We start from the raw sequence: 230,686 nt of genomic DNA, 5'->3' as shown, positions 1-230,686 counted from the left end.
GGCGGGCGTGGCCGAGCATCGCCTCGGAGCAGGGCGCGGCATGTCGGATCTCGTCGTACTGGTTCTGGGAACGGGCATCGCGGGCACGCTGATCATCGGGGGCCGCTTGCACCTTGGTGGGGGGTACGCGGGCGAGATAGGGCACTCCCCCGTGGCCGAGGATCCGCGCTGCATCTGTGGGGGCCGAGGATGTCTGGAAGCCATCGCGTCGACTCGCGCCATCGTCGATGGGTACCGCGAGCTGTCGGGACGCACGGTCTCCGGGGCCCGTGAGGTCGTCGCGCTCGCGGCGACGGGCGATCACGACGCGGTGACCGTCTGGAAGCGCGCGCTCGACGGGCTCGCCTTCGCAGTGACCGTCATATCGTCGACCATCGCCCCGGAGGCGATCGTGATCGGCGGAGGACTCTCGGGGGCGGGCCGTTCGCTGTTCGAACCACTTGCCGCGCGCGTCGATGCGCGACTCACCTATCAACGGCGTCCGGCGCTCCGCGCCGCCCAACTGGGGGGCGATGCCGGCTTGCTCGGCGCCGCGCTTTTCGCCCGCGAATGGGGTGCGCGGTGATTCTGACAGTGACCCCCAATCCTGCAGTCGACCTGACTTGGCATGTGCCTCGGCTGAGCCGCGGCGGCACGCACCGCGTCTCCCCCGCGGTCGCGCGAGCCGGCGGCAAGGGCATCAACGTCGCGCGGGTGCTCCATGAGCTCGGCCACGACGTCCTTGCGCTCGCCACCGCCGGAGGATCGACCGGTGAACAGTTCACCGCGGACCTCGATGAGTCGGGGATCCCCTACCAGCTGATCGCGACGGGCTCCGCTACACGGTTGAGCGCGGCCATCGTAGAGGAGGAGCCCGCGGAGACGGCGATCTTCAACGAAGACGGCACGCCGTTGACCCGCGTCGAAGGGGAGCGGCTGGCGGCGGCCGCGGAGGCCCACGCGAGATCCGCCGCGGCTGTCGCGATCAGCGGAAGCCTGCGCGCAGGCTTCGGCCCTGACGAACTGCGGCACGTCGTGGAGCGGGTCGCCCGCTGGGCGCCCGTCGTCGTGGACACGAGCGGGCCGGGAATCCTCTCCGCCGCAGACGGCGGTGCGCACGTGCTCAAGCCCAATCGGGAGGAACTCCGTGCGGCGACCGGGCTGGACGATCCCGGCGAGGGGGCCAGGAGACTCCTGGCCCGGGGCGCGCGACTCGTGATCGTCTCGTCGGGTCCGGACGGCCTCCTCCTTGTCGCAGCCAGCGGCGACGTGATCAGCGCCCGGCTTCCATTTGCTCTGCGCGGCAACGCAACGGGCGCGGGCGATGCACTCGTTGCCGCGATCGCAGCCGGTCTCGCCTCCGGCGTCGACCTGCTGTCGTCCGACGATGCCGCCCACACCGCACGACTCTCTCTCGCGCGGCGCGCGGCGGCGTGGTCGGGGGCGGCGGTGCTCATGCCACTGGCGGGGGAACTCAGCCCCGAACATCTCACGCTCGAGCATGACGTCGTCGTCACTTCGCGGAGGGGCGCGGCATGACGCTCACCCCGACGCGAGTGCTGCTTCAGGAAGCGCGCGACGCCGCGCGAGGTCTCGGCGCCTTCAATGTCATCCACCTGGAGACGGCCGAGGCGCTCGTCGCCGGAGCTGAGGAGGCCGGGTTACCCGTCGTCCTGCAGGTATCCGAGAACTGCATCCGCTACCACGGAGGGTTCGACCCGGTCACCAAGGCCGTTCTGGCGGTCGCGGATGCCTCCTCAGCGAGGATCGCCGTGCACCTGGATCACGCCGAAGATCCCGATCTCGCGCTCCGCGGGATCGACGCCGGCTTCGGCTCGGTCATGTTCGACGGCGCGAAGCTCGAGTTCGAAGAGAATGTGCTCTGGACGCGTCGTGTGGTCGAACGCGCGCACTCTGCCGGCGTTCTGGTCGAGGCGGAACTCGGGGAGGTGGGCGGCAAGAACGGGGCACACACGCCAGGGGTGAGAACGGACCCCGACGAGGCCCGGGACTTCGTCGCCCAGACCGACGTGGATGCTCTCGCCGTCGCCGTCGGCTCGTCGCACGCGATGACCGAGCGAGTCGCAGACATCGATGTGGAGCTCATTGCGCGCTTGTCCCACGCCGTGCCTGTGCCACTCGTGCTGCACGGGTCATCGGGCGTTCCCGATGCGAGGATCGTCGACGGCATCCGCGCGGGGCTCTCGAAGATCAATGTCTCCACCCATCTGAGCAATGTCTTCACCTCGGCCGTTCGGCGGTACCTCGCCGACCACCCGACGGCAGTCGACTCTCGCGCATACTTCTCGACAGGGCGAGACGCGGTGCGGACCGAATCCGCACGGTTGCTCACACTGTTCGCCGACAACGAGAGGCCTTGATGAATCGCGCCGAAAGACTCAACGCAGTCCTCGACCTGCTCGCCGAGAACCAGCGCGTGGAGGTCGACGAGATCGTGCAGCGACTCGGTGTCTCGCCGGCTACGGCCAGACGCGACCTCGATGCCCTGGCGGAGCAGCACCTGCTCAGCAGAACCCGCGGAGGCGCCATCGCCCAGTCGGTGGCCTACGACCTGCCGATGCGATACAAGAATCTGCAGCGTCGTGATGCGAAGGCGTCGATCGGCCGTGCGGCGAGTGGACTCGTGCCCCGCGGCGCCGTGATCGGCCTTTGTGGCGGCACCACGTCGACGGCGATCGTCGACGCCCTCCTCGCCCGGGCCGACATCATGGCCGCCTCCGATGAACCTGGGCTCACCGTCGTGACCAACGCGATCAACATCGCGATGCAGCTCGCTACGCGCCCGCAGATCAAGACGGTGCTGACAGGCGGTGTTCTGCACGCTCGTTCATACGAGCTGGTCGGGGCGTATGCGGACGCCGTGCTCGCCAATGTCAGCCTCGATATCGCCTTCATCAGCGTCAACGGGATCGATCCGCTCGCGGGACCCACCTCCTTCGACGAACGCGAGGCGGCGGTCAACGGACTCATGGCGATCCGCGCAGCACAGGCCGTCATCGTCGCGGATGCGTCGAAGCTCGGTCGGCGGGCCTTCGCATCCATCGGTCACCCCGGACTCTTCTCGACGATCATCACCGACGCCGCGGTCACCGACGACCAGCGCCGCAGCCTCGAAGACCAGGGCTACGAGATCATCGTCGCCTGATCGCCATCGGCCAGTATCATGCCTGTTTCCCGGCGATAGGCCGAACGGTGGCGGCCAGCCCCAGGCCGCCCAATGCGTCGTCGATTCGGATGAGCTCGTTCCACTTCGCGGTGCGTTCACCCCTGGTGATCGAGCCGACCTTGACGATGTCTGCTCCCCAGCCCACTGCCAGATGCGCAACCGAGACATCCTCGCTCTCTCCCGAGCGCGCCGAGACGATGACACCGAGGTGGTGGGCCCGTGCCGCCGCTACGGCGCGCGCTGCGCCGGTCACCGTTCCGACTTGATTGACCTTGATGAGCACGGCGTCGACCGCCTGCTCGCCGGCGGAGAAGGCGATGCGGTGGGCGTCGGTCACCAGGAAGTCGTCGCCGACGACCGTCGTCCGCTCACCGGTATTCGCCACCGCGAGCTGCATGCCCTCGAGGTCGTCCTCGCCCGCTGGGTCCTCCAGCGTCGCAATCGGGTACTTCTCGCAGAGCCGATGCAGCTCGGCGATCCACTCCGCGGTCCGGAGGGTGCGGCCTTGCACGTGGTAGCCGTCGGGACCGGCGAACTGCGTCGCCGCGATGTCGAGCGAGATCGCCATGTCGACGCCGGGCTCGAGGCCCGCTCGTTCGATGCCCTCGATGAGGACGTCCAGCGCGTCCTCGGTGCCGCTCACCTCTGGCCAGTGCCCGCCTTCGTCGGCGACTCCTCGCCGGGGTCCGCGTCCGGCGAGCACCTCGCCCACGGTGCGGTACACCTCGGCGACGTGGAGGAAGGCATCCTGGATCGTCACCGCTGACAGCGGCATGACCATGAAGTCCTGGACGGCCGTTCGGTGAGCCGCGTGCGCTCCCCCACCGAGGATCTGGATCTGCGGCCGGGGAATGGCGTGCGGGCTCGGATCCAGGACCGCCCAGGCGGGGACGCCGCGGCTCGCGGCTGCTGCATGAAGCGCGGCGAGCGAGGCCGCCGTGGTGGTGTTCCCACCCACCGGACGGCCGCGAGGGGACTCATCGACGCTGTCGAGACGCGCCAGGATGTCGTCGATCGCCTCCTGATCGCGGACGTCGAGCCCGACCAGTGCAGGCGCGACGATCTCCTCGGCGAGCCGCACCGCCATGGACACATCTCTGCCTCCCAGCACGTCGCCCCCGTCGCGGAGCTCGAGGGCTTCCCTGCGCCCGGTTGAGGCACCCGCGGGCGCGATGCCGCGACCGCGGGCGCCACTCGCCGCGGTCAGCTCGATCTCGACGGTGGGCACGCCGCGGGAGTCCCACACTCGGCGTGCTCGCAGAGCCGTGATCGGATCCGTCATCGGGGCGTCCCTTCGCCAGCGGTCGGATGTAGGAGCAGCCGCACGGGGGCTCCCGTGCGCAACGCCTCGATGGTGGCGTTGCGAACGCGGCCGCGAGCAGCGGCGTCGAGGTACTCGACAGGTGAAGCGCCCTCGACTCGCGCCAGCAGAAGGGCTGGAAGGATGCGGTCGACGCGTCTGGTCGCGGCATCCGTGTGCTCCCAGTCGACCCGCCGAAGATAGGCGGCGCGGAGGACGTCGGCGGCCTGATGCAAGTCCGCTGCGCGGTGGGGCAGATGCACCGCCTTGAGTTCGAGGTGGGTGAGACAGAACGCGACGTCGAACGCCGGGTCACCCCACGTCGCGCATTCGGCATCGAGGATCACAGGATGCGGCCCCACGAGGATGTTCTTGGGGCTCACGTCGCCGTGGACGAGCGCGAGTCGCGTGCGGCGAAGCTCGTCGATCACCTCGTGCAAGGGCGTCTGCACCTCCGGCACCGCGGCGGCAGTGCGCACGAAATAGGGCTCGATGCGGAGCGCCTCGAACAGCTCAGCGTTGTCGAAGCGCTCAGCGAGCCCTGGCGTGCTGACCGACGCGGCGTGAATCCGCCCGAGGGTTTCGCCAAGGGATGCCGCGACCTCGACGTCGATCCGTCCCGCGAGCAGCTCCGCCTTCCAATTGCGGTGCGCGGCAGGATCGAGGTACTCGAGCGCCATGGTGAAGGACTCCGCGTCGAACACGAGCACGCGGGGACAAGATCCGGGCGCGACCGAGCCTGCGAAGTCCAGCCAGGCCGCCTCGGATGCGACACGCCCCAGCGGGGCACGCCACTCCGCCTCGACCTTCAGCCGCTCGAGTGCGCGCTTGAGCACGAAGGACCCGCGCTCGGTGCGGACGAGCCGGATGTCGGACGAGACGCCCCCCGTGAGCGGCTCCTCCTCGTACGGCTCGCCCCGTGCGATGAGGCCGACCCGCTCGAGTAGGGCTCGTTCCGCGGTCGCCTCGCAGGCCCCGCCGGCCGCCGCAGCGGGATCCGTCGACTCCAGCAGTGCAGGATCGATCACGCGACCCGAACCGATCGCTTCGCAGGGTGGCCGTACCAGGCATGTTCGAGTCCGCGGATGTATCCGATCGCGAAGAGGCGGCCGAGGGTCTCGTAGCCGGGGCGGCTGTTGGTCTCGCCGTCGAGCGTCGGCACATGGTCGGGGCGCATGACTCCACCGAAGCCGATCTCGTAGTACGCCTCCATGCACGCGGGCATGTCGGTCTGACCCTCGTCGTGGAAGGTCTCCTGGAACTCGGCAGGCGTGCCCTTGACGTCGCGGAAATGGACGAACGGGATCTTCTCGGTGCCGAACTCGCGGATGAGGTCGGGGATCGCCGTCGTCCCGTCGAGCACCTCGGGCATGAGTGCGAAGTTGCCCTGGCAGAACGTGATGCCGTTCGCCGCGGACGGATGCAGCGCCGCGAGGCGGCGGAACGCCGCGACGGAGCTCATGATGCGCGGCAGGTTGCGGTCGAACGGCTGCGGCGGATCATCGGGGTGCATCGCCAGGCGCACTCCGGCGGCCTCCGCCTCGGGGACGACGGCGTCGAGGAAATACGCGAGGGCGTCCCACATCTGCTCGTGCGTGACCTCACCCTCATCCACGAGGCGAGGAAGCGCGTCGGTGTCGGCCTTACGGTAACCGGTCACGAGCGCGCCGCCTCGTGCGGGGATCGCGATGTCCGTGCGGCCCCAGCTGGACAGCGCCATCCAGTTGTACGCGAGGGTCGGGATGCCGAGCCGCCCCATCGCGCGGATCTGCTCGATGACCTGGTCGATCTGCGCGTCGCGGCCTTCGAGGCCCAGGCGCGCCTTGTCGAGCGGGGCCGTGTCCTCCGTGGCGACGAGCCGGAAGCCGTATTCGTCGTAGATCTCGATGTTCCGCTTGAGTGCCCTCTCACTCCAAGGCACGTCTTCGCGGTCGTCGGGCCTCCAACCGCCGGCGCCGACCGAGGGAAACATGCGCTGGTCCTGCTCGGCGCCGTTGAGCCCGCCGACGACGTTGTCGACGCCGACCTGGCGGATGAGCTTCCAGGATGCCTCAGGCCGGGGCGGCAGGAATTCGCCGAGTTCGATCATTTCTGGAGGTCCTCTCGGGTTCGTCAATCACTCGTCGACCGGATGCGGGCCGACAGACAGTCAGTCCTTGGCCGGCAGGGCCGCGGCGATGCGTGCGAGCAACCCGCCGTCGGCGCGCAGCTCGGCCCCGGTGATGAAGCTCGCGGCGTCGCTGGCGAGGAACGACACCGCTTCGCCGATCTCCCTCGGCTGCGCAACGCGGCCGAGCGCGTGCATTCGGCCCCAATCGGCGATCGTCGCTTCGACAGCCTCGGGCGTGCCCACGGAGAACATCGCGGCGGAGTGGCGGAGCATCGGCGTGTCGACCGAGCCCGGCGCGACGGAGTTCACCCGCACACCGTGATCGGCCTCGTCGACCGCGAGCGCACGCGTGAGCGCGTTGAGCGCACCTTTGCTCGCCGTGTACGCCACGACCTGCTGCTGCGTCGCCGTCGCCTGCACCGACGAGATGATCGTCACGGTGCCCTTGCGCTCGCGGATGTGCGGCAGCGCGGCGTGTGCCGCGAGGAAGACTCCGCGTACGTTGACGCCGAACACCTCGTCCCACGTCTCGACCGACGTCGAGACAGCGTCGCCGTAGCGCTGGATGCCTGCGGCGGTCACGAGGTGGTCGAGCCGGCCGTAGGCGCGGAGCGCGGCATCCACCGCTTCGATCGTCGTCTGCGGCCTGTCGATGGGTCCCCACGTGCCGGTCGCCTTGCCGCCGGCCGCGCCGATCGCGGCGACCGTCTCGTCGACGAACTCTTGGGTGAGGCCGTGGACGACGACCGATGCGCCCTTCGCGGCGAGCACCTCGGCGATGCCGCGGCCGATGCCTTGCGAGCCACCGGTGACGAGAACGACCCGTCCTGCGTGGATATCGACGTCGCCGTCCACGGCGACGCCCCTGTCTGCGCTCATGTCAGAACCCAGGCAGTGAGCGCAGGCTTCTGTCGCTCCCATGCTGTCTTGGATGGCGCTCCGAACGACCCTTTCTGCGGGACGATGAGGACGCCGTCCACCGCGGTATCGAGGTGTTGGCGGATGAGTTCGGAGCGCTCGAGATCCGACGAGACTGCGAGCCTGCTCAACTCGAGGGCTACGCTCACGCGATCGACAGCCGACGTGGGCGCCCCCTGTTGGTGAGCTCTTTCGGTGCGCATCAATTGCCTCCTTCATCGGCATGACGCGGACAATGTATCGCTTGTATACTAGTATGCAAAGCCCAGACACGAATGAGTTCCCGAGAGGTGGAGCACGATGACGGCACTCGACAACGCGGCCGAGGCCGGCGGCCGTGTGCGCGGCCGGTTCCGCGGGAGCAAGCTCGACAGTCTCGAGCCCTCTCGAGGTGCGCCCGGCTACTCGGCCGACTCGCGTGGCCGCATCTCGGACTATGTGTACGAGGAGCTCGGCGAGGCGATCCGGAGCCTGCGCCTGCACCCGGGGGCGACGCTCTCCGAGCCGGCCGTCGCGGCGTGGCTCAAAGTCAGCCGCGCGCCGGTGCGGGAGGCGTTCACCCGCCTGGCCGACCAGCGCCTCATCACGATCGTCCCGCAGGTGGGGAGCAAGGTCGCTCCGATCTCGATGCGCGACGTGAGCGACGCCGTCTTCGTGCGCAGCTCCCTCGAGACGGGTGCGTTCCGCCAGACGATCGCGGCTCAAGACCTCGACGTCACACAGCTGCAGGCGATGGTCGACCGCAATCGCGAGGCCCTGGAGCGGGGCGACGCGGAGGAGTTCTTCGACACCGACGAGCAGCTGCACCAGCTCGTCTTCGCCCTGGCCGGCGTCCCGCACCTGTGGGAGCTGGTGCGGGGCATGAAGGTGCATCTCGATCGGCTCCGCCGCATGAGCCTGAGCGCCGCGATCCACAACGCCGAACTCCCTCTCGAGCATCAGCGCATCGTCGACGCCATCGTCGACCGCGATGAGGCGGCGGGCACGGCGGTCATCCATCTGCACTCGCATCGCGTCCTCGCAGACACGACGAGCCTGCAGGCGGAGTACCCCGACTACTTCGCCTCCTGAGCTCACCGACCGATCCTCGGACAATGCGCGGGAGCGCGCTGAGATCATCCACAGCGGACGACGAAGGAGTCCCATGGTCGAAACCCCGACCGTCGCAGTGCAGCGCCGAGCCGAGTGCGGGGAAGGGCCCGTGTGGGATGCCGCCGCCGGCGTCCTGCACTGGGTGGACATCATCCCCGGCGAGATCCTCCGCACTGATCTCGACACCGGTAGGACGACCGTCACGAGCTACCCCGAGATGGTAGGCGCCGTCGCCCAGCGTGCGCACGGCGGAATCGTCGCCGCCGTCGCGAGCGGCTTCGCGGGGCTCGACCAGAACGGGGTCGTGGACCGGCGCGTCGACTGCCTCGCCGGGGGCACCCGGATGAACGACGCCAAGGTCGCCCCCGACGGGCGCTTCTGGGCAGGCAGCTGCGCGATGGACTTCGCCGAGGGCGCCGGAGGTCTGTGGATGCTCGACCAGGACTGGGTGGCCACCCTCGTCGTCGACGGGCTCACTCAGCCCAATGGGCTCGACTGGAGCTGCGGGCGGGACGCCTTCTATCTGGTCGAGACTCAGGCTCGCCAGGTGCTGCGTTTCGCCTGGGATGTCGAGCGCGGCACAATCGATGGGGCACCGACCGTCCTCATCGACGCCGACGCCTTCACCGGGTATCCGGACGGGCTGTGTGTCGACACGCGCGGCCATCTCTGGATCGCCGAGTTCGCCGGTGCCGCCGTGCACGAGTTCACGCCGAACGGCGAGCGCCTCCGTACAATCGCGATCCCGACCCCGCAGCCGACCTCGTGCGCCTTCGTCGGGCCAGACCTGGACGAGCTGTGGGTGACTTCGGCCGCGTTCCAGCTCGACCTCGCGGACGACGCCGATGCTGGATCGATCTTCCGCCTGCGCGACCTCGGCGCGACCGGTCTCCCCCTCGACCCCATTCGGTGGCTGACGTGACGATCACCCTCGCTGGGAGACGGTTCGAGGTCGTCGTGGCCCCTGAGCGGGGCGCCGACATCGTCCAGGTCACCGACCTCCAGACGGGCACCCCGCTCCTCGCGGTCTCGCCGACGGGGCTTGTGGCGACGCCTCCGTCGGGAGCCGGCTCGATGGCCGAGTGGCTCGCGGGCTACCCCGGCGGGTGGCAGCTGCTGGTCCCCAATGCCGGTCCCGAGCGCACCCACGGCGGAGTGACTCAGGGCTTCCACGGCGAGGCGGCGCTGGCGCGCTGGAACGTGATCGCGCAGTCTGCGGCGTCCTGCGATCTCGAGACGTGGCTCGCGACCGCTCCCCTGCATCTGCATCGGACCGTGACCGCGGATGCCGAGGGGCTCACGGTCACCGACCGGATCCGCAATCTCTCGCCCCAGACCGTGCACGCTCGCGTCATGCAGCATCCCGCCTTCGGCGCCCCGTTCCTCGACGCCGACGCCTTCCTCGAGGTGCCAGCGGCGACGGTGATCGCCGACGGCGAGGCCCCCGGCAGCCTTGCCGCGCACGGCCACGTCGGCACGCCGGCCGAGGTGCTCGGCGCGCACGTCGGGGATCGCGGCATCAGCCTTCCGGGGCCCGGCGCGCGAGAGTCGGTCTTCGCCGCCTTCACCGACTTCGCCCGTCCGGAAGCGACCTTCCACAGCCCGAACCGCGGCTTCGGCGTGCGCCTCTCGTGGGATGCCGCAACCTACCCGCATGCGTGGTTCTGGATCGAGGCGAACGCTGGGTCGGGATGGCCGTGGTTCCGCAGGCTCTACGCCGTCGCTGTCGAGCCGTCCAACGTGCTGCCGGGGGAAGGGCAGACCTCGCGGGGCGATTCGCGCGGCGGCCCGGGAGTCGCCCTCGACCCCGACCACCCCCTCATCACAACCACACGACTGTCGCGCGTGACGGCTTCGAGCTGATCGCGCGCCTGCAACCACAAGAAGGAGAACCCATGCGCTTCGCACGAATCGGCCAGCCCGGCGAGGAGATCCCGGTGGCCCTGGTGGGCGATCGACTGCTCGACCTGCGCACCATCACTCACGACATCGACGGCCGTTTCCTCTCCACGGATCCCGTCCGCCAAGTCCTGCGGGCGGCGGACGAATTGCCGGTGCTCGACCAGACCGCGATCACGCGGTTCGGGGCGCCTGTGGCGCGTCCCGGGGCGGTCTACTGCATCGGCCTCAACTACGCCGCCCACGCGCGGGAGGGCGGCAATGAGCCCCCGAGCGACATCGTCGTCTTCCTCAAGCCGCCCCACACCGTGGTCGGCCCCGACGACGACGTGCCCCTCCCCCCAGGCACCGCCAAGGTCGACTGGGAGGCTGAGCTCGCCGTCGTGATCGGGGCGCCCGCGTGGCAGGTCACCGACCGCGCCGAGGCGCTCGCCTGCGTCGCCGGGTACGCCGTCGCGAACGATCTGTCCGAGCGCACGTGGCAGCTCGAGATCTCGGGCGGCCAGTGGTCGAAGGGCAAGGGCGCGCCCCGCTTCTGTCCGCTCGGACCCTGGCTCGTTGCCGACGCCGACCCGTCCGACCTCGCGATCCAGAGCTGGGTGAACGGCGAGGCACGGCAGAACTCGCGCACCTCCGACATGATCTTCGACGTCGCCGACATCATCACTCGGCTGAGCACCCACACGCTCCTTGAGCCGGGCGACGTCATCCTCACCGGCACTCCCGAAGGCGTCGCCGTGTCGGGGCGCTTCCCCTATCTGGCCGACGGCGACGCCGTCGAAATCTTCATCGAAGGACTCGGCCGCCAGCGGCAGCGCTTCGCGGCCGCCGTCGCGGTCAGTTGAACAGGACGGGCACCACAATGGACACCTTCCAAGGAAAGGTCGCGATCGTCTCGGGCGGCGCGTCCGGCATCGGCCGGGCGGCAGCATCCCGCCTCGCGCGCGAAGGAGCGCTCGTCGCCGTCTTCGACCGCAGCGAGGCGATAGGGGACGAGGCCGTCTCGTACATGGTGGACGTCACCGATCAGGACTCCGTGTCCCGTGCTGTTGCGGAGGTCGTTGCTCGATGGGGCCATCTCGACATCGTGGTCAACTGCGCGGGCATCGGCGCGGCCGGTCGCATCCTCGAGAACGACGACGCCGAATGGATGCGGGTTTTCAACATCAACGTCATGGGAGCGGTGCGTGTGATCCGGGCCGCCATCCCCCACCTCATCGCTGCGCAGCCGTCGAGTGTCGTCAACGTCGGATCGGCCGTCGCGCTAACCGGCTTCCCGAACCGCTCACTCTATACGGCGAGCAAGGGCGCGCTCGTGTCGCTCACCCGCGCGCTCGCCGCGGACCACCTCGCCGACGGCGTGCGGTTCAACTCCGTCAACCCCGGAACGACGGAGACGCCGTGGATCCAGCGCCTCCTCGACGCCGCCGACGACTCCAGCATCGAGCGCTCGAACCTCGAGGCGCGGCAGCCGCACGGACGCCTCGTCACGGCCGACGAGGTTGCCGATGCGATCGCATACCTCGCCAGCCCGCGGGCCCAGTCGACAAACGGCGTAGCTTTGTCGGTGGACGCGGGGATCGAGGCGCTCTACGTTTCACATTGATGCGCCGGCTCTCCCGGACCAGATGCCCGCCCCGGATCTGCTTCACCACCTGCCCGACCGGTGGCAGCCCGCCGCGGCTCGATCAGCGCGCGCCGAGGATCCCGAGTGTCTTCTCGGCCGCAGGGCGCAGCCGCAGGCCCTCCATGCCGCCGTCAACGGCGAGCGCGATGCCTGCCGTCGACCCGGCGCGCGGGCTCACGAGGTAGGCGACGGCATCGGCGACCTCGTCGGCCGAGACGAGGCGTCCATGCGGCTGCCGCGCCTCGAGGGCCGCGCGTTCGCCGGCAGGGTCCGACGCCGAACCGAGCAGGCGGCCCACCCACGGCGTGTCGGCGGTGCCAGGGTTGACAGCGTTGACGCGGATGCCCTCGCGGAGGTGGTCGGCGGCCATGGCGCGCGTGAGGGCGAGCACGGCCCCCTTCGTCGCGCTGTACAGCGCGCGCTGGGGCAGGCCGGCCGTCGCCGCGATCGACGAGGTATTGCAGATGGCGGCGGACGGTGAGCGACGCAGATAGGGCATCGCCGCGCGGCTCACGCGGGCGATGCCGACGACGTTGATGTCCCACACGCGATGCCACTCCTCATCGGGGTTGGCTGTGACGTCACCCTGGGCGCCGACGCCGGCGTTGTTGACCACGATGTCCAGGCGGCCGAGCGCGTCGACGACCTGCTCGACTCCCGAGGCCACCGATTCGTCATCGGTCACATCGACGAGGACGGCCAGATCGACGCCGGTAGCGGCATCGGTATTCACGTCGAAGACGGCGACCGTCGCGCCGTCCTCCTTGAGTCGCGCGGCGATCGCCGCGCCGAGTCCTGACGCTCCCCCGTCACGATCGCGACGAGGCCCGCAAGGGGCTCGGGCATGAGTGTGCTCCTTTCCGCGGGCTCATCCCGCAACGAGGTTCGACCCCAAGCGCCTGGATGTCATCAGCTTCTCCCTGAAGGTCGGAACTCTATCTCACACCACCGCGCCATAAGGTTGATTCCGTCGCGATTCTAGCCGGTTGACGTACAAGACATCCTATGTTTACGCTCAGAGTCGGAGAGGACGACATGGCAGTCATCAATAGGGTCGACACGTTCGACATCCGGTTTCCCACATCCCTGAGCCTCGACGGCTCCGACGCGATGAACCCGGACCCGGACTACTCGGCGGCGTACGTTGTCGTCGGCACCGACGCGCCGGACGGTCTCGAAGGCCATGGCTTCGTCTTCACGATCGGCCGGGGAAACGACGTCCAGGTCGCCGCGATCGACACCCTGCGTCACCACCTCCTGGGTCGCGATGCCGACGTCCTCCTGGCCGACATGGGTGCGACAGCGCGGCTCTTCCGCGACGACTCGCAATTACGCTGGCTGGGTCCGGAGAAGGGCGTCATGCACATGGCGATCGGCGCCGTGATCAACGCGTTGTGGGATCTACGCGCGAAGCGCGCAGGAGAGCCGCTGTGGCTGCATCTGAGCCGGCTGAGCCCCGAAGAGATCGTGGCGCTCGTCGACTTCCGCTATCTCACTGACGTCCTCACTCCTGATGACGCGCTCGAGATCCTGCGTGCTGCCGTACCCGGACGTGAGGAGCGCACCGAGCAGCTCCTGCGTGAGGGCTACGCCGCTTACACGACCGGCCCAGGCTGGCTCGGCTACTCCGACGAGAAGCTCGCGCGGCTGTGCCGCGAAGCCGTCGCAGCCGGGTTCCGGCAGATCAAGCTCAAGGTCGGGGGCGACCTCGGCGACGACGTCCGGCGCATGCGCATCGCCCGCTCCAACGTGCCAGACGGGTTCCCGATCGCCATCGACGCCAACCAGAGGTGGGACGTCGGGGCGGCGATCGAGTGGGTCAACGCCCTCAAGGAGTTCGAACCGGCGTGGATCGAGGAGCCCACGAGCCCAGATGACGTACTTGGTCACGCCGCCATCGCGCGCGGCGTCGCCCCCGTGCGCGTCGCAACGGGCGAGCACGCGCAGAACCGCGTGATGTTCAAGCAGCTCCTCCAGGTGCGGGGTGTCGACGTGCTCCAGATCGACGCGACCCGGGTCGGGGGCGTCAATGAGAACATGGCGAACCTCCTGCTCGCGGCCAAGTTCGGCATCCCAGTCTGTCCACACGCGGGCGGCGTGGGCCTGTGCGAAGCCGTCCAGCACCTCTCGATGTTCGACTACGTCGCCGTCTCGCGGACGCGCGAAGGTCGGATGATCGAGTATGCCGACCATCTCCACGAGCACTTCGTCGTGCCCGTCGAGATCCGCGAGGGCCACTACGTCGCGCCTACGGCGCCCGGCGCCGGAACCGAGATGCTCGCCGAGTCCATCGCCGCGCATTCATGGCGGAACTCGTATTCCGAGGTGCGCGCGTGACGATCGCGTTCGGACCACTCGGCCTCGGCGCCGCGTCGATCGGCAACCTGTATCGCGAGGTCGACGACGCGCGCGCACGCGGGGCGCTCGACGCAGCGTGGGATGGCGGCATCCGGTACTTCGACACTGCCCCCCACTACGGGCTCGGGCTCTCGGAGCGGCGCCTCGGCGACTTCCTGCGCGACAAGCCGCGCGACGACTACATCGTGTCGACCAAGGTCGGCCGGCTGCTCGAACCCAACCCCGCCTTCGCCGGCGGGCGGGATCTCGCCCAGGGCTTCGACGTGCCCGACGACGTGCTCCGTCGCTTCGACGCGAGCGCAGAGGGTATCCGCCGGTCACTCGAGGAGTCGCTCGAGCGCCTCGCACTCGACCGGGTCGACATCCTTTATCTGCACGATCCGGACGCATACGACCTCGAGTGGGGCCTGCGGGACGGGTTGCCGGCGCTGGCTGCGCTCCGCGACGAAGGGCTTGTCGAGGCGATCGGTATCGGCGTCAATGACTCGGCCGTCGCAACGCGCGCGGTGGTGGAGGGCGACCTCGACCTCGTGATGATCGCCGGGAGGTACACGCTTCTCGAGCAGACGGCCGCGGAGGATCTGCTGCCCGCGTGCGCCGCGCGCGGAGTGCGCGTTGTGGCCGCCGCGCCCTTCAACTCGGGACTGCTCGCAACATCCGGCCCGCGCGCCGACGCAACGTACAACTACGGGGAGGCCCCCGCCGAGGTCATCGAGCGGGCTAGTGCGATCGCGCGCGTATGTGCCGCGTTCGGCGTCGAGTTGCCGGCGGCGGCGCTGCAGTTCCCGCTGCGCCACCCGGCCGTCACCACCGTCGTCGTCGGAACGGCGAACCCCGCCTCGATCTCCGAGAACATCGCGCGCATCTCCGCACCAATCCCCGACGAACTCTGGGCCGTCCTCGCCGACCGCGGTCTGGTCGCGGACCCCTCGACATCGACATCACAGCACTCCTGAGCGCGCCGAAGCCATCCCCCGCGGCGAGTCCCTTGGCGTTGCGAGCTCCGGCGCCGCGGCTCCGGCGCACATCGGCAGCGCCGCTGCCGCCTCGCCGGCCTCATTGCTGTTCAGGCACGCGGTAGAACCGGGCCGCCGTCGTCGCGGCGATGGCATCCCATTCGTCGCCGACTAGCCCCGTCGCAAACCGTACCCGCTCGATCCACTCCTCGGGTCCGACCTTCGCTCCGAACTTCTCACTCACCGGCCAGTCACTGCCCACCATCGCGCGCTCCGGCCCGAACGCGTCCACCGCAAAGCGGATGAAGTCGTCGGCTTGGGTGAAGAACGCCGGCGCGTCATCGGTCTCAGCTGGCAGGCCGGAGAGCTTCACGTGCACGTCGGGCAGCGCCGACAGGCGGCGGAGCCATATTCTCCACTGCCTGCCTGCATCGCTCGAGATGCCTTCCGCGACCGGCGACTTGCCGATGTGGTCGAGCACCACCCGTAACCCAGGGACCGCCTCGACGAGCTCGACCAGCGCGGGGAGCTGGGGATGCCGGACGCAGGCGTCGAAAGTCAGGCCCCGGCTGGCGAGCGCACGCAGACCCCGGCGCAGGGCGGGGTCCGCGAAGCGGGCGGCATCCTCCCCCTGGAGAAGATGACGGATGCCCACGACCCGCCCCACTTCGCCGAGTGCGTCGAGGTGCGCCTCGAGGTCGGGCGAGCGGAGGTCGGCGCCCGCGACGATGCCGGCGAGCTCAGGCCAGTAGAGGCCGGCGACCCAGCGCGCCTCCGCGAGGGCCTGGTCCGGAAGGCAGTCCGCCTGCACGAAGATTGCGCGCTCGGCGCCTTGGTATTCGCAGGGCAGGAACGGCCGGTCCAGAGCGGCGAGGCCGTCCAGCCAGGGGTAGGTCAGACGCGTCGGATCCCACACGTGGACGTGGGTGTCGAGCACGCTCATGCCGTGGCGCCCTCGGACCGCTGTCCTGCAAGGCTCCACACCTCTTCTATCGGGGCGAACCCGTCGGCGCCGTCCGCGGTGTGAAAGACGGCAACGAATCGTCCGATGTCCGCCTGCCACCGCTCGTTGGCGGGATCCGCGCCGACTACCGTCATTGCATCGTCCCAGTGGTCGCAGTCCACGAGATGAAAAAGCCGGTCTCCCGAGCGCCAGATCACCCAGTCGTGGATGCCGGCGCGCTCGAAGAGCGCGACGAGCTCCTCAGGCACTCGTGCGTGGTGGGCCCGGTAGTCGTCAACCGCGCTCTCGCGGATGACGGAGTGCAGCGCGACGCGCATGGGGTCAGCCTCTCCGGCTACGAGGCATCCCGCAGCCAGTCTTCGATTCCTGCGATGTGGGTGAGCATGAGCGCCTCGGCCAGCCGCGCGTCGCCCCGCCGCAGGGCGTCGAGGATGCCCCGATGCTCCGAGATCGTGCGCTCGGTGGCACCCTGCTGCGTGATGCCGCGCCACACCCGCGCGCGCACCGTGCCGCTCGACATCGACTCGACGAGGCGGCTCAGGTACTCGTTTCCAGAGGCCTCGACGATCGCCTGATGGAACTCGAGATCATGCTTGACGAGGTCTTCGACCCCTGCGAGGGCGTCGGTATCGTCCATGAAGGACTCGAGTCGTGCGACCGTGTCAGGCGTCATGTGGCCCGCGGCGAGCGCCGCGGCCGCTGGCTCGAGGATGCGCCGCACGCCGAAGATCTCGAGCACCGAGCGATCGGTGTGCAGGTCGACGACGAACGCCACCGCCTCGAGAAGCAGGCGCGGCTCAAGGCTCGTGACGTAGGTGCCGTCGCCGCGCCGGACATCGAGAACGCGGATCATCTCGAGCGCCTTGACCGCCTCGCGCAGCGAATTCCGCGATAGACCCAGCCGTTCACTCAGCTCCTTCTCCGGAGGAAGCCGGTCGCCCGGTTCGAGCTCCCCGGACGTGATCATCTCGCGGATCTTCAGGATCGCCTCGTCGGTCACTGCCACGACGGGAGCCTATCGAATCCCCGTACAGACATCCGACCTACGGGGCTGGGCGGGCTTCGAGCAGTCCTACCAACTCGTCGAACAGCGCCACGTATCTATCGACGGTGTGCACGCCGCGCACCGGCGAGGGGTCCTCGGAAGCAGCGGCGGTCACGTCTCCCGCATCCGTGCCGCACACGTGCATCCACCAGATCGTCCAGCGCGCTCTCCTGCGTCCGATCGAAGAGGGAGTAGCGGAGCTGGTGGAGCAGGAGCGGGACGCCAGCTTGCGCGAGCAGGTCAGAGGCGGCTTCGGCATGTCTTATCCGGCCTTCGACGCGATGAACAGTTCGTCGCGATATGCGCGTAGATCGGTCGAGAGCAGCCTGCCGATCCGGTCGGCGCCGAAGTTCTGCCAAAGGCCGAGCGAGATCTTGGGCAACCTGATCCCGCTCGATCCCGCGCGACGATGCTCGATGTCGTCATATCGTCCCGCGGCCGCCTCGTACGGCGCATCGAGGAGGGAGTCATCGGCAGCCATCGGCATGCGGATCTCCAGACGTGTGGGCGAGCGGACGGTGGACCGACCGCGTGGATCAGCCGGCGCGTGGCAGTCGGTAGACCCGCTCGGCCGTCAGCGCAGCCAGTTGAGTCCACTCGCCGGCGGTGACTCCGGTCGCATCTCGAACCAGCTCGAACCAGTCGGCACGGTTGAGGTTGGTGGCGGATGAGACGGGCCAGTCCGTGCCGACCATGGCGCGTTCCGGTCCGAACAGTTCGAGCACGGCCACCAGCCAGTCACGGTACAGGTCGAGGCCGGCGCCGGGCGCCGCCTCGGCTGGGAGCCCGGAGAGCTTGACCGTCGTGTTCGGAAGCGCAGCCACCGCAGCCAGCGCCGTCCGCCAGGCTTCGAACTCTTCCGGGCCGCCCGCGAGCGGCGGCTTCCCGAGATGATCGACGACGATCGGGAGATCCTCGTGCCGCGACGCGAGATTCGCGAGCGCCCCCAGCTGGTGCCAACGGACGCACGCGTCGAAGGTCCATCCACGGCGTGCGACAGCGTCGAGCCCGGCGCCGAGAGAGTCGAGTTCGAAGAACTCGACTCTCTCGCCCTGGAGTAGGCGACGGACGCCCACTACGAGGGGGATGCTCTCCAGCACGCCCAATGCGAAGTCTGCGTAAGGCTTCTCGAGGGGGGCGAAGGCGACGATCCCGCTGAGTTCCGGCGTGGAAGGCTTCAGTGATTGGATCCAGCTCGCTTCCGCCCACCCCTCCTTCTCAAGACAGTCGGCCTGCACGAAGATGAAGCCGTCGATGTCGGCCCCGGCCGCCCGCAGGTGCTCCGGGAGGAACACTGCGGGCAGCTCCGGCTCGTCGTCCAGCCAGTCATACGTGAATCGGCTGCGATCCCAGAGGTGGGCGTGCGCGTCGACGACCGATGTCACCGGGTTCATCCTCTCGTCGTCGACGTCAGGCGATGCGGGCCTGGACCAGCGAGGCGCCGGTCCAGTACGCGCCACCGGGGAAGGCGTACTCGCGCAGCGACTCCTCGAACATCTCCGCCGAGTAGCCGGGTGCGGTTGGCACGCGGTAGGCGCCGTTCTCGACGATGCAGGGGTCGACGAAGTGCTCGTGCAGGTGGTCGACGAACTCGGTCACGCGATTCTCGAGCGAGCCCGAGACGGCGACGTAGTCGAAGATCGACAGGTGCTGCACAAGCTCGCACAGACCGACTCCCCCGGCGTGCGGGCAGACAGGGACACCGAACTTCTTCGCAAGGAGATAGACGGCGAGGATCTCGTTGATGCTGGCGAGCCGCGCCGAATCCAGCTGGCAGAAGTCGATCGCCTCCGCCTGGAACATCTGCTTGAACAGCACCCGGTTCATGCCGTGCTCGCCGGTTGCGACGCCGATCGGCGCGACCGCGCGGCGGATCGCCGCGTGCCCCAGGATGTCGTCGGGGCTTGTCGGCTCTTCGATCCAGAGCGGATTGAATTCGGAGAGCGCGCCGACCCAGTCGATGGCTTGTGGGACGTCCCACACCTGGTTGGCGTCGATCATCAGGTGGGCGTCAGGGCCGATCTCCTCCCGCGCGATGCGGCAGCGGCGGATGTCCTCCTCGAGGTTCGCGCCGACTTTGAGCTTGACGTGCTTGTAGCCCTGGTCGACCGCCTCGCGGAGAAGGCGTCGCATCTTCTCGTCCGAGTACCCCAGCCAGCCGGCGCTCGTGGTGTAGCAGGGGTAGCCGTCGCGCTCGAGCTCCGCGATCCGCTCGCTACGCGTCGGCTCCAGCTCCTCGAGCAGCGCGATCGCCTCTTCGCGCGTCAGGGCGTCGCTCAGGTACTTCAGGTCGGCGATGTCGACGAGCTGCTCGGGGGTCATGTCGGCGAGCAGGCGCCAGAGGGGCTTCCCTGCACGCCTGGCCGCCATGTCCCAGAGCGCGTTCATGACCGCCGCCATGGCGAGATGCTCGACGCCCTTCTCTGGTCCGAGCCAGCGCAGCTGCGAGTCCGTCTTCAGGTCTCGGTATGTGGCGCCGAGGTCGTCGAGCACTGCATCGGCGTCGCGGCCGATGAGCGGCAGCGCCCGCTGTTCGGCGGCCAGAACGCAGATGTCGTTGCCTCGTCCGATCGTGAACGTGAACCCGTATCCGGAGAGAGCGGAGTCGTCGGTGCGGAGGATGACGTAGGCGGCGGAGTAGTCGCCGTCCTTGTTCATCGCGTCCGAGCCGTCGGCGGACAAGGAGGTCGGGAAGCGGACGTCGATGACTTCGACGGCGGTGATGGTTGTCATGGGTGCAGGGTCTCCAGTGTGGGGGATCAGTCTTTGGTGCTGCCGGCGGTGAGGCCGTTGACGATGAAGCGCAGGCCGAACAGGACGAACAGGACGGCCGGTATCGCGAGAAGAACGAGGCTTGCGTTGTAGCGTCCGAAGTCCTCGGGGCTTCGTCCGAGCACGTTCGAGAAGGACGCGACGGCCTGTGCGGCGGTGGTCAGGTTCGGATTGGTGAACAGCATCGACGGCCAGAGGAAGTCCTGCAGCGACCAGATGAAGCAGAGCACGATCAGGTTGACGACGACCGGCCGCGACAATGGGAGGAAGACGTGCCAGAACGCCCTGAAGTGCCCGGCTCCGTCGAGGGTGGCGGCCTCCATGAGCGCGTCGTCGATGTTGCGCCCGTAGTTGCGCATGAGAAGGACGCCGAACGGGATGGTCAGGGCGGCTTCGGGGAGCGCGACACCGATGTGGGTGTTGAACATGTCGAACTGCTGCGTGATGTGGAAGACCGGCACGATGAGGGCCGTACCCGGCACCGCGAGGAAGAGGATGATCGCCGCGAACGACAGTTCACGCCCGCGGAAGCGGAGCTTGGAGAGTGCGTACCCGGCCGTGGTGGACACAGTCACGACGAGCAGCGCGTGGAAGACGCCGATGATGAACGAGTTGACGTAGGTCGACAGGATCGACACTCCCCCGATCGGCTCGGTGAACAGGGATGTGTAGTTCTGGATGCCGAAGCCTTGGAGCGACTTGGCGACCATGGCGTAGAGCGGGAACGCGAAGGCGACCCCCATGATGATCAGCAGCGCATAGATGGCGACGCGGTCGGGCCCGCGGGTGATGACCATCCGCATCGGGTTGTCCTCGAGGATGCGGCGGCGGCGCCTCTTGCGGCCGCGTGCGTCAACCTGGGTGATGAGCTCGGTCGACTCCCGCGGCGGGAGGATTTCTGTCGTGGTCACAGGTCTGCCTTTCGCGTGCGCGTGAGATACATCTGCACGAGCGAGATTCCGAGGGCGATGATCAGGACGACGATCGAGGCTGCCGAGGCATAGCCGATCGTCTTGCCGGTGGAGTTGACGTACCCGTAGAGGTAGGTGCCGACGATCTCGGTCGTCGTGCCCGGGCCGCCGCCTGTGCTGAACAACACCACTTCGAGGGCACGGAACGATCCGAGGAGCAGGGCGAGGATGACGGTGATGTGCGTGCCGCGCATCATCGGGTAGATGATCGAGCCCATGATCCGCCAGGTGCCCGCGCCGTCCAGGAGCGCAGCTTCGAGTGCCGAGGTCGGCAATGCCGAGAGGTCGGCGGTGTAATACATGATCGGCAGGCCGATCAGGTAGCAGAAGATGAGTGCCACGGCCGTGTATGCCAGGGCGGGAGTGGTCAGCCACGACTGGGCGAGTGCTCCGAGTCCGATGCTGCGCAGCGTCTCGTTCAAGATCCCGAACCGCTCTTGCAGCATGCTGCCGAAGATGGTGGCGACCAGTGAGACGGGCATCAGTGCGGGGAGCAGGAAGAGCAAGTAGAACCACTTGCGTCCGCGCACTCCCGTCGACAGCGCTACGGCGATGAAGAAGGCGATCGAGAGCGCAGCCACGATGGAGATCGCTGCGAAGACGAGGTTGTTGATGATCGACTGCGCGAAGACCGGGTCGGTGAACAGGAGCCGGTAGTTCTCGAACCCGACCTGCACGGGCCGGAGCATCGCGATGCCCACCTTCTGGAAGCTGGTCTCGCCTAGGAAGAAGATGCTGTAGGCGAAGTAGATCGCGTACATGACGAGCAGGGGGCTCAGGAAGACGAGGGCGACCCAGCCGTCGCGGCGCTTCTTGCGGCGTGGCGGAGCGGCTGTCGTCCGGGGCGATTGGCTGGTCACTTCGACTCTCCAGTGCTGATAGTGGCTGGGCCGCCGCCGGCGTGTGCCGACGGCGGCCCGGGTACTGCGGGGTGTGCTGTTAGAAGTTGCCGCGTTCGAGCTCGGCCTGGTCGGCGTCGGCGGCTTCCTGAGGCGTGATGGTCCCCAGGACTGCCTGCTTCACATTGGCGCCGACGAAGTCCGAGAACGAGCCCATGTTGTTGCGGTCGCTGTGCGGGTTGTTGATGAGGTCGAGGAGAGTCTGGTAGCTCTCCTTCTGCAGGTCGGTCGTCAGCACGCCGTCCGGCAGCTCGTATCCGTCGACCGCGGGAACGCCCTTGAGCGAGCTGGCCCAGAAGTCCACGCCGTCTCCCGCCGAGATGAATTCGGCGAACTTGGCGGCAGCCTCCTGCTTGGTGGACGAGGCAGGGACGCCGACGAGCACGTCGAGGAAGGCGCGGAGTGAGGCATCATCTGCCGACTCGGCGGGGAACGGCACGACACCGTAGTTGCCGTTGAGGATCCGGCCGACCTCCCAGGAGCCGTTGAACGCGACCGCGGCCTTGCCCTCTTCGAAGGTCGTCATCGCCGTGCCGTAGTCCATGTCGAGCGTGGCGGTGTCGAACGTGCCGTCGTCGTACAGGGCCTTGTAGGCGGTGAGGCCTTCGACGTAGGAGTCGGTGTTCCAGGCGCCGTCCTCGTAGCGGACGTTGTTGAAGAACTCGGGGTCGACCTGGCCGACGACGGTGAGGTTCGCCTCGTCCTGGAACCAGTCGTCGCCGGGCATGACCGCGGGCAGAATTCCATCGCCCTGCGCGGCGAGTGCGTCGCTCAGCGTCTTGAACTCGGCCCACGTGGTGGGCGGGGTGACGCCGAGCTCGTCGAGGATATCGGCGTTGTAGACCCCGACGGCAGAGCCGGTCGAGTACAGCGGCAGGGCCATGAGCTCGCCGTCAGAGAAGAGACGCTTGGTCTGGTCGATCGTCGAGGCCTGGAACTTGTCGACGATGCCGTCACCTTCGGGCCACTCGGACACGGGGGAGAAGATAGTCCTCGATCTCGCCGGCCCATGCGCTGGGCTGCACTCCGAGGACGTCGATGTCCTCACCCGCCCCGAGCGACTGCGCGACCTTCGTCTTGTAGTCGCCCTGCGGGATCTCGGTGTACTCCACCTTGATGTCGGGGTTGGCGTCTTCGAACGCCTCGATCATCGGGGTGACGATCGCCTCGCCGGGTGCACCGTCCCAGCTCCAGTAGTTGATCGTCGTGGTGCCGTCGGTGCTCTCGCCGCCGCTGCCGCCGTTCGAGCAGCCCGCGAGCGACAAGGCGAGCACACCCGCGGTGGCCGCCAGCATCGTCGCCGGTCGTGTGATCTTCATTGGTCCTCCGTCATGGCCTTCAGGTTCGGGCCGGCGATGAGGTCAGGGGACGTCATCGGCCGATTTGCTGTGTACATCAGACACATTACGCCGATTCTTCCGTCTTACAACCTCAGAGCAATACTTTCCTGCCGATTAGTCTGATTTCTTGAGATCAACCGCAGTAGCCGTGTCGGGCAGTTCGACGCGCATCTCCCGTTCGTCGAATCGGAGGATGTGCGATCCGACCGCGTCGGCTGTGCGAGCCCGCAGGCTGGCGTGCACGAGAGTTGCGCCGGCGCCTGCGGTCTCCCACCGCATGCTCACCTCGATTCCCGGACGGGCGACGAGGCCGCGGACGCTGCCGGAGCCAAGTGTCGGCGGCACGGCGGGCAACAGCTCGATCCGGCCCCGATGCGATTGGAGCAGGCACTCGGCAATGGCCGCCGTGAACCCGAAGTTCCCGTCGATCTGGAACGGCGGATGAGCGACGAGAAGGTTGGGATAGAGCCCACCGGTCCAGTCGCCTCGATCGACCGTCATGTCACGGAACACCAGGGCGAAGAGATCGTCGATGCGCTCGGGCTGGCGTAGCCGGGCGCGGAGCGCGAGCTTCCAGGCGAGCGACCACCCGGTGGATTCGTCTTGCCGCAGATCGAGGAAGCGGGAGGCGGCGGCCTCAACCCGTTCGTCCGCCGGCTGGGCACCGGGGTAGAGGTCGACCAGGGGTGACAGATGCCGATGATGCGGGTCGACGGCTTCCTCGCCGCCGCGCCATTCCTCGATGGATCCGTCCGCGCTGATCGGCAGCTCGGCTGGAATCTCCGCCAGCGCAGCGCGTGCCGCCTCGACGACATCGTCTCCACGAACCTTGAGCTGCTCGGCGAGCTCGACGAGATACGCCAGATGAAGTCTGATCAGTGACAGATCGAGCGTCGAGGATGAGGTGACGGATGCTGTTGCCCCCGCATTCGTGCGGAAGTCGTTCTCCGGCGAGGTCGACGGTGACGTGCCGAGCTCGCCCGTCTGATCGCGGATGATCCAGGCGAGTGCGAATTCGGCGGCACTGCGAACTATGGCGAATGCTCTGCGCCGCGCCTCGGCATCGTTGACGCCGAATCGATCCCGATCGGCCAGATGCATGCACAGCCAGAGCCCGGCCATGGGCCAGAACGCCCACTTGGGCTCATGGGTCCCGTTGCCCACCGGCAGCGTGTATGCCCACGCATCGGTGTTGTGGTGAGCGACCCACCCCGGGGCGCCGTAGAGGCGATGGGCAGTCTCACGACCGTTGTCGGCGAGGGCCGCGATCAGATCGACGAGCGGCTCCTCCGTCTCGCTGAGATTCGTCGTGTGCGCGGGCCAGTAGTTCATCTGCACATTGATGTTGGTGGTGAAATTGGAGCTCCAGACCGGCCTGAGCTGGTCGTTCCACAGCCCCTGCAGATTGGCGGGGATGCCGCCCGGCCGCGACGAGCAGATCAGCAGATAGCGGCCGTAGTGGAACAGGAGCGCCACGAGCCCGGGATCGGAGGCAAGGTCGATCGGCGTGTGGTCGTTCAGAGCCAAGAGTCGTTCGGCGGTGTCAAGGTCCGAGGGCGCGGCGTCCAATAGGAGCTCAGCTCGCGAGTACAGCGCGGCGTGGTCCGCCATCTGCGCCTCGCGGACCGTCGCGAGACCCGCCACGATGGCCTCGGCCACGCGTGCCCGGGCGCGCTGGTCCGATTCCTTGGCGGTTCCGGTCGGGGCCGCGCCGATCGCCTGGAATGTCGTGGCGGTTGAGAGGACGACGCGGATGCGCCGGACGGCCCGCGCCGAGACGATGTCAGCCTTGGCTGTGACAGGGCCGTCGGATACGACGGCGAAGTGGATCGCGCCCTCGACGCACAGTTGATCGTCGGAGTATCGGATCGGGTGCGCGTCCTCATCGTGAGGTGGAACCACGTCGGCCGGCAAGCGGAACAGGAGCGACCCGCCCCCATCGACTGTGCGGGATCGCAGCACGCGCAGCGGCGATTCGAGCCCGACCGTCACATCCACCGGACCGCTCGTCTCGATCTCGTGTACCAGCACATGGTGCGGGCGGCTGACCCAAGTCCGGTGCACGATCCCGACGCCGTCGACGATCGCCGTCACGGTGTGAGTGGCCGTGCGCAGATCCAGCTCACGGCGGTACTCCTCAACGATTCCCTCACCCATCGCGGATGCGACCCGGATCCGAAGGCTTCCCACCGGGAGGAACGATTGCGAGTGACGATGCTGGAGCCGCTTCACTGCAGCGTCGGCATCCGAGTTCCTCCCCTCGGCGATCGCCTCGCGCGCTTCGGCGATGGCAGCAGAAGCCTCGGCGGCGGAGAGGACCGGCGGGAGCGAAGCACTCTCGGGGCTCCCGGACCACGCGGTCTCGTCGTTGAGCTGGAGGACGGCGTCCGCCGCCCCTCCGAGGCACATCGCCCCCAGCGCCCCGTTGCCGATCGGGAGTGCCTCGTTCCACGTCGTCGCCGGACGCCGATACCAGAGGACATGCTCGCTCATGCGACGGGCTCCGCGGGGATCAGCCCGGCCTCGGCGAGCTTCCACCAGAGCTCGTCCGGAATCGGATTCTGGATGTTCATCAGCGTGCCGGCCACGTGCGCGGGGCGCCCCATGCCGACCGTGACGTTCACGACCGCGGGGTGGCGAAGCGGGAACTGCAGCGCCGCGTGCGGCAGCTCGACCTCGAACTGGTCACACAGGTCGGCGATGCGCATTGCGCGGTCGTAGATCTCCGGGGGCACCGCCCCGTAGTCGTAGGTGCTCGCCGGATCTGGTCGATTCTTGGCCAGGATCCCGGAGTTGTACACACCGACCGCCACGATTCCCACATCGTGCTGCAGCGCCGCGGGCAGCACATCGTCGGCAGCCGGCTGCTCGAGGAGCGTGTACCTGCCCGCGACCATGGCCAGGTCGATGAGCCCGGTGCTGATCAGGCTGGCGAGGGCGCCGGCATCCTTCGAGCCGACGCCGATCGCCGAGACGACACCCGATTCGCGCAGCTCGACCAGTGCCGGCAGCGCTTCGTCGATGGCCTGCTCGAGATGGTCCTCGGGATCGTGCAGATAGAGGATGTCGACGCGATCGAGGCCGAGGCGCTCGAGCGAGTTCTCGAGCGATGTGCGCACCCCTTCGGCACTGAAGTCCCAGCGACGCTTCGAGAGAGCTTCCACGGCGAAGCCCTCATCATCCATCGCGCCGACGCCGGCGGGGTTCGGTTCGAGAATCCGGCCCACCTTCGTCGAGACGATGAACTCCTCTCGCGGCCGCTCCGCGAGCGCGGAGCCGAGGCGCCGTTCGGACAAGCCCAAGCCGTAATGTGGGGCGGTGTCGAAGTACCGCACTCCCCCGGCCCACATCTCGTCGACGACGGCGCGAGCGGCGTCATCCTCGACGACGCGGTAGAGGTTCCCGAGCGCGGACGCTCCCAGGCCAAGCCGCCCGAGGCGCGATGGAACGTGGTGCGGCATGGCACTCCCCAATCGAAATTAGTCCGATCTATTATTGACACATATGGCGCCACGACTGGGCGTGAGTTCTCACATGGAGGGCCGCGGAGCGCTCGACAGGCGACGAAAGGCCAACTGATATGACAACAGCAGAGGAAGCCGCCGTCGACGCTGACCGCGGTGGAATGTCGCAGACGGACGTCGTGGTCTACGGGATCAAGAAGATGATCCTGGACGGCGAACTGGCGCCGGGTGACCAGCTGCCGATCGAGAAGGACCTCGCGCCGCGACTCGGCGTCTCGCGGGGCTCGCTGCGTGAGGGCGTGCGCGCACTGTCGATCATGGGCGTGCTGGAGACTCGCCGCGGTTCCGGGATGTATGTCACGAAACTCGATGCCTCGCTCCTGCTCGCACCGATGGGCTTCGTCGTGGACCTGCAGCAGACCGCCGGCGCTCAGCACGTGCACTCCGTGCGACGGGTGCTGGAGACGGATGCCGCGGCCCGCGCGGCGATGCGGATCACGGAGTCCGAACTCGAGGAAGCGGATCGGATCCTCGGCGAGGCTGAGCGCGCGATCGAAGCCGTCGATCATGAGGCCGTGCTCGAAGCCGATATGGCGTTCCACAAGCTGATCGCGACAGCATCCGGGAATCCCGTCCTTCAAGCGCTGATCGAAGCGCTCTCCAGCCGCACCGTGCGTGGCCGCATGTGGCGCGCGATCGCCGATGAGAACGCCGATCGCGCAACCGCGCTCGAGCATCGCGCCATCCTTCGGGCACTCGCGGAGGGCGACCCGCTGGCGGCGCAGACGCGGATGTCGAACCACCTTCTGGAGGTGGAGAGCTTCCTACGGGCTCGACCACCGCTGGAGATCGAAGATATCGAGTAATCAGATCAATTTGTGGTTTAGGCGCCAAGTGACGGCTATGATCGACTCTTGACGCGAGATTGATCAGACTTTATCTCGCTCAAAGGAGATGAAGTCTTGCTTTCCGCTCAGTACGTCGGCGATCGCGCCGTCGAGATCCTCCCCTACTCACCCGTCGAGCCCAGCTCGGGCGAAGTCCGCATTCGCGTCGCCTTCGTGGGCCTCTGCGGCACCGACCTGCACATCCTGCACGGGAACATGGACGGCCGCGTGACTCGTCCGCTCACCTTCGGGCATGAGATGAGCGGGGTCATCGATGCCGTCGGTCCCGACGTGACGGGGTGGGCAGTCGGCGATGCCGTGACGGTGATGCCCCTGGACTGGGATGGCACGTGCCCCGGCTGCCTCGCGGGGAACGAGCACATCTGCCAGAACCTGAACTTCATCGGCATCGACTCCCCCGGCGCCCTGCAGTCGCTCTGGAACGTGCCCGCCGACACCCTGGTCGCGCTGCCGCCCGGCTTGCCGCTGGATGCCGCGGCGCTCGTCGAGCCGCTGGCCGTCGCCGTGCATGATGTCCGCCGCGGAGAGGTCGCCGCCGGCGATAAGACCGTCGTGATCGGCGGCGGCCCGATCGGCCTGCTCATCGCGTCGGTTCTCAAGGAGTACGGGGCCGACGTCCTGCTCATCGAGACGGACGCCGCGCGCCGTGAGCGGATCGCCGCCCTGGGAATCACGACGCTGGACCCCCTCGCCGTCGACCAGGTCGCGTTCGTCGACGAGTGGACGGCGGGTGCGGGGGCGGACGTCGTCTTCGAGGTGTCAGGAGCGGCGCGTGCCGTGCTGGGAGCGACCTCGCTCGCCAAGGTCCGCGGAACGCTCGTCATCGTCGCGATTCATCCGACTCCTCGGGAGATCGATCTGCAGCGGGTCTTCTGGCGCGAACTTCGGCTGCTGGGCGCACGCGTGTATCAGCGCACCGACTTCGAAGAGGCCGTTCGGCTTCTCGAGTCCGGGTCGATTGCGACCGACGCTGTCATCACCGACATCGTCACCCTCGACCGCATCCCCGAAGCCGTGGCCCAGCTCGAGGCCGGCCAGGCGATGAAGGTGCTCGTCGACGTCCAGGGCGGGGCGGCGTGATGAGCCTTCCTTCCGGCCTGTCCGCCTTCGATCTCACTGGGCGCACCGCCGTCGTCACCGGCGCCAGCCGCGGCATCGGCTACGGGATCACGCAGGCTCTCGCCGCCGCCGGTGCCGACATCATCGGCGTCAGCGCCAACATCGCCGCCAGCGACATCGGCGATGTCGTCCGTCTGAGCGGGCAGGAGTTCACCGCCATCGCAGCCGACTTCAGCGACCGCGAGCAGATCCTCGAGCTCGGCGCGCAACTCGCCGAGCTCGGCCCCGACATCCTGGTGAACAATGCCGGCACCATCGAGCGCGCGCCCGCACGCGTCCACCCGCTGGAGCTGTGGGATCGCGTCCTGGAGGTCAACCTATCCAGCCAGTTCGCGCTCACACAGGCCGTCGCCGCGCCAATGCTGGACAAGGGCTACGGCAAGGTCATCTTCACGGCGAGCCTCCTCAGCTTCCAAGGCGGCATCAACGTCCCTGGCTACACGGCGGCGAAGTCCGGCATCGCCGGGCTCACCAAGGCCCTCGCCAATGAATGGGCGTCCCAGGGCGTGAACGTCAACGCCATCGCCCCGGGGTACATCGCGACCGACAACACGCGGGCCCTCCGGGCAGATCCCGACCGCTCGACGGCGATCCTGGACCGGATCCCCGCAGGGCGCTGGGGACGAGCGGACGATCTCGCCGGCGCCGCTGTCTTCCTCGCTTCAGCTGCCTCGGACTATGTCTCGGGCGCGGTGATCCCGGTCGACGGAGGCTGGCTCGGACGATGAGCGACGAGGACGCAGTGCTCGCGATCGAGCGCGTTCGCATCGTGCCGGTCGTCGTCATCGACGACCCGCGACACGCCGCTCCAGTGGCACGGGCCCTCACCGAGGGCGGCATCCCTACGGCCGAAGTGACGCTGCGCACCCCTGCGGCGCTCGAGGCGATCGCGGCGATGTCGCGTGTGGACGGGTTCGTCGTGGGCGCGGGGACGATCCTCGGCGCGGCGGACGCCGACGCCGCCATCGAGGCCGGCGCGAACTACCTCGTCAGCCCGGGCCTCGACGTGGAGAGCGTGGCTCGCGCGCAGGCACGCGGCATCCCGTTCATCCCGGGGGTCGCGACAGCGACCGAAGTGCAGCGGGCCCACGCGGCCCGCGTCACCCGGGTCAAGCTGTTCCCTGCCGGCGTGCTCGGTGGGCCGAAGCTGATCGAGGCACTGTCCGGGCCGTTCCCCGAGATGCGGTTCGTGCCCAGCGGTGGCGTCAGCCTCGACAACTTCGTCGACTATCTCACTCTCCCTTCGGTGTTCGCCGTGAGCGGCAGTTGGATGGTGCCGCGTGCGGCCATCGCGGCCGGTGCCGCCGACGCGATTCGTGACCTCGCCGCTGAGGCGGCTGCCATCGCAAAGGGCTGACATGGCACACGTGGTGACTCTCGGCGAGAGCATGGGACTGGTGCGCGGAGCCGGCATCGGATCCTTCACCCAGATCGGTAGCGCGGAGATCGACACCGGCGGCGCCGAGGGGAACGTCGCGATCGGCCTGGCCCGACTGGGCGTGGACGTCAGCTGGCTGGGACGCGTCGGCGACGACAGCATCGGCCGTCGGGTCATCCGCGACCTCCGAGGCGAAGGCGTCGATGTGCACGCCATCGTCGACGAGGCAGCGGCGACGGGTCTCATGCTCAAGGAGACCCCTCGAGCAGGCTCGACAGTCGTCTCCTACTACCGCGCAGGCAGCGCGGGAAGTCGGCTGACCCCCTCTGATCTCGCGGGCATCGAGCTCGAGCACGCACGGCTCCTGCACGTCACCGGGGTCACTCTCGCGATCTCGGACTCGGCGCGTGCGACGGTCTTCGCCGCGATCGAACGCGCCCGCGCGGCCGGTGTCCGCGTGTCGTTCGACGTCAACCACCGCAGTCGGCTCTGGTCGACCGAGACCGCCCGACCGGTGCTCCGAGAGGCAACGGCTCTCGCTGACATCCTCTTCGCCGGTGACGACGAGGCCGCCATCGTCCTCGACGCCGAAACTCCTCCCTGCCTTGAAGAGACCGCGGAGGCCTTGGCATCGCTCGGCCCGCGTGAGGTCGTCCTCAAGCACGGGGCGGCCGGAGCATCTGCGTGGCTCGAGGGCGTCCTCACGAGCGCGCCTGCAGTTGCGGTCCCGGTCGTCGACACCGTCGGGGCGGGTGACGCCTTCGTCGCAGGCTATCTCAGCGAACTGCTCGCGGAGGCCCCCACCGAGAAGCGTCTTGGCACCGCTACGCGGACCGGCGCTTTCGCGTGCCGGCATCCCGGAGACTGGCAGGGCGCCGCACGCCTGGCCGAGCTCGCGCATCTCGAGGCGGATCCGGTCACTCGCTGACCGCGCCGAACGCGACCGGCGCCGCGACCGGCGCCGCGACCGGCGCCGCGACCGGCGCCGCGACCCGGGTTGGTGAAGGCGGACTGGGCCTGCGGGGTGCGCGCCGTCAGCGCTACCTGACCGCAGGCGGCTTCGCGGCGCTCGGGGAGCACGAAGACGTCGACCTCGTCGCCCGTTGCCGCAACCAGGGCGCAGTCGTCGTCGCAAGCGACCGGGCCGAGGTGCTGACCTCGGGCCGGCACGCGGGCCGCACCTCTGGCGGCTACGCGGGCTATCTCAGGCAGGAAGCCGCCGACCTCGCTCACCAGGACACGGTCGACGTCGACCGCTAGATCGAGTGTCGACCGCCCGCGAGGTCGGGGCTCATTCGCCCAGCCGGGCGTCCGCTCGCCCGCGCCTCACCACCTGATGAGCCCGTCGCCGCCTACCCCAGCTGCTTCCTGATCGCCTTGAGCTGCTTGGTGTTCTGCTCGACGGCCTTCGACAGGGCGAACACCTCCTTCATGACGTCCACGAGCTGGGTCTCGTCGAACTGAAGGCTCGTGGGCCCGGGCGGAGGCGGTGCGGGCGGAGCGCCCGCACACGGGTTCAGGCCGCCGTCCTGGTCGTCGAACTTCACATTGCGGAGGATCTCGATGAGCTCCTGCGGCCGATTGACGAGGTCGAGCGTCGGGCCGTACTTGGAGATGACCTGCTTGACGAGGGCATCGTCCTTCTCGGGCATGGTGTGTCCCTTCTTGCGTGGCCTCATCGCACAGGTCGCTCGCGCGACCAGGTCGTGAGGATGGTCTTGCGCCCTTCGCGCACGGGCGTCGCGGCGTGGAGGAAGCGCCGATCGAGTTCTCCGTCGGGGAGCAGGTTCTTCCAGACGACGAGCTTGCCGGCTGTCGGCTCGATGAGGAGGTCGAGCTCGGGGAAGTACGTCTCGCCGCCCGATTCCGGCTGCTCCAGGAAGAGCAGAAGGGTCAGCACGCGCTCACCCCCGGGCTCGTCGCGGAACGATCCCCCGTCGAGGTGCGTCTCGAACTTGCCGCCCGGGTCGTACTGCACCGCCTGCCATGACTCGAGGTGGTCGGGCTCGACGCCGAAGTCGGCGCACACGCGCTCCTCGATCTGCGCGACGCGCTTGGACAGCGCCTTGTTGAACCACACCTGGCCCGCCGAGCGGCTCACCCTCATCGGGTCGTCCGCGACCGTCCGCCCAGCGTGGCCCTGCTTGACGACGCGGCTCGACTGCCACCGCACGAAGCGAAGGTCCGACACCATCTCGGCGGCGTTCTTCCGCGTGAGGAACGAGGCATCCCATCCGATCCCCTGGTCCGCCACGTCCTCGACGAGGCTCACGCCGGCACCACCAGCCGGTGCAGTGCCCACTCCTCGAACTGCGCGACCGAGCGCTCGTCACCGCGCAGCGATGCCGTGTCAGCACCGCCCGTGTACAGGGAGCGCTGCCGCGCCAGCGAGGCGCGATGGGCGACGTGCCAGTCGGGATGCCGCTCCCAATGCGGCTCGCGGGTCGCGCGGCTGTACGCGTGCCAGCCGAGCACGCGGTGCGGATGGTAGATGTCCCAGCCGTGCGTGTACGCCCGGACGCTCAGGGTCACCTCGTCGCCGAAGAAGTAGATCTCGGGGTCGATCGCGACCTCCTCTGTGAAGGCGCGCGGCGCGAGCAGGAAGTGCAGCGATACGTACGACGCCCGCAGGGGCGCGGAGAGCTCGGTCCAGCGGTGAATGGGGTAGCTCGTGAGGCGCGTCAGGACGCCCTCCTCGCGCTCCATCGGCGAAACGGCGAACGGATCGGTCTGCCGCAGCGCCTTGCCGCTGCCCGGGATATACCTGGGGAGATAGGAACTCAGGACAGGCTTGCGGACGCCGGATGCTTCGAGCCCGCGCAGCATGCCTAGCGCCTGCTCGTCCCACTCGCTCACGAACCGGTGATGGGAGTCGAGGAGGAGCGTGTACGGCTCATCGCCGAGTTCGCGCTGCAGGACTTTCCGGGCCCAGTTGGGCCCCCGGCTGCTGGAGGCATCCGTCTCGATGATCGTGAGACCGGGGAGCGTACGCACCGCTTCCGGGAGCTCGTCGCCCTCGTCCTTCTGCCACAGCACGACCGTGCGGAGGTCCGACGGATGCCGCGCCTTCGCGTAGAGGTCTCGCAGGGTCGCGCCGAGCTCCGTGTCGCGATAGGCCGGGATCTGCACGTAGATGCGCGCCGGCATGCTCACGGGCCCTGGCGCACCCGCTCGGCGAGGTTCCGCAGGTCGCGCTCGTCGTCGCCGATCGCGATCTTCTCGAGGCGCACCTTGATATCGTCGTGGTCGCGGAATCGTGCGGCGGAGTCGAGCGCCTGCTTCCGCACCCCGACGTCGTCGTCCTCGAGGAGCCGGCCGAGCAGCTCCGGTGCGTCGGCGACCCCGACAGCGGGCGCCACAGAGGCCGCCGCGAGCCGGACGAGCGGTTCGGCCGCGGTCGCGGCATCCCGGATCGCGCTCGGCGTCTCGTCTGAGGGGATGCGGGCGACGAGGTAGGTCGCCTTAGGGGCGATCGCCGGGTCGCCCTCGCCGATGAGCTCGCGCAGGATCGGGACCGCGGGCGGGCCGAGATGCTCCGCGACGGCGTTGTAGTCGATCTCGTCGGGCGCGAGCGCCTCGAGCACGTCTTCGCGCGTGACAGCCATGACCGCTCCTAGATGTTGTGGGTCAGCCGATTCGCACGCAGCGCGAGGTTCTCCTGCGCGGTGACGTCGGGTGGCGGGTTGGTGATGTTCCACGTGCCACGGCCCGTCATGAGCCGGTTCAGCAGTGGAGCGGGCGCAGCGGGGTCGGGTGGCGGTGGATCGTCGACGTGACTGAGCCCGAGCACATGGCCGCACTCGTGCCCGAGCGTCCAGGGCGATGCGATGCTCGCGATGACGGCACCCGGCTGCCCCGCCGGGAACGCCGCGCATCCGTTGTTGGACGGCACCGTCGAACGAACGAAGTACACCGTGAGGTCACCGCCGGGCACGTTGTTGCGGTTCCCGAAGAGCTGCGTCTGCTCCGCGGTGACGCTGCCCATCGTGCAGCCGCCGATGTCGACGTCCGTGAGGAGGGGAAGAGTGAGGTTCTCGGTGCTCACGCGCTGCACGCGGATGCCGAGCAGCTCGTAGACGCGCTGCATCTGACTGAACATCGTGTCGATCGTCACGGAGGTCGGCGCCGTCAGCACCTTGGCGTGGATCCGCAAGAGCTGCATGCCGATCCCGACGTGGTTGTCGCTCGTATTGAGCAGCCAGCCGCCGGCGAACCGCGTGCCATTGGGCGAGAGCATGAGTCCCGTCATCGTGCCGCCGCGGAAGCCGAGCACGCCGATGCCCCAGGGGCTCGTGACCACGAGCTCGTCACGCCCGTCGCCATCGACATCCGCGACCGCGTCGACGTAGTTGTCCGCCGTATTCAGCAGCCAGCCGCCGAACCGCGTCCCATTCGGGGCGAGCCACGGATTGCCCAGAGTGGACCCGGACTTCTCGAGGATGCCCATCCCCCACGGACTGGTCACGAGGATCTCGGCGCGACCGTCGCCGTCGAGATCGCCGAGCCGAGCGAAGCGGTTATCGAGGGTGTTGAGCCGCCAGTTCCCGTACATCGGGCCGTTGGGCGCCATGACCGACGACGTCAGAGCGCCGGACGAGTACGACAGGATGCCGAGGCCCCATGGGCTCGTCACGAGCACGTCGCTGCGCCCATCGCCGTCGAAGTCGGCGAATGCCCAGAAGTGGTTGTCGGCGGTGTTGAGCAGCCACTCCCCCATGCGGGAGCCGTTGCTCACGACAGCCAATGAGGTGAGCGACGCACCCGAGAGCTTGAGGATGCCGATGCCGTTCGTGCTCGTCACGAGGATCTCGGCCCGTCCGTCGCCGTCGACGTCACCGACGGGCCCGAACCGGTCGATCGAGGTGTCGAGACGCCACGACCCGAGCATCGTGCCGTTCGGCACGAGCATGACCTGGTTGAAGGCGCCGCCCCTCAGCTCCATGATGCCCAGACCCCACGGGCTCACCATGAGCCACTCTGCGGCTCCGTCGCCGTCGAAGTCACCTGCAGGGCCGATGCGATTGTCGGCCGTGTTCAGCAGCCATCCCCCGATGCGCGTGCCGTTGCCGGCCAGCGTGATGCCGTTGAAGCCCGACCCGGCCTGCTCGAGCACCCCGATGCCCCAGGGGCTCGTGACGAGGAACTCGGCGCGCCCGTCTCCGTCGACGTCCGCGGCATCCACGAAGACGTTATCGGCCGTGTTCAGGAGCCATCCGCCGAAGCGCGTGCCGTTGGGTTTGAGCGCCGGACTGCCGAGCGCCCCTCCGCTGTACTCGAGGAGTCCGAGGCCCCACGGGCTCCGGATGGGCACCTCCGCCCGGCCGTCGCCGTCGAAGTCGAGATAGGAACCGACCATGGTGGAGCCTCGCTCTCGTGGATCCCGCGCCCCCCGATGCGCGCGCCCACCCCACTGCGCCGCTCCCCGAGACAGCCCGAACATACCCCCGGCGACGACGGCCCACAAGGTGCTCAGGGCGCACGGGATCGGACTGGGCCTGACCGCCGGACGAAGTGGCGCGTCACCGAGAACGCTTCGGCGCAGTAGATGTCGACGCCGGCGTCGCTCACGGCGACGCTGACGTAATCCGGGACGGAGGGCGCCCCGGCCTCTCTCAGAGGTTCTTGCGCGCGTCCGATCGGTCGGCCAGCCGGTCCGCCTCCCGCGCCACGGCCTCCTGCTCAGCCTCGCTCAGCGGCGGAAGGCCGACTTCGTCCGCCGGGATGCCCGCATACGGGTCGGCGCCGGGGAACTCCTGACTGAACGAGCCCGCGACGACGCCCCCGGGGGAGCCTCGTATCCGGTCGCCCAGGCCGGTGCGCGCCATGCGGCAGGCAGCAGGCGCGAGCTGGTCTGAACGGATGCCACGGTCCGCCGGCACCGTGGGACCCGACGAGAGTCACGCGATCAGCCGACCCCGCGCAGCACGCAGTCCGGTGGGCTTGATCTCGACGCTTCCTGCACTGCAGTACGAGCCTGGGCTGTGCACCCCGTGGGCGACTTTGAGCTCCGCTTCGATGTCGTCGCCCATGATCGGGCGCAGCTCTGGCGTGATATTCCAGCGGAAGCCGTCCTGCTCCGGATTGCGGCGCTTCCACTCGTCCAGCCCGAGCGACACGAGCCGCATACGCTGCTCGATGAATGCGACATCCCACGGGCCCTCTTCGATGATCTGCTGCGCAGGGCGGAATTCGTAGTAGATCGTGCGGCGAAGCCTGTTCGCGAGAGTTGCTTCGGACCCGTGCACGAGCATGACGTCGTGCACGAGGACATCCCCCGGATCGAGCTCGGTCTGGATGACGCCCGGCGCATCCCACCCGTACTTCTCCTGGAGGTCGCAGACGTCGACCATCTGCTTCTGCGAACCCGGCGCCACGCGCAATGACCCGGCTCCCCTGCGGCTCTCGTCGAGATAGACGTCGACGTTGAAGATGCGGTGATTGCGGGGGTGCACGGCATCCTGATGCCAGTCGATCGGCGCGCCGTCCCCGGTGTTCTTGAACACGAGGGACTCGTAGGTCGGCACGAAGTCGGGCCCGGCGAGGCTCTCCGCGATTCCGAGCATCTCGGGGCTTCCGAGCAGTTCGAGCGAGGCCGCCTCGCCCTTGTTGTGCACATAGTTGATCCGGAACAGCACGCGGCCGGACGGACGAGTCGCGAAGTTGTAGTCACCCTCTCCATCGGCCTCGCTCCTGAGCGCGTGGCCGTCGGCGATCCACCGCTCTGACGCCTTCTGCAGGCGTTCTAGCAGCTCCGGTCGGATGCGATTGCGGAGGATGACGAACCCGTGCTCGTCGAAGTGAGCGATCTGCTCGGGGGTGAGGTGATGGTCGGCGGCGAGTGTGTCGCCTCGGCGGCGTTCATCGGTTTGCGAGGTGGAAGTCAAAGAGGACATTGATGTTCCTTTCTTGACGCCACGCTAGTGTGGTGCTTCCTGGCATTGTTCCGCGATCGAACCGGGAGATTGTAGATTCTCACCGTGAGTGCGCGACACGAGCCTCAACAGGTCGGAAACTCGTTCGGATTCGTCGCTTGGCGAGGGCAGAGCGAGGCGATGACGGCGCCGCACGCTCATAACGACATTGAGATCAATTTCTGCGCCGCTCCGCTGACGTATGACGCAGCCGGAGGTGTCTACGAGGCGCCGGCGGATATCCCGGTGGCGTTCTGGGGATCCCGGCCCCACCAGCTCGTCGAGATCAGCGCTGAGGAGCCGCACAACTTCGTCACGGTTCCTCTTGCACAGTTCATGTCGTGGGGCGTTCCGGCTGGGGTGAAGAAGATGCTGCTCCAGGGATTGATCCTGGTCGGACCGCGCGACGTGAGCTGGGCCGACTTGCCCTTCGCATTCGACCGGTGGACGCGTGACTTGTCCGATCGGCGAGACCCTGCCGTGCGCGCGGTGGAACTCGAGGTCGAGGCGTTGATATTGAGGATGACGCTCGGCGAATGGGCCTCCGCGACGTCTGAGCATCCGCGACCGTCTCTAGACCTACGGAGAGCGGCCGACATGGCTACCTATCTCACTGAGAACATGGCTCGCCCGGTGCGAGTGACCGACGTTGCAGACGTCGTCCATCTTCATCCGAATCGCGCTGCAGCCATATTCCGCCATGTCTTCGGCGTCGGCATCGTGCGCTATCTCTCCCAACTGCGAGTGGCGGAGGCTCAACGACTTCTGCTTACGACAGACCTGTCATCGGAGGCCGTCGGGAGTCGAGCGGGTTTCGGCTCCGCGAGCTCGTTTCACCAAGTGTTCCTGGCCGAGTGCGGTAGTTCGCCCCTGCGCTGGCGTCAAGAGCATCGAGGCTCCACCGAGCGCGCGAGAGTTCCAAGTCAGTAGGCGTGGCCGGGTCGCTCGCCGATAGGAGCCAGGCAGATGCCGGCTCTCCCCCGTTCAGCCCCATGCGTGCCGGTCGGAGGGCGGACACCCTAGAAGTCCCAGGACTCGCCCGCTGACCTGGGAAGCCCGGAATTTGGCGGACTCTGCGGCACGGCCGTCAATTCGTGCCACCTGCGTGCCACTCCTCGCCGGTGTCACCTCAGGATGTCCTCCTGTGCGGGAAGTGGCTCTCCTTCAAGGCTCATCGACGAGTGCAGGCGCAGCCAGATCAATGACGTGCCCCCCCCCCCCGTATAGCGGACACCCATCGGGCCGATCATCGCGCCGGCTATTCGAGCATCCTGCGTTTCGTGCAGGCCAACGGCTCGAGCCGACAGCTACCAGGGCGCGCACCGAACGCTGGCCCGCCGGCTTGTGGTCCTCGTGGATTCAGCGAGGTCTCGCCGTTCTCGTCGACCGCCGTGCCACGACTCGCGGCCCGTCGTACGAGCAGTGCCCGATCACGGGTCGCTGGCGCCGCCTAGTGAAGTCCGCCCGGTGGCCGCGGCCGGGGCGTAGCGTGATTGCGTGGCGAGCTCACAGGCCGGTGGATACCGCGCGGGCGGGATCGGCTGATGGATGCCGCGGCCCGGGCCGAGCTGGCAGCGTTACGTCGCCGCGCGTACGATCGGGGCGCTGACATCGCCGGCGACTCGGTCGCGCTGAAGCGTCTCACAGAGCTTGAAGAGCTCGCCCGCTCAGCTGGGCGGTGGGCAGCGCCCGCGGCGTCTTGCACGCCGGGCGCCCCGCTGGCTGGGTCGAGACCCGATTCCGTCGCGCCTGCAGGCCGGACGGCTACCGGGCGTACGCTCGCGGGCCCGCTCTCGCCCCGCCATCGGCTGATCGTCGCCGCCCTCGCTTCGGTCGCGGTGATTGCGGCCGCCTTCGGCGCGGCCCGCGAGCCGCCGGCGGTTCCAAACCCGACCCTCGCGGAGGCAGCGACCGCATCCTCGCCCGTAGTGTCTGCCACGACTGAGCTCACCGCAAGTCACCCCGTGACCATTCCCCTGCTCGTCGACAGTCGCAGCGGTAAGTTCATCGACGTCCGGCCTCCGCCTGAGATGCCCGTATCCATCGTCAACGGCGTGACGAGCTGGGCGCAACCTCTCGGCGTCCACTTTGGATGGGCGGCGTGGGCCGCCGGAACATCAAGCGGGCAAGGACAGAAGAACTGCCTGCTGCTGACCAACGGTTCCGCGACCGAAGCGAAATGCATTCCTCGCGATGCCACGGCGAACGGAGCGCTTGAAGTGTCGCTCGCGTACGACAAGCTCGCTGCACAGCAACGGCCACCGAGTATGACTCTCGATCAACGTGTGACCTTCACATGGGGAGACGGGGCCTACATCACCATGAAAATCACCGACAACAGGACGGAGTAACTCAACCCGTCGAGCCCCGAAACTAAGTCGCTGCGAACGAGCAGTCAGGGACCGGTAGATGGCACCGTCCACGGAAGGATCGCGCGGGTGCGTCTCAGCAGCTGCCGCGACCGCTCCCCTAGTGCGCAGTGCCTGTAAACGGATCCCTCCGGCCGATCGCGCGAGATCACCATCGTGACGGCTGGGGACCCATATCCTTCGGGATCTGACCGCAGATGTCGACTGGACGGGGAAATAGCAAAGCCGCGCGTTGAGGGACCGACTTGCGCACCCATCGGCGAACGGCGGTGTCGGCTCACCCATCTGCCAGACCTTCACGATGGCGCAGTTAGCCACCCTCGCCCATACGCGAGAGGCGTCCGGGGCGAGCCCAGCTCCTCGGCGGAACCCCACGTGAGCCGACGCAGTTCACGTCGTCGCGAACATCAGGGTGACAGATCCAGCGGCGAGTAGCGGAACCGCTCGCCATATGACGCGGACTTGCTCCGATCTCATCGATCGAATCTGCGCATCGGAGTGCGCTGGGTTGGTTGTCGACTCGAGTGAGGGAGCGGAGTGTCGCCAGTTGACCGATTGATGTCCTCGGATGAGAAGGGCCGTGCCTGTCAGAGCGATCGAAACTCCGATCAGTGCGATCCCAAGCGACAGTGGCTCCATTGCAGGCACACCGCCGCAGGACTCCCTTCCGACAAAGAGCTGCCACAGTGCGATCGCGAAAGATGGCAATGCCGGCGCATACATCGCCCACCGCGGCGTTGCTTGGGCGAACCGAGTTTGAAACTCGCCTTGGTCGGCCATCCCACGCGTGATCCAGACTGTCAGCCAATCGCCCGTCACCGCACACAGAACGGCTGCAGTAAGGAAGACCGCACCGATGAAGGATTCGAGACCGCATAGGACCGGCTGCGGAGCGTCGAACAGGGTAGTCGCTACTGTGACAGCCCACCCTTCAGCCCCCACACGAGCCCCTTACCGGAAGTAACTGCTCCCCCAAAGCACGCCCTTGGTCACGGTTCCCGCTCATCGTAGCGTTCGGGACGGGCCGAAAGGACAACGGGTCTCGCGCTCACGGGCGCGGCCCGATGACGCCCTAACGCAGACTGGCTACGGCACGGTGACGGACCGTCATTCGGCCAGGTAACCGGTGCGCGGATCGACCGCGGATAGAAAGGCGCGGATGTGGGCGCGGACCTCCTCGGCCGTGAACGGTGTCGCCGCTGGTCCTCCGACCGAGAACCCGTAGCCGGCGTTCGGTCCGCTGACCCACGTGTGGTGGACAGAGGCGCCCTCTCTCACCACATCAAAATCTTCGCCATCGACGACATATCGCACTGGCTCGGTCATCACGCCATCGTCCCACGAGCAGTTGGCCGGCACGTTCGAGGACCGCACGCGGGCTGCCGCTGGTACTGGAAATGAAGGCGCTCTCAGCACCCGGCTTCCAGCGATGAAGCATCGAGCCTCATGCAGCTGCTCGGCGCAGGCTGCGGTGAGCGGTACTGTGGCGCCATGCCGTGGAAGAGGTACTGGACTGGCCTGGTCATAGCCGTACCGCTGGGTGTTCTGCTGGGTCTCGGCGCCGCCCACCTGATCTCTTCGGCGCAGTTGGGATGGGGATCGGCCAATGCGCTGGCGGAATACGGGGCGGTTCTTGGAGCCATCGATGCTGTTTTCGCAGCCGCCGGAGTGACGGTCGGGGTGCAGGTGCGGAGCAGCCGGTCCGCTGACGATCCCAACATGCTCGTCGTGGCCGGCTCCGTCGGCGCCAGCGCGGGTGCGGCCTCTATATGGCTTCTATTTGGGTTGTTCTTCGCGCTGATGGGAGGACTCTCCATCCTGCCCCTCGCGATCATCTTTGCTGTCGCGTCCGGGCTGATCGCTGGAATCAGCTGCGCCATCTTCATGATTGTCGCCAATCAGATCGCCCTATTGCACTCGCGCCGTTGAGTAGCCACCACGCACGGATGACTGCCCCTGCGTTGAACGCCAATCGCCCGCACGCGACACCGCGGCCGCGGCGGCGCGATAGAGGACCGGTGATTGATGCCGGGCGAGGCGGGCTGCGGCGACCGGACCGGCCCACTTCGGTGGCCGCGAGCGTGCGCGAGCTCCGTGACGTTCCCTGTGGAGAAACGGTGAGGCGGGGACCCCTGGTTCAGGCACAATGGCTCGGCGGACCGGGATCCGCGCACGAGCGGAGCACCCATGACCAACGTCGCTGACGTCATCGCACAGTCCGGCACCCCGTCCGGGGCGACCGTCGACTTCTCCTCCTACATCATCGTTTTCGCGTCGGTGGCAATCGCCGCAATCGTGGGCAAGGCGATCTTCGCCCGGCGCGCCAAGGCGAGCGTGGCCAGCACAGTGCCCGGCGCGACCGCCGGCGCAGCCATCAGAATCGCACCCGCGCCGCCATTCCCCGCCGATGTGGCACGCCTCCGGGCGCTGCTCGGCCAGCCCACGCCCGCACCCCGCATCACCAGGTACACAATCCCGGTCGTGACGGTGGACAATCGATCACTGATCATTCGCGACAAGAAGATCGGCGAGATCCTCGTCATCCCGCTGGAAGACATCGCATCGATCGAAGCGCGGGATGCATCGCTCAGACCGAAGGGCACCTTCCTATCGCGAACTTACCCGTCCTTGTGGGTCACCGTCCGGCGAGGCACAACTGAACTCACCGTGCCGCTGACTCCCCTCGTGGGCGCGTACGACAAGGCCCGTCCGTCCGATGTCGCGGCAATGGCCGCCGAACTCAACGCGCACCTGCAGCCGTCAATACACTGACATGAGTTGGGCCGCGCTATCAGCCCCGAACCGCCAGACGCTCAACCCGGGGCACAGATCCGTGCGCGCTCAGCGACTAGCGCATGCCCGCATCGGTCGCGGATGTCTTCCAGGTCATCCCAACGTGAAGGTCCTGAAAGTTGACAGGTCCCCAGCCGTTGCTACACATGAGTGTCAGGCGGTTTGCGGTAGGCGCGACCTTGCGAATACCGACATTGCCCATGCCGGTGTGCATGACGTCGCGGGTACCCCGCCAAGCGTTCCAGAACCGGAGCACCACTGCCTGCGCTGTCGTCGGCACCGCATCAAGATCGATGACGGGTGGTGCGGTATCCGTCCATAAGACGATGCTCGTGGACCGCTGTCCCGCAACTTCCAGTGTCCCGCCGCGCGCTTCAATGCATAGCGCTTGGGGACGGTCGGTCCCCGCGGACAGTTCAATTGTGAACCGCGACTGCGGCAGTGGACCTACCTCAACCCACAGATGCACTAGCTCCCCGTCGAGCTCTATGGGCTCACCCTTGGAAGTGTTGAATAGCTCAGCCAGGGGGACGGTCATCCCGATGTTGTATCACGGCACCCACGTAGCCGGCGGGGTGCTCGGCGAGGGACCCCCTATCGGGGCGCGGGTTACCGTGCGCGGAGACGACCAGCGCACACTCGGGCCACCGGGCGGCGGGGGTCGTAGTTGCCATTTCTGAGCGGGTCGCAAACGCTAGCCTGGCGTTGCTCGACGGTCCGAGCGCATCGCGTTGCATCCGAGGAGGCGAAGACGTGACGAAGTGGTGGTCGAGGCAACCAGATCCGTTCGATGTAGACCCGACATGGAAGGGGCCGTTCGAGTCGGAAGCTGAGGCTCTGGCGTCGTTGGAGATTCAGCCCGGCGAGCCTTGGGGCGGTACCGTCTGGGAGGAGCCCGACGACTTCGACCCCCACGCGGAGGCGTCGGAACAGGCCGCGGCTCGCAGCGGCAAGGATCAGTTCGCCGCCGGCGTCGCTGCTCTGGAGCGAGCCGACAAGGCCCCGTTCCTGTCCCCGGACTACATGCACTACGCGCGCGTCGCCGCTGATCATTTCGAAGCCGCCGCCGCGTCGCTCGCCGGTGTCGACGACGAGCTCGCCGCCAAGGCTACGGAGGTCGTGCAGGGGCTTGAACTGTTCCTCGCGCAGCCGTGGCCCGTTGACCCATCAGACGCAGACGTCGAAACCCGAGACTTCGTCCCCGACGATGGGGATGAGCCCAGCGCTCCGCGTGAGCATCAGTCGCGCTACCCGTCCGGGATCACCAGCACTGTCCATTGGGAGTGGAAGGACGACACCTTCCGGGTAATGGGCGAGGACACAAAGCCGGGTGACGCCCAATACGAGTACGCCGCCACGGTTCGTGGTGAGGCGTTGGTGAAGCTGGCGGAGGCGCTCGCAACGGACGTCGACGGAATACCGGACGCCTGGGCGGCGCAGATCCAGACGATCAACACCCCCGGGTTCGTGACCTGGCTGAGGAACCACGACATCGAGTTTCAGTTCTGGAACTGGCATGACGGCGACTGGTTCGAGACCGCCGAACGCACGTTGACGGAACGGGACCGCGTCGAGTTCGTCCGCAGGCGTCTTGGCCCCGGTGCCACTGACGAGGAAGTGGCGCTTGCCCGTCAGGGCGAATGGGATGACCCGTCCATCGACCTGGGTCTGCTCCATGGAGGGTGATATGTCGAGTGGCGCGTCAGCCGCCAGCGACCATGCAAATTGGCGCTGAACGCGCAGCGCGTATGAGCACCGGTCAGCGGACGCTGAGTTGCGGGTCCCGGTCCGGTTCCCCCTTACCTCGAGGCGGTGCATGAGCAGGGCATGAGTGTTGAGCGCTGGTGGTTGTTCTATCCAGAAAGTGGCGCCGTGCGTAGGGTGATCGCCATGGGCGAAGACGGGTGGCGCGCTTTCCTGTCCGGCGACGGTGTCGAGGACTGGGTGATTCTGCACGGTGGGCCGACGGCGGTGTTCAAGGTGGCATCGCTAGGCGACGCTGTCCGCTTAGCGGCGGCCGTGTCGGAAGTGCCCGGCCTTGGGCCGCGCACACTGCTCACGGCGACCTCGGATCGCCTGACAGTAAAGCTCACTCGTGAGATGTGGGGAACAGAGCGCGATCATCTCGAGGTCGCCCGCATGATCTCCGCACTCGCGCGTCGGCAGGGTGCGATCGCGGATCGGCAGGCGGTGCAGGAGATCCAAATTGCGATCGCCGCGAAGCCCACGGCGATCGACCTGCCGTTCTGGCGTGCCGTGCTTGGCTACGCGCCGTTGCACGAAGACAACTGCATTGATCCGCTCGGCCAAGGTTCGACCGTCTGGATGCAAGATCTCCCCCCGTCCAAACCGCTCCGCCACGCCATGCATCTGGACGTTTCGCTCGCCCGCGACCAGATCGAAGAACGTCTTGCTCAGGCGGTCGCCGCCGGGGGACGAATCGTCGACGACTCGGAAGCCCCGAGCGCGTGGATCCTCGCGGATCGGTCAGGCAACAAGGTGTGCTTGGCGGCATGGCCCGACGGCGCCCACCCCGCAGAGGCAGACAACGTGGAAGCCACGAGTGTCACCTGACACGAAGCCAGGCGTGCCCGCGGACAGGTCCAGCCGCAGCACCAGCGCTCGATCAAGGACCCATGAACGTGCCGCGCCCAACAGCCGTCCCTGGCGTGCGGCGCTGACGCGTTCGATTGGCGTTGGCCTCATGGGTCGGACACTTGTCAGGGTCACGAATCGTCGCTCACGTCGTCGACAAAGCGCGGAACGTCTGAGCCGGAATCCGGGCCGCGGTGGCAGCGTACGCGGCTTGGACGTCACGTGGGCGCTGTATCCACCGACGCTCGTCGACACGTACCGATCGCGCTCGAGAGTGCTGACCGGCGTCAGGGGACCCCGGCCTCAAGTGAACAAGTCCGCCGTGGTGAGGCCCGCATGCGGGCGGAGATCGTCGAAGATATCGAGCCACGTTCCCACCCCGATCAAAGCTCTCAAGGCCTCCTCGACGAGGATCGGGGCGAGCACCCTCCGATTCGACAGGAGCTCTACCTCCGCAGGGGTTGCTCTTCTTCGACGGTTCCCTGAGTAGTCGACCACGTCGAATTGGTCCGGCACCGCAACGAGCTCCTTATAGGCCGGCAACGGCATGCCGGCAGCCACCGGGGCATTGCCGACTGTCACCCAGTCACCAACGTGAAGCTTTGCGTCCAGCGAGAGGGCAAGTAGCACCACAGGCGACCCTGTCGCCTTGACAGCCTGAGCTTCCGTCGCGTCCACGGGCACAAGGTCTTCCAGGATGGCGAAATAGAGCGCGCTAGAGCGGTAGTTAGCGACGACTTGCCCGACACCGGCACGCCCGTCACCCACCGGCACGATGAATACATCGCCAACCTCGGTCTTCCGTCTCACCACACGTCTCCTCCCACATCCCAGTACCTCGCATCATTCATCTGGTGCCGAGCGTCCTGGAGTCCACCGTCCGAATTGCTGGGGTTTGCCGGGCCGCCCGCCTGACGGATGAAGAACGCTTCCGCACGGTCGAGTTGGACACCAGGCTCCGCTTCAATTCCGAAGCTGAACACGGCCCGGATGCGGGAAAGCAGACGCCGGTCCGGTAGCGGCCGGAAGCACTGCAGATATTCCGGGGAGCGACCAATCTGGCAGCTCAGTTCTCAATCGGCCACCCTAACGGTCGTATAGCTCACCTGCGATGCGGGTGAAGTGTTCGCGGTCCATGCTGAATCCCGTCCGCAATAGACCGTTCGCGTGCACGCTGAGGATGTGGTCGGTGTTGCAGGTGCTCCTGCCGGCGCGGGCGGCTGCGTCATCGCAATCATCGTTCATCGCCATTCACCGTTCGGTAGCCGATGAGCATCGGTCGGGGGTAGCCGTCAGGATGACCCTCCTCCGGGGTGCCATACAGGATCCGTTCCCTCGGCTCCTGTCAGTTCCACTGGCTTCTTTACGACGAAGTCCCGGGGGCTAGCCTCCGCGATGATTGCCGCCAGTTCGGGGTTCATGAGCCACTGGCGGAACGCCATCAGCCCGTCACCGAACCACTCGGGGCTCGCCGCCACGTCGTGCCCCGCCAGGATCCCCGGATCGATCATGGGCGGCAAGATGCCGAAATCCAATGGCACCCATCTCCACACTCCGCAGTCGGCACACTGCGCCCCTGCTCGCCCATGGTGTTCAAGGCCCTTCTTCTCGAGCCCCTCAGGCGCGAACCACCGCTCGCCCACCACAGGGATCAGGATCTGGAATGCCCGCCCAGGTGAAGATGCGTGCCACTGAACTTCGCGCAACTCGACAGCGAAGCGGCCACGAATAGCGTCAGCGGCCTTCTCGCCCACACAGGGGCTGTCGTAATGCCAGTACGGAACCCACCCGCCCTCGGGCCGCATCGATTTTCGTTGCAGGACGAGCGACCCGGTCTGAGGCCCGTTTGGTACGCCGCAAGCGTGGCACCACCCGTCCTCGCCATACATCGGCGTTAGACCGAACGACACTTCGGGCCACGGCCAGCCGCGATTGCGTTTGAACTTCAGCTGCACGAGGTCAGTCACGACGTCAAGCCCAATCGCTCGAGGATCTCGGGATGGTTGCCACATGGCGAACGTTATCGCGACCGGTGCCGCTCTACCGGACGGCTAGGTGTACCGGATCAGGCTCCGGCCTACGGGCAGGCATGCCCGAGTGAGGACCCCTTGTGAGCGTGGTCGGCTCGTCTACGGTGGTGGGACGACCAAAGGAGCGATCGTGACCCAGAAGTCATCAACGTGGACTCGTGTGAAGAGGTTCTTTCGCCCCGAGCCGGAGACCTACGACACGCGTCGCCCGCGTGCCGGTGAACCCGCACCCGGGCTCGAAACGCAGAAGTACGAGGCGACCGACTCCCGCCGGCACGGCGGCACCGGCGCGATCGGCGGACACTGACACCCGAATTCGGACGCTCGGCCCGCGCGCCCCGTCAACCGGCCCCGGATCGTACGTAACAACGCGCGCCGAGCGACCCTCCCTCTAGGACTGTAGAGACAGCAGAACCAGGTGATCCCCATTGCTAGCTCGGGCAGCATGAGTATCGAGACGTGCGTGCACTGCGGCGCTCCGATCGACCTTCACGACCGCGATCTCCGCTTCACTCATCCTGAGCCGGTCCTTCGTGCTCTGGACATCAGTCCCTCGGACATCTGGATGACCGGGAAGGACGCCGCCGAGTCCGTGCTCATGCAGGTTCAGGGGCTCGGCGCATTCGTCCGCGCTCTGCTCCCCGTGCAACTGACCGGCGGCTACGCGGTGACCTACGGTGTCTGGGTCGCGATCGACGCCGCCGACTTGCCCCATGTCATCGACGTGTGGTGGAAGCCGGAATACGCCGAGCTGCAACTCGAGGGCACCCTCGCAAACGTCGTGGAACCCTGGGGCCTCTACGGCTTGCGGGTCTCATTGCGCGTGCTTGACGATGACCACACTCCGTACTACGTCGCCAGTCCAGACACCACGCTGGCCGCCGTCATCAGCAACGAGTGGGACCACGCGACCATCCTAGACACGCTGGCCTAACAGGTCCCCGCCCGGTTGAGGACCCCCATGCGGACGCGCCGGGACCGGCACGGATGCTCGGGGACCCCTGGGGGACCCTTGAGGCAGAAGGCGTCGCGCTACTCCGCACGCGGCGTGAGCACGCTCACTTGGGTGCGGATGTCGTCGAGGAGCGCCTCCGTGTCTGCAGTCGCATTGATGCCCGCGGCCATGGTGAGGAACATCACCGACGACACCGCCCGCGCCAGTGCGGCCGCTTCCGCCGCGCTGATCTCGGCCCCGCGTGCGATCACGGCCGCGAGAGCGGCTTCGGTCTTCGCGGCAATCGCGAGCGCCTCCGCGTGCCGCGGCTCACCGGGGTCTCCGAAGACCATTTCGCGCAGGTAGCTGCGTCCGTTGTCGATGTGCACGCGGTTGCACTCCACGATCGGCCCGATTATCGCCATCAGCGCGTCGACCAGGTCCTCCATACCGTCGGCGGCGGCTCGTCCGCGACCGAGCGCTTCTTCGTAGTGGGCATTCTGCACGAGCAGGAGCAGCTCGCCCTTCGTCTTGGCGTAGAGGAAGAGTGTTCCGGTGCCGATGTCGGCGGCATCCGCGATCTGCTGCGTGGTCACGTCGTCCACGCCGCGCTCGGCGAACAGAGTGCTGGCTGCGGCGATGATCCGTTCGAGCTTCGCCTGCTTGTTGCGTTCCCGGCGGCCGGCCGGAATCGATGTCTCCGTCATTCTCCGCCTCTCGGGAATAGCTGGTGACCAAACTCAGTTATGAGTGGAGTCAGTAATGACAAAACTCGGCCTCTCCACGATCTTCCCATGCCACGCGTGACAAGCGGGGAGAGTCTGCGACCCATCGAAATCGACAGAAAGCGGAATCAGATGACCTCTCTCGACGGAGCCGTCGTGCTCATCACGGGCGCGAACGGCGGGATCGGCACCCGGCTCGTGGATCAGGCCCTCGCTCGCGGCGCTTCCAAGGTGTATGCCACCGCGCGCACACCGCGCGCGTGGGGCGACGACCGGGTCGTTCCCGTGGTGCTCGACGTCACCGCTCCGGCTTCCATCCGGGGCGTCCTCGAGGCGGCTCCCGACGTCACGGTGCTCATCAACAACGCGGGCGCCTCGGCATCCACGGGCCGCATCCTCTCTCAGAGCGACGAGGAGATCCGCGGCAATGTCGAGACCAATCTCGTCGGACCGCTGATGCTGTCGCGTGCGTACGCTCCGGCGCTCGCGGCCCGGGGTGGCAACACGGCGATCGTCAACATCCACTCCGCCCTGTCCTGGTACGCCGTGGCGGGCATCTATTCGGCGACGAAGGCGGGGCTGTGGTCGGTAACGAACTCCCTTCGCCTAGAGCTGCAGCCTGCGGGCGTGCAGGTTCTGGGCGTGCACGTCGGCTACGTCGACACGGCCATGGCGGCGCACAGCGCAGACCCGAAGCTCGACCCGGCCGAGTTGGCCGTCATGGTGTTCGACACGCTGGAGGCGGGCGGGATCGAACTGCTGGCGGATGACACCTCTCGCCGCGCGAAGGCGGGCTTGTCGGCACCGCTCGAGGCTGTGTACCCGCAGCTTGCAGCGGGCGCGTGAAGGTCGGGGCGAGTCATGAGAGCGTTCGTCTTCGATTCGTACAAGCATCCCCTGCATGAGGCGGATGTCGCTGAGCCGACCGTGGGCGACCACGACGTTCTCGTCCAGGTGGCAGCGGCGGGAGTGAACCAGCTCGACGAGAAGATCCGTTTCGGCGAGTTCAAGCGGATCCTCCACTACAGTCTCCCGCTGACGCTCGGCCACGACCTGGCCGGGACGGTTATCCGAACGGGCAGTAAAGTCCGGGGATTCCAAGCGGGCGACGCCGTGTACGCCCGCCTCCGCGATCACCGGATCGGAACCTTCGCTGAGCGCATCGCCGTGCACGAGTCCGATCTCGCCCCCAGCCCCACTTCGGTCAGCCTGGCAGAGGCCGCGTCGCTACCACTGGTCTCGCTGACCGCATGGCAGGCTCTCGTGGTGCTCGGCGACGTGCAACCCGGTCAGAAGGTGCTCATCCACGCCGGCAGCGGAGGCGTGGGCACGATCGCCATCCAGCTCGCCAAGCATCTCGGGGCTTTCGTCGCGACGACAGCATCCGGCAGGAACGCCGACTTCCTGCGAGATCTGGGATCGGATGTCGTGATCGACCACCGCACGCAAGACTTCACGCAGGAACTGTCGGACTACGACTTCGTCCTCGACAGTCTCGGCGGCGAGAACCTGGCGAAGTCTCTGCGAGTGCTCAAGCGCGGCGGGAAGGCCATCGGGATCTCCGGGCCGCCGACCCCGGCATTCGCCAAGAAGGCGGGACTGAATCCGATTCTTCGCCTCGCGATCAGGGGCCTCAGCAGGAAGGTCCGGGCACAGGCGGCACAGGCGGGAGTCAGCTACGAGTTCCTGTTCATGCAGGCCTCGGGTGAGCAGCTTCGCCAGATCGCCGAACTGGTGGACGCCCGCGCGATTCGCCCGGTCGTCGGGAGGACCTTCCCCTTCGCGCAGACACCTGAGGCGCTCGCTTCCCTCAGCGTGGCAGGCACGCGCGGCAAGACCGTCATCACCCTCACATGACTCAGCCGCGGACGGCCCTTTGCAGCGCAACCGAGGTCGGGCGGGATCTCGGACGGGTCAGTCCGCGGCCGTCACGCTGAGCACCAGTCAGCGTTGTGGCACATCCGTCATCGGGCGCAGGCCGACGACCGCGAGTTCTCGTCCGCTGGCGACGAGCGGCGCCCTCATCCATTCCAGGTCGGAAAGCCCCGACCCGTGGGTGTCCTGCATCCCGAAAGGCTCGACCCGGTACTTTCGTGCCGGGTCGAGCCCGGGAAGGGTGATCCGGCCTGACGGGTACGCGGTCTCCCTCGTCATGAACAATCGCCAGGGAACTCGCCCCTCCGAAGACGCGGCTGCCCGGGTGCGAGCCGCCGCTGCGGAACTGGACACGTTAGACCAAGTGTCCGACCCGGCGAGCTCCGAAGAACGCGTCGCCGCCGGCACTGATGCGAGCGGACAATCGCTAGTCAGCTGCCATAACCAAGCGAGGGTGCTCCACCTCTGGAGGGGTGTTGCGCTTGCAGCCGCCTCCGACGGGAACTACCGCGGAATCACGCGGCTCCTGACGCTCCGAGGTGTCAGCGTAGTGAGGGCGGCGCACCGCAGGGGTCCCCGAAGAGTCCCCCTGGGGGACCCCTGGGCGCCCAAAGTGCCTTCGATGAGGGGCATGCGACCGACGGCACACAAAGCGAAAAAACCTGGATAACCTGGGGTTTTCATGCGGAGACGGAGGGATTTGAACCCTCGGTCCCCGTAAGGGGATTCCACCTTAGCAGGGTAGATTCAGCCATCCGCGGCCTCGGTGGCGCGCTAGCGTTCTGCCGCCGAATCACGCGGATTTGGTGCTTCACCGGGTGATTCCCGTCCTGAGGCCGGCCGCACTCCACACACTCCGCACACTTCACAGTCACCGGGACTCGGCGTGCTCGGGATGCTCGGGGACCCCTGGGGGACCCCTGGTCTCGGGCCGTCCGCGCCAGCCGCCACGGACGTGGATGTCGCTCGACTAGGTGGACGCGGGAACCGGCCCACAAACAATATCGGCGACGTCATCCGCGCGAAGGGCTGGTGGGCACGGTCGCAGCCTGAGGACCAGAGCCGATTATCGGGGGCAGGTAGAGACTCCCCGCATATTTGGTCCGGTAGGCGTCATCGACCGCATCGCCGACGGATGCGTCGGCTTGTTCGAACCGCACCTTGCGCACGTGTCCGGCAACTCGAATTCGTCCGCGGTGCTGGGTCACTGCTGCCTGATACCAGCGGGAGCCGGTGCCATGCCAGGCGCGCACGTACAGCTCCCCGTCGACGACGACAGACCAGATCCCCGTCGGCGTGCCATAGGTGGTGCCGTCCTGAACGGCATCCCAGCCGGCCATCATGCCCTCGCTCGCGGGTCGTCCTTCCGCTCTCACTTCCCGCTGTAGACGGGGAACCGGCTGTCGTCGCCGTAGTCCCGCGCCTCCATGTTCCGCAGATCGGCCATGTCGACGTCGGAGATCTCGAAGTCGACGTCGGCGTTTGCCCGCATGTGGTCGGGGTTCGCGGTCTTCGGTAGTGAGACGGTGCCCAGTTGGAGGGTGTATCGGATGCAGAGCTGCGGCACGGTCACACCGTAGGTCTTCGCCATTTCGGCAACGAAACTGTTCTTCAGCATCTGCCCGTGTGCGATTGGCGAGTACGCCTGCACACGGATGCCGCGGTCGTCGCAGGACTTCAGCAGGTCGGTGGGGGTGTTGCCGACGTGCACGAGCAATTGGTTCACGTGCGGCACGACGGTGCCGCTGTCGATGATGTTCTCGAGGTCCGCCTCGAGGAAGTTCGAGACGCCGATCGCGCGGAGCTTCTCGGCAGTGTGCGCTTCTTCAAGAGCACGCCATGCCGCGCGGTTGCCGTCGGCGTAGTCTCCGCCGCGGAAGTCCGCCCAGGGCTGCGGGCTGTGGATCAGCATGAGGTCCACATACTCCAGACCCAGCCGGTCGAGCGACTCGTCGATCGAAGCGGCGGCCGTGTCGTAGTCCTTGATCTCCGCGGCGAGCTTGGTCGACACGAACAGGTCGGATCGGGGCACGCCGGCGGTGCGGATGCCCTGGCCGACCCCGCGCTCGTTACCGTACGCCTGCGCGGTGTCGATGTGCCGGTAGCCGATCTCGACGGCACTGCGCACCGCATCCGCCGCCTTGTCGTCGTCGATGAACCAGGTGCCCAGCCCGAGTCTCGGGATTTCGACACCGTTCGCCAGGTTGTATCTCTCGGTGAGGATGCTCACGCGTTGCTCCGCTTCTCGTTCAGGGTCTCGTAGTACTCGTCGGTGACGGGTTCAAGCCACTCGTTGGCGGTGTCCTCGCCAGGGACTGCGATGGCGACATGGCTGAACCACGAGTCGGCTTTCGCACCATGCCAATGCTTCTGCCCGGCGGGGATCTCGACCACAGTCCCGGGTTCGAGGCTGAGCGGCTCCTCCCCCTCCGCCTGGAACCAGCCGCTCCCGACGGTCGCGAGCAGGATCTGGCCACCGCCGGAGGTCGCATTGTGACGGTGCCAGTTGTTGCGGCATCCGGGCTCGAACGTCACGTTGGAGACGCTCATCCCGAGGCTCGCCAGCGGCTGGAGATAGCTCTGCCCGATGAAGTACTGCCCGAACGCATCGTTCTTCTCCCCCCGCGGGAACAGGCTGTCGAAGCTCATCTCAGTTGTTCTCATTGGTCGTGATGTCCTTCAAGACGGTCATCGCAGCCATGCCGTTGGGCCAGCCGGTGTAGAACGCGAGGTGCAGGATGGCTTCCTTCAGCTCCTGGTCGGTGACCCCGTTCTGACGGGCGAAGTCGAGGTGGAATCGCAGTTGATCCGTCTTGCCCAGCGCTGTCAGCGCGGCGACCGTGACGAGGCCTCGGTCGCGCTTGGACAGGTCATCCCGCTCCCACACCTCGTCGAACAGCACATCGTCGGTGTAATGCACCAATCCCGGTGCGAACTCTCCGAACGCACGCTGCCCGCCGGTCCATCCGCTCTGCTCATCCGCCATGGTGTCCTCCTTCGCCAGACTCCACCCAACCCCTGCCCGCATGATCGAGGGAGTCCCTTGCGGAACGTGTACTCGTAGAGCACCCCCCTGGCCCGGTACCGCGCGTAGCGTGACGGCATGGACAACAAGGCAGAGGTGCGTGAGTTCCTCACCTCGCGTCGTGCGAAGCTCACCCCCGACAAGGCGGGAATCCCGGGTGGCAGCAACCGTCGCGTGCCGGGTCTGCGGCGAAGCGAGGTCGCGATGCTCGCCGGTGTCAGTATCGAGTACTACGCCAAGCTCGAACGCGGTCAGATCGCGGGCGCCTCCGAGTCCGTGCTACACGCGATCGCGCAGGCCCTGCAGCTCGATGACGCCGAGCGCGAGCACCTCGCCGACTTGGCCCGCGCCGCGGGATCTGTGCCCGCGCGATCGCGGCGCACGCGCGGCCTGACAACATCCATCCGGTCCGACATGCAGCTGATGCTCGACGCGATAACGGGAGGCGCGGCAGTGGTGCGCAACGGCCGAATGGACATCCTCGCCGCCAACGTGCTCGGGCGCGCCGTGTACGCCGAAGTTCTCGAATCCCCGGCCGGCGGCAACCTCGCCCGCTATACCTTCCTCGACCCCCGCTCGCACGACTTCCACCCGCATTGGGGCAAGGCCGCCGACATCACCGTCGCGATCCTCCGCACCGAGGCCGGCCGCGACCCCTACGACCGGGGCCTCCAAGACCTCGTCGGCGAACTCTCCACCCGCAGCGACGAATTCCGCGTGCGCTGGGGCGCGCACAACGTGCGCCAGCATGGCGCCGGGGTCAAACACTTCACCCACCCCATCGTCGGCGCGCTCGAGCTGCGTTACGAAGACCTGCAGTTCGTACAGCATCCCGGGCTCACGTTCCTCATCTACGTGCCGCAGTACGGATCCGAGAGCGAAGAGCGCTTCCGCCTGCTCGCCAGCTGGCAGGCGACACAGGATGCTGCAGGCTCCGACCCGACGACGCACAACGCCGACGCCACGGCCGGAAAGGACTGAACCATGCACACCCGCACTCTCGGACAGGGACTCGAGGTCTCGGCGGTCGGACTCGGCTGCATGGGAATGTCCCAGAGCTACGGCCCCAACCCCGGCACCCGCGCCGAGATGATCGCCGTGCTCCGCTCAGCCGTTGAGCTCGGCGTCACATTCTTCGACACCGCGGAGGTCTACGGCCCCTACGTCAACGAAGAACTCGTAGGCGAAGCACTCGCCCCCCTCCGCGACCAGGTCGTGATCGCCACGAAGTTCGGCTGGGACATCCAGAACGGCAGGATGGCCGGGCTGAACAGCAGCCCGGCACAGATCCGGGCGGTCGCCGAGGCGTCGCTGCGGCGACTGCGCACCGACGTGATCGACCTCTTCTACCAGCACCGCGTCGATCCGGACGTGCCTATCGAGGACGTCGCGGGAACCGTCGGCGACCTCGTCGCGGAGGGCAAGGTCCGCCACTTCGGTCTCTCGGAAGCATCCGCCGCCACCATCCGCGCGGCCCACGCGACATTCCCGGTCAGGGCCGTGCAATCCGAGTACTCGCTGTGGACCCGTGACCCCGAAGACGAGGTCCTCCCGACACTTGCGGAGCTCGGCATCGGGTTCGTGCCGTTCAGCCCACTCGGAAAGGGCTTCCTCACCGGCACCGTCGACACCAGCACGGCCTTCGCCGATGACGACATCCGCCGCCGCATCCCCCGATTCGAGCAGGACAACCTCGCCGCCAACCAGGCGCTCATCGACCACGTCAAGACTCTCGCCGCGGACAAAGGGGCCACGCCTGGCCAGATCGCGCTCGCGTGGCTGCTGGCGCAGCATCCCTTCATCGTTCCGATTCCGGGCACCCGGCGCACCGCCCGCATCCAGGAGAACGCCGAAGCCACCACCGTCGGCCTCTCCGCCGACGAACACGCCGACCTCGACTCCCTCGCCCGCCGCATCGGCGTCGCGGGCGACCGCTACAACGCTCAGCACATGGGATTCGTCAACCGCTAGAAGACAGCTGCCCTCCGAGGGAACACCTCAGCCCAGCGTTAGCATTTGACGGCGTTGCCGACTGGGCCCCTTACGTACACCACCTGTGGAAGGGTGTCGCACTGCGGCGGCCCGCGACCTGCACAACCGCGGAATCACGCGGCTCCTGCTGCTCCAACGCGCCATGCAGTTCGGGTAGTGCACCGCAGGGCTCCCCCAAGGGTCCCCTTGGGGGACCCTTGGACACCGAAAATGCCCTAGGTGGAGGCATAAGTCGGAATTCATCTAATAGGAACACCCCGGCTTACCGGGGATTTTTCTGCGCAGACGGAGGGATTTGAACCCTCGGTCCCCCTGGGTCGCCAGCGCGTTCGCTGCCGGATGAGGCGGAGGAACTGCCGTGGGTCGTCTCGAGCCCGGCTCGGTCAATGAATCGGGATGCCTCGGCGGCGACGGGCGCTGCGGAGTTCCGGATCACGAGATTCGGCGGGATCGTGGTCGAGCTGACCGGTTCGTGACGGAGGGCCAGAATGATCGCCGACATGACCGCTTCGCCGAGCTCGTCGAAGTCCTGACGAACCGTGGTGAGCGGCGGCATGAGGTGCGCCGCACCCGGCATGTCGTCGAACCCGACCACGCTGATGTCGTCGGGAACGTGCAAGCGGCGGGTCGACAGGCCATGGATCACTCCGAGCGCCATCTGATCGTTCCCCGCGAACACGGCCGTCGCATCTCCCATGATCTGCCGGTCCGCTCCCACCTGGAACCCGCTCTCGGATGACCAGTCGCCGACCACAACGCCGACACGTACGCCCGCTCGGGCGGCCGCGGCGACAGCCGCCCTCCGCCGCGCCACCCCAACGGTGCTGCTCGAAGGGCCGGCGATGTGCAGCACCGAGCGGTGGCCCAGTCCGACGAGATAGTCGACCACGGCGCGCGCTCCTCGCGCCTGGTCGATATCCACGTGCAGGAGACCGTCAACCGGCTCGCCGCCGACGAGGACCACCGGCATCCGGTTCGCCATCTCCGTGAGAATTGCCGGAGTCTTCAGCGGCGGTCCGATCACGCACAGTGCATCGACGCCCTGATCTTCCAGCTGCATGATGCCTTCGGCGAACTCGTCATCACTCCCCCGGTGCGAAAATGCCACCACTGACAATCGTGAGGATCGGGCCGCCTGCTCCAGCGCGAGAAGTGTGCTCTTCGGGCCGAACTCGGTCGGTGCATTGACCATCGCCCCGATGCGGAGAGTGCGCTGCGTGGCCAAGGTGCGAGCAGCCGAGCTGGGGCGGTAGTGGATCTCGTCTATCGCCGCCTGCACACGCTCGCGGGTCGCGGGTTTGATATTCGCGGACTTGTTGAGCACCCGCGACACTGTCATGTGCGAGACGCCAGCGAGTTTCGCGACATCGTAGATGCTGGGCCGCTTCGTTGAACCGGGGGTCTCAGGTCTCATGAGCGTCCTCACTCCTCTCGAGCCGTCCGCCTGAATAGGCGATGAGCTCGGGACGGACCGAACTTCGTTGACCCGCCGGTCATACTGACCGAAAGTCGATGCCCAGGAGAGATGCCGCCGCCCGATAGGTGGACGCGCGATATCCAAGGGAGAGGCTCCAGTGATGACCGACGCCCGTACCGGACCACTCGTCGACCCATTCGCCGGGGTCGCGCCGGAAGCTCACGCGGCTGGTGGTGTTGCCGATCTCGAGCAACGGTCCCGGCACCACCTCGCCCTCAGAAGCCACGAAGGATAACCGGCCGTCGCGATCTTGGCCGAGGCCGAGAAGCGTGACCGGTCCGTGGCGAACGTCGAACTCCACCGATACTCCCCACCCACGTTTGCCGTGATAGACGCCCAACCCGCGCAACAGGGGAGACTTCGATGACACCGCAAGGTGAGCGGGCCCGTCGTGCCCCATCTCCACGACTCCGTCGGCGAAGTTGAGCGCCTGGATCTCGCAAAAGGAGCCGCCAGCCCCGACGACCTGGGTGGTGAGCTGAGCCAAGGTTGTACGCAATTCGTACTCCCCGGTGGTCGGGATGCCCCGCGCGGTCAAGAGCGAAGCGCCGAGGATCATACCTGCCCCGAGCCGCTCATGCAGCTCACCCCCCAAGCCCCTGTGATAGTAGGCCAGCGAGTCCAGCTGGAAATCCTCGACCAGCCGATCCAAACCAACGGATACTTTCGCGCCCCAAGCGAAATCTTCCTCGTTCACCGATTGGTCGATCGTGAAGATCTCCCGTGCGAACCGCATCCTCTCCCGAGCGTCTGCATCGCTGACGGCATCGACACGAACCCGAAGATCGTCGAACTCAAGTACCTCAATGTGTGATCCGAAGTGAGCAGGCAGCAGAGTGAGATCGGTGGACACGTCCAACATGCCTGGATAGAGGTGTCCCATCAAGCCGTGGCGCGCATGCCGCAGAGCGGCGCGGATGTGCGCCGCGTCGATCCATTCCTCTATCCGCCGCCAAGCCGACTCCTGTCGTAACCAACCCGAGACCGAGCGGAACTCAATGCCCGCGCGCCGAAATACGTTCCCGAGCTCTGGGACCGGGCATTGCCCGCAGTAGGCCAGCCACGCCCCGGTATCGAAGGCCGCGTGATCCATCTTTTCGCTCGGTTGGAGATCGATCACCAGAACGGGCGCCCCGGAACGCTTTGCGATTGGAAGGACCATCGAGCTTGTGAGATAGGTCGTGAGGAAGAGGACGATCAGGTCGCAATCAGCGCGGCGCAGCTTCTCTGCTGCGACGGCACCGTCGATGGCATCCGAGATGAAGCCGGCGTCCTCGACATCTGCATTCATGGCCGCGAAGCGCTCGGAAACGTACCGAGCCGATTCCCTCAATTGCGGCAAGAGACTCGGGAATTGGGGCCAGTAGGTTCCGAGGCCGCCTGCGACCAGCCCAATCTTGGGCTTGCGTCGGGGTCGCGTGCGCAGCAGGTCATCTCGAAGAGTGGGTGTCATCAGTCCTCTGCGACGTAGGGAAGGATAGTCATGGAACGTTTCACGATAGCATGTGGTTGTCAACGTGGTTACATGGAGCCAGGCCCAGCACTGCTGATTCCGCTTGCTGACTCGGCGCCCGGATGAGAGCCGGGTCGTCATGCGGGGCTATGCGCGGCGACACCTCGAACGGCCGGACGATTGGAAGGCGATGTCAGGCAGCGGCATACGCAGTCTTACGATGCGTGACGTTGCCCGTGCGGCGGGCGTATCGACCGGCACAGTTTCCAATGTCTTGAACGGCTTGCCAACCGTCGACCCAGATCTGCGTGAGCGCGTGATGTCAGCGATAGCACGCATCGGCTACGTTCGGAATGAGTCCGCCCGACAGCTCAAGTCTGGTCGCAGCTCCACTCTCGGGGTAGTGCTCCCGGACGCCGGAGATCCGTTCTTCGTAGACGTTGCAGCGGGAGTCGAAGAGGCGGCCAACAGTGCCGGATACACCGTGCTGACGTGCAACGCGAACGGTCGCGACGATCGGGAGAGCGCCTATCTTGCGACGCTCGAGCAAAGCAGGGTTGACGGGATCGTCTTCGTCAGTACGCGCCTGAGCGCTGAGCGGCAGGCGCAGCTCAACGAGATCGAGCAGCGAGGCACGCCGGTAGTGGTCATCGGCCACCTGTTCGACAGTCCGGAGTTGGACTCGGTGACGGGCGACAATTACGCCGGGGGTCGGATGGCTGTCCAGCACCTTCTGGAGCAAGGACACCGAAGAATTGCCCTGATCAGTAGGCCCGACACCCTCGAGGCGTACAAGGCGCGCTCATCGGGCGCGCACGCGGCGATCTCGGAATTCGGACATAGTGCCGTCCTGCAGGTGCAGCGAGTAGCGGAGGACAGCATCCAGGCCGGCTACGCCGCCACACTCGAACTCCTGAACTCGCCCAATGCCCCGTCGGCGGTATTCGGCGCGAACCACCTGCTTGCTCTGGGGGCTCTGCAGGCGTCCACGGTCCGAGGCACGCGTGTGCCCGCCGATCTCGCGATCGTGGGCTACGACGACACGCCTTATACCGCGGGCGCGGCAGTCCCCATCACTTCGGTGAGCCAGGCGAGCGTCGACTTCGGGGTGACCGCCACGGGCCTGCTGATGGATGCCATCGAGGGTCGGCGTGGCGCACCCAGGCAGCTGGTGTACTCACCGAAGGTCGTCGTCAGAGCCAGCACTACGAGGACATGACGAGCGATCGGCGGAGAGGGTAGTCACTTCCTCCTCAGCCGATGAGCGAGTCACGAGTTGGGCGGCGCTGCGAAGGCTTCCTCGTCGAGGCGATCGCGTCCCAGGGCCTCGGTGAGCGCCTGCACCCGTGCGAACCCGTGGATATGATCCGGTTCGACAAAGCTTCTCTCGGTCGACTCGTTCCAAGCGTTGGCGGTGATATGGGGCACTTCGCGCGTCGCCGCCTAGGTGATCGCAGTCATGATCGCTTCCCGAACAGTTGCGGTGAGTTGTCCACCACGACGGGAAAGTGGTGCCATTTGTCGCAGCGGATCGGCTCGCCTCTCTCCGTGCGGGGTGTGGAGTCCCATCCGGCTGCCACTGTGGGCGCAAATGGAAGCGGCAGGGACGCTGCATCTTTACTGCACCGGGAGCGGGCCTCGGAGAACCATCGGCTGTAGGCCATCGTCGGAACCACGTGTGGGCGGTCCCAGGTGTAGTCGGTGAAGCTGTCGAAACCCGCGTCCGAGGCGCCGGGAGGCACGGCCTCGCCGTCCGGCGGGCAGATGCCAGCGATGTGCAGGTCCCCCACGCCGACCTCGCGCGCCCGCTCTCGGAAGGACGAGGGCGCGTTGCGGAGGGCGCCAGGCGCGCCGAGATGATCCATGAGGTGGGCTGGCTCGAGGATCGAGGAGTATGCCCCACCCTCATCGCGCCAGTAATGGTTCAGAGACATGTATCGGCTCAGGACGCGTTCGGTGAGGAGGTTGAAGTCGTATGGGTCTACCGTCGCGGAGGCCAGAGGGCGGGGGGATTTCGTTGGCTGGTGCGGGACAGACGTCGACCAAGTGGTGATTGCCCCACATGAGGGAGAAGGGCAACGGAAAGCCGGGGCGGGCAATCACCTCATCGAGCTGACGGTCCTGGAAGGGTGCTCGTTCGCCCCGATACCAGTCCACGATGAAAGCGCTGACACCGGCTGCAGCAGCCAACCGCGCGGATCGGTGGGCGGCATGCACGTCGCAGTCGTTGGTGAATCCCCACAGCGGAGCGACGGGCTGCTGGTGGTCCTCGAATCGCTTGGTGGCCTGCCTCACCACCCGCCACTCGGAGTATCCCTCCGCCATCCACGTCTCTTACCGCGGGTCTACGTGCCAATTGTCGTACCAGTACGTACCGACGGCGGGTGTCATCGTCGTCCTTGTGACATGTGAGTGCGCCGGCAGGGGGACGGATGTTCGCGTGCCGGTGGCCGTCAGCGCAGTTGCTCCTGGGCTCATTGGCGGGGCCTCGCCCGCCCCTCACATGTGCCGAGCGATCACACGGTCGCGCGAAGTGCCGCAATAGCATCGAGGTACGCGTAGCCGTGCTCTGAGTCCGGAAGCAAGTAGGACCCCTCGGTCCATTCGTTCCACGCGTTGATCGAGATCTCCGAGTACCGGTCGTGGTGTCGGCGAGCGAACTCGATTGCCTTCTTCAGCGCGGCCTCGAATTCGGCTGGGGTTGATCGCCATGCCGAGATCCACGGGTAGTCGCCTTGCTGGAAAGCCCGGGCCTGATTAGTCCGAGGTGAGCTGTCCCATCCGACGGTCACATTGGGGAAGAACGGAACGGGCAGACGCTGAGCGTATCGCTCGTATACGTCGTACACACGGTCCGCCTGTTCGGTCCACGATCCGCCGACAGGAAACGCGGTGTCGTCGTGGTCCATGTGATGGATCCAGACGTAAGAGCTGGCGCTCGCCACGCCGAGGTACTCGAGATCCGTGGGGGCGATCGAACCGCTGAGATCTGTGGGAAGAATCGCTGAGTCCCAGATCAGGAAATCTATATGGACCCCTTCATGACCGGCGCGTCGCGTCTCATCGTCGAACTCGCGCAGCAAGTGTCGCGCGACGTCGCGTCCCCCGACGCCGCGAATGAAGCGGGACGGCTCATAGATCGAGAATCGCGGGCGACCTTCAATGCGCGTGTGATTCGGTCGCGAGAAGTAGTTGGCTATTACATAGCGGAAGAACTGTCTGAAGGCATCTGCCGAGATCTCGCCTCGGGCCAGGAGCGGCGCGGGCTCGTGTGGGGCCGACGAGGGGAAGATGTTCACGTAGTCATGATTCGCCCACATGATGGAGAACTCGATGTCCGTGAAATTCCGGGCGCCGAAGAAGCCCTTCTCCAGGGCGCCGTTGAGGAATGGACCATCTTCATACCAGTAGTGGTCGAAGATGAAGCCGTCCAAGCCGCCGCGTCGTGCGAGCTCGATCTGCGCCTCGGCTGTCGAGGGATCGCTCTCGTCGAACGCGCCGAGCATAGGCCGTTTCGGCTGCTGATGTCCCTGGAACCGGGGCGTCGCCGCGGCGACGATGTCCCACTCCGTCCACCCTTGCCCGAACCACCGTTCGTTACGGGGATCGACATGGTAATTCGGAAAGTAGTAGGCGAGGACTTTGGGGGTAGGACGCATCTACTTGACCGCTCCGCCCGAAAGGCCGCGCCTGAACTGCGACTGCGTCAGCAGGTACAGCACGACGACCGGGATACTGATGAGTATGTTTGCCGCGAATATCTTGGGAAGGTCCATTCGTCTCTCACTCGCAAAATAGGTAGGTACTTGTGTGGCCACTCTCAGGTCGGGGGCCTGGAGGAAAAGCAAAGGGAGCACGTACTCGTTCCATGCCCCGAGGAAGGTGAAAACGGCTATCACGAAAAGAATCGGCCGTGCCAACGGGACAAGGATGCTCACGAAGAATCGAACGGTGCCGGCGCCGTCGATTCGAGCGGCCTCCCAGACCTCGATAGGCAGCCCGCGGATGTAGTTGGAGCACAGCAGCACTCCGAACGGAAGCGCGATCGCCGCCTGTGGCAGGATGACGGCCCAATGCGTGTTGTCGAGTTGCAGCGACTGGATGATCGTGAACAGCGGGGCGATGAGAGCAACGGCCGGCAGCGTGAGTCCGCCCAGCAACAGGGCGAGCATCAGGCGAGAGCCGCGCGGACGTAGGAGTTCTATCGCAAAGGCACCGGCGAGCGAGCAGACCAGCACGATGGCGACGGTGGCGACGGCGATCACAAGGCTGTTGCCGATGAAGGTGACAAACGGCGTGCCGGTGAGCACAACTAGATAGTTCAAGCCCCCCTGCCCCTGCAATGATTGCCATCCGATCATGACAAGCGGAAGCGCGACGAGGACGATCGAAAGAAGGACGGCGATCTGCGAGAGGGCCCGCCCGATGAATGTCTGGCGTATGAACATCAGCTGTTATTCGCTCGCGTGAGGCGGACCTGCAGGACCGCGAAGAGCAGAGCCACGCCAACCAGCGCCATAGACAGCGCTGCACCGTACCCGGCATTGAACTGGGTTACGACTTGACGGTAGATGTACGTGGTCAGGAACTCGGTGGACGTGCCCGGTCCTCCCCCGGTGATGAGGAATACGAGCTCGAAGGTCTTCAGAGCTCCGATGAAGCCCAGCACGATCAGGATCAGGTGCGATCCGCGCAGGAGCGGGAAGACGATGTGGCGGATGAGTTGTCCCGTTGATGCTCCGTCGACGCGGGCGGCTTCGAGTACTGACGCGTCAAGCTGTCCAAGCGCCGCGTCATAGATGACGAAGCTGTAGCCGGTGTACTGCCAGATGTTGATCACTGCCAAGGAGAACAGTGCGATGTTCGGATCCGCGACCCACGGCACCTCTGCAGGGACACCGATCAGTCGGAGCAACTCGTTGAACTGTCCATCCGGTGTAAGCAGGAGCCGGAAGGAAGTCGCAACGACCGCTGGCGACAGGACCACCGGGACGAACAGGAGGGTGCGCAGCAGTCCGGTTCCATACGATCTCGTCCTCACCAGTACGGCTAACGCGAAACCGAGCAGCAGCTGAGTGAAGACGGCGATCAGTCCGAAGAGAAGGGTGTTGGCGAGGGCGCGCCAGAACGTCGGATCTGCGGCGAGCCGGATGTAATTGTCGAAACCAATGGTCTGGTGCGTCGGCGACACGCCGTTCCACTGCCAGGTGGAGTACACGATGTTCGCCGCAATGCTCACGTAGATGAGTCCGACCACGAGCACCAAGGAAGGAAGCAGAAACGCGTAACCCTCCACCGTGGCCATGAGCGCGGATCTGCGGCGGGTCATCGATGACTTCTCGGTGGTCTGGTTGCGGCGCTGGAAGGGCACGCTCCGCGCCGTTGCTTCGGTGGTCATTGCATCTCTCACTTCAGGCGGGGCGGGGAGCCAAGCGTCCCCGCCCCTTGTCAGTCTGCGGCTATCCGCGTGCGATGCTCTCGGATGCGGCCTGAAGGGTCTCCAGAGCGGCGGCAGGAGTGGCAGTCCCAGCGGCCACTTCGGACAGCGCCTGTCCGATTGCCGTTGCGAGGTCGGGGTAGGGGATCTCGCGCGGATAGGTGATCTCACTAAGCAAGGTCTGCTGATTGGCGATGTCATCCAGCTGGCGGGGGTCCACCACGTCGGAGGTGTCGATAGACAGGCCGAGATAGGCGGGGAAGATCGCATTGTCGGCCAGATACTGCTGTCCATCCTTGCCGGAGAGCCAGGAGATGAACTCGAAGGCCGCGTCCTTCGATGCACTCGCGGAATTGAGCGCCCACCCGTTTGCCACTCCGCCGAAGAGGCCGGCGGGCTCGTTGCCGTCCACAGCGGGGAACGGTGCCGAGAGGAAGACCCCATCGATCGGGGTGGTCACAGCTTCTTGCTGGCTCTCCACCCCACTGGCGATCTGCGTGTACGGCGTGTTCCATGTCCCCAGCGCGATGAACACGGCCTTGTTCGAAAGCCAGTTGGTGTTCGCGTCGGGATACTCGCTGAGCGCGGAAGCGCCTGATGGGATGACTCCGTCGGTGAACAGGCGTTGCCAAGCGGTCATGGCCTTTACCAGAGCGGGATCAGTCCATTCGCCTTCGCCGGCGATCGCGGCCTGCAGCGCGTCGCCGTCCGCGCTGATCGCGAGCGCCTGGAACACATCGGTGTTCACCCACGCATCTTTTGCGCCGTGCGCCAGGCAGTCGTATCCGGCCGCGGTCACCGTGCTGCATGCGTCAACGAACTCCGAAACGGTTGTCGGGATCTCAATGCCCAGCTCCTCAACGAGGGACGCGTTGTAGTACATGAGGCCCGCGCCGCTCATGTAGTTCGGCAGAGCCACCACCTTGTCGCCGTCGGAGAGCTGGCTGACGGCAACCTCGCTGTAGTTGTCGCGCCAATCCGCCCCCCAGGCTGACTCCGCGAGCGGCGCGAGGTCGTCTGCGAGAGGTCCGTAATTCGCGAGAAGCGTCCCGGGGGCGACCTGGAAGACGTCCGGACCCTCCCCTGAAGTCAGGGCGGGGCGAAGCGTGGTCAGATAGTCGTTGTATTGCGGCTGTGACACCTCGATCGTGACGTTGGGGTGCGCTTCCTCGTACTGAGAAGCAACCGCCTTGGGATCGGCGATGTCCCATGACCACCACGTCAAGGTGACCTTCTCATTGTCGTCGTTCGATGCCTCCGTGCCAGCGCTGCATCCGGCGAGCACGGCCGTCGACAGTAGGGTCAATCCGGCCAGGGCTTTGAGCGACGTCCGGGTCTTGCTCATCATCTTGCTCCTTTGCATGATTCTCGGGATGGTGCCGGGCACCGTAACGCCTCGGGTGATGGAACGTTTCACGAAGTCAAACACAGTTGCCTGCGGCTGTGCAAGCAGCGCTGATAACGAGCCGGTCACGGTCGAAGCGCGTGCGGAATCCACTGTCCGGTTCCCGGCTCCGCGACGGCGACGACCCATTCGGCGATCGGCTCATGCCGGGGCGGTCGCTTGAAGGCGACAAGCAGTTCGGCGCCCTCGCGAGGCGCATCCAGGTCGACCGCCTGCCCGAAAGGCGCAGCATGAGGAGCCGGCATCATGATGCGGCTGCCTTGCGCGCCGTGCACGTAGTTTCCGTCGATCCACACTCTGTATTCGACAGTGCTGTTGATCATCAGACGGATGCGGGCGCGCCCGCGGCTGAAGAGGCTGTAACGGAGGAGTAGGATCCGGTCCTCGAACCGTTCTTGGTGCAATTGCATCCATGTGCCCGGAATCTCGCACGGAATGGGCTCATCTTCTTCGGCGGGCGGCGGAGCACCCTCGGGCGGGAGCTCTGACAGGTCGCGGATGTCCCATCGGCCGCCAATCGTGTTAGTCCAGTTGAGCCGGACGGGAATGGGAAGGCCGGCGGGTGATGAATCGTCCACCGGGGGCGGATACGCTCCGTCCAGCCGCTTGGACAGGTCGAGAACCAGGTCGGTGAAGTCATCCAAGGTTGGGGGCGCCAGAATGCCAACGACTTCTTCACTCAGCACGAGATCACGCCCGATTGGCGCGAGCCACCTCTCATCGATACAGCTGGGGTCCATGATTCCCAAGAGGGCGCCCAACGAGGCCGTGGTGCTGTCCGTGTCAGCGCCGCAGTTGTTCGTGATCAGTATGCGTTCGGAGAAGTCGGCGCCGGCGAGCAAGCCGAGGATGACGTAGGCCGTGTTGACCCGCACGTCCGTGAAGTCATCGCGTGCGAACTCGGCGTCGACCTTCTCCTTCGCCGCGATCCAGTTCGCCCCCGAGGCGATGAGGGATCGAACCATCTCCACGGCTCGGCGCAACTCCGAGTCCCTCGGCACACCCTCGAGACCGCAGTCGATAAGGGCATCCAAGTCGGACACGACGAAGGCCAGCGCCTGCATCCTGGCCAGGAACACCGCAGCGTGGATGCCGTCGCCGGCGTGGTCGAAGCAAGCGTCTTCGTACGCGTAGGCAGCCGCGCGGTCAGGGTCGCCAGCCGCCAAGCATGCCCAGAGTTCGCTCCTGATCGCAGCGCCTTCGCCGCAGCTGAACCAGTTGTCGAACGAACCGGTGTGAGGCGGCGTCAGGCCTTCGGCGAGGTTTCGCAGACCGACGCCGTACTCGTTCCACGGGAACTCAACATGCCGGCGCCACGCGTCGGCAATCCAATGCCGATCGACACTCGGATTCGCCTGCTCCGCGAGCTTCACCGCGTACAGAACCTGAAGATCCAGGTCGTCGTTGGGAATCATCTCCGTCGGGACGGGCGTGTAGAAGTCGACCTCGAGTGGACCTTCCAGGCCCTCGAAGTTCTGGCCGAGAGTTCCCCCCACGGCCTTACCGAGCCAGCATCCCAGCACCTTTTCACGCGTGAGCATCATCGCCTCCCATGGAACGTTTCATGACACCTCATCACATGCCGCGGCGCGGCGCAAATCGGCCATTTGGGTGCATGCATCGCGGGCGCACGGGGGCGCACGCCGATCGGATGGCACGGCGGAAGACCCGGATTCCCCGGGTGCGGAAGACGCGGATCCCTCGCTCCCGCAGGTCCCGATTTTGTCCGGGACCCCTGGTGGACCCCTGGGTCCGATTTCGACCCCGACAATGGCACGACCCTGTTTTGATCGGCACAAGAAAACCCCCGCTTTACCGGGGGTTTTTCCGCGGAGACGGAGGGATTTGAACCCTCGGTCCCCGTGAGGGGACTCCACCTTAGCAGGGCCATATTCTGCCCATCACAAGCGAAAATGCGCACTCTCGCTGCCGGTTGCGCACTCAAAACACCGCATCCTCCGCGACCAACGGTTCGCCCTGAGTACGCACGGCCCCGACGCGGCTCGACGCGATGGTTAGCCTTGTGCCGCCGATGCGTACTCTTCTGCAGTGAGCTTGTCCCCCCACACGGTCTCCGGCTCAGCAGAGTCAGGACCGGATGCTTCCCAGAGCGCGAGGTGGCACATGAATTGATCGGCCTGGGCACCGTGCCAGTGCCATTCCCCGGGCGGGGTGTACACGGTGTCGCCGGGACGCAGTTCGATGACGGGTTCGCCGCGGGATTGGACGTAGCCGAACCCTTCGGTCACGTGCAGCGTCTGGCCGACAGCATGTCGATGCCATCCAGTGTGCGCGCCGGGGGTAAACCGAACGAGGTTCAGTCGCGTGCGCGAAGGGGTTTCACCGGCGTAGTAGGCGTTGAAGTAGACGTCGCCGGTGAACCACTCCGCCGGACCTTTCACCGTCTGGGATTGCGGCTGCTTCTTCGTGGTCATCTCTGTCCTTCTGTTTCTCGGGCGCGTCGGATGGTGGCGGGGAAGCTCTCCGTCGCTGCGCGCAGTTCGGAGATGTCATCGATCGTGTCGAGGGGCATGATCCCGACGATCTGGCCGCTCGCCGTGTCGATGCGTGCTGTCTCTGCGGCCGTTGGGGAAATAGCCGGAGCCCTCGTCGAGGCCGCGGGGCTCGGTGACGACGCCTGCGGTGCGGGGCGCACGCGGTGATGGTCGCGGCAAGCAGCAGGGCACCGAGGCCGGTCAGGGAGCGACGATTCATGGAGGGTTCCAAACGTTCTCGTGCGTGCATGGGTCAGACGGTGAGGAGCACCTTCGTCGCGCGACGCTCATCCATCGCTCGATAGCCTTCTGCCGCGTCCTCGAGTGGGAGGGTGAGGTCGAAGACGACACCCGGGTCGATCTTGCGCTCGCAGATGAGTCGGATGAACTCGGGGAGGTACTTCCGCACGGGCGCGGCGCCGCCGTGCAAGTGGATGCCGGCGCCGAACAGCTCGAGGCCGTCGATCGAGACGTCATGCGAGACGCCGACGAATCCGACGTGACCGCCGGGGCGGGTCGCGCCCATGGCCTGTTCGATCGACTCCTGGGTGCCGACGGCCTCGATCACACTGTGAGCGCCCAGCCCATTCGTGAGCTCTTTGATCTTTGCGACGCCGGCGTCTCCGCGCTGCTCGACGATGTCGGTCGCGCCGAATCGGCGGGCGAGCGCTTGACGGTCGGCGTGACGCGACATCGCGATGATGCGCTCTGCTCCGAGTTCCTTCGCGGCGAGGATGCCGAGCAGTCCGACCGCGCCGTCGCCGACGACAGCGACGGTCTTGCCTGGGCCGGCTTCCGCGGCTACGGCTGCGAACCATCCCGTGCCCAGCACGTCGGACGCGGCGAGCAGCGACGGGATGAGGTCCGCATCCGGATGTTCGGGGGTCGCGACGAGGGTCCCGTCGGCGAGGGGGATCCGGGCGTATTCGGCCTGAGTCCCGATCGTGCCCATCAGGGTGCGGTGCACACAGTAAGACTGGTAGCCGGCCCGGCAGATCTCGCATGTGTTGTCGGAGGACCAGAACGACCCGACTACGAAGTCATCGACGTTGATCGTTTTGACGTCCTCGCCGATCTGGGTGACGACGCCGACATACTCGTGTCCCATCGGGGCGTGGTCGACGGGTTCCGCGCCGCGGTAGGGCCACAGGTCGGACCCGCAGATGCAGGTCGCGGTGATCCGGATGATCGCGTCGGTGGATTCGATGATCGTCGGGTCGTCGCGGTCTTCGACGCGGACGTCGCCGGGTGCGTACATGATGACTCCACGCATGGTGGGCTCCTTAGTGGGTGAGGGCTACCGGGAACGGCTGGACCGGCGAGGCGGTGCGGGCGAGGCGGAAGTAGGCGGCGCCGGCGAGGATCACGGCGATGACGGTGACGAGCCCGAGGGGCAGGATGCTGGTGGCGCCGGCGATGCCGACGAGGGGTGCGGCGACGCCGCCGAACCCGAACCGCACCATTCCGAGCAGCGACGAGGCGGTCCCGGCGATCTGCGGGTAATCGGCGAGGGCGAGCGTCGTAGCCGGAGGAGACGAGATCGCCACCCCGCTGGCGAGGAGGAACAGCGACACGATGACTACCCACAGCGGCAGCACGGTCAGTCCCGCGATGAGCAGCCCGACTGCGCCGAGCCCGGCCACAGCGATTCCGACCGTGAGGGTGCCGCGGATGCTCCACCGCTCCGCGGCGCGGCCCGCGAGGTATCCGAACATCATGAACCCGGCGGAGTTCAGCCCGAACGCGAGCGAGTAGGCGAATGGCGTCAGTCCGTATATGTCCTGCAGCACGAACGTCGCCCCCGCCAGGTAGGCGAACAGTGCGGCGTACAGGAAGCCTTGATTCAGAACTGCACCGAGGAACAGCCTGTCGGTCAGGAGCGTGCGGAAGTCTCGCAGCGTCTGATCGAATCCGCCGGAGGTCCGCTGACCCGCGGGCAGAGTCTCATGGAACACGGCGAGCGTGATGGTCAGGATGCCGGCGCCGATCGCGGCGAGGAAGACGAACAGTCCCCGCCAGTCGGTCACCGTGTTGAGCACACCCCCCAAGAGCGGCCCGACGATCGCCGCGAACCCGCCGATCACCGTCAGCCGGCCGTAGAAGCGGATCAAGTGCGTGCCGGTGTAGATGTCACGGCCCGCAGCTTGAGCGATCACGATGCCCACCCCACCGGCAAGACCCTGAACGAAGCGAGCCACGATGAGTAACTCCACCGTCGGGCTGATCGCGCACAGCAATGAAGTGAGGATGTAGGCGACGATGCCGATGAGCAGGATGCCGCGCCGTCCGAACCGGTCCGAGAGGGGCCCGGCGACCAGCTGGCCGGCGGCGAGGCCGATCAGGCACGCCGTGATGGTCAGCTGCGCGATCGAGGTTGCGGCACCGAGCTCGACCGTCAGCGCGGGTAGCGCGGCCAGGTACAGGTCCATCGAGATCGGACCGAAGACGGTGAGCAAGAGCAGCAGGCTAGGAAGCAGCCTGCTGAAGGCGGGGCGTTCCCGGGTCGTGTCACACATGAGTCCAGCCTGAGCGCACGGCACGCGGAGGGGGAGTCTCTGATGGAGGGTGTACTGACAGGGCACCCGTGATGCCAAGGGGTACTCTGCCAGGGTCTCCCCCACGCAATTGCCGCGACGTAGCCTCCTCGTATGGACAACAAGGCAGAGGTGCGCGAGTTCCTCATGACCCGACGCGCGAGGGTGTCCCCGGACGACGCGGGGCTCACCAGCGGGCCTAATCGTCGGGTGGTCGGACTGCGGCGCAGCGAAGTCGCCTCCCTCGCCGGGGTGAGCGTGGAGTACTACGCGAAGCTCGAGCGCGGCGCGATCGCCGGCGCATCCGCCTCCGTGCTCGACGCGATCTCCCGCGCTCTGCAGCTGGACGACACCGAGCGCGCCCACCTCCTCGACCTCGCGCGCGCCGCCGACGGCATCCCCACCTCCGGACGCCCCCGCCGGCGTGCGAGCAAAGCCGGCGGCTCGCGCCTCAGCCTGGAATGGGCACTAGCCGCGATCACCGACGGCATCGCGTTCGTCCGCGATGCCCGTCAGGACATCCTCGCCGTCAACGACCTCGGGCGCGCCTTCTACTCACCTGTCATCGGCGACGGCGGCCGCACCCCGAACCTCGCCCGCTTCCAGTTCCTCGACCCCGCCGCCCGCGACTTCTACCCCGACTGGGACCGCTTCGCCGAAATGTGCGTCGGCGTCATGCGCGCCGAGGCCGGCCGAGACCCGCACGACAAGGCACTCCAAGACCTGGTCGGCGAACTCTCCCTGCGCAGCGACACCTTCCGCGAGCTCTGGGCCGCGCACAACGTGCGCACCCACGGTGCGGGCACGAAACGATTCCACCACCCCGTCGTCGGCGAACTCATCCTCGCCTACGAAGAACTCGCCATCACCGCCGAACCCGGCAACGTGCTCCTCATCTACACCGCCGAACCGGGCTCACCCTCCGCGGAGCGACTCCGACTCCTGGCGTCGTGGAGCGCCCAGCACACCGCCGCCGCCGCAACAGGGTCGGAGACCGCGGATTAGTTACGACACGATCGCACCCCGCGAGGCAGATCAGCGGATGACGATCGCCACGACGAAGGATCACCATGGAACACGCCCGCCTCGGCCGCACCGACCTGACGGTGAGTCGCATCGCATTGGGCTGCATGAGCTACGGCAACCCCGTGACCGGATTGCACCGATGGACCCTCGACGAGGATGCGTCCCAGCCGTTCTTCCGCCAGGCCGTCGAACTCGGTGTCACGTTCTGGGACACCGCGAACACCTACCAGGCCGGCAGCAGCGAGGAATTCGTCGGACGCGCCATCAAGAAGTACGCACACCGTGAAGACATCACCCTTGCCACCAAAGTCTTCGGCAAGATGCACGACGGACCCACCGGGCAGGGACTCTCCCGCGGCGCCATCATGGAACAAGTCGACGCATCCCTTCGGCGGCTCGGCACCGACTACATCGACGTCTATTACATCCACCGGTTCGACGACACTGTGCCGGTCGAAGAGACGATGGAAGCACTCCACGACATCGTCCAGGCCGGGAAGGTCCGCTTCCTCGGCGCGTCTTCGATGTTCGCGTGGCAGTTCGCGAAGTTGCAGTCGCCGCCGCCGTCGGCGGGTGGACGCCGTTCTCGGCGATGGAGGACCAGTACAACCTGCTCAAGCGCGAGGAGGAACGGGAGATGATCCCGATGTGCCTCGACATGGGAGTCGGACTCACGCCCTACTCCCGGTCGGAAAGGGACGCCTCACCCGCCCATGGGGACAACAGACGCAGCGAGCCGAAGCCGACGCCGTCGCCAAGACCTTCGACTCCCCCGCCGACGGACGCATCGTCGACGTCGTCGAGCGGATCGCCGGCGAACGCGGCCTGCCCATGGCGCAGATCGCGCTGGCTTGGGTGCTCCGCAACCCAGTCGTCGCCGCCCCGATCGTCGGTGCGACGAAGGACAAGCACTTGGCCGACGCCGTCGCCGCGCTCGACGTGATCCTCACCGACGACGAAGTCACCCGTCTCGAGGCCCCCTATACCCCACAGGATCCGTACTGGTACTAGGGGATATCGGGGCGGAGACGTCTCGCTCACCCGGATTGGTCCGGGGCCCTGGGGGCAAGTATGCAGACCTCGCGGTCGGCGGGTGTACCGACAGGGTCTCCCTCGTTTGCCTGACGCGACGTACCGTCGGCAGCGAAGGCAAGAAATGACATACAGCAAGGTTTGGCTTATCACTGGTGCGGGCCGCGGCATGGGCGTCGACATCGCGCAGGCAGGGCTCGCGGCCGGTTACCGTGTTCTGGCCACCGCACGGGCCGCGGCGAACGTCATCGCGGCGGTCGGTGAGCACGACGACCTGCTCGCCGTGTCCCTCGATATCACCGACACCGATTCGATCGACGCGGCCGTCGAAGCGGCGATCGATCGGTTCGGTCGCATCGACGTGCTGGTCAACAACGCGGGCAACTTCCAGGCCGGCTATTTCGAGGAAATGAGCCCAGAGCAGTTCCGGGCGCAGATGGAGACGAACTTCTTCGGACCTCTGCATGTCACCCGCGCCGTGCTGCGTGTGATGCGTGGGCAGCGCTCAGGTCACATCGTGACCATCACCTCTACCGCCGGGATCGTCTCACGAGGCTTCGGCAGCGCGTACGGCGCATCGAAGTTCGCACTGGAGGGATGGACGGAATCGCTCCGCGAAGAGGTCGCGCAATTCGGCATCCGGGTCACCGCCGTTGAACCGGGCTTCTTCCGCACCCAACTGCTCGTCGAGAGGTCATCAACACTCTGGCCCGCCTTGTCGATCGACGACTATGCCGATACGGCCGCCACGATCGACGGGTGGAAGTCGATGAACGGGAAGCAGAGCGGGGACCCCGCGAAGCTCGCCGCCAGCCTCGTGAAGATCCTCGAACTGGACGACCCGCCCCCGCGCTGGGTGGCCGGCGCGGACGCGGTGCGGGCCGTGAAAGGGAAGGGGCAGACGCTCATCGAGCAGGCCGACGCGCACCTCGACCTCTCCACGGGCCTCGATCACGACGCTTGAGACCACGTTGTGCGGTCTCATTTCGGAACAGTCGGATTGCCGGCGCCGACTGCGTCGCAATGCTCCACTGCGGAAGAGTGGACTACTTCCGCCAGGATTTGGCTTCTCACCTGGTATTTGCATTCGTCGATTGCACCCAAAGGGCGCGTGCGCGAACTGGACGCGAACCCCGGCGAACCGGCGGTTCGCACTCAGTCCTCTCCACGCACTCCACACACAGTTCGAGATGCGGCTCGCTGCAAAAGAAAAACCCCATTTACCGGGGGTTTTCACGCGGAGACGGAGGGATTTGAACCCTCGGTCCCCGTGAGGGGACTCCACCTTAGCAGGGTAGATTCAGGGATCCGCGGCCTCAACGGCGCTGGGCCGTTCTGCCGCGGAATCGCGCGGATTCCAAGCGTCACCAGGCGACTCCCGCGCTTCGGCCGACCGCACGCCTCGCACTTTATGCACTCCGGAGTTGCCCAGAATCGGCGCACTCGGGATGCTCGGGGACACTTGGGGGACACCTGATGTAGAAGCCCTTGTGCAATCAACGATGTAGCCGTGGCCGCAATGTCAACGCCGGTCACCGGGCCTAGAGGCTCCCGATGCCCTTGCCGATCATGGAGCCGCCGATGACGAGCAGCGGCCCCGTCATGCGACACCACCGCCGAGTTCTCGCCGCACGCGAGCCACCCCGCTCAGAGCGGTCACCCAGCGGGAACCAGGTGCAGAACGAACGCCTGGACCGGCCAGAGCGTCGGCAGCTGCAAGCCCACCTCCGCGAGAACCCGCCCCGACACTTCGATCTGGCCGGGGGTGAACCATTCCGGTGCGATCCATCCGTACTCGGCGTCGCCGATCTCGCGGCGCACTCGCACGATGTATCGCCGGTCGGGATCGAGCCACGGCATCCGGAGCCGTTCTGCCCGCGCGTCCTCGAGACTTGCCACGGTCGCGACGATGACGACCGAGGCGTCGTCCGTCGCGAAGCCGGTGACTCGCCAGGCGGGGTCGCGAAGGTCGGCGTGCACGACCCTCCCCGTGTGGATTACGGCGCGGAGCTCCTTGTAGAGCGTCGCGAAGCGCCGGATCGCGGCGGTCTCGGCCTCGTCGCACTCCAGAATGTTCCATTCGAATCCCGCCGAGCCCATGAGGCTTGTGGCCATGCGGTACGAAAGTGCGGTCGTACGCCCCGAACTGTGAGACGTCGTGGGGCCGACGTGTGCGCCGACCAGCTCGGGGGGCAGGAGCAGTCCCGTCCAGCGCTGGATGTCCTGCCGTTCGACGGGGTCGTTCGAATCGCTGGCCCAGACGCGGTCGCAGAGGTCGAGGATGCCGAGGTCGGTGCGCGCTCCCCCGCTCGAGCACGACTCGATCTCGAGCGACGGATGCCGTTCCTTGAGTTCGCGGATCAGGCGGTACACCGCGAGCGTGTGCTCGCGCCCACCGGGCCGACCGCTGTGCGTCGACTCGACGAGGTCGCGGTTGTGGTCCCATTTGATGAAGTCGACGCCGACCTCGCGCACGACCGCGTCGATCTGATTGAGCACGTGCGCGTAGGCCTCGGGATTCGCGAGATCGAGCACGTATTGAGTGCGCCAGGAGAGATCGGGCCCGTGGTCGAGGTGACCGGGGTCGTGGAGCAGCCAGTCCGGGTGGGCGCGTGCCAGGTTGGAGTCGAGCGAGATCATCTCGGGCTCGAACCACAGCCCGAACTGCATGCCCAGTTCGTGCACGCGACCGGAGAGTGGTGCGAGCCCGTCTGGCCAGACGTCGGCGTCGATGACCCAGTCGCCCAGGCTCGTCGAGTCGTCGCGGCGCCCCTGGAACCATCCGTCGTCGAGGACGAATCGCTCGACGCCGACGTCTGCGGCCCTCTCTGCGAGTGCAAGCAGGCGAGCCTCGTCGTGATCGAAGTAGACCGCCTCCCACGTGTTGAGGACTAGGGGGCGAGGAGACGACGGATGCTGCTCCCGCGCTCTCAGCCAGGTGTGGGTACGAGCGGCGAGGCCGTCGAGACCCTCATCGGTTTGCATGAACAGCACACGCGGAGCGGAGTACTCCTCGCCCGGTGCGAGCACGACCTCGCCGGGTCGCAGAAGTTCCCCGCCGCCAATGAGCGTCACGGCGTCCGTGACGCGATCGATGCGATACGTGGCATCGGACGACCAGGCCACGTGGGCCGCCCACGCACGGCCGCTGTGCCATAGGGGCGGACGCTCGGATGCAATGAGCATCGTCGGCGCGTCGTGCCCGGGCCGTCCGCGCCGGGACTGTCTGAGAGTCGAGCCGGGCGGCATGGCCATCGTGACGGGACGCTTCTCACGGGTCCAGCGGCCGTCGAAAGTGGTGAGAGTGTCGGTGGTCGTCGGCACGGGGAGTGTCGCCTCGAGCCAATCGATCTCGACGGGAGCGGCATCGGCCGCGCCTTCGTGGCGCAGCGCCGCGTCGACCGCGACGACACCCCCCGCCTCGATCCCGATCCGAATCGTGAGCCGCAGGCTCGAGCTCCGATCGAGGGCTGTGACGGTGAAGGCGTCATCTCCGCGGTCGAGCTCGACTTCGCGCCAGCGCGTGTGATGCAGGACTCCGTCTCTGCGCAGCTGCATCGCTGGGCGACCCGACCAGCCGTCGCCTTCCTGCGGTGCGATCGACAGCTCCCACGCCGCGTCGAGGGTCGCACCGGGCGTCTGCCGTCCGACGCCTGCGGGGATCGCCCCCAGGTCGTCGATGGTGAGGGCTCCAAGCGCATGGCCCCAGTGCAGCACCGACGGGAGCCCCGTGGGAGTGTGCGCCATGACGACCGCGACACCGTCCCTTTCCAGGACGAAGGGACCGTCGGGCCTGCCGATGATCGATGCACTGGTGGAGGGGGTGTGCTGTGCCACGGGGTGCCTCTCTGTAGGGCTTGTTCGGCGCTCGGGGCGGAGCCGTCGCGCGCAGAGACGGGTGGGTGCGGAACGGGCCTTCCGCACCCACCGGCCAGTCGGTGAACTCAGCCAATCACTTGACGGTGAGCCGATCGATCGAGAACGTGCCGGCGTTGAAATAGACCAGGACGTCGTGAACGCTCGTGAGCGTCGACGCGTCGCAGCCGAACGTGTCGAGCGGGACCGCGACGATCTGGCTCGTGTTCTCGGGGATCCACGTCCACCCGGACTGGCACCACGACCAGCTCTCGCCGGAGCGGACGGCGACCGCGACTGAGGTCCCGGCGGATGCCGTCGTGATGTCGAACTCGATCGACGCGCGGGTAGACAGATCCAGCGTGGGGTTGTCGGCGGGTGAGCCGAACCACGCGCCGTTCGAGGTCACCTGCAGAGCGGACTCGCCGTCGGTCGCGCCCGCGGGCCCTGTCGAGAGCGCACCAGGGTCAGACTGCCAGTTCGCCGGCGCCCAGCCCTCAACCCCCGACTCCCACGACGCGAGCACGACGGGGTCGCCGGGCGCGGGGCGCACCGTGATCGTGAGCGTCGCCGTCGAGGTCGTCACGCCGTTGCCGACGGCATAGGGGAACGCCGCCTTGCCTGTGTAGCCGGGGGTCGGGGTGAAGAGAACGGTGCTGTCCGCGTTCACCGCCAACGAGCCACCGGCGACGGTCGCCGAGGTCTGGCGTCCCGACGCCGCGGGGTCGAGGTCGAGCGTGGACTTCCTGATCGGGATCGACAGCGACACGTCGTTCGCGAGGATGTCCACAGTCGCCGTGGTGTCGCGCTCCACCGTGAGGGTGTCGTCGTCGGCGATCGTGTCGAGCAGGGTCTTCGCTCCCGCTGCGGTCAGCGGGACGAGCTTGGCCTGCGCAGACATGAGCGTGCAGACAGGGCTGGGACAGTACACGGTGAATCCGTCGTAGTCGGAGTACAGCGTGCCGTCGTCCTGTCGAGATGCCAGCATCCAGTACAGGGTGCCGTCGACTCCCGTGAGACGGATCGTCTCGAGCCATTTCTTGTACGTGGGCATACGGGTGGCCTTGTCCATGACGCCGAACTCGCCGAGGTACACCGGCTTGCCGATCTTCGCGGCGGCGCGTGCGTGCTCGGTGATCCAGCCCGTGCCCCAGTCGACCGTCGTCTTCCAGTGGTCGGGGTACAGGTGCATCGACATCCAGTCGATGTTCTTGAGCGAGGCGAGTGCGATGGTGTCGACGCCGTCCGCGCAGTTCTCGCCGAAGCCCGGCCCGTAGCCTGATGCGCCGTACTTTTGCGTGAGCGTCCACTGCGAGTCAGGCCGGCAGAAGAAGCCCTCGTCACCGGCGGAGAGAAGGTGGTTCTTGTCGATGGACTTCACATACGTGCTCATCTCGTCCGCCCACGCGGTGATGGTGGCCGTGTCGCAGGTCCCGTTCGGGTAGACGCCCGCGCTCGTGCAGCGGGGCTCGTTCGCCAACTCCCACGAGAGGATCGTCGGGTCGTCCTTGTACTTGACCCCTGTGATCGAGTTGGTGCGGTTGAGCAGCGTCTCGATCCAGCTCTTGAACCACGACTTGATCGTCGGGTCGGTGTAGAAGTCGGCGTGCTCGTCGAGTCCGGCCCACCGGACGTACTGGTCCATGCCGCCGAACGCGTTCCAGTTGTTCGTGAACGGGATGACGAGCTTGAGCCCGCGCTCGCCTGCCTCGGCGATCGCGTAGTCGAGCTTCTGCAGCCCGTCGGCACCGGTGTTGACAACGGGCTTCCCTGCCGCGGCATCCCACGCCTGGTACCAGACGCCCTCGAAGTTCTGGTGCACGGAGCCCGTGCCGTCGGGGTTCTGGTAGTCCTGCGACCCCCAGGTGCGGATGGCGTCGAAGCCCGCGGCCTTGGCGTCGTCGAGCACGGCGTCGACCATCGCAGGGGACTTGTAGCCGAGGTAGTAGTTGTTGGTGCCCGCGAACTCGTAGGTCTTGCCGGCGAGCTGCAGCTGAGAGCCTTTCGCCTTGACGAACTGCGACGCGGGCGCCGCACTCGCAGGCGTGGCGACGCCGACGAGTGCTGCTGTTGCGACGCCCAGGGCCATGAGCGCCGCGGTGATGCGTGTGGTGCCTCTACTCCGTGAGGGAGTCATCTTCGATCTCCTTGATGCAGGAGCCCGCGACGGATGCCGCGAGCTGGGGCCGGCGCGCCCGTGCGGACGTCCGGGGTCGAGTCGCGGTGGCCCGACCGCGACCCTGGTCAATGCGAGCGCGCCTCCGAGACGTGCGCCATCAGCGGATGCGCGGCGTCGAGTGCTGCGAGCGCCGCCGCGCCGTCGAGTCCCGTGCCGTGTGCCGCCTCGAAGATCGTGTCGGGGTGCGACGCGCTGATGATCTGTTCGAAGCGGTCGCGGACGAGAGGCGAGCGGAACACTCCACCGATCGCGCTCACGGCGGGCCGCTCAGTCGATTCGATGCCGACGCGTCGCAGGGCCGTGGTCACCGAGAGGGCGAGTTCCGCCGCTGCCGCGCGGCAGATGTCCGCTGCCGTTGCGTCGTCGCCGGCGAGCTCGGAGACCGTCTCGGAGAACGACGCGACGATCCGCACGCGGTCGGCGTCGCCCTGCAATGCCATGTATGCGTCCTCGATGTCGGTCCAGCGCTCACGGAGCCGGTCGGTCAGGGGGGTCGCAGGCCCGCGGCCGTCGTAGCCGCGCATCGCGGCATCCAGCCCGGCTCGGCCGATCCAGTACGCGCTGCCTGCATCGCCCATGATGTTGCCCCACCCGTCGACACGCGCGACGGTGCTCGCGCCGACGGCGAGTGTGACGACGCCCGTGCCCGCCGCGACGACGGCGCCGCGGCGATCCCCGAGCGTGCCGAGGAATGACGTCACGGAGTCGTGGGCCAGGAGCACACGTTCGGGGGCGACGTCGTCGAGCAGCGCGCGCAGGAGCGAAGCGTCTGCGTCCGGGGCGGTGAGGCCGCTGGTGCCGGTCGAGACGACCGACACCGGGCCGCCGAGCTCTCGCGCAACGTGCCGGACAGACTCTGCGAGCTGTGGCAGGAGCGGTTCGTGTGTGCGCACGCCCGGCAGGACGAACTCTACGGGCTCGCCGATGCCGCCTGAGCGCACCTTGGTACCGGTCTGGCCCGCGTCGACCGCGAGCGTCAGGCGTCCCGTCATGCTGCGTGCTCCCATGCCCGGAATGCCTCTGCGATGTATGAGCCCGCGGGCTTTCCGTAGGGGCAGTAGTCGTCGTTCAGATGCGCCTCCTCGCGTGAATAGAGCGTCGCGGGCCAGTCCCACAGCATGAGCCCTCGGAGCCACGGCCGGGCGCGGCACGCGCGGAGCATCTCCTCGTAGTAGCGCAGCTGCTCGGCACCGGACGGGGCACCGGCGAGGTTCCAGTCGTTGGGAAGGTCAGGTGACCCGACGCGCGAGGGGCATCCGGCCTCCATGAAGAAGAAGGGCTTGCCTTCCCGCTCGACGGCTCGGCCGACGCGGTCGAGCTGGTCGTCCCAGTCGTCGACGGGGTAGTAACCGCTCGACGACATGACGTCAACGGCATCCCACCATGTGAGCCGGTCTTCCTGGTACTTGTCGCAGTTGTACGTGATGAGGCCGTCGTAAACCCCGCGGACCTCCGCGATGAGGGCCCGCCACAGCGCCTCCTGCCCGTCGGCGCGCACCATCTCGCAGCCGATGCAGAGCATTTCGCACCCTTCCGCCTGCGCGATCCGGGCGGCGTGCAGGATGAACCTCCGGTACGAAGCGAACCATTCGGTCCAGGTCGGCTCGTTCGGAACGTCCTGGTCGAAGAACCCGATGTAGGCGCGCCACGTGCCGTCCGAGACGTTGACGACGGGCTTGAGGCACACCTTGAGCCCCAACGCATGGGCACGGCGGACAGCATGAACGATCTCGTCGTCGCCGACCGCGGGGCCTTCCTCGAAGGGGATGTCGGTTGAGAAGATGTGCTCCTGCTCGGCGGCGTACGCGAGCGCCGTCCAGGTGACGCCGTGCTCGGCCATGAGGCGCATGGACTCGTCGGCCTCGGGGGTCGTCCACGTACCGCGCGTGCCGACCCAGCCCCACGTCATGCCGAGGACGGGTTCCGCGAGCGCGTCGACGGCCGTCACGAGGCCACCAGCTGGTTGGCCGAGCGGAGGACGAGAGGATGGGCCGCCTGGTCGGCGTCGAGGCTGTCGAGTCCGCGGACGCGGAACGTCGTCGACTCCCCCGGCAGGAGCGTCACGAGGCCCTCGTCGACCGTCGCGTCTGGGTCGAGTCGATCGACGTTCAGCACGAGGTCGCGCGTGAGGCCCTCGCTGGTGACCGTCACAACGTGCTCGTGACCGTCTCGCGCGACGGCGACCGACAGTCGCGGTGCCGCGAGGGCGCTGTCACGCGCCTCGGAGAAGAACGAGAAACCCCGCACGCCGCTGAGCTCGGCGACGAGCAGCTCGTCCGCCGGATCGCTCGGGGTCGCGATTTCGGCCGGGATGGCGATGGTCAGCGACGAGCGCGCCGGGATGGCGACATCCGTCCGGAACACGTCGAGGATGCCGCCGTCGTATCGCCGTCTCGTGACGACGAGCTCGCCCGTCCACGGATCGTCGGTGTCGTTCCCGACGATGACGGCATCGCCGTCGTCGCGAGGCTGGATGGTGACGACCCGCGACGCGAACGCGTTGCGCAGCGCGAAGTACAGCGGCTTCTCGCGCCCATCGCCGTCGATCGCCGCCCAGGAAGTGACAGGCCAGCAGTCGTTGAGCTGCCACACGATCGCACCCGACGTGTGCGGGGCGTGCGAGCGGAAGTGGTCGAGTGCGAAGCCGACGGCGTTGGCCTGGTTGAGCTGCATCGCCCAGTGCCACGTTGCCATGTCGCTCGGCACGCGGTGGTGCCGCACGAGCCCACCCGTGAGCTTGACGTTGCCGTCGATGGCCTTCTGATGCGCGATCATGCCGGGCGATTCCGGCGTCAGCGGGTCGTCGTGGAGCGCGCGCTCGAGGGTCGACCAGTTCGGCGGCCCCTGCCAGCCGAACTCGGCGACGAACCGCGGCGTGTGCTCGCGATACGTCGCCCAGTCCTTGCGGTTCCACTGCTCCCACAGGTGGTTGGTCCCGTGCGTCTCGGCGTTGGGGTGCACGCCCTCGTCGCCGGGGCTGAAGGGGCTCCCGGGAGCGTAGGTCACGTGCGGCGACAGTTGGGCGACGATCCCCGGGAGCAGGTCGTAATAGTAGTGAGCGCCCCAGGTCTTGCCGTCGAGCCGTTCCTTCCAGCCCCAGTCCTCATATCCCCACAGGTTCTCGTTGTTCCCCGTGAAGAGCACGAGCGACGCGTGGTGTGCAAGGCGCGTAACGTTGTCGCGGGCCTCGGCCTCGATCTCCGAGCGCAGCGGCTCCTCCTCGGGGTAGGCCGCGCACGCGAAGAGGAAGTCCTGCCACGTGAGCAGCCCGAGCTCGTCGCACAGGTCGTAGAAGTCGTCGGATTCGTAGATGCCGCCGCCCCAGACCCGCACGAGGTTGATGTTCGCGCGTGCCGCCTGCCGAAGGCGACGCTCGTAGCGGACGCGGTCGACACGCGTGAAGAGCGCGTCGTCAGGGATCCAGTTGACGCCCTTGACCCACACCGGTACCTCGTTGACCAGCAGCTGGAAGGGCCGACCGGCGGCATCCTTCTCGGTGTCCCATCGCGCGGTCCGGAAGCCCACACGGCGCACCGTCGAATCCACGGCCTGCTCGGCGGCGGAGAGCCGCACCGCAACGTCGTACAGCGGCTGCGCCCCGTAGCCGATGGGCCACCAGAGTTCGACGTCATCGACGTCGACCCGTACGACTGCTTCTTCGTCGTCGGCCGCGAGAGTCGTGCGCGCAGTGACGCCGGCAACGTCGACTTCGATCTCGACTTCTCCCGCGCTCGCGCGCTCGACGAGCGCGCGAGCGGTGAGGACTCCGCCGCCGTGCGCCGGCTCAGCGTGCACGAGGACCCGCGCGAGCCGCGCGCCGGACCATGACTCGAGCCGCACGGGCTTCCAGATGCCGCTCGTGTAGGCCGCGATCCCCCAGTCCCAGCCGAAGCTGCACGCGGACTTGCGGATCGCCTCATACGGCAGGGCATAGGGACGCTCGCGTGCGCCGAGCACGAGGCTCTGCGCGTTCGCGTAGCGGACGGGGCTGCGGAACGCGACGATGAGCCGGTTCGCCCCGGCGTGCAGCAGCGGTGCGACGTCGAAGCGGTGGACGCGATGCTGATCCGCGACGTCGCCGAGCACGACGCCGTTGAGCGTCACCGTCGCGACGGTGTCGAGGCCGTCGAAGACGAGATCGTGGCGCTCGGCGGCGGCGATCTCGGCATGCGTCAGATCGAAGGTGGTCTCGTACGTCCAGTCAACGAGCCCGATCCAGGAGAGGGCCGCCTCATTCTCGTCGAGGTAGGGGTCCGCGATCAGGCCCGCGGAGAGCAGGTCGGTGTGCACGGTGCCGGGAACGGATGCCGTCACGACGGCGCCGGCGATCGCACCGGGCACCGGGCCCGCGGCGGCCGTCACGGTCCACCCCGCGGTCAGGTCGCGCGCAGCGAGAAGGGTTGGGTTGTCGGTTGTGATGAGGGTCATTTGACGGCTCCGGCCACGAGGCCCTTGTAGATCCAGCGCTGAAGGAAGACGAATGCGATGACGGTGGGGACGATGACGAGGATGGTCGCGGCGGCGATGACCTCCCATTGGGCACCGAACGGGCCCTTGAAGCGGAACAGCGCCGTCGAGATCAGACTTTCCGACTGCAGGTACAAGAACGGCAGGTAGAACTCGTTGTAGATCGCGATGCCCTTGATGATGACGACGGTCGCGATCGCGGGCTTGAGCAACGGCAGGATGACGCGCCAGTAGATCGTCCAGCGATTGGCGCCGTCGAGCATGGCGGCTTCGTCGAGCGAGACGGGGATCGACTGCATGAACTGGATGAAGATGTAGATCGCGATGATGTCGGTGCCCATGAAGAGCAGGATGAGCGCGGCCTTCGTGTTGAACAGGCCAAGACCGTTGATGATCTGGAAGGTCGCGACCTGGCTGGTGACGCTCGGGATGAGCGTCGCAATGAGGAAGAGCGCCATCACGAGCGCCTTGCCCCGGAAGTGGAACCGGTCGATCGCATAGGCCGCCATCGACCCGATGAGGATCGTGCCGACGAGCGAGATCACGAGGACGATTGTCGTGTTGACGAAGCCGGAGAGCATGTCGCCCTGCTGGAACGCCGTGACGAAGTTGTCGAAGTTGAACCAACTCTGCGGGAGCGTCAGGGGGCCGGTCGTCGCATACTCCTGCTTGGTCTTGAAGCTCGCGAACAGGAGCACCGAGAGTGGGAGCAGCACGACGATCGTCGCGAGGATGAGCGAGGCGTACTTCCCGATTCCGGGCAGTGTGCGTTTCATGACAGGTCGACCTTCTCGTCGGGGAATGCCTTCCGCTGGATCCAGGTGACGAGCAGCACGATGACGAGCAGCACGACGGCCATCGCCGAGGCGAGACCCACTTGGCGGAAGTTGAATGCGGTCTGCATCGTCTGGATGACGAAGGTCGCCGTGCCGTTGGCGCCGGTCGTCATGATGTAGGGGATCTCGAACACGGAGAGGCTACCCGCGACCGCGAGGATGAACGACAGACCGATGATGCGGCGGATCCCGGGGAAGATGATGTTGACGAACTGCTGCCAGCGGCTCGCGCCGTCGATCTGCGCCGCTTCGTACAGCTCGGCGGGGATCGACTGGATCGCACCCAGGAAGAGCACGAAGTTGAGGCCGGTGTAGCGCCACACCGACGTGCCGGCGAGGGAGAAGTTCGCGATCGACGCGTCGCCGAGCCACTGCGGCGGATCGGTCACGCCGACCCACGACAGGAGCGTGTCGAGCGTGCCTCCCGGCTGGAAGAAGTAGAGGAACACGAATCCGATCGCGACGCCGTTGATGAGGTAGGGGAAGAAGATGACGCCACGGAAGAAGTTCGAGAAGCGCGTGCTGAAGCTGAGGAGGGTTGCGAAGTACAGCGCGATCGCCATCTGGACGAAGGACCCGACAAAGTAGTACAGGCTGACGCCGAACACCGCGAAGATGCGCGGGTTGGTGAAGACCTCGACGTAGTTGTCCAGGCCCACGAAGTCGCCCATGGGGCCGAGGCCCCGCCACTCGTGGACCGAGTACCACATCATGTTGACAGCGGGCACATACGTCAGCAGCAGGAGCAGCCCGACGGCGGCTGCGATGAACAGGTAGGGCGTGACTCGGGCGAACCGGCCGCGGCCAGCGGGACCCGACCCGCCGGCGCTGGCGCGCCCGCCCTTCTTGCGGCGCTTGCGCGCCCCGGCGTCGATCGACTCGCTGAGGGGGGCCGGAGATTCCCGCACGAAGTGGTGCGTTCGTCGAGACGGACATGGACTTCTCCTCTGATGGGACTCCGACCCCCTCAGGGGTCATGGTGATTCGATGTGCCCGCGCCGTACGCGGGCAGGGGATCAGCCGGCGAGCTCGCTCACGGCCGCGCCCCACTGCTCGTTGAGCTGGGCGAAGAACGAGTCCTTATCGCCGTCGGCCTGACCGCGGGCGATGTCGACGATCTTCTGGCGGTAGATGTTGCCCCACACGTCGACCTGCGACTGGTCGGCAATGTTGTTGAGCAGACCCTCCTCACCCTCAGGAGCAGGAGCGGCCTCGATAAGCTCGACGCTGTTCTCCGAGAGGGACCCGAGGTTGGCGGGAAGCGACGCCGAACGGAGTGCCGAGATCATCCCCTGCGACTCGGTGAAGCCCGAGTCCTCGAGCAGCCAGTTCATCCACGCCTCAGCCGCCGCCTTGTTGGACGAGTTCTTGTTGATCGCGATGTTGTAGTCGCCGCCGATCGTGGCGTACTGCGTACCGTCGTCCGCGGTGGCCGGCCAGGCCATGAAGCCCACCGCGCTGGGGTCGACACCCGCGTCCTCGGCGGCGGCCTGGAACTGCGAGATCGCCCACGAGCCGAGCACCATGGTCGCGATCTTCCCGGTCGCGAAGTCGCCCTTCGACTGCTCCCAGTTGGTCGTCAGCGGGTCCTCTTCGCTCAGGCCTTCGTGCACGATGTCGTACAGCAGCCCGTCGATGGCGTAGACGTCGTTGCCCTCCGTCCACGGCGACTCGTCGTGAGCCATCTCGTTCTGCGCTTCGGCGTTCCCGGAGACGGCGCCGACGTTCGAGAACCACTGGCCACCCAGAGGCCAGCCGTCCTTGTAGTTCGTGTAGAGGGGTGTCGCGTCGGTGTTGTCGGCGATGAGCTCGAGGTCGGCGAGGAACTCATCGGCCGACTTCGGCAGCTCGGTGATGCCGGCGCCCTCCCAGACGGCCGTGTTGTACAGGACGCCATTCGCGTTGCCGCCGAGAGCAATGCCGTACTGCTCGCCGTCGTAGCTCGCGGGAGCCTGGAATCGGTAGGTCTCGGCCAGCTCGTCCACGGTGCCGAGCGACTCGAAGAAGTCGGGGAACTGGTCGGCCGAGACGCTCGGCGGGATCATCAGGACGTCGCCGTACCCGTTCGGGCTGCTCATGCGGGTCTTGACGTCGTCGGCGTAGCTGGTGATCGCCTCGACCTTGACGTTGACGTCGGGGAACTCCTTGTTGAACTCCGCGACGTACGTCTCCCAGGTGCCGTCCGTCTCGAGGTCCGTGCGGTTCGTCAGGAACGTGATGTCGCCGCTGGGCTCGCCCGAGTCTGACTCGCTGGATCCTGCGCCCGAGCACGATGTCAGCGCGAGCGTCGAGACCGCGGCCAGAGCGACAAGGCCGAACACTGCCTTGCGAGGTGCCATGTGATTACTCCCTTGTATCTGTCCCCGGTGCTCGGCGCGGGACGTTCCGCGCCTCGGGGTTCGGGATGTCAGCGTAGGACAAGTTGAGCGCGATGTAAAGCGCTTTAGTTCGCGATGTCCCGAAATGTCCGGTGGCCCGCAACCTCGGTGCTGCGCGACAATCCGCGGCTGTGGGCGCACTTCGGTGAGCACACCGTGGATCGGATGTCGGTGAAATGTCCTACGTCGTCATCGGCGATATCATCGGATCGTCGACCCCAACGAGGAGGACTCATGACCGTGCAGCAGCGCGCCACCCTGGACGACGTCGCGCGGCTGGCAGGCGTGAGCGCGAAGACCGTTTCGCGCGTCTATTCGCACCGGGACAAGGTCGCCCCACAGACCGTGGAGCGGGTGCTGAGCGCCGGCAAGCGGCTTCGCTTCCGGCCCAACACCATCGCGCGTACGCTGCGCCGAGGAGGTGCCTCGTCGACCGTCGGGTTCATCATGGGAGAGCTGCGCAACCCCTTCTACTACACGATCGCAGCGGGCATCGAGAAGGAACTGGCCGGCGCGGGCTACACGCTCGTCGTCGCGACGACAGACGATTCCGCAGAGGGTGAGGAGCGCGTCGCCGACACGCTCCTCGCCCAACGGGTGGGCGCGCTGATGCTCGTGCCGGTCGGCGAGGACCAGTCGTACCTGGAAGGTGAGCGCCAGCTTGGCACTCCCGTCATCGCGATCGACCGTCCGGCGCGGAACCTCGTTGCGGATGCTGTCGTGCTCGACAATCGCGCCGGCGCGTACGAGGCGACGCGCCACCTGCTGGGGCACGGCCATCGCCGCATCGCCTACGTGTGCAATCCCGCATCGGTCTACACGCAGACCGAGCGCTGCCGCGGCTATCGGGAGGCCATGGCCGAGTCGGGGCTCACCGATGCGCGGCTGGAGGTCCTCCTCGACGACACGTCGGTGCCGCCAGACGTCGTCGTGCGCCAGCTGCTCGAGCGCGAGGACCCCCCGACCGCGATCTTCGCGGGCAACAACCGTATGTGCGTCGGCGCGCTGCGCGCGATGCGGGATGTCGGGGCGACTCCCTCGCTCATCGGTTTCGATGACTTCGACACGGCGGACATCCTTGGGGTGACGGTTGTGACCCACGATCCGGTCGAGCTCGGGCGGCGCGCGGCGCAGCTCGCGATCGAGCGGATGGCAGATCCCGCGGGTTTCACGACCCGCATCGAGCTGCCTACGCGTCTCCTCGCACGCGGGAGCGGAGAGCGACCGCCGGCTTCGTGATGCGCGGGAGCGCACAGCCAGCCTCGAGGATCGGCTTCACCGAGTGGATGGTGCGGGACCGATCGACGCGCGGGCACGCAGTCGAGGAGTCGAGTCGAGGAAGGCTCCCGGCTGGGCGCCGTCGACGACGTCGAACAATCGCCTCGCCACGTGTGCCCCGAACGCGACGATGTCGTGGCTCAGCGCACTGAGCGCCGGGTAGGTGTGCTCACAAAGCACGGAGTCATCCCACGCGATGATCGAGAGGTCGTCTGGAACCCGCAGGTCGCGCTCGAGCGCGACGGTGAGCCCGGCGACTGCCATGACGTCGTTGTCGTAGATGAATCCGGTCGGCGGCGCATCGCCGTCCAGCGCCGCGCGCGTGGCCCGTGCGCCTTCGTCGGGCGTGTAGTCCGTGCGAAGCAGCACGCCCTGAAGGCCGAGAGAACCCATCTCGTCGAGGAAGGCGTCGTCCCTGATGCGCGTGTGCGCGAGATGCTCCAGACCGGCGACGCGGGCGATCCGACGATGACCTCGGTCGGCGAGCTCGCGCACGGCCTCGCGCATCGATGCCGCGTCATCCGTCCATACGCTCGTCAGTCCGCCGGCGAGGCTCGGATCGCCGACGATCACGACGGGGAGGGCGGCCGGCTTCTGAAAGGCGCGGACTCGCGGGTCGTCCACCTGTAGGTCGACGAGGATGACGCCGTCGACGCGGCGACCGCGCCGCCAGGCCTCATGTGTCGCCCGCTCCTGCTCGGCGCCGGGGACTACCTGCAGCAACAGCCCGTAGGCGCGTTGCGCCAGCTCGGACTCGAGCCCGGCGAGGAACTTCATGTAGAACGACTCGACCCCGAGATTCTGCGGGTCCCGGGCGAGCACCATGCCGAACGTGTCCGTCCGCGCTCCGGCGAGCGACCGCGCCGCACTCGCCGGCGCCCAGCCCAGCTCGTCGGCGACTTCCAGCACCCGCTTCCGCGTCGCCTCGGAGACGCCCTTACGACCGTTGAGCGCGAACGAAACGGCGCCGATCGACACCCCCGCGCGCGCCGCGATATCGCTGATCGTGACGCGCGAACCCGGCGTCCGAGGTTCGGAGACCACGTAGTGAACCCTACCCGCCGCTCGCGTGCGCGAGTCACTAAAGCGCTTTATGTATGATGGTCGCCGCGCCCCCCGAGAGGAATCCATGATCATCGAATTGGCCAACACGCCGCGCGACTATTCGTGGGGATCGACCACCGGCATCCCGGAGTTCCTAGGCATCGAGCCCGATGGGCGCCCCCAGGCCGAGCTGTGGCTCGGCACTCATGCGGGGTCGCCGGCTCGCGCGGTGCGCGTCGCACCCGACCGCGAAGAACGCCACCCAACGCTCTCGGATTGGTTGCACGCGCACCCTCATCTGGCGGGAGCGGATGCCGCGGCCGCAGGTCTCCCGATCCTGCTCAAGCTCCTCTCCGCGGAGTCCCCGCTCTCGCTCCAGGTGCACCCCACGCTCGAACAGGCACGCGCCGGATTCGAGGATGAGAACGCGCGCGGGATCCCGGTCGATGATCCCGCGCGCAACTACAAGGATCCGTTCCCGAAGCCCGAGATCATCGTCGCCGTGAGCCGGCGCTTCGATGCGCTCTGCGGGTTCCGACCAGCGGACGAGGTTGCCGCGATAATGGCCGAACTCGAGGAGCATGACGTGCCGGCCACTCGCGCCCTGCGAGAGATCCTCGCCGACCCGACGCGTATCGGCGACGCCCTCGCATGGTTGCTCTCCGGCGCGCCTGAGGCAGCTGAATGTGCGGTCTCCGTCGAGTCGTTCGCGCAGAAGGAGGCAACTGCGACCTCGCCGTCGGCTCCGTCGTGGGCAACTGTTCGCGAGATCGCGACTCACTACCCGGGCGATCCCGGAATCGTCGTAGCGCTGGTGATGAATCGCGTGTCGCTCCAGCGCGGACAGGCGCTCTTCGCTCCCGCCGGGATGCTCCACGCGTACCTCAGCGGCGTCGGTGTGGAGCTCATGATCGCCAGCGATAACGTGGTGCGGGGCGGCTTGACCCCTAAACACATCGACACCCTCGAGTTGCTTCGATTGCTCTCCTTCGAGCAGCAGCCTCCCGAGCTGCTCGAAGCCAGGCGCGTAGCCCCCGGCCTCGTCGCGTACGAACCTCCAGCGCCCTTCGCCCTGTGGGCCGCAGACTCGGCCCAGCCCGGCCTGGAGATCCCTCTCACGGGAGCCGCCCTCGCGCTCGTCGAGGGAGCGGACGTGACCCTGGAGTCGTCAGACGCCTCGCTCACCCTCCCCCGCGGTGGCGCTGGCTTCATCTCGCCAGATGAGTCCCCGCTGACGGTGCATGGCTCCGGCCTGCTCTGGCTCGCGGTCACGAGCCCAGACCCCGCCGCGCAGCACTGACCGAGACCGCTCGCAGGCGTTCATGAATGGCGCCAGCCGTCGCGTTCGCGCCAGACGACGAGATGGCGCCCGCGGCAGTTCAGCCAGTGGACAAGTCGAACGCCGTGGAGGCCCCAATGCAGCGGCGGTGCTCCACCTCGATCAGGTGGAGCACCGCGACGGAGAACCTACCTCTGACCAGGCATTCGCCGCCTGCATCCAGACTCGAGACGCCTTTTCGCGTACCGGACTCGAACCGAGGCGAACCGGCGGTTCGCACTCAGTCCTCTCCACGCACTCCACACACAGTTCGAGATGCGGCTCGCTGCAAAAGAAAACCCCATTTACCGGGGGTTTTCACGCGGAGACGGAGGGATTTGAACCCTCGGTCCCCGTAAGGGGACTCCACCTTAGCAGGGTGGTGCACTAGGCCTGACTATGCGACGTCTCCAGGCATCCGTGCCGAAGCGAGGATGCGCCCAGCAATCATAACCTGCCCGCGGCGATGCCAGAAAACGCCGGGTCGCGAGACGAAAACGCTAAACGAGAAGGGATGCCGCGCCAGAGAGTACGACGATGAGCCCCCGCTGACAACCCCAGTGTCTGCCGGGCGCCCGGCGGCCAGGCTTTGTGGCATGAGCACAATCCCCCCGACCCGCGGGAGCCCGTCTCGCGGGAGACTGATCCCGATCGTACGGTGGCAGCCGAGCGCGCCGCCTCCGGCGACCGCACGGGCACCACCGACCCTGACCGCACCGTCGCGATGGATCAGCCGGTATACGACCGGCGCGACACCGACGATGACGGCTACGCCGATCGCACGGTCGCCACCCCTCGAGACACGAACGGCGACGGCTACGCCGACCGCCCGGCCGCCGCCACGACCCGCGACGCGAACGCGGACGGCTACCCCGATCGGCGGATCGACACCAACGGTGACGGCTACGCCGATCGCACCGTCGCCGCTGACCGCGCCGTCGCCACCGACCGGACGGTCGACGGCCGCCCCGTCTATGCCGGCGATGCCAGCTCCGTGGTCGCCAGCGACGCCGTCGTGGCGCGGGAGCGCGAGCGCTTCGGCGGCATGAAGTTCGGCTCGGCCTTCTTCGGATGGCTGACAGCGATGGGACTCGTCGTCCTCCTGACCGCGGTCGTCGCGGCGATCGGCGGCGCCATCGGCATGACCTCACCCCAGACCGCCGAGGATGCGGCCAACGCCGCCCAGCAGAACATGGGCGCCGCCACCATCATCGGGGCGATCGTCATCGGGATCGTGCTGTTCGTGGGCTACTTCGCCGGTGGCTACGTCGCCGGCCGCATGGCCCGCTTCAGCGGTCTGATGCAGGGTCTCGGCGTGTGGCTGTGGGCGATCATCATCGCCATCGTCGTCGCGATCATCACGGCGATCGCGGGCAGCCAGTGGGACATCTTCGGAAGCCTCAACAGCTTCCCCCGCATCCCCGTCACGTCCGATCAGCTCACGCTCACCGGCATCCTGACCGCTGTCGGCGCCGCCGTCGTCACCCTCGTCGGGGCGCTGCTCGGAGGAATCACGGGCATGCGCTACCACCGACGGGTCGACCGCGTGGGCCTCGGCTACGAGGAGTGACCCGCCGAACGCAAGGCGGATAACCCCGGCTTCGAGGCTCGACTCCTTCGGGGGGTCGAGCCTCAGCGGCTCTTGACGTTGCCGTTCGAGCAGGTCTCCTGCGCGGCAGTCTGACCGGCGATCGTCGACGGGAGCTCGACCGCGGTCTCGGTCGGCGCGGGCGTCTCACCCGGCGTCGCCGAGGCTTCGGGCGCGGGCTCCACCGGCGTCGTCGGCTCGGTGGCGGGATCCGTCGGCTGGACGACAACGACGCCATCGCCCTGGCTGACGTCTCCGGTCAGCTGGATGGGCTGGTTCGCCGCAAGGGCCGCCCACAGCGCATCGGCCGCTGACTTGTTCGGCACGACGCGGTTCTCGTCGGCCGGATCGTCGTTCACGGGGTACTGGATGAAGACGATCTCGTCGAACGGCACGTTCTTCACCGCGAGCGCGATCTGCACGAGCGTCAGCGGGTTCGTGAGGCTCTGCGAAGGCGTGATGTTGTCGACCGCCGTCGTCGCGAGCTTGTAGAGCGTCGCCGGGTTCGAGAGCACCTCTTCGCTGACGAGCTTGCGGGCGAGGCGGGACATGTACTGCTGCTGGTTGGAGATGCGGCCGAGGTCACCGCCGTTGCCGACGCCGTGGCGCGTGCGGAGGAACTGCAGTGCCTCGATCCCCTGGATGTTCCGCGTGCCCGCCGGCCAGTTGATTCCGGTGTACGGGTCCTTGATGCCGTTCGCGAGGCACACGTCCACGCCGCCGACGGCGTTCGTCACCTCGATGACGCCGCCCCACGTGATCTTCGCGGCGTACTGGATCTCGAGCCCGGTGAGCTGCGAGACCGTCTTGACGACGCATCCCAGTCCGCCGTACATGTAGGCCGAGTTGAGCATCTGCTTGCTCATCGCAGACGTCGTCGACCCGTCCTCCTTCGTGCAGGAGGGGATCGGCACCATCAGGTCGCGCGGGAACGAGATGACCGTGACGCGACGCGGGTTGTCCGAGATGTGGACGAGCATGTTGACGTCGTTCAGTTCGCCCTCGGCGTCCTTGCCCGTGCAGCGATCGCCGAAGTACTGCGCGTACGCCTCTTCACAGGCATCCGTCCCCGCCAGGAAGAGGTTGACGCCGCCCTCGATCGCGCCGATGTCGGGCGGAACGGACGCCTGGCCCTCGAGCTCGACGGCGTCCTTCGTGAAGTTCGACGTGATGTCGATCGCGGCGTAGGCCGCGACGCCGGCTCCCGAGACAAGCGCGACGGCGATCACGATCCCGAGGATCTTCATGATCTGCGCGAACGGATGCGGCGACTTCAGCGCGCCGTGGCGGGCCACCGTGCGACGGCCGCGCTCAGGCTTGGTCGTCTCGCTCACTCGGGTCCTCTCGGGGTGGATCACGCCCTCAAGCCCACGCACGCCCGCCGTCGTTCAACGGCGGGTGTCGGCTTCGACCTGAGGGACGAGTACTCAGATTCTCGTCAGAAACCCGTCCATATTCTCACGCGCCCCTGTGGCGCCGCTGAACGCCGCCCTCAGGCGAAAGACAGCTGACCGCGCACGATCGAGTCGCCCGAGTGCGCCGGGTCACCGTCGACGGGCTCGAACGAGATGTCGACGAGGTCGTACTCCGAGAGGTCCACGCCCTCCGGGATCGGGAACGAGCCCTTCTTCCCGTCGAGCACCCCGAGGCTGATGAGCGCTCCGCCGTCGTTGCGGATGAGCCACACCTCGCGGTATTCGCCCGAGGAGGCGGCCCCGTCCAGCGTGACCGTGAGCGTGCGCGATCCGTCCCTGGACTCGTCGACCTCGGCCGTTCCGACGGCCTTCGGGTGGTCGGGGAACGCCTCGAGCGACGCCGATGCGATCGAGGTCGGCGCGAGCGACCCGAGGCCGACCCACACTCCCCCGCCGATCACGAGGACGAGGGCGACGGATGCTGCGAGCGCCCACCATGCCCGCTGCGACCAACGGCCTCGGCGGGGCCGCGCAGAGGAGGAGGAGACGGATGCCTCGGCCGGGGGCGTGGCATCCGTCATCGTCTGCGCGGGCACCGGCGAGGCGGGCGCGGGCGAGGCAGCGCCCACCGAAGGGACGGCGTCGGAGGTGACGTCGCCGCCCAGCCGAAGCTCCTCGGCGATGCGGGCCCAGACGCGGTCAGGCGGCGCCTCGAGCTCCGCGTCGTCCATCGTCGATCGCGCGACGACGGCGGCATGGCTCATCTCGGCGACGTCGGCGGCGCAGACGTCACACGAGGCGAGGTGCTCGCGCTCCGCGGCAGAGGCGACGGGCTCGCCCAACGCGATCAGGGCGAGCTGTTCGGGGTCAAGGTGTGACACGAGTCACCTCCAATCGGTTGCGCATGCGGGTGAGACTTCGCCGTATGTGGCTCTTGACGGTACCGAGCGGCATGCCGAGCCGGCGCGAGATCTCTTCGTGGGTCAGGTCGTCGAAGAACGCGAGACGCATGACGACCTGCGCGTCCGGCTCGAGCTGCTGCATCTCGTTGGCCACGAGGAGCGTTTCGGAGAGATCTGGGGTCTCGCGGATGAGATCGTCGGGGCTCGTGACCCGCTCCATCTCGGCCTGCAGGGCGCGGATCTTCGCCCGTGACTCGTGCGTGTCGGCGATGCGCCGGCGTGCGATCGCGACGAGCCAGGTCGAGAGGCGGGCTTTCGACGCGTCGTAGGTCGCCCGCGAGGTCCAGGCCGAGACGAAGGTGCGCTGGGTGACGTCCTCCGCATCGCCCCGGTCGCCCAGCGAGCGGAGCGCGAGCGTGAAGACCACCGGCGACCAGCGCCGGTACACCTCGGCGAGCGCTTGCTCGTCGCCGGCGACGAAGCGCGCGTTGAGATCCGCCTCGGCGTCCGCCGCGGCATCGGGAGCGGCATCCGGCTCCACGGTCTCCTCGCTTCTCATGATTGCGGTCTTGCGATGGCGACCACGTTATCCCGGTAATGGCCGGTCGTGCTGTCGAAGGGGCCACCGCACGTGATGATCACGAGCGCCGGATCGCCCTCCCGGGCGAAGAGTTCGGCGGTGGGGAGGGCGGCCTTCTCGTAGTAGGTGAGGGATTCCACCGTCCAGGTCCTCGCCGAGCCGTCGGCGGCGGTGACCACGACGGGCGAGCCGACAGCGACGTCGCGCAGGTTGGCGAGCGGGCCGATCGGATAGTCGACGGCGTCGACGTGGGCCGCCAGCACGATGTGTCCGGCGGTCGCCGCGGCATCCGGACCGTAGCGGTACCAGCCGGCGACGGCGGGGTCCACCGGGAGCTGCATCTGCCCGGAGGACTCGACACCGACGTCCGTCACGGGCATGTCGACGCCGAGCGAATCGATGACGAGGCGGGTCGGGGCGACGGGAGCGGCAGCCGGCGCGACCTGCGCCGGGGCGACCGGGACGTCGACGACCGCGGTGGGCGGGGGTGCGGGTGCGGGGGTGGATGGCGCCGGGGATGTCGCAGACACCCCCGCACCCGCGGTCGAACAGCCGGTGAGGCACGCCGCGAGCACCGCGCCGATGAGGGTGGCCATCGCCAGCCCGTCCCGGCCGTGTGTTCGCGGCGTGCCCCGGCGCATCAGCGGCGCGCCTCCTGACGGCGGCGCATCGCCACTGCGGTGGCTGCCGCGGCGGCGATGGCGAGGGCGCCTGCAGCGGCGAGGCCGATGAACGACATCGTGGCATCGCGCTGGGCGAGGTATCCGGCCGTCCCCGAGGGAACGCCACCGGGGTTCGAGTGCGACACCGTGACGGTCTGGACGGCGAGCGCCAGGTTCTCGTCCTCGGCGCTGCCCCACGCGTAGACGATCGTGAGGACGCCGTCCTGGATCGGCACGTCGGTCGGTCCGAGAACCGGATCGGTGGTCCCTGCGAGGGCGACGGATGCCGAGACCGTGCCGGCCGGCAGGTTCAGCGTCGCCTCGTTCGGGTTCGTGAGGTCTTCGATGACCGGGGTGCCGCCCGCGAGCACGTCGACGGCGGGGGCCGCGGCGATGTGCCGGACGGTCAGGCGCCCCTGTCCGGCCGACGTCGTCGCGGTGTCGTTCTGGAAGAGCTTCAGCGACGGGTCACCACCCTCGCTGAGGTACGCGGCGGCGGTGTAGTTGCCGCCGCCGGCGAGCGTCAGGGTCGCCGGCCCCAGGATCGGAGTGCTGGCGTCGGCGGCATCCGGTGCCGTCAGCGCGACCTCGTAGTCGCCGGCGGGGAGCGTGAGGGGGCCGGCGAGGTCGCCCGGCTGGAAGTCGTCGAGCGTCAGCTCCCCGTTGACGTAGACGTCGACGGGAGTGTCGGGGATGCCGTGGAGCACCGAGAGCTGCGCCGAGGCGCTCGTGCTCGCAGATGCGGGAGCGGCGAAGCCGAGGGCGGCGATGAGGCCGACCGCGAGGCCGGCGGCTGCTGTCTTGCGCACTGTCTTCCTCCAAATCGTGAGCGGTCGGTCACCGCCCTTCGAAGGTGCTTTCCCGGGCCTCTCCGGTTTTGGATGCACTTGCATGAAAAGTCGTCGTATGAGCCTGTCGAGGCCCCCAGGTGAAGTGATGGAAACGGATTCTTCGCGAAGTGCATCCGCCCGAGGCATCCGTCCGGAAGAACTCATCAGCGCACGGTTCCGAGCGCCTCCCCCATCGAAGGAGATGAACGATGAACAAGATCACCCGCGCCTCCATCGCGGCGATCGCGGCGGCCGCGCTGGCCTTCGCCGCCACTCCCGCCCACGCAACGGGCGGCAGTGCCCCGTCGGGAACCATCGTCGACGTCGCGGTCGCCGCGTCGGGCGGCGGAACGCCCGACGCCAACCCGTGGGACTACGACATCCTCGTGCAGGCCATCCTCGCGACGGGTCTCGCACCGACCCTCTCCGACACGAGCACCCAGTTCACGGTGTTCGCCCCGAATGACCGCGCGTTCCTGCGGCTCGTGCAGGACCTCACCGGTTCGGCTCCGGCATCCGAGGCGGATGCCCTCACCGCCATCACGACCACGTTCTCGGTCGACCAGATCAAGAACATCCTGCTGTACCACGTCGTCGCGGGCCAGAAGCTCGGACCCCTTCGCGTCCTCTCGGCGGGCTCGCTCACGATGGCCAACGGCGGGACGGTGCGGCCGCGCCTCATCACGCTGCGTGACGAGACGCCGTCGCTCACCGACCCCCGGCTCGTGCTGTGGAAGATCAACATCCAGGCGTCGAACGGCGTCATCCACACGATCGACCGGGTGCTGGTGCCCGCGTCCTGACCTCCCCCAGGGAAGCCCGCTCACCGCTGCGACCTCCGGCGGTGAGCGGGGCTTCTCCCCTCGCCCGCGCTGCCGGCGCACGAGGAAAGGATCCTCATGAAGAGCAGAGTCATCCAGGCCACCTGGTTCGAGTACGACCGCTACGGCGACGCCGACGTGCTCGTCGAGCGCAGCGAAGCGCTCCCTCCGCCCGGCGAGGGCGAAGTCACCGTGGAGGTGATCACCACCTCGCTGAACCACATGGAGGCGTTCCTGCGGAACGGCAAGGAGTCCACCTGGTCGGACGATCCGTGGCCGCGCCGATCCGGCAGCGATTTCGCGGGCATCGTCGTCGCGACCGGCCCGGGAAGCCGGCTGCCGTTGCGCTCCCAGGTCATCGGGCACGTCCGGACCGGAGCCCATGCGTCGCACCTCAACGTGTCGGAGAGCGCGCTCGTGCTCAAGCCGCCGAGTGTCATGTGGGAGGTCGCGGGCGCCCTGTATCTGGCGGGGGTCACCGCCCTCGACACACTCGAGCAGCTGCGCATCGGACAGGGTGACACGATCGTCGTCTCGGCCGCCGCCGGCGGCGTCGGCAGCATCGAGACGCAGCTGGCCAAGCACCGCGGCGCTCGCGTCATCGGGACGTGCGGCGACCGCAACTTCGACTACCTCCGCCAGCTCGGCATCATCCCGGTGCGTTACGGCGACGGCATGGCCGACCGCATCCGCCGTGTCGCCGAGGGGCCGGTGACCGCCTTCATCGACAACTTCGGCAAAGACGGTCGCGACCTCGCGGAGGACCTCGGGGTACCCGAGTCCCGGTACCGTTCGAGCGCCGACCGGCGAGACGTCGAGCTGAGCCTCCTCCAGGACGATCCCGACTCCGTCGAGCACGGCACGACGCAGCTCGCCCGCCTCGCCGAACTCGCCCGCGCGGGCGCCTTCCGCCTGCTGATCTCGGGCCTGTATCCGCTCAACGACATCGTTGAGGCATACGACGACCTCGCCCACCTGCACTCCCGCGGCAAAGTCGTCCTCGCGACGAAGCCCGCGACCACCTACCGCACCGTCAAGGCTCGCGAGATCCACGAGGCGATGACCGGAGGATACGTGGCGTAGGCGTAGGAGGCGACGGCGCCGCACCTACGCCGTCGCAACGCCCGCGATGCGACGTAGGTCTGCCGACGGGGGCGCGGTTCGTCGAGCGCGAGCGGATAGACTCGACGCCGTTCGACGGATGCCTCGGCAGCCGTCGGGAGGGTTGTCCGAGCGGCCGATGGACCTGGTCTTGAAAACCAGTGGGCAGCAATGTCCCGTGGGTTCGAATCCCACACCCTCCGCCTCAGTCTGACTCTGCCCGCCGGGCGGAGCCAGCACCTGCAGGGGGCCGTACACTCGCACCGTGAGCAGCGCCGCTGACGAGCCGGCCTCGACGCGGAAGGGACGGCGCCTCCCCCTTCCCACTCCGAGCACGGACGACTCCCCCGCCCGAGTGACGACGTTCGAGCTGTTCTTCGACCTCGTCTACGTCTTCGCGTTTACGCAGGTGTCGCGCCTGATGGCCGAGACCCATTCGGGCTTCGGCGTCCTGCAGGCGCTCATCGTGCTCGCGCTGATGTGGTGGACCTGGGTGGGCTTCAGCTGGATCTCGAACCAGGCATCCGTCGATCAGCCGTTGCTCCGAGCCGGCATGACGATCACGATGATCGCCGTCTTCGTGGCCGCCCTCACGATCCCCGAGGCATGGCAGGACCTCGAGGGCGGCCTGAGCGGACCCTTCGTGTTCGCTCTCGCCTACACGGTCGTGCGGACGATGCACTACTCGATCTACTCCGCGCTCTCGGCGGGGGATCCCGCACTCCGCCGCCAGCTCATGATCTTCCTCATCGCCCTCGTCCCGGCGATCGCGCTGATCCTGATCGGGGCCCTCGTCGGCGGTCCCGCGCAGCTATGGCTGTGGATCATCGCCGTGGTCTACGACCTCGCGGCGACCCGCGTGGGATCGGCCGTCGGCCAGGGATGGCGGGTCTCCTCGGCCGAGCACTGGGCGGAGCGGTACGGGCTCGTCGTCATCCTCGCCCTGGGCGAGTCCATCGTCGCGATCGGCGTCGGCGTCGCGCAGGAGCCGATCGACCTCGCCATCATCCTGGGGTCTGCGGCATCCATCGTCCTGTCGCTGCTGCTCTGGTGGTCGTACTTCGCGCGACTGGACGCCCAGGGAGAGCGACGACTCGCCGAGACCGACGAGCGCGCCCGCGCGACGCTCGCCGCCGACGCCTACTCGTACGCGCACTTCGTCATCATCGCGGGCATCATCGTCACGGCTCTCGGCGTCGAGGACGCCATGAAGCACGTGAGCGAGCCCGAGCCGTTCGGATGGTTCGGCGCGATCGCGCTCGGCGCCGGCATCGCCGCGTTCGCTGTCGGCACTGCGGTGTTCGCGTTCTTCGTCGGAGTCCGACGGCCGATCATGCGCATCGTCGAGGCACTCGTGCTGCTCGCGGCGATCCCGGTCCTCGCGATGGTTCCGTCGATGGGAGCCCTTCTCATCGCCGTCGGTCTGATGGGCGTGATCGCCGGGATCGAGGCCGTCCTGCACCGCCGTGCAGATGACTCCGGCGGTGGCGGCGGCGTCGTGCCGGGCGATGCGGTCCGCTGAAGTCTCCGGTCAGCTCAGGGAGTCGAGGATCTCCCACAGCAGCTCGATCGTCGTCAGCGGCGAGATGATCGCGATCCGCAGCACCGGCTCTCCGGCGCACGAGCTCGGGACCACGAACGCCTTCTGCTGGTCGAGCAGAGCATCGGACCACGACTCGTAGTCGGACTGCGACCATCCGTCACGCCGGAAGACGACGACCGAGAGGTCGGGCTCCCGCACGAGCGAGAGTCCCGGACGTCGGTCGATCTCCGCCGCGAGGAGGCGAGCCTTCGTCACGGCATCCTCGATCGCCAGCCGGTAGTGGTCCGTCCCGTGGACGGCCAGCGAGAACCAGAGCGGAAGTCCTCGAGCACGCCGTGTGAGCTGGATGCCGAGATCCGACGGATTCCAGTCCGCCGACTCCGTCAGTGTGTCGAGGTATTCGGCCTTCTGGGTATGAGCGGCGAGGGCGGTCGCGGGCCGACGGTAGAGGAGGGCGCAGGCGTCGAACGGGGCGAAGAGCCACTTGTGCGGGTCGACGATGAGCGAGTCCGCACGCTCGACGCCGGCGAAGAGGTGACGTGTGCTCGGGGCGAGCATGGCGGCGAGCCCGTACGCGCCGTCGACATGAAGCCAGATCCCGGCGGCGTCGGCCACCTCGGCGATGGTCGCGATGTCGTCGACGATCCCGAAATTGGTCGTGCCGGCCGTCGCGACGATGGCGAAGACGGATGCCTCGCGCCCGGCGAGCGCCTCGGCCACGGCGTCCCCGGTCAGTCGGCCCTGGTCATCCACACGGGCGGCGACGACGTCGACGTCCATCACGGCTGCGGCGGACGCGATCGACGAGTGCGCCTCGGCGCTGCAGACCACGGCCCAGCGCTCGGGCGACGGGCGGCCCTGGGCGTGCGCTCGCCGGCGGGCTTCGTCGCGCGCGGTCACGAGGGCCGAGAGATTGCCGATGGTCCCGCCCTGGACGAAGACCCCGCCGGCGGTGCGGGGCAGGCCGAACTCGTCGGCGAGCCAGCGCAGCACCTCGTTCTCGGCGTAGACGGCACCTGCGCCCTCCATCCACGATCCTCCGTAGATCGCCGAGGCCGAGACGACGAGGTCGAACGCGAGCGCCGCCTTGGTCGGTGCAGACGGGATGAAGGAGAGATACCCCGGGTGGTCGGTCGAGAGGCACGCGGGAGCGAGCACATGCTCGAAGACGCCGAGCGCCCGCCGTGCACCCAGGCCCTCCCGGCGAACGGAGGCACCGGCGAGCCGTTCGAGTTCGGCCACCGGCATCGGCCGGTCGAGAGGCACGGCGGTGAACAGCATCCGCTCCCGCGCGTACCTCAGCACCTCGTCGACGAGCGCCTCGGTCTCGGGCGAGACCGCGTGCATCTCCATCGCGCGCACATCGGCGGGTGCCCGTTCGTCCTGCTTTTCGACGTCGAGCATCGAATCGAGTCGCATCATTGCGCAGCCTCTTCCCTCGTTCTGTAACGTGCGTTAGATTCCTGCATAACACTACTCATTCTGTATCTGACGTTTCAAAGGAGAAACCGTGCACCGACCCTCCTCCGCGCTCGGGGCCCTCGCCCTGGGCACCGCGCTGGTCCTCGTCCCCGCGGCATCCGCGAGCGCTGCTCCCCCGGCTCATGCGGCGAAGAAGCCCGCGCCGCACGCCGTCCTCATCGGCGGCAACCTCAAAGAGAACGCCGAGATCCTGCAGGCGATCGTCGACCTCGCCGACCCGGACGGCTCCGGCCCTCTCCGGGCGCGCATCGCGATCGTGACGGCGGCCGCGTCATCCGCCGCGACCCCGGAGGAGGCCGCCAACCCCGACGAGAACAACGCGGCCGCCAACGGCCTCTACTACTCCGCGCTCTTCCAGAGCTTCGGGGCCGAGACCTACTCCGTGCCGGTCGACGAGGCCGTCGACTACGCCGGCGACGGCTACACCCCGGCGAACGCTCTCGACGCCGGCGTGGCCGCGGAGATCGCGGCTTCCACGGGCGTCTTCTTCGGCGGAGGCGACCAGATGCGGTACGTCCGGACGCTGTTCGCCTGCACGGATGCCGAGCTCGAGGCGTTCACGGATTGCGCCGACACCCCCGCGATGGCCGCCATCCGAAGCGTCGCCGCGCGCGGAGTCGTAGCAGGCGTCAGCGCCGGCCTCACGATCCAGCAGGGGGCCTACATGGTCACGGGCGGAGAGTCGTACCAGGCGTGGCGCGACGGAGCGACCGCCGGATACCTCGACGATGCGACGGCGCTCGGCTACCTTCCGTACGGCGGCTTCGGCTTCGTCGACGGCGTTCTGCTCGACAGCCACTTCACGACGTGGGGCCGCGAGGGCCGGGCGATCCAGCTCGCGCTCGCCACTCAGCATCCGTATGTGCTCGGCGTCGACGAGACGACCGCTGTCGTCCTGGACCGCACGACGGGACAGGGACGTGTCATCGGCGAGCACGGCGCCTCGATCATCGACGTCTCCGGCGCGGTCCAGAGCGACCGCACCGTCACGGGCGTGCGCTGGAGCTACGCCAATGCCGGCGACACGGTCGACCTGCGCCACGGCGCGACGATCGCGAAGGGCAAGGGTGCGGCCAAGGTGAAGGCCGGTGCGCAGGATGCCGCGTCCGTCGCCGATGTCTGGGACTCGATCGACGGCGCAGGCGGCACGTACACGATGCGCGATCTCGGGCAGGCCGTGGTGGCCTCGGTCTCGGGCACGGGCGTGGGCCTGACCTACGAGACCGACCCGCAATTCCAGACGACCCTCACTCGCGACCAGAGCACGCGAGCCTGGACCACGGCAGGTGGGCTCGTGTCGTTCTCCGACCTTCGCGTCGACATCGCCCCGGCGGACTGACCCGCGGATACCGATGCGCCCGGCCGTTGCGACGGCCGGGCGCATCGCTGTGCTGCGGCACGCCCTGCCGGGGCCAGGCGGCCGCGCTGTGCTGCGGCGGGTCCGCCGCGTCGGAGTTCAGGTCCCGGTCAGTAGAGGCCGAGCTCGCCCGCAAGCTGGTCGGCCTGGGCCATGCGGCCCACGGCGGCGTCGCCGAGCCGGTCGAAGCATCCTGCCACGACGGTCTCGATCAGCGCCATGGCCGGCGTCAGTGCGTCGAACGGCGACGGAGCAGCCGTCTCGCTCGTGAGGACGACGTCGGCCTCCGACGAGATGGGCGAGAGCCAGGCATCCGTGAAGAGCACGACGGGTGCGTGCTGGGCGCGGGCGACGCGAGCGAGCCGCAGGGTGTGGTCTTCGTAGCGCCGGTAGTCGAAGAGCACCACGACGTCGCGCCGGCCGAGATCGGCCGCCATCGCGGCGCGCGCGGACGGCTCGTCGGGGAGCACCCGCACGCGGGGACGCAGCTGCTCCAGGTGGAGTGCGAGGATGCGTCCGAGCAGCCCGCTGTAGCGGCCGCCGGCGATGATGACGGAGCCGGATGCCCCCGAGATGAGCTCGACGCATCTGTCGAGGTCGTGCGTGCTGAGCTCGTCGAACGTGCGCTGCAGAGTGGCCGTCGAGATCGCCGACGCCCGGCTGTGAAGCGACCCGCTCCGCTCCTCGCCGGGAACGCGGGTCTGGTGGATCCTCAGCGGAGAGGCGGAGCGCTCATCGAGGTCGCGGCGCAGGGCCTCCTGGAAGTCCGGGAACCCGCGGTAGCCGAGCCGCTGCACGAAACGCAGGACGGTCGGCCCGCTCACCCCGGCGCGGTCGGCGAGGCGCGCGACGGTCTCGAAACCCGCCGAGGGGTACGCGGCGAGCAGAACCCGGGCGACCTTGCGCTCGGCGGGAGAGCAGTCGCTCAATCCGCGGCGAATCGACTCCGCGATGCCGGCATCGGCCATCTCGAGCACCTCCGGAGTCGACAGTATCGCGCTCACTCGCTCGCGATGCGCACCACGAGCGCGGCGAGCAGAGCGAGCCGCTCCGGGACGCTCTCGAGGTCGAGCCACTCCGAATCCGCATGGTCGTCGCCGCCGATCGGGCCCAAGCCGTCGAGCACAGGCGTGCCGGTCGCGGCGACGAAGTTCGCGTCGGATACCCCGCCGGTCGCGGCGCCGGAAAGCTCGATACCGAGCTCGTCGGCGGCCGCGATCGCCTTCCGGAAGAGCGCGTGCGTCGACGCCGTCTCGAGCGGAGGGCAGACCGCGAGGCGCTCGACGCCGACGGTGACGCCGTCGACCACGGTGGCCGCCGCGCGTTCCTCGATCGAGTCGAGCGCCCATTCGAGGTCGGCCAGCGTCGTCGACCGCACTTCGCCTGAGAGCAGCGCCGCGGCGGGGATGACGTTGGTGCGCTCCCCCGCGCTCACGACGCCGATGTTGACCGCGACGTCCGGCCGGATCCCATTGAGCGCCTGCACGTCGAGCAGCAGGTGGGCGGCCTCGACGGCGGCATTGCGGCCGCGGTGGGGTTCGACGCCTGAGTGCGCAGCGCGACCCCGGATGTCGATGCGCACGTCGGCGACGCCCTTCCGCGCGACGACGAGGTCCCCGTTCTCCCGCGCGCACTCGAGGCAGAGCGCGGCATCGGCTTCTGCGGCGAGCGCTGTCAGGACGCTGCCGGATGCCGGGGAACCCACCTCCTCATCGGGGGTCAGTGCGATCACGAGCTCGGCGAAGTCGGTGAAGCCCGTGCCGATGAGCAGCTCCGCCGCGTGGATCCCGGCCAGCGCGCCGCCCTTGTCGTCGCAGACGCCGGGCCCGTAGGCGCGCCCGCCCTCCTCGCGGTAGGGGCGCGCCGCGGCGGTGCCCTCGGCGAACACGGTGTCGAGGTGCGCGAAGAGGAGGATGCGTCGCGCGCCGCTTCCCCGCAGTCGCCCGATCACGACGCCGCCGAAGCGCCTGCCGTCGACCGGCGGCGTGGCGATCCGCTCGACGTCGAACCCGAGGGAGGCGAGTCGAGCCGCGCACCAGTCGCCGGCGGCGTCGACTCCCTCGGGCGAGTCGGAGCCCGAGTCGATCGACACGAGCTCGGCGAGCTCCCGCCGGAAGACGGGGAGAGCCGATTGCGCGAGGTCGCGGAGCGCGACGGCGGACGGCGCCGCCGCGGCGCGGGAAGCGGCCGTCATCACAGCACCTTGGCGAGGAACGCCTGAGTCCGCGCCTCGCGCGGGTTGACCAGCACATCCGCAGGGCGACCCTGCTCGACCACGACGCCTCCGTCCATGAAGACCGCCACGTCGCCGACCTCGCGGGCGAAGCCGATCTCGTGGGTCACGACGATCATGGTCATGCCGGATGCCGCCAGGTCGCGCATGACGTCGAGCACGTCGCCGACGAGCTCGGGGTCGAGCGCCGAAGTCGGCTCGTCGAAGAGCATGACCTCGGGGTCCATCGCGAGAGCGCGCGCGATCGCGATCCGCTGCTGCTGACCACCCGAGAGCGCGCTCGGGTAGGCGCCCGCCTTGTCGCCGAGACCGACGCGGTCGAGGAGCTCGGCGGCCCGCTCTCTGGCGGCGGCGCGCGAGGTGCCCCGCACCTGCATCGGCGCCTCGATGATGTTCTCGAGCGCGGTCATGTGCGGGAAGAGATTGAACCGCTGGAAGACCATCCCGACGCCGCGGCGCTGGCGCGCGACATCCTTCTCCCGTAGCTCGTACAGCTTGCCGTTGCGCTCCTCGTAGCCGACCGTGCGACCGGCGACCCGGATCATGCCCGCGTCGATCTTCTCGAGGTGGTTGATGCAGCGGAGGAACGTCGACTTGCCCGAGCCGGACGGGCCGAGGAGGCAGGCGACCTGCCCGCGCTCGACCTGGAGCGTGATGCCCTTGAGCACCTCGAGCGAGCCGAAGCGTTTGTGCACATCGCGTGCGTCGATGATCGCCGTCGTGTCGGTGGCCAGGGCCGGGTTGGGGTCTGTGGGGAGCATGATGGTCACTTCTTTCCGCCCTTCCAGGTGCGCAGCACGCGGCTGAAGGCCGACTCGCGGGCGCCTGCGACGCCGCGGCCGAATCGGCGCTCGAGCCATGCCTGCGGGATGGCCAGGATGCTCGTGAGAGCGAGGTACCAGATCGCCGCCACGATGAGGAGCGGGATGATCTTGAAGTTCTGCGCGTAGGCGGCCTGCAGGTTCGACATGAGGTCGCGGCCGGCGATGACCGATACGAGTGCGGTCGTCTTGAGCATCGTGATGACCTCGTTGCCCATCGGCGGCACGATCACCCGCATGGCCTGCGGCAGGACGATCCGCCGCATGGTCCGACCCGGCGTCATGCCGAGCGAGTGCGCGGCCTCGGTCTGTCCGTGGTCGACGGACTGGATGCCGGCACGCACGATCTCGGAGGCGTACGCCATCTCGTTCAGGCCCAGGGCGAGGAGGGCCGCGATCGTCGCCGGGATCAGGTCGCTCGTCTCGACCGACCAGAACTCGATGCTCGTGAAGGGGACGCCGAGCACGATCTTCGGCAGGAACGCGCCGATGAAGCCCCAGAAGATGAGCTGCAGGAGCACCGGGGTGCCGCGGAAGACCCAGACGAACAGACCGCTCACGACACGCATGACGGGATTGGGCGAGAGGCGCATGATGGCGACGACGATGCCGCCGCCGAGGCCGATCACCATGGCGGCGACCGTGAGGAAGATCGTGGTCGCGAGGCCCTGGAGCGTCAGCGGCGCGAAGAGGTACTCGCCGACGGTCGGCCAGTCGATGTTCGGGTTCTGCGCGAAGGCGAGGATGAGCGAGGCGGCGACGAGTCCGACGATGATGCCGGACACCCACCTCCACGGGTGGCGCAGCGGCACTGCGGTGATGGGCGCGGGGCGGCGGGGCTCCGACGCGTTCTCCGCGGTCGGGGTGACGACCTGCGGCGACGGTGCGGCCATGATGCTCCTCGGTGAGTTCAGGTTCATGATGATGCGGTCGATCGGTTGCGGGCGGCGGCGGCGTGGCGCGTTCCCGCGGAGAACCCGGTGCGGCCGACCGCGACGGCGGCCGCACCGGGGTCGGGTCAGGACTTGGCGGCGTTGATGGTCGCTTCGTCGATGCCGATGCCCTCCACGCCGAACTCGGCGAGGATCGCCTCGTACGTTCCGTCGTCCATGAGGCTCTGGAGTGCCGCCTGGATCGCTTCGGCGAGCGCTTCGTTGTCCTTGAGGACGCCGATGCCGTTCAGCGTCGCATCGTAGCCGTTCGGCGCGGTGGAGTCCTCCACGACCATGAACGTCTTGCCGTCGTTCGTCGTCTTCGCGACGTAGCCGGCGCTGGGCTTCGTGAGCAGCGAAGCGACGGCCTTGCCCGCGGTGATCGCGAGCTGAGCGTCGGAATCCGACGGGAACTCGCTGAGTTTCACCGGCTCGAGGCCCTCCGCCTCGCAGTCGTCCTGCCACACCTCGTTGACGAGGTCGACCTGGCTCGTGGCGGTCTGCACCGCGACGTCCTTGCCGCACAGGTCGAGGTACGTCTCGATCTTGTCCGGGTTTCCCGCGCGGGTCAGGATGCCCGTGCCCGACGCCGAGTAGTCGACGAAGGTCAGCACATCCATGCGCTCCACGCTCGAGGTCATCGCCGACATCGCGACATCGAAGTTGCCGGCCTGAAGGGCGGGGATGATGCCGTCGAAGCCCTGCTGGGCGAAGTCGAAGTCGATGCCGAGCTTGGCGCCGATCGCCTGGCCGAGGAGCACATCGACGCCGGTGAGCTCCTCGGAGCCCTCCTCGACGAACATCTCGAACGGAGCGTACGGGGCATCCGTCGCGACCTTGACGGCACCGGCATCGGCGATGTCGTCGGGAAGCAGGGCGCGCGCGTCCTCGTCGACGGAGATGTCGGTGCCGAGGATGTCGACAGGGGCGGCGGACGCGCCCTCGTCAGAGCCGTTCTCGGCGCCCGAGGCTGCGGTACAGCCGGCGATGAGGATGCCTGTGGCGGCGAGCGCGGCGGTCGCGAGACCCGCACGGCGCAGGCGGGGGGTGAGGATTGCCATCGGTGGACCTTTCTCGTGGGAGCTCGACGGTGAGCGCCGGTCCCATCATGTAACAGACGTTACGAAATGTCTAGTCACTGCGGCACAAGTAACGCAAGTTCCAACCCTGGACCCGCCGAGAGTCGCCGTCACCCCAGTTTCGCGAGAGTGGCGGCGAGCACCTCGCCGATCGCCGACGGCTCGATCTGCGGCGCCTGACCGGCCTCGACCTGTTTGGCCCAGGACTGACCGATGTATCGCATGACCCCCGCGAGGATATGCGTCGTGAGCTCCGCCTGCACAGCGAGCCGGGACTCGTCCTCCCCCGGGAACTGGGTCCTCAGCCGGAGATGGATGATCTCCGCGAGCTCCTGCTCGAGCCCGGCAAGCCGCTCCATCTGCCGGGCCATCAGGACCGAGTTGGTCCCGACGGCTCGGATGCGACGGGCGAGGAGCTCGGGGTCGGCGGCCATGGCACCGGGGTCGATGCGGATCAGCTGGGCCGCCTCGAGCAGGAGTGGTCCGGTCGACACGATGAACTCCCGCGCCGCCCGCTCGTCGATCGATGGAGGACCGGCGCCGATGACCGCGGCATCCTTCGTCCGGAAGTGATTGAAGAAGGTGCGCTGGCTGACGCCGGCCCGGGCGCAGATCATGTCGACCGTCACCGAGTCGTAGCCGTGCTCGATCACGAGATCGATGGCGGCTCGCTCGATCGCGGCGGTCTTCGCGACGGCGTCGCGTCGCCGCGGAGGAGGTGGGGTCGACATGATCTGCGCTCCTGGGGTCACTCGTACCGTAGCGACTCGATCGGATTCTGGCGCGCCGCCCGACGCGCCGGGAGGACGCCCGACAGGAATGCGATGACCGTGATGATGCCGATCACAGCGATCACGTTGACCGGATCGAACAGCAGGATCTGCAGGCCCGGAAGATCGGCCAGCAGGGTGTCGGCCGCGACGTTCGCGATCGCCGACCCCACGAGGATCGCCGCGAGGGCGCCGATCGTCGCTCCCAGCAGCCCGATGACCGCGGCCTCGAGGCTGAAGAGCGCGAAGACCCGCCCGTTCGACATCCCCATCGCCTTCATGAGGCCGATCTCGCGGGTGCGCTCCTGCACGCTCATGAGCAGCGTGTTGACGATGCCGAAGGATGCGGCCAGCAGCGCCACGACGGCGAAGGCGCTCAGCACCCCGATGATCCCGTTGATGACCGTCTGCACGACGCCGAGCTGATCCTCGATCGTCTGCCCGGCGAGGTCGTCGGCCTGGAGGTCGGACTTCACGGCGGCGATGTCGTCGTCGGTCACTGCTCCGCCGCTTCCCGACCCGTCCAGATACGCGACAGCGATCGGCCAGGCGCGGGGCTGCCCCGGAACGGCCTGCGCATCCGCCACCTCTGCGGTGAGCGCCGAGTTGGTCCCGGCACCGGCGGCGAAGAGGCTCGCACGCGCGACACCGACGACGGTGGCCTCGACCTGCTGCTGCGCCTGCTCGGCGTCGGTGTATCCGAGGCTGACCTTCTGGCCGATCGCGGCATCCGCGTCCTCGAAGCCCAGGGCGCCCACGTAGTCCTCAGGCAGGACGATCTGGGCCTCCGAGGAATCCTGGTCGAGCTGCTCGCCGGCGACGAGGTCGCTCTGCCCGATCGAGGACGTCGGGTTGATGTCGACCTCGTAGCGCGTGCCGCCGCTGGATGCCTCGATCCAGTCGACCGAGATCTGGTCGATCGCCTCGACGCGGCGCACGCCGTCGATGCCTTCGATCGTGTCGACGTCAGCCTGATTGAGGAGTGTTCCCGAGGTCAGCGGCGTCGCCTGGCCCGATTGCTGACGCCCGTTCGGGTCGTACTCGGTCGGACCGTCGGACGTGGACGTCGTCGCAGCCGGTGACACCAGGAGGATGTCGTTCGCGCCGAGCGTCGCGACCTGACGCTGGACGTAGTCGCTGACGCCGGCTCCGAGCGCGGTCGTGAGCGTCAGGGCGAACGCACCGACGAACAGGCTGAGCACGGTCAACGTCGTCCGCAGCTTGCTGCGGAAGGAGTTGCGCGCGGCGGCGCGCAGGATGTCTGCGGTCCTCATCGGTTCGCCCCCTCGGTCGCGAGCTCGTCCGAGACGGATTCCCCGGCGACGAGCCCGTCCGCGATCGTGATCGTGCGATCGCAGCGGCGGGCGAGGTCGGCGTCATGGGTGACCACGACGAGTGTGATGCCGCGTTCCCGCTGCAGCCCGAAGAGGATCTCCTCCACGGTCTGACCGGTCGCGGAGTCGAGATTCCCGGTCGGCTCGTCGGCGAAGATGACCGACGGGTCGTTCACGAGTGCCCGCGCGATCGCGACACGCTGCTTCTGGCCGCCCGACAGGTCGTTGGCGCGATTGTCGGCCTTGTCGGCCATCCCGAGCGCGGTCAGCGCGTCCATCGTCCGGCGCCGCCGCTCCTTGGCCGGCATGCCGCCGATGACGAGAGGAAGGCTGACGTTCTCGAACACGGTCTGCCCGGCCGTGAGGAAGAACTGCTGGAACACGAAGCCGAACTGCGCGTTGCGCAGGGCGTTCGTCTCGCGCTCGCGGAGACCGGCGACGTCGCGCCCGTCGATCTCGATGCGTCCGCTCGTGGGACGGTCGAGCAGTGCGAGCAGGTGCATCAGCGTCGACTTGCCCGAACCGGACTTGCCGATGATCGCGAGCGACTCGCCGCGGCGGACCTCGAGGTTCACACCCCGGAGCGCGTGGAAAGCGGCATCGCCGCGTCCATAGGTACGGGTGACGTCGACCGCCCGCACGACGGGCGACGGATGCTGTCCCCCCTCGTGGACGAGGGGTGGACGGGTTGTCTCGGGCATGCGTGTCCTTTCGCACAAGTTACAGTAACTGCAGTTTATACATCAGTATCTGCCAATGGGCTGTGCGAACACTATGCAGGCCGGATGTTCGAGGGGTGCATCCGGATGAGGCCGAATCGCGGAACACACCATCGAGGCGCAGTTCTTCTCCCTCGGGCCGATCGGGCGGTCCGCGGGAGTCTCCGTGAGAGTCGATCCCGCAGGGAACGAGGTATCCGATGTCATCTTCCGCGGAAGCATCGCGAACGCGTCGAGACGTCCGTGTCGACCGCCGTCTCGTGGATCGGGCGTGCGTGGTCTTCTTCGCCATGGGCCAGCTCGTCTCGAATGTGGCCTTCACGCTGTGGTCCCCCAATCAGCTGCAATCCGGGGTCGAGTTCTCGCCCCTCATCCCGCCGGGGGCGATGTTCTCGATCTGGGGGCTCATCATCACGGCGAGCATCCTGTGGTCGGTCCTGCAGCTCCGCCCGGCGGTGCGCGAATCGCCCCTGAGGGATCGTCTCGTCCTACCCCTGAGCGTCGTCTACGCCGGCTTCGGCGTGTGGCTGGCGGCGGCATCCCTCGGTCAGGAGTCTCCGCTGACTCTCGTGGTGTTCGTCGTCATCGTCGGCGCCCACGTCATCGCGTGGCGGAGGATCAGTGCCCACCGGGAAGAGATCGCCGGATGGCGACGCCTCGACCGGATGGTTCTGCACCTGTCCGAGGGGCTGTATGCCGGGTGGACCTCCATGGCGCTCTACCTCAACGTCGCCACAGTCGTGCAGGCGACCGGCGCACCCATCGAAGGCGCGTGGGGCACGACGTGGCAGCTGCTCGTCGTCGCGGCAGCCGCCGGCACGGCAGTGCTTTTCGTCGTCATCACCCGCGGATCGATCTGGTACACCGCGACCGCGTGCTACGCCCTCGTCGGCGCCACGATCTCATCGACCCTCGGCGGCTTCACCGCGCTGGCCGTGGCGCTCGTGATCGGGATCGTCGCGATCATCGGGTCGACGATCGCGGTGCGAGCCGTCGATCGGCGCCGCACTCGCCGGGGATGACCTTCCGCCCTCACCGTCCCCAGCGCGGGATGGTGGGGGACGCGTCACAGGTTGCGGAGCACCTCGGCGACGCCGCCGGCCTCAACCGATCGGGTGACCTCGCTCGCGGCATCCCGGACCTCCTGCGGACCCTGCGCCATGGCAACGGCTCGGCCGCCGTGCTCGCGGGCCCACTGGAACATGCCGACGTCGTTGCGCCCGTCGCCGATCACCAAGACGTGCGCGGGGTCGAAGCCCAGCCATTCGCGCACGCGCTCGAGGGCGGTCGACTTGTCGACGCCCTTCGGCGCGATGTCGAGCCAGGCCGTCCACCCGACCGCGTACGAGACCTGGTTGAGGCCGATGCGTGCGACGAGGTCGACGAAGTCCTGCTCCTCATGGCCGGGCGACACGACGACGACACGGCACACCGGCCGCTTGGTGAGCTCCTCGAACGAGACGCGGTCGGCGTTGCTGAGGTTCCAGTCCGCGAGGCGCTCGGTGTACAGCCGACGCCCGTCGGGAAGCTCGACCATGTAGCGCGCGTCGGGCAGGTGCTCGTGGAGGAGCGTGAGCACTTCGGTGGCGTCGAAGGTCTCGATGTGGAACCGCTCGTACTCGTCGCCGTCGAGGCGGCGCATGACGACGGCCCCGTTCGAGCACACGACGAACTCGGGCGCGATGCCGAGGGCGATGAGGATGCCTCGGGTGCCCTCCCACGAGCGTCCGGTCGCCAGCATCACCTCGTGGCCCGTGCGCTGGGCGTGCGCGACGGCATCGGCGACGCCCGGCGACAGCGTCTCGTCTTCGAGCAGGATCGTGCCGTCGATGTCGAGCACGATGAGCAGACGGTCCGTCGCGACATCCGGGCTCTCGGTGTCGCGGGCGATCTCTTCGACGAGCTTCGCGGCCTTCTTCGGCTTGACGACCTTGACGCTGCCGGTGGGAGGTAGGTGGGCTTCCGTCACGCGACGGGCTCCAGAACTTCGAGACCGCCGAGGTAGGGCCGCAGAACCTCAGGCACCGTGACCGAGCCGTCGGCGCGCTGATGCGTCTCGAGGAGCGCGACGATCCAGCGCGTCGTGGCGAGCGTGCCGTTGAGCGTGGCGACGTTGGCGGTCTTGCCGACGCCCTTTCCGTCGGCCGACGGCGTGCGGTAGCGGATGTCGAGGCGACGCGCCTGGTACGTCGTGCAGTTGCTCGTCGACGTCAGCTCGCGGTACGCGTTCTGCGTGGGGACCCACGCCTCGACGTCGAACTTGCGAGCGGCGCTCGACCCGAGGTCGCCGGCGGCGACGTCGATGACCCGGTACGACAGACCGAGGTCCTGGAGCATCCCCTCCTGCATCGCCACGAGGCGATCATGCTCGGCCTCGGCATCATCGGGTGTCGTGTAGATGAACATCTCGAGCTTGTTGAACTGATGGACGCGGATGATCCCGCGGGTGTCCTTGCCGTACGAGCCGGCCTCGCGCCGGTAGCACGTCGACCATCCCGCGTAGCGCTTCGGTCCGCGCGCGAAGTCGAGGATCTCGTCCATGTGGTAGCCGGCGAGCGGCACCTCGCTCGTGCCGACGAGGTAGAGGTCGTCCTCTTCGAGGTGGTAGATCTCGTCGGCGTGCTGGCCGAGGAATCCGGTCCCCCGCATGACCTCCGGACGCACGAGCGTCGGCGGCACCATCGGCGTGAACCCGGCCTGCAGCGCTCGATCGAGCGCGAGCGTCATGAGGGCGAGCTCGAGGCGCGCGCCGATGCCGGTCAGGAAGTAGAAGCGGCTGCCCGAGACCTTGGTGCCGCGCTCCATGTCGATCGCGCCGAGCAGCTCGCCGAGTTCGAGGTGATCACGCGGCTCGAAGTCGAACTGCACGGGCTCGCCGTGCGTGCGCAGGGTGACGAAGTCGGCTTCGCCGCCGGCGGGGACACCGTCGATGATGATGTTCTCGAGCTTCGCGAAGGCGGCGTCGGCGGCCTCCTCGGCAGCCGTGACCGCGTGCTGCGCCTGCTTGACCCGCTCGCTGAGCTCCTTCGCCTCGGCGACGAGGCCCGCCTTCTCTTCCTTCGGCGCCTGTGCCACGCGCTTGCCGTGCGCGTTCTGCGACGCGCGCAGCTCTTCGAAAGCCGTGATGGCGGCGCGACGGGCGCGGTCGGCGGCGAGGGCGTCGTCGACCGTCTCGGGCGACTCCCCCCGGGCCTCCTGCGAGCGCTTGACCAGCTCGGGATTCTCGCGGAGAAGGGCGGGATCGATCATCCGACAAGTCTAGGCCGCGCTCGGATGCCGACCCCTATGGTGGTACCCATGGCAGCGGGTTCCGGATCCGACGACGAGACCACTCGCCCCGAGGGCACGACCGGCCCGGTGGATCCGCCGCACCCCTCCGACGCCCTGTACGCCGACGGACCCGAGACGGGTGAGATCAGGGTGTCGCAGGAGCAGATCCGCGCCGACGCCGAGCAGCTCGCGGACGAGGTCGGCACCGGCGTCCAGAACGGCCCCTCCGATGATGGCGCTGACGCGGGATCGGGTGACGCGAAGTCGAGCGACGAGGCGACGGATGCCGAGGCATCCGTCGACGGGGAGGCGGGTGACACCACCCCCGACCCGGCCGAAGCCGCCGAGCCCGACGAGGTCATCCGCGAGCCCGAGGACATCTCCTCCGACACGACCGACGGCGAGACCGGCGAGGCCCGGCGCGTGGGAGCCGAGGGCGAGACGAAGCCGATGGGCGGAGGCGAGGAGCGTCCGAATCCCAAGGCGGCGCTCGTCTACAACCCGATCAAGGTGGATGCCGATGCTCTTCGCGCGTCGGTCGAGCGGCTTTCGGCCGAGGCGGGCTGGGAAGAGCCGCTGTTCTACGAGACGACGGTCGACGACCTCGGCGACGATGTGACGCGCCAGGCGCTCGAAGTCGGGGTGGACGCGGTGCTCGTAGCGGGCGGCGACGGCACGGTGCGGGCGGTGTCGGAGGCGATGAGCGGCAGCGGTGTGCCCCTGACGATCGTGCCGAGCGGCACGGGCAATCTCCTCGCGCGCAACCTGCGGCTGCCGCTCGACAACGCCGAGACCATGATCCGGGCGACGTTCGAGGGCGACACGATCGGGGTCGACATCGGGTTCGCGGCGCTGCGCCGGCGTGACGGCAAGACCGAGGAGTACGCGTTCGTGGTCATGGGCGGCATGGGCCTCGACGCGGCGATGATCGCCAACACCAACCCGCAGCTCAAGAAGTCGGTGGGCTGGGTGGCCTATGTCGACGGCGCCGCGAGGTCGCTCCCCGGCGCGAAGCCGTTCCGGATCATGTACCAGATCGCGGGTCACCGGCTGCACTCCGCGCGGGTGCAGAGCGTGCTGTTCGCCAATTGCGGCTCACTTCCGGCGGGGCTCGAGCTCATTCCCGAGGCATCCGTCACGGACGGCTCGATGGACATCGTCGTCTTCCAGCCGAAGGGGCCGCTCGGGTGGATCTTCGTCTGGCGCCGCGTCGCGTGGGACAACAGCTTCCTGCGGAAGTTCCGCGCCGGCCGGCGAGTGCTGGCGCTGCGCACCCGGGACAACGCGGTGCGCTACGCCCGAGGCGCCGAGCTAGAGGTCGGCGCGACCGAGCCGCAGTTCGTGCAGCTCGACGGCGACGAGTTCGGCGAGGCGGTGAGCGTGCGCGCTCGCGTGGTGCCCGCCGGCCTCGACATAACGGTGCCCAAGAACCACGACGTCGCCGGTCTCTAGCAGCTGCGCCGGCAGCGGCATCCGTCAGCCCTTGACCGCTCCCCCGAGCCCCGCCGAGCGCAGGAACACCGACTGGAAGATCAGGAACATCGCGATCGGGATGAGCGTCGCGATGGCGAGCGCGGCGAGGAAGACGTCGAGCTCCGTCTGACTCTGCACCGCCGGAAGCCGGACGGACAGCGGCTGAACCGCGGGATCGGGCAGCACGAGCATGGGCCAGAGGTAGTCCTTCCAGGCCGCGATGATCGCGAAGACCGACACGACGCCGAGGATCGGCTTCGACATCGGGAGCACGACCGACCAGAAGAGGTGGAAGGGTCCGGCCCCATCGGTCTTCGCGGCCTCGAAGACCTCGCGCGGCAGATTGTCGAAGAAGCGCTTGACGATCAGGATGTTGAACGCGTTCGCCGCCATCGGCAGCCAGACGGCGAGGTAGTTGTTGAGGAGCGAGCCGCCGACGAGCGGCGGGTGCACGATCGTGAGATAGAGAGGCACGAGCAGCACGACGCCGGGGATGAAGAGCGTGGCGAGCACCAGTCCGTTGAGAATGGGCGCGTATCGGGGTCGCAGCACCGACAGGGCGTAGCCCGCGGTCGTGGCGATGAACAGCTGCGACACCCAGGCGCCCGCCGCGATGACGATCGTGTTGAAGAAGTACTGGTCGATGTGGATGTCGTTCCACGCCGCCGAGAGGTTCGCCCAGTCGATGCCGTTCGGCCACAGGGCGAAGGGCTGCGTCAGCGTGTCCTGGGTGGGAGTCACCGCCGACTTCGCCAGCCACAGGATCGGCCCGAGCCCCGCGACGACGAGCGAGACGAACAGGAAGACGTGTACGAGGCGCATGCCCCAGCGCGTGCCCGGGCGGCGTCGCTCGGAGTCCGAGACCACGGTGCGGACCGACTCGTCGTCGATGCCGGAGCGCCGGGGACGCCGGCGCGGGACCACGCCGCGACCCTTCGACAAGCTCAGGAACCGGGGCGCGTCCGGCCACTTCAGGATCGAGCTCATTGCGTGCTCCAGCGGTTCGTGAGCCGGAAGTACAGCCAGGACAGGATGCCGAGCACGACCGCAAGCAGCACCGAGACCGCGGTCGCCTCGCCGTAGTCGCCGCCGAGGCTGTTCCGGAAGGCCTTGTCGTAGATGTACAGCAGGATCGTCTTGGTCGCTCCCGCCGGCCCGCCCCCCGTGAACAGGAACGGCTCGAGGAACACCTGCGCGGTCGCGATGACCTGCAGTATCAGCATGATGAAGAGGATGCCGCGCAGCTGCGGGATCGTGACGTGCCAGACCTTGCGCCAGATGCCCGCGCCGTCGACCTCCGCCGCGTCGTACAGCTCGGGCGGCACCGACAGGAGCGCCGCGAGGTAGATGATGATCGATCCGCCGGCCGCGGCCCACGTCGCCTCGAGCACGAGCGAGGGCATCGCCTGCACGGCCGACTGGATCCACGGCTGGGGCGGGATGCCGAACCACCCGAGCACCGTGTTGAAGACGCCGTTCGGGTCGGCGCTGTAGAAGAAGCGCCACAGCAGCACGGCCACGACCGGCGGGATGACGACCGGCAGGTACGCGAGCGCCGAGTACAGCCCCTTCCCGCGCCGCACCTCGCTCATGAGCACGGCCATGAAGAGCGGGATCGGGAACCCGAACAGCAGCGCGAGCAGCGCGAAGTAGATCGTGTTCACGATCGCGCGGCCGAGCTCGGGGTCGGTCATGACCGCGATGTAGTTGTCGAAGCCGACCCACGACGACACGATCAGGTTGGTCTTCTCGAAGCTCATGACGACCGACTGCACGATGGGGCGCCACGAGAAGAAGAAGAAGACGAACACCATGGGCAGCACGAAGAGCAGGTTCCACAGGCCCCCGCCGCGGTACCAGGTGAGCGGCGTGCGCCGCCTTCGGCGCTTCGCGAGCGGCGCGGCGGCAGGGGCGACGGATGCCGCGGCCGGCCGCTGCTGGGTGGTCATGGTCATGTGGATCTCCGGTCACTGAGCTCGTCGAAGTGTCGTCCCGTGCCGCTCGAGGTTCGACCCCTCGACAAGCTCGGGGACCAGAAGCGGCGGGATGCCGCGGCCCGGCCGTCTCGGGTCGGCCGGGCCGCGGCATCCGCTCACTCGTCGAGCTTCGCCTGCGCGTCGGTCTGCGCCTGGGCGAGCAGGGCGTCGATGTCGGCGTTCTGGTCGGTGAGCACCGTCTGCACGACGGAGTCGAGGAGGGCGTAGATCTCCTGCGTCTTCTTCTTGGGCTCGCCCACGGGCGTCTGGTCCCAGATCGCGTCGGTGAAGGGCTTCATCTGGTCGCGCGGCACGTTGATGTAGGGCTCGATCCACTCGAGCGACTTCTCATACAGCTCACGGCTCAGCACCGGCAGCACCGGCGTCCCGACGGCCTGGTCGGAGTCGGCGAGGGTCTTGGCGTCCTGCACGGCGGCGTCCTCGTCGAGGAGCTTCTGCATGTAGTACCAGTCGATCCACTTCACCGCTGCAGCCTTCGTGGTGTCGTCCACCGTCGGACTGATCACCGCGATGTCGCCACCGCCGAGCGTGCCGGGGTCGTCGCCCTCGACGGGCACGACCGTAAGGCCGTAGATGGACGGGTCCATGCCGAAGTCCCGCACGAGCGCGGTGTAGACGTCGGAGCCCGAGGTGTACATGCCGATGTTGCCGGCGGCGAACTCCTGGTTGATCGTGCCCCAGTCGAGGTCGATCTTGGATCCGAAGGAGTTGTCCTCCCACTTGAGGTCGTGCAGGAACTGCAGGGCCGCCTTCGTCGCGTCGTTGTCGATGGTCGACTCGGCCGAGCCGTCGGAGTTGTCGGTCTGCGTGCGGCCGCCGCGTGCCACGGTCTGCGCCGTGAGCTGCCAGCCGCCCGTGTTGTTGGTGGCCATCTCGGCGTAGCCGGCCTTACCTGTGGCCTCGGAGATCTTCTTCGCGTACTCGCGCACCTCGTCCCACGTGGTCGGGGGCTGGTCGGGATCGAGGCCCGCCTGCTCGAACAGGTCGCGGTTGTAGTGCAGACCCATCGCGTACGCCTGACGCGGGAATCCGTAGATGCGGCCGTCGGAGTCCTTGACGCCGTCGAGGATGATCGGGTTGAAGCTGTCCTCGTAGCCGAGATCCTTCACTTCGTCGGTGACGTCCATCAGCTGCCCGTTCTCCATGAGCGTCTTGGAGTCGGTGAACGGCACGGTGAAGACGTCGGGCAGGCTCCCGCCCGCGAGCTGAACGGCGAAGGTCGGGCCCTCCCACTCGTACTCGACGCCGATGATGTCGATGTCGGGGTTCGCCTTCTCGAACTGCCTCTCCTGCGCGGCGAACGCCTCGTAGGCGGCGGCGTCCGCGCCGGGCGGGAACGTCGCGACGCGCAGCTCGGTCTTGCCGCTGCTGCTGTCGCCTCCTGCTGCGGAGCAACCCGCGAGGGCGCCGATGGTCGCCGCTGCGGCGACACCGGCGAGCAGGACACGTGCTGGTGACTTCATCGTCTTTCCTTTCGTGATGAGGATGCCGCGCCGGCCTCTCTTCGGCGCGCCAGCCTCGGGGGGCTATGTGGCGGTGACGGGACGGGCGCGCAGCCAGGCGGCCGAGTCGCCCGGGAGGGCGCCGTCGTCCAGTGCGCTGCTCGAGAGGAGCACTTCTTCGTGGGCGGGCAGGTCGATGGCGCTGTCGCCGGTGTTGACGACGCAGACGAAGTCGTCGCCCCGGCGGAACGCGAGGGTGTCGGGGTCGGGGGTCTCGACCCACGTGAGCGGGCCGTCGCCGAGTCCGGGCAGCTCGCGGCGGAGGCGGAGCGCGGCGCGGTAGAGATTGAGCGTCGAGTGCGGGTCGTGCTCCTGCGCCTCGACGGTGAGGGCGCTCCAGGCCGCGGGCTGGGGCAGCCACGTCTGGGTGCCCGCCGGGCCGAAGCCGAACGGCGCGCGATCACCCGTCCAGGGGAGCGGAACGCGGCATCCGTCCCTTCCCGGATCCACACCGCCGGAACGGAAGTGCATGGGGTCCTGGATGAGCGCGAGCGGCAGGTCCTCGACCTCGGGAAGGCCGAGCTCGTCGCCTTGATAGATGTAGAGACTGCCGGGGAGCGCGGCCACGAGAAGCGCCGCCGCGCGAGCGCGGTGCAGTCCCAGCTCGGGATCGGTCGGCACGCCGAACCGCTTCTTGAGGAACGCGAACGCCGTGTCTTCCCGCCCGTAGCGCGTGACCGGTCGGGTGACGTCGTGGTTGGAGAGCACCCACGTGCTCGGGGCGCCGACGGGCGCATGGGCCGCGAGGGTCTGCTCAATCGACTGGCGGAAGGATGCCGCACCCCACGGCCGCGCGAGGAAGTCGAAGTTGAACGCGGTGTGCATCTCATCGGGACGCAGGTACTTCGTGAACCGCTCGATGTCGGGCACCCAGATCTCACCCACCAGCACCCGCGTGCCGGGGTACGAGTCGGCGATCGCCCGCCACGAGCGGTAGACGTCGTGCAGCTCGTCGCGATCCTCGGTCGGATGGTCGGGCTTCTCCCCCACCTCGGGCAGGTCGGGGTCCTTGATGAGGAGCGCCGCGGAGTCGATGCGCACGCCGGCCACCCCGCGGTCGAACCAGAACCGCAGGATGTCCTCGTGCTCGCGTCGGACGTCGGGGTGGTTCCAGTTCAGGTCGGGCTGCTCGGGGGTGAACATGTGCAGGTACCACTCGCCCGGCGTCCCGTCGGGGTTCGTGGTGCGGGTCCACGTCTCACCCTGGAAACTCGACACCCAGTGCGTGGGGATCTCGTCGCCGTTGCGGCCCTTGCCCGGGTGGAACCAGAACCGCTCGCGCTCGGGGCTGCCGGGACCTGCGGCGAGCGCCGCCCGGAACCACTCGTGCCGATCGCTGATGTGGTTGGGGACGACGTCGATGATCGTGCGGATGCCGAGGGCAAGGGCCTCGCGGATCAGCGCCTCGGCTTCGGCCAGCGTGCCGAACTCGGGATGGATGTCGCGGTAGTCCTCGACGTCGTACCCGCCGTCGGCCATGGGGCTCGGGTACCAGGGGTTGAACCAAATCGCGTCGACGCCGAGGTCTTTGAGGTAGCCGAGCCGCTGGCGTACGCCCGCGAGGTCGCCGGTGCCGTCGCCGTTCCCGTCGGCGAAGCTGCGCACGTAGACCTGGTAGATGACGGCGGAACGCCACCACAGCGGATCTGCGTCGCTCGGGGCCACGGCGTGGCGTGCGGTCAGGACGTCGGTGTCCAAACGGGGCTCCTCGAGGTGGCGGGGGAAACTCTCGTTGCGATGAATGTAGCTTCAGCCTGCGTAAGTTGCAAGTCTTGTATGAATCAATGCAAGAAGTCGATTCCGCAGCTCACCTCGGCCGTGATCGGAGGCTCGGCGCGTTTCGTCTCGGTCGCTCCGCTCCCTCGCTCAACGACCGGGGGCGGGGGGCGGGGGGCGGGGGCGGGGCGGCAGGAAACGCGCCGACCGCTCCCGGTCGTTGAGCGAGCGAAGCGAGACGAAACGCGCCGAGCCGACGGGCGGCCCCGCCGGGTCAGCCGGCCGCGGGACCCGTCGAGGCGCGGAGCACGAGCTCGGGCTCGAAGAGCAGCTCGTCGCCTGCCTCGGTCGTGCCGGCGATCTGCGACAGCAGCAGTTCGATCACTGTCCGCCCCATCGACTCGATCGGCTGGCGCACGGTCGTCAGCGGAGGCTCGGTGCAGCTCATGAGCGCCGAGTCGTCGAAGCCCACGACCGACACGTCGCCCGGCACGCGCAGGCCGGCCCTGCGAGCGGCGCGCACCGCTCCGAGGGCGAGCGGGTCGCTGGCGCACACGATGGCGGTGGCGCCGTTCGAGAAGAGGCGGGATGCCCCGGCCTGCCCGGACTCCAGGGAGTAGAGCCCTCGCACGACCATGTCATCGTCGAGATCCCCGCCGAGGCGCTCCAGCAGGCGGCGCGCAGCTGCGAGCTTGCGCTGCGAAGGGATGTGGTCGAGCGGGCCGAGGAGCATGCCGATCCGCCGGTGGCCGAGCTGGTGCAGATGCAGGACCGCCTGTTCGGCGGCCGCCGAGTCATCCGTCGACACCGTCGCGAAGTCGAGCTCGGCGATGCGCGCGTTCACGAGCACGGTCGGGAGATTGACCTGGCGCAGCCGCTCGTAATGGGCGTGCTCGGCGTCGGCCTGACTGTAGTTGCCGCCGAGGAAGATGACGCCCGACACCTGCTGCTGCAGGAGCAGATCGACGTAGTCCGACTCGGTGATGCCGCCCGCATTCTGCGTGCAGAGGAGGGGCGTGTAGCCGTTCTGCGTCAGGCCGCCGCCGATGATCTCGGCGAGCGCCGGGAAGATCGGGTTCGTCAGCTCGGGCAGCACGAGACCCACGAGCCGTGCCCGCTCTCCGCGGAGCTTGGTCGGACGCTCGTACCCGAGCACGTCGAGCGCCGTCAGCACCGCCTGCCGCGTGGCGTCCGAGACGCCCGGCTTGTCGTTGAGCACGCGACTGACCGTCGCCTCGCTCACGCCGACCTTGCGCGCAACTTCCGCAAGACGCTTCGACATGCGCTCAGTGTACGCAAGAACTTGCATGGTTGCGCAAGCGGTGAAAGCGAGGCATCCGTTCCCTGTCAAGACCGCCGCGCCGTGCCTGAGCGCGGTTAGCATCCCTGCATGCCGTCGCCGTCCATCGTGTGGTTCCGGGACGACCTGCGTCTCGCCGACAACCCGGCGCTGCGTGCCGCTGTCGATCGGGGTGAGCCGGTCATCGGCCTGTACGTGCTCGACGAGGAGTCGCCGGGGATCCGCCCGCTGGGCGGCGCCGCTCGGTGGTGGCTGCACGGGTCGCTCGCGTCACTGCGCGACCGCCTGGCCGAGCGCGGCGGCACCCTCGTGCTGCGGCGGGGCCAGGCGGAGCAGGTGGTGCGCGAGACGGTGACGGATGCCGCGGCCGGCGCCGTCTTCTGGAACCGCCGCTACGGCGCGCCCGAGCGTGAGATCGATGCCGCACTCAAGTCAGGGCTCCGCGACGAGGGGGTCGTCGTGGAGTCGTTCGCGGCATCCGTCCTCTTCGAACCGTGGACCGTGCAGACCGGAGCCGGCACTCACTTCTCGGTGTTCTCGCCGTTCTGGCGCGCGTGTCTCGCCCTGTCGTCGCCGCGCGCGCCGCTTGCCGAGCCGCGGTCGATCGACGGACCGGCGCAGGCACTCGACACGGAGGAGCTCGACGACTGGGCCCTGCTTCCACAGCACCCCGACTGGGCCGGAGGCCTGCGGGAGCGCTGGGAGCCTGGCGAGCCGGCCGCTCGGCGACGACTGAAGGAGTTCCTCGACGAGGATCTGGGCGGATACGCGAAGGCGCGCGACCAGCCGGCGGCGGAGTCGACCTCTCTGCTCTCGCCGCGACTCCGGTGGGGCGAGGTCAGCCCGTACCAGGTCTGGCACGAGGCCACGAAGTCAGGCAGCGAGGGCGGTCGCTTCCTGTCGGAGCTCGGCTGGCGCGAGTTCGCCTGGCACACGCTCTTCCACGCACCCGATCTCGCGACCGTCAATCTGCGTCGCGAGTTCGACGCGTTCCCGTGGCCGCGGCTCAAGCCGTCGCGACTCGAGGCGTGGCAGCGCGGGCGGACGGGCGTCCCGCTCGTCGACGCCGGCATGCGGGAGCTCTGGCACACGGGCTACATGCACAACCGCGTGCGGATGGTCGCGGCATCCTTCCTCATCAAGAACCTGCTCATCGACTGGCGGCGAGGCGAGGAGTGGTTCTGGGAAACGCTCGTGGACGCGGATGGCGCGAACAACCCGTTCAACTGGCAGTGGGTCGCCGGCTCCGGCGCCGACGCCGCCCCGTATTTCCGGATCTTCAACCCCGAACTGCAGGCCGGCAAGTTCGATCCCGACGGCACCTACATCCGCCGCTGGGCTCCGGAGTACGGGAGCGACGAGCCTCCCCAGCCGATCGTCGATCTCAAGGAGACGCGGAACGCCGCACTGGCGGCGTACGAGCGCGTGAAGCGCGCAACCCGCGCGTGAGGCCGCACACGCACGACCGCGCCGCGGGAATCGAGGGCGAGCTCGACTCCCGCGGCGCGGAGCGTGATGCGGGCTACTTCGCGACGGGGATGGACTGAGCCTCCAGCGCCGCGACGGTGGAGTCCTGCGCCTTGCCGAGCGCGTCGGCGAGGGTGCCAGACCCGGACACGGCCGCCTTGAAGCCGTCCGAGACGTCGGCGTAGGTCTGCGTCATCGTGGGGCCCCAGACGAAGTCCGGGTCGACCTCGCTGGCGGCCTCCGCGAAGACCTCGTAGATCTTCTGTCCGCCGTAGAACTCGACACCCTGCTGGAGCGCCGGCAGGTCGAGGCCGGCCTTCGTCGCGGGATAGATGGCGGCCGTCTTGTTGAGAGACGTCAGCGCCTCATCCGAGGTGTTGAGCCACAGGGCGAACTTGGCCGCCTCGTACAGGTGGTCCGTGCCCTTGAAGACGGCGATCGACGAGCCGCCCCAGTTGCCTGCCGCGGACTGGCCGGCCTCCCACTGCGGACCGGGAGCCACCGACCACTTGCCCGAGGTGTCGGGCGCACCGCTCGAGATCGAGTTCGCGCCCCACACGGCGGAGTTCCACGTCCAGACCTCGCCGGAGTTATAGGCGTTGTTCCACTCGTCGGTCCACGCGGGGTAGGTCGACACGAGGTCGTTCTCGATGAGGTCCTGCCAGTAGTCGGCGACCTTCTCCGACTCGTCGCTCGTCAGCTCGACCTTCCACTCGTCGCCGTCATTCGCGAACCACTGCCCGCCGGCCTGCCACACGAAGCCCGCGAACTGGTTGATGTCGGTCTGCGAGAAGTTCGTGATGTAGCCGCCGAGCGCGCGGATCTTCTCCGCCGCGGCCTTGTACTCGTCCCACGTCGTGGGGACGGCGATGCCGTTCTGCTCGAACAGGTCGCTGCGGTAGAACAGCGCCATGGGGCCCGAGTCCTGCGGGATGCCGTAGACCTCGTCATCCGTCCCCAGCGTCGCCTGGCTCCACGTCCAATCGACGAACTGGTCCTTGGCCTTGACGACGTCCTCGCACGCGGCGAGGTTCTCGAGACCGTCCTGGACGCGGAAGTTGGGCAGCGCGTCGTACTCGATCTGGCCGAGATCCGGGGCGTTGCCCGCCTCGAGCTGGTTGAAGAAGTTCTGGTATGTGCCGGCGTTGCCCGACGGCCCGGTCTGCACCTCGACCTGGATGTCGGGATTGGCCTCGTTCCAGATGGCGACGGCGTCCTCGATTCCCGGGATCCACGAGGTGAAGGTGAGCTTGACGTCCTCGCCTGCCGGCTCGCACGCTCCGGCCGACGAACCGCCGTCGCCGCCGCCTGAGGCGGAGCATCCCGCGATCACCAGAGCGCCCGCGGTGAGCAGGGCAACGGTGACCGCTCGTCTCATGTGCTGCATTTCTTCTCTCTCTCGGTTGGCCGCCGGCATGGCCGACGGGTGGTTCTCACTTCAGGGCTCCGGTTCCGAGTCCGGTGCGCCAGTAGCGCTGAAGCAAGAGGAACGTGACGATCAGCGGGATGACCGACAGCAGCGAGCCGACGAGCACGAAGGTGCGCAGCTCGGGGAACTGGTTGATGGTCGAGTTCCAGGCGTAGAGGCCGAACGTGACGGGGAAGAGCTCTTCGCTGCGGAGCATGATGAGCGGCAGGAAGAAGTTGTTCCAGATCGAGACGAACTGGAAGAGGAACACCGTCACGAGCGCCGGCATCATGAGCCGGATCGAGACCGTGAAGAAGGTGCGGATCTCTCCCGCCCCGTCGAGGCGGGAGGCTTCGATGAGCTCGTCGGGGACGGATGCCTCGGCGAACACGCGCGCGAGGTAGACGCCGAAGGGACTCACGATGCTGGGCAGGAGCACCGCCCAGTAGGTATTGGTGAGCTCGATCCGGCTGAACAGGAGGAACAGCGGCAGGGCGAGCGCCGTCGCCGGGACGAGCACCCCGCCGAGGACCGTGTTGAAGATCGCCTCACGACCGGGGAACCGGTACTTCGCGAGGGCATAGCCGCACATCGCGGCGATGACGGTGGCCAGCACACCTCCGACTCCGGCGTACAGGACGCTGTTGAGCAGCCACTTGAGATAGACGCCGTTGCGGTAGGAGAAGAGCCCGGTGACGTTCTCGATGAACTGCGGGTCGGCGAACCACAGCGGGTTGGTCGAGAAGAGCTGCCCGCGGCTCTTCGTCGAGGCCACGAGGAGCCACCAGAGCGGGATGAGGAAGTAGAGGGTGAAGACCCCCATGACGATCATGGCGCCGGTGCGCGAGAGGATGCTCTCGCGCGGCCCGCCGGTCGCTGCGCCGGCGGAGCGCCCCGCGCGGCGCCCGGTCGTGATGACCCGCGTGTCGGCGGTGTCGGCGTAGTCCGAGACGGTCATGCGCGCTCTCCCCGTCGGCTCAGCTTGAGGAATGTGAACGAGAGGACGAACGTCGCCAGTGCCAGCACGACCGAGAACGCTGCGGCGAGCGACACGTTCGGCACCGCGCTCGTGGCGTAGATCGTCATGTTCGGCGTGTACGTGCTCGTGACCGCCGAGCTGAACGCCCGGAAGGTCTGCGGCTCCGCCAGGAGCTGGAGCGTGCCGATGATCGACAGCACCGCGGTCAGCACGAGCGCCGGGCGGATCAGCGGGATCTTGATCGACCAGGCGATGCGGGCCTGCCCCGCGCCGTCGATGCGCGCCGCCTCGTAGATCTCCTGCGGGATCGCGAGGAGCGTCGAGTAGATGATGAGCATGTTGTAGCCGACGAAGACCCACGTGACGACGTTGGCGATCGCCCACAGGACCCAGTCGGCGGAAAGCAGGTCCACGCTGCTCGTGAGGGCCTTGAAGGGCGACAGGTTCGGCGAGTAGAGGAAGCCCCACATGATCGCCGCGATGACACCGGGGACGGCGTACGGCACGAAGAAGGCGAGCCGGAAGAACTTCTTGCCCTTGATGAGCGGCGAGTCCAGGAGCAGTGCGAACAGCAGTGCGAGGCCGAGCATGACGGGCACCTGCACGATGCCGAAGAGCAGCACGCGCCCGACGGAGGTCCAGAAGGCGACGTTCTGGAAGACGATCAGATACTGCTGGAGCCCCCCGAACACCTCTCGCGCCTCGCCGAACGTGCCCTCGCGCTCGACGACGAGCAGCGACTGCCAGACCGCGTAGCCGATCGGGAGCAGGTAGAAGAGCACGAAGAGGACGGCGAACGGGAGGATGAGGAAGAGGATCGCCCCCTTGTGCGGGATGCGTCGTCGGCGGCTCGCGGGCGGCACCGCCCGCCGACCGCGCTCCGTCACGAGGGTCCCTGTGGCGGTCATGCTGCCGCCTCCTCTCTGATGATGCGCACGGCGCCCGCGGGCACCTCTGCACAGCGCGCGATGAGGGCGCCCGAGACGAGCTCGGTGCCCGCGGCCTCGACCACGATGGGCGCCGAGCCGTGGTTCACGACGAAGAGGTACGAGGCATCCGTCCCCCTCCGGCGCACGATGTCGACGGCGCCGTCGCCGCCGTGGACGACGGCCGGGGGGCGCACGCCCGCCTCGTCGGCGAGACGGGCCATGAGCGCTCGGTAGTCCGCCGGCGAGGGAAGGGTCGCGAGGTACCAGGCCGAGCCGCTCCCCCATGCGTTGCGGGTGACGGCCGGGTGTCCCGCCGAAGGGCCGTCGGCGAAGGATGCCTCGACCTCGGCCGTCGTCGCCCGCGAGCGCTCCGACCAGAGGTGCGCCGTCGCCCCGGAGCTCAGGTGCAGGGCCGTCTCGGGTTCGACGGGGGCGAACTCCTCGACATGGATGCCGAGCGCCTCACGGAAGGGACCGGTGTAGCCACCGGTCCAGACCCGGTCGTCCTCGTCGACGGTGCCGCTGTAGAACGTGACGAGCGCCGTGCCGCCGTCGGCGACCCAGTCCGTGACAGCCGCCGCCTCGGACTCGCGCACGAGGTGCAGGCCCGGGACGACCGCGAGCCGGTAGCTCGAGAGGTCGGCGCCCGGTGGCACGATGTCGACGGTGAGTCCGAGGGAGTGCAGCGCGCTATAGGCCGAGTGCACCTGGTCGAGGTAGCCGAGCGCCTTGCTCGGACGCGAGTCGTTCTGCGTCGCCCACCACGACTCCCACGAGAAGACGAGCGCCGTCTCGGCTTCGACGCGGGAGCCCGCGACCTCGCCCAGCCGGTCGACAATGCCGCCGAGCTCGACGACCTCGCGCCACACGGCCGTGTCGGTGCCCGCGTGCGGGAGCATCGCCGAGTGGAACTTCTCGCTGCCCTGCACCGACGCGCGCCACTGGAAGAAGCAGACGCCGTCCGAGCCGCGAGCGACATGGGTGAGCGAATTGCGGAGGATCTCGCCCTTCGCCTTCGGCTTGTTCAGCGGCTGCCAGTTGACCGCTCCGGTCGAGTGCTCCATGAGGAGCCACGGAGCGCCTCCGGCCAGCCCGCGTGAGAGGTCGGCCGCGAAGGCCAGCTCGGAGTTCGGGTCGTCGAGGCGGTGATCGAGGTAGTGGTCGTTGGCGACGATGTCCATGTCGGCCGCCCAGGACCAGTAGTCCAGGTTCTCGATGTGCGCGGTGACCATGAAGTTCGTCGTGATCGAGACGGCGCTGCGCGAACGGATGACGTCCGCTTCGGCCCGGTAGTACGAGAGGAGCTCATCCGAGCTGAAGCGGTGGAAGTCGAGCGCCTGCGCCGGGTTCCGGCTCGAGAGCGTCGCGCGCGGAGTGCCGATCTCGTCCCAATCGCCGTACGTCTGGCTCCAGAATGCGGTGCCCCATGCTCGATTGAGCGGGTCGAGGGATCCGTACCGGTTGCGCAGCCACCGTCGGAAGGCGGCGGCGCTCTCGTCGCAGTGGCACAGCGCGTTGTGGCAGCCGAGCTCGTTGGAGACGTGCCAGAGCGCCACCGCGGGGTGGTCGCCGTACCGCTCGGCCACGCGCTCGGCGAGCCGCAGCGCGGCTTCCCGGAAGGGGCGAGAACTCGGGCACCACGCCTGGCGACCGCCGGGATAGCGCCGGGTGCCGTCCTCCGCCATCGGCAGGATGTCGGGATGCATGCGGGTGAGCCACGCGGGGGGCGACGCGGTGCCGGTGCCGAGATTGACGCGGATCCCGGCCTCGTGCAGCCGTCCGATCACGTCGTCGAGTCGGCGGAAGTCGAACTCCCCGGGCCGCGGCTCGAGGTGCGACCAGCCGAAGATGTTGACCGCCACGAGATCGACACCGGCCTCGCGCATGAGGGCGATGTCTTCATCCCACACGTCCGGCGTCCACTGCTCGGGGTTGTAATCGCATCCGAACGCGATGCCGTCGTGCACGAACGGGCGGGCGGACGTGGTCATGGTCTCCTCAGTCTGTGAACGTGCACAGCCCGCGCCGCGAAACTCCACGTCGAGGTTTCTGTGAACGTGTACAGAGTGGCATGCGCGGAATCACGTGTCAACCGTTCCTGCGCCGACTGTGCTCGTGCACATACGATGAGGTTCGTGGAGATCACGGGCCGGCGCAAACGCGCCACCGTCAAGGATGTGGCGACGGAGGCGGGGGTCTCGCGCGGCACCGTCAGCCGCGTCCTGAACGGGCAGCCCTACGTCTCTGAAGAGGCGCGCGAAGCGATCGAGGCGGCGATCGCGAAGGTGGGCTTCGTCCCCAACCGCGCAGCGCGGAGCCTCGTCATGCAGAGCTCGCAGGCGATCGGCCTCATCGTGCACGAGCCGCACTCGCTGTTCGTCGAAGACCCGAACATCGGGTCGATCCTCCTCGGCGCGAACGCCGCGCTCTCGGAGGCGGACTATCAGCTGTCGTTCCTCATCGCCGACTCCGCGCGCGACATCGATCGACTCGCTCGTTATCTGAGCGGCGGTCTCATCGACGGCGTCATCATCGTGTCGGCCCGCGTGGGCGACCCCATCACCCGCGCCATCGCCGAGCTCAGGCTGCCCGCGGCATTCGTCGGGCACCCGCGCGACATCGGGGACGCGGCCTACGTGGCGATCGACAACCGCGGAGCTGCGCGCGAGATCACGAGCCGCCTCGTGGCGACCGGGCGCCGGCGCATCGGGATGATCGCCGCAGCCCTCGACCGCGACTCGGGCTCGGACCGCCTCGCCGGCTTCGTCGACGCCCTCGGCAACCGGTTCGACCCGCAGCTCGTGCAGCGGGTGCCGCTCTACTCCTACTCCGACGGCCAGGCGGGGATGCGCGCCCTCCTGGAGCGCTCCCCCGACATCGACGGCGTCTTCGCCTCGAGCGACGCCGTCGCTGCGGGAGCCATGGCCGTCCTGCAGGACGCCGGCCGCGTCATCCCGGATGACGTCGGCGTGGTCGGATTCGATGACAGCTCGTGGGCCATGCGGTGCGATCCGCCGCTCTCCACGGTGCATCAGCCGGCGGGCGACCTGGGCCGCGCCGCCGCGGAACTGGTCCTGCAGCAGCTCCACGGGGATGACCGCGACACGGGCGGTCGCGTGCTCGAGTGCCCCGTCGTCTGGCGCGGATCCGCCTGACGCGGCGGGACGGGGCTACCGCGCCCCGGTCGAGGGCTCGCCCCCCGAGGAATACGGCGGGCGCAGCGACCGGTTGCACTCCGTGATGTCCTCCGCACCCGCTCCCGCCCTGTCCGTCCTCGACCTCGTGCCGGTGCGCGCCGGGCAGACGAGCGCGCAGGCGGTCGCGGCATCCCTCGCCCTCGTGCAGCGTGCCGATGAGCTCGGCTACCGGCGCTACTGGTTCGCGGAGCACCACAACATGCCCGCTGTCGCATCGACGACGCCGCCCGTGCTCATCGCGGCAGCCTCGACGCGCACCTCCCGGATCCGGGTGGGGTCAGGCGGCGTGATGCTTCCCAACCACTCGCCGCTCGTCGTCGCCGAGCAGTTCGCGGCGCTCGAGGCGCTCGCACCGGGGCGGATCGACCTCGGGATCGGCCGTGCACCCGGAAGCGACCCCGTCATCACGCAGCTGCTGCGGATGTCGGGCACGACGAGCGACGTCGAGCGCTTCCCCGAGCACGTCCGCGACATCATGTCGCTCGTCAGCGCCGAGGGAGCCAGCGTGCAGTTCTCCTCGGGCGGCACGTACGACATCCATGCGACACCGGCGGCCACCGGCGCGCCCGAGGTCTGGCTCCTCGGTTCGAGCGACTACTCGGCTCAGCTCGCCGCATCGCTCGGACTGCCGTATGTGTTCGCGAACCACTTCTCCGGCGAGGGCCTCGAGCGCGCGCTCGCCCTGTACCGGGAGCAGTACCGCCCCAGCGAGGCGCACCCCGAGCCGGTGACCTTCCTCACGGCCAACGCCATAGCCGCGCCGACGGCCGAAGAGGCCGAGGAGAGGGCGCTGCCGCAGTTGCGCATGATGGCCCGGCTCCGCCAGAACAAGCCGCTCGTTCCGCTCGAGACCGTCGAGCAGGCGAAGGCTGCGGCATCCGAATTCGACGGAATCGGCCAGCAGATCATGGCCGGCTCGCGCGCGAAGTGGTTCGTCGGGACGGGCGAGTCCGTCCGTCGCGAGCTGGCGGACTTCGCGGCGCGCTACAAGGTCGACGAGGTGATGATCTCGCCCATCGCTGGTGCCTACGACGATGAGACGACGGATGCCGCGGCCGGTCGGACTCAGACGCTGGAACTCCTCGCGGGCTGACACGGTCGAGTACCCGGTTCCTGGGACCCCGCCCCGCAAACCCTGAACGGGGGGCGTGAGTGATGCGTCTCTGCATTCTGCGGAGATACGATCCTCATAGAGGCCAATTAGAAGATGATAAGCGCCTTCTTCTTGGAGCTTCGTCGCTCCCCGGAAAGCTGTTCTGCCGGGGTGTGGCCCCGCCATCACGTCGGCTTGGGAACGGCGCGTCGCCCGAGGGGAGTCCCCGCTTCGGCGGGAGCGCGGTCGGGAGGCGGGCAGGGGCCCGAAGGGCGGGTCGGCCGTCTCGTCGACCCGCCCTTTGCCGTACGCGTCGCGCGTGCGGCGGACTCAGTTCGTGAGCCGCACGTCGATCGGGCCCGACGCGTCGAGTGCGATCGAGAAGGCCCCTGAAGGCCGATCGCGTCGATCCGGATGCCGGCATCCAGGCACTCCTCGATCAGCCGTTCGTAGTCCGCCGAGAGGTCGAAGCCGATGGTGCCGAAGCCGAACGCGTGGCGCGTCTGCTCGACCGTCACGGGGCCGCGCACGACGGGCGCCCCTGAGGGGTCGAGCAGTCGGAGCTCGACGCTCCGGAAGCGGTGGGACAGGTCGGGAGCCGACATGGTTCCTCTCGTGAGCGGGGCGAGCCGCCCGTCACGGGGTGCGGGTGAGTCGAGATGGCTGCCTGAGCGGGTCCACCGGTCAGGTGATCGGGGCGGCCGTCCCCGAGACGCCGATACCGCCTTCGTCGGGGATGTCCACGAGGAGCAGGCTCGGGCGTCCGACGTGGCGGCCCTGGTGGATCGTCAGCCGACCGCCATCCGGGACGTCGCCGAGCGCACGGAGGTAAGCCCCGAAGGCCGCTGCTGCCGAACCGGTCGCGGGGTCCTCGGTGATCGCTCCGACGGGGAAGGGATTGCGCGCCTCCCATTCGGTATCGCCGAGGCGATGGGCGAGCGTGACGGTGCCGGCCCAGCCCTCGGCATCCATGAGCTCCCGCATGCGCGCCGGATCGAACGAGACGCCGTCGAACACCTCGCCGCTCTCGACGACCAGGACGGGATGCCGGTTCCCGGCGAACGAGATGCGCGGCGGGAACCCGGGTGAGATGTCCTTCGGGGTCAGCCCGAGCAGCTCGCTGAGCCGGGTGAGCACCGGCTCATCGAACGGCCGGACCTCGGGCTCGATGCTCGTGAACGTCGCCCAGATCGTGCCGCCGTCATCGGGCGCCGTGTCGATCGTGACGTCTCCGACCGGCGTCGCGAAGACGAACCGCCCGGCTCCCTCGCGCTCGGCAAGCAGGACCGCGGTCGCGATGGTCGCGTGGCCGCAGAAGGGCACCTCGGCGATGGGCGAGAAGTACCGGATGCCGCGCGCCGTCGCACCGGTCTCGCCATCGTCGGTCGCGCCCTTGCCGGTGTTGCCCGTCAGGAACGCCGTCTCGGAGTAGCCGACGTCGGCCGCGATCGCCTGCATGTCGGCGTCCGTGAGGGACGAGGCATCCGGAACCACCCCCGCCGGATTGCCGCCGCCGGGATGCCGCGGATCGACGAATGCCGCATAGCGCAGCACCTCGACCACCCGTCAGGCCTCCGGCTCTCCGCTGAGGAGCCCGCGCAGCCAGTCGCGGGCCTCGATGAAGATGTCGTCGGAGTAGCGGTCGGGGTAGCGCACGATCGCGCGGTCCGCGCGGGGATACGAGCCCAGGAAGATCACCTTGGGGCTGAACCGGCGCAGGCCCAGGAGCGCGTCGGCCATGCGCTCGTCCTGGATGTGTCCATCGGCGTCGATGACGAAGCGGTACCGGCCGAGGGAGTCGCCGATGGGGCGCGAGGCGAGGAGGGACAGGTTGATGCCGCGCGTCGCGAACTGCTCGAGCATCTCGAGCAGGGCCCCCGGGCGGTCGTCCGGCAGCTCGACGATGAGGGAGGTCTTGTCGGCGCCTGTCGGCGGCGGCACCGCGACCGGGCGCGAGACGAGCACGAACCGCGTCACGGCGTTGAGGTTGTCGCCGATCTTCTCGGCGAGCAGCTCGAGCTCGTGGTGCTCGAGGATCCCGGGCGGGGCGATCGCGGCATCCGCATCGCTCGTGCCGTCGAGAAGTCCCATCGCGCTCGCGACGTTGCTGGACGCGGGCACGTGCGCGTGGGCCGGCAGGGTGCGGGTCAGCCACTGCAGGCACTGCGCGTAGGCGACCGGATGCGCCGCGACGAGCGAGACGTCTTCCAGCGCGCTGCCCGGGCGGCCGACGAGCACGAAGTCGACGGGAACGAGGTACTCCCCCACGATGCGCAGGCCCGGCATCGTTGCGAGGGCGTCCTGAGCCGTCGACACCCCGCCGTCGACGGAGTTCTCGATCGCGATCATCGCCGCGTCGGACCGGCCCTCGACGACGTCGGACAGCGCCTCGCCGACGTTGCGGACGGACCGCCACTCCTGGCCCCTGGCCTCCGGCACCTGCGCGAGCGCCGCTTCGGTGAACGTTCCCGCCGGCCCCAGATAGCTGTAGGTGCGCCGGCGGACGGCCGCGGAGTCGAGGGGGGGCTCGTCGGTCACCGTCACAGCCTAGCCATGCCCGTGATACCGGGACTTAAGCCGGTTCCATTCCGTTGCGGGTCTCCGAGACCGGACGCAAGTCGTTGCGACCTCCGTCGCCGGTGACAGACTGGACGCATGAGCCGCGCAGGACAGCCCGCCGAAGCATCCGACCTCATCGACATCGACGAGCTGATCGCCGCGTACTACGACCGAAAGCCGGATGCCTCGATCGCCGAGCAGCGCGTCGCCTTCGGAACGAGCGGCCACCGGGGGTCGTCCCTCAGCACGAGCTTCAACGAGGACCACATCCTCGCCACGACTCAGGCGATCGTCGACTACCGCACGGCGCAGGGCATCGGCGGACCGCTGTTCCTCGGCCGCGACACGCACGGCCTCTCGCTTCCCGCCGAGCGCAGCGCCATCGAGGTGCTGGTCGCGAACGGCGTCGACGTGCGCGTCGACTCGCGCGACTCGTGGGTGCCGACGCCGGCGCTGAGCCACGCGATCCTCGCCTACAACCGCGATCGCGCGGCCGACGATCCGGGCCGCAGCGACGGCATCGTCGTGACGCCTTCGCACAACCCGCCCCGCGACGGCGGATTCAAGTACAACCCGCCGAACGGCGGACCCGCCGACACCGACGCGACGGGCTGGATCGCCGACCGTGCGAACGCTCTCATCGCGGGCGGCCTCGCCGAAGTGAAGCGCAAGCCCTTCGCCGACATCGACGCAGACAGCCTCGGCGAGTACGACTTCCGCGATGCGTATGTCCGCGACCTTGTGAACATCATCGACGTCGAGGCCATCCGCAACGCCGGCATCCGCATCGGAGCCGACCCGCTGGGCGGCGCCTCCGTCGAGTACTGGGCGCTCATCGCCGAGGTCTACGGCCTCGACCTCACGGTCGTGAACCCCGACGTCGACCCGACGTGGCGCTTCATGACGCTCGACTGGGACGAGAAGATCCGCATGGACCCGTCGTCGCCGTCGGCGATGGCCGGGCTCATCGGCCGCCGCGCCGAGTACGACCTGCTGACCGGCAACGACGCCGACGCCGATCGGCACGGCATCGTGACGCCCGACGCGGGGCTCATGAACCCCAACCACTACCTCGCCGTCGCGATCGACTACCTGTATTCGCACCGGCCGGACTGGCCGACGGATGCCGCGATCGGCAAGACCCTCGTGTCGTCGATGATCATCGACCGGGTCGCCGAGTCGCTCGGGCGCCGCCTGCTCGAGGTGCCGGTCGGCTTCAAGTGGTTCGTGCCCGGGCTGCTCGACGGCTCTGTCGCCTTCGGCGGCGAGGAGTCGGCCGGCGCCTCGTTCCTGCGCAAGGACGGCACCGTCTGGACCACCGACAAGGACGGAATCCTCCTGTGCCTCCTGGCGTCGGAGATCCTCGCCGTGACGGGCAAGACGCCCTCGCAGCGCTACGCCGAGCTCGAGAGCGAGTTCGGGGCGTCCGCGTACCAGCGCGTCGATGCTCCGGCGACGCCGGCCCAGAAGGCCCAGCTCGCGAAGCTCGCGCCCGAAGCGGTGAGCGCGACCGAGCTCGCGGGCGAGCCGATCACCGCCAAGCTCTCGCACGCGCCGGGCAACGGCGCCGCGATCGGCGGGCTGAAGGTGCAGACCGAGCACGCCTGGTTCGCCGCCCGCCCGTCGGGCACGGAGGACGTCTACAAGCTCTACGCCGAGTCGCTCCGCGGCCCGGAGCACCTCGCCGAGGTGCAGGCGGAGGCTCGTGCCGTCGTGTCGGAGGCGCTCGGGAGCGCGTAAGTCGCGCCGGCCTCGAGGTAGTCGGGCGTCGGCTCGGCGGCCCGAACAACGGGCGGCTCAGAGCGAGCGGGCGAGCACGGCCCCCGCTTCGCGCAGCCATCGGGCGGGCTCGTGGAGGGCCGCCGTCGTCGACCCTGCCAGGTCGGTGAGCGAGACGGTCGCGGCGAAGGCGGAGGTCGAGGCATCCTCGGTGATCCGTCCTGCGGCGAGCGCGACCGGGACCCCGCTCTCGGTAGCGAGTGCGGCGACGTGGGCGGGCGCCTTGCCTGCGGCCGACTGACCGTCGTACGACCCCTCGCCGGTGATGACGACGGATGCCTCAGCCAGCGCGTCGCGCAGACCCACGAGCTCCGCCACCTCGGCGGCGCCGGGCACGAGCCGCGCACCCCACGCGAGCAGGGCGAAGCCCGTCCCGCCCGCGGCGCCGGCCCCGGGCGTCTGGGGATCGGCCGGCAGCAGTCCGGCAAGCCGGGACAGACCGTCGTCCACGCGCGGAACGTCGTCCCGACCCAAGCCCTTCTGCGGGCCGAACACGGCCGCCGCGCCCGCGAGCCCCAGTAGCGGATTCGTCACATCCGACAGCACGAGCACGCCGCCGGGCGGAAGCGGGCGAAGACCCTCGAGGTCGGCGTCGGCGAGCGAGAGGAGTCCGCGCGCTCCCGGCGCGACGGGGTTTGCGGCGGCATCCGTGAATCGCGCACCGAGCGCCGTGAGCAGGCCGATTCCGCCCTCGGTGGACGCGCTCGAGCCGATGCCGAGGACGAGCCGTGAGACGCCGGAGTCGAGGGCTGCGACGATCGCCTGGCCGAAGCCCGTGGTGTCGGCGTCCCACGGCAGGCGGCGGTCGCCGAGCAGCTCCATGCCCGATGTCGACGCGAGCTCGACGACCGCCGTGCCGAGAGAAGCCTCGGGAGTCGACGGCAGCAGGAGCCACGAGGCATCCGTCGCCCGCCCGTCCGGCCCCCTCACGACCACCGACATGCGCTGCGCGCCGGGGACGGCCGCGGCGAACGCGTCGAGGGTGCCCTCTCCGCCGTCGGCCACCGGGCGGAGCACGATGAGGTCAGCCGGACGCACCGACCCCCACCCTGCGGCGAGCGCGGCGGCCGCCGCGGCCGCGCCGATCGACCCTTTAAAGCTGTCGGGAGCGAAGACCGCCGACCGAGCCTCTGCGACCACCGGTCAGCGCTCGGGCGTGCTCGCGCGGACGAGCACTTCGAGACGGATGCTGTCGGGATCCTGCTGCCACGTCTCGTCGACGACTGCGCGCAGCGTCTGGTACCCCACGTCCTCGAGGGGCACCCGCACCGTCGTGAGCTCGGGCGTGACATCTCGGCTCGTGGGGATGTCGTCGAACCCGGCGAGCGCGATGTCGGCGCCCACCTCGCGCCCGGCCTCGCGCACGGCCGTGAGGGCCCCGATCGCGACGATGTCACTGATGCCGAAGACGACGGTGCCGGGCTCGACGCCGTCGTCGAGGGCCTGGCGCATGAGCCGCTCGCCGGCCTCTCGGGTGAAGGCGCCGCGGTAGATGCGGTCGACCGCGCCGCCCCCGGCGCCGAAGCCGTCGGTGAAGCCCGCGATGCGGTCGTCGGAGGTGCGCACGCCCTCCTGCGCGGCCAGGATGATGGCCGACCGGTATCCGCGCTGCGCGAGAGCGGCACCGAGCAGGCGCGCGCCGTCGACGTTGTCGATGAGCACCGTGCGTACATCGCCCGCTCCCGGCCCGAGTGCGACGACGCGGCCCCCGGCGGAAGCGAGCGCGTCGAGCTCGTGCTGCAGCTCGGGCGCTGACGACTCGGTGCTCCGCGACGCGGCGAGGATGAGCCCGCGCGGTCGCTGCCCGCGGAGCGCTCGGACGAGGCGCGTCTCGCGCGAGGCATCCCGGTCGGTGATCGCGATCGTGACGACCAGACCCGCTTCGTCAGCGCCGCGAGCGACGCCGGCGGCGATGAGACCGAAGTACGGGTCGGCGATATCGGCGACGAGGACGGCGATGATCGCCGACGTGCCCTTGGCCGTCGCCTGCGCGGAGAGGTTCGCGGTGTAGCCGAGCTTCTCGGCGGCGGTCTCGACGCGCTCGCGGTACGACTCGGCGACCTTGCGCGTCGACCCGTTGAGCACGCGCGACGCGGTCGCGAGGGACACCCCTGCGGCTTTCGCGACGTCGTGGAGCGTCGGAGCGGACGTCCGCGTCCGTGCGATCCCCGCGTCGACCGTCGTGTCGGTCATCGAGCCGAGTCTACGGTCGCGGCACGCCGGATCGTCCCCGGCGCGCACCGGCCGTGATGAGGGCGCCGGACGACCGGGCACAATGGGAGCATGTCTTGGCTTGTGACCGGCGGCGCCGGCTATATCGGCGCACACGTCGTACGTGCTCTCGCAGCGGCTGACCTCGCTCCCGTCGTGATCGACGACCTCTCGAGCGGTCACGCCGGATTCGTCCCAGAGGGCGTGCCCTTCGTGCGGGGCACCATCCTCGACCGCGATCTCGTCGAGCGGACGCTCCGCGACAACGGCGTCGAGGGGGTCATCCACGTCGCCGGCTACAAGTACGCCGGCGTCTCGGTGCAGCGCCCCCTCCACACCTACGCGCAGAACGTGGAGGGAACGCGCGTCGTGCTGGAGGCGATGCAGGCGGCGGATGTCGCGAACATCGTCTTCTCATCCTCGGCGGCCGTCTACGGCACGCCCGACGTGCCCCTCGTGACCGAGGACCTGCCCAAGCGCCCCGCGTCGCCGTACGGCGAGTCGAAGCTCATCGGCGAGTGGCTGCTGCGCGACCAGGCGGTCGCGACGGCCGAGTCGGAGCATCCCCTTCGCCACACGTCGCTCCGCTACTTCAACGTCGTCGGCTCGGGCGACCCGAAGGTGTACGACACGAGCCCGCACAACCTCTTCCCGCTCGTCTTCGAGGCGCTCCTGGCGGGGCGGACTCCGCGCATCAACGGCGACGACTACGACACCGAGGACGGCACGAACGTGCGCGACTACGTCCATGTCGCCGACATCGCGGCGGCACACGTCGTCGCGGCGCAGCGCCTGGCGGCCGGCGAGCCGATCGAGGCGGCGTACAACCTCGGCTCCCAGAACGGGCTGTCGGTGCGGCAGATCATGGACGCGATGGCTCGGGTCACCGGCATCGCCTTCACGCCGGCGATCGGCCCGCGCCGCCCCGGTGACCCCGACCGCATCGTCGCCACCGGCGAGCTGGCGGCGCGCGACCTCGACTGGGCGAACCGGTACACCGTCGACGAGATGGTCCGCACGGGCTGGGAGGCCCGCCGCAGCGCCGAGTGAATTTCACCCCTCGCGGGTGAAGCGGTCCCGTCGACCCGCTCGCTAGCCTGTGGCCCATGGCAGCGAACGGTCGTCCCTTCGGCGTCACCCTGGTGGCGCTCATCGCCTGGATCAACGGCGCCCTCACGACCATCCAGGGCATCTTCACCCTGCTGAACCCGCCGGCCGGCGACGACTGGGCGGGCTGGGTAGCGATCGCGATCGGCGTCGTCACGATCCTCGTGAGCTTCGGCCTGTTCGGCGGCAACACCGCCGCCCGGGTCATCGTCACGATCGTGTTCGTGCTGAACCTCGTGAGCGCCGTGATCGCGATGTTCACGGGCTTCGGGCCGGGGGTCGTGATCAGCGCCGTGATCAGCGCGGCACTCGCCGTGATCGGCATCCTGCTGCTCTACACGCGCCGCGCGAACGAGTTCTTCCGCGCCTGAGAGTCTCGCCGCGCCGGGACGGCAGCCTCTCCCGGGCCGGGTCAGCTCTGCGGAGTCGCGGTGCTCGCCCGGATGACCAGCTGGGCATCGATCGCCTCATAGGCGGAGGCGGCGGCACCTTCCTCGATGCGCGCGACGAGCAGTGCGATGGCCCGCTCGCCGAGCCGGTCGAAGTCCTGCCGCACGGTGGTGAGCGGCGGCCGGTAGTCCGCGGCATCGGCGACGTCGTCGAACCCCACGACACTCACGGCGGGAGCCGGGCGGCCGCCATCGGCAAGCGCACGAAGCACCCCGAGCGACATCTGATCGTTGGCGACGAACACGGCGGTGACGTCGTCACTGAGCGCGAGGCCCGCTTCGTAGCCGGACGCGGCGCTCCAATCCCCGCGGGAAGGGACGGATGCCTCGGCTCCGGCCGCCGCGAGCGCTTCGCGCCACCCCCGTTCGCGCTCGGCCGCGGCGAACGAGCCCGCCGGCCCGGCGATGTGGTGAACGGTCGCGTGCCCGAGACCCAGCAGATGCTCCGTCGCCGCCCGCGCGCCGCCGGCGTGGTCGGTCACGACGACGCCGAACCGGTCGTCGGCTGCCGAGTCGACGACGACGAGTGCGATGTCGGCGGGGGGCGAGGCATCCCGGACCAAGTCCGTCGCCTCGTTCAGCACGATCGCGCCGTCCACGCCCTGGTCGCGCAGGCGCACGAACGCGCCCTGGATGTCGGAGTCGGCGCCGCCGAGCGTCACGACGACGAGTGAATAGCCGCGAGCGGACGCGGCATCCGCCACCGCCTGGAGCATGCGCGAGTTGCCGACCGTCGCGAGGGTCGACGCGACGAGTCCGACGGTCTGCGTCCGCCCCGTGCGAAGAGCGCGTGCGGCCCGATGCGGGCGGTACCCGAGACGCTTCATCGCCGATTCGACCTTCGCCCGGGTAGCGGGATCGACGCGCGGACTCTCGTTCACCACCCGCGAGACGGTCTGCCCGGAGACTCCGGCGGCGGCCGCGACATCCGCCATCGAGACGCGTCTGTTCACATCCGCCTCCTTCTTCATGTTGACGATAACACAGTCGGGTGTTACCGTGTTGACGTGAACACGGTCAACGTTCCGCCCCAGCCCCTCGGCGCCGGCGTGGTCAAGCGCTCCACCCGACTGGCCGACGGCCGCGAGCTCATCTACTTCGACGACCCCGGCACGATGCTCGGCGCCGAGCGTGCCGTCGACGCCCGCACCCTCGACCCGCGGCCGGCGACGGCGACGATGCGCCTCGACGTGCTGACGGGCGACTGGATCTCGGTCGCTGCGGCGCGCCAGAACCGGGCGTTCCTCCCGCCCGCCGAGCTCGACCCGCTGGCGCCGCAGACGCCGACGAACCCGAGCGAGATCCCATCGCGCTACGACGTCGCCGTCTTCGAGAACAAGTCGCCGTCCTTCGGGCCCGCCCTCGCCGAGGCGTTCGACGGTGCGCCGGCCGCCGACGACCCGCCGCGCGGGCTCGACGACCTGCAGGCCCTCGGCCTCGGCCGCACGCGCACGAGCGTGGGCCGCACCGAGGTGGTCTGCTTCAGCCCCGAGCACTCCGGCTCGTTCGGCACGCTGTCGGTCACCCGCGCGCGGACCGTCATCGAGGCGTGGGCCGACCGCACCTCGGAGCTCTCGGCCCTGCCCGGCGTCGAGCAGGTGTTCCCGTTCGAGAACCGCGGCGAGGCGATCGGTGTGACCCTCCCCCACCCGCACGGTCAGATCTACGCCTACCCGTACATCACGCCGCGCACCACCCGGCTGCTGGACTCGGTCGACCGGACGTCGCCCGACCTCTTCGAGCGCATCCTCGAGTTCGAGCGGGCATCGGAACGCGTCATCCTCACCGGCGAGCATTGGACGGCATTCGTGCCGTTCGCCGCCCGCTGGCCCCTCGAGGTGCACCTGCTCCCGCACCGCCACGTCGCCGATTTCGCACAGACGACGAATGCCGAGCGCGACGAGCTCGCACCCCTGTATCTGCGCCTGCTGCGCGGGGTCGACGCACTCTACGACACCCCCACCCCGTACATCGCGGCGTGGCACCAGGCGCCCGTCCACGTCGGACGCGACAGCGTGCGCCTGCACCTCGAACTGACGAGCCCTCGAAGGGCTGCGGACAAGCTGAAGTTCCTCGCCGGGTCCGAGGCCGCCATGGGGGCCTGGATCGGCGACGTCCCGCCCGAGACCTCGGCCGCGCGGCTGCGCGAAGCCGTCGAAGGAGTGACCCTGTGAGCACCACCCCAGAGGCCGACGCCCGTTCCCTCTTCGTCCAGCTGACCGGCGCCGAGCCGACGGGAGTGTGGTCCTCTCCTGGCCGCGCGAACCTCATCGGCGAGCACACGGACTACAACGACGGCTTCGTGCTGCCGTTCGCGATCGAGCACCGCACCTACGTCGCCCTGGGCGCGCGAGCCGACGGACGCATCCGCGTCACGTCGACCTTCGACGACTCGGTGGCCGACGTGGCGCTGGCGGAGCTCGACGGCCTCTTCCCCGACCGCCGGGGCGAACTGCCCGAGTGGGCGACCTACCCGCTCGGAGTCGCCTGGGCGCTCCTGCGCACGACGGGCGTCGCGCCGGATGCCGTGACCGGCGTCGACCTCGCCATCGCCTCGAGCGTTCCCGTGGGCGCGGGCCTGTCGTCCTCGGCGGCGATCGAGGGCGCCGTCGCCTCCGCGCTCGACGAGACGTGGGGCCTCCGGCTCGACCGCGTGGCTCTCGCGCAGGCCGGCCGCCTCGCCGAGAACGAGGCGGTGGGCGCTCCGACCGGGATCATGGACCAGATGGCATCGATGCTCGGGCAGCCCGACGCCGCGATCTTCCTCGACTGCCGCAGCCTCGATGCCAACGTCGTCGATCTCGGCTTCGCCGAGGCGGGCCTCGAGCTCCTCGTCATCGACACGAAGGTGAAGCACTCGCACGCGACCGGCGGCTACGGCGAGCGCCGGGCCTCGTGCGAGCTCGGCGCACGGACGATGGGCGTCCCCGCACTCCGGGATCTCACCGTCGACGACCTGCCCCGCGCCAAGGAGCTGCTGGACGACGTCACGTTCCGCCGCGTGCGGCACGTCGTGACCGAGGACCAGCGGGTGCTCGACACGGTCCGGACGCTCCGCGAAGAGGGCCCGCGCGCGATCGGCGAGCTGCTCGTCGGATCCCATGTGTCGATGCGCGACGACTTCGAGATCTCGGTTCCCGAGCTCGACACGGCGGTCGAGGCGGCCCTCGCCGCCGGTGCCGTCGGCGCGCGTATGACGGGGGGGCGGCTTCGGCGGTGCCGCGATCGCCCTGGTGGCTCGCGAGGACGTCGAGAAGGTGACGGATGCCGCCACCGCCGCCTTCGAGGAGTCCGGCTTCCAAGCCCCGCACGTCTTCACGGTGACTCCCTCGGCCGGCGCCCGGCGCGACGCCTGAGGCGCCCCTTCACCAGGCGGCGAGGCCGCCCGGCCGGATCGCACCATCCGGACCGCGGCTCACCCGACCGGTTCCCGAAGGAGCGCCGCTCGACGCTCAGGGCAGCGGAGGCAGCGACTCGACCTGGTGGACGTCGAGCGACAGCAGGTCTTCGGCTGTGCCGTCGTCGAACTCCACGGTCGTCACGCCCAGGATGCGCACCCAGATCTTGACGTGCGCGAGCTCCTCCACGCCCACGAATTCGGGGCATCCCTCGGTCAGGGACTCACTCGAGGCTGCCCAGGCGATCGCGGACTCGTCGTAGTACTCCCAATGCTCCTGCTGGCTCTCGTCGACGCCGATCATGAGCTGGCAATCGCCCGTCGCGTCGTCGAACTGGCGCACCTCTCCGTACAGGATGTGGTTCTCGCCGAAGTGCGCACCCGGGTCGGCCGTGAGCGCCGCGAAGCCCGCCTCGTCGAGCGGCTGGAAGCTCGACAGATCGACCCCGCTGTCCGCCGTGTCCCCGGAACCAGGGTCGGCGGCCGCACCGTCGGATGCGTCGGCCTCAGCCTCTTCCGCCGCCACCGTGGGAGCAGGCGCGGAGTCGGCCGTGTCCTCCGCGGAGGTGGCGAGACTCATGAGCACGGCGAACGAGATGATCCAGGCCGCGATCGAGGCGAAGATCCCGACTCCGCCCGTGATGATGCCGGTGAGCGCGAAGCCCTTGCGCTGCCCCTTCGAGCGGGCGACGTTCCCGAGCACGGCGGCGACGATGCCGAGGGCGATGCCGAGGAGCGGCAGCCAGCAGAAGACGAGCGACAGGATGCCGAGCACGAGCGCCGCGGTCGCGAGGCCCGACGCGGGCGGCGGGCCGGGGTATCCGTGCGGCGGCGGACCGAAGTAGCCCGGCGCCTGAGGAGATCCGGCACCCGGACCGTATCCGGGCTGTGCCGGGTATCCCGGCTCCGCGCCGTACCCGGAAGCCGGAGCGTAGCCGGCCGGCGCAAACGCGGCGGCGCTGTCGGGCGGCACCGGACCGTACGGTGCGGCGAATGCCGTCGCGGCGGGCGGTGCAGGCGCCTCGACCTCGTCCGGCACGGGTGCATCGGCGAGTGAGGCGGGCGCCACAGCCCCGTCCGGGGCGGAGGCATCGGCGGGCGGAATGGCGGGCGAGGACTCCGGCGCTTCCGGCGCTGCGGCACCGGTCCCATCGGAGGGCGGGGGGATGGACATCCGGTCAGTATGAACCAGCCGGAAGCCCGCGAGTGAACGCGTGCGATAGACCTGTGGACTACTCCACGCAAGTGCTGGCGAGCCGGGCGGCGCCCGCCTAACGTCGAGGGCGGAGCCGAGGCATCCGTCCTCGGACAGGAGGGAATCGTGGCGTACATCACCGTCGGGACCGAGAACTCGGTCGACATCAAGATCTACTACACCGACCAGGCACCCAGCCAGAAGGGCGGCGGCATTCCCCAGCCGGTCGTGCTGATCCACGGCTTCCCGCTCAACGGGGAATCGTGGGGGAAGCAGGCCGCGGTGCTGCTCGACGCGGGCTACCGCGTCATCGCGTACGACCGCCGGGGCTTCGGCCAGTCGACGAAGGCCGGCAGCGGCTATGACTACGACACCTTCGCCTCGGACCTCAACGCCCTCATGGTCGAGCTCGACCTGCAGGACGCGATCCTCGTCGGGTTCTCGATGGGCACGGGAGAGGTCGCGCGCTACATCGCCAACTACGGCAGCTATCGCGTCGCCAAGGCGGCGTTCCTCGGATCGCTCGAGCCGTACCTGCTCATCACAGACGACAACCCCGACGGCGCCGGACCGCAGGACTTCTTCGACGGCATCTCCCAGTCCGTTGCCGACGACCGGTGGGCGTTCCTCACCGGGTTCTACAAGGACTTCTACAACCTCGACGAGAACCTCGGCTCGCGCATCTCGCAGGAGGCGGTGGACGCGAGCGTCGAGGTCGCGAACCAGATGGGCAATCGCGCGATCGTCGCTTCTCCCCTGTCGTGGCCGACGGACTTCCGCGCCGACATCCCGAAGATCGACGTGCCGGCACTCATCGTCCACGGGACCGCCGACAACATCCTTCCCATCGACGCGACCGGCCGCCGCTTCAAGGAGCTGCTCCCGGACGCGACCTACATCGAGATCGAGGGCGCCCCGCACGGGATGCTCCTGACCCACGCCGACGAGGTGAACGAGGCGCTGCTCGCCTTCGTGAAGAGCTGATCCTCCGCTCCGCCGGGCCGGCGGAGGGGAAAGGACGAAGGGAGGTGGATGCCGCGGCATCCGTCATCCGCTCCTCGAATCCCCTCCGCCGGTCGGCGGGCAGCAAGCGCGCCAAAACCTTACGTTATTCGGTTTTGGAAAATCAAGCATTGTTCGGTTTACTCGTGACATGGCACGACGGGGTTCCTATGCGAAGGGTGTCGCGAAGCGCGAGGAGATCCTCGAGCGCGCCCTCGAGGTGATCGCCCGCGAGGGGTACCGGGGCGCGTCGGTGAAGGAGCTCGCGGACGCCGTGGGGCTCAGCCAGGCGGGACTTCTCCACTACTTCGACAGCAAGGAGGAGCTCTTCACCGAGATCCTCCGCAAGCGCGACGAGCTCGACTCCCGGCAGTTCGGAGGCGAGACTCAGGCCGTGACACCCGAGGGGCTGCGCGAGGGCTTCATCGGAATCATCCGGCACAACGCCGAGGTCCCGGGGCTCGTGCAGCTCTTCTCCCGCATGGCGGTCGACGCGGCCGATCCGGAGCATCCTGCCCACAAGTACTTCCTCGAGCGCGGCGGATCGCTCCGCACCACCTTCGTCGAGGTGCTGCGCACGCAGCAGGCCGACGGAGAGCTCACCGACCGCATCGACCCCGAGGCGCTGGCGCGCGTCTTCCAGGCGGTCGCAGACGGGCTGCAGCTGCAGTGGATGCAGGACCCCTCGATCGACATGGCGGCAACGGTCTCGGCCCTCTTCGACGCCCTCGATCCCCGGCCGACGACGACAGGAGAACGTCCGTGAGCGACCCCGCGACCTCCACCTCCCCCGACCCCGTCGTCGAGATCGAACCCGGCCGGGTGCGCGGCTTCTGGCGCGGCGAGCCGGGTGCGCCCGGCGCCTCGGCGGCGTTCCTCGGCATCCCGTTCGCCCAGGCACCCGTCGGCGACCTGAGATTCGGCGCGCCTGTGCCGCCCGAGCCGTGGGAGGGCGTCCGCGACGCACTGGAGAACGGCGCGACGGCGCAGCGCGGCGATATGGGCCCGACGCTCATCCCGGAGCCGTCGGTCCCAGGCGAGTCGACCCTCAACGTCAACGTCTTCACCCCGCGACCCGGGGAACGGGACGCGCGGCTTCCTGTGCTCGTCTACATCCACGGCGGCGGATACGTCGCCGGCTCGCCGGCGAGCCCCTGGTACGACGGCCGCGCGTTCAACCGCGACGGCGTCGTCACCGTCACGATCTCGTACCGCCTGGGCTTCGACGGCTTCGGCACCATCCCGGGTGCGCCGAGCAACCGCGCCGTCCGCGACTGGCTCGCCGCGCTGGAGTGGGTGCAGACGAATGTCGAGGCGTTCGGGGGCGACCCCCGCCGCGTGACGATCGCGGGTCAGTCCGCCGGGGGCGGCGCAGTCCTCACCCTCCTCGGGATGCCCGCAGCCCAGCATCTCTTCCACGCCGCGTGGGCGCTGTCCCCCGCGCTGGGCGACGTCACGGCGGAGCGGTCGCGCACGCTCACGGCGAAGCTCGCCAACCTCGCGGGCGTCACGCCCACGCGCGACGGATTCGCGTCGGTGAGCGAGGAGCACCTCCACTCCCTGCAGGAGAAGGCCGCCAATCCCAACCCGGAGGACCCGCTCGCGGGTGTCCACGCGATCCTCGAGGACGGCCTGCCGTGGGGTCCCGCGATCGACGGCGACCTGCTGACGCAGTCGACCGTGGCCGCGATCCGGTCGGGCGTCGGCGCTGACAAGCCGCTCGTCCTGGGGACGACCGACGACGAGTTCACGATGGCCACCGACTCGGCGAAGAGCAAGCTCCGGCTCGTCCCGGTCGGGCTAGCCCTCGCAAAGCTCCGCCTCCCGCGGGAGTCCCGCCGGGCGTATCTCGCCGCGAATCGCCCCCAGCGCCGCAAGGGCACCGCCGCGATGCTCGGCCGCTTCGTCACCGATCGTGTCTTCCGCTCCGGCGTCGTGCGCGTCGCCGAGGCGCGGGTCGCGGCGGCAGGCGATGCGCCGACGTGGGCCTACCGCTTCTCATGGGCGTCACCCACCCGGACGTGGGCGCTGCACTGCCTGGACGTGCCGTACTGGTTCGATTGCCTGGACGCACCCGGCGTCACCGAGATCGCGGGCGACAGCCCTCCCCGGTCGCTCGCGGCCGAGCTCCACAGCGCCGCGGCGGCGTTCGTGCGCGAGGGCGACCCCGGCTGGACGCCGTGGACGCAGGGCCAGACGCGCGTCTTCGGCGGCGATCCGTCGACCCCCGAGCTGCAGCCCGACGGCTACGCGAGCGTGCGCGCGCTGGTCTGACACGACAGAAGGAGAGTGGATGCCGCGGGCTGCGGCATCCACTCTCCTTCTTGGCGATGCTTACTTGACGGTGATCTTCGTCTGCTCCATCGGGATGGCGCGCAGCGCGTCGGACCGGAGCGAGACCCACGTCGACCACGTTCCCCGGAGCAGACCCTTCAGGGTGTAGTCGAAGGTCACGGTGCCGCCGGCCTGCGGGCCCGCCGTCTGGACGGCGAGCTCGTCGTCGGCCGAGGCGAAGCCGCTGAACGCGACCCCACTCGTGCCGTCGCGGTTCTCAGCGCCGGTGAGGCCGTCCGTCGCCGTGTCCGGCACAGCGTCTGCCCCGTAGGAGTACCAGACGCTCTCTTCGCCGAGCTGGATCCAGATCTCGAAGGCGTTCGTGCCGTTGCCGCTGAACGTCGGGACGTCCGCCCACTCCACGACGATCCAATCCGTCGTGCCGTCGCTCAGGACGTTGACATTCACCTTGCCGCCCGCCTCGGGGTTGAGGTCGGTCCACAGCGGCGCGAGCACGTTGTTCGGCGCCGCCGGGTTCGGGATGCCGTTGGGCTTGGAGAGGACGTCTTCCGACGTCCCTCCGCCGACGACGAGGTAGCCGTTCGACGTGACGCCCACCCGCTGGTACGACTCGCCGCCGTACGAGAACGAGGGGACGTTCACGTTGACGATCGCGTCATCGGCGAGCGGAAGGTTGAGCGTGCCGCCGAAGCCGGCCAGTGGGACGTACCCCAGGCCCTCGGTCGGCTCGATGCCCGTCACGGTCGGCGGGATCGCCGGGTCGAGCGTGCCCGTCCACGACGCCGACAGCGCCTTCTTCTTCGCGGGAGCCGTCACCGACTGCAGGTGCAGCAGCGGGTTGGGCACCGCGTCGATCGTCGCCTGCACCGGCACCGGCATGTAGTTCGCCGCCGTCACGGTGCACGTCGTCGTCTTGCCGCGCTGGATCGTCGTCGGATCGCACGTCTGCGAGAGCGAGACCTGCGCCTCGCCCACGTTCGCGGCCACCGGCAGGACGACCTTGTTGCCCTTCGTCGGCGTGATGGTGATCTGGCCCTCGTGCCAGCCGTCCTCGGCGTTCAGCCCGTCGAGGATGACCGTGATCGACTTCGACTTGCCCGCCGCGAGCGTGAACTTCGACGGCGACACGGTGATCCGCAGGCCGTCGGCACCCGTCGCCTTCACGGAGAAGGACTGCGTGCCGCCGCTGACGTTGGTCACGGTGCGCTTCGTCGACACCGCGCCGGGGAGCGGGTCGAGGTAGACGCTCGGGATGTTGAGGTCGATGCGGTGCAGGGCGTCGGACGCACTGGCCGCGAAGTCCTCCGCGCTGTCGCTGATCGTCAGCACCGGCGCGATCGCCCGGTCGGCCCGGATCGAGCCCGCACCGCGGTCGAACACACCGGCGGCACTGCCGTCGACGTTCACGACATCCTGGACCGATGAGGTCATGAGAGCCGACTTCACCTGCCCCGGCGTCCACTCCGGATGCGCCGCCATCAGCAGTGCCGAGACGCCGGCCGAGTGCGGCGACGACATCGACGTGCCCGCGATCGCCTGATAGAGCTCGCCGGCGGGTCCGCTCGCCAGATCGATCGGAGTCGGCGTGTTGCCGGCGATGACCTGCACGCCCGGCGCCGTGACATCGGGCTTCAGGAAGTCGCCGATCGGACCGCGCGAGCTGAACGCCGCCATGACGTCGCCCTTGTCCTTCGTCGCCTGCCCCTCGGCCCACGTCGCCGTGACACCGGGGTGCGATTCGAGGAACGCCAGGATGGGGTCATCCGGTCCCGCGAGGTGGATCGTCGGCAGGAAGTGGTTGTCCGTCTCGACGTCGGCGACCTCGGGGTTGACGAGGATCATGCCGGCCGCGCCGCCCTGAGCCGCGTTGTACCCCTTCTCGACCCGGCCGTTGCCGCCGCGGATGCAGAGCACGACCTTGCCGCTCAGCGAGCCCGCCGCGAACGGCGCCTCGCAGAGCGCCCCGCCCGTGTAGCCCGGGACCGCCGTGGCGAGCACGACCGGGACGTCGGAGACGCCGTCGGTGATCGTGACGCCGGGCTCGACGAGCGTCTGCCCGTCGCTCGAGGCGAGAACGAGGGCCGAGGTGAACGAGCGGTCGGAGGTGGATGCCGCGACCGTCGTCGTCCACGGGCTGCCGTGGTTGGCCGTCGAGGCGCCCGGTCCGTCGTTCCCCGCCGAGGCGTTGACCGCGATGCCCGCCGCATACGCGTCGAGGAAGGCGATCTCCTGCGCGTCGTACGGATCGGCGCTGCCGCTGATCGAGTAGTTCAGGACGTCCACGCCGTCGAGCACGGCCTGGTCGACCGAGGCGACGAGATCCTCCTCGTACCCGCCTTCGGGGCCGAGAGCGCGGTAGGCGATCACCGATGCGCCGGGTGCGACACCGCTGATGGCGCCGCGATCGACGCCGAAGATCTCGGCCGAGTCGACGAAGCTGCCCGCCGCCGTCGTGGCGGTGTGCGTGCCGTGCCCCTCGGCGTCGCGCGCCGAGCAGAGGGCCGGGCTGCAGTACGCGTCAGCGCCTGCTGGCTCCGAGGCGACGGCCTGGTACGTGTCGAGGAAGGCGTAGGCGCCGATGAGCTTGTCGTTGCACGCGAAGGCCGCGCCGACGGTGCCGTCGCCGAACTCGCACGCCCACGGTCCGCCGGCCGGCTTCTTGATGCCGTTGTCGGCGAGCATCGGGTGCTCGGGCCAGATGCCGGTGTCGATGACGCCGACGATGATGCCCTCACCCGCGTGATCGCGTCCGCCGAGGCCGGGCCAGACGGCGTCCGCCCCGATGAAGGTCGTCGCATCCGCATCGGTCGCGGGTGTCGTCGGGGGCAGCTCGACGTCGGCGAGCGCCTGGGCCCGGGGGTCGGCCGTCTGCTCCGGCGCTGCCTGTGTCTGGGACGGGCCGGGGGTCGGGGCGACTGTCGCCTCCGGCGCGGGCGTCGTCTCGGGCGTGGCGTCCGGAGTCGCGTCGGGCGCGGCATCCGGAGTCGTCGTCTGTTCGGCCGTCTGACGCAGTTCGTTGCTCTGCACGGCGGCGACGCTCGAGAGCTGCAGCAGATCCTTGGCGCGGTTCGCGGGGATCATCATGCCGAAACCGCCATAGACGGTCGCGTGCGTCCCCAGCATGCGGGCGCCAGGAATGAGAGCGGATGCCTCGGCCTGCGCAGCCGCGATCTTCTGCTCGACGAACGCGGTGTACTTCTCGATGGCCGCGCTGCCATCGGCGATCGACACCTTCGTGAGTTCGGGACTCGTCGCGGCATAGCCGTCGATGCCGCCCGCGTACGACGCGACGGGATCGACGTCGACCTTGACCATGACGGGCGTGACCGCCGCGTCAGTCCGGGCGAGCAGCTCGGGGTCGCTCTGCGCGAGGCGGCCGGTGGCCGACTTCGCGCCAAGCACTTGGTCGTCCGCGCTCAGCGCGTACGCCGAAGAGGGCGACAGGTCGTCGGCGTCAGGTGCCGCGAATGCGGGCGCGGCGCCGCCGGCCACAAGCAGTCCTGTCAGCGTCACCCCCACAACCACGAATCGAGACAGACGAGTGGGGGTATGGCTCATGACACTCCTTGTGGGATGGGCATGCGGAACGAGCCCACTTCCTGCACTGCTTGGGGGCTGGCGAGAAAGCGCGACTCCCCTCCGGTGGAACCCGGTGGGATTGAGGGAAGGCTAACCGCAAACCTGGGAGTTTGACCAGAGCGTCAGGAAGTCCGACACATGCCTTTTACGTGATCGACTTCGGATGGGACTCAGTCCGGTTCGCAGCGAGTCTCGATGCCATGCGGCATCCGCTCGCGCATGATCGCGATCGCCTCGGGGTTGTCGTCGACGAGCACCGCATCGCGTCCGAGGGCCGACGCGACGGCGCCCGTCGTGCCGCTCCCCGCGAAGAAGTCCAGCACTCTGTCGCCCGGCCGGGTCGACGCCTGGATGATGCGGCGCAGGATGCCTTCGGGCTTCTGCGTCGGGTAGCCGGTCTTCTCGCGGCCCGTCGTCGGGACGATCGTGTGCCACCACACGTCGGTCGGGAGCTTGCCGCGCTCGGCCTTCTCGGGCGTCACCAGGCCGGGCGCCATGTACGGCTCGCGGTCGACCGCTTCGGAGTCGAACCAGTACCTCGCCGGATCCTTGACGTACACGAGGATCGTGTCGTGCTTCGTCGGCCACCGCTTGCGGGTCTTGGCCCCGTAGTCGTAGGCCCAGATGAGTTCGTTGAGGAAGCGCTCGCGCCCGAACAGCGCGTCCATGAGCACTTTGGCGTAGTGGGCCTCGCGATAGTCCAGGTGCAGGTACAGCGTGCCGTCGGGGGCGAGCAGCCGCCACGCCTCCGCGAGCCGCGGCTCGAGGAACCCCCAGTAGTCGTCGAACCGGTCGTCGTAGGCGCGGAGGTCGCCGCGCAGCCGCTCGTACTCGCGTCCGTGGAACCCGCGTCGCACGATGGCCGCGGCATCCGTCGTCTGCTGTTCGGGAGCGACGGATGCCTCGCCACCCGGCGCCTGCGCGGTGCGTGCCGTCTCGACCGCGCGCTGCTGCACGCGGCCCGTGTTGAACGGAGGGTCGAGGTACACAAGGGTGAACGAGCCGTCGGCGAAGGTGCGCACGACCTCGAGATTGTCGCCCTCGTGGATCCACACGCGGCCCGGCGACGGAGCGCTCACGGCACCCGGTGCAGCCACGCGTCGGTCGCGAACTTGGACTCCACGAGCGCCTCGGCCTCGGCGTATTCCTCTTCGGTGATATGCCCCGGCACCGCGCCGTAGAGGTTGGAGAACGTGTCGATGAACCGCTCGATGACCGCCTCGCGCGAGAGGCCGGTCTGGCTGCGCAGCGGATCCACGCGCTTGGCCGCCGACGCCGTCCCCTTGTCGCTGAGCTTCTCGCGGCCGATGCGCAGCACCTCGGTCATCACCTGGCCGTCCATGTCGTAGCTCAGGGTCGCGTGATGCAGCACTCCGCCGTTCGCGAGCCGCTTCTGCGCCGCACCGCCGATCTTGCCCTGCGGGCTCGCGATGTCGTTGAGCGGCTGGTAGGTCGCCTCGATGCCGAGCGAGCGCAGCGCCTGCAGCACCCAGTCGTCGAGGAACGCGTACGAGTCGGCGAAGGTCATTCCCGCGACGAGGGATGCCGGGACGTACAGCGAGTAGGTCACGATCGAGTTCGCCGCCATGAGCATGGCTCCCCCGCCGGAGATGCGACGGACGACGTCGAACCCGTGGCGCTCGGCCCCTTCGGGGTCGACCTCGTTGCGATACGACTGGAACGAGCCGATGACGACGGCTGACTCGTCCCACTCCCACATGCGCAGCGTGGGCTTGCGGCGACCATCGCCGACGCGAGTCGTCAGCACCTCGTCGAGCGCGAGGTTCATCCGCGGCGAGACCGGCTTGTCGTGGACGACCTCCCACTCGAAGTCGCGCCAGCCCGGCGCCGTGACGAGCGATCGCCGCACGGCGGTGCCCACCGACTCCGGCGTGAACCCGAGCAGCTGCGCTCCTTGGGGGAGCGCCGAGCGGACCGCGGCGGCGATGGTGGCGACATCCGACTCGGCAGGAAGGCCGTTCACAGCAGCGTCGATGTCGAGCAGCGCATCGTCGGGCTCGAGGAAGAAGTCGCCCGCGAGGTGGAAGTCGGCGATCCTGCCGTCGCGAACCTCGAGGTCGACGACGACGAGCTTTCCTCCGGGCACCTTGTATTCGCCGTGCATGCCCTCAGCCTAGAGCCGAGCGGGTCGGGCCCGGCGGCGCCTGGGACCGCGTACAGCTTGGCCTGCTCGGCGACTGATAGCCTGGGTGTGCGGCTTCTGCCGCTGCGTCGACGTCCTGATTCCGGGCCTTCTGAGCCCCGGACGTCTTTTCGATCGGCGATCCAGAGTGCTGCCCCATCGAACGCGGCTGCGCTATCGCCCCCTCTCGCGCCGGTGTTCGCCTGCGCGCTCCTCCTGAAAGCACACGTATGCCTACCTTCCTCGACCTCGGCGTTCCCGAGGCCCTCGCCTCCGTCCTCGCCGCCACCGGCAAGACCCAGCCCTTCGCCATCCAGCGGGACACCCTCCCCGACTCGCTCGCGGGCCGCGACGTCCTCGGCCGCGGCCGCACCGGCTCCGGCAAGACCATCGCGTTCGCGCTCCCGCTCGTGGCGCGCCTCTCCGGGGCGTTCGCCGCCCGCCGCACGCCCGGCCGCCCGCGCGGCCTGGTGCTCGCTCCGACGCGCGAGCTCGCGACGCAGATCGCCGCGACGATCAAGCCGCTGGCGGATGTCTCGGGCCTCACCGTCACCACCATCTTCGGCGGCGTTAGCCAGAAGCCGCAGGAGCAGGCGCTCCGCGCGGGCGTCGACATCGTCGTGGCCTGCCCCGGCCGGCTCGAAGACCTCATGAAGCAGAAGGTCGTCGACCTCTCCGCCGTCGAGATCACGGTGCTCGACGAGGCCGACCACATGGCCGACCTCGGCTTCCTGCCGGGTGTCACCCGCATCCTCACCGCGACGCCCCAGGGCGGCCAGCGCATGCTTTTCAGCGCCACGCTCGACCGCGGCGTCGACAGCCTCGTCCGCCGCTTCCTGCGCGACGAGGTGCTCCACGAGGTCGACGAGGAGTCGGTTCCCCAAGGCGTGATGACCCACCGGGTCTTCGTCGTCTCGGCCGACGAGAAGTCCGAGCTCGTGCGCCACCTCGCTTCGGGCCGCGGTCGCCGCATCCTCTTCACCCGTACCAAGCACCAGGCCAAGAAGCTCGCGAAGCAGCTCACCGCCTCCGGGATCCCGTCGGTCGACCTGCACGGCAACCTCGGACAGGGTGCGCGCGAGCGCAACCTCGCCGCGTTCGGCGCCCCCGCCGACAAGGGCGGCGTCCGGGTGCTCGTCGCCACCGACGTCGCCGCGCGCGGCGTCCACGTCGACGAGGTCGAGCTGGTCGTCCACGTCGACCCGCCCGTCGAGCACAAGGCGTATCTGCACCGCTCGGGTCGCACCGCTCGCGCCGGCGCCGAGGGCGTCGTCGTCACGGTCGCGATCGACGCGCAGCGCGGCGAGGTCAAGGACCTGCTCCGCAAGGCGCAGGTCGCGGCTCCTCTCGAGCCCGTCACGGCCGACCATTCGTCCGTCGCCGAACTCGTCGGCGACCCCGCGCCGCGCGTCGCGCCGAGCGCCGCCCCCGTCCAGCAGGGCGGCCAGCGCCCGGCGGGGCAGCGTGGCGGCGGTCAGCGCTCCGGCGCGTCGGCCGGTCGCGGCGGTTCTTCGGTCGGCTCGACCGACGGCGGTTCCCGTCGTCGCCGCGGCGGTCGCGGCGGTGCCGGACAGGCGAGCGAGCAGCCCGCGCGCCAGGGCGGCCGTCAGGCCGGCGCCGGCCGTTCCGGCGACGCCGTGTCGAAGCAGCAGGCACCCACGCAGCACTCCGCGAAGCAGCAGCCCTCGGGCGCGAAGCGCTCGGGTCAGTCCGGTGCCGGTCGCCCCGCGTCGGCGGCGCAGAAGTTCACGACCGGCAGCACGGTCGCCGAGATCCGCCGGGGCTCCCGCACGCCGAACCGCCGCGCCCGCGGCTGACCCTCGGCACGGCCGGCGGCCCGGCATGGCCGGCCCCCGGCATCCATCCCCCTGACTGAGTGCACAACGGCGGAGATTCACGCCGACGCGCCGGGTTCGCCCCGGCGCGTCGGGCGGAATCTCCGCCGTTGTGCTCGGGGGTCAGTCCGAGGTGCACGCCCGCCCGTCGAGCCAGAAGATCCACGGCTGCTCGGCCGCACCCTTGACGCTCAGCACGGCGTCGGGGGCGTTGCCGGGCTTGGCACCCGACCCGGTCACCGAGACGGCGTGCCCGGTCTGAGCCACCGTCGCGTGCGTGGCTTTGGTCACCTTCTGGTCGCCCGCGAGGACGAACGACACGGTCCACGGCTCGCCGGCGGCCGCGCCGTCGACCCGCAGGCGGACCGATGCGGCCTTGCCCGCGCCCGAGGCGTCCCACGCGACGTGGCAGTCGAGGGGCGCGAGCGGCGGGTTCGCGAGGGCGATGAGCTCGCGCGCCTGCTCGGGGAACCACTGGCCCGCCGCCGGGTCCTCCATGCCCCGCTCCGGGTCGAGCGGGCCGCCCGTGCCGCGGTAGCACTTGCCGTCGGACTCGCCCGGCACCTTGATCCACAGGTAGGCGTCGATGAGGCTGTCGCCCGTCTCGGTCGTGGGTCGCGCGCCCAGGCCACGTCCCGGCGGGTTGCACCAGTCCTCGGGGTCGGAGTACACGCCGGCCGGCGCCTGCCACGGCCCGACGCCGTTGCGGCTCGTGTCGATCACGAAGTGCGTCGTCGGCTGGACGCCGCCCAGGATCGACGCGTAGCGCGAGTCGACGCCCGCGGTGTTGAGGGCCGGATCCGGGTTGGCCGAGGTCCACTCGCCGTAGTTCGACATCGCGACGCCCGACCAGTTCGTCGCCGGGCCGCCGTTCCAGTACTGGTTGCCGCAGTCGCCGAAGGCGCCCGGCTTGACGGCCGTGACGTACTCGATGCAGGACGAGATCCAGCGCCCGTACGCCGACAGGTTGGCCGTGAACTGGTAGTTCGACGCATTGAGGAAGAACCCGTCGGCGCGCTCGACGCCCGCGGTGATCAGCCTGTTGCTGATGTCGCCGACGTTGAGCCACGCCGAGTGGGTGCCGTCGAGGTAGACGTTGGTCGAGGACAGCGCGCCGAGCGCGTCGACGGCGTAGCCGAGCTGCTCGAAGCGGTCCGCGGCGGCCGTCGCCGGGTCGGCCTCCGCGGGCTTGCACCACTCCTGCGATCCGTCGAGGTTCGTGTACCAGGGGATGATCCCGAGCCCGTCCGGCTCGAGGATCACCGTCGCAGCGCGATCGCCGATGCCCGCCGCGAGTCCGTCGATCCACGCCTCGTACGCGGCGGTGTCGGCGGCGCCGCCCGCCGAGTACTGCGAGCAGTCGCGGTACGGCAGGTTGTAGGCGACGAGCACGGGCATGGCTCCCGCGGCGGTCGCGCCGTCGACGTAGGCACGGGCGGCGGCCTCCACCTCCGCCGGCGTCCCCTTCGTGAACCATTCGGCCGAGGGGATGCTGCCGAGCAGTTGGGCGTCGTCGCGAGCCTGGCCCGAGAGCGACTGCGCGGCCTCGAGCGTCGTGCTGAAGGGATTGACATAGAGCGTCGAACCGGCGAGATCCGGCTCGGCCGCTGCGGCGGCACCCGCGCCGAGAGGCAGCGCGAGCGCGCCCGCCAGGAGGGCCGTCAGCCCCACAGCGAGTCGTCGGGGTCGGGGGGATGTCGAGGTCATGCGTGTCCTCCAAGTGCGTCGCCGTCGACTGCCGCCGACATCCGTGTCGGCGGCTGCGGCCTCGTGGGAGCGCTCCCACCACACCGCTAAGAGTCAGGATGGCCCGTCGACCCGCCGCACGTCAATGGACAAGCGGCGCCGCGCTGCGGCATCCGCCCTCTGGCTTCGCACAGCGAAGGGGCCGCACCGCACGGCACCTCACCGCACAACGGCGGAGAGATTCGACGACACGCCGGCACGGTCGGCCCCGCGACGGCGTGTCGGGGAATCCGCCCGCCGCTGTCCGCGCGGCGAGCCCCCACCCCGGCTCCCTGCCGGCGGACCCGCCCGCCGCTGCCCGCGGCCGGGCGGCGGCATCCGTCAGTCGCGGGCAGGGAAACGCGCGTCGAGCCAGCGGACGAGGTCGCCGCGCACATCCTCCTGCATGACCTCGTTGAAGATCTCGTGCCGCGCGCCCGGGTAGACGAGGGTGGTGACGTCGGTGAGGCCCGAGCGGGTCCGATATGCATCCGCGAGGCGGTGCACGCTCTGCGGGCCGCCGACCGTGTCGTCGCGTCCCACCATCAGGAGCACCGGGATGTCGCGGCCCAGGTTGCGACGCGGACGCCCGAACAGGCGCGCAGCCTCGACGGGTCCGAACAGCCGGGCGAGCGGCACGCTCGTCGTGTGCGGATCTTCGAGGAAGGCTGCCCCGACGGCGTGGTCGGAGGAGAGCCACTCGGTGCCCGTGGCATCCTTCGCCTTCCACGGCGCATTGAGGTTCCCGGCGTTGAGCGAGCCGGGCCAACGCAGGGCAGAGCCAGACAGGACGACCGCGTCGTACGCCTCGGGGTGGTCGTTGAGGAGGATCTGCGACAGGAACGAGCCCCACGAGTGCCCCAGCAGGATGAGCGGCAGCCCGGGGTTCTCGGCGCGGATGAGCTCGGTGAACTGCCACACGGCCGCGACGGCGGCGCGGTGCCCGCCGGGACCGAGGCGGCCGAGCTTGTCCTTCGAGCCGTGCTGCTTCATCCCCGTCCGGCCGTGGCCGCGATGGTCGTCGGCATAGACCGTGTAGCCCTCTGCGGCGAGCCGCTCGACGAGCGCGGCGTAACGGCCGACGTGCTCCCCCACGCCATGCAGCAGCTGCACGACGGCGCGCGGCTCGGTCTTCGCGGGATGAACGTCGTAGACGATCGCGATGCCGTGCACATCGATGAACTCGGGCATGCGGATGAGTCTAGGCAGGTGAGGGATGCCGCGCCCCGGCATCTCTCACCGCTCGACCTTTACTTAGCAAGGCTAATAAGCTATGCTAAACATCAGGATGAAGAAGACTGCGACCGCCGAAGCGCCGGCACCAGAGCTCGCGACCGAAGCATCCGAACTGCGCATCGCCACCTTCCGCCTCGCCCGGCGTCTGCGCGCACAGCGCGCGATCGACTCGATGAGCGACGGACAGTTCGCGGTGCTGGCGACGCTCAAGATGCACGGCCGCCACACGCTGGGCGAGCTCGCCGAGCGCGAGCGCGTCTCAGCGCCGTCGATGAACCGCACGGTCAACTGCCTCGAGGAGTCCGGGTATCTCACCCGCACCCCCGACGAGATCGACCGCCGCAAGGTGAACATCGCCCTCACCGAGGAGGGCCTCGACGTCGTCGAAGAGACCGTGCGCCGACGTGACGCGTGGCTCGAAGGAGCCATCTCGAGCCTGCCCCCCGAGAAGCGGGCGATCCTCCTCGAGGCCGCCGAGGTCATGCGGGAGGTGGCGTCGCTGTGAGCGCGATGTTCCGCTCGTTCTCGGTGTTCAACTACCGCGTCTGGTTCTTCGGCGCGCTCATCTCCAACGTCGGCCAGTGGATGCAGGCCACGGCGCTCAGCTGGGTCGTGCTGACCGAGCTCACCGACAACGACGCGGGCGCCATGGGCATCACGATGGCGCTGCAGTTCGCTCCCCCGCTGCTGCTCGTCGGCGTCACGGGCTGGGTGGCCGACCGCTTCGAGCGACGCAAGCTGCTCGCCGTCACGCAGAGCCTGCTGCTCGTGCTCGGCGTCACGATCGGCATCCTGCTGCTCATGGGCGTCATGACCCTGCCGCTCATGTATGCCTTCGCCTTCGCGCTCGGCATGGTGGCCGCCTTCGACAACCCCGCCCGCCAGGCGTTCGTCTCCGACGTCGTCTCGCGCGAGAACGCGTCGAATGCGGTCGCGCTCAACGCGGCATCCTTCAACGGCGCCCGCATGATCGGCCCCGCGGTCGCGGGAGTCGTCATCGTCGCGGTGGGCACGGGGTGGGTGTTCCTCGTCAACGGAGTGACGTTCCTCGCCATGCTCGTCGCCCTCGTGCTCATCCGCCCGGGCGAACTGGTCCCCCGCTCGAAGAACGCCGGCGCCGGCCGCCTCGCCGACGGCTTCCGCTACGTCGGCAAGCGCCCCGACCTCATGGTCGCCTTCGCGATGGTCTTCCTGCTCGGCGCCTTCGGCATGAACTTCCCGATCTTCGCATCGACGATGGCGATCGAGTTCGGCCAGGAGGCCGACGGCTACGGCCTGCTGAGCTCGATCCTCGCAATCGGCTCGCTCACGGGCGCCCTGCTCGCCGCGCGCCGCGACCGCGCCCGCATCCGCGTCGTCGTCGCAGGTACCGCGCTGTTCGCCGTCGCCGGAGCCGTCTCGGCCTTCATGCCGACGTACTGGCTCTACGCCGTCACCCTCATGGTCACCGGATTCGCCGTCGTGACCACCCTCACGACCGCCAACGGCTACGTGCAGACCACGACCGATCCGGCCCTCCGCGGTCGCGTCCTCGCGCTGTACATGGCGATCCTCATGGGCGGCACCCCGATCGGCGCCCCGATCGTGGGCTGGGTCGCGGCGACTTACGGGCCGCGAGTCGCGATCCTGCTGGGTGCGGTCGCAGCGCTCGTCGCATTCTCGATCGGAGCGGTCTGGATGCTGGCCTCCGGCCGCGTCCGCCGCCACGAGTCCCGCCGGTTCCGCCTCACGATCGACGAGACGCTGCCCGTCCGGGTCATCGCGCCGGCCCCGGCGGAGTTCAGCGACGAGGTCGCCGGAACGACGCCGATCCGCCTCCCCCGCGAGCCCCGGACGTCGCCCGTCCCCGCGCCCGAGCGCCGCAGCGCCTGAGCGCCCCCCGAACCCTGCGACCGCTGCGCCGTCTCGTGCAGCGGTCGCAGCTTTTCCGGCGCCGGTCAGGAAGCGGTGACGACGACGGATGCCTCGCCGAGGCCCTCGGCCGAGACGGTCACGGTGATCGTGCCCGCGTCGGTCGGCCGGATGATCGCGAGCGCACGCCCGTCATAGGTCGTGACCGACGGGCCCGCGAACGACTCCTCAGTGCGGGCGCGGCCCGTGCCGAGACCCGCCAGCACGGCGGGTCCCTCGACCTCGACCGTGATGCGGCGGTCCTGGTCGCACGGCACGACACCGCTCGCATCCTCGAGCGTGATCCCGACGAAGGCCAGGGAATCGGCATCCGTCCCCACCCCGTCCTGCTCGACGCGGGCCGCGAGCCGGAGGTCGCCGCCCGCAGTGCGGAGCACGTGCCGGGCGGTCTCGACCCCGTCGCGGCGCGCAATCGCCGTCAGCTCGCCGGGCCGGTACTCGGTCTGGAACCTGGCCAGGAACCCCTTGTCCTCGCCGACGCGGGCGACGCCCAGCGACCTGCCGTCGAGGAGCAGTTCCACGTCGTCGGCGGCGGCGTACACGTCGACCGTGACGGGGGCGCCGGGTTCGGCGTCCCACGACCATGAGGCCACGGAGTCGTCCCACGACCACGGCGTGCGCGCCGTCGGGCGGCCGAAGTGCTGCGGACGGTGCACCGCGATGTAGGGCGCTCGGCGCAGGCCGAAGACGATCTCGCGCCAGTAGGACACCGTGCGGCGGTGGCCCGTGATGTCGATGTCCCCCGACTCGGCGAGGAGGTAGGGGTAGGGGCCGGCGGTGCCGGTCGGGGCATAGCCCTCGACATCGGTGTAATCCACGCGCCCGATGCCCGCTTCGCCGAGGTAGTCCCAGCCGGTCCAGGTGAAGTCGCCGATGACGTGGGGAAAGCGTTCGACGAGCGCCCAGAGCGCGTCGATCCGCTCGGGGAACGTCTCGGAGCCGACGATGACTCGGTGCGGGTAGGCTGCGGCATCCGGTTCATAGCGCGAGTCGCCGTAGTTGAAGCCGACCACGTCGAGCACCGACGCGGACTCCTCGATCGATCGCGAGACGAGGTCCGAGGCGTTCATGAGGGCCATCTGCTCCCCCATCTCGGCCATCATCGTGTTCGGATCCTTGTCGGTCAGCTCGGCCTGCGCGTCCGACATGCGATCGAGGTTGGCGATGATGCCGTTGATCCCGTTGGTGATGAAGCGCGTGTCGTCGAGACGGCGGAGCTCCTCGGCGAGTCGCCGTCCCCACGCCGCTCCGATCGGCGTGCCGAGCTCGAGGATCTCATTCCCGATCGAGTACATGACGACGCTCGGGTGGTTGACGTCCTTTGCCACGAGCGCCGCGGCATCCGTCCTCCACCAGTCCGGGAAGGCGAGCGAGTAGTCGAACGCGGTCTTCGACTCGGTCCACACGTCGGTGAGCTCGTCCATCACGAGCACACCGTGGCGGTCGCAGGCGTCGAGCATCGCACGGCTGATCGGGTTGTGCGCGCTTCGGATCGCGTTGAATCCGGCCGCCTTGAGGAGACGGATGCGGCGATCCTCGGCCGCTCCGATGGTCGCCGCACCGAGCGGGCCGTTGTCGTGATGGACGCATGCGCCGCGGAGCTTGACCGTCTCGCCGTTGACCCGCAGGCCGTGCCGCGCGTCGACCTGGAGCGTCCGGATGCCGAACAGGGTCTCATCGGTGTCGAGCAGCGTGCCGTCGATACCGCTCAGAGTGGTGTGCAGCGTGTAGAGCGCTGGCGTGTCGGTGCTCCACAGCGCGGGCTCGTCGACCGCGAGCCGGACGCGGGCGGTCGCGGGCTCGCCGGGGAGCACCGTGACGGGCGCGGTGCCGGCGGCGACCTCATCGCCCGACGGGGCGACCACGGACCACTCGACCCGCGTCTCGCGGGTGTGCCGTGTCGTGTTGCGCACGGTCGTCGCGACGGCGACCATCGCGCGCTCGGCGTCGATGTCGGGCGTCGTCACCCGCACACCGTCGAGCGGCATGTGCACGGGCTCGCTCACGAGGAGGTGCACCGGACGGTAGATGCCAGCGCCGGAATACCACCGGCTGTCCTTGTGCGCGCGCGCCTCGACGGTGATGCGGTTGGTCTCGCCGAAGCGCAGGTACGCGTCGGCCTCGACCACGAAGCCCGTGTAGCCGTTCGGGCGATGTGCGACGAACTCGCCGTTGAGGAAGACGGCGGCATCGCGGTACACCCCCTCGAACTCGAGCTGCACGCTCCGCTCGCGCCACTCCTCCGGTACGTCGAACGTCTTGGCGTACTCGAAGACGCCGCCCGGGTAGTAGCCGGCGTGCACCCCCTGAGGCGAATCGGCGGAGCGCTCGAGGTCGCGCAGCGCGTCGTGCGGCAGCCGCACGGGCCGGGGCTCCTGACCCGGCTCGGGCGATTCGAACGCGCCGAGCTTCGGGCCGACGGTCCACCCGTCGGCGAACGGAAGGCGGATCACGCGGATGCCTCGTCGCTGTCGGATGACGGAGCCGGCCCGGACGAGGCATCCCGCTGCGCGGCGTGGGTCACCTCGGTGAACTCCGCAAACTGGGCGGCCTGCGCATCCAGCGCCTGCTCGATCGACTCGAGGTCGAAGCCCGAGACGAAACCGCGGAAGAACTCGTCGAGCGCCTCGCCCATGTCGGTGGACTCGCGATCGAGCAGCCACTGCACCTGCAGACCGTCCATGAGGGCGACCGTCGCCACGGCGGCACGGTGCGGGTCGACGCCAGGCAGCAGCCGGCCGGCGTCCGCGATGCGCCGGAAGGCCGTGCCGATGCTCTCGCGGACATAGATGTAACGGCGCACGAAGTAGTCGTGTGCCGGGTGGTCCGGCGAGGTGGCCTCGGCCGAGAGGGTGCAGTACAGCTCGACCACGCCCGGGGTGGAGGCGTTGCGCCTCGCGAGGACCACGAGTCCCCGGAGCGCCTCGACGCCGTCGGGCTGGTCGAAGTCGACGACGGCCCGCGAGAGGTCGTCGCGGTGGTCGAGCACGGCCATGAGCAGCGCACTCTTGCTCCGGAAGTGATGCAGGAGCCCTGCCTCGCTCATCCCGACGCGCTGCGCGACCTCGCGCAGCGAGCCGGCACGGTAGCCGGACTCGGCGAAGACCTCGAGCGCCGCGTCCAGGATCGCCTGCCGCTTCGCCTCGCTCTTCGCGTACTCGCCGCGCGGCTTGCGCCTGGCGGTCACCGCCGTGCTGTCCGTCATGGCATCACCGTATCCGTTCGCAGAGCGGCCCTCTTCGGCGCTCCCCCGACGTCCCTTCCCCTCCGTTCTATAACGAATTCCTAGTGAATGCTAGATTTTTATTGCGAAAACCTAGCGCTCGCTCGGATTTCTTGTTAGCGTCTCCCGCCAGGGCGATCCGCAGGGGCATCGCCGCACGATGAAAGGGACAAAGAATGTTCCGATGGAAGGCCACAGCAGCCGCAGTCGCGGTCGCAGCCCTCGCCCTCACGGGATGCGCCGCAAGCGGCGATGCGGGCTCCACCGGCGGTGCCGGCGGTGACACGCTGACGCTGGGTGCGATCCTCGCGCCCACCACCCTCGACCCGGCCGGTGCCGAGTGGGGCAACCGGGCGCCGTTCTACCAGACGGTGTTCGACACGCTCCTCCTCGCGACGCCGGACAACACGATCGAGCCGTGGCTCGCGACCGAGTGGTCGTACAACGACGACAACACGGTCCTCACGCTCACGCTGCGCGACGACGTCACCTTCACCGACGGCTCGAAGCTCACGGGAGCGGTCGTCGTCAAGAACCTGCAGCGCTTCAAGGACGGCACATCACCCGACGCCGGCTACCTCTCGAGCGTCGCCGACATCCAGGCACCCGACGACCAGACCGTCGTCATCACACTGAGCGCACCCGACCCGGCGTTCCTCAACTACCTCACCCGCGATCCCGGCCTTGTCGGCAGCGAGGCATCGCTCGACAGCGCCGACGTCGCAACGACCCCCGTCGGCTCGGGCCCCTACAAGCTCGACACCTCGGCCACGGTCACCGGCACGAGCTACGTCTACACGAAGAACGACGACTACTGGAACCCCGACGTCCAGCACTACGACAAGGTCGTCGTCAACGTCCTGAGCGACCCCACCGCGGCCCTCAACGCCATCAAGGCGGGCGAGGCGAACGGGGTGAAGCTCGTCAACAACGACAACCTCGCCGAGGTCGAGGGCTCGGGCTGGACCGTCAACGCCAATGAGCTCGACTTCCAGGGCCTGCTTCTCCTCGACCGCGCCGGCACGATGTCGCCGGAGCTCGGCAACGTCAAGGTGCGCCAGGCGATCAACTACGCGATCGACCGCGCGGGCATGCTGAAGGCGGCGGCCGCCGACAAGGGCACCGTGACGACCCAGGTCTTCCCCAAGACCAGCAAGGCGTACGACCCGGAGCTCGACGACTACTACACCTACGACCCGAAGAAGGCCAAGGAGCTCCTCAAGGAGGCCGGCTACCCAGACGGCGTCACGATCTCGATGCCGACCGTCTCGGTCCTCGGCGCCGCGACCTACACGCTCATCGAGCAGCAGCTCGCGGACGCGGGCATCACGGTGAAGCCGACCGAGGTCGCGCCGAACAACTTCATCGCGGACCTCCTCGCGCCGAAGTACCCGGCATCCTTCATGGCCCTCGAGCAGAACCCGGACTGGCAGCTGATCCAGTTCATGATCGCTCCGACCGCCGTGTTCAACCCGTTCCACTACGACGACCCGAAGGTCGACGAGTACATGAAGCAGATCCAGTTCGGCGACGAGGCCACGCAGGCCAAGGTGGCCGGCGAGCTCAACAAGTACATCGTCGAGCAGGCCTGGTTCGCCCCCTTCTACCGCGTGCAGGGCAGCGTCGCGACGGACGCCAACACGACCGTCAAGATGCTCCCGACGAACGCCTACCCGAACATCTACGACTTCCAGCCGAAGCAGTAGCGGTTCATCCGGCCCGCCCGTCGATCGCACGGGCGGGCCGGATCCCTCTTCTCTCACCACTGAGACCAGGAGCGAATCATGCTCACGTTCATCGTCCGACGCATCCTCGCCGGCGTCATCCTCCTCTTCGTGATCTCGGCGCTCGCGTTCGGCCTGCTGTACCTGGACAGCGCCAACATCGCCCGCCGGATCCTCGGCCAGAACGCGACCCCGGAGCTCGTGGCGCAGAAGGCGCACGAGCTGGGCCTCGACCGTCCTGTCGTCGTGCAGTACTGGGACTGGCTCACCAATGCCCTCACGGGCGACCTCGGCCGCTCGTGGTTCAACGGTCAGCTGGTGTCGGTCAGCCTCTCCGGCCGCGTGGCAGTGACGCTCTCGATCGTGATCGGCACCACCATCGTCACGGCGATCGTGTCGGTCGTGCTCGGCGTCCTCGCGGCCCGTCGCCGCGGCTGGGTCGACGGCGGCGTGCAGGTCATCTCGGTGCTCGGTTTCGCCATCCCGGGCTTCCTCATCGCCCTCTACCTCGTGCTGATCTTCGCCATCAACCTGCACTGGTTCAAGGCGACGGGGTACGTCCCCCTCACGACGTCGTTCACCGGGTGGCTGTCATCGGTGACGCTCCCGATCGCGGCGCTCGCGCTCGGCGCCATCGCGGCCGTCACGCAGCAGATACGCGGCTCGATGATCGACGCGATGTCGCGCGACTACGTCCGCACACTCCGCAGTCGCGGGCTCAGCGTCAACAGCGTCGTATACCGCCACGTGCTGCGCAACGCCGGCGGCCCCGCCCTCGCCATCCTCGCCGTGCAGTTCATCGGACTGCTCGGCGGTGCCGTCATCGTCGAGCAGGTCTTCGCGCTTCCCGGCATGGGTCAGCTGACGGTGCAGGCCGGGCTCCAGGGCGACATCCCCGTGATGATGGGCCTCGTCGTCGCCTTCGCGGTCATCGTCATCATCGTCAACCTCGTCATCGATCTCGCGCAGGCTGCGCTCAACCCGAAGGTCCGACTGTCATGACCGCCATCGAAGTTCCTCCCGCGGTGCCTACGCCGCACGTCCGGACCTCGCTGTTCCGGCGCCTCGTGCGCAACCCCGTCGGCCTCATCGCGCTCGTCTACCTGGCCCTCGTCGTGCTCATCGCCGTCATCGGCCCTTTCATCGCCCCGTACCCGCCGAACCAGGCCTCGCTGCAGCTCGTCCTCGCGCCGCCGAGCGCCGAGCACCTGCTCGGCAACGACAGCGCGGGTCGCGACGTCCTGTCGCGGCTGCTCTGGGCGACGTCGGTCACGCTGGCCGCGGCATCCGTCGCCATCGTCACGTCGCTCGTCATCGGCGTCGTCAGCGGCCTCATCGCCGGCTACTTCAAGGGCTGGTTCGACTCGGTCGCGTCGTGGGTGACCTCGCTCGTGATGGCGCTTCCCGGCATCGTGATCCTGATCGCCGCCCGCGCCGTCCTCGGACCCTCGGTGTGGTGGGCGATGCTCATCTTCGGCATCATCCTCTCGCCCGCGTACTACCGCCTGGTCTACGCCGCCGTCGTCGGCGTGCGCAGCGAGCTCTACGTCGACGCCGCGCGCGTCTCGGGCCTCTCCGACACGCGCATCATCGGCCGGCACATCCTGTCGGTCGTGCGTGCCCCGATCATCATCCAGACGGCGATCATCGCGGGCATCGCGATCGCGATCCAGTCGGGACTGGAGTTCCTCGGCCTGGGCGACATGAGCGTCCCGACGTGGGGCTCGATGCTCAACGACGGCTTCGCGAACATCTACCGCGCCCCCCTCCTCATGGTGTGGCCGTCCCTCGCGATCGCCACGACGTGCATCGCCCTGACGCTCCTGGCCAACGCCATGCGCGACGTGCTCGAGCGCACCGCGACCGTCCGCCGACGCCGGCGTCGCGCGGTCTCGTCCGCGACCGGCTCCATCGCCGCCGTCACCACGTCGCTCTCGACGAGCGGGATGGATGCCGCGCCCATCGACGACTCGACGGAGCTCCCCGTCCTCGGCGACACGATCGTGCACCCCGACGACCCGCGAACGGCCGAGAACCCGCGCGACGTCGTGCTCGGCATCCGGGACCTCCGGGTCGCATACCAGCAGCCCGAGGGCGCCGACATCGAGGTCGTCCACGGCGTCTCGCTCGACATCCGCAAGGGCGAGATCCACGGCCTCATCGGCGAGTCGGGCTCCGGCAAGACGCAGACCGCGTTCGCCGTGCTCGGGCTCCTCCCGAGCGGCGGCCACGTCTCGGGCGGGTCGATCGACTACGAGGGCACGCAGCTGGCCGACTCATCGGAGCGGGTCTTCAACGGCATCCGGGGGAAGCGCATCGGCTACATCCCGCAGGAGCCGATGTCGAACCTCGACCCGTCGTTCAAGATCGGCTTCCAGCTCGTCGAGCCGTTGCGCAAGAACCTGGGCCTCAGCAAGAAGGAGGCCACCGAGCGGTCGCTCGCGCTCCTCGAGCGCGTCGGCATCCCCAACCCGCAGCGCACCTTCGACGCCTATCCGTTCGAGGTCTCGGGCGGCATGGCGCAGCGCGTGCTGATCGCGGGCGCCGTCTCGACCGACCCCGACCTCATCATCGCCGACGAGCCCACGACGGCCCTCGACGTCACGGTGCAGGCCGAAGTGCTCGATCTGCTGCGGGACCTCCAGCGGGAGCGCGGCATGGCGATGCTCCTCGTGACACACAACTTCGGCGTCGTCGCCGACCTGTGCGACCGCGTCACCGTCATGCAGCAGGGCCTGTTCGTCGAGCAGGGCCCCGTGCGCACGATCCTCGGCAACCCATCCCACCCGTACACGCAGTCGCTGCTGGACGCGATCCTCGACGAGGGTCCCGCCCGGCCGCCGCTGACCACCACCGGCTCGCGGGCCGGGACCGTCTCCCAGGGAGTTCCGTCATGAGCGCTCTTCTCGACGTCCAGAACCTCGTCGTCGAATACCCCGCCAAGGGATTCCGCGTGAAGCCCTTCCGGGCCCTCAAGGGCGTCTCGCTCGACATCCGTCCCGGGGAGACCGTCGGCCTCGTGGGCGAGTCCGGCTCGGGCAAGACGACCCTCGGCCGCGCCGTCCTCGGTCTCGCGCCGGTCACCGGCGGGACGATCACCTACGACGGCCGCGACATCGGCCACCTGAACCGCCGGCAGCGGCGCGACCTGTCCAGCGAGATCCAGGTCGTGTTCCAGGACCCGTACTCGTCGCTCAACCCGTCGCTCACGATCGAGCAGATCCTCGCCGAGCCGCTGACGGCGCGCGGCGTCGCCGGCAAGGAGGCGAGGGCGCGCGTGCGCGACCTGCTCGACCGCGTGGGGCTCCCCGGCAACGCCGCGGGCCGGCTCCCCCGCGAGTTCTCCGGCGGGCAGCGCCAGCGCATCGCGATCGCCCGCGCGCTCGCCCTCGACCCCAAGCTCATCGTCTGCGACGAGCCGGTCTCGGCTCTCGACCTGTCCACACAGGCTCGCGTCCTGGACCTCTTCATCGAGATCCAGGAGCGCACGGGCGTCGCCTACCTCTTCATCTCGCACGACCTCGCCGTGGTCCGCCACATCAGCCACCGTGTCGCCGTGATGTACCGCGGTGAGCTCGTCGAGACGGGCGACGGCGACCAGGTGACCGCACGGCCCGAGCACCCCTACACGCAGCGGCTCTTCCTCGCCGCACCCGTTCCCAACCCCGACGAGCAGGCACAGCGCCGCGCCGCGCGACGCGCTCTCCTCGACGAGCAGACGCAGACCACGCAAGGAGAAGCAGCAGCATGACGACCCCCGCGACGACCACCCACCCGGCGACGGTCGAGCACCTCGTCCCGCTCCTCGAGAAGCTCACCCTCGAGCAGAAGGCCGCCCTGGTGCAGGGCGCCGACTTCTGGACGACCGTGCCGCTGCCCGAGATCGGGCTGCGCGCGATGACCCTCTCCGACGGGCCGGCCGGCGTCCGCGGGCCGCGGTGGGACGAGCGCGAGCCCTCGCTCAACCTCCCGTCGGGCTCGGCGCTCGCGGCGTCGTGGGACGTCGACCTCGCCTACCGGTACGGGGCGGCCGCGGCATCCGAAGCCCGTCGAAAGGGCGTGGACGTCGTGCTCGGACCCACGATCAACCTCCACCGCTCGCCTCTCGGCGGCCGGCACTTCGAGTGCTTCAGCGAGGACCCCGAGCTGAGCGCCGAGCTCGCCGCCGCCTACGTGCGGGGGCTCCAGGAGAACGGCGTGGGCGCCTGCCCCAAGCACTACGTCGCCAACGACTCCGAGACCGACCGCTTCACCGTCGACGTCGAGGTGGACGAGCGCAGCCTGCGCGAGCTCTACCTCGCGCCGTTCGAGCGCGCCGTCGAGGCCGGCGCCTGGACCATCATGAGCGCCTACAACTCGGTGGACGGCGTGACGATGACCGAGAACGACCTGCTCGAGACGCCGCTCAACTCCGAGTGGGGCTTCGACGGGGTCGTCATCAGCGACTGGACCGCCGTCCGCTCGCTCGACGCGATCCCGGCCGCGCAGGATCTCGCGATGCCCGGCCCCGCACCGGCCTACGACGACCTCGTCGAGGCCGTGCGCGACGGACGCCTCGACGAGGCCGACGTCGACCGCAAGGTGCTCCGGCTCCTGCTCCTCGCGGAGCGCGTCGGAGCGCTCGAGAGCACCGAGCCGCTCGTGCCCGGCGAGGTCGACGGCGTCGCGTTCACGCGCGAAGCCGGCATCGCGGGAACGGTGCTGCTCTCGAACGACGGAGTGCTGCCGCTGGATGCCTCGTCCCTCCGCCGCGTCGCCGTCATCGGCCACAACGCGCGGGAAGCGCGGACGCAGGGCGGCGGGAGCGCCACCGTGCTGCCGGAGCGCATCACCACACCGCTCGACGGCATCCGTCGCGCTCTTCCCGACGCAGAGGTGCGCTACGAGCGGGGCGCCGTCGTTCAGGACGGCGTCGCCGAGATCCCCCTCGCTCAGCTCACGAACCCCGTGACGGGCGAGCCGGGTGCACGCGTGACGTTCTTCGACGCCGACGGCGCCGAGATCTTCGCGGAGGACCGCCGCGCGACGACGCTCGTCTGGTTCGGCGGCGACGCGCCTATCGCGCGCACACGCACGGTCACCTTCGAGGCGGACTACACACCCGACGAGTCCGGCACCGTCCTGCTCGGATTCGCCGGCGGGAACCCCGGTCGCGTCTCGGTCGACGGCGAGGTCGTCGTCGATGACACACCTGTCATCGAGGGCACGGACCTCGGCGCCGCCTTCCTCAACCCGCCGTCGGTCACGGCTCCGGTCGAGGTCTCCGCCGGACAGACGCGCCGCATCCGCGCCGAGTTCACGCGCGAAGCCGGCGGACCGCTCGACGGCGCCCTGTCGCTCACCGTCGGAATCGCACCCGACGACTCAGACCCCGACGGGCTCATCGCCCGCGCGGCCGAGGCGGCCGCAGCGGCCGATGTCGCGATCGTCGTCGTCGGCACCAACTCGAAGGTCGAGTCCGAGGGCTACGACCGCACCGACCTCGACCTCCCCGGCCGCCAGGACGACCTCGTCCGCTCCGTCGCGGCGACCGGCACCCGCACGATCGTCGTGGTCAACGCCGGCTCGCCCGTCGTGCTGCCGTGGGCGGACCAGGTGTCGGCCGTCATCCAGGGCTACTTCGGCGGGCAGGAGTTCGGCTCGGCGATCGCCGATGTGCTCACGGGCGCGGCGGAGCCCGGCGGACGCCTCCCGACGACGTGGCCGGCCGCGCTCGCCGACGTGCCCGTCACCGAGGTCACTCCCGACGACGGAGTCCTCCGCTACACCGAGGGGCTCCACATCGGCTACCGGGCGTGGCTCAGGACGGATGCCGAACCGGCCTTCCCGTTCGGGCACGGCCTCGGCTACACGGCGTGGTCTTGGGGCGTCGCGCAGCGCGACGGCGACGTGCTCGAGGTGACGCTGCGGAACACCGGCGCCCGAGCGGGCAAGCAGGTGGTGCAGGTCTACGCCGAGCGCGCCGATTCCGAGGTCGAGCGCGCGGAGCGGTGGCTCGTCGGATTCGCGACCGTCAGCGCCGAGCCGGGAGAGACCGTCACCGCGTCGATTTCCGTGCCGCCCCGGCGTCTCGCGCACTGGGCCGGCGAGTGGATCGTCGAGCCCGGTGCATACACCCTGCGCGCCGGGGCATCCATCGTCGACCTTCCGCTCGCATTCGAGTGGACGATTGAGGCATGACCGCACTCGCGACTCTCACCGGCGCGCTCCACGGGAGCGCCGACGCACGCCTCGATGAGATCGTGGCCAGGCTCGAGGGATTCCTCGCTGCCGACCCCGACCTCTCGTTCCAGGCCGCGGCGTTCCACGACGGGCGGCCCGTGCTCGACGCGTGGGGCGGACCGCACCTCGACGGCGACTCCGTCACGGTGCCCTTCTCCGTCACGAAGAACACGATCGGCTTCTCGGTCGCCCTCCTGATCGAGCGTGGCGAGGTCGACCTCGACGCCCCGGTGGCGGAGTACTGGCCGGAGTTCGCGCAGAAGGGCAAGGCGCACGTCACCGTCCGCCAGCTCCTCTCCCACCAGGCGGGCCTTCCGCAGGCGCGACCGGCGCTCACGACGGACGAGCTTCTCGATCACCACGCGGCGGCCGAGCGGCTCGCCGCGACGACGCCCTACTGGTATCCGGGCACGGCGTTCGGGTACCACGGCATCACGATCGGCAACCTCGCCTCCGAGCTGGTCTTCCGCATCACGGGCCGGACTCTGCACGAGTTCTACGAGCAGGAGATCCGGGCTCCGCACGCCATCGACTTCTACCTCGGCCTGCCCCCAGAGCTCGACGCCCGCAAGGCGCGAACGCTGCCGATGATCCCGCCCGCCGGCGGGGCGACCCCCGGTGACGTGTCGCTCCTCACACAGCTCGTCTTCGCCTCGCCCGGCACCGTGGTGGATCTGGCCAACGACGAGGTCAGCTGGCGGTTCGGCCATCCCGCCGTGTCGGGCACCGGCACGGCGCGCGGCCTCGCCCGCCTCTTCGCCGCAGCCGTCACGGGCGTCGAGGGCGCCCCGCCGTTCCTCTCGGAGGACACGGTGCTGACGGTCGGCCAGCAGCAGGTGCGCGGCTACGACGAGGTGCTGGGCCAAGCGCATCGCTCTCACTCGATCGTCTTCCAGAAGCCGACGCCGTCGCTCGCCTTCGGCGGTCCCGACGCATTCGGTCATGACGGCGCGATGGGGGCGCTCGCGTGCGTCGACCCCGACACGGGCGTCACCTTCGCGTGGACGATCGCGCGGGGGCCGTGGCCCGGCGGCGCCGACCCCCGCGCCCTCGCCCTCGCGACCGAGCTCGGTCGCATCCTCTCCGCCTGACCCGCCCTCCGCCGCCCGACGACGCAAGGAATCCCGTGACGACGCTCTTCAACCCCCTTCTCAACGGCTTCCACCCCGACCCGTCGGTCGTGAGGGTCGGCGACGAATGGTTCCTCGCCACGAGCACCTTCGAGTACCTGCCGGGCATCCCGATCCACCGCTCGACGGACTTCGAGACGTGGGAGCTCATCGGCCACGTCGCGACGCGCCCCGGCCAGTTGGGCGTCGAGGCGGTGCCGACGGGCGGCGGCGCCTGGGCGCCCACGATCCGCCATCACGACGGCGAGTTCCACCTCGTCATCACGGACGCGCTGGGACGCGGGATGCTGCACTTCACGGCGACGGATGCCGCAGGCCCGTGGAGCGACGGCGAGCTCATCCTCAAGCAGGACGGATCGGGCACTCTGGAGGGCATCGATCCCGACATCGTGTGGGATGCCGAGGGCCAGGCGTACGTCACCTTCTCCGGCCTGTCGCTGAGCGGCGACCTCGACCCGAATCAGCCGACGCATCTCGGCATCCAGCAGGTCAAGGTCGACCTCGAGACCCATCGCGCGCTCGAAGAGCCGCGATCGCTGTGGTCGGGGACGGGTCTCATGTTCCCCGAGGCACCCCACGTGTACGAGGTCGGAGGCGCCTGGTACCTGATGATCGCGGAGGGCGGCACGGAGCGCGGCCACGCGATCTCGATCGCCCGCGGATCGTCGCCCGAGGGGCCGTTCGAGGGGGCACCCGGCAACCCTCTGGTCTCGGCGCGCTCGACACCCCGCCCGATCCAGAACACCGGCCACGGCGACCTCGTCATCGGACCCGGCGGCGACTGGCTGTGCGTCCTCCTCGGCGTGCGCCCCCGCAGTGGCACGCGGGCCTTCTCGGCACTCGGCCGCGAGACCTTCGCGACTCCCGTCACGTGGGCCGACGGCTGGCCGGCCATCGCCCCCGTCGAGCTCTCCCCCGGCCCGGCACCCGTGTCGACGTCCGCTTCGACGGTCCTCTCGACGATGAATGGATCGCGGTGCGCCGCTTCCCCTCGGAGATCGCCACGATCGCGGACGGTCGCCTCGTGCTGCGGGCGGACGGCTCGACGCTCGCCGACGCGCGGCCCGTCTTCGTCGGACGCCGTCAGGAGCACCTGACGAACGAGGTCAGCGTGCGGCTGGACGTCTCACGAGGCGTCGGCGGGGTCGCCGTGCGCTACGACGAGCAGTTCCGCATCGAGCTGGAGGCGGGCCGTGGAACGGTCGTCGCCCGCGCGTCCATCGGCGGGCTGTGCCAGGAGTGGAGTCACCCCTTCACGGGCGGCCACGTCGACCTGCACATCGCCTCGCGGGAGCCCGAGGGCGGTGCCGGACTGGTCTCCACGAGCGACGTCTTCCACCTCGCCGCGACGATCGACGGCGAACGTGTCGAACTCGCCCGGATCGACGGCCGATTCCTGTCCTCCGAGGTGACGGAGTCCTTCACCGGCCGCGTGATCGGTGTCTACGCTGTCGAGGGCGACGTCGCCGTCGAGAGCTGGCTCGCCGAGGGGAACGACGAATGATGGATGCCTCGACCCCGGCCGCGTCGCCCGCGGCGCGCACCGCGCGCATCGCGACCCTCCGCGCCGAGCTGCGCGACGACTCCTCCGTCGTCGCCGTCGCCGAGCCGCGCCTGAGCTGGACCGTCGAAGACGCCGCCCCGGGGTGGATCCAGACACGCGCCGAGGCCACCGACGGCATCGAAACGGTCTCACTCGAGGGTCGCGGCTCGGTCCTCGTCGCCTGGCCGTTCTCGCCGCTCGCCGCCGGCGAGTCCCGCGAGGTCTCGGTGCGCGCCTTCTCCGCCGAAGGCGAGACGGCGTGGAGCGAGCCGCTCGGCGTCTCGGCCGGCTTCCTCGCCGAGGGCGAGTGGATCGCCCAGCCCGTCGGCCTTTCGGAGCCCTACCGGGAGGCCCAGCCCGCGCTGGTGCGCACGACGTTCAGCGTCGCGCGTCCCGTCCGCCGCGCGCTCCTCTTCTGGACGGCGCTCGGCGTGGCCGAGCCGGAGCTCAACGGCGAGGCCGCATCCGACGACGTGCTCTCGCCCGGATGGACGAGCTACCGCGACCGGCTCGTGCACGAGACCGTCGATGTGACCGGCCTCGTCCGCGAAGGCGAGAATGTGCTCGGCGCGACGATCGCGGGCGCCTGGTACACCGAGAAGTTCGGCTTCTTCACCTTCACGAATCGCCTCTACGGCACGCAGCCGTCCTTTCTCGCGCAGCTCCGCGTGACCTACGAGGACGGCTCGACCGAGACCCTCGCCGCGACCGGCGAGGGATGGGAGGCGACCGCCGACGGGCCGATCGTCGACAGCGGCATCTACCCGGGCGAGCACCAGGATCTCCGCAAGACCCTCCCCGGCTGGTCGACCGTCGACGGGCAGCGAGGGTCGAGCCCGCGAGAGGCCGACGACAGTGCCGATGCGGCGAGCGCCACCTGGTCTCCCGCGCGGGTCGGCGCGGCGTCGCTCCCGGGATACGAGAACGTGCCGGTGCCGGAGGCACGCATCGCGCCGCCGGTCCGGCGCATCTCGACGCTCCCCGTCACGGACGTCGTCACGTCGCCGTCCGGTGGCCGGATCCTCGACTTCGGCCAGAACCTCGTCGGCCGCCTGCGCGTGCGGGTGAAGGGCGAGGCGGGGCAGCACGTCGTGATCCGCCACGCCGAGGTCCTCGAAGACGGCGAGCTCGGCATCCGTCCCCTCCGCAATGCGAAGGCGACCGCGGTGTTCGAACTCTCCGGCGGCGACGACGTGCTCGAGTCGCGCTTCACGTTCTACGGCTTCCGCTACGCCCAGATCGATGGCGCCGACGTCGCCGACGCCGACGTCGAGGCCGTCGTGCTGCACACCGACATGACCCGCACGGGCTGGTTCGAGAGCTCGCACGACATGCTCGACCGGCTGCACGAGAACGTCGTGTGGGGCATGCGCGGGAACTTCCTGTCCATCCCGACCGACTGCCCGCAGCGCGACGAGCGCCTGGGGTGGACGGGCGACATCCAGGTGTTCTCGCCGACGGCGAGCTTCCTGTACGACTGCGACGGCTTCCTCGTCTCGTGGCTGCGCGACCTCGCGAACGAGCAGACGCGCAACGACGGGGAGGTGCCACTCGTGATCCCGGCAGCGCTGCCCTCGTTCGGCGGGGGCGGGCCGGTGGCGGCGTGGGGGGATGCCGCGACCGTCGTGCCGACCGTGCTGCACGAGCGCTTCGGCGACACCCGCGTCCTCGCCGACCAGTACGCGAGCATGAAGGCCTGGGTGGACCGGGTGCTCGAAGCAGCCGGCGGCAGCGGCTTGTGGGCGGGGCAGATGCAGCTCGGCGACTGGCTGGATCCTGCCGCCCCGCCGGACAAGCCCGGACAGGCAAAGGTCGACGGCGACATCGTGGCGAGCGCCTACCTCGCCCGCTCCCTGCGGCAGGTCGCCGATGCGGCGCAGCTTCTGGGATTCGAGACGGATGCCGCGACCTACGCTGCGCTCGCAGAGCGCAGCCGCGCGGCCTTCGTGGCCGAGTACGTGACGCCCGCCGGCCGCATGATGAGCGATGCGCCCACGGCGTACGCGCTCGCCCTGGAATTCGGCCTCGCCCTCGACCCTGCGCTCCGCCGGTCGCTCGCCGACCGGCTCGCGGCCCTCGTCCGGGAGGGCGGCTACCGCATCGGCACCGGGTTCGTCGGAACACCGCTCGTGACCGACGCGCTCACGGCAGGCGGGCACCTCGACGCCGCCGAGCGGCTCCTCCTCCAGACCGAGTCCCCATCGTGGCTCTACCCCGTCACGATGGGCGCCACGACCGTGTGGGAGCGGTGGGACTCGATGCTCCCGGACGGGACGATCAACCCGGGCGAGATGACGAGCTTCAATCACTACGCGCTCGGCGCGGTCGCGGACTGGCTGCACCGCACGGTCGCGGGACTCGCACCCGCCGAACCCGGCTATCGCACGATCCGCATCGCACCGCGCCCGCTCGCCGGCCTCGACCACGCAGCCGCGCGCCACCTCACTCCCTACGGCGAGGCCTCCGTCGCATGGCGGCGGGACGGCTCCGACATCGTCGTGCGGGCGGTCGTTCCGGCCAACGCGATGGCGATCGTCGACCTGGGCGGGGGTTCGGAAGAGACGGCCGTCGGGTCGGGTGTGCACGAATGGCGGATGCCCGCGCCGCTGCGGCGGGTGCCGTCGGCGCTGCCCGGGCTCTCGGCATCCCTCGCCGACGTCATCGACGACCCCCGCGCCTACCGCGCCGTCCTCGACACGCTGGCGGCGGCCGATCCCGAGCGCGCCGAAGCCGTGCGCACCGACACCGTCTGGGGCGCGAACCGTCCTCTCAGCACGGCGCTCATGTTCACGCCGCCCGACCTGCTCGCCGCCGTCGACGAGGCTGTCCGCTCCGCGACGGCGTGACGCAGCTTTCCTCCTACCCACGACCAAGACAGGAACCCTCCATGTTCGACCGCCGCTCGACGTTCGGCGAAGCCCTCGACAACCCCGCCGCGCGCGCGATCCTCGAACGATGGATGCCGGGGATCGCCGCGTCGCCGATGGCGACGCAGTTCCGCGACGGCCGGCTCGGATCGCTCATCGCGCTCGTGCCGACGCTCGAGGACCCCGCCGAGCGCGAGAAGCTCTGGTCCGCCCTCGCCGAGGTGGGCGACGACGTCGAGCGCGCGCCGTATGCGCCGGCGATCGCGCCGGACCCTGGGTACGAGAGCGACGAGGTGGCGCGGGGCTCGGCATCCGTCGTCCTTCCCGACGCGGTCGCCAAGTGGGGCGTTCTGGAGGTGCGGTTCGAAGGTCCGTCGCACGGCAATCCGTTCGTCGATGTCGAGCTCGATGCCGTCTTCAGCCGGCCCGACGGGTCGCAGCTGCGTGTCGGCGGCTTCTACGACGGCGACGGCGTCTACGTCGTGCGCGCCCTCGCCGATGCCGAGGGCGACTGGTCGTTCCAGACCCGCTCGACCGCGCGCTCGCTCGACGGGCTGACGGGGGCCCTCGCCGTAGGTCCGGCGCCTGAGGGCGCGCACGGGCCGGTGCGGGTCGACGGCTTCCACTTCCGCCACGCCGACGGCATGCGACACCTGCCTCTCGGGACGACGGCGTACGCGTGGACCCACCAGGCGGACGCGCTGCAGGAGCAGACGCTCCGCACCCTGGCCGAGGCGCCCTTCACGAAGATCCGCATGTGCCTCTTCCCGAAGTCCTACCTCTTCAACGCCAACGAGCCGGAGGACTTCGTCTTCGCCGGTTCGCTCGCCGAGGGCTTCGACTACACGCGGTTCGACCCCGCTCACTTCCGGCGGCTCGAGCAGCGGATCGCGCAGCTCGCCGAGCTCGGCATCGAGGCGGACCTCATCCTCTTCCACGCGTACGACCGGTGGGGCTTCGCGGACCTCGGTCCCGCGGTCGACGAGCGCTACCTTCGCTACGTCGTGCGCCGGCTCGCCGCGTTCGCGAACGTGTGGTGGTCGATGGCCAACGAATACGACCTCCTCTGGGCGAAGGACACCCCGGACTGGGAGCGGCTCGCCGAGATCGTGGGCGAGGAGGACGCCTTCGGGCACCTCACCTCGATCCACAACTGCCGCCCGTTCTACGACTACTCGCGACCCTGGATCACGCACGTCAGCGTGCAGCGCGTCGATGTCTACCGCACCGCCGAGAACACCGACGACTGGCGCGAGCGGTGGGGCAAGCCCGTCGTGATCGACGAGTGCGCCTATGAAGGCGACATCGACCAGGGCTGGGGCAACATCACGGGCGAGGAGATGGTGCGCCGCTTCTGGGAGGGCGCCGTGCGCGGCGGCTACGTCGGTCACGGCGAGACGTACCTTCCCGAGCCGGGCGCCGACGAGGTGCTGTGGTGGTCCAAGGGCGGTGAGCTGCGCGGGTCGTCGCCCGAGCGGATCGGATTCCTCCACGCACTGCAGTCGGAGGCGCCGGAGGGCGTCTGGGATCCGCTCGTGTCGGACTGGGACGTCCCGTGGGGCGGCACCGAGGAGCACCGCGTCGGCTACTTCGGGTTCAACCGTCCGCGCTTCCGCAATCTCATGCTGACCGAGGGCGAGTGGACCGTGGATGTGATCGACACGTGGAACATGACGGTCGACCGCCTGCCCGGGACTTCCCGCGGCACGGTTAGGGTCGAGCTCCCCGGTCGCCAGTTCATGGCTGTGCGGACGATCCGGGTCGCCGACTGAACCTTCCGCGCGTCACCCCGCTGTCGAGGCCCGCACGACGAGCTCGGGCTGGAACCTCACGTTCCGCTCCTGCTCATCGGCCGGCGCCTGAAGGTGTCGCAGCAGGAGGTCGACGGCCGTGTAGCCGATGAGATGCGCGGGCTGGCGGATCGAGCTCAGCGGCACGACCGTCGCGGCGGCGAAGTCGATGTCGTCGTACCCGATGAGCGCGATGTCGCCCGGCACCCGCACATCGGCCATGAGGCTCAGCGCCTGCAGCAGGCCGACGGCGAGCAGGTCGTTCGCCGCGAAGACGCCGTCGGGGCGTCGATCGCGTGGACGGGCGACGAGCTCCTCCCCGCCGCGCGGCCGTGGAGCACCGTGAGCGCGGGCACCTCGACGACCTCCAGCTCCGCGTCCGGCGCCTCGCCGACGGCGCGGCGGGCACCCTCGAGGCGATCGGCGACCTGACGGATCGACCGCGGTCCGCAGACGTAGGCGATCCGCCGACGGCCCAGCGACAGCAGATGCCGCGCCGCGAGGAAGCCGCCTTCGACGTCGTCGACGGCGACCGACCGCAGGGCGGTCCCAGGGGCCTCGCGGTCGACGAGCACGACCGGAACGCCGGCCTCCTGCATCGCCCGCAGCCCACCGACGTCATCGCCCGCCGGCGTGATGAGCACGCCGTTGACGCGCTGCTCACGGAAGAGGTCGAGATACGAGCCCTCGCGCCGCTCGGATTCGTCGCTGTTGCCGAGCAGCACCGATATGCCGGCCTCGGCGGCGCGGTCCTCGGCGCCCCGGGCGACCTCGGCGAAGAAGGGGTTGCTCGCGTCCGGCACGATGAGCCCGATCGTCCGGCTGCGTCCCGCGCGCAGCTGGCGCGCGGCGTCGTTGCGCACGTAGCCGAGCTCGTCGATGACCGACAGCACGCGCTCCACCGTCTCGGGAGCCACCTTCTCGGGCCGGTTGAGCACGTTCGACACGGTCCCGACGGAGACGGATGCCGCGGCCGCGACTTCACGCACACTCACCGCCATGTCGGCCCTTCCCGCCGGGGGTTCTCTGCCCGGCTCGTTGGAACGTATCACCCGGCATCGCGGATTCCACCCCGGACGGCCCGGCAGAGACCCTCGACTTGACCAGGGCATCGGTGCCCCGTATGGTTAGTGAAACGATTCATCGGAGGATCACGCTCGCAGCGCCGGCACGCAGCGCCGAGGCATCCACCGTGACCGCATCCGACGAAGAAAGCGACGCATCGTGAGCATCCTCTCCTCCGAAATCCTGTCCGAGCTCGAACTGCAGGGCATCGAGCTGCCCTCGTGGGCGTTCGGGAACTCCGGCACACGCTTCCGCGTGTTCCCGACGGCGGGAACGCCGCGCGACCCGTACGAGAAGATCGCGGATGCCGCGAAGGTCAACGAGTTCACCCGGCTCGCGCCGAGCGTCGCACTCCACATCCCGTGGGACAAGGTCGACGACTACGCCGACCTCCGCCGGCACGCCGAAGACCTCGGTGTCGCGCTCGGCACGATCAACTCGAACACCTTCCAGGACGAGGACTACAAGTTCGGCGCCCTCACGCACCACGACGACACCATCCGCCGGAAGGCGATCGACCACCACTTCGAGTGCATCGACATCATGGGCGAGACGGGCTCGCGCGACCTCAAGATCTGGCTCGCGGAGGGTTCGAACTACCCCGGGCAGAACGACATGCGCGCCCGCCAGGACCGCCTGCAGGACTCCCTCCGCAAGATCTACGAGCGGCTGAGCGACGAGCAGCGCCTCGTGCTCGAGTACAAGTTCTTCGAGCCGGCTTTCTACCACACCGACGTCCCGGACTGGGGTACATCGTACGCGCAGGTCGCCTCGCTCGGCGACAAGGCCATGGTCTGCCTCGACACGGGCCACCACGCCCCGGGCACCAACATCGAGTTCATCGTCATGCAGCTGCTGCGTCTCGGGAAGCTCGGCTCGTTCGACTTCAACTCGCGCTTCTACGCCGACGACGATCTCATCGTGGGCGCCGCCGATCCGTTCCAGCTGTTCCGCATCATCTTCGAGGTCGTGCGCGGCGGCGGCCTCAACAACCCCGACGTCGCTTTCATGCTCGACCAGTGCCACAACATCGAGGACAAGATCCCCGGGCAGATCCGCTCCGTGCTGAACGTGCAGGAGATGACGGCGCGGGCCCTGCTCGTCGACCGCGAGGCTCTCGCCGCCGCCCAGTCCGCGAACGACGTGCTCGCTGCCAACGCCGTCTTCATGGATGCCTTCTACACGGATGTGCGCCCGGCTCTGGCCGAGTGGCGCGAGTCGCGCGGGCTCGCCGCCGACCCGATGGCGGCCTACGCCGCCTCGGGCTACCAGCAGCAGATCGCCGCCGACCGCGTCGGCGGAGTGCAGGCGGGCTGGGGAGCGTGAGCGCCGCAACCGACCCGTACTCCGCCGCCGACGGGCTCGTGCGCGTCTACCCCGCGCGTGAGCCGAACGGCACGGGCCTGGTCTGGGCGCACGGCGGCGGTTTCGCCGGGGGCGACGTCGACATGCCGGAGGCCGACTGGGTCGCGCGCTCGCTTGCAGCGAGGGGCACGACGGTGGTCTCGGTCGACTACCGGCTCGCCCCGACGCCGCCGGAGTGGGCGGAGGCCATCGGGGTGCCCGTGCGCAGCGGCGTCCACTTTCCCGCGGCATCCGATGACGTCCTCACCGCGTGGGCCTGGACCGTCGAGAATGCGGCGCGACTGCGGGTCGACCCCGCACGCCTTGCGATCGGCGGCGCGAGCGCGGGTGCGAACCTCGTGACCGGAGCGGTTCTCCGGATGCCGTCCCCCGACGCCGTGGTCCTCCCCGCGCTCGTCGTGCTCGCGTATCCGACGCTCCTCGCCGTGCAGCCCGCGCCGGACTCTGCCTTGCGCGCCGCGCTCGACGCCCAGCCGTGGGCCGACACCTTCGGCCCGGAAGCCGTCCTCGGGATGTACGAGAACTACCTCGGCGGGCCCGTAGACGACGCGCCGCTCTTCGCCGTCCCCGGCCTTGCGACGGCCGACGACCTGGCGGGCTTCCCCCCGACCCTCATGATCAACGGCGAGGTCGACGAGCTCCGCGTCTCGGGCGAGGTCTTCGCCGCAACTCTCACCGCCGCCGGGCGCGAGGTCGAGGTCGTCATCGAGCCGGGGACGATCCACGGCCATCTGAACCGGCCGACGGATGCCGCGGCATCCGTCTCGATCGAGCGCATCGCGACCCGCCTCGCAGCCCTGCCCACCGCTTCCCCCACGCCTCCCGCTCCCCCGCGGCAGAGCGCGGGTGCTGCCGACGCAGAGCCGCAGGATGCCGCGGCCGAGCACACCTCCCCCTCTGCTCCCCCGCGGCGAAGTGCGGGTGCTGCCGACGCAGAGCCGCAGGATGCCGCGGCTGAGCAGACCTCACGCTGAAATCTCAACGACGCAAGGAAACCCTGATGACGAATCCCGCCGCCGCCGACCTTCTCGCGCGCAGCAATCGCCTGGGCGCCGACCCGAAGAACACGAACTACGCCGGCGGCAACACCTCCGCGAAGGGCACCGAGACCGACCCGGTGACCGGCGAGCCCGTCGAGCTGCTCTGGGTCAAGGGCTCGGGCGGAGACCTCGGCACGCTCACCGAGAAGGGCCTCGCGGTGCTGCGCCTCGACCGCCTGCGGTCGCTCGTGAACGTCTACCCCGGCGTCGACCGCGAGGACGAGATGGTCGCGGCCTTCGACTACTGCCTGCATGGCAAGGGGGGCGCCGCGCCGTCGATCGACACCGCGATGCACGGCCTCGTCGACGCGCCGCACGTCGACCACCTGCACCCGGACTCGGGCATCGCGATCGCGACCGCCGCCGACGGCGAGGAGCTCACGACGAAGATCTTCGGCGACAAGGTCGTGTGGGTGCCGTGGCGCCGCCCGGGCTTCCAGCTCGGCCTCGACATCGCGGAGATCAAGGCGCAGAACCCGCAGGCCATCGGCTGCATCCTCGGCGGCCACGGCATCACGGCGTGGGGTGAGACGTCGGACGAGGCCGAGCAGAACTCGCTGTGGATCATCGACACGGCCGCCGCGTACATCGCCGAGCACGGCAAGGCGGAGCCCTTCGGCGCCGTCGCGCCGGGCTTCGAGCCTCTGCCCGAGGCCGAACGCCGCGCGAGGGCGGCGGCGCTCGCCCCGACCATCCGCGGGATCGCCTCGCACGACAAGCCGATGGTCGGTCACTACGACGACTCCGACGTCGTGCTCGACTTCCTCTCCCGCGAGCGGCTCGCCCCTCTCGCGGCGCTGGGCACGAGCTGCCCCGACCACTTCCTCCGCACGAAGGTGAAGCCGCTCGTCCTCGACCTGCCGGCGACGGCGTCGGTCGAGGAGCAGATCGCACGCCTCAAGGAGCTGCACGAGGCGTACCGCGCCGACTACCAGGCCTACTACGACGCGTATGCGACGGAGGACTCCCCCGCGATCCGCGGCGCCGACCCGCTCATCGTGCTCGTCCCGGGCGTCGGCCAGTTCTCGTTCGGCGCGAACAAGCAGACGGCGCGCGTCGCGGGCGAGTTCTACGTCAACGCCATAAACGTCATGCGCGGCGCCGAGGCCCTGTCGAGCTATCAGCCGATCAGCGACGAGGAGAAGTTCCGCATCGAGTACTGGGCACTCGAAGAGGCCAAGCTCCAGCGGATGCCGAAGCCCAAGACCCACCAGGGCCGCATCGCGTTCGTCACCGGCGCGGCATCCGGCATCGGCAAGGCGATCGCGACCCGGCTCGCCGCCGAGGGCGCCTGCGTCGTCGTCGCCGACCTCGACCTCGAGAAGGCGCAGGCGGCCGCTGCCGAGCTCGGCGGGACGGATGTCGCGATCGGCGTGGCCGCGAACGTCGCCGACGCCGAGGGCGTTCAGGCCGCGATCGACGCGACCCTCCTCGCGTTCGGCGGCATCGACCTCGTCGTGAACAACGCCGGCCTGTCGCTGTCCAAGCCGCTCCTCGAGACGACCGAGAAGGACTGGGACCTGCAGCACGACGTCATGGCGAAGGGCTCGTTCCTCGTGTCGAAGGCCGCGGCGAAAGCGCTGATCGAACAGGGCCTCGGCGGCGACATCATCTACATCTCGTCGAAGAACTCCGTCTTCGCCGGCCCCAACAACATCGCGTACTCGGCGACGAAGGCCGACCAGGCGCACCAGGTCCGCCTCCTCGCGGTCGAGCTCGGCGAATACGGCGTGCGCGTCAACGGCATCAACCCCGACGGCGTCGTGCGCGGCTCGGGCATCTTCGCCTCGGGCTGGGGCGCCAACCGCGCGGCGACGTACGGCGTGGCAGAAGAGGACCTCGGCCAGTTCTACGCCAACCGCACGATCCTCAAGCGCGAGGTCGTGCCCGAGAACGTCGCGGATGCGGTGTTCGTCCTGACGGGCCCCGAGCTCAGCCGCACGACGGGTCTGCACATCCCGGTCGACTCCGGCGTCGCGGCCGCCTTCCTCCGATGAGCGCGGCGCGGCTCGTTCGCTCGGCGCCTTTCGTCTCGGTCGCTCCGCTCCCTCGCTCAACGACCGCGCACAACACCTCGGTCGTTGAGCGAGCGGAGCGAGACGAAACGCCCGGAACCATCGGGATCGCCCGATGAGCGCGGGCGCGGTCGCGGCGATCGACCTCGGCGCGACGAGCGGGCGGGTCATCGTCGGGCACGTCGGTCCCGACACGCTCGACGCGACGCCCGTCGCACGCTTCCCGAACGACCCCGTCCAGGTCGCAGACGGTCTGCACTGGGACGTCCTCTCGCTCTACGGCGCCGCCGTGAAGGGGCTTCGCGAGGCCTTCCGCACCGAGCCCGGCATCTCGAGCATCGGCGTCGACTCGTGGGCCGTCGACTACGGCCTCCTGCGCGGCGGACGCCTCCTCGGCAACCCCTTCCATTACCGCGACTCGCGCACGGCCCTCGGGGTCGAAGCGGTCCACGGACGGATGCCGCAGGCCGACCTGTACGCCCGGAACGGCCTGCAGTTCCTTCCCTTCAACACGCTGTACCAGTTCGCAGCCGAGCCGACCGAGCTGCTCGGCTTCGCCGACACGGCGCTGCTCATCCCGGATCTCGTGGGCTACTGGCTGACCGGCGAGGCCCGGGCCGAGCAGACCAACGCCTCGACCACGGGCCTCCTCCGCGAAGGCGTGTGGGACGAGGAGCTCGTCGCGGCGCTCGGCATCCCGCGAGGCATCCTTCCCCCGCTCATCGCCCCGGGCGAGCGCCTCGGCGCCCTCCTGCCCGAGGTCGCCGCCGCCATCGGCGCTGCTCCCGGCACGCCGGTCACCGCGGTCGGCTCGCACGACACGGCGTCCGCCGTCGTCGCAGTGCCGATGCAGGCGGATGCCGCGGCGTACATCTCGTGCGGAACGTGGGGCCTGGTCGGGGTCGAGGTCGAGCACCTCGTCCTCACGCCCGACGCCCTCGCGGCGAACTTCACCAACGAGGGCGGCGTCGACGGGCGCATCCGGCTCCTCCACAACGTCATGGGCCTGTGGGTGCTGAGCGAGGCGGTGCGGACGTGGGAGCGGCAGGGGCATCCCATCGACCTCCCCACGCTCCTCGACTCCGCGGAGGAGGTCACGTCGGAGGTGCCGGTCTTCGACGTCGACGACCCGCGCTTCCTCCCTCCCGGCGACATGCCGGCGCGCATCGACGAGTGGTGCGCCGAGCACGGCGTCGCCGCGCCGCGCACGCGCGCGGAGTACGCGCGGTCCATCGTGGAGTCTCTCGCGCAGGCGTTCGCCGAGGCATCCATCGAAGCCGGACGCATCGGCGGCGTCGACGTCCGCACGATCCACATCGTCGGCGGCGGCGCGCTCAACGAGCTCCTCTGCCAGCGCACGGCCGACCGGGCGGGACTCCCCGTGCTGGCGGGCCCCGTGGAGGCGACTGCCCTCGGCAACGTCCTGGTACAGGCGCGGGCCGCGGGGTTCGTCACCGGTTCGCTCGAGTCGCTCCGTGATCTGGTCGCGCGCACGCACCCGCCGCGTCGCTACGATCCGAAGCGCTGACGACCCGCCGACCGCGCGCGGCTTGTCAATCCCAGGACGCGGTGCACGCGCCGGTCGTACCGTCGGGCTATGACTGACGACCGCGCGAACAACGACCCCATCGAAGAGCCCTCGGCGGGCACCGACCAGCTCGCCGCTGACCTACCCGGCGGTGAGCAGCTCGCCGACCGTGGCGAGGATGCCCCGACGGGCGGTGACGAGACGACCGAGGAGCAGCTGCAGGCCGACAACCCGGCCGAGGAGGACATGCTCAAGGCGCTCGACCCCGACTCCCCCTCGGCCTGACTCCGCGAGACTCGCCCGACTCTGGGGAGCGTCTACCCAAGAAGCGATATTGCTAGATAAGCTAGCAATATGTCCGATGCCTCGAGCCGCCGCCGTTGGGCCGGCCTCGTCTTCATCAGTGTCGCCGTCGCGCTGATCATCGTCGATTCGACGATCGTCAACGTCGCGATCCCCTCGATCGTCGACGACCTCGGGATCACCTCGACCGAGGTGCAGTGGGTCCAAGAGGCCTACACCCTCGTCTTCGCGTCGCTGCTGCTCGTCTTCGGCAGCGTCGCCGACAGGGTGGGACGACGACGGATGCTGATCATCGGCGTCGTCATCTTCACCCTCGCCTCGGTCGGCGCGGCGCTCGCCCCCACCGGGACGGCCCTCATCCTCGCGCGCTTCGTGCAGGGCGTCGGCGGGGCGATGATCCTGCCGACGACGCTCTCGCTCCTGAATGCCACCTTCCGGGGACGTGAGCGCGGCATCGCGTTCGCGGTCTGGGGATCGACCATCGGCGGCATGGCGGCGGTGGGGCCGCTCCTCGGCGGCTGGCTGACGACGGACTTCTCGTGGCACTGGGCGTTCCTCATCAACGTGCCGCTCGGCATCCTGATCATCGTCGGCGTGCTGATGACCGTCGACGAGTCGCGCGGGGACGCGGCGCGGGTCGACGCCGTCGGGGCGGTGCTGTCGGTCGTGACGATGGCCGCCCTCGTGTTCGCCCTCATCGAGGGCCGGACGTACGGCTGGTGGCTGACCGAGGAGCCCCTCACGATCGGCGATTGGGAGTGGCCGTTCGAGCTCTCGCCGATCCCCATCGCCTTCGCCATAGCGGGACTCGGCATCGTCGCATTCATCGCGTGGGGACTGCATCGACGGCGCAAGGGGCGCTCGACCATCATCGCGTTCCGACTCTTCCGCATCCCGTCGTTCCGCAACGGCAACATCGCGGCGATGATCGTGTCGCTCGGCGAGTTCGGGCTGATCCTCGCGCTGCCGCTGTGGCTGCAGTTCGTGCTCGGGTTCGACGCTCTGCAGACGGGGTTCATCCTGCTCTCGCTGGCCATCGGCTCGTTCGTGGCGAGCGGCTTCGCGGGGGCCTTCAGCGGCCGGTTCGCGCCGGTCTCGATCGTCCGGGTGGGCATCGTCGCCGAGATCGTCGGCATCGCAGGGGTCGGCTTCGCGATCGCACCGGATGCCTCGTGGGTGCCGCTCGTCCCCGCGCTCTTCGTCTACGGGTTCGGCGTGGGCCTCGCGACGGCGCAGCTGACCGGCGTCGTGCTCGTCGACGTTCCGGTCGCCGAGGGCGGCCAGGCCTCGGGCACGCAGTCGACGGCCCGCCAGCTCGGTGCCGCGCTCGGCATCGCGATCCTCGGGACGATCCTCTTCTCCACGACCGCCACCGTGCTCGAAGCGAAGCTCGACGATCGAGGACTCCCCGCCGCGCAGCGGGACCAGGTCGTCTCCGCTGTCGTCGACAGCGCGGGCGGCGCGATCGCGGGACTCGCGGAGTCGCCGCAGACCGAGGCGCTCGCCGACGACGCGAAGGCCGCGTTCTCGGAGGGCACGCGCTACGCGACGTTCGCCGCCGCGGGATTCCTCGTGCTCGGCCTCGCCGCGACCCTCTCGCTGGGCAGCGGGCGCCGTGCCGAGTTCGAGGATGCCGGGGCCGAGGTCGGGTCACCAGGTTCGGAGAATCGGACGGATGTCGGAGCATCCGTCCCCGAACCTCCGAAGTAGGCGCGGAAGTCCGACGACGGGGATCAGGCTTCGCGCGTGATCGTGACCTTCACGTGCAGGTGGCTCTTGAACGGCCCCGCGTAGACCCCGCGAAGCGGCGGCACGTCGTTGTAGTCGCGGCCGCGGCCGACGAGCACGTGCCGGTCGCCGATCTCGATGTTGTTCGTGGGATCGAAACCCTGCCAGTCCCCCGCGAACCACTCGACCCACGCGTGGGACTCGCCCGTGACAGCCTGCCCGACCTCGGCGTTCGACCTGGGGTGCAGGTATCCCGAGACGTAGCGCGCCGGGATCCCGACCTCGCGCAGCGCGCCGAGGGTGATGTGCGCCATGTCCTGGCAGACGCCCTTGCGCGCCTCCCACGCCTCGGCCGCCGTCGAGTGGACGCCCGTGATGCCGTGCATGTACTCGACGGCATCGCCGATGGCCGAAGCGATCGCGTGTGCGGCGCGCCCGGGGTGGTCGTGCTGGCTCGCGATCGACCGGGCGATGTCGGCGACCTCGGGGTGGGGCTTCGTGCGCACGCTCTGGCCGAGCTGCTCGATCGTGTCGATCGAGCGGCCGACCTCCTGCGCGAGGCGCTGCCACGATACGTCGATGTGCTCGATCGGCCGCGGCCGCACCTCGACGAGCGAGCGGGCCGTGATCTTCAGCTCGGCGTGCGACGAGAGGACGTCGAACGCGGCGACTCGCGTGCCGAAGTAGTCGACGTACTGGTTCACCGACGTCGAAGGGTCGATCTCGAGCGCGGAGCTGAGCACGAACTGGCTGTCGGTCGAGCTCGGGAGCATCCGCGCCTCGTTGTACGACGCCGACACCTCTCCCTGGTACGAGAAGCCCGTGGCGTGCTCGATGCGGAGCCTCTTCATGCGCGCCACCTCATGAAATCTCTCCGATCCAGCTGGGCTCGGCCTGCGTCGGGAAGAACCGCGAGCGGATGGCCTCGGATGCCTCGCGCGTCACCTTCTGCACGCGATCCATGTGGCGCGGCAGCTCGCCGAGGATGTCGCTGATCGGCTGGTACTCCAGGTCGTTGCGGATGCGCCCGAGCGCCCGCAGCACCGTGTTCGAGTGGCCGACGCGGTCGGCGCGCGGGTCGATGGCGCTCATGCAGTCCTCGGCGCGCTGGATCGAGTAGATGATCGAGCGCGGGAACAGCCGGTCGAGCAGCAGGAACTCGGCCGCGTTCTTCGCGCTCGGCATGCCTCGATAGGTGCGCAGGTATGCCTCGTACGCGCCGCACGACCGCAGGATCGTGGTCCACGAGGGACCGGATGCCTCGGTGAGCGACCGGGTCGCAAGCATGCGCGCCGTCATGTCGGCGCGCTCGATGCTGCGGCCCAGCGTGAAGAACTGCCACGCCTCGTCACGGCTCGTCGAGGAGTCGACGATGCCGACGGCGAGCGCCGCGCGCTCCCGCACCCACTGGAAGAACTCGTGGACCTTCTCGGTCTGGAGCCGGCGAGGCATCCGCGAGTTGGTGGTGTTGAGGCACTCCCACAGCTCGGTGCTGACGATCTCGCGGGCGCGACGAGCGTTCTCGCGTGCGGCGGTGAGCGAGTAGGCGATGCTCGACGGATTGGCGCGGTCGACGGCGAGGCGCGCGAGCACGTCCTCGCGGGTGACCTTGTCGATCTCGGCGGCGGGAAACGACCCCATGACGGCCAGGAGCGACCGGCACGCCGTGTCTTCGTCGATCCACGGGTCTTCGAGGAGCAGCTGGAGGTGGACGTCGAGGATGCGGGCGGTGCCATCGGACCGCTCGATGTAGCGGCCGATCCAGAACAGCGACTCGGCGATGCGGCTCAGCATGACGTCTCCCCGACGCCGTCGCCGGTCCCCGACGCCGATCCGGTCCCCGACGCCGATCCGGTCCCTGAGCTTGTCGAAGGGTCGAACATCGATCGCCCGAACGACTGCGTCTGCGTCATCCCGCCCATCGTCTGCGTCTGGCCGGCAGGCCCTTGCTGCTGCTGCTGCTCCTGCTGCTCGACGCGCGAGCGCGGACGATCCTGCGGCGAGTGCGTGACCGCCGGCTGCCCGTCGTAGATGATCGGGATGGCCGCGGTGATGGTCGCGGCCTGGTCGGCGACGAGCCCGGGCAGGCCGTGCCCCTGTCCGTACTCCACGTGCCCCGGCGCTGAGCCGCCGACGATCCACGTGTCCTTCGACCCGCCGCCCTGGCTCGAGTTGACGACGAGCTGCCCCTCGGGGAGCGCGACGCGCGTGAGGCCGCCGGGGAGCACCCAGACATCCTCGCCGTCGTTGACCGCGAAGGGGCGGAGGTCGGCGTGGCGGGGGCGCATGCCGTCCTCGACGAGCGTCGGAATGGTGGAGAGCATGACGACGGGCTGCGCGATCCAGCCGCGCGGGTCGGCGAGCAGACGCTGCCGGAGCTTCTCGAGCTCGGCGGGCGAGGCATCCGGTCCCACGACCAATCCCTTGCCGCCCGACCCGTCGACCGGCTTCACGACGAGCTGGTCGAGCCGGTCGAGCACCTCTTCGAGCGCGTTCGGGTCTTCGAGCCGCCAGGTGTCGACGTTCTTGAGGATCGGCTCTTCCGCGAGGTAGTAGCGGATGAGGTCGGGGACGTACGTGTAGAGGAGCTTGTCGTCGGCGACGCCGTTGCCGACGGCGTTCGCGATCGTGACGTTGCCGAGACGAGCGGCGAGCATGAGCCCGGGTGCACCCAGCATCGAGTCGGCGCGGAATTGGAGCGGATCGAGGTAGTCGTCGTCGACGCGCCGGTAGATGACGTCGACGCGCTTAGGCCCCCGGGTCGTGCGCATGAAGACCTTGCCGCCGACGCAGAGCAGATCGCGCCCCTCGACGAGCTCCACGCCCATGAGCCGGGCCAGCAGCGTGTGCTCGAAGTACGCGGAGTTGTACACACCGGGGGTGAGGACCACGACGTTCGGGTCGTCGATGCCCGCCGGGGCGGACGCCCGCAGCGCGGCGAGGAGCTTGTTCGGGTAGTCGCCCACGGGGCGGACCCGCATCGAGACGAAGAGCTCGGGAAGCGTCTGAGCCATGACCCGACGGTTCGAGATGACGTAGCTCACGCCCGACGGCACGCGCACATTGTCTTCGAGCACGCGCATCTCGCCGTGCTCGTCGCGGATGAGGTCGATGCCCGACACCTGGATGCGCACGCCGTTGGCCGAGTGGATGCCGGAGGCCTGGCGGTAGAAGTACTGCGACGACGCGATGAGGGCGGCCGGCAGAACGCCGTCGCGCACGCAGTGCTGGTGGCCGTACGCGTCGTCGAGGAAGGCCTCGAGCGCGTGCACCCGCTGCTTGACCCCCGCCTCGATGCGCGACCACTCGTCGTACTCGATGATGCGGGGCACCGCGTCGAGCGGGAACGGACGCTCCTCGCCGGCGAAGTCGAACGTGACGCCCTGAGCGAGGTACGAGCTGGCGAGCGAATCGGTGCGCCCGCGCAGCTCCTCCTGGGTCATCTGCGCGAGTGCCTGGTAGAGCTCGCGGTAGGCGTCGCGCGACTCGACCGGAGCGCCCGGGTGGGCGGGGGAACCGAACATCTCGTCGAACGCAGGCGTGCCTGATGCGGTCTTGCGCGGCGCCAGAGTGGAGCCGTAGCCGTCGAACAGATCGCCCATGCGAAAAGCCTAGTCGGGGGCGTGTTGCCGCTGTGTTTCCACCCGGCTGAGCCGGTCCGCCCTGCCCGGAACGGACGTATGCTCACGCTATGACTCGTGAGGCGGTCGCCTCGACCCGCGTCGCTCCGAGGCCCTCGCTGCTCGCCGGCGCGGCCGCGGGCGTGGCATCCGTCGTCGCCGGCGCCGGACTGGGCGAGCTCGCCGCGGCGATCGCCGCACCGTCGTCGAGCCCCTTCTCGGTCGTCGGCGGCGTGCTCATCGACCTCGCGCCCTCATGGGCGAAGGATGCCGCGATCTCGCTCTTCGGCACGAACGACAAGGCCGCCCTGCTCGTCGGCATCGGGCTCGTCCTGCTCGTCGCTGCGGCGGGCGTCGGCATGCTCGAACTCCGTCGCCCGTGGTTCGGCGTCGCGATCTGCACCGCGCTCGGGGTCGGCGTGGCGCTGCTCGCCATGACGCGGGCAGGGGCCACCGGCCTCTCGTGGCTGCCGTCGCTCGTGGCCGGTGTCGCTGCCGCGATCGCGCTGCGACTCCTGACGCGGCTCGCGCGGAGGGATGCCTCGGCCCGCGACGCCTCGGCCCGCGAGTTCGGCGACGCCGACGGCGGCCCGGCCGACGAGGCGCGCCGCCGCTTCCTCGTGTGGACGGGTTCCGCGGCGGCGGTCGGCGTCCTCGCGGCGATCGTGGGGTCGGCGCTGCAGGCGGGATCGCGGACGGTCGAGGCCGTGCGCAGCGTCCTGCGCCTGCCCAAGCCCGCGATCGCGGCGCCGGCGGTCCCCGCGGGTGCGCAGCTCGATGTGACGGGCGTCTCGCAGGTCGTCACGCCGAACGCGAGCTTCTACCGCATCGACACGGCGCTGATCGTGCCGCAGGTCGACCCCGCCACGTGGAGCCTTCGCATCTTCGGGCTCGTCGAGCAAGAGGTCGAGATCGGCTGGGACGAGCTCCTCGGCCTCCCGCTCGAGGAGAGCTGGACGACCCTCGCCTGCGTCTCGAACCCCGTGGGCGGTGATCTGATCGGCAATGCGAAGTGGCTCGGCTATCCCATCCGGCACCTCCTCGATCGGGCTCGACCGACCGCCGACGCCGACATGGTGCTCTCGCGGTCGATCGACGGGTTCACCGCAGGCACGCCGCTCGAAGTGCTGCAGGAGCCCGACCGCGCCGCGATCCTCGCCGTCGGCATGAACGACGAGCCCCTGCCGGCCGAGCACGGCTTCCCCGTCCGTATGGTCGTGCCCGGGCTGTACGGCTACGTGTCGGCGACCAAATGGGTGACCGAGCTCGAGGTCACGCGCTTCGATCGCGCGAGCGCGTACTGGACGAGCCGCGGCTGGTCTGCGAAGGGCCCCGTCAAGCTGCAGTCCCGCATCGACGTCCCGCGGCGCAACCAGGGGCTGAGCCCCGGCGACACCGTGATCGCGGGGGTCGCGTGGCAGCAGCATGTCGGCATCTCGAAGGTCGAGGTGCAGGTCGACGGCGGTCCCTGGCGCGAGGCGCAGCTCGCCACCGCGATCTCGGACGACACGTGGGTGCAGTGGTCGATCCCGTGGCGCGCCGACGCGGGCTCGCACTCCATCCGCTGCCGCGCGACCAACGTGGACGGCGAGACGCAGACCGAGAAGGACTCCTGGCCCGAGCCCGACGGCGCGACGGGCTGGCAGCAGCTCAACGTCACCGTCGCGTAGCTCGCGGCATCCGTCTCCCCCGCGGCGATCAGCGCGTGTGCCGGCGGTGCACCCGCAGTGGCACCCGCGAATTGCCGCGGGCGAGCGCGAGAAGTCAGCCCTCGAGGACGAGCTTCAGCTGCTCGACGGCCCAGTCGAGCTCCGTCGCCCGGATGACGAGCGGCGGCGCGATGCGGATGGTCTGGCCGTGCGTGTCCTTGACGAGCACACCGCGCGCAAGCAGGCGCTCGGCCATCTCGCGGCCCGTGCCGCGCGCCGGATCGATGTCGACGCCGGCCCACAGCCCCGCGATGCGCACACCGGTCACCCCGTGGCCGACGAGCTCGGCGAGCTTCGCCTCGAGGTGCTCCCCCAGGGCCGCGGCGCGGGTCTGGAACTCGCCGGACTCGAGCATCTCGACGACGCGCACGCCCACAGCCGACGCCAGCGGGTTGCCGCCGAACGTCGAGCCGTGCTCCCCGGGCCGGATGACCCCGAGCACGTCCTCGTCGGCGACGACGGCCGAGAGGGGCAGGATGCCTCCGCCCAGCGCCTTGCCGAGGAGGTACACGTCGGGCACGACGCCCTCGCGGTCGCACGCGAACGTCTCACCGACGCGGCCGAGGCCGGACTGGATCTCGTCGGCGATGAAGAGCACGCCGTGCTTCGTGCAGATCTCGCGCACGGCGCGGAGGTAGCCCTCCGGCGGGATGACGACGCCCGCCTCGCCCTGGATCGGCTCGACCAGAACGGCCGCCGTCTCGGGGGTGATCGCGGCTTCGATCGCCTCGGCATCCCCGAACGGCACGCTGATGAACCCGGGCGTGAAGGGTCCGAAGTCCCCGCGCGCCTGCGCGTCGTCGCTGAAGCCGACGATGGTCGTCGTGCGGCCGTGGAAGTTGCCGTTCGCCACGACGATGGTCGCCTGCTCCGGCGCGACGCCCTTGACCCGGTACGCCCACGCGCGGGCGACCTTGATGCCCGTCTCGACGGCCTCCGCCCCCGTGTTCATGGGGAGCACGAGGTCCTTCTTACACAGCCGCGCGAGCGCGGTCGCGAACTCGCCGAGCCGGTCGTTGTGGTACGCGCGGCTCGTGAGCGTGAGGCGTCCGAGCTGCTCCTCGGCGGCGGCGATGAGGGCGGGATGCCGGTGGCCGAAGTTCAGGGCCGAGTAGGCCGAGAGCAGGTCGAGGTAGCGCTTGCCCTCGACATCCGTCACCCAGGCGCCCTCGCCGCGTGCGATCACGACGGGCAGCGGGTGGTAGTTGTGGGCGACGTGGTGCTCTTCGGACCCGATGATGCGGATCGTGGAGGTGTCGAGCGTCGGGCTCTGCGAGGGAGTCATGGCGCGATCCTTCAGCGGCGCAGCTCGAGGGTGCAGCACTTGATGCCGCCGCCGCCGAGCAGAAGCTCCGACAGGTCGACGAGCACCGGGTTGTAGCCGCGCTCGCGCAGCTGCGCCTCGAAGCCGTTCGCGCGGGGCGAGATGATGACGTTGAGGCCGTCGCTGGCGGAGTTGAGGCCGAACACGGCGCCGTCCTCATCGCTCACGCGGATCGCGTCGGGGTAGCGCTCGGCGAGGATCGCCTGGCCCTCGGCGTCGAACGCGTGCTCGAGGTACGCGATGTTCGCGCGCTCGACGCCGCCCTCGCCCTCGACGGGGTCGAGCACGGCGATCGCGGTGTCGAGGTGGTAAAAGCGCGGGTCGACGAGCTTGAGCGAGACGACCTCCTTGCCGAAGACCTCGCCGATCTCGCGGTGGCTGTCGCCCGTCGAGCGGAAGCCGGTGCCGGCGAGGATCGTGTCGCCCACGAGCAGGAAGTCTCCCTCGCCCTCGTTGACCTCGCGGGGCTCGACGACCTCGAACCCGTTGTCGCGGAACCAGTCCATGAACGCCGGGCCCTCGGGCACCCGCTCCTGGAACCGGAACTTGGCGCCGTAGGCGACGTTGTCGATGATGAAGCCGCCGTTGGCCGTGTAGACCATGTCGGGGAGGCCCTCGAGCGGGTCGATGAGCTGGACCTCGTGGCCGAGCTGGAGGTACGTGTCGTAGAGCGCCTGCCACTGGCGCACGGCGAGCGCCGTGTCGGTGGGGTTCGCGGGCTCCATCCAGGGGTTGATCGTGTAGCTCACCGTGAAGTGCTCGGGGCGGCACATGAGGTAGCGGCGATGCTGCTGGATCCTCGAGGCGGTGCTCTCAGCCGAGGCGGTCGCGAGGGGCGCGGTGTTCTGCATGGACATTCATGCTCCTTCGGAGGCGCGGCGGACGCTGTCCAGAGGCCCGGCGGGGCTGCAGAAGCCGGCAACACGGGCACGCCGCATCCATTGTCTCACGGCGTGCGGAAAACGCCCGTGAACGCTGTCTGATCGAACGGATGCCGCCTTCGCCGCTCATGACGAGCTCGCGGCCGTCAGATGACCTCGTCGCTCCAGTGGTCGGGGTTACCGAAGCGGTGGGCCGTGATCGTGACCGACTGCTCGTGCAGGAAGGGCAGGAGCTCGAGGCGCCCGGCGGTCGTCACCTCGTTGTCGTAGACCGCGATGTCGGGGTCGCCGTCGACCGCCGCAGCGAGCACGCGGTGCAGGGCGGCGACGGACTCCGAAGAGCCCACGAGCCGCACCCGCGCGGGGCGCGGCGCGTGCCCCTCACCGTCCTCCTCGTGCTGCGTCATCCGCTCGAGCCACTGCTCGTCGGTCTCGACGAACACGGGCACGTGCTGGTCGGCGAGCGCGCGGCGCACCGCGCCGGGGAGGCCGACCGGCGCGCTGATCGTGAGCCCCGCGCCGGACCGGATCCCGGCGAGGGCGACACGCAGGAGCGCCTGCCACGAGGCATCCTTCGTCGCCCGGATCGCGACCTGCGAGATCGGACGGTAGCGGAAGAGGTTGCGCTCGATGCCGAGGTGCGACACGTCCCTGACCTGCCCGAACTCGCGGTCCCACGAGATCGCATCCGACAGCGCCGCGCGCCGCAGCCATTCGAAGGCCTCGAAATCGAGCGACGGCTGCGCGGCCTCGATGATGTCGGTGATGCGCGAGTCGAGGCCGCGGAGGTGCAGCGTCTTCGACGTCGGTGAACCGCTCGTGGCACGCCAGGAGCCGAGGCCGATGAGGTAGTTCGGGCCGCCCGCCTTGGCGCCGGCGCCGACCGACGAGCGCTTCCAGCCGCCGAACGGCTGCCGCTGGACGATGGCGCCCGTGATGCCGCGGTTGACGTAGAGGTTGCCCGCCTCGACTCGGTCGAGCCACAGCGCGAGATCGGCGGGGTTCTGCGTGTAGAGCCCGGCCGTGAGCCCGTAGGCGACCGCGTTCTGCAGCTCGATCGCGTGGGCGAGAGACGACGCGTGCATGATGCCCAGCACGGGACCGAAGAACTCCTCGCGGTGGAAGCGGGAGCCCGGCTGCACGCCGGTGCGGATGCCGGGCGTCCAGAAGCGTCCGGCCGTCTCGGGGCCGAAGTCCAGGCGGCGGGGCTCGACGAGCCACTCCTCCTCGTCCTCGAGCGTCGTGAGCGCCCAGGCGAGCTTCCCCTGCGGCACCTCGATCACGGGGCCGACCTCGGCGAGCGGGTCCGAGGGCGGACCGACCCGCAGCGAGGTCGCGGCATCCACGAGCTGCCGCGCGAAGCGCTTGGACCGGCCCACGGGACCGACGAGGATCGCCAGCGAGGCCGCCGAGCACTTCTGCCCCGCGTGCCCGAACGCGCTCTTGATGAGATCGGATGCCGCGAGGTCGAGGTCGGCGGAGGGCATGACGATCATCGCGTTCTTGCCGCTCGTCTCGGCGAGGAGCGGGAGCTCCGGGCGCCACGAGCGGAACAGGGCCGCCGTCTCCCACGAGCCCGTCAGGATGACCCGGTCGACGTCGGAGTGAGACAGGAGCTCCTGCCCGAGCTCGCCCTCGTCGATGTCGACGAGCGCGAGCACGTCGCGCGGCACGCCCGCCTCCCAGAGCGCCTCGGCGACGACGGCCGCGCAGCGACGGGCCTGGGGCGCCGGCTTGAAGACGACACCCGACCCGGCGGCGAGGGCGGCGAGCACTCCGCCGGCCGGGATCGCGACCGGGAAGTTCCACGGCGGCGTCACGACGGTGAGCCGCGCGGGCACGAACACGGCGCCGCTCACGCGGTCGAGCTCGCGCGCCGTGGCGGCGTAGTAGTTGGCGAAGTCGACGGCCTCGCTCACCTCGACATCGGCTTCGGCGAACACCTTGCCGGTCTCGGAGGCGGCGACCTCGATGAGTTCACCCCGTCGCGCCTCGAGCGCGCGCGCGGCCGCGATCAGTACGGCGGACCGGTCGACCGCGGGCTTGCCGCCCCACGCGGCTGCGCCATCCCGGACCCGTGCAACGATCGCCTGCAGAGTCTCCGAATCGCTCACGCGGGCCGCGTCGATCGTGGCGTCACCGGCCGTCGACACATCGACCCGGCTCAGGATGCCCCGGGCCCACTCCCGGTTCCCAGGAAGCGCGGGATCGGAGTCGGATGCATTGCGGAACCCGGGCGCGCCGGCGGCGCGCAGCGCCGTCTCGCGCCGGGAGAAGACGGCCGTCTCGACGAACGCCTGACCGCCGAACAGCTGCGATTCGACGCTCTGCTCGAGCGGATGGGTGTCGCCGAGGTCCGCGTCCGAGGCCGCCGAGCGGGCGATGCCTATGACGGCCTGGGTGAGGCCGTCTTCCTCGGCCGGGCCGGCGTCCCGCAGAAGGATGCGCCCGCTCGCCCGGGTTCCCTCGCTCCCGCCTTCGGGAGCCGGCCGGGGAGCGCCCTTGCGATCCTGCCTGCGGTTCGGTCCGGTGCGCAGCGCCGGGTCGGCGGCGCGCTCGAGAGACGCGAGGAAGCGGTCGCGCTCGCGCGCGAACATGTTCGGGTCGTCGGCGAGGTCGAAGGCGGCCGACAGGAAGTTGTCGCTCGAGGCGTTCTCCTCGAGGCGGCGCACCAGGTAGCTGATGGCGACGTCGAACTCGTCGGGGCGCACGACGGGCACGTAGAGGAGCACATGCCCGACCTCGCGCGCGACGGCCTCGACCTGGCCCTGCGCCATGCCGAGGAGCATCTCGAACTCGATGCTCGGGCTGCCGGGCGGCGCCGCGATGGCCTTCCCTGAGCCCGCCGAATCGCCCCGGATTCCGCGCTCGCCCGCGAGGAGCCAGGCGTAGGCGATGTCGAAGAGGTTGTGACCGGCGACGCCGATGCGGACGGCCGCCGTGTTCTCGGGCGTGAGCGCGGCGTCGAGGCACCGCACGTAGTTCGCGTCCGAGTCGAGCTTGGAGTCGTAGGTTGCGAGCGACCAGCCGTGCATGACGGCATCCACTCGCTCCATGGCGAGGTTGGCACCCTTGACGAGCCGCACCTTGATGCGCGCACCGCCGGCCTCGACGCGCGCTTTCGCCCAAGACGTCAGCCGATCGAGCGCTCCGAGCGCATCGGGGAGGTATGCCTGCAGGACGATCCCCGCCTCGAGGTCGCGCAGCCGCGGATCCGCGAGGATGCGCGTGAACACCGCGATGGTGAGGTCGAGATCGCGGTACTCCTCCATGTCGAGGTTGATGAAGGTCGCCGAGCCCTGCGAGGCGGCCTGCACTGAGCCTGTCGAAGGGTCGCCGGCCGCCGTCAGGTAGAGCGGGAGGAGCCGCTCGACCACCTTGTCGACGACCTCGTCGAACGCCCACATCGAGATGTGGCTCGCGATCGCCGACACCTTCACCGAGACGTAGTCGACGTCGGGGCGTCGGACGAGCTCATGGATGCCTTCGAGCCGGCGCAGCGCCTCACCTTCACCCAGCACAGCCTCCCCGAGCAGGTTGAGGTTGAGGCGGGCGCCGCTCTCGCGCAGCTTCGCGATCGCGGGGCCGAGCTTGTCGGGCCGCGCGTCGACCACGAGGTGGCCCACCATCTCGCGCAGCACGCGCCGCGCGATCGGCACGACCGGCGAGGGCAGGACGGGGGCGACGGTGCCCCCGACGCGCACGGCTCCGCGCAGATACCAGGGGAGGAAGTCGGGCACGAGCGGGGCCACGCGACTGAGATTGGATGCCGCGGCCGACAGGCTCTCGGGGCGCATGACGCCGTCGACGAAGCCGATCGTGAACGGAAGCCCGTTGGGGTCTTTCAGGACGCCGGCGAGTCGCTCGGCGGAGGGGTCCACGTCGACCTGTGCGCTCTCGGCGATCCACCGCTGCGCGAGTTCCACGGCACGCGCGGCGAGATCGTCGCCGGGAGACGTGAGGCCGGTGTCCCCCTGGTAAGGGTCGGTCACCATGCCCACAAGCCTACGTGCGCGGAGGGGGAAGAGAGCACGGCCCCGCGCCCGGGCTGTGCAGGGAGGAGATGCCCGGGCGCGGGGTCAGGCGATCCGGCTGGACCCTTCTCAGGGCCGGTCAGCCGTGCCGCTCCGGCGAGTCGTGGGGGCGGGCTCGCCGGCTGTGTCGATGCGGGGTTCGTCGTGATGGGCATCGACGTCTCGGGGGTCCGTCTCGCGGACCTCGGTCGGGGGAAGGTCGTCGCGGCGGACGTCGTGCACGTCGCGGTCGCGGGCCGTGGCATCCGTCGTCACGTCCTCGCGACCGCGCGCGGTCCCGTCCGGCGTGCGGTCGTCGCCCACATACGGGTCGACGTCGTCGGCCTTGCGGAGGATCTCCTGCTCCTTCGCGCGGTGCTCGGCCGCCTCGGCGGCGTGACCGTCGATGTCGCCCGCGTGGCGCTGCGCCTCGGCCTCCGCCTGAACCGCACGGGCCTTGGCCTGTTCAGCCTGTGCGGCAGCTGTGGCGGCATCGGCGCGGGCCTGGGCCTCGCGAGCCTCGACCTCCTGGGCGGCGAGCGCCGACTGACGCGCCTTCGCGCGGAGGTCCTCGGCCTGCTCGTGCTGGCGTTCCGCCCGCCGTGCGCTGTTGTTGCGCATGACGAAGAAGGCGACGACGGCCACGATCGCCAGGAGCACGACGATCGCGATGATGATCCAGATGATGGTGGTGGAATCCATGGTGCGGTCTCCTTTGCGGCGTCGTGCCGGCGGGGGTTTCGATCCGGCTGCGCCACTGACGACGGAACCGCATCGGGCACCTCCGAGCAAAGCCCTTGCGCCGTGCGTGACCCTGCGCTAGCCGTTCCCCACGAATAGTTCACCAAGTGAAACGAAATCGTCTAAGCTCGAACAACGCACGGGTGCTTGGGGCTTTCGCCGGGGTTTCACCGATCCATCCGGCGAGAAGGAGCCCCCGTGGAAGACATCTCCCCTGCCCGCGAAGACGAGCGCGACTGGCAGATCGACGAGCAGCGTCGTCTCGAGCTGTGCGCCACCGAGCCGATCCGGACGCCGGGCCGCATCCAGGGGCACGGCACCTTGCTCGGGATCGACGAGCCCACCCAGACGGTCGTGCTCGCGAGCGAGAACGCCGACCGCTGGCTGGGCCAGAGGCTTCGCGACCTCGGCAACGACACCCTCACGTGGACCGTGCTGCACGGCGCCGCCGTCGACCCCGTGCGGGTCGAGTTCGACGGCCAGATGCAGGATGTCATCGTGCACCGCGGCACCGAGCCGCTCCTGGTCGAGCTCGAACCCATCGTCCCCGGCCTGGAGTACGTCCGGACGGGAGTCGTCACGGCCATCCAGGACCTCGCTCCCCTCACCGATGCCGACGAGCTGCGCACCTTCGCCGCGCGGCGGCTCAAAGAGATCACGGGCTTCGACCGCGTGATGTGCTACCACTTCCACCCGGACGGGCATGGCGAGATCGTGGCCGACGAGCGCGAGCCCGACATGGAGCCGTATCTCGGGCTGCACTTCCCGGCATCCGACATCCCGTCTCAGGCGCGCGCCCTGTACATCGAGAAGCGGTCCCGGGCGATCGTCGACACCGATGATCCCGGTCTCGCGGTCCTGAGCCTCCTCCCCGAGGCGCCGATCGCCGACCTCGGGCTCACGGAGCTCCGAGCCGTGTCGCCGCACCACCTCCAGTTCATGCGCAACATGGGCCAGGCCTCCACCGTGTCCTTCGGTCTCGTCATCCAGGACGAGCTGGTCGGCCTCTTCACGTGCGCCCACCGGACCGTCCGGCGCCTCCCCCCGCTGCTCCGCCGGTCGATCGAGGTGCTCGCGAGCCAAGTGGCGATGCAGCTCGCATCGGCGAACGAGATCAAGCGCCTGCGCCGGCAGCTGGAGGCGCGCGAGCGGCGCGCGTCCATCGTCGCGCCCCTGTACGGACGAGGCGTCCCCGCCGAGATCCTGGTCGGCGGCGTGAAGACGGTGCTCGACGTCATCCCGGCCGATGGGGCATACCTGCGGATCGGCGGCTCCATCCACTCCGCGGGCACCGCGCCCTCCGAGCGGTCCATGTCACGGATCCTCGACGAGCTGCCCCCTGCACCGTTCGTCTCCGATTCGCTCCCGCTCGAGCATCCGGAGTTCGCGGTGGAGCTCCCGGGAGTAGCGGGCCTCGCTGCAGTGCCCCTCCTCGAGGACGGCGACTGGCTCGTGTTCGTCCGGGGCGAGGTGGCGCAGGAGGTCGCGTGGCTCGGCGATCAGGGAGCCGCGAACCGCGAGCACGCCCTCTCCCCGCGGCGGTCGTTCTCGGCCTGGCGCGAGAGCGCCACGGGTCGGAGTGCTCCCTGGGGCCCGCACCTGGAGGACATCCTCGAGCTCGGCGAAGACATCCGCTCCACGCTCGCGCAGCGGGCGCAGGCCGAACTCGCCGAGCTCGCGTGGAGGGATGCGCTGACGGGGCTGCACAACCGTCGCTTCCTGCAGGACCGCCTCGACGAGCTGCTCGCCGAAGAGGTCGTCGGGGTGGGCGTCGTCTTCATCGATCTCGACGGCTTCAAGCTGGTGAACGACACGCACGGCCACGAGGCCGGCGACGCGGTGCTCGTGGCGGTGGGTCAGCGGCTCACCGCGAGCGCTCGGTCCAGCGACCTCGTGGTGCGCTGGGGCGGGGACGAGTTCGTGATCGTGTGCCTGGGCGTCGACGACGAACGCGCCCATGACGTCGCTGCGCGAGCGATCGCGTCGCTCGAGGCGCCGATCGCCGTCGAGAGCCAGACCGTCGCGATCACCGCGTCCGCGGGTGTCGCCACGGCCGGCGCGCGCATCACGACGACCGAGCTGCTGGATGCCGCGGACTCCGCCATGTACCGCGCGAAGCGAGCGGGCAAGGGGCGGGTGTCAGGCTGACGTGGCTCGGGCGGGCTCGGGCTCCGGAAGGAGTCGGAGACCGCCCGGAGAGTTGGATGCCTCGACCAGCTCCTGCAGCCACACCCGGTTGATGTCCGGCATGGCGGCGTCGTACTCGAAGCGGAGCGTCGACGACGTCGACAGCCAGATGACCTGCCGTCGCTCGTTCGCTCCATCGGTGAGGGCGAGGGACACGCTTTCGCGACGCCGGAACTTCGCCAGGATGACGAGCTCGAGATGTGCCAGAGTGCGGTCGTCGATCGCGAACTCGACCGCCGGTGAGCCATAGTGCAGGGTACCCATCACGTCGATCCTACGTTGCCGGGGGCCGGTCGTGATTAGGCTGAGGGGGTGACGATCGTAAACCGCCTCACCGTCGATGGCCGCGACTACTTCCTCCCCGAGCCTGTCTCCGAGCTGAAGCGAGACATCCTCGAGGCCATCAAGGCGGGTGGTGGGTACGTCACCATCCCCCCGCTGCGGGGCGGCCCGGGCATCGAGGTGCTCTTCTCCCCCGGCATGCCGGTCACCTGGACGCAGCTCGACATCGCCGGCGAACAGCCCGGCACCCACGCCGACGACACGGTCGACGCCGACGGCGAGCTGAACCTCTAGCCAAGACCCTCGAAGCGGCTTCGCGCAGCGGCGCCGCGCTTCTGCGGAGCGCTTCCTGCTGCCGGAGCGGGCCTCAGTCGTCGATCGCGAGCAGGCGACCGAGCTCGTCGGCCGGCACGGGACGTCCGAGCAGATAGCCCTGCCCGAGATCGCACCCACGCTGCCGCGAGCGCTCCAGGTCGGCGAGGGTCTCGATGCCCTCCGCGACGACCCGCCATCCGTGGCGCATCGCGCGCGTGACGACCCCGGCGATCTCCGCCTCCGCGGCCGGATCCGATCGCTGCGTGAGCGAGCGGTCGATCTTGATCTCCTGGATCGGCACGTCCTCGAGTGCGTCGAGCGACACGTCGCCCGCTCCGTAGTCGTCGATCGAGATCCCGATCCCGCTGGCCTTGAGCTGCGGCAGGACTTCGACCACGGTCGGCAGCAGCTGGGGCGCCGGCGCCTCGGTGATCTCGATCGTCAGGGTGCCGGGTTCGAGGCCCAGCTCCTTGGCGCGGATCGCCACGGTGTCGACGAACTCGGCGGAGAACTGCGACGGAGAAGCGTTGATCGACAGGCCCACGTGGTGGCCCGCGCGCTGCCACGCGCTCACCTGGGCGCCGGCGGTCTCGAGCACCCGGGCACCGATGTCCCCGATGAGCCCTACGCGCTCGGCGAGCGGGATGAAGCGGTCCGGCACGATGCGGCCGAGCAGCGGATGCATCCAGCGGCACAGCGCCTCCACGGCCACAGGATGCAGCGGCAGACCGTCCTCGGAGAGCGCGAAGAGGGGCTGGTACTCGACCGTCAGCCCGCCCGTCGTCACTGCTTCACGCAGCTCGGCGGAAAGCATCGCTGAGCTGTTCATGGATTCAGGCTCCCCGTATCTCACGTGCACGCGCAACACCCGACGCCGTGCCCGAAAGATCGTATAATGCTCCGCCACACCCTCCGGGCCGCCCCGTGACAGGCTTCATCCGGGCAGGATGAGCGGCTCTCCGCTCACGGGATGGGCCGTTCGGCGGATACGCTAGCGACGATGGGAACCCTCACATACGACTCGAAGCTCACCGTCTCGCTCGACGACCGGGTACTGGCCCATCTGCAGCCGGTCATCTGGTCGAAGCTCCGGCGGGGCGAGCCCTTCTCGTTCACCTGGACCGATCCGATGCGTCCGGGCCTCGGCAGGACGTCGGTGTGGCTCAGCCCCCACATCCCGCTCGCGTTCGAGTACTTCGGCAGCAGGGCGCCCCGCCTGAACCCCGCCTGGCTCGACGCGCTGAGCAAGTCGGCGAACTCGCCGGGCGGCCTCTCGATCGTGCCGGAGCCGGAAGCGCCCGAGGGCCCCTGAGCGGCGCGGCGCCTGAGCCGCAGCAGCACCTGAGCCGCAGCATCCTTCACCCGCGCACCGCGCGAGTACCTCGCAAGTCGCTGACTGTCAAGCACCAGCCACGATGGAAGGCGCCACGTAGCGTCGTGGCATGACCAAGCTGGACGCCCTGGACACCCGAGTCTCGCCCCGCCGTCCTCAGCACCCCTTCACCCTCCTCGACCACCACGTCGCCGTCGCCGGCCCCGTTCGGACCGGTCTCGGCGCCGACGCACCGCGCCCGGCGCGCGCCGGATTCCTGCAGTCGGTGACCTCCGTCTTCGGAACGATCGGCGCCACGGGATTCAGCAATCCCGGCGAGCAGATCCGCGTCTGGACGCTGTGGCTCAGCGTCATCAACGTCGCGATGGCGATCGCTCTCGGCCTCTCGCTCTACGCCGTCCTCCGCTGACGCCATCCTCCGCTGACGGCCGCGGTCAGCTCCAGACGCTGGGCGCTGCCGCTTTCGTCGACGGAAGAGCGGATGCCGCGGCCCAGTCGTGCACCCACGGCTCGACGTCGGGCAGATCGTCGGGTCGGCCGACCGCGGCGAAGAGTTCCTCGTGCGACAGGGTGCCGCCCTTCCGCTTGAGCATGCGGGCCCGGATGATCGCGCGGGCGTAGACCTCGCCGTCGACGACGGCCCGGTGCTCGAGGTACAGGGCCTTGTCGTCGTGCCCGAGCAGACGCGACTCGACGACGAAGCGCTGCCACAGCTCGAGCGACTTGCGGAAGGTCACGGTCTCGCTCGACACCACCGCGTACCAGCCGTTGCGGCGCATCGCATCGGCCAGTCCCGTCCGCACGAGCAGGTCCCAGCGGCCGAGATCGAAGAGCGACAGGTATCGGCCGTTGTTCATGTGGCGGAGCACATCGATATCGGTCGGCAGTGTCGTGAGACGGATGCGACTGACCGCCGTCGGGGCCAGGGTCCGGCCGAGGCGCACGCGAAGTCGAGCGCCGAGGGTGACGAGCAGGGTGCGCCAGATCACATTCACGTCGAGCGATGGTAGCCACCGCCGCCCGGAATTCCGATTCGGTTGTAGAACCCCGCTGGCGGGCAGCCTCGCGGGGGCCGTATTCCGACACGATGGTGACGATTGCGCACTCGGAATGGAGCGTATGCGGCGCGGCATCCCGCGGATTTCGCGCCTCGGGGAGCCGCGCGTAGAGTCAGCCCATGGAAGCCGAACTGCAGACCGACATCGTCGTCCGTCCGGTGCGGGACGTCGACGCCGAGGCTCTCGGCCGCGTTCACGCGACGTGCTGGCACGAGACCTACGACCACCTCATCAGCAAGGCCGCGCTGGAGAAGATCTCCCCGCGTCGCATGGCCGAGCTGTGGACGCACTGGGCCGTTCAGGGCCCCGAGTTCAAGATGTTCGCCGCGCTCGTCGACGGCGAGATCGTGGGCTTCGCCGGCTCCGGCCCCGCCCGTGACAAGGACGCACCGCGGTTCCGCGAGCTCTACTTCATCTACCTGCTCGACGCCTGGCACGGCACCGGCATCGGCCAGCGCCTGTTCGACGCCGTCACCGAGACCGGCGAGGGCCTGTACCTCTGGGTCGCCGAAGACAACCCGCGCGCGCACCGCTTCTACACGCGCAACGGCTTCGCGCTCGACGGCGCCTCGCACACCGAGCCCTTCCTCGGCGAGACGCTGACGGAGGTGCGCTTCGTGCGCTGAGCGCACTGACGCGACCGACATCGAGGGGCCCGGCCGATCGGCCGGGCCCCTCGTCGTTCCCGGGGAAGCCACCCGGGAACGGATGCCGCATCCTAGGACGCGCGGAGGACCGCCTGCCCCGCCGAGACCTGCACGCGGATCGTGCTGTCGGCGCCGGGGGTCGAGCCCAGGCCGTTGTCGAGGTCGCCCGCCGACACGTCGGACGTGACCTCGTACTCGCCTTCCGGGACGGTCAGCCGGGCGGAGCCCGAGCTCACGTCGAGGTCGACGACGCTCGGCTGGGAACCGGACAGGACGACGGCCAGCGAACCGGCGGAGACGGAGAGCGTGGCCTCGTCGACGCCCTCGAGGTCGAGGTCGCCGGCTCCCGCGCTGATCTGCGCGTCCAGCGAAGTGGCCGACCCGTCGATCGTGGCCCTGCCCGCTCCGAGGTCGAGCTGCATCTCGCCGAACTCCCCGTCGGCGGTGAGCTCGCCCGCCGCGAGCGAGAAGTCGGCGTCGGTCCCTTCGAGCGACTGCGGCAGGCGCAGCACGGCGTCGCCCGTGCCGCCGAAGATCCACCCGCTGCCGAACCAGTTCGACCACCCGTCGGGAGTGGCGACGACGAGCGTGTCGTCGTCGCGTCGGAGGGTCCAGCGGTCGGCGCCCCAGGTGCCGGTCACCTCGAGCTCCGCCTCGTTGACGTCGGCGTACACGACGCGCAGCGATCCCGCAGCGACGTCCACGTCGAGGTCGTCGACGCCCGACGCCTCGACCGAGCGGACGGTCGTGTGGACCGATGCCGCGGCGATCGTGCCGACGACGGCCGAGACGATCGCCCCGAGCACGACGAGGGCGCCGAAGGCGATGACGATGATCGCCACGACGCGCGACGAGCCGCGCGTGGGCGGACCGGCCGGGGGCGGGCCGGCCGGCGGCGGACCGGCGGGCGGCGGGACGTCGGTGCCGGCGGGGGGCGGGGTCAGGGTAGTGCTCATCGGGATGCTCCTGTCTGCGGGGCGGCGCCGCCGCGGTCGGATTGCGACCGGGGGCCGCCGTGTTCGAGGTGAGCGAGCGCTGCGAGCACCCGCCGGTTGCCGGATTCGTCCTGCTCGAGATCGAGCTTCTGGAAGAGCGACGTCACGTGCTTCTCGACGCTGCCCTCCGAGATGAAGAGGGATCTGGCGATCGCCTGGTTCGACCGCCCTTCGGCGATGAGAGCGAGGACGGATGACTCGCGGTCGGTGAGCCGCAGCATCCGTTCGTCCCTCGTCCGCCTGCTGAGCAGCTGCGCGACGACCTCGGGGTCGAGGACGGTCGCCCCGCCGCCGATCCGAGCGATCGCGTCGAGGAAGTCGGTCACGTCGGCGACGCGGTCCTTGAGGAGGTAGCCGAGCGCGGCTCCCTTCGCGGAGATGAGGTCGGACGCGTAGCGCTCCTCCACATACTGGGACAGCACCAGGAGGGGCAGATCCGGCCGGGTCGCCCGCAGGGCGAGCGCGGCGCGGATACCCTCGTCGGTCCAGGTCGGCGGGAGCCGGACGTCGAGGATGCAGAGCTCCGGCGAGGTCTCGGCGACGGTGTCTTCGAGGTGGACCGCGTCGGGAAGAGCGGCGACCACTTCGTGGCCGGCGTCTTCGAGCACGCGCACGAGGCCTTCGCGCAGCAGCGCCGAGTCCTCGCAGATCAGGATGCGCACGGGATGCTCACCTCCACCGTCGTCGGTCCGCCGAGCGGGCTGTCGATGCGGGCCTCGCCGCGTGCCGCGAGCACGCGATGCACGATGCCGTCCAGCCCGCCGCCGGGGATCACCCGGGCGCCGCCGATGCCGTTGTCCTCGACGCGGGCCCACAGCGTGTTCCCGTCACGGAGCCGCACGACGACCCGCACCTCCGTGCCCCGCGAGTGCTTCGCGGCGTTGGTCAGGGCTTCGGCGATCGCGAAGTACGCGGCCGCCTCGGTCTCTCGGCTGCAGCGGCCGTCGAGGCGCACATCGAGATGCACCGGCACCACCGAGCGGGCGGCGAGCGCCGAGAGCGCGGCATCCAGTCCCCGATCGTCGAGGACGGACGTGTGGATGCCGCGGGCCAGCTGCCGAAGCTCGGTGATGGCCGCCTTCGTGGACGTGTGCGCCTCGGTCAGGAGCGCCTTCGCGGCCTCGGGGTCGCTGTCGATCTTCTGCTGGGCGAGGCCGAGCGTCATGCCGACCGAGACGAGCCGCGGCTGGACTCCGTCATGCAGGTCGCGCTCGATGCGCGTGCGCTCGACGTCGGCGGCGTGGACGGCTCCCGCCCGCTGCACGTTGGACGTGCGAGCGGCCTCGGCGAGCTGCGCCTCGCGTGAGGGGACCATGATCGCGCGGCACAGGATGCCGTGGAGCAGCGCCAGCCCGACGATCGCCGCGGCCGAGATGAGGGCAGCCAGGATCCCGGCGGGCACGGCCCACGCGATGGGGAACTCGAGGCCGGTGCGGGCCAGCGGCACGACATCGGCGCGGGCGTACAGGGGTGCGAAGGCGAGGACGATGCCCGACGAGAGGACGCTGAGGAGCACCACGACGATCCAGCCGAGGACCGTCGAGACCGCGAGGTTGGCGATCGCCCGCCACGTGGAGGGGTCGATCGTCTGCAGCCACAGCGTGCGCAGGAAGCCGCCGAAGCCGGGCCGTCCGCTCGTGCGGAGGCGGCGGGGCGGGAGGCCGAAGTCGTACAGCCCGTCGACGCGTGCCGCTTCCAGCCACCCGACGCCGAAGAGCGCGTAGACGAGGGCTACGAGGAAGAGCACCCCGATCAGGAGGACGGGGATGAGCCCGAGGCCGAGGCCGAGGAGCGCGAAGAGGATGCCGAACAGCGCGGGGCCGATGACACCGAGCGCCGCGAGCTGGGCGACGGCACCGGCGACGCGTGGCGGTGATGCGATGGAGCCCGCGGGGGCGGGCGCTTGTGAAGTCATGCCTCAACGGTAGGACGGGGCCCTCGTGGGCGCTCCCGAGGCATCCGGAGTCTTCTCTTCGGGTTATCCCCCGGTGCGAAGCCGCGGCTGAGGGATCAGCGGGGAGGACGTCGCCGGGCGGCGATGCCCGGGCGTCCTCCCCACTGGAGGGCATTCCGAACCACAGCGCCACCGCGCGCGGCGATGCTGAGCGCCGCGACGGGTGTTGCGACTGGACACCTGTGGTGCACGAGTTCCCCATTCACTCTCTCGCCCCGTCAACGCATCATCGGCTCTCGCCGACGGCCATCGCGTTCCCAAGAACGGGTCGAGAGGGCGATTATGCGCGCCTCTCGGCGGGCGTGTGAGGGGGGTTGATTCCGGAAAGACGGCCGTGTACATTCCCGGCCGCTCGGCGACTCAGCGCCCGCTGACCTTGCCGAAGAGCCGAGCGATCGGTGCGAGCACGAGAGGTCGTGCGGCGACCCAGCCCGCGGCGATGACGACGAGACTCGCGACGAAGATCCAGAAGCCGACCCAGTTCACGGCATCCTGCGACGCGTACATGTGATTGAGGTTGCGCAGCGCAGCGGTCGCGAAGACGAGGGTCACGTGGACGATGATGAAGAGGACGAAGTAGATCATCACGGGGAAGTGCACCGCGCGCGCCCACTCGATCGGGTAGGCCTTGCTGAGCCGCTGGGCGTTCTTCGGCCACACGCCGCTCATGCGCACGCCCGTGAGGATCGCCAGCGGCGCCGCGAGGAAGACCGTGGCGAAGTACGCGAGCTGCTGCAGCGAGTTGTAGTTGACCCAGCCGTTCTCGGTCGGCCAGTCGAGCGACACGTACTGCAGGAGCGCCGAGAGGGCGTTCGGGAACACGGCCCAGCTCGTCGGCACGATCTTCATCCACTGACCGGTCACGAACAGGAGCACGACGAACAGGACGCCGTTCACGATCCACAGGATGTCGAGCGACTGGTGGAACCAGAGGTTGAGGCTGATCTTGCGCCGGTTGTTGTTGCGCGGCGACCAGAACACGCTCGGCCGCTTCTCGGTGCGCACCTGGAGGCCCGAGCGGATGATGAGCACGATCAGGAACGTGTTGAAGAAGTGCTGCCAGCCGAGCCACGGCGGGATGCCCACCGGCGCCCCCTCGGGCAGCGGATACTCGCCCGGGTAGGCGGCGAGGAACTCCTGCATGAACTCGAGGCTCAGGAACCACCGCGTCGCCAGGATGACCATGGCGGCGGCGAACAGGAGCCCGGCTCCCCCCACCACGACGGCACCGGCCCACTGGGCGCGCGTGAAGGGTCCGTAGCGCTTCGGCTCGGGTCTCGGCACGGGCCGGCTCACTGCGGCGGAGCCGGGCCAGACGGTGCGGGTGAACGGCAGCGGGGCGCGTGCGGCGGCGACGACGGATGCCTCGGCCGCCGGCACTGCGACGGTTGTCGCTGCCGCGGCCGGTGCAGCAACGGCGGCGGGGGTGCTGGCTGCCGCGACGGGAGGTGCGGCGGCGACGGCGGCCGGTGCGGCGGGGGCTTCGGGGGTGGCGATGGCGGGCGTTGCCGCTGCAGCGGCGGGGGGTGCGGGGGCGGCGGTGGCGGCCGCTGCAGCGGCGGAGGCTGCGGGGCGCGGCAGGCCGCGGCGGACATGCCGCACTTCGGCCACCTCGCCCTCGATCTCTTGCCCGGTCCCTGAGCTTGTCGAAGGGTCGAACGCGGGCGCCCCGGAGGTCGCCGGTGCTTCGGCAGTCCGTGCGACGCGCACGGCCGAGGACGCGGGCCATGGCTCTCCACCCGGAACCCGCGGAAGACCACGGCGCAACGACCCGTCCCCCGCGCCGACAGCAGGCGCCGCAACGCCTTCCCCGGTCCCTGAGCTTGTCGAAGCGTCGATCGCCGAACCAGCGGGCGCCGCAGGCTCCGCCGGCGTCAGCGGCGAGGGGCTCGTGTTCGACGCTTCGACAAGCTCAGCGGCGGGGGTTGTGGCACCGGGCGATGCGGGCGCGGCGGACAACTCCGCGGGCGGCGGCCACGGCTCCCCGCCCGGCACACGCGGGAGCCCGCGCCGCAGGGTCGTCACGCCGCGGGCGGTGCCCGTGGTCGCCATCTCGCCCGCGGCACTGTGCGACTCGGCATCCGTGACACCCGCCATTTGCCGCGGCGGAAGGCTCACGGTTTCGGGCTCGCCCGCGGCACTGTGCGGCTCGGCATCCGTCGCACCCGCGATGTGCCGCGGATGAAGGTCGGCCGCATCCATCCCGGCGCGGGTGCCGGCTCCGTCGCCGTCCACGCCCGGCGCGTCCGCGACGGAGGGCCAGGCCTCGCCGCCCGCCGTGCGGGGCAGGCCTCGACGGATCGACCGCGCGAACGTCGCCACGAGCCGCTAGGCCTTCTCCGCTTCGAGGGCCGCGATGAGCTGCGGCACCACGGTGAAGATGTCGCCGACGACGCCGAAGTCCGCGATCTCGAAGATCGGGGCATCCCCGTCCTTGTTGATCGCGACGATCGTCTTCGCCGTCTGCATGCCGGCCTTGTGCTGGATCGCCCCGGAGATGCCGAGAGCGACATACAGCTGCGGCGACACCGAGACGCCGGTCTGACCGACCTGATACGACTGCGGCACGTAGCCCGCGTCGACGGCGGCGCGCGATGCGCCGACCGCTGCGCCGAGGGTGTCGGCGAGCTGCTCGACCAGGGCGAACTTCTCGCCCGACCCCAGCCCGCGACCGCCCGAGACGACCTTCGTGGCTCCGCGGAGCTCGGGACGCGACGACGCGACGACGGCCTCTTCGACGGAGTCGACGGATGCCGCGGGCCGCCCGGATGCCGGGACGCTCAGGACTTCGACCTCCGGCGTGCGGGACTCGGCACGCGCCTCGATCGCGCCCTGGCGGACGGTGATGACGGGAGCGCCCCACGTGACGGCGGCGTCGACGTTGTACGCGCCTCCGTAGACGGAGTGGTGCGCCACGACGCCCTCGGCGTCGCGCGAGATCCCGACGACGTCGACGCAGAGTCCGGAGCGGCTGCGCGCGGCGAACCGGCCCGCCACCTCGCGGCCCTCGATCGAGTTCGAGACGAGAATCGCGTCGGGCCGCACGAGATCGGCCGCAGCAGTCAGCGCATCCACGCGCGGCACCGTGAGAAGCGACGAGTCGCCGTCGGCCGTCAGCACGGCCGCTGCGCCGAGGTCGCCTGCCTGCGCGGCGAGCGAAGAGGCATCGGTCGACACGATGAGCGCGACCGGCGTGCCGACCGACGCGGCAGCGCCGAGCAGTCCCGCCGACGATTTGGCCAGTTCGCCCGAGGGCGTGACGTCCAGCAGGACGAGGATCGAGTCCGCAGCGAATTCCGTCATGTCGCCGTCCTTACGCGAGCCGGTTCTGGAGGAGGAACTCGGCGAGCTTCTCGCCCGCGTCGCCCTCGTCGACGATCTTGACGCCAGCCGCGCGCGGCGGCTTCTCGCTCAAGGCGATGACGATCGAGTGCGCGGCGCTGTGGTCCTCTGCCTCGACGGAGAGATCCGCGAGCGACAGTGTCTCGAACGGCTTCTTCTTGGCCGCCATGATGCCCTTGAAGTTGGCCATGCGCGCATCGGGCAGCGCCTCTGTGATCGAGATCACCGCCGGCAGGGGCGCCGAGACGCGTATGGTCGCACCGTCCGACGCCCGCTCTCCCGACACCGTGCCGTCATCGATCTCGACGGAGTTGAGCCATCCGAGGCCGGGAACTCCGAGCAGCTCGGCGATCATCGCGGGGATGACCCCTCCGACGCCGTCCGTGGAGAGGTTGCCGCCGATGACGAGGTCGTACCCGATGCGCTGCAGGGCCGCCGCGAGCACCTCGGCAGTGAGGCCGAGGTCGGCTCCGAGAAGCCCGTCGTCGACGACCTGCACCGCCGACGCAGCGCCCATCTGCAGGCCCTTGCGAAGGGTGTTGGCGGCGGACTCCGGCGCCATCGACAGGACGACGACCTCGGTCCCGGGATGCTTGTCGGCGTACGACAGCGCGACCTCGAGGGCCCGCTCGCCGATCTCGTCCAAGACCGCTTCGCTCGCCCCGCGGTCGGCAAGACCGGTCTCGAGGTTCAGCTTGCGATCACCCCAGGTGTCCGGGACCTCCTTGACCAGGACAACGATCTTCATACGCGTGCGCTCCTTCGTCGGATCGAGTCTATGCGGCGGCATCGCCCCCGACGCACCGGCCGTTCCGCCGCAACCCGCAGGGTGGCCGCGCTACCGTAGTAGCCGCGACGAGGGAGGTGACGGATGCCGAGGAACTCTCCCCTGCCCGTCGATCCCATCGCCGAGGCGAAGCGCCAGTGGGTCGCCCACGGATGGACCGATGCCGCCGCGGGAATGTCCGCCGTCACCTCGATCATCCGGGCACAGCAGCTCATGTTCGCGCGCATCGACGCGATCCTCCGCCCGTTCGGCCTGTCGTTCGCCCGGTTCGAGATGCTGCGCCTCCTCGCCTTCACGAGGCAGGGACGGATGCCGATGGCCAGCGCCATCGCGCGGCTGCAGGTGCATCCCACCAGTGTCACGAACACGGTCGACCGTCTCGTCAAGGACGGCCTCGTGCTGCGCGAGCCGCACCCCGTCGACGGCCGCGCCGCCGTGCTCGTGCTGACGGACGAGGGGCGCGAGCTCGTGGAGCGGGCCACCGAGGTGCTCAACGCCGAGGTGTTCGAGCAGCCCGGCCTCTCGGCGGATGACACGGCGGAGCTCGTGCGCATCATCGCGCGCTTCCGCAAGGACGCCGGCGACTTCACCGACCCCCGGCCCGTTCCGGAGCCCCTCTGATCGACTCGGCCGCCGACCGCCGGGTGCGCCATCAGCGGTGGGTGAAGTCGGGCGACCGCTTCTCACGGAAGGCGGCCATGCCCTCCTTCTGGTCGGCGGTGTCGAACAGCGACGCGAAGACCTGACGCTCGAAACGCAGGCCTTCGGCGAGGGGCGTCTCCATCGCGGCGTCGAGCGCCGCCTTCGCCGCGTAGAGGGAGGGAAGCGACTTCGCCGCGATCGCGTCGGCGACCTTGCCGGCCTCTTCGAGGAGGTCGGCGGCGGGGACGACGCGCGAGACGAGTCCGGAGCGCTCGGCCTCCGAGGCATCCATCATCCGCCCCGTGAGGATCAGGTCGGCCGCCTTGTAGTAGCCGACGGCGCGGATGAGGCGCTGCGACCCGCCCATGCCGGGGATGACGCCGAGGTTGATCTCGGGCTGACCGAACTTGGCCGTGTCGGCGGCGAGGATGACGTCGCACATCATCGCGAGCTCGCAGCCGCCACCCAGCGCGTAGCCCGAGACCGCAGCGATGACGGGGGTGCGCACGGCGGCGAACGTCGGCCAACCACCGAAGTGGTCGCCCATGAGCATGTCGAGTCCGGTCTTGGACTCCATCTCCTTGATGTCTGCACCCGCCGCGAAGGCGCGCTCCGAGCCGGTCAGCACGATGGCGCCGATGCCCTCGTCGCGGTCGAACGCCGTCGCGGCGGCGACGATGTCGAGCATCACCTGGGTGTTGAGGGCGTTGAGCGCCTCCGGCCGGTTGATTGTGATCCAGCCGACGCGTCCGCGCGTCTCGACCAGGATCGTTTCGTAGTCGGTCATGCTCCGAGGCTAGCCAAGGAGGTCGCGGCCGACGATGACGCGCATGATCTCGTTCGTGCCCTCGAGGATCTGGTGCACGCGAAGGTCGCGGACGACCTTCTCGATGCCGTAGTCCGAGAGGTAGCCATACCCGCCGTGCAGCTGCAGCGCCTCGTTGGCGACGCGGAAGCCGGCGTCCGTGGCGAACCGCTTCGCCATCGCGCACTGGATCGCCGCGTCGGGCGCCTTGGCATCGACGGCGAGAGCGGCGTCTCGGACCAGCGCGCGCGCGGCACGCAGCTCGGTCGCCATGTCGGCGAGGGCGAAGACGACGGACTGCTTCTCGGCGAGCGGCTCGCCGAACGTGAAGCGCTCGTGGACGTACTTGACCGCGCGGTCGAGCGCCCACTGGGCACCGCCGAGCGAGCAGGCGGCGACGTTGATGCGGCCGCCGTTCAGGGCCGACATCGCTATCTTGAAGCCCATGCCCTCACCGCCGAGGACGTTCTCAGCGGGCACGCGCACCTCGTCCAGGATGACCTGGCGCGTGGGCTGCGCCTTCCAGCCCATCTTGTGCTCCTTCACGCCGAAGGACAGCCCGGGGGTGCCGTCAGGCACGAGAAACGCCGTGATGCCACGGGCTCCGGGCTCCCCGGTCCGGGCCATGACCACATAGACGGATGCCTCGCCGCCACCCGAGATGAACTGCTTGACGCCAGTCAGCACATACTCGTCGCCGGACCGGATCGCCGAGGTCGTGATGGCCGCGGCATCCGATCCGGCACCCGGCTCGGTGAGGCAGTACGCGCCGAGGTCGCGCATCGTCACGAGCTTGGGCAGCCATTCGTGGCGCTGCCCGTCGGTGCCGTAGGTGTCGATCATCCACGCGACCATGTTGTGGATGGTGATGTAGGCAGCGATCGAGGGGTCGCCCTTCGCGAGCTCTTCGACGATGGCGACCGAGTCGGAGCGCGAGAGGCCCGTGCCGCCGACGTCTTCGCGGATGTAGAGGCCGCCGAGCCCGAGCTCTCCCCCGCGTTCGAGCACGTCGCGCGGGAGGTGCTCGTCGGCGTCCCACTCGACCGCGTGAGGCGCGAGTTCCGTCTCGGCGAACTCCCGCACGGCGTCGAGGATGGCCTCGCGCTCGTCGGCGGGGAGCGATTGGACGGGTGATTCTGCGAAGGGTGCTTCGATCGTCATTGTGCGGCTTCCTTGTGGGACGGCATTGTCGCTCTGATCACTTTACATGGACTTCCTACTAACTGTGAGGGATTCCAGGCGATGCTCAGCGTCGACAGCCGTTCACCTCGCCGCCACCCGGACCCGATAGCACGGAGGGGCGTGCGCCCGCGCGCGATCCCGACCCCTCCGAGGATTCCCATGCCTTCGCACTTCCGCCGAGCCGCCGTGCTCGCCGCAGCCGCTGCGGCGACCTGCTCTTTCGCTCTCGCTCCGGCGATCGCGGCCTCCGCCGAGATCGTCCCCGATCCCATCGAGTACTCCGCACCCGGCGCGGTCATCTCGCTCACGCCTGTCGGGAGCTACGACACGGGCGCGTTCGACGAGTCGGCGGCCGAGATCGTCGCCCATTTCGAGGACAAGCTCTTCGTCGTGAGCGCCAAGGCCGGCAGCGTCCAAGTGCTCGACTTCTCGGACCCGGCGTCGATCGGCAAGGAGTACGAGATCGGGTCCGACGGCGTGGCCAACTCCGTCGCGATCCGCGAGGACGGACTCGGGATCGCCGCCTTCGAAGCGCCCACCAAGACCGACCCCGGACATCTCGTCTTCTTCGACGCCCGCGCCGACCGGCCGACGGTCCTCGGCACGGTGACAGTCGGCGCCCAGCCCGACAACGTCGTCATTACGCCCGACGGCCGCTTCGCCCTCACGGCGAACGAGGGCGAGCCGGCCGACGACTTCTCGACGGACCCCGAAGGCTCGGTCTCAGTCGTGCGCCTGTCGACGCCGAAGGTGATCGCGGCGAGGCAGAAGGACGTCTCGACGGCCGACTTCCACGCCTACGAGAACGGTGCGCTCCCCGACGGTGTGCGGGTCTTCGGCCCGACGCCCAACGGCGGCGACCGCCCGGTGTCGCGCAATCTCGAGCCCGAGTACATCTCGATCGTCGGCAACACCGCCTATGTCGCCCTGCAGGAGGCGAACGCGATCGCCGTCGTGCAGATCCCGTCGGCGCGGGTCACCGACATCCTTCCTCTCGGCTTCAAGGACCACGGGGTCGTCCCGCTCGATCCGAGCGACCGCGACGGCTCCTTCGCGCTGCGCACCTACCCGGGCCTCTACGGCGTCTACCTGCCCGACGGCATCGGCGCCTACCGATCCGGCGGTGCCTCCTACCTCGTGACGGCGAATGAGGGGGATGCCCGGGAGTGGGGCTCGTACGCTGAGGGCGCTCGCGCCGGTTCCCTCCCGATCTGCCCCGACAGCCCCCTCGCGGGTAAGACGGGCAACGCGGACCTGGGTCGCCTCAACGTCACCAAGGAGCTCGGCTTCGACCAGGCGAAGGGCTGCTACTCGAGCCTGTACACCTTCGGCACCCGCTCGTTCTCGATCTGGGGCACCGACGGCACGCAGGTCTTCGACTCGGGCTCGCAGCTCGAGGAGATCACCTACGCCGCCGAGCCGGCATTCGTGAACTCGAACCACACCGAGCCGAACCTCGAGGGGCGCAGCGACGACAAGGGGCCCGAGCCCGAGAACCTCGTGATCGGCGAGGTCGACGATCGCACCTACGCGTTCATCGGCTTGGAGCGCGTGGGCGGGGTCGTCGTGTACGACATCACCGTTCCGGCCGAGTCGTTCTTCGTCACATACCTCAACAACCGCGACTTCTCGGACAACAGCGGCGATCTCGGCCCCGAGGGGCTGTCGTTCATCCCCGCCGACGAGTCCCCGACGGGGAGCCCGCTCCTCGCCGTCGCCAACGAGGTCTCGGGTTCGACGACGCTGCTCGAGGTCGGCGTGAACCGCTGATCCGACGCGAAAGGCCCCGGGCGACGCGTGAGGTCACCCGGGGCCTCTCCTGTGCCGGAACTAGTGGATGAGAACGGGCAGCGGGATCGCGGCGCGCGAGTCCGCCCATCCCGGTGCGCCCGTGAACGAGACGCGCAGGAGGTGGATGCCCCGTCCGAGCGTCGGCAGCGCGATCTCGAACTTGCCCTTCGCTGCCGCGGCGAGGGGCGCGGTGGCGATGACCTTGCCGCCGTCGGTGACCGTGACGGTGCCCTCGGGGGCGCCGTCGGCGACGACCTTGCCGACCATCTTGACGGCCGTGCCGACCGAGGCGACGAGCTTGTTCGGCGCGGCGATGATCGACGTCTTGACCGGCTCCTTCTCCACGAGGACGGCCACCGATCGTGCGGGCACCGTCACGGCGCCGGTCGCGGCATCCCAGGTCGTCGTCTTCACGACCGCGTCCGAGCCCTTGGCGAGCGCGGGGGTCAGCCCGAAGCTCCGGCCGGCAAGGCCCGGGATCGTCTGCGTCGTCGCGTCGGGCGACGCGTTGAACACGACGAGGGCGCCCTGCAGCTTCGGGTCGACGCTCTTGCCCACGAGGTCGTCGATGAGCATCACGATGACACCGGGCGTGGCGCCCGTCCCGCCGTTCGGGAAGCTCACCTTCTGCTCGATGAGGTCCGCCGATCCCAGGCGCAGGAGGCCGACCTCGTTGCGCACGCGCAGGAGGTCGAGAGCGGATGCCTCGGCCGACCCGATGTCGGACGCCCCGGGCTTGAGCGCCGGGTTGGCCAGCAGGGGCTGGTAGATCGGCCACTGCGCCGAGTTGTCGGCCGCTCGGGGCAGACCCGAGCCGAACGTCGACTCCTGGCCGGTCCAGTCGATGCGGTTGAACCAGTCGCCCGAGTTGTAGCTGTTGCGGTCGAGTGACTTGGAGCGCAGGAGCTCGGTTCCGGCGTGCCAGAACGACGGCGACTGCGAGAGCGTCACAGTGGCGAGCTGCAGCGTGTTCATGCGCACCCGGTCGGCCATCGACGTGTCGACGGGGAGCTTCAGCACCGACAGGTCGTACAGCGTCTGGTTGTCGTGTGCGTCGACGTAGTTGATCGTCTCGTCGGGCTGATCGGCGTATCCGGCGGGAGCGCCGTTGTAGTCCACCTCGGCGCCCGACTTGACGGTGCCGTCCGACGTCGTGAACTCGAAGTCGCGGAGGTTGCCCGCGAGCCCGACCTTCACGAGGTCGGTCTGCTGTCCGAGCGTCCGGCTGTCCGCCGGGACCGGCTGCCCGTTGGGGTCGGTGCCGAGGCCGGTGCCGAAGCCCTGCTCGTACGTCGAGTCGCGGACGGGGCTTCCTCCGTGCACGCCGTCCCGCAGGCGGTCGTTGAAGGTGCCGATGCCCGTCCCGCCCAGCTGGCCCTGCGTGGCCTGCTCGAAGAGGGCGTTGTTCGCGACCTCGCCGAAGTTCCAGCCTTCGCCGTACAGGTAGATCGCCTTGCCGTCCACACCGTCTTTCTTGAGCGTCAGCTCGTCGAGGGCCGCGCGGATGGCGAGCATGTTCTGCTTCGAGTGGTGCCCCATGAGGTCGAAGCGGAAGCCGTCGACCTTGTAGTCGCGGGCCCAGGTCACGATCGAGTCGACCATGAGCTTCTGCGCCACCTCGTGCTCGGTCGCGACGTTCTGGCAGCACGTCGAGGTCTCGACGTTGCCGGCCGCGTTGAGCCGCTGGTAGTACCCGGGCACCACCTGGTCGAGCACGGACTTGTCGTCCTGGCCCGAGGCGGCCGTGTGGTTGAACACCTGGTCGAGCACGACCTGCAGTCCGATGCCGTGCAGCGCACCGACCATCGTGCGGAACTCGCCGACCCGCGCGCCGCCGTCGGGGTTCGTCGCGTACGAGCCCTCCGGCACGGAGTAGTGGTACGGGTCGTAGCCCCAGTTGAAGGCGTCGTTCTCCACGACCTTCTCGACGCACGCCTGCTGCTCGACCGAGTCGGCCGGGAACGACGCGAGGTCGCACGCCGGGGTCGCCTGAGCGGCGCGATCCTCCTCGATCGAGGCGATGTCGAACGACGGCAGGAGGTGCACCGTGTTGATGCCCGCACCGGCGAGCTGCTTCAGCTGATCGGTGCCCGCGCTCTTCTGGGCGAAGGCGAGGTAGGTTCCCCGGAGGTCTTCCGGCACCGTCTCGTCGGTCGCCGAGAAGTCGCGGATGTGCAGCTCGTAGATCGAGTGGTCGACGGGCCGGTCGACGACGGGCGCCGCCGTCTTCTCCCACGCCTTGGGGCGCCACTGCTTGTCGTGGAGATCGACCGCGACCGAGCGCTCCGAGTTCTCGGTGAGCGCCACGGAGTACGGGTCGGTGACGTCGTTCGTCTCGATCGCCTTCGTGGTGGGCGCGTAGACGACGACCTCCCAGAGGTACTCGTCGCCCTTGAGCGACTTGTCCCCCGCGACCGTCCAGGTGCCGGATGCCGCGTCCCACGCCGCTTCATGACGGGTCGCGTCACCGGTGGCACCGGCTTCCCACGTCAGCAGCGTCGCCGTCTGCGCGGTCGGGGCCCAGAGCCGGAACGTCGGCTTCTTTCCCTGGAACGTGACGCCGAGGTCGACGTCTGCCACCGCGTCGGCGTAGAGGTCGTCCAGGACGCCCGGGATCTGCACCCCCGTGAAGGCGGTGAGTCCGCCGTCGGCGTTGCGCTGAGCGACCATGAGCTGGCCCTTCAGCAGCGAGGCCACAGCATCCCGGCCCTGTCCGTCGACGTGCAGTGCCTTGTACGTCGACAGCGCGGGGAAGCGCTCCTTCTGCTCGGCGGTCAGTCCGCCGGCGATCGGGGTAAGGGCGATGGGGTCGTCGCCGCCCGTGACCTCGCGCTCGGGCGAGACGGCGAGCGAGGCATCCGTCGACGCGTACAGCTGCCACGTCGCGCCGGCCGCCGTCGTACCCAGGTCGGCGGGCCACGCGATCGTCTCGGCGTCGATCCAGTGAGCTCGCAGCTCACCCGTGCCGGCCAGCGGCGGGTCGGCGGACTGCACCGTCAGCACATGCGTGGCGAGGTTGTACCGGAACGTCGTCACCTTCCCCTTGGTAGCACTGAACGAGATGTTCCCCCCGTTCAGAGCGCCGCCCGCGCCGTAGTTCTCATCCCACGAGCGGTTGTGGGCGACCTTGACCTCGTACGAGCCGGTCGGCAGGTCGTCGGTCGTGAACTGGAAGACGCCGTCGCGGTTGCGGTCGAACATCATCGTGGCCAGGCAGTCCGGCTGCCAGTCGCCGGGGCAGCCGAGCTCGCTCTGCAGCGTGCCGGGCAGCGTGATCACCGGGCCGTCCACCGTCGACCAGATGTTCTTCGTGCGGTCGTCGAAGAAGAACGAGACGGGACCTGCGGCCTTGTGGTCGAGCACGATGTTGGAGCCGTTGAGCGCAGCGCCCTCGCCGTAGTTCTCGGACCACGACTTGTCGATCGCGATCTTGTATTCGAACGTGCCGGCCGGGACGTTCGCGAGCTCGAGCGACCAGATGTCACCCTGCCGCTTCGTCATCTGCACGGCGCTGCAGTCGGGCTGCCAGTCACCGGGGCAGCCGACCTCGTCGTTGAAGCTGCCGGGGACGCTGACCGCCGAATAGGGCGGAACAGGGCCCTCCTGGGGCTCCGGCTCGCTGGGCTCCTCCGGCTCCTCCGGCTCGGCGGCGAGGTTCACGCGGTTGCCGACGGAGGCGAAGGTGGAGTCCGCCGAGCGGTGGCCCGCGGCATCCGTCGACACGGCGCGGTACTCGACGAGGGTTCCGGTCGCCAGGCTGTCCACGTCGTGGAAGACGCCGGGCGTGGTGTCCTCGGCGGTCCCGAGAGCGTGCCAGTCGTCGGATCCGACGACGCGCCACGCGAAGCTCGTCTCACGCCACGAGTCGTCGGCATCGGCCGAGACGGCGGCCGAGCCCGTCACAGCGGCACCCGCCGCAGGGACGTCGACGGTGACCGGCTGCGCCGCCGCGGGCGCCGTCACGGGCTTGTCGGCCTTGAAGACGCGGGTCGAGAGGGCCGGGACGGTGACGGATGCCTCGGCCGACGCATCCGTCGACACCGCCGAGCCGCCGCCGTAGATCGGCGTGAGCGTCGCACCGGCGGTGAGGGTCTTGAGCGAGACCGTCTGGTCCGAGGTCGCGTTGTTGGTCGCCACGAGGTACTCGACCTTGTCGTCGCGGTCGACGCGCGAGAAGGCGTAGACGCCCGCGGTGTCGGCGGCGTAGCGCTCGATCTGCGCACCGTCGACCAGGGCGGGGTTGGCGTCCCGCAGCGCGGACAGCTCGGCGATGTGCTCGTAGACCGGGGCCGTCGAGTCATAGCGGTCCTGCGAGCCGACGTTCTCGCCGGTGACGAGCGGCTGGTTCACGTACTCGGGCACCTGCGACCCGAAGAGCGACTGGCGGGCGGCGCGGTCGCCGCCGTTGCCGGCGAAGCCCTGCTCGTCGCCGTAGTACACGACCGGCTGGCCACGGCTCAGGAAGAGCAGATCGTGGGCGAGCTGGTCGCGCTGGAGCTGGTTGCTCTTCCCGTTGAGGAAGTAGCCGATGCGCCCCATGTCGTGGTTGCCCAGGAACGTGGGGAGCGCCGTCGCCGACGAGTCGGCTGTCGTGTAGTGGTCGTCTCCGGCGAAGAGGTTGCGCAGCGTCGCGGCCGAAGCCCCGCCGGCGTAGGAGCTCGCCGCGGACTGGAAGGTGAAGTCGAGCACCGAGTTCATGTCGGTCTTGCGGACGTACGGGGCGAGCTTCGTCGGGTCGGCGTCGTAGACCTCGCCGAACATGAAGAAGTCGTCCTTGCCCTTCGAGTGCGCGTAGTCGAGCACCTGCGCGGACCACTTCTGCCAGAACTCGAAGTTGACGTGCTTGGCGGTGTCGATCCGGAAGCCGTCGATGCCGAGGTCGATCCACGAGTCGTAGACGTCGACGAAGCCGTCGACGACGGCCGGCTGCTCGGTCATGAGGTCATCGAGGCCCACGAAGTCGCCGTAGGTCGTCGACTCGCCCGCGAAGGTCGAGTTGCCGCGGTTGTGGTACAGCGTCACGTCGTTCAGCCAGGCCGGGACCTTGACGTCCTTCTCCGCGTCGGACACGACCGGCGTGTAGGGGAACGAGACCTCGGGATCGAGCGGCGGGAAGGTGTCGCCCTTCGCGAGCTGCGCGATGTCGATCTTGTTGCCGTTCGCGTCGGAGTACGGCGACGCGTCGAGACCGACGTAGCTGTCGGAGCCTTCGGCGTACGAGATCACGTCGGCCGTGTGGTTCGTGATGATGTCGAAGTAGACCTTGATGTCCTTGGCGTGCGCCTCGGCGATGAAGTCCTGCAGCTCGGCGTTCGTCCCGAGGTGCGGGTCGATCTGCGTGAAGTCGGTGATCCAGTAGCCGTGGTAGCCGGCCGACGCGTCGGCACCGACGCCCTGCACGGGCTTGTTCTTGAAGCTCGGCGTGAGCCAGATGGCGCTCGTGCCCAGGCCCGCGATGTAGTCGAGCTTCGAGCGCAGCCCGGCGATGTCGCCGCCGTTGTAGAAGCCCGTGCTCGTGGGGTCGAATCCCGTCGTCAGACGGTCTCCGGTGAGGCCGCCGTCGTCGTTCGAGGTATCGCCGTTGGCGAAGCGATCGGTCATGACGAAGTAGAACTGCTCGCCGTCGCCCGCCTGGCGGACCGGCGGGGCCACGAGAGCGTCGTCGTCCGCGCTGTAGCCGGCACGGAGCGACTCGACCTCGATGCCGATCCGGTGCGACACGTCGTCGTACGTGAAGCGCAGCTTCGAGGGACCGTCGACCGTGAGCGGGATGTTGCCGCCGCCGCGCGCGCCGTCGACGCCGTAGTTCTCGTCCCACGAGTCGTTGACGGCGACCTTGTACTCGTACGTCCCCTTCGGCACGTTGAACTCGGCGGAGAACAGGTTCTCGTCGGCCGTCGGCGCGAGCTCGGTCGCCGGGCACTCGGGCTTCCAGTCTTCGGGACACCCGAGCTCGCTCTGGAGGCTCCCGACGAGCGCGAACGTGCGGTCGGCGGCCGCCGCGGGAGCGGCGAGGAAGGTCACGCTGCCGGCCAGCACGAGGGCTGCGGCGGTGAGGGATGCGAGCACGCGACGACTGCGTGCGGAGGTCGGCTTCGACACTGAGGGAGCTCCCAAGGGTGAGAGGGCACGGCGACGTGCCCGCCTGCGGTCCTTGCGACGCTATCGGCGATCTCTCAGGAATGCAAGCGCTTGCAGGATGAGAAGCGGCTCACATTCGGCTCGCCAGGTGCGACGGTCCTTGCAGACCGGAAGCGCTTGCAGCTCCGGGCAGGCTCAGAGCCGTTCGATGATGGTCGCGTTCGCCATGCCGCCGCCCTCGCACATGGTCTGCAGGCCGTAACGACCGCCGGTCGCCTCGAGGTGCGCGAGCAGTGTGCCCAGAAGGCGGGTGCCGGAGGCGCCGACGGCGTGCCCCAGCGCGATGGCGCCGCCCCACGGGTTGAGCTTCGCGGGGTCCGCGCCGGTCTCGCGGAGCCATGCGAGGGGCACCGACGCGAACGCCTCATTGACCTCGTAGGCGTCGAGGTCGTCGATCGTCAGCCCGCTCCGTTCGAGAATCCGCCGGGTCGCCGGGATCGGCCCCGTCAGCATCAGGAGCGGGTCGTCGCCGACGACGGCGAAGGAGTGGAAGCGCGCGCGAGGCGTGAGGCCGAGCTCCATCGCCTTCTCCTCCGACATGATGAGGACTCCGGATGCCGCGTCCGTGAGCGGCGACGAGTTGCCGGCCGTGATCTTCCACTCGAGGTCGGGGAAGCGCGCCGCGAGCTCGTCGGTGCGGAACGCGGGCGAGAGGCCCGCGAGCCCCTCGGCGGTCGTGCCGGCGCGGACGGTCTCGTCCTCGCGGAGCATCGTTCCCTCGTCGACGGCCACCGGCAGCACCTGGCCGTCGAAGCCACCGTGGGCCCAGGCATCCGTCGCCCGCTGGTGACTCTCGGCCGAGAAGGCGTCGAGCTCTTCGCGGCTGAAGCCCCACTTCTGCGCGATCAGCTCGGCCGAGACCCCCTGGTTGACGAGACCTTGCGGGTAGCGCCTGCGCAGGCCCGGCGCGAGCGAGCCGCCCTGCCCGGAGCTGCCGAGCGGGACGCGGCTCATCGACTCGACGCCGCCCGCGATCACGATGTCGTACGCGCCGGCGAGGACACCTTGAGCTGCGAAGTGCGCTGCCTGCTGGCTCGAGCCGCACTGCCGGTCGATCGTCGTGGCCGGCACGCGCTCGTCGAATCCGGCGGCGAGCACCGCCTGCCGCGCGATGTTCATGGCCTGGTCGCCGATCTGGCTGACGCATCCGAGGATGACGTCGTCGACCGCCGTCGGCTCCAACCCGTTGCGCGAGGTGAGCGACGACAGGACATGGGCTGCCAGGTCGACGGGATGCTGCGCCGAGAGGCCTCCCCCGGGCTTGCCCTTGCCGGAGGGGGTGCGGACGGCGTCGACGATGACGGCGGTGCGGGTCATGCATCCATCATCCCCCCGGTGACGTGCTGAGGCTCTGGTGTGCGGTCGCTGAGGCTCTGGTGTGCGGGGGCGCGCGGTGGGAGGCTGGCGCCGGGCCTTCAGAATGAGTCCGGCTCCGCACTCGACCGGCTCCGCACTCGAGAGGACGGGACATGGCCGTCGACACCTATTTGCAGCTCCCCGGCATCCCCGGCGACTCCGTCGAGCGCGACCATCGGGACTGGATCCCGGTGACCGGTGTGACCTGGGGCGTCGAGCAGGCAGGCGGCATCGGCGCCGGCGCTGGAGGCGGCGCCGGTCGCGCGGGCCGCACGACGCAGCATCCCCTCATCGTCTCCGCCCCCACGTCGATCGCATCGCCCCTCCTGTTCGAGGCTGTCGCGAAGGGCGCGCACCTTGCCACCGCGCGACTCGAGGTCGTCCGCGCGAACGAGGGTCGCGGCACCGTCATCATGCGGTGGGAGTTCGAGGACGTCCGCGTCACGCGGCTCGACATCGCCGGCGCCTCCGTGGGCTACGACGACGCCTTCGAGCTCGTCGCGAAGCGGGTGCGACTGTCGGTGCTGACGGTGGACGAGCGCGGCGGAGCGGGACAGCCCGTCACCCGCGGGTGGGATTTCGCGACGCACCAGGCCTGGTGACGCGGCGTAGGCCGCTCCGCGGAGCTCAGGCCTGCGTGCGCCCGTCCGCCGTGGCATAGGTGCTGCGCTGCTCGATGACGGCGAGGGTGCACCGCGAGATGCACACGAGCTTGCCGGCCTCGTCGACGATCCGGATCTCCCAGACCTGACTGCGCCGGCCGAGGGCGGCGGGCGTCGCGGTCGCGGTCACCCAGCCCGTGAAGACCGGGCGGATGTGGTTGGCATTGATCTCCTGGCCGACGACGTGGAACCGCTCGCGGTCGACCGTGAGGAACCCCGCCCAGGACGCGATCGTCTCGGCGAGGGCGACGGATGCCCCGCCGTGCAGCACCCCCGCCGGCTGCACCGTGCGGCGGTCGACGGGCATGCGCGCGACGAGGGCGTCGTCGCGCACCTCGACCATCTCGATCCCGAGGGTCTCGATGAGCGTCTCGCCCGCCATCGCGTTCAGGTCCGCGGCGGAGGGCTCGGTGTGCCAGATGCTCATGCCGGCGCTTCTTCGGGGCGCTCGGCGGCCTCCGCCTGCGCGGCATCCGGCACATAGCCCTCGATGTGCCGCTCGTCGTGACCGTTGTAGGCGGAGAGCGGTCGGATCAGGGCGTTGGAGGCGGCCTGCTCGATCGTGTGCGCCGTCCAGCCGACGACGCGTGCTGCGACGAAGAGCGGGGTGAAGGTGAGGGTGTCGAAGCCCATCAGGTGGTAAGCCGGCCCCGACGGGTAGTCGAGGTTCGGGTAGATGCCCTTCCGGCCGACGAACTCCGACTCGAGCCCTTCGTAGAGCGCCGCCAGGTCCTTCGCGTCGTAGTGCTCCACGAGCGTGTCGAGCGCCGCCTTCATCGTGGGAACCCGCGAGTCGCCCTTCTTGTAGACGCGGTGCCCGAAGCCCATGATCTTGCGCTTCTCGGCGAGCGCCTGGTCGAGCCAGGGCCCGACGTTCTCGGCCGACCCGATCTCGTCGAAGATGTGCATGACGGCCTCGTTGGCCCCGCCGTGGAGCGGTCCCTTGAGGGCTCCGATCGCCCCGACGACCGCGGAGTACAGGTCGGCCATCGTGCTCGTGATGACCCGGGCCGTGAACGTCGACGCGTTGAACGAGTGCTCCGCGTACAGGATCATCGACACGTTGAACGCCGCGGCGACCGTCGTGTCGGGCTCCTCGCCGAACGCCATCCAGAGGAAGTTGTGCGAATAGTCGAGGTCGTCGCGGGGCTCGATGAGCTCCTGACCCCGGCGGCGGCGCTGGTCGTAGGCGACCATCGCGGGGAGCTTGGAGAAGAGCCGCTCGGCCTTCTCGAGGTCCGACAGCTGCGAGTTGTCGAAGGCGGCGGGATCGGACGCCCCGTACACCGAGACCGCCGTGCGCACGACGTCCATCGGGTGGGCCTCGAGCGGGAGCAGGTCGATCGTCTGCTTGATGTTGTCGTCGAGCGCACGGTTGGCGCGCTCGCGCGCGCGGAACGACTCGAGCTGCTCGTCGGTGGGCAGCTCGCCGTACCAGAGGAGGTAGGCGACGGCCTCGACCGGCTGCGTCGCGGCGAGCTCCTGCACGGGGTAGCCCCGATAGAGGAGTGAGTTCGTCTCGGGATTGACCTTCGACACCGCCGTGTAGTCGACGGTGACCCCGGCGAGGCCCTTCTTGATGTCGGTGTCGGTCATTTCTCTCCTTCGAGGCTTTTCATGTCCCGAAGTTGGCCGCTTGCGAAGCGCTGAAGCGGCCAACTTCGGGACATGCGTGAAAGGTAGGCGATCAGCGGCTGATCTGGAAGTTGAAGACGTCCTGGTCGAAGTGGTTGTACGCCTCGTAGTCGATGAGGTCGTACAGATCGGCGCGATGCTGCATCTCACCGAGCTTGGAGGTGAGGTGCCCCTCGTCGGTGAGCGTGTCGAGGGCTCGGGATGCCGCGCCCATCGCGATGCGCAGCAGCGACACCGGCCAGATCACGATGTTGACCCCGACGCCTCGCAGCTGCTCGACCGAGAAGAGGTCGCTCTTCCCGAACTCGGTGATGTTGGCGAGGATCGGCACGTCGATCGCCCGGCGGACCGCTTCGAACTCCTCGAGGGAGCGCATCGCCTCGGGGAAGATCGCGTCGGCCCCGGCATCCACGAGCGCCTTCGCGCGGTCGATCGCGGCATCCATCCCCTCCACCGCCCGGATGTCGGTGCGGGCCATGATCAGGAAGTTCGGGTCGCGGCGGGCGTCGGCGGCCGCCCGGATGCGCTTGACCGCGGTGTCCGCGTCGACGACGGCCTTGCCGTCGAGGTGGCCGCAGCGCTTCGGGTTGATCTGGTCCTCGATGTGCGCCCCGGCGACGCCGGCGTCCTCGAGGGTCTGGATCGTGCGGGCGACGTTCATCGGCTCGCCGAAGCCGGTGTCGGCGTCGATGATCGCCGGGAGGTCGGTCATCCGCGCGATCTGCTGCCCGCGGCCGGCGACCTCGGTGAGGGTCGTGAGGCCGATGTCGGGAAGTCCGAGGTCGGCCGACAGGACGGCCCCCGAGATGTAGACGCCCTCGAAGCCCTTCTGCTCGATGAGCCGCGCCGAGAGCGGGTTGAAGGCGCCGGGGAAGCGCAGCAGCTCTCCCGACGCGAGCCGCTCGCGGAACAGGCGTCGCTTCTCGGCCGCCGGCACCGTGGAGTACAGCATCAGAAGAGGCCCTTCGGGGCCGGGGCGCCGGCCAGGACGCCGAGCTCGGCGACGATCGTGAGCTGCTGCACCTCCTGCGCGGTCAGCTCGGGCAGGCGCTGGGCGAGTCCGAGGAAGCGCTCGATCTCGTCCGCCGAGAGCACCGGCTCAGCCAGCAGCCGGAACTTGCGGATGTAGTCCTCGCGCGCGAACGGCCGAGCCCCGAGCGGGTGCGCGTCGGCGACCGCGATCTCCTCGACGATCTCGCCGCCGTCGGCGAAGGTGATGACCACACGTCCACCGAAGGCCTTCTCGTTCGGATCCTCGGAGTGGTAGCGGCGCGTCCACTCCTCGTCCTCCGCCGTCGTGATCTTGTTCCACAGGGCGACCGTGTCGGCACGCCCCGCGCGCTCGGGGGTGTACGAGTCGACGTGGTGCCAGCCGCCGTCCTGCAGGGCGACGGCGAAGATGTACGGGATCGAGTGGTCGAGCGTCTCGCGGGATGCCGTCGGGTCGTACTTCTGCGGGTCGTTCGCGCCCGAGCCGATGACGTAGTGCGTGTGGTGGCTGGTGTGCAGCACGATCGACGCGACGTTGTCGGGCGAGAACGCGTCCGGGTGCTCATGATGGAGCTTCCGTGCGAGGTCGATCCACGCCTGCGCCTGGTATTCGGCCGAGTGCTCCTTCGTGTAGGAGTCGAGGATGCCGCGCTTCGCCTCGCCGGCCGCGGGCAGCGGCACCTGGTACGAGGCATCCGGCCCGTCGAGCAGCCACGCGATGACGCCGTCCTCGCCTTCGTAGATCGGCGACGGCGATGTCTCGCCGCGCATCGCCCGGTCCACGGCCTCGATCGCCATCTTCCCCGCGAACGCGGGGGCATATGCCTTCCACGTCGAGATCTCGCCCTTGCGCGACTGGCGGGTGGCCGTGGTCGTGTGCAGCGCCTGCCCGACGGCCTGGTAGATCGTCTCGGCCGGGAGGCCGAGGAGGGTCCCGATGCCCGCCGCGGCCGACGGTCCGAGGTGCGCGACGTGGTCGATCTTGTGCTTGTGCAGGCAGATGGCGCGCACGAGGTCGATCTGGATCTCGTAGCCCGTCGCAAGGCCGCGCACGAGCGCCGCTCCGTCGGAGCCGACGTGCTGCGCGACCGCGAGGATCGGCGGGATGTTGTCGCCCGGGTGCGAGTAGTCGGCCGCGAGGAAGGTGTCGTGGTAGTCGAGCTCGCGCACGGCGACGCCGTTCGCCCACGCGGCCCACTCGGGCGACGTCCGGCGCTCGAGGGCGCAGCCGAAGACCGTCGCGCCGTCGCCCCCGATCGAGACGGCGTGGTCGAGTGCCTGCTGGCGGGCTGCGCTGACGGGCGCGCGGGTGAGGGATGCCGCGGCCACCGCCGCGTTGTCGATCACCCGGTTGATGATCATGTCGACGACCTCGTCGTCGACCTCGACCGGATCGGCCGCGGCTTCGGCGATCTTCCACGCGAGCTGCTCCTCGCGCGGCAGCGGCTCTTCGCTGCGGTAGACGCGGACGTGGTGCGAGACGGTCATGCTGCTCCCTGTTGGTGATGGCCGGCAGCCCCGATCGACTCGAGGATGCTGACAAGTGCATTGTGCAGGTGGATGTGGGTCGCGTGGGCCGCGAGGTCGGCGTCGCGGGCCGCGATCGCCGAGGCGATGAGCCGGTGCTCGGCGACGGATGCCGCGAGCCGGCCCGGATTGTCGCGCGCGAGCCGGCGCACCCTGACGAGGTGCGTCCGCACGGTGCGCAGCGCCGCGTGCAGATAGTCGTTCTCGACGGCGGCGTCGAGCGCCCCATCGAAACGCTCGATGAGGGCGTAGTAGTCGTCGGTCGCGGCCGGCCCGTCGACGGATGCCGCGGCGAACTCGTCGGCGAGGCGGGCGAAGGTCGAGGCATCCCCTCGCACGGCCGCAAGCCGGGCGGCGGTCTCTTCGAGCGCGCGGCGGACTTCGAACAGCTCGCGGATGTCGCCCGCGTCGACGTCGCTCACGACCGTCACGCGCGGCGACTGCTGCACGACCAGCCCATCGGCGGCGAGGCGGCCGAGCGCCTCGCGCAGCGGCGTGCGGCTCACGCCGAGGCGGGCGGCCTGCTCCACCTCGCCGAGGACCGATCCCGGTGCGAGTCGACCCGACTGGATCTCGTCGAGGAGGGTGCGATACGCACGGTCGCTGGCGCGCATGTGTCTACCTCCTCGTTTCGGGTCGACGCTATTGTATACATAGACCGGCTTTTGAGTGCACTGGTCGCCAATTGTCGGATGGTTGGTATACAAGCAGCCCGATGAGGCGTCGTTTCGGCCCCCAACCCGTCAGCATCAGCCCCTACAGCACATCGCCTTCCCCAGCGCAATGGCCCGTCGCCGACGGCATCGCCGTGTTGACTCATCTCAGGTCCTCGCCGGCGCCTACCCGAACATCCGATCCGGCGCGGGCCAGTCGACCTGTCGCTTGGGGAGCGCATGGGGCGCCCCTTTGGGGAAAGGGAAAGATGATGAAGTTCTTGGGGAGAGCGCTCGCGTGCGCCGCAGTCGCGGCCGCGATGCTCACGACGCCGCTCGTCGCCGCACCGGCGATGGCTGCACAAGGCGGAGCGGCCGCAGCCGCGGCCGATGGGAAAGTGGTGGTGTGCAAGTACGTCACGACGCCCGGGGTCGGCGAAGTGCTGCAGACGGGCGAGAACCCGATCGAGGTGAGCGTCGAGGCGCTGGGCGCCGGTTTCGCGGGGACCTTCCCGTACGTCTTCTCGGACGCGCAGGTGAATTCCGTCGCCATCGGATTCGTCGGCGAGGGACTCGACATCACAGACTGCCCCGGGTTCCAGCCGCCGCAGCCGCAGAGCGAGCCGCTCTACGAGACCCGTGATTCGTCCTTCTGCACCGAACCGCTCGACGGCACACGCACGCTGCTCGTAGAGGAGCGCTCGGGGACGCGCACCTACGCCTGGGACGGCGACTCATGGGAGCCTCAGGACACCTGGGGCGAGTGGACCGAGAAGTCCCGGACGACCGTGCCGGATGCGGCGTGCGCCGCAGACGTCGTGGCGATACCGGCGCTGTTCGGTGCCGCGCCTCAGCCGCCGACCTGTGACACCGCCGGTGCGCTGCCCGCGCTCGTGACCCTCCAGAACGTGACTCTGAGCTGGGATCGGCCTTTCGACGGTCCCGGAACCTACACCGTCACCGCGACGGTCGCCGAGGGCTACATGTTCCCCGACGGCTCGACCGTTAGGACACGGGAGTTCACCGTCGCGGGCGCCCTCGGGTATCAGAGCGATGATCCGGAGGCCCCGTGCTTCCGCGAGGACGAGTCGCCGGTGCCTGTCGTGCTCACCCCGCCGAGCACGCCGCCGACCACGACCACGACGACCACGACGAGCGCGACGGTGAGCCAGCCCGCGGCGGGCACCACGGCCGATTCGGCCCTCGCAGTCACCGGGAGCACCGGGGTGACGCCCCTGCTGCCGATCGCCGGCGCGGTGGCGCTCCTCCTCGGCATCGGAGCGGCCGCCTTCGCGTCGATTCGCCGCCGCGCCTGACGATGATCAGGGCGGGCTCGCCCCCGCCCTGATCCGGCGCGACAGCCCGACGTCAGGATTCCGTGAGGAAACTTCAAAATTTTGTGAAATGCGCGTAGCGTCCGGCGCATGACATCAGCAACGACCCCCGTCATCCGCACCGCGGGCCTCGTCAAGCGCTACGGCGGGGTCGCCGCCCTCGACGGCCTCGACCTCGAGGTCGAGCAGGGACAGATCCACGGCTTCCTCGGCCCGAACGGCGCGGGGAAGTCCACGACGATCCGGATCCTCCTCGGGCTCGCGAGAGCGAGTGCGGGCGAGGCATCCGTCTTCGGACTCCACCCGTGGAACGACGCCGTCGCGATCCACCGCCGCGTCGCCTACATCCCCGGCGACGTCAGCGTCTGGCCCAACCTGAGCGGTGGCGAGGCGATCGACCTGCTCTCGCGACTGCGTGGCGCCAAGAAGAACCCCGCCTACCGTGCCGAGAAGGAGCGCCTCATGGAGGCCTTCCAGTTCGATCCGCGCAAGAAGGGCCGCGCGTACTCGAAGGGAAACCGGCAGAAGGTGGCGCTCATCGCCGCGTTCGCCGTGCCCGCCCAGC

The 230,686-nt window shown here is 69.1% G+C and carries 199 protein-coding genes, 3 tRNA genes and 3 pseudogenes (2 of these 205 only partly in view); 84 read left to right on the top strand and 121 right to left on the bottom strand.

The genetic code is table 11. The features are described 5' to 3' along the window. The 4 genes in view from G5T42_RS08035 to G5T42_RS08020 are tightly spaced (at most 44 nt apart) and all read left to right on the top strand, a layout consistent with a single transcriptional unit that may run on beyond the window. Positions 1–565 carry the 3' portion of an ROK family protein gene (locus G5T42_RS08035; protein WP_165127493.1) on the top strand. It extends 332 nt beyond the left edge of the window, so only the last 565 of its 897 coding nucleotides appear in the window; its start codon lies off the left edge, out of view; it ends in the stop codon at positions 563–565. Between the two features lie 44 nt (positions 566–609). Beyond that, positions 610–1,518 (top strand): PfkB family carbohydrate kinase, encoded by a 909-nt coding sequence (locus tag G5T42_RS08030; RefSeq protein ID WP_241246014.1) that lies wholly within the window; start codon positions 610–612, stop codon positions 1,516–1,518. Beyond that, complete coding sequence (locus tag G5T42_RS08025; protein WP_165127489.1) at positions 1,515–2,360, top strand: class II fructose-bisphosphate aldolase; 846 nt, start codon at positions 1,515–1,517, stop codon at positions 2,358–2,360. The genes G5T42_RS08030 and G5T42_RS08025 overlap by 4 nt, the downstream gene beginning before the upstream one ends. Next, entirely contained in the window at positions 2,360–3,145 is a 786-nt protein-coding gene (locus tag G5T42_RS08020; RefSeq protein WP_165127487.1) for a DeoR/GlpR family DNA-binding transcription regulator, read from the top strand. Before G5T42_RS08025 ends, G5T42_RS08020 begins: the two co-directional genes overlap by 1 nt. Before the next feature lie 16 nt (positions 3,146–3,161). Here G5T42_RS08020 and G5T42_RS08015 read toward each other — a convergent pair whose 3' ends face one another. From G5T42_RS08015 to G5T42_RS08000, 4 genes are read right to left on the bottom strand one after another with little or no spacing between them, the layout of a single operon-like run. After that, the gene (locus G5T42_RS08015) at positions 3,162–4,448 is read right to left on the bottom strand and encodes an enolase C-terminal domain-like protein (protein ID WP_165127485.1); all 1,287 of its coding nucleotides are present in this window, start codon (positions 4,446–4,448) and stop codon (positions 3,162–3,164) included. Next, a complete protein-coding gene (locus G5T42_RS08010; RefSeq protein WP_165127483.1) occupies positions 4,445–5,494 on the bottom strand; it encodes an aminoglycoside phosphotransferase family protein in 1,050 nt (349 codons plus the stop codon). Before G5T42_RS08010 ends, G5T42_RS08015 begins: the two co-directional genes overlap by 4 nt. Beyond that, positions 5,491–6,555, bottom strand: a complete 1,065-nt coding sequence (locus G5T42_RS08005) for a mannonate dehydratase (protein ID WP_165127481.1) — start codon at positions 6,553–6,555, stop codon at positions 5,491–5,493. The genes G5T42_RS08010 and G5T42_RS08005 overlap by 4 nt, the downstream gene beginning before the upstream one ends. Positions 6,556–6,615: 60 nt before the next feature. After that, positions 6,616–7,455, bottom strand: a complete 840-nt coding sequence (locus tag G5T42_RS08000) for an SDR family oxidoreductase (RefSeq protein ID WP_165127479.1) — start codon at positions 7,453–7,455, stop codon at positions 6,616–6,618. Positions 7,456–7,794: 339 nt separating this feature from the next. On the opposite strand from G5T42_RS08000, the gene G5T42_RS07995 reads away from it, so the two are divergent. From G5T42_RS07995 to G5T42_RS07975, 5 genes are all read left to right on the top strand, one after another. After that, positions 7,795–8,565, top strand: coding sequence for a GntR family transcriptional regulator (locus G5T42_RS07995; protein ID WP_165127477.1), 771 nt, complete (start codon positions 7,795–7,797; stop codon positions 8,563–8,565). 73 nt (positions 8,566–8,638) lie between these two features. Next, positions 8,639–9,508 carry an SMP-30/gluconolactonase/LRE family protein gene (locus G5T42_RS07990; protein WP_165127475.1) on the top strand — a complete coding sequence of 290 codons (870 nt, stop codon included), beginning with the start codon at positions 8,639–8,641 and terminating at the stop codon, positions 9,506–9,508. After that, entirely contained in the window at positions 9,505–10,449 is a 945-nt protein-coding gene (locus G5T42_RS07985; RefSeq protein WP_165127473.1) for a DUF4432 family protein, read from the top strand. Before G5T42_RS07990 ends, G5T42_RS07985 begins: the two co-directional genes overlap by 4 nt. Positions 10,450–10,481: 32 nt before the next feature. Continuing rightward, positions 10,482–11,330, top strand: a complete 849-nt coding sequence (locus tag G5T42_RS07980; protein WP_165127471.1) for a fumarylacetoacetate hydrolase family protein — start codon at positions 10,482–10,484, stop codon at positions 11,328–11,330. Between the two features lie 17 nt (positions 11,331–11,347). Then, positions 11,348–12,091, top strand: a complete 744-nt coding sequence (locus G5T42_RS07975; RefSeq protein WP_165127469.1) for an SDR family oxidoreductase — start codon at positions 11,348–11,350, stop codon at positions 12,089–12,091. 82 nt (positions 12,092–12,173) lie between these two features. On the opposite strand, the pseudogene G5T42_RS07970 reads toward G5T42_RS07975, so the two are convergent. Continuing rightward, positions 12,174–12,958: pseudogene (locus G5T42_RS07970) on the bottom strand (SDR family oxidoreductase). 189 nt (positions 12,959–13,147) lie between these two features. On the opposite strand from G5T42_RS07970, the gene G5T42_RS07965 reads away from it, so the two are divergent. Then, complete coding sequence (locus G5T42_RS07965; protein WP_165127467.1) at positions 13,148–14,449, top strand: enolase C-terminal domain-like protein; 1,302 nt, start codon at positions 13,148–13,150, stop codon at positions 14,447–14,449. Then, a complete protein-coding gene (locus tag G5T42_RS07960; protein WP_241246013.1) occupies positions 14,446–15,426 on the top strand; it encodes an aldo/keto reductase in 981 nt (326 codons plus the stop codon). The genes G5T42_RS07965 and G5T42_RS07960 overlap by 4 nt, the downstream gene beginning before the upstream one ends. A 100-nt stretch (positions 15,427–15,526) precedes the next feature. Here the strand turns inward: G5T42_RS07960 and G5T42_RS07955 are convergent, their stop codons facing one another. The 12 genes from G5T42_RS07955 to G5T42_RS07900 form a co-directional block, all read right to left on the bottom strand. Next, positions 15,527–16,369, bottom strand: a complete 843-nt coding sequence (locus tag G5T42_RS07955) for an amidohydrolase family protein (RefSeq protein ID WP_165127463.1) — start codon at positions 16,367–16,369, stop codon at positions 15,527–15,529. Continuing rightward, positions 16,366–16,707 (bottom strand): L-rhamnose mutarotase, encoded by a 342-nt coding sequence (locus G5T42_RS07950; protein WP_165127461.1) that lies wholly within the window; start codon positions 16,705–16,707, stop codon positions 16,366–16,368. The genes G5T42_RS07955 and G5T42_RS07950 overlap by 4 nt, the downstream gene beginning before the upstream one ends. 17 nt (positions 16,708–16,724) lie before the next feature. Then, the gene (locus G5T42_RS07945; RefSeq protein WP_165127459.1) at positions 16,725–17,396 is read right to left on the bottom strand and encodes a FadR/GntR family transcriptional regulator; all 672 of its coding nucleotides are present in this window, start codon (positions 17,394–17,396) and stop codon (positions 16,725–16,727) included. A gap of 301 nt (positions 17,397–17,697) precedes the next feature. Beyond that, positions 17,698–17,922: a hypothetical protein gene (locus tag G5T42_RS07940; RefSeq protein ID WP_206535731.1), complete on the bottom strand. Its 225-nt coding sequence runs from the start codon at positions 17,920–17,922 to the stop codon at positions 17,698–17,700. A gap of 49 nt (positions 17,923–17,971) precedes the next feature. After that, positions 17,972–18,820, bottom strand: coding sequence for an amidohydrolase family protein (locus G5T42_RS07935; protein WP_165127457.1), 849 nt, complete (start codon positions 18,818–18,820; stop codon positions 17,972–17,974). Between the two features lie 25 nt (positions 18,821–18,845). After that, positions 18,846–20,168 (bottom strand): L-fuconate dehydratase, encoded by a 1,323-nt coding sequence (locus G5T42_RS07930; RefSeq protein ID WP_165127455.1) that lies wholly within the window; start codon positions 20,166–20,168, stop codon positions 18,846–18,848. A 26-nt stretch (positions 20,169–20,194) separates the two neighbouring features. Then, a complete protein-coding gene (locus tag G5T42_RS07925) occupies positions 20,195–21,118 on the bottom strand; it encodes a carbohydrate ABC transporter permease (protein ID WP_206535730.1) in 924 nt (307 codons plus the stop codon). After that, the gene (locus tag G5T42_RS07920) at positions 21,115–22,038 is read right to left on the bottom strand and encodes a sugar ABC transporter permease (RefSeq protein ID WP_206535729.1); all 924 of its coding nucleotides are present in this window, start codon (positions 22,036–22,038) and stop codon (positions 21,115–21,117) included. The genes G5T42_RS07925 and G5T42_RS07920 overlap by 4 nt, the downstream gene beginning before the upstream one ends. Positions 22,039–22,117: 79 nt before the next feature. Beyond that, positions 22,118–23,053: an extracellular solute-binding protein gene (locus tag G5T42_RS07915; RefSeq protein WP_165127453.1), complete on the bottom strand. Its 936-nt coding sequence runs from the start codon at positions 23,051–23,053 to the stop codon at positions 22,118–22,120. Beyond that, the gene (locus tag G5T42_RS17890; protein WP_165127451.1) at positions 23,031–23,396 is read right to left on the bottom strand and encodes an extracellular solute-binding protein; all 366 of its coding nucleotides are present in this window, start codon (positions 23,394–23,396) and stop codon (positions 23,031–23,033) included. Before G5T42_RS17890 ends, G5T42_RS07915 begins: the two co-directional genes overlap by 23 nt. Before the next feature lie 135 nt (positions 23,397–23,531). Then, entirely contained in the window at positions 23,532–25,910 is a 2,379-nt protein-coding gene (locus G5T42_RS07905; protein WP_165127449.1) for a glycoside hydrolase N-terminal domain-containing protein, read from the bottom strand. After that, positions 25,907–26,878 (bottom strand): aldo/keto reductase, encoded by a 972-nt coding sequence (locus G5T42_RS07900; protein WP_165127446.1) that lies wholly within the window; start codon positions 26,876–26,878, stop codon positions 25,907–25,909. The genes G5T42_RS07905 and G5T42_RS07900 overlap by 4 nt, the downstream gene beginning before the upstream one ends. 119 nt (positions 26,879–26,997) lie before the next feature. On the opposite strand from G5T42_RS07900, the gene G5T42_RS07895 reads away from it, so the two are divergent. From G5T42_RS07895 to G5T42_RS07870, 6 genes are all read left to right on the top strand, one after another. Continuing rightward, on the top strand, positions 26,998–27,747 hold the full coding sequence (locus tag G5T42_RS07895; RefSeq protein WP_241246012.1) for a FadR/GntR family transcriptional regulator: 750 nt from the start codon (positions 26,998–27,000) through the stop codon (positions 27,745–27,747). A 96-nt stretch (positions 27,748–27,843) separates the two neighbouring features. Beyond that, complete coding sequence (locus G5T42_RS07890; RefSeq protein WP_165127444.1) at positions 27,844–28,869, top strand: alcohol dehydrogenase catalytic domain-containing protein; 1,026 nt, start codon at positions 27,844–27,846, stop codon at positions 28,867–28,869. Next, positions 28,869–29,636 (top strand): SDR family oxidoreductase, encoded by a 768-nt coding sequence (locus G5T42_RS07885; RefSeq protein WP_206535728.1) that lies wholly within the window; start codon positions 28,869–28,871, stop codon positions 29,634–29,636. The genes G5T42_RS07890 and G5T42_RS07885 overlap by 1 nt, the downstream gene beginning before the upstream one ends. Further along, positions 29,633–30,265 (top strand): bifunctional 4-hydroxy-2-oxoglutarate aldolase/2-dehydro-3-deoxy-phosphogluconate aldolase, encoded by a 633-nt coding sequence (gene eda, locus G5T42_RS07880; protein ID WP_165127442.1) that lies wholly within the window; start codon positions 29,633–29,635, stop codon positions 30,263–30,265. Before G5T42_RS07885 ends, eda begins: the two co-directional genes overlap by 4 nt. 1 nt (position 30,266) lies before the next feature. After that, positions 30,267–31,214: a sugar kinase gene (locus tag G5T42_RS07875; protein WP_165127440.1), complete on the top strand. Its 948-nt coding sequence runs from the start codon at positions 30,267–30,269 to the stop codon at positions 31,212–31,214. After that, entirely contained in the window at positions 31,133–31,546 is a 414-nt protein-coding gene (locus G5T42_RS07870; protein WP_165123768.1) for a hypothetical protein, read from the top strand. Before G5T42_RS07875 ends, G5T42_RS07870 begins: the two co-directional genes overlap by 82 nt. Positions 31,547–31,638: 92 nt before the next feature. Here G5T42_RS07870 and G5T42_RS07865 read toward each other — a convergent pair whose 3' ends face one another. The 7 genes from G5T42_RS07865 to G5T42_RS07835 form a co-directional block, all read right to left on the bottom strand. Further along, complete coding sequence (locus G5T42_RS07865; RefSeq protein ID WP_165127438.1) at positions 31,639–31,938, bottom strand: hypothetical protein; 300 nt, start codon at positions 31,936–31,938, stop codon at positions 31,639–31,641. A 23-nt stretch (positions 31,939–31,961) separates the two neighbouring features. Next, entirely contained in the window at positions 31,962–32,558 is a 597-nt protein-coding gene (locus G5T42_RS07860) for a 2OG-Fe(II) oxygenase (RefSeq protein ID WP_165127436.1), read from the bottom strand. Next, positions 32,555–33,433, bottom strand: a complete 879-nt coding sequence (locus tag G5T42_RS07855) for a GlcNAc-transferase family protein (RefSeq protein ID WP_165127434.1) — start codon at positions 33,431–33,433, stop codon at positions 32,555–32,557. The genes G5T42_RS07860 and G5T42_RS07855 overlap by 4 nt, the downstream gene beginning before the upstream one ends. A 2-nt stretch (positions 33,434–33,435) precedes the next feature. Continuing rightward, on the bottom strand, positions 33,436–33,891 hold the full coding sequence (locus tag G5T42_RS07850) for a hypothetical protein (RefSeq protein ID WP_165127432.1): 456 nt from the start codon (positions 33,889–33,891) through the stop codon (positions 33,436–33,438). An 8-nt stretch (positions 33,892–33,899) separates the two neighbouring features. Next, on the bottom strand, positions 33,900–35,642 hold the full coding sequence (locus G5T42_RS07845; protein WP_165127430.1) for a VCBS repeat-containing protein: 1,743 nt from the start codon (positions 35,640–35,642) through the stop codon (positions 33,900–33,902). A gap of 256 nt (positions 35,643–35,898) precedes the next feature. Further along, positions 35,899–36,111 (bottom strand): hypothetical protein, encoded by a 213-nt coding sequence (locus G5T42_RS07840; protein WP_165127428.1) that lies wholly within the window; start codon positions 36,109–36,111, stop codon positions 35,899–35,901. A 72-nt stretch (positions 36,112–36,183) separates the two neighbouring features. Next, positions 36,184–37,179, bottom strand: a complete 996-nt coding sequence (locus tag G5T42_RS07835; RefSeq protein ID WP_165127426.1) for a phytanoyl-CoA dioxygenase family protein — start codon at positions 37,177–37,179, stop codon at positions 36,184–36,186. A 159-nt stretch (positions 37,180–37,338) separates the two neighbouring features. Here G5T42_RS07835 and G5T42_RS07830 point away from each other — a divergent pair, with 159 nt between their 5' ends. Beyond that, complete coding sequence (locus tag G5T42_RS07830; RefSeq protein ID WP_165127424.1) at positions 37,339–38,127, top strand: helix-turn-helix domain-containing protein; 789 nt, start codon at positions 37,339–37,341, stop codon at positions 38,125–38,127. A 1,034-nt stretch (positions 38,128–39,161) separates the two neighbouring features. After that, on the top strand, positions 39,162–39,548 hold the full coding sequence (locus G5T42_RS07825) for a hypothetical protein (protein WP_165127422.1): 387 nt from the start codon (positions 39,162–39,164) through the stop codon (positions 39,546–39,548). A gap of 1,125 nt (positions 39,549–40,673) precedes the next feature. Here the strand turns inward: G5T42_RS07825 and G5T42_RS07820 are convergent. Then, positions 40,674–40,892: a hypothetical protein gene (locus G5T42_RS07820; RefSeq protein WP_165127420.1), complete on the bottom strand. Its 219-nt coding sequence runs from the start codon at positions 40,890–40,892 to the stop codon at positions 40,674–40,676. Positions 40,893–41,012: 120 nt separating this feature from the next. On the opposite strand from G5T42_RS07820, the gene G5T42_RS07815 reads away from it, so the two are divergent. Together G5T42_RS07815 and G5T42_RS07810 are read left to right on the top strand one after the other, a co-directional pair. Next, positions 41,013–41,495 (top strand): hypothetical protein, encoded by a 483-nt coding sequence (locus G5T42_RS07815; protein ID WP_165127418.1) that lies wholly within the window; start codon positions 41,013–41,015, stop codon positions 41,493–41,495. 258 nt (positions 41,496–41,753) lie between these two features. Next, positions 41,754–42,338: a hypothetical protein gene (locus G5T42_RS07810; RefSeq protein ID WP_165127416.1), complete on the top strand. Its 585-nt coding sequence runs from the start codon at positions 41,754–41,756 to the stop codon at positions 42,336–42,338. Between the two features lie 76 nt (positions 42,339–42,414). On the opposite strand, the gene G5T42_RS07805 is transcribed toward G5T42_RS07810, so the two are convergent. Further along, positions 42,415–42,897, bottom strand: coding sequence for a hypothetical protein (locus G5T42_RS07805; RefSeq protein WP_165127414.1), 483 nt, complete (start codon positions 42,895–42,897; stop codon positions 42,415–42,417). 215 nt (positions 42,898–43,112) lie between these two features. Here G5T42_RS07805 and G5T42_RS07800 point away from each other — a divergent pair, with 215 nt between their 5' ends. Together G5T42_RS07800 and G5T42_RS07795 are read left to right on the top strand one after the other, a co-directional pair. Further along, positions 43,113–44,045: a hypothetical protein gene (locus G5T42_RS07800; RefSeq protein WP_165127411.1), complete on the top strand. Its 933-nt coding sequence runs from the start codon at positions 43,113–43,115 to the stop codon at positions 44,043–44,045. A gap of 126 nt (positions 44,046–44,171) precedes the next feature. Then, the gene (locus tag G5T42_RS07795) at positions 44,172–44,933 is read left to right on the top strand and encodes a VOC family protein (RefSeq protein WP_241246011.1); all 762 of its coding nucleotides are present in this window, start codon (positions 44,172–44,174) and stop codon (positions 44,931–44,933) included. A 324-nt stretch (positions 44,934–45,257) separates the two neighbouring features. On the opposite strand, the gene G5T42_RS07790 is transcribed toward G5T42_RS07795, so the two are convergent. Together G5T42_RS07790 and G5T42_RS07785 are read right to left on the bottom strand one after the other, a co-directional pair. Continuing rightward, positions 45,258–45,764 carry a hypothetical protein gene (locus G5T42_RS07790; protein ID WP_165127409.1) on the bottom strand — a complete coding sequence of 169 codons (507 nt, stop codon included), beginning with the start codon at positions 45,762–45,764 and terminating at the stop codon, positions 45,258–45,260. Between the two features lie 482 nt (positions 45,765–46,246). After that, the gene (locus tag G5T42_RS07785) at positions 46,247–46,921 is read right to left on the bottom strand and encodes a hypothetical protein (protein WP_165127407.1); all 675 of its coding nucleotides are present in this window, start codon (positions 46,919–46,921) and stop codon (positions 46,247–46,249) included. Between the two features lie 508 nt (positions 46,922–47,429). Between G5T42_RS07785 and G5T42_RS07780 the strand changes: the two genes are divergently transcribed. Continuing rightward, entirely contained in the window at positions 47,430–47,918 is a 489-nt protein-coding gene (locus G5T42_RS07780; RefSeq protein ID WP_165127405.1) for a DUF2199 domain-containing protein, read from the top strand. 98 nt (positions 47,919–48,016) lie between these two features. Here G5T42_RS07780 and G5T42_RS07775 read toward each other — a convergent pair whose 3' ends face one another. Next, positions 48,017–48,625: a TetR/AcrR family transcriptional regulator gene (locus G5T42_RS07775; RefSeq protein ID WP_165127403.1), complete on the bottom strand. Its 609-nt coding sequence runs from the start codon at positions 48,623–48,625 to the stop codon at positions 48,017–48,019. Between the two features lie 150 nt (positions 48,626–48,775). Between G5T42_RS07775 and G5T42_RS07770 the strand changes: the two genes are divergently transcribed. Next, positions 48,776–49,489: an SDR family oxidoreductase gene (locus G5T42_RS07770; RefSeq protein ID WP_165127401.1), complete on the top strand. Its 714-nt coding sequence runs from the start codon at positions 48,776–48,778 to the stop codon at positions 49,487–49,489. 15 nt (positions 49,490–49,504) lie between these two features. Next, positions 49,505–50,500, top strand: a complete 996-nt coding sequence (locus tag G5T42_RS07765; RefSeq protein ID WP_165127399.1) for an NADP-dependent oxidoreductase — start codon at positions 49,505–49,507, stop codon at positions 50,498–50,500. 87 nt (positions 50,501–50,587) lie between these two features. Here the strand turns inward: G5T42_RS07765 and G5T42_RS17885 are convergent, their stop codons facing one another. The 6 genes from G5T42_RS17885 to G5T42_RS07740 all read right to left on the bottom strand — a co-directional run bounded on the left by G5T42_RS17885 (position 50,588) and on the right by G5T42_RS07740 (position 53,504). Next, positions 50,588–50,710, bottom strand: coding sequence for a hypothetical protein (locus G5T42_RS17885; protein ID WP_277601778.1), 123 nt, complete (start codon positions 50,708–50,710; stop codon positions 50,588–50,590). A gap of 493 nt (positions 50,711–51,203) precedes the next feature. After that, positions 51,204–51,275: transfer RNA gene (locus G5T42_RS07760), tRNA-OTHER, on the bottom strand. 256 nt (positions 51,276–51,531) lie between these two features. Continuing rightward, the gene (locus G5T42_RS07755; protein WP_206535727.1) at positions 51,532–51,858 is read right to left on the bottom strand and encodes a DUF2255 family protein; all 327 of its coding nucleotides are present in this window, start codon (positions 51,856–51,858) and stop codon (positions 51,532–51,534) included. A gap of 32 nt (positions 51,859–51,890) precedes the next feature. Then, a complete protein-coding gene (locus G5T42_RS07750; RefSeq protein ID WP_165127395.1) occupies positions 51,891–52,748 on the bottom strand; it encodes an aldo/keto reductase in 858 nt (285 codons plus the stop codon). Further along, a complete protein-coding gene (locus G5T42_RS07745) occupies positions 52,745–53,167 on the bottom strand; it encodes a cupin domain-containing protein (RefSeq protein ID WP_241246010.1) in 423 nt (140 codons plus the stop codon). Before G5T42_RS07745 ends, G5T42_RS07750 begins: the two co-directional genes overlap by 4 nt. Before the next feature lies 1 nt (position 53,168). Then, positions 53,169–53,504 (bottom strand): carboxymuconolactone decarboxylase family protein, encoded by a 336-nt coding sequence (locus G5T42_RS07740; protein WP_165127391.1) that lies wholly within the window; start codon positions 53,502–53,504, stop codon positions 53,169–53,171. 117 nt (positions 53,505–53,621) lie between these two features. Here G5T42_RS07740 and G5T42_RS07735 point away from each other — a divergent pair, with 117 nt between their 5' ends. Together G5T42_RS07735 and G5T42_RS07730 are read left to right on the top strand one after the other, a co-directional pair. Continuing rightward, positions 53,622–54,524, top strand: coding sequence for a helix-turn-helix transcriptional regulator (locus G5T42_RS07735; RefSeq protein WP_165127388.1), 903 nt, complete (start codon positions 53,622–53,624; stop codon positions 54,522–54,524). A 3-nt stretch (positions 54,525–54,527) separates the two neighbouring features. Next, positions 54,528–55,514, top strand: coding sequence for an aldo/keto reductase (locus G5T42_RS07730; protein ID WP_165127386.1), 987 nt, complete (start codon positions 54,528–54,530; stop codon positions 55,512–55,514). A gap of 283 nt (positions 55,515–55,797) precedes the next feature. Here the strand turns inward: G5T42_RS07730 and G5T42_RS07725 are convergent, their stop codons facing one another. Next, positions 55,798–56,949, bottom strand: a complete 1,152-nt coding sequence (locus tag G5T42_RS07725) for a LacI family DNA-binding transcriptional regulator (RefSeq protein ID WP_165127384.1) — start codon at positions 56,947–56,949, stop codon at positions 55,798–55,800. Positions 56,950–57,028: 79 nt separating this feature from the next. Continuing rightward, the gene (locus tag G5T42_RS07720; RefSeq protein ID WP_165127382.1) at positions 57,029–58,465 is read right to left on the bottom strand and encodes an L-fucose/L-arabinose isomerase family protein; all 1,437 of its coding nucleotides are present in this window, start codon (positions 58,463–58,465) and stop codon (positions 57,029–57,031) included. 220 nt (positions 58,466–58,685) lie between these two features. Between G5T42_RS07720 and G5T42_RS07715 the strand changes: the two genes are divergently transcribed. Next, positions 58,686–59,684, top strand: a complete 999-nt coding sequence (locus G5T42_RS07715; RefSeq protein ID WP_165127380.1) for a LacI family DNA-binding transcriptional regulator — start codon at positions 58,686–58,688, stop codon at positions 59,682–59,684. Between the two features lie 1,297 nt (positions 59,685–60,981). On the opposite strand, the gene G5T42_RS07705 is transcribed toward G5T42_RS07715, so the two are convergent. From G5T42_RS07705 to G5T42_RS07670, 8 genes are all read right to left on the bottom strand, one after another. After that, the gene (locus G5T42_RS07705; protein WP_165127376.1) at positions 60,982–62,124 is read right to left on the bottom strand and encodes a glycoside hydrolase family 99-like domain-containing protein; all 1,143 of its coding nucleotides are present in this window, start codon (positions 62,122–62,124) and stop codon (positions 60,982–60,984) included. Further along, positions 62,125–62,913, bottom strand: coding sequence for a carbohydrate ABC transporter permease (locus G5T42_RS07700; protein ID WP_165127374.1), 789 nt, complete (start codon positions 62,911–62,913; stop codon positions 62,125–62,127). Further along, entirely contained in the window at positions 62,913–63,863 is a 951-nt protein-coding gene (locus G5T42_RS07695; protein WP_165127372.1) for a sugar ABC transporter permease, read from the bottom strand. Before G5T42_RS07695 ends, G5T42_RS07700 begins: the two co-directional genes overlap by 1 nt. Positions 63,864–63,924: 61 nt before the next feature. Next, the gene (locus G5T42_RS07690) at positions 63,925–65,247 is read right to left on the bottom strand and encodes an ABC transporter substrate-binding protein (protein ID WP_165127370.1); all 1,323 of its coding nucleotides are present in this window, start codon (positions 65,245–65,247) and stop codon (positions 63,925–63,927) included. 125 nt (positions 65,248–65,372) lie between these two features. Further along, on the bottom strand, positions 65,373–66,848 hold the full coding sequence (locus G5T42_RS07685) for an ADP-ribosylglycohydrolase family protein (RefSeq protein WP_165127368.1): 1,476 nt from the start codon (positions 66,846–66,848) through the stop codon (positions 65,373–65,375). Positions 66,849–67,322: 474 nt separating this feature from the next. Further along, positions 67,323–67,742 carry a cupin domain-containing protein gene (locus tag G5T42_RS07680; RefSeq protein WP_165127366.1) on the bottom strand — a complete coding sequence of 140 codons (420 nt, stop codon included), beginning with the start codon at positions 67,740–67,742 and terminating at the stop codon, positions 67,323–67,325. Positions 67,743–68,055: 313 nt separating this feature from the next. Then, complete coding sequence (locus G5T42_RS07675; protein WP_165127364.1) at positions 68,056–69,075, bottom strand: zinc-dependent alcohol dehydrogenase family protein; 1,020 nt, start codon at positions 69,073–69,075, stop codon at positions 68,056–68,058. A 10-nt stretch (positions 69,076–69,085) separates the two neighbouring features. Beyond that, a complete protein-coding gene (locus G5T42_RS07670; RefSeq protein ID WP_165127362.1) occupies positions 69,086–70,318 on the bottom strand; it encodes a multidrug effflux MFS transporter in 1,233 nt (410 codons plus the stop codon). A gap of 132 nt (positions 70,319–70,450) precedes the next feature. On the opposite strand from G5T42_RS07670, the gene G5T42_RS07665 reads away from it, so the two are divergent. From G5T42_RS07665 to G5T42_RS07655, 4 genes are all read left to right on the top strand, one after another. Beyond that, on the top strand, positions 70,451–71,341 hold the full coding sequence (locus G5T42_RS07665; RefSeq protein ID WP_165127360.1) for a helix-turn-helix transcriptional regulator: 891 nt from the start codon (positions 70,451–70,453) through the stop codon (positions 71,339–71,341). Positions 71,342–71,406: 65 nt separating this feature from the next. Then, a complete protein-coding gene (locus G5T42_RS17980) occupies positions 71,407–72,003 on the top strand; it encodes an aldo/keto reductase (RefSeq protein ID WP_347104405.1) in 597 nt (198 codons plus the stop codon). After that, complete coding sequence (locus G5T42_RS17975; protein WP_347104404.1) at positions 71,936–72,373, top strand: aldo/keto reductase; 438 nt, start codon at positions 71,936–71,938, stop codon at positions 72,371–72,373. The genes G5T42_RS17980 and G5T42_RS17975 overlap by 68 nt, the downstream gene beginning before the upstream one ends. A gap of 145 nt (positions 72,374–72,518) precedes the next feature. Continuing rightward, entirely contained in the window at positions 72,519–73,358 is an 840-nt protein-coding gene (locus G5T42_RS07655; RefSeq protein ID WP_165127358.1) for an SDR family oxidoreductase, read from the top strand. Positions 73,359–74,050: 692 nt separating this feature from the next. Here G5T42_RS07655 and G5T42_RS07650 read toward each other — a convergent pair. The 8 genes from G5T42_RS07650 to G5T42_RS07615 form a co-directional block, all read right to left on the bottom strand. Next, positions 74,051–76,231 (bottom strand): alpha-galactosidase, encoded by a 2,181-nt coding sequence (locus G5T42_RS07650; protein WP_241246009.1) that lies wholly within the window; start codon positions 76,229–76,231, stop codon positions 74,051–74,053. 115 nt (positions 76,232–76,346) lie between these two features. Further along, positions 76,347–78,338, bottom strand: a complete 1,992-nt coding sequence (locus G5T42_RS07645) for a cellulase family glycosylhydrolase (RefSeq protein WP_165127356.1) — start codon at positions 78,336–78,338, stop codon at positions 76,347–76,349. Between the two features lie 155 nt (positions 78,339–78,493). Then, positions 78,494–79,420, bottom strand: coding sequence for a BadF/BadG/BcrA/BcrD ATPase family protein (locus G5T42_RS07640; protein WP_165127354.1), 927 nt, complete (start codon positions 79,418–79,420; stop codon positions 78,494–78,496). Continuing rightward, positions 79,417–80,337, bottom strand: coding sequence for a 1,4-beta-xylanase (locus G5T42_RS07635; protein WP_165130142.1), 921 nt, complete (start codon positions 80,335–80,337; stop codon positions 79,417–79,419). The genes G5T42_RS07640 and G5T42_RS07635 overlap by 4 nt, the downstream gene beginning before the upstream one ends. 35 nt (positions 80,338–80,372) lie before the next feature. Further along, positions 80,373–82,856 (bottom strand): glycoside hydrolase family 2 protein, encoded by a 2,484-nt coding sequence (locus G5T42_RS07630; RefSeq protein ID WP_165127352.1) that lies wholly within the window; start codon positions 82,854–82,856, stop codon positions 80,373–80,375. Beyond that, positions 82,853–83,671, bottom strand: coding sequence for a carbohydrate ABC transporter permease (locus G5T42_RS07625; RefSeq protein ID WP_165127350.1), 819 nt, complete (start codon positions 83,669–83,671; stop codon positions 82,853–82,855). The genes G5T42_RS07630 and G5T42_RS07625 overlap by 4 nt, the downstream gene beginning before the upstream one ends. Beyond that, positions 83,668–84,639, bottom strand: coding sequence for a sugar ABC transporter permease (locus G5T42_RS07620; RefSeq protein WP_241246008.1), 972 nt, complete (start codon positions 84,637–84,639; stop codon positions 83,668–83,670). The genes G5T42_RS07625 and G5T42_RS07620 overlap by 4 nt, the downstream gene beginning before the upstream one ends. Positions 84,640–84,747: 108 nt before the next feature. After that, the gene (locus tag G5T42_RS07615) at positions 84,748–86,070 is read right to left on the bottom strand and encodes an extracellular solute-binding protein (RefSeq protein WP_165127348.1); all 1,323 of its coding nucleotides are present in this window, start codon (positions 86,068–86,070) and stop codon (positions 84,748–84,750) included. Positions 86,071–86,217: 147 nt separating this feature from the next. Here G5T42_RS07615 and G5T42_RS07610 point away from each other — a divergent pair, with 147 nt between their 5' ends. Further along, complete coding sequence (locus G5T42_RS07610; RefSeq protein ID WP_241246007.1) at positions 86,218–87,348, top strand: LacI family DNA-binding transcriptional regulator; 1,131 nt, start codon at positions 86,218–86,220, stop codon at positions 87,346–87,348. 36 nt (positions 87,349–87,384) lie between these two features. On the opposite strand, the gene G5T42_RS07605 is transcribed toward G5T42_RS07610, so the two are convergent. Then, positions 87,385–88,431: a LacI family DNA-binding transcriptional regulator gene (locus G5T42_RS07605; protein ID WP_241246006.1), complete on the bottom strand. Its 1,047-nt coding sequence runs from the start codon at positions 88,429–88,431 to the stop codon at positions 87,385–87,387. An 85-nt stretch (positions 88,432–88,516) separates the two neighbouring features. On the opposite strand from G5T42_RS07605, the gene manA reads away from it, so the two are divergent. After that, positions 88,517–89,731, top strand: coding sequence for a mannose-6-phosphate isomerase, class I (gene manA / locus G5T42_RS07600; RefSeq protein WP_165127346.1), 1,215 nt, complete (start codon positions 88,517–88,519; stop codon positions 89,729–89,731). Between the two features lie 341 nt (positions 89,732–90,072). Here manA and G5T42_RS07595 read toward each other — a convergent pair. Next, positions 90,073–90,161 (bottom strand) — tRNA-Ser (locus G5T42_RS07595). Between the two features lie 246 nt (positions 90,162–90,407). Here G5T42_RS07595 and G5T42_RS07590 point away from each other — a divergent pair. After that, on the top strand, positions 90,408–91,319 hold the full coding sequence (locus G5T42_RS07590) for a hypothetical protein (RefSeq protein WP_241246005.1): 912 nt from the start codon (positions 90,408–90,410) through the stop codon (positions 91,317–91,319). A 62-nt stretch (positions 91,320–91,381) separates the two neighbouring features. Here G5T42_RS07590 and G5T42_RS07585 read toward each other — a convergent pair whose 3' ends face one another. The 5 genes from G5T42_RS07585 to G5T42_RS07565 form a co-directional block, all read right to left on the bottom strand. Next, positions 91,382–92,671: an LCP family protein gene (locus G5T42_RS07585; protein ID WP_241246004.1), complete on the bottom strand. Its 1,290-nt coding sequence runs from the start codon at positions 92,669–92,671 to the stop codon at positions 91,382–91,384. A 158-nt stretch (positions 92,672–92,829) separates the two neighbouring features. Beyond that, positions 92,830–93,633 (bottom strand): anti-sigma factor, encoded by an 804-nt coding sequence (locus G5T42_RS07580; protein ID WP_165127344.1) that lies wholly within the window; start codon positions 93,631–93,633, stop codon positions 92,830–92,832. After that, positions 93,620–94,213, bottom strand: coding sequence for a sigma-70 family RNA polymerase sigma factor (locus G5T42_RS07575; RefSeq protein ID WP_165127342.1), 594 nt, complete (start codon positions 94,211–94,213; stop codon positions 93,620–93,622). The genes G5T42_RS07580 and G5T42_RS07575 overlap by 14 nt, the downstream gene beginning before the upstream one ends. Next, positions 94,210–94,830, bottom strand: a complete 621-nt coding sequence (locus tag G5T42_RS07570) for a class F sortase (protein WP_165127340.1) — start codon at positions 94,828–94,830, stop codon at positions 94,210–94,212. Before G5T42_RS07570 ends, G5T42_RS07575 begins: the two co-directional genes overlap by 4 nt. Before the next feature lie 44 nt (positions 94,831–94,874). Then, on the bottom strand, positions 94,875–95,705 hold the full coding sequence (locus tag G5T42_RS07565; RefSeq protein WP_165127338.1) for a DUF4397 domain-containing protein: 831 nt from the start codon (positions 95,703–95,705) through the stop codon (positions 94,875–94,877). Between the two features lie 230 nt (positions 95,706–95,935). Here G5T42_RS07565 and G5T42_RS07560 point away from each other — a divergent pair, with 230 nt between their 5' ends. The 4 genes from G5T42_RS07560 to G5T42_RS07545 all read left to right on the top strand — a co-directional run bounded on the left by G5T42_RS07560 (position 95,936) and on the right by G5T42_RS07545 (position 99,170). Continuing rightward, entirely contained in the window at positions 95,936–96,529 is a 594-nt protein-coding gene (locus G5T42_RS07560; protein WP_165127336.1) for a fasciclin domain-containing protein, read from the top strand. 96 nt (positions 96,530–96,625) lie between these two features. Continuing rightward, entirely contained in the window at positions 96,626–97,630 is a 1,005-nt protein-coding gene (locus G5T42_RS07555; protein ID WP_165127333.1) for an NADP-dependent oxidoreductase, read from the top strand. 136 nt (positions 97,631–97,766) lie between these two features. Continuing rightward, positions 97,767–97,851 (top strand) — tRNA-Ser (locus G5T42_RS07550). Positions 97,852–97,913: 62 nt separating this feature from the next. Beyond that, on the top strand, positions 97,914–99,170 hold the full coding sequence (locus G5T42_RS07545; protein WP_165127331.1) for a low temperature requirement protein A: 1,257 nt from the start codon (positions 97,914–97,916) through the stop codon (positions 99,168–99,170). 9 nt (positions 99,171–99,179) lie between these two features. Here the strand turns inward: G5T42_RS07545 and G5T42_RS07540 are convergent, their stop codons facing one another. After that, positions 99,180–100,544 (bottom strand): aminotransferase class V-fold PLP-dependent enzyme, encoded by a 1,365-nt coding sequence (locus G5T42_RS07540; protein ID WP_165130136.1) that lies wholly within the window; start codon positions 100,542–100,544, stop codon positions 99,180–99,182. Positions 100,545–100,701: 157 nt separating this feature from the next. Between G5T42_RS07540 and G5T42_RS07535 the strand changes: the two genes are divergently transcribed. After that, positions 100,702–102,012, top strand: coding sequence for a hypothetical protein (locus G5T42_RS07535; protein WP_165127329.1), 1,311 nt, complete (start codon positions 100,702–100,704; stop codon positions 102,010–102,012). Between the two features lie 128 nt (positions 102,013–102,140). Here the strand turns inward: G5T42_RS07535 and G5T42_RS07530 are convergent, their stop codons facing one another. The 8 genes from G5T42_RS07530 to G5T42_RS07495 all read right to left on the bottom strand — a co-directional run bounded on the left by G5T42_RS07530 (position 102,141) and on the right by G5T42_RS07495 (position 109,900). Continuing rightward, entirely contained in the window at positions 102,141–103,034 is an 894-nt protein-coding gene (locus G5T42_RS07530) for a MurR/RpiR family transcriptional regulator (protein ID WP_241246003.1), read from the bottom strand. Beyond that, positions 103,031–104,224, bottom strand: coding sequence for a M20 family metallopeptidase (locus G5T42_RS07525; RefSeq protein WP_165127327.1), 1,194 nt, complete (start codon positions 104,222–104,224; stop codon positions 103,031–103,033). Before G5T42_RS07525 ends, G5T42_RS07530 begins: the two co-directional genes overlap by 4 nt. Further along, complete coding sequence (locus G5T42_RS07520) at positions 104,224–105,024, bottom strand: amino acid ABC transporter ATP-binding protein (protein WP_165127325.1); 801 nt, start codon at positions 105,022–105,024, stop codon at positions 104,224–104,226. Before G5T42_RS07520 ends, G5T42_RS07525 begins: the two co-directional genes overlap by 1 nt. Positions 105,025–105,029: 5 nt before the next feature. Beyond that, positions 105,030–105,977, bottom strand: coding sequence for an amino acid ABC transporter permease (locus G5T42_RS07515; RefSeq protein WP_165127323.1), 948 nt, complete (start codon positions 105,975–105,977; stop codon positions 105,030–105,032). 125 nt (positions 105,978–106,102) lie between these two features. After that, the gene (locus G5T42_RS07510) at positions 106,103–107,077 is read right to left on the bottom strand and encodes an ABC transporter substrate-binding protein (protein ID WP_165127321.1); all 975 of its coding nucleotides are present in this window, start codon (positions 107,075–107,077) and stop codon (positions 106,103–106,105) included. A 128-nt stretch (positions 107,078–107,205) separates the two neighbouring features. Continuing rightward, complete coding sequence (locus G5T42_RS07505; protein ID WP_165127319.1) at positions 107,206–107,826, bottom strand: TetR/AcrR family transcriptional regulator; 621 nt, start codon at positions 107,824–107,826, stop codon at positions 107,206–107,208. 17 nt (positions 107,827–107,843) lie between these two features. Then, positions 107,844–109,139 carry an ABC transporter permease gene (locus G5T42_RS07500; protein WP_165127317.1) on the bottom strand — a complete coding sequence of 432 codons (1,296 nt, stop codon included), beginning with the start codon at positions 109,137–109,139 and terminating at the stop codon, positions 107,844–107,846. Next, positions 109,136–109,900 carry an ABC transporter ATP-binding protein gene (locus G5T42_RS07495; RefSeq protein ID WP_165127315.1) on the bottom strand — a complete coding sequence of 255 codons (765 nt, stop codon included), beginning with the start codon at positions 109,898–109,900 and terminating at the stop codon, positions 109,136–109,138. The genes G5T42_RS07500 and G5T42_RS07495 overlap by 4 nt, the downstream gene beginning before the upstream one ends. 293 nt (positions 109,901–110,193) lie before the next feature. Here G5T42_RS07495 and G5T42_RS07490 point away from each other — a divergent pair, with 293 nt between their 5' ends. Further along, positions 110,194–110,940 carry a hypothetical protein gene (locus G5T42_RS07490; protein WP_165127313.1) on the top strand — a complete coding sequence of 249 codons (747 nt, stop codon included), beginning with the start codon at positions 110,194–110,196 and terminating at the stop codon, positions 110,938–110,940. Between the two features lie 44 nt (positions 110,941–110,984). Here the strand turns inward: G5T42_RS07490 and G5T42_RS07485 are convergent, their stop codons facing one another. Next, on the bottom strand, positions 110,985–111,887 hold the full coding sequence (locus tag G5T42_RS07485) for an HAD family hydrolase (RefSeq protein WP_165127311.1): 903 nt from the start codon (positions 111,885–111,887) through the stop codon (positions 110,985–110,987). Then, positions 111,884–113,167, bottom strand: coding sequence for a serine--tRNA ligase (serS, locus tag G5T42_RS07480; protein WP_165127309.1), 1,284 nt, complete (start codon positions 113,165–113,167; stop codon positions 111,884–111,886). Before serS ends, G5T42_RS07485 begins: the two co-directional genes overlap by 4 nt. A gap of 48 nt (positions 113,168–113,215) precedes the next feature. Here serS and G5T42_RS07475 point away from each other — a divergent pair, with 48 nt between their 5' ends. After that, on the top strand, positions 113,216–114,640 hold the full coding sequence (locus G5T42_RS07475) for a diacylglycerol kinase family protein (RefSeq protein ID WP_165127307.1): 1,425 nt from the start codon (positions 113,216–113,218) through the stop codon (positions 114,638–114,640). Between the two features lie 24 nt (positions 114,641–114,664). Here the strand turns inward: G5T42_RS07475 and G5T42_RS07470 are convergent, their stop codons facing one another. The 5 genes from G5T42_RS07470 to G5T42_RS07450 all read right to left on the bottom strand — a co-directional run bounded on the left by G5T42_RS07470 (position 114,665) and on the right by G5T42_RS07450 (position 121,158). Further along, positions 114,665–115,648 carry a carbohydrate ABC transporter permease gene (locus tag G5T42_RS07470; RefSeq protein ID WP_165127305.1) on the bottom strand — a complete coding sequence of 328 codons (984 nt, stop codon included), beginning with the start codon at positions 115,646–115,648 and terminating at the stop codon, positions 114,665–114,667. Then, on the bottom strand, positions 115,645–116,616 hold the full coding sequence (locus tag G5T42_RS07465) for a sugar ABC transporter permease (RefSeq protein ID WP_165127303.1): 972 nt from the start codon (positions 116,614–116,616) through the stop codon (positions 115,645–115,647). The genes G5T42_RS07470 and G5T42_RS07465 overlap by 4 nt, the downstream gene beginning before the upstream one ends. A 137-nt stretch (positions 116,617–116,753) precedes the next feature. Beyond that, the gene (locus G5T42_RS07460; protein ID WP_165127301.1) at positions 116,754–118,121 is read right to left on the bottom strand and encodes an extracellular solute-binding protein; all 1,368 of its coding nucleotides are present in this window, start codon (positions 118,119–118,121) and stop codon (positions 116,754–116,756) included. 63 nt (positions 118,122–118,184) lie between these two features. Then, positions 118,185–119,858, bottom strand: a complete 1,674-nt coding sequence (locus tag G5T42_RS07455; RefSeq protein ID WP_206535726.1) for a glycoside hydrolase family 13 protein — start codon at positions 119,856–119,858, stop codon at positions 118,185–118,187. 292 nt (positions 119,859–120,150) lie between these two features. Further along, the gene (locus G5T42_RS07450) at positions 120,151–121,158 is read right to left on the bottom strand and encodes a LacI family DNA-binding transcriptional regulator (RefSeq protein WP_165127299.1); all 1,008 of its coding nucleotides are present in this window, start codon (positions 121,156–121,158) and stop codon (positions 120,151–120,153) included. 108 nt (positions 121,159–121,266) lie between these two features. Here G5T42_RS07450 and G5T42_RS07445 point away from each other — a divergent pair, with 108 nt between their 5' ends. Next, positions 121,267–122,625, top strand: a complete 1,359-nt coding sequence (locus tag G5T42_RS07445; RefSeq protein ID WP_165127297.1) for a deoxyribodipyrimidine photo-lyase — start codon at positions 121,267–121,269, stop codon at positions 122,623–122,625. Between the two features lie 73 nt (positions 122,626–122,698). On the opposite strand, the gene G5T42_RS07440 is transcribed toward G5T42_RS07445, so the two are convergent. Genes G5T42_RS07440 through G5T42_RS07425 form a run of 4 tightly spaced genes read right to left on the bottom strand, consistent with a single transcriptional unit; the run spans position 122,699 to position 127,950 of the window. Continuing rightward, on the bottom strand, positions 122,699–124,030 hold the full coding sequence (locus tag G5T42_RS07440; RefSeq protein ID WP_165127295.1) for an extracellular solute-binding protein: 1,332 nt from the start codon (positions 124,028–124,030) through the stop codon (positions 122,699–122,701). Between the two features lie 46 nt (positions 124,031–124,076). Continuing rightward, on the bottom strand, positions 124,077–125,009 hold the full coding sequence (locus G5T42_RS07435) for a carbohydrate ABC transporter permease (protein WP_206535725.1): 933 nt from the start codon (positions 125,007–125,009) through the stop codon (positions 124,077–124,079). Continuing rightward, positions 125,006–125,938 carry a sugar ABC transporter permease gene (locus G5T42_RS07430; RefSeq protein WP_165127293.1) on the bottom strand — a complete coding sequence of 311 codons (933 nt, stop codon included), beginning with the start codon at positions 125,936–125,938 and terminating at the stop codon, positions 125,006–125,008. The genes G5T42_RS07435 and G5T42_RS07430 overlap by 4 nt, the downstream gene beginning before the upstream one ends. Further along, positions 125,935–127,950, bottom strand: a complete 2,016-nt coding sequence (locus G5T42_RS07425) for a beta-galactosidase (RefSeq protein WP_165127291.1) — start codon at positions 127,948–127,950, stop codon at positions 125,935–125,937. Before G5T42_RS07425 ends, G5T42_RS07430 begins: the two co-directional genes overlap by 4 nt. Positions 127,951–128,094: 144 nt before the next feature. On the opposite strand from G5T42_RS07425, the gene G5T42_RS07420 reads away from it, so the two are divergent. After that, on the top strand, positions 128,095–129,114 hold the full coding sequence (locus G5T42_RS07420; protein WP_241246002.1) for a LacI family DNA-binding transcriptional regulator: 1,020 nt from the start codon (positions 128,095–128,097) through the stop codon (positions 129,112–129,114). Positions 129,115–129,199: 85 nt separating this feature from the next. Further along, positions 129,200–130,249 (top strand): LLM class flavin-dependent oxidoreductase, encoded by a 1,050-nt coding sequence (locus tag G5T42_RS07415; protein WP_165127287.1) that lies wholly within the window; start codon positions 129,200–129,202, stop codon positions 130,247–130,249. A 185-nt stretch (positions 130,250–130,434) separates the two neighbouring features. Here G5T42_RS07415 and G5T42_RS07410 read toward each other — a convergent pair whose 3' ends face one another. From G5T42_RS07410 to pheA, 3 genes are all read right to left on the bottom strand, one after another. Next, entirely contained in the window at positions 130,435–130,854 is a 420-nt protein-coding gene (locus tag G5T42_RS07410) for a hypothetical protein (RefSeq protein ID WP_165123766.1), read from the bottom strand. Between the two features lie 79 nt (positions 130,855–130,933). Next, entirely contained in the window at positions 130,934–131,812 is an 879-nt protein-coding gene (locus G5T42_RS07405; RefSeq protein WP_165127285.1) for a PhzF family phenazine biosynthesis protein, read from the bottom strand. 3 nt (positions 131,813–131,815) lie between these two features. Next, positions 131,816–132,787 (bottom strand): prephenate dehydratase, encoded by a 972-nt coding sequence (gene pheA, locus G5T42_RS07400; protein WP_165127283.1) that lies wholly within the window; start codon positions 132,785–132,787, stop codon positions 131,816–131,818. A gap of 117 nt (positions 132,788–132,904) precedes the next feature. Here pheA and pgm point away from each other — a divergent pair, with 117 nt between their 5' ends. Beyond that, positions 132,905–134,548 carry a phosphoglucomutase (alpha-D-glucose-1,6-bisphosphate-dependent) gene (gene pgm, locus G5T42_RS07395; protein WP_165127281.1) on the top strand — a complete coding sequence of 548 codons (1,644 nt, stop codon included), beginning with the start codon at positions 132,905–132,907 and terminating at the stop codon, positions 134,546–134,548. A gap of 57 nt (positions 134,549–134,605) precedes the next feature. On the opposite strand, the gene G5T42_RS07390 is transcribed toward pgm, so the two are convergent. Both G5T42_RS07390 and G5T42_RS07385 read right to left on the bottom strand, forming a co-directional pair. Next, positions 134,606–135,727, bottom strand: coding sequence for a glycerate kinase (locus G5T42_RS07390; RefSeq protein ID WP_165127279.1), 1,122 nt, complete (start codon positions 135,725–135,727; stop codon positions 134,606–134,608). Positions 135,728–135,730: 3 nt separating this feature from the next. Next, a complete protein-coding gene (locus tag G5T42_RS07385) occupies positions 135,731–136,780 on the bottom strand; it encodes a LacI family DNA-binding transcriptional regulator (protein WP_165127277.1) in 1,050 nt (349 codons plus the stop codon). A gap of 90 nt (positions 136,781–136,870) precedes the next feature. Between G5T42_RS07385 and galE the strand changes: the two genes are divergently transcribed. Then, a complete protein-coding gene (gene galE, locus G5T42_RS07380) occupies positions 136,871–137,848 on the top strand; it encodes a UDP-glucose 4-epimerase GalE (RefSeq protein ID WP_165127275.1) in 978 nt (325 codons plus the stop codon). 56 nt (positions 137,849–137,904) lie between these two features. Beyond that, positions 137,905–138,276 (top strand): hypothetical protein, encoded by a 372-nt coding sequence (locus G5T42_RS07375; RefSeq protein ID WP_165127273.1) that lies wholly within the window; start codon positions 137,905–137,907, stop codon positions 138,274–138,276. 41 nt (positions 138,277–138,317) lie between these two features. On the opposite strand, the gene G5T42_RS07370 is transcribed toward G5T42_RS07375, so the two are convergent. After that, a complete protein-coding gene (locus G5T42_RS07370) occupies positions 138,318–139,289 on the bottom strand; it encodes a LacI family DNA-binding transcriptional regulator (RefSeq protein ID WP_165130132.1) in 972 nt (323 codons plus the stop codon). A 72-nt stretch (positions 139,290–139,361) separates the two neighbouring features. Between G5T42_RS07370 and galT the strand changes: the two genes are divergently transcribed. Next, positions 139,362–140,528 (top strand): galactose-1-phosphate uridylyltransferase, encoded by a 1,167-nt coding sequence (galT, locus tag G5T42_RS07365; RefSeq protein WP_165127271.1) that lies wholly within the window; start codon positions 139,362–139,364, stop codon positions 140,526–140,528. Further along, positions 140,525–141,710: pseudogene (gene galK / locus G5T42_RS07360) on the top strand (galactokinase). Before galT ends, galK begins: the two are co-directional and overlap by 4 nt. Before the next feature lie 96 nt (positions 141,711–141,806). Here galK and G5T42_RS07355 read toward each other — a convergent pair. After that, on the bottom strand, positions 141,807–142,925 hold the full coding sequence (locus G5T42_RS07355) for a DUF4190 domain-containing protein (RefSeq protein WP_165127269.1): 1,119 nt from the start codon (positions 142,923–142,925) through the stop codon (positions 141,807–141,809). A gap of 147 nt (positions 142,926–143,072) precedes the next feature. Between G5T42_RS07355 and G5T42_RS07350 the strand changes: the two genes are divergently transcribed. The 3 genes from G5T42_RS07350 to G5T42_RS07340 all read left to right on the top strand — a co-directional run bounded on the left by G5T42_RS07350 (position 143,073) and on the right by G5T42_RS07340 (position 146,222). Beyond that, positions 143,073–143,930 carry an alpha/beta hydrolase gene (locus tag G5T42_RS07350; RefSeq protein WP_165127267.1) on the top strand — a complete coding sequence of 286 codons (858 nt, stop codon included), beginning with the start codon at positions 143,073–143,075 and terminating at the stop codon, positions 143,928–143,930. 169 nt (positions 143,931–144,099) lie between these two features. Further along, positions 144,100–144,714 (top strand): TetR/AcrR family transcriptional regulator, encoded by a 615-nt coding sequence (locus tag G5T42_RS07345; protein WP_165127265.1) that lies wholly within the window; start codon positions 144,100–144,102, stop codon positions 144,712–144,714. Continuing rightward, the gene (locus G5T42_RS07340; protein WP_165127263.1) at positions 144,711–146,222 is read left to right on the top strand and encodes a carboxylesterase family protein; all 1,512 of its coding nucleotides are present in this window, start codon (positions 144,711–144,713) and stop codon (positions 146,220–146,222) included. The genes G5T42_RS07345 and G5T42_RS07340 overlap by 4 nt, the downstream gene beginning before the upstream one ends. Before the next feature lie 60 nt (positions 146,223–146,282). On the opposite strand, the gene G5T42_RS07335 is transcribed toward G5T42_RS07340, so the two are convergent. From G5T42_RS07335 to G5T42_RS07325, 3 genes are all read right to left on the bottom strand, one after another. Then, on the bottom strand, positions 146,283–149,801 hold the full coding sequence (locus G5T42_RS07335) for a S8 family serine peptidase (RefSeq protein WP_165127261.1): 3,519 nt from the start codon (positions 149,799–149,801) through the stop codon (positions 146,283–146,285). 191 nt (positions 149,802–149,992) lie between these two features. Further along, positions 149,993–150,919 carry a site-specific DNA-methyltransferase gene (locus tag G5T42_RS07330; RefSeq protein WP_241246001.1) on the bottom strand — a complete coding sequence of 309 codons (927 nt, stop codon included), beginning with the start codon at positions 150,917–150,919 and terminating at the stop codon, positions 149,993–149,995. Then, the gene (locus G5T42_RS07325; protein ID WP_165127259.1) at positions 150,898–151,947 is read right to left on the bottom strand and encodes a biotin/lipoate A/B protein ligase family protein; all 1,050 of its coding nucleotides are present in this window, start codon (positions 151,945–151,947) and stop codon (positions 150,898–150,900) included. The genes G5T42_RS07330 and G5T42_RS07325 overlap by 22 nt, the downstream gene beginning before the upstream one ends. Before the next feature lie 248 nt (positions 151,948–152,195). Here G5T42_RS07325 and G5T42_RS07320 point away from each other — a divergent pair, with 248 nt between their 5' ends. Beyond that, entirely contained in the window at positions 152,196–153,782 is a 1,587-nt protein-coding gene (locus tag G5T42_RS07320; RefSeq protein ID WP_165127257.1) for a DEAD/DEAH box helicase, read from the top strand. Between the two features lie 141 nt (positions 153,783–153,923). Here the strand turns inward: G5T42_RS07320 and G5T42_RS07315 are convergent, their stop codons facing one another. Then, positions 153,924–155,507: a glycoside hydrolase family 6 protein gene (locus tag G5T42_RS07315; protein ID WP_165127255.1), complete on the bottom strand. Its 1,584-nt coding sequence runs from the start codon at positions 155,505–155,507 to the stop codon at positions 153,924–153,926. A 360-nt stretch (positions 155,508–155,867) separates the two neighbouring features. Beyond that, a complete protein-coding gene (locus tag G5T42_RS07310) occupies positions 155,868–156,716 on the bottom strand; it encodes an alpha/beta fold hydrolase (RefSeq protein WP_165127253.1) in 849 nt (282 codons plus the stop codon). Between the two features lie 97 nt (positions 156,717–156,813). Here G5T42_RS07310 and G5T42_RS07305 point away from each other — a divergent pair, with 97 nt between their 5' ends. Then, positions 156,814–157,266, top strand: coding sequence for a MarR family transcriptional regulator (locus G5T42_RS07305; protein WP_165127250.1), 453 nt, complete (start codon positions 156,814–156,816; stop codon positions 157,264–157,266). Positions 157,267–157,271: 5 nt separating this feature from the next. Beyond that, positions 157,272–158,633 (top strand): MFS transporter, encoded by a 1,362-nt coding sequence (locus G5T42_RS07300; protein WP_165130130.1) that lies wholly within the window; start codon positions 157,272–157,274, stop codon positions 158,631–158,633. A gap of 65 nt (positions 158,634–158,698) precedes the next feature. On the opposite strand, the gene G5T42_RS07295 is transcribed toward G5T42_RS07300, so the two are convergent. Continuing rightward, positions 158,699–161,125: a glycoside hydrolase family 2 TIM barrel-domain containing protein gene (locus G5T42_RS07295; RefSeq protein WP_165127248.1), complete on the bottom strand. Its 2,427-nt coding sequence runs from the start codon at positions 161,123–161,125 to the stop codon at positions 158,699–158,701. Beyond that, positions 161,122–161,877: a TetR/AcrR family transcriptional regulator gene (locus tag G5T42_RS07290; RefSeq protein ID WP_165127246.1), complete on the bottom strand. Its 756-nt coding sequence runs from the start codon at positions 161,875–161,877 to the stop codon at positions 161,122–161,124. The genes G5T42_RS07295 and G5T42_RS07290 overlap by 4 nt, the downstream gene beginning before the upstream one ends. Before the next feature lie 194 nt (positions 161,878–162,071). On the opposite strand from G5T42_RS07290, the gene G5T42_RS07285 reads away from it, so the two are divergent. From G5T42_RS07285 to G5T42_RS07245, 10 genes are all read left to right on the top strand, one after another. Beyond that, positions 162,072–163,601 carry an ABC transporter substrate-binding protein gene (locus tag G5T42_RS07285; protein WP_165127244.1) on the top strand — a complete coding sequence of 510 codons (1,530 nt, stop codon included), beginning with the start codon at positions 162,072–162,074 and terminating at the stop codon, positions 163,599–163,601. Between the two features lie 78 nt (positions 163,602–163,679). Next, the gene (locus G5T42_RS07280) at positions 163,680–164,621 is read left to right on the top strand and encodes an ABC transporter permease (protein WP_165127242.1); all 942 of its coding nucleotides are present in this window, start codon (positions 163,680–163,682) and stop codon (positions 164,619–164,621) included. Then, positions 164,618–166,516, top strand: coding sequence for a dipeptide/oligopeptide/nickel ABC transporter permease/ATP-binding protein (locus tag G5T42_RS07275; protein WP_165127240.1), 1,899 nt, complete (start codon positions 164,618–164,620; stop codon positions 166,514–166,516). Before G5T42_RS07280 ends, G5T42_RS07275 begins: the two co-directional genes overlap by 4 nt. Then, positions 166,513–167,370 (top strand): ATP-binding cassette domain-containing protein, encoded by an 858-nt coding sequence (locus G5T42_RS07270; RefSeq protein WP_165127238.1) that lies wholly within the window; start codon positions 166,513–166,515, stop codon positions 167,368–167,370. The genes G5T42_RS07275 and G5T42_RS07270 overlap by 4 nt, the downstream gene beginning before the upstream one ends. Continuing rightward, the gene (locus G5T42_RS07265; RefSeq protein WP_165127236.1) at positions 167,367–169,799 is read left to right on the top strand and encodes a glycoside hydrolase family 3 C-terminal domain-containing protein; all 2,433 of its coding nucleotides are present in this window, start codon (positions 167,367–167,369) and stop codon (positions 169,797–169,799) included. Before G5T42_RS07270 ends, G5T42_RS07265 begins: the two co-directional genes overlap by 4 nt. Further along, positions 169,796–170,932, top strand: a complete 1,137-nt coding sequence (locus G5T42_RS07260; protein WP_165127234.1) for a serine hydrolase domain-containing protein — start codon at positions 169,796–169,798, stop codon at positions 170,930–170,932. The genes G5T42_RS07265 and G5T42_RS07260 overlap by 4 nt, the downstream gene beginning before the upstream one ends. Before the next feature lie 35 nt (positions 170,933–170,967). Beyond that, the gene (locus G5T42_RS07255; protein WP_241246000.1) at positions 170,968–172,068 is read left to right on the top strand and encodes a glycoside hydrolase family 43 protein; all 1,101 of its coding nucleotides are present in this window, start codon (positions 170,968–170,970) and stop codon (positions 172,066–172,068) included. Further along, the gene (locus G5T42_RS17650) at positions 171,969–172,475 is read left to right on the top strand and encodes a hypothetical protein (protein WP_241246057.1); all 507 of its coding nucleotides are present in this window, start codon (positions 171,969–171,971) and stop codon (positions 172,473–172,475) included. The genes G5T42_RS07255 and G5T42_RS17650 overlap by 100 nt, the downstream gene beginning before the upstream one ends. Continuing rightward, on the top strand, positions 172,475–175,360 hold the full coding sequence (locus tag G5T42_RS07250; RefSeq protein ID WP_165127232.1) for an alpha-L-rhamnosidase: 2,886 nt from the start codon (positions 172,475–172,477) through the stop codon (positions 175,358–175,360). The genes G5T42_RS17650 and G5T42_RS07250 overlap by 1 nt, the downstream gene beginning before the upstream one ends. Before the next feature lie 41 nt (positions 175,361–175,401). Beyond that, positions 175,402–177,153, top strand: a complete 1,752-nt coding sequence (locus G5T42_RS07245) for a DUF5605 domain-containing protein (RefSeq protein ID WP_165127230.1) — start codon at positions 175,402–175,404, stop codon at positions 177,151–177,153. Between the two features lie 12 nt (positions 177,154–177,165). Here G5T42_RS07245 and G5T42_RS17645 read toward each other — a convergent pair whose 3' ends face one another. Together G5T42_RS17645 and G5T42_RS17640 are read right to left on the bottom strand one after the other, a co-directional pair. After that, positions 177,166–177,624 (bottom strand): substrate-binding domain-containing protein, encoded by a 459-nt coding sequence (locus G5T42_RS17645; RefSeq protein ID WP_241246056.1) that lies wholly within the window; start codon positions 177,622–177,624, stop codon positions 177,166–177,168. Beyond that, positions 177,588–178,172 (bottom strand): annotated as a pseudogene (locus G5T42_RS17640) (LacI family DNA-binding transcriptional regulator); the annotation flags it as partial. The pseudogene G5T42_RS17640 and the gene G5T42_RS17645, both read right to left, overlap by 37 nt. A gap of 223 nt (positions 178,173–178,395) precedes the next feature. On the opposite strand from G5T42_RS17640, the gene rhaI reads away from it, so the two are divergent. The 6 genes from rhaI to G5T42_RS07210 all read left to right on the top strand — a co-directional run bounded on the left by rhaI (position 178,396) and on the right by G5T42_RS07210 (position 186,197). After that, positions 178,396–179,562 carry an L-rhamnose isomerase gene (gene rhaI, locus G5T42_RS07235; RefSeq protein ID WP_165127228.1) on the top strand — a complete coding sequence of 389 codons (1,167 nt, stop codon included), beginning with the start codon at positions 178,396–178,398 and terminating at the stop codon, positions 179,560–179,562. Further along, positions 179,559–180,575 carry an alpha/beta hydrolase fold domain-containing protein gene (locus tag G5T42_RS07230; protein WP_165127226.1) on the top strand — a complete coding sequence of 339 codons (1,017 nt, stop codon included), beginning with the start codon at positions 179,559–179,561 and terminating at the stop codon, positions 180,573–180,575. The genes rhaI and G5T42_RS07230 overlap by 4 nt, the downstream gene beginning before the upstream one ends. A 26-nt stretch (positions 180,576–180,601) precedes the next feature. Next, positions 180,602–182,638 (top strand): bifunctional aldolase/short-chain dehydrogenase, encoded by a 2,037-nt coding sequence (locus G5T42_RS07225; RefSeq protein WP_165127224.1) that lies wholly within the window; start codon positions 180,602–180,604, stop codon positions 182,636–182,638. A gap of 133 nt (positions 182,639–182,771) precedes the next feature. Continuing rightward, on the top strand, positions 182,772–184,184 hold the full coding sequence (locus G5T42_RS07220) for a rhamnulokinase family protein (protein WP_165127222.1): 1,413 nt from the start codon (positions 182,772–182,774) through the stop codon (positions 184,182–184,184). Positions 184,185–184,253: 69 nt separating this feature from the next. Beyond that, positions 184,254–184,469 carry a hypothetical protein gene (locus tag G5T42_RS07215; RefSeq protein ID WP_241245999.1) on the top strand — a complete coding sequence of 72 codons (216 nt, stop codon included), beginning with the start codon at positions 184,254–184,256 and terminating at the stop codon, positions 184,467–184,469. Positions 184,470–184,538: 69 nt separating this feature from the next. Further along, entirely contained in the window at positions 184,539–186,197 is a 1,659-nt protein-coding gene (locus tag G5T42_RS07210; RefSeq protein ID WP_165127220.1) for a DHA2 family efflux MFS transporter permease subunit, read from the top strand. A 23-nt stretch (positions 186,198–186,220) separates the two neighbouring features. On the opposite strand, the gene G5T42_RS07205 is transcribed toward G5T42_RS07210, so the two are convergent. Genes G5T42_RS07205 through G5T42_RS07195 form a run of 3 tightly spaced genes read right to left on the bottom strand, consistent with a single transcriptional unit; the run spans position 186,221 to position 189,817 of the window. Further along, positions 186,221–187,066, bottom strand: a complete 846-nt coding sequence (locus tag G5T42_RS07205) for a transglutaminase family protein (RefSeq protein WP_165127218.1) — start codon at positions 187,064–187,066, stop codon at positions 186,221–186,223. Positions 187,067–187,076: 10 nt separating this feature from the next. After that, entirely contained in the window at positions 187,077–188,009 is a 933-nt protein-coding gene (locus tag G5T42_RS07200; protein WP_165127216.1) for an alpha-E domain-containing protein, read from the bottom strand. Further along, on the bottom strand, positions 188,003–189,817 hold the full coding sequence (locus G5T42_RS07195; RefSeq protein ID WP_241245998.1) for a circularly permuted type 2 ATP-grasp protein: 1,815 nt from the start codon (positions 189,815–189,817) through the stop codon (positions 188,003–188,005). Before G5T42_RS07195 ends, G5T42_RS07200 begins: the two co-directional genes overlap by 7 nt. An 89-nt stretch (positions 189,818–189,906) precedes the next feature. Between G5T42_RS07195 and G5T42_RS07190 the strand changes: the two genes are divergently transcribed. Continuing rightward, positions 189,907–191,505, top strand: a complete 1,599-nt coding sequence (locus G5T42_RS07190; RefSeq protein WP_165127214.1) for a molybdopterin-dependent oxidoreductase — start codon at positions 189,907–189,909, stop codon at positions 191,503–191,505. 94 nt (positions 191,506–191,599) lie between these two features. On the opposite strand, the gene rocD is transcribed toward G5T42_RS07190, so the two are convergent. From rocD to G5T42_RS07170, 4 genes are all read right to left on the bottom strand, one after another. Continuing rightward, positions 191,600–192,829 (bottom strand): ornithine--oxo-acid transaminase, encoded by a 1,230-nt coding sequence (rocD, locus tag G5T42_RS07185; protein WP_165127212.1) that lies wholly within the window; start codon positions 192,827–192,829, stop codon positions 191,600–191,602. Positions 192,830–192,840: 11 nt separating this feature from the next. After that, a complete protein-coding gene (ddaH, locus tag G5T42_RS07180) occupies positions 192,841–193,725 on the bottom strand; it encodes a dimethylargininase (protein WP_241245997.1) in 885 nt (294 codons plus the stop codon). A 170-nt stretch (positions 193,726–193,895) separates the two neighbouring features. After that, the gene (locus tag G5T42_RS07175; RefSeq protein ID WP_165127210.1) at positions 193,896–197,744 is read right to left on the bottom strand and encodes a bifunctional proline dehydrogenase/L-glutamate gamma-semialdehyde dehydrogenase; all 3,849 of its coding nucleotides are present in this window, start codon (positions 197,742–197,744) and stop codon (positions 193,896–193,898) included. Between the two features lie 108 nt (positions 197,745–197,852). Next, positions 197,853–198,464 (bottom strand): hypothetical protein, encoded by a 612-nt coding sequence (locus G5T42_RS07170; protein WP_165127208.1) that lies wholly within the window; start codon positions 198,462–198,464, stop codon positions 197,853–197,855. A 237-nt stretch (positions 198,465–198,701) separates the two neighbouring features. Here G5T42_RS07170 and G5T42_RS07165 point away from each other — a divergent pair, with 237 nt between their 5' ends. Then, a complete protein-coding gene (locus tag G5T42_RS07165) occupies positions 198,702–200,651 on the top strand; it encodes a sensor domain-containing diguanylate cyclase (RefSeq protein WP_165127206.1) in 1,950 nt (649 codons plus the stop codon). Here the strand turns inward: G5T42_RS07165 and G5T42_RS07160 are convergent. After that, positions 200,643–200,954, bottom strand: a complete 312-nt coding sequence (locus G5T42_RS07160; protein ID WP_165127204.1) for a hypothetical protein — start codon at positions 200,952–200,954, stop codon at positions 200,643–200,645. The two genes, G5T42_RS07165 and G5T42_RS07160, sit on opposite strands and share 9 nt — an antisense overlap. 48 nt (positions 200,955–201,002) lie before the next feature. Here G5T42_RS07160 and G5T42_RS07155 point away from each other — a divergent pair, with 48 nt between their 5' ends. Then, complete coding sequence (locus tag G5T42_RS07155) at positions 201,003–201,266, top strand: hypothetical protein (protein ID WP_165127202.1); 264 nt, start codon at positions 201,003–201,005, stop codon at positions 201,264–201,266. A 73-nt stretch (positions 201,267–201,339) separates the two neighbouring features. On the opposite strand, the gene G5T42_RS07150 is transcribed toward G5T42_RS07155, so the two are convergent. Further along, complete coding sequence (locus G5T42_RS07150) at positions 201,340–202,116, bottom strand: EAL domain-containing protein (RefSeq protein WP_165127200.1); 777 nt, start codon at positions 202,114–202,116, stop codon at positions 201,340–201,342. 171 nt (positions 202,117–202,287) lie between these two features. On the opposite strand from G5T42_RS07150, the gene G5T42_RS07145 reads away from it, so the two are divergent. Continuing rightward, on the top strand, positions 202,288–202,599 hold the full coding sequence (locus G5T42_RS07145; protein WP_165127198.1) for an ATP-dependent DNA ligase: 312 nt from the start codon (positions 202,288–202,290) through the stop codon (positions 202,597–202,599). A 130-nt stretch (positions 202,600–202,729) separates the two neighbouring features. Continuing rightward, the gene (locus G5T42_RS07140; RefSeq protein ID WP_165127196.1) at positions 202,730–203,029 is read left to right on the top strand and encodes a hypothetical protein; all 300 of its coding nucleotides are present in this window, start codon (positions 202,730–202,732) and stop codon (positions 203,027–203,029) included. Positions 203,030–203,054: 25 nt separating this feature from the next. On the opposite strand, the gene G5T42_RS07135 is transcribed toward G5T42_RS07140, so the two are convergent. Further along, a complete protein-coding gene (locus tag G5T42_RS07135; protein ID WP_165127194.1) occupies positions 203,055–203,615 on the bottom strand; it encodes an acyl-CoA thioesterase in 561 nt (186 codons plus the stop codon). Positions 203,616–203,797: 182 nt separating this feature from the next. Between G5T42_RS07135 and G5T42_RS07130 the strand changes: the two genes are divergently transcribed. Then, positions 203,798–204,304 (top strand): GNAT family N-acetyltransferase, encoded by a 507-nt coding sequence (locus G5T42_RS07130; RefSeq protein ID WP_165127192.1) that lies wholly within the window; start codon positions 203,798–203,800, stop codon positions 204,302–204,304. A gap of 92 nt (positions 204,305–204,396) precedes the next feature. Here G5T42_RS07130 and G5T42_RS07125 read toward each other — a convergent pair whose 3' ends face one another. From G5T42_RS07125 to G5T42_RS07100, 6 genes are all read right to left on the bottom strand, one after another. Continuing rightward, entirely contained in the window at positions 204,397–205,281 is an 885-nt protein-coding gene (locus G5T42_RS07125) for a DUF4097 family beta strand repeat-containing protein (RefSeq protein WP_165127190.1), read from the bottom strand. Then, entirely contained in the window at positions 205,278–205,982 is a 705-nt protein-coding gene (locus G5T42_RS07120; protein ID WP_165127188.1) for a response regulator transcription factor, read from the bottom strand. Before G5T42_RS07120 ends, G5T42_RS07125 begins: the two co-directional genes overlap by 4 nt. Continuing rightward, positions 205,970–207,235, bottom strand: coding sequence for a histidine kinase (locus G5T42_RS07115; protein WP_165127186.1), 1,266 nt, complete (start codon positions 207,233–207,235; stop codon positions 205,970–205,972). The genes G5T42_RS07120 and G5T42_RS07115 overlap by 13 nt, the downstream gene beginning before the upstream one ends. A gap of 399 nt (positions 207,236–207,634) precedes the next feature. Beyond that, the gene (locus G5T42_RS07110) at positions 207,635–209,596 is read right to left on the bottom strand and encodes a cytochrome b/b6 domain-containing protein (RefSeq protein ID WP_347104374.1); all 1,962 of its coding nucleotides are present in this window, start codon (positions 209,594–209,596) and stop codon (positions 207,635–207,637) included. 6 nt (positions 209,597–209,602) lie between these two features. Further along, entirely contained in the window at positions 209,603–210,577 is a 975-nt protein-coding gene (locus tag G5T42_RS07105; RefSeq protein WP_165127184.1) for an electron transfer flavoprotein subunit alpha/FixB family protein, read from the bottom strand. 10 nt (positions 210,578–210,587) lie between these two features. Then, positions 210,588–211,364 (bottom strand): electron transfer flavoprotein subunit beta/FixA family protein, encoded by a 777-nt coding sequence (locus G5T42_RS07100; RefSeq protein ID WP_165127182.1) that lies wholly within the window; start codon positions 211,362–211,364, stop codon positions 210,588–210,590. Positions 211,365–211,487: 123 nt separating this feature from the next. Between G5T42_RS07100 and G5T42_RS07095 the strand changes: the two genes are divergently transcribed. Further along, positions 211,488–212,024 carry a MarR family transcriptional regulator gene (locus tag G5T42_RS07095; RefSeq protein ID WP_165127180.1) on the top strand — a complete coding sequence of 179 codons (537 nt, stop codon included), beginning with the start codon at positions 211,488–211,490 and terminating at the stop codon, positions 212,022–212,024. Between the two features lie 31 nt (positions 212,025–212,055). Here the strand turns inward: G5T42_RS07095 and G5T42_RS07090 are convergent, their stop codons facing one another. After that, positions 212,056–212,832 (bottom strand): enoyl-CoA hydratase, encoded by a 777-nt coding sequence (locus G5T42_RS07090; RefSeq protein WP_165127178.1) that lies wholly within the window; start codon positions 212,830–212,832, stop codon positions 212,056–212,058. 9 nt (positions 212,833–212,841) lie between these two features. Beyond that, positions 212,842–214,011 carry an acyl-CoA dehydrogenase family protein gene (locus tag G5T42_RS07085; RefSeq protein WP_165127176.1) on the bottom strand — a complete coding sequence of 390 codons (1,170 nt, stop codon included), beginning with the start codon at positions 214,009–214,011 and terminating at the stop codon, positions 212,842–212,844. Between the two features lie 180 nt (positions 214,012–214,191). On the opposite strand from G5T42_RS07085, the gene G5T42_RS07080 reads away from it, so the two are divergent. Next, a complete protein-coding gene (locus G5T42_RS07080; protein ID WP_165127174.1) occupies positions 214,192–215,802 on the top strand; it encodes a choice-of-anchor I family protein in 1,611 nt (536 codons plus the stop codon). A gap of 60 nt (positions 215,803–215,862) precedes the next feature. Here the strand turns inward: G5T42_RS07080 and pulA are convergent, their stop codons facing one another. Together pulA and G5T42_RS07070 are read right to left on the bottom strand one after the other, a co-directional pair. Further along, a complete protein-coding gene (pulA, locus tag G5T42_RS07075; protein ID WP_165127172.1) occupies positions 215,863–221,925 on the bottom strand; it encodes a pullulanase-type alpha-1,6-glucosidase in 6,063 nt (2,020 codons plus the stop codon). Positions 221,926–222,099: 174 nt separating this feature from the next. After that, positions 222,100–223,281, bottom strand: a complete 1,182-nt coding sequence (locus G5T42_RS07070; RefSeq protein ID WP_165127170.1) for a thiolase family protein — start codon at positions 223,279–223,281, stop codon at positions 222,100–222,102. Between the two features lie 152 nt (positions 223,282–223,433). On the opposite strand from G5T42_RS07070, the gene G5T42_RS07065 reads away from it, so the two are divergent. Further along, on the top strand, positions 223,434–223,922 hold the full coding sequence (locus G5T42_RS07065) for a type VI secretion system tube protein Hcp (protein ID WP_165127168.1): 489 nt from the start codon (positions 223,434–223,436) through the stop codon (positions 223,920–223,922). A gap of 25 nt (positions 223,923–223,947) precedes the next feature. Here G5T42_RS07065 and G5T42_RS07060 read toward each other — a convergent pair whose 3' ends face one another. The 5 genes from G5T42_RS07060 to G5T42_RS07040 form a co-directional block, all read right to left on the bottom strand. After that, the gene (locus G5T42_RS07060) at positions 223,948–224,409 is read right to left on the bottom strand and encodes a hotdog fold thioesterase (protein ID WP_165127166.1); all 462 of its coding nucleotides are present in this window, start codon (positions 224,407–224,409) and stop codon (positions 223,948–223,950) included. Next, entirely contained in the window at positions 224,406–225,578 is a 1,173-nt protein-coding gene (locus G5T42_RS07055; RefSeq protein ID WP_165127164.1) for a bifunctional 2-methylcitrate synthase/citrate synthase, read from the bottom strand. Before G5T42_RS07055 ends, G5T42_RS07060 begins: the two co-directional genes overlap by 4 nt. Positions 225,579–225,669: 91 nt before the next feature. Beyond that, positions 225,670–226,569, bottom strand: coding sequence for a methylisocitrate lyase (gene prpB / locus G5T42_RS07050; protein ID WP_165127162.1), 900 nt, complete (start codon positions 226,567–226,569; stop codon positions 225,670–225,672). Then, positions 226,569–228,095, bottom strand: coding sequence for an MmgE/PrpD family protein (locus tag G5T42_RS07045; protein ID WP_165127160.1), 1,527 nt, complete (start codon positions 228,093–228,095; stop codon positions 226,569–226,571). The genes prpB and G5T42_RS07045 overlap by 1 nt, the downstream gene beginning before the upstream one ends. Next, entirely contained in the window at positions 228,092–228,748 is a 657-nt protein-coding gene (locus G5T42_RS07040; protein ID WP_165127158.1) for a GntR family transcriptional regulator, read from the bottom strand. The genes G5T42_RS07045 and G5T42_RS07040 overlap by 4 nt, the downstream gene beginning before the upstream one ends. Positions 228,749–229,059: 311 nt before the next feature. Here G5T42_RS07040 and G5T42_RS07035 point away from each other — a divergent pair, with 311 nt between their 5' ends. Continuing rightward, entirely contained in the window at positions 229,060–230,103 is a 1,044-nt protein-coding gene (locus tag G5T42_RS07035; RefSeq protein WP_165127156.1) for a hypothetical protein, read from the top strand. 108 nt (positions 230,104–230,211) lie between these two features. Further along, a protein-coding gene (locus G5T42_RS07030) for an ABC transporter ATP-binding protein (protein ID WP_165127154.1) crosses the window boundary here: on the top strand, positions 230,212–230,686 show its 5' portion. The gene runs 458 nt beyond the window's last position; the window shows 475 of its 933 coding nt (coding positions 1–475); the start codon lies at positions 230,212–230,214; its stop codon lies off the right edge, out of view.

Source organism: Microbacterium sp. 4R-513, from assembly GCF_011046485.1.
Classification (GTDB): domain Bacteria; phylum Actinomycetota; class Actinomycetes; order Actinomycetales; family Microbacteriaceae; genus Microbacterium.
Note: the sequence above shows the minus strand (reverse complement) of the source record. Positions and strands in the feature narration are given on the sequence as shown.

Bases quoted from the DNA above. Each gene is read 5' to 3' on its own strand.
- G5T42_RS08025 (WP_165127489.1), top strand. From the start codon at position 1,515: ATGACGCTCACCCCGACGCGAGTGCTGCTTCAGGAAGCGCGCGACGCC.
- G5T42_RS08020 (WP_165127487.1), top strand. From the start codon at position 2,360: ATGAATCGCGCCGAAAGACTCAACGCAGTCCTCGACCTGCTCGCCGAG.
- G5T42_RS08015 (WP_165127485.1), bottom strand. From the start codon at position 4,448: ATGACGGATCCGATCACGGCTCTGCGAGCACGCCGAGTGTGGGACTCC.
- G5T42_RS08005 (WP_165127481.1), bottom strand. From the start codon at position 6,555: ATGATCGAACTCGGCGAATTCCTGCCGCCCCGGCCTGAGGCATCCTGG.
- G5T42_RS08000 (WP_165127479.1), bottom strand. From the start codon at position 7,455: ATGAGCGCAGACAGGGGCGTCGCCGTGGACGGCGACGTCGATATCCAC.
- G5T42_RS07995 (WP_165127477.1), top strand. From the start codon at position 7,795: ATGACGGCACTCGACAACGCGGCCGAGGCCGGCGGCCGTGTGCGCGGC.
- G5T42_RS07990 (WP_165127475.1), top strand. From the start codon at position 8,639: ATGGTCGAAACCCCGACCGTCGCAGTGCAGCGCCGAGCCGAGTGCGGG.
- G5T42_RS07980 (WP_165127471.1), top strand. From the start codon at position 10,482: ATGCGCTTCGCACGAATCGGCCAGCCCGGCGAGGAGATCCCGGTGGCC.
- G5T42_RS07975 (WP_165127469.1), top strand. From the start codon at position 11,348: ATGGACACCTTCCAAGGAAAGGTCGCGATCGTCTCGGGCGGCGCGTCC.
- G5T42_RS07965 (WP_165127467.1), top strand. From the start codon at position 13,148: ATGGCAGTCATCAATAGGGTCGACACGTTCGACATCCGGTTTCCCACA.
- G5T42_RS07955 (WP_165127463.1), bottom strand. From the start codon at position 16,369: ATGAGCGTGCTCGACACCCACGTCCACGTGTGGGATCCGACGCGTCTG.
- G5T42_RS07950 (WP_165127461.1), bottom strand. From the start codon at position 16,707: ATGCGCGTCGCGCTGCACTCCGTCATCCGCGAGAGCGCGGTTGACGAC.
- G5T42_RS07940 (WP_206535731.1), bottom strand. From the start codon at position 17,922: ATGCCGATGGCTGCCGATGACTCCCTCCTCGATGCGCCGTACGAGGCG.
- G5T42_RS07930 (WP_165127455.1), bottom strand. From the start codon at position 20,168: ATGACAACCATCACCGCCGTCGAAGTCATCGACGTCCGCTTCCCGACC.
- G5T42_RS17890 (WP_165127451.1), bottom strand. From the start codon at position 23,396: ATGAAGATCACACGACCGGCGACGATGCTGGCGGCCACCGCGGGTGTG.
- G5T42_RS07905 (WP_165127449.1), bottom strand. From the start codon at position 25,910: ATGAGCGAGCATGTCCTCTGGTATCGGCGTCCGGCGACGACGTGGAAC.
- G5T42_RS07900 (WP_165127446.1), bottom strand. From the start codon at position 26,878: ATGCCGCACCACGTTCCATCGCGCCTCGGGCGGCTTGGCCTGGGAGCG.
- G5T42_RS07895 (WP_241246012.1), top strand. From the start codon at position 26,998: ATGACAACAGCAGAGGAAGCCGCCGTCGACGCTGACCGCGGTGGAATG.
- G5T42_RS07885 (WP_206535728.1), top strand. From the start codon at position 28,869: ATGAGCCTTCCTTCCGGCCTGTCCGCCTTCGATCTCACTGGGCGCACC.
- eda (WP_165127442.1), top strand. From the start codon at position 29,633: ATGAGCGACGAGGACGCAGTGCTCGCGATCGAGCGCGTTCGCATCGTG.
- G5T42_RS07875 (WP_165127440.1), top strand. From the start codon at position 30,267: ATGGCACACGTGGTGACTCTCGGCGAGAGCATGGGACTGGTGCGCGGA.
- G5T42_RS07865 (WP_165127438.1), bottom strand. From the start codon at position 31,938: ATGCCCGAGAAGGACGATGCCCTCGTCAAGCAGGTCATCTCCAAGTAC.
- G5T42_RS07855 (WP_165127434.1), bottom strand. From the start codon at position 33,433: ATGCCGGCGCGCATCTACGTGCAGATCCCGGCCTATCGCGACACGGAG.
- G5T42_RS07850 (WP_165127432.1), bottom strand. From the start codon at position 33,891: ATGGCTGTCACGCGCGAAGACGTGCTCGAGGCGCTCGCGCCCGACGAG.
- G5T42_RS07845 (WP_165127430.1), bottom strand. From the start codon at position 35,642: ATGGTCGGTTCCTATCTCGACTTCGACGGCGACGGCCGGGCGGAGGTG.
- G5T42_RS07840 (WP_165127428.1), bottom strand. From the start codon at position 36,111: ATGGCGCGCACCGGCCTGGGCGACCGGATACGAGGCTCCCCCGGGGGC.
- G5T42_RS07835 (WP_165127426.1), bottom strand. From the start codon at position 37,179: ATGTCCTCTTTGACTTCCACCTCGCAAACCGATGAACGCCGCCGAGGC.
- G5T42_RS07830 (WP_165127424.1), top strand. From the start codon at position 37,339: ATGACGGCGCCGCACGCTCATAACGACATTGAGATCAATTTCTGCGCC.
- G5T42_RS07820 (WP_165127420.1), bottom strand. From the start codon at position 40,892: ATGACCGAGCCAGTGCGATATGTCGTCGATGGCGAAGATTTTGATGTG.
- G5T42_RS07815 (WP_165127418.1), top strand. From the start codon at position 41,013: ATGCAGCTGCTCGGCGCAGGCTGCGGTGAGCGGTACTGTGGCGCCATG.
- G5T42_RS07810 (WP_165127416.1), top strand. From the start codon at position 41,754: ATGACCAACGTCGCTGACGTCATCGCACAGTCCGGCACCCCGTCCGGG.
- G5T42_RS07805 (WP_165127414.1), bottom strand. From the start codon at position 42,897: ATGACCGTCCCCCTGGCTGAGCTATTCAACACTTCCAAGGGTGAGCCC.
- G5T42_RS07780 (WP_165127405.1), top strand. From the start codon at position 47,430: ATGAGTATCGAGACGTGCGTGCACTGCGGCGCTCCGATCGACCTTCAC.
- G5T42_RS07775 (WP_165127403.1), bottom strand. From the start codon at position 48,625: ATGACGGAGACATCGATTCCGGCCGGCCGCCGGGAACGCAACAAGCAG.
- G5T42_RS07770 (WP_165127401.1), top strand. From the start codon at position 48,776: ATGACCTCTCTCGACGGAGCCGTCGTGCTCATCACGGGCGCGAACGGC.
- G5T42_RS07765 (WP_165127399.1), top strand. From the start codon at position 49,505: ATGAGAGCGTTCGTCTTCGATTCGTACAAGCATCCCCTGCATGAGGCG.
- G5T42_RS17885 (WP_277601778.1), bottom strand. From the start codon at position 50,710: ATGCAGGACACCCACGGGTCGGGGCTTTCCGACCTGGAATGGATGAGG.
- G5T42_RS07755 (WP_206535727.1), bottom strand. From the start codon at position 51,858: ATGGCCGGCTGGGATGCCGTTCAGGACGGCACCACCTATGGCACGCCG.
- G5T42_RS07745 (WP_241246010.1), bottom strand. From the start codon at position 53,167: ATGAGCTTCGACAGCCTGTTCCCGCGGGGGGAGAAGAACGATGCGTTC.
- G5T42_RS07740 (WP_165127391.1), bottom strand. From the start codon at position 53,504: ATGGCGGATGAGCAGAGCGGATGGACCGGCGGGCAGCGTGCGTTCGGA.
- G5T42_RS07735 (WP_165127388.1), top strand. From the start codon at position 53,622: ATGGACAACAAGGCAGAGGTGCGTGAGTTCCTCACCTCGCGTCGTGCG.
- G5T42_RS07730 (WP_165127386.1), top strand. From the start codon at position 54,528: ATGCACACCCGCACTCTCGGACAGGGACTCGAGGTCTCGGCGGTCGGA.
- G5T42_RS07725 (WP_165127384.1), bottom strand. From the start codon at position 56,949: ATGAGACCTGAGACCCCCGGTTCAACGAAGCGGCCCAGCATCTACGAT.
- G5T42_RS07720 (WP_165127382.1), bottom strand. From the start codon at position 58,465: ATGACACCCACTCTTCGAGATGACCTGCTGCGCACGCGACCCCGACGC.
- G5T42_RS07715 (WP_165127380.1), top strand. From the start codon at position 58,686: ATGCGTGACGTTGCCCGTGCGGCGGGCGTATCGACCGGCACAGTTTCC.
- G5T42_RS07705 (WP_165127376.1), bottom strand. From the start codon at position 62,124: ATGCGTCCTACCCCCAAAGTCCTCGCCTACTACTTTCCGAATTACCAT.
- G5T42_RS07700 (WP_165127374.1), bottom strand. From the start codon at position 62,913: ATGTTCATACGCCAGACATTCATCGGGCGGGCCCTCTCGCAGATCGCC.
- G5T42_RS07695 (WP_165127372.1), bottom strand. From the start codon at position 63,863: ATGACCACCGAAGCAACGGCGCGGAGCGTGCCCTTCCAGCGCCGCAAC.
- G5T42_RS07690 (WP_165127370.1), bottom strand. From the start codon at position 65,247: ATGAGCAAGACCCGGACGTCGCTCAAAGCCCTGGCCGGATTGACCCTA.
- G5T42_RS07685 (WP_165127368.1), bottom strand. From the start codon at position 66,848: ATGCTCACGCGTGAAAAGGTGCTGGGATGCTGGCTCGGTAAGGCCGTG.
- G5T42_RS07680 (WP_165127366.1), bottom strand. From the start codon at position 67,742: ATGACCACGAAGAAGCAGCCGCAATCCCAGACGGTGAAAGGTCCGGCG.
- G5T42_RS07675 (WP_165127364.1), bottom strand. From the start codon at position 69,075: ATGCGTGGAGTCATCATGTACGCACCCGGCGACGTCCGCGTCGAAGAC.
- G5T42_RS07670 (WP_165127362.1), bottom strand. From the start codon at position 70,318: ATGTGTGACACGACCCGGGAACGCCCCGCCTTCAGCAGGCTGCTTCCT.
- G5T42_RS07665 (WP_165127360.1), top strand. From the start codon at position 70,451: ATGGACAACAAGGCAGAGGTGCGCGAGTTCCTCATGACCCGACGCGCG.
- G5T42_RS17980 (WP_347104405.1), top strand. From the start codon at position 71,407: ATGGAACACGCCCGCCTCGGCCGCACCGACCTGACGGTGAGTCGCATC.
- G5T42_RS07655 (WP_165127358.1), top strand. From the start codon at position 72,519: ATGACATACAGCAAGGTTTGGCTTATCACTGGTGCGGGCCGCGGCATG.
- G5T42_RS07645 (WP_165127356.1), bottom strand. From the start codon at position 78,338: ATGGCCCTGGGCGTCGCAACAGCAGCACTCGTCGGCGTCGCCACGCCT.
- G5T42_RS07640 (WP_165127354.1), bottom strand. From the start codon at position 79,420: ATGACGGGACGCCTGACGCTCGCGGTCGACGCGGGCCAGACCGGTACC.
- G5T42_RS07635 (WP_165130142.1), bottom strand. From the start codon at position 80,337: ATGACGTGGGGCTGGGTCGGCACGCGCGGTACGTGGACGACCCCCGAG.
- G5T42_RS07630 (WP_165127352.1), bottom strand. From the start codon at position 82,856: ATGACCCTCATCACAACCGACAACCCAACCCTTCTCGCTGCGCGCGAC.
- G5T42_RS07625 (WP_165127350.1), bottom strand. From the start codon at position 83,671: ATGAAACGCACACTGCCCGGAATCGGGAAGTACGCCTCGCTCATCCTC.
- G5T42_RS07615 (WP_165127348.1), bottom strand. From the start codon at position 86,070: ATGGCACCTCGCAAGGCAGTGTTCGGCCTTGTCGCTCTGGCCGCGGTC.
- manA (WP_165127346.1), top strand. From the start codon at position 88,517: ATGATCATCGAATTGGCCAACACGCCGCGCGACTATTCGTGGGGATCG.
- G5T42_RS07575 (WP_165127342.1), bottom strand. From the start codon at position 94,213: ATGAGAAGCGAGGAGACCGTGGAGCCGGATGCCGCTCCCGATGCCGCG.
- G5T42_RS07570 (WP_165127340.1), bottom strand. From the start codon at position 94,830: ATGGCCACCCTCATCGGCGCGGTGCTCGCGGCGTGCCTCACCGGCTGT.
- G5T42_RS07560 (WP_165127336.1), top strand. From the start codon at position 95,936: ATGAACAAGATCACCCGCGCCTCCATCGCGGCGATCGCGGCGGCCGCG.
- G5T42_RS07555 (WP_165127333.1), top strand. From the start codon at position 96,626: ATGAAGAGCAGAGTCATCCAGGCCACCTGGTTCGAGTACGACCGCTAC.
- G5T42_RS07540 (WP_165130136.1), bottom strand. From the start codon at position 100,544: ATGGAGATGCACGCGGTCTCGCCCGAGACCGAGGCGCTCGTCGACGAG.
- G5T42_RS07525 (WP_165127327.1), bottom strand. From the start codon at position 104,224: ATGACGGCCGCTTCCCGCGCCGCGGCGGCGCCGTCCGCCGTCGCGCTC.
- G5T42_RS07520 (WP_165127325.1), bottom strand. From the start codon at position 105,024: ATGCTCCCCACAGACCCCAACCCGGCCCTGGCCACCGACACGACGGCG.
- G5T42_RS07515 (WP_165127323.1), bottom strand. From the start codon at position 105,977: ATGGCCGCACCGTCGCCGCAGGTCGTCACCCCGACCGCGGAGAACGCG.
- G5T42_RS07510 (WP_165127321.1), bottom strand. From the start codon at position 107,077: ATGGCAATCCTCACCCCCCGCCTGCGCCGTGCGGGTCTCGCGACCGCC.
- G5T42_RS07505 (WP_165127319.1), bottom strand. From the start codon at position 107,826: ATGTCGACCCCACCTCCTCCGCGGCGACGCGACGCCGTCGCGAAGACC.
- G5T42_RS07500 (WP_165127317.1), bottom strand. From the start codon at position 109,139: ATGAGGACCGCAGACATCCTGCGCGCCGCCGCGCGCAACTCCTTCCGC.
- G5T42_RS07495 (WP_165127315.1), bottom strand. From the start codon at position 109,900: ATGCCCGAGACAACCCGTCCACCCCTCGTCCACGAGGGGGGACAGCAT.
- serS (WP_165127309.1), bottom strand. From the start codon at position 113,167: ATGATCGATCCCGCCCTTCTCCGCGAGAATCCCGAGCTGGTCAAGCGC.
- G5T42_RS07475 (WP_165127307.1), top strand. From the start codon at position 113,216: ATGGCAGCGGGTTCCGGATCCGACGACGAGACCACTCGCCCCGAGGGC.
- G5T42_RS07470 (WP_165127305.1), bottom strand. From the start codon at position 115,648: ATGAGCTCGATCCTGAAGTGGCCGGACGCGCCCCGGTTCCTGAGCTTG.
- G5T42_RS07465 (WP_165127303.1), bottom strand. From the start codon at position 116,616: ATGACCATGACCACCCAGCAGCGGCCGGCCGCGGCATCCGTCGCCCCT.
- G5T42_RS07460 (WP_165127301.1), bottom strand. From the start codon at position 118,121: ATGAAGTCACCAGCACGTGTCCTGCTCGCCGGTGTCGCCGCAGCGGCG.
- G5T42_RS07450 (WP_165127299.1), bottom strand. From the start codon at position 121,158: ATGTCGAAGCGTCTTGCGGAAGTTGCGCGCAAGGTCGGCGTGAGCGAG.
- G5T42_RS07445 (WP_165127297.1), top strand. From the start codon at position 121,267: ATGCCGTCGCCGTCCATCGTGTGGTTCCGGGACGACCTGCGTCTCGCC.
- G5T42_RS07440 (WP_165127295.1), bottom strand. From the start codon at position 124,030: ATGCAGCACATGAGACGAGCGGTCACCGTTGCCCTGCTCACCGCGGGC.
- G5T42_RS07435 (WP_206535725.1), bottom strand. From the start codon at position 125,009: ATGACCGTCTCGGACTACGCCGACACCGCCGACACGCGGGTCATCACG.
- G5T42_RS07430 (WP_165127293.1), bottom strand. From the start codon at position 125,938: ATGACCGCCACAGGGACCCTCGTGACGGAGCGCGGTCGGCGGGCGGTG.
- G5T42_RS07425 (WP_165127291.1), bottom strand. From the start codon at position 127,950: ATGACCACGTCCGCCCGCCCGTTCGTGCACGACGGCATCGCGTTCGGA.
- G5T42_RS07415 (WP_165127287.1), top strand. From the start codon at position 129,200: ATGTCCTCCGCACCCGCTCCCGCCCTGTCCGTCCTCGACCTCGTGCCG.
- G5T42_RS07410 (WP_165123766.1), bottom strand. From the start codon at position 130,854: ATGTCGGCTCCCGACCTGTCCCACCGCTTCCGGAGCGTCGAGCTCCGA.
- pgm (WP_165127281.1), top strand. From the start codon at position 132,905: ATGAGCCGCGCAGGACAGCCCGCCGAAGCATCCGACCTCATCGACATC.
- G5T42_RS07385 (WP_165127277.1), bottom strand. From the start codon at position 136,780: ATGACCGACACGACGGTCGACGCGGGGATCGCACGGACGCGGACGTCC.
- galE (WP_165127275.1), top strand. From the start codon at position 136,871: ATGTCTTGGCTTGTGACCGGCGGCGCCGGCTATATCGGCGCACACGTC.
- G5T42_RS07375 (WP_165127273.1), top strand. From the start codon at position 137,905: ATGGCAGCGAACGGTCGTCCCTTCGGCGTCACCCTGGTGGCGCTCATC.
- G5T42_RS07370 (WP_165130132.1), bottom strand. From the start codon at position 139,289: ATGGCGGATGTCGCGGCCGCCGCCGGAGTCTCCGGGCAGACCGTCTCG.
- G5T42_RS07355 (WP_165127269.1), bottom strand. From the start codon at position 142,925: ATGTCCATCCCCCCGCCCTCCGATGGGACCGGTGCCGCAGCGCCGGAA.
- G5T42_RS07345 (WP_165127265.1), top strand. From the start codon at position 144,100: ATGGCACGACGGGGTTCCTATGCGAAGGGTGTCGCGAAGCGCGAGGAG.
- G5T42_RS07335 (WP_165127261.1), bottom strand. From the start codon at position 149,801: ATGAGCCATACCCCCACTCGTCTGTCTCGATTCGTGGTTGTGGGGGTG.
- G5T42_RS07325 (WP_165127259.1), bottom strand. From the start codon at position 151,947: ATGCACGGCGAATACAAGGTGCCCGGAGGAAAGCTCGTCGTCGTCGAC.
- G5T42_RS07320 (WP_165127257.1), top strand. From the start codon at position 152,196: ATGCCTACCTTCCTCGACCTCGGCGTTCCCGAGGCCCTCGCCTCCGTC.
- G5T42_RS07315 (WP_165127255.1), bottom strand. From the start codon at position 155,507: ATGACCTCGACATCCCCCCGACCCCGACGACTCGCTGTGGGGCTGACG.
- G5T42_RS07310 (WP_165127253.1), bottom strand. From the start codon at position 156,716: ATGCCCGAGTTCATCGATGTGCACGGCATCGCGATCGTCTACGACGTT.
- G5T42_RS07305 (WP_165127250.1), top strand. From the start codon at position 156,814: ATGAAGAAGACTGCGACCGCCGAAGCGCCGGCACCAGAGCTCGCGACC.
- G5T42_RS07300 (WP_165130130.1), top strand. From the start codon at position 157,272: ATGTTCCGCTCGTTCTCGGTGTTCAACTACCGCGTCTGGTTCTTCGGC.
- G5T42_RS07290 (WP_165127246.1), bottom strand. From the start codon at position 161,877: ATGACGGACAGCACGGCGGTGACCGCCAGGCGCAAGCCGCGCGGCGAG.
- G5T42_RS07285 (WP_165127244.1), top strand. From the start codon at position 162,072: ATGTTCCGATGGAAGGCCACAGCAGCCGCAGTCGCGGTCGCAGCCCTC.
- G5T42_RS07280 (WP_165127242.1), top strand. From the start codon at position 163,680: ATGCTCACGTTCATCGTCCGACGCATCCTCGCCGGCGTCATCCTCCTC.
- G5T42_RS07275 (WP_165127240.1), top strand. From the start codon at position 164,618: ATGACCGCCATCGAAGTTCCTCCCGCGGTGCCTACGCCGCACGTCCGG.
- G5T42_RS07270 (WP_165127238.1), top strand. From the start codon at position 166,513: ATGAGCGCTCTTCTCGACGTCCAGAACCTCGTCGTCGAATACCCCGCC.
- G5T42_RS07265 (WP_165127236.1), top strand. From the start codon at position 167,367: ATGACGACCCCCGCGACGACCACCCACCCGGCGACGGTCGAGCACCTC.
- G5T42_RS07260 (WP_165127234.1), top strand. From the start codon at position 169,796: ATGACCGCACTCGCGACTCTCACCGGCGCGCTCCACGGGAGCGCCGAC.
- G5T42_RS07250 (WP_165127232.1), top strand. From the start codon at position 172,475: ATGGATGCCTCGACCCCGGCCGCGTCGCCCGCGGCGCGCACCGCGCGC.
- G5T42_RS07245 (WP_165127230.1), top strand. From the start codon at position 175,402: ATGTTCGACCGCCGCTCGACGTTCGGCGAAGCCCTCGACAACCCCGCC.
- G5T42_RS07225 (WP_165127224.1), top strand. From the start codon at position 180,602: ATGACGAATCCCGCCGCCGCCGACCTTCTCGCGCGCAGCAATCGCCTG.
- G5T42_RS07220 (WP_165127222.1), top strand. From the start codon at position 182,772: ATGAGCGCGGGCGCGGTCGCGGCGATCGACCTCGGCGCGACGAGCGGG.
- G5T42_RS07215 (WP_241245999.1), top strand. From the start codon at position 184,254: ATGACTGACGACCGCGCGAACAACGACCCCATCGAAGAGCCCTCGGCG.
- G5T42_RS07210 (WP_165127220.1), top strand. From the start codon at position 184,539: ATGTCCGATGCCTCGAGCCGCCGCCGTTGGGCCGGCCTCGTCTTCATC.
- G5T42_RS07205 (WP_165127218.1), bottom strand. From the start codon at position 187,066: ATGAAGAGGCTCCGCATCGAGCACGCCACGGGCTTCTCGTACCAGGGA.
- G5T42_RS07200 (WP_165127216.1), bottom strand. From the start codon at position 188,009: ATGCTGAGCCGCATCGCCGAGTCGCTGTTCTGGATCGGCCGCTACATC.
- G5T42_RS07195 (WP_241245998.1), bottom strand. From the start codon at position 189,817: ATGGGCGATCTGTTCGACGGCTACGGCTCCACTCTGGCGCCGCGCAAG.
- G5T42_RS07190 (WP_165127214.1), top strand. From the start codon at position 189,907: ATGACTCGTGAGGCGGTCGCCTCGACCCGCGTCGCTCCGAGGCCCTCG.
- rocD (WP_165127212.1), bottom strand. From the start codon at position 192,829: ATGACTCCCTCGCAGAGCCCGACGCTCGACACCTCCACGATCCGCATC.
- ddaH (WP_241245997.1), bottom strand. From the start codon at position 193,725: ATGTCCATGCAGAACACCGCGCCCCTCGCGACCGCCTCGGCTGAGAGC.
- G5T42_RS07175 (WP_165127210.1), bottom strand. From the start codon at position 197,744: ATGGTGACCGACCCTTACCAGGGGGACACCGGCCTCACGTCTCCCGGC.
- G5T42_RS07170 (WP_165127208.1), bottom strand. From the start codon at position 198,464: ATGGATTCCACCACCATCATCTGGATCATCATCGCGATCGTCGTGCTC.
- G5T42_RS07160 (WP_165127204.1), bottom strand. From the start codon at position 200,954: ATGGGTACCCTGCACTATGGCTCACCGGCGGTCGAGTTCGCGATCGAC.
- G5T42_RS07150 (WP_165127200.1), bottom strand. From the start codon at position 202,116: ATGAACAGCTCAGCGATGCTTTCCGCCGAGCTGCGTGAAGCAGTGACG.
- G5T42_RS07145 (WP_165127198.1), top strand. From the start codon at position 202,288: ATGGGAACCCTCACATACGACTCGAAGCTCACCGTCTCGCTCGACGAC.
- G5T42_RS07140 (WP_165127196.1), top strand. From the start codon at position 202,730: ATGACCAAGCTGGACGCCCTGGACACCCGAGTCTCGCCCCGCCGTCCT.
- G5T42_RS07130 (WP_165127192.1), top strand. From the start codon at position 203,798: ATGGAAGCCGAACTGCAGACCGACATCGTCGTCCGTCCGGTGCGGGAC.
- G5T42_RS07125 (WP_165127190.1), bottom strand. From the start codon at position 205,281: ATGAGCACTACCCTGACCCCGCCCCCCGCCGGCACCGACGTCCCGCCG.
- G5T42_RS07115 (WP_165127186.1), bottom strand. From the start codon at position 207,235: ATGACTTCACAAGCGCCCGCCCCCGCGGGCTCCATCGCATCACCGCCA.
- G5T42_RS07105 (WP_165127184.1), bottom strand. From the start codon at position 210,577: ATGACGGAATTCGCTGCGGACTCGATCCTCGTCCTGCTGGACGTCACG.
- G5T42_RS07100 (WP_165127182.1), bottom strand. From the start codon at position 211,364: ATGAAGATCGTTGTCCTGGTCAAGGAGGTCCCGGACACCTGGGGTGAT.
- G5T42_RS07095 (WP_165127180.1), top strand. From the start codon at position 211,488: ATGCCGAGGAACTCTCCCCTGCCCGTCGATCCCATCGCCGAGGCGAAG.
- G5T42_RS07090 (WP_165127178.1), bottom strand. From the start codon at position 212,832: ATGACCGACTACGAAACGATCCTGGTCGAGACGCGCGGACGCGTCGGC.
- G5T42_RS07085 (WP_165127176.1), bottom strand. From the start codon at position 214,011: ATGACGATCGAAGCACCCTTCGCAGAATCACCCGTCCAATCGCTCCCC.
- G5T42_RS07080 (WP_165127174.1), top strand. From the start codon at position 214,192: ATGCCTTCGCACTTCCGCCGAGCCGCCGTGCTCGCCGCAGCCGCTGCG.
- G5T42_RS07070 (WP_165127170.1), bottom strand. From the start codon at position 223,281: ATGACCCGCACCGCCGTCATCGTCGACGCCGTCCGCACCCCCTCCGGC.
- G5T42_RS07065 (WP_165127168.1), top strand. From the start codon at position 223,434: ATGGCCGTCGACACCTATTTGCAGCTCCCCGGCATCCCCGGCGACTCC.
- G5T42_RS07060 (WP_165127166.1), bottom strand. From the start codon at position 224,409: ATGAGCATCTGGCACACCGAGCCCTCCGCCGCGGACCTGAACGCGATG.
- G5T42_RS07055 (WP_165127164.1), bottom strand. From the start codon at position 225,578: ATGACCGACACCGACATCAAGAAGGGCCTCGCCGGGGTCACCGTCGAC.
- prpB (WP_165127162.1), bottom strand. From the start codon at position 226,569: ATGCTGTACTCCACGGTGCCGGCGGCCGAGAAGCGACGCCTGTTCCGC.
- G5T42_RS07045 (WP_165127160.1), bottom strand. From the start codon at position 228,095: ATGACCGTCTCGCACCACGTCCGCGTCTACCGCAGCGAAGAGCCGCTG.
- G5T42_RS07040 (WP_165127158.1), bottom strand. From the start codon at position 228,748: ATGCGCGCCAGCGACCGTGCGTATCGCACCCTCCTCGACGAGATCCAG.
- G5T42_RS07035 (WP_165127156.1), top strand. From the start codon at position 229,060: ATGAAGTTCTTGGGGAGAGCGCTCGCGTGCGCCGCAGTCGCGGCCGCG.